The organism is Herbaspirillum robiniae (assembly GCF_002213415.1).
GTDB lineage: Bacteria > Pseudomonadota > Gammaproteobacteria > Burkholderiales > Burkholderiaceae_D > Herbaspirillum > Herbaspirillum robiniae.
This window is the reverse complement of sequence record NZ_NJGU01000009.1, coordinates 57520-282554: the sequence shown is the minus strand read 5'-3', so window position 1 is coordinate 282554 and position 225035 is coordinate 57520. Positions and strand designations below refer to the sequence as shown.

General features: G+C 64.2%; 211 protein-coding genes and 2 tRNA genes (1 of these 213 running past the window's edge). 115 read left to right on the top strand and 98 right to left on the bottom strand.

What is annotated here, in order from left to right; all coding sequences use genetic code 11:
• The 6 genes from CEJ42_RS17945 to CEJ42_RS17920 all read left to right on the top strand — a co-directional run.
• Nucleotides 1-264: the final stretch of a complex I NDUFA9 subunit family protein gene (locus CEJ42_RS17945; RefSeq protein WP_088752016.1), read on the top strand. The gene continues 705 nt to the left of window position 1, outside the view; 264 of the gene's 969 nt are visible here — the last part of the coding sequence; the start codon falls outside the window, past its left edge; its stop codon occupies nucleotides 262-264.
• Between the two features lie 45 nt (nucleotides 265-309).
• The gene (locus tag CEJ42_RS17940) at nucleotides 310-1011 is read left to right on the top strand and encodes a glutathione S-transferase family protein (protein WP_088752015.1); all 702 of its coding nucleotides are present in this window, start codon (nucleotides 310-312) and stop codon (nucleotides 1009-1011) included.
• 10 nt (nucleotides 1012-1021) lie between these two features.
• Nucleotides 1022-2257 carry a multifunctional CCA addition/repair protein gene (locus tag CEJ42_RS17935; RefSeq protein WP_079219301.1) on the top strand — a complete coding sequence of 412 codons (1236 nt, stop codon included), beginning with the start codon at nucleotides 1022-1024 and terminating at the stop codon, nucleotides 2255-2257.
• A 9-nt stretch (nucleotides 2258-2266) separates the two neighbouring features.
• Nucleotides 2267-3013 (top strand): GNAT family N-acetyltransferase, encoded by a 747-nt coding sequence (locus CEJ42_RS17930; protein WP_088752014.1) that lies wholly within the window; start codon nucleotides 2267-2269, stop codon nucleotides 3011-3013.
• A 77-nt stretch (nucleotides 3014-3090) separates the two neighbouring features.
• Nucleotides 3091-3975, top strand: coding sequence for a phenylalanine 4-monooxygenase (phhA, locus tag CEJ42_RS17925; RefSeq protein WP_088752013.1), 885 nt, complete (start codon nucleotides 3091-3093; stop codon nucleotides 3973-3975).
• Between the two features lie 638 nt (nucleotides 3976-4613).
• Nucleotides 4614-8231, top strand: a complete 3618-nt coding sequence (locus tag CEJ42_RS17920) for an indolepyruvate ferredoxin oxidoreductase family protein (RefSeq protein WP_088752012.1) — start codon at nucleotides 4614-4616, stop codon at nucleotides 8229-8231.
• A gap of 56 nt (nucleotides 8232-8287) precedes the next feature.
• Here CEJ42_RS17920 and prmC read toward each other — a convergent pair whose 3' ends face one another.
• From prmC to CEJ42_RS17835, 17 genes are all read right to left on the bottom strand, one after another.
• Nucleotides 8288-9124 carry a peptide chain release factor N(5)-glutamine methyltransferase gene (prmC, locus tag CEJ42_RS17915; protein ID WP_088752011.1) on the bottom strand — a complete coding sequence of 279 codons (837 nt, stop codon included), beginning with the start codon at nucleotides 9122-9124 and terminating at the stop codon, nucleotides 8288-8290.
• 12 nt (nucleotides 9125-9136) lie between these two features.
• Nucleotides 9137-9625: a disulfide bond formation protein B gene (locus CEJ42_RS17910; protein WP_088752010.1), complete on the bottom strand. Its 489-nt coding sequence runs from the start codon at nucleotides 9623-9625 to the stop codon at nucleotides 9137-9139.
• Between the two features lie 230 nt (nucleotides 9626-9855).
• Nucleotides 9856-10935: a peptide chain release factor 1 gene (gene prfA, locus CEJ42_RS17905; protein WP_088752009.1), complete on the bottom strand. Its 1080-nt coding sequence runs from the start codon at nucleotides 10933-10935 to the stop codon at nucleotides 9856-9858.
• 115 nt (nucleotides 10936-11050) lie between these two features.
• Nucleotides 11051-12343, bottom strand: a complete 1293-nt coding sequence (gene hemA, locus CEJ42_RS17900; protein WP_079217974.1) for a glutamyl-tRNA reductase — start codon at nucleotides 12341-12343, stop codon at nucleotides 11051-11053.
• A gap of 197 nt (nucleotides 12344-12540) precedes the next feature.
• Nucleotides 12541-13260, bottom strand: coding sequence for a winged helix-turn-helix transcriptional regulator (locus CEJ42_RS17895; RefSeq protein WP_088752008.1), 720 nt, complete (start codon nucleotides 13258-13260; stop codon nucleotides 12541-12543).
• Nucleotides 13261-13339: 79 nt separating this feature from the next.
• Nucleotides 13340-13609: a cell division topological specificity factor MinE gene (minE, locus tag CEJ42_RS17890; RefSeq protein ID WP_079217976.1), complete on the bottom strand. Its 270-nt coding sequence runs from the start codon at nucleotides 13607-13609 to the stop codon at nucleotides 13340-13342.
• A 1-nt stretch (nucleotide 13610) separates the two neighbouring features.
• Nucleotides 13611-14426 carry a septum site-determining protein MinD gene (gene minD, locus CEJ42_RS17885; RefSeq protein ID WP_079217977.1) on the bottom strand — a complete coding sequence of 272 codons (816 nt, stop codon included), beginning with the start codon at nucleotides 14424-14426 and terminating at the stop codon, nucleotides 13611-13613.
• 138 nt (nucleotides 14427-14564) lie between these two features.
• Nucleotides 14565-15371: a septum site-determining protein MinC gene (minC, locus tag CEJ42_RS17880; protein WP_088752007.1), complete on the bottom strand. Its 807-nt coding sequence runs from the start codon at nucleotides 15369-15371 to the stop codon at nucleotides 14565-14567.
• A 144-nt stretch (nucleotides 15372-15515) separates the two neighbouring features.
• Nucleotides 15516-15929: an SRPBCC family protein gene (locus CEJ42_RS17875; RefSeq protein ID WP_088752006.1), complete on the bottom strand. Its 414-nt coding sequence runs from the start codon at nucleotides 15927-15929 to the stop codon at nucleotides 15516-15518.
• Nucleotides 15930-16052: 123 nt separating this feature from the next.
• The gene (locus CEJ42_RS17870; RefSeq protein WP_088752005.1) at nucleotides 16053-17192 is read right to left on the bottom strand and encodes a BMP family ABC transporter substrate-binding protein; all 1140 of its coding nucleotides are present in this window, start codon (nucleotides 17190-17192) and stop codon (nucleotides 16053-16055) included.
• Nucleotides 17193-17281: 89 nt separating this feature from the next.
• Nucleotides 17282-18202: an ABC transporter permease gene (locus tag CEJ42_RS17865; RefSeq protein WP_088752004.1), complete on the bottom strand. Its 921-nt coding sequence runs from the start codon at nucleotides 18200-18202 to the stop codon at nucleotides 17282-17284.
• A 10-nt stretch (nucleotides 18203-18212) separates the two neighbouring features.
• The gene (locus tag CEJ42_RS17860; protein ID WP_088752003.1) at nucleotides 18213-19307 is read right to left on the bottom strand and encodes an ABC transporter permease; all 1095 of its coding nucleotides are present in this window, start codon (nucleotides 19305-19307) and stop codon (nucleotides 18213-18215) included.
• The gene (locus CEJ42_RS17855) at nucleotides 19300-20850 is read right to left on the bottom strand and encodes an ABC transporter ATP-binding protein (protein WP_088752002.1); all 1551 of its coding nucleotides are present in this window, start codon (nucleotides 20848-20850) and stop codon (nucleotides 19300-19302) included. Before CEJ42_RS17855 ends, CEJ42_RS17860 begins: the two co-directional genes overlap by 8 nt.
• A gap of 155 nt (nucleotides 20851-21005) precedes the next feature.
• The gene (locus tag CEJ42_RS17850; protein WP_079217984.1) at nucleotides 21006-21785 is read right to left on the bottom strand and encodes an ABC transporter permease; all 780 of its coding nucleotides are present in this window, start codon (nucleotides 21783-21785) and stop codon (nucleotides 21006-21008) included.
• 17 nt (nucleotides 21786-21802) lie between these two features.
• The gene (locus CEJ42_RS17845) at nucleotides 21803-22588 is read right to left on the bottom strand and encodes an ABC transporter ATP-binding protein (RefSeq protein ID WP_079217985.1); all 786 of its coding nucleotides are present in this window, start codon (nucleotides 22586-22588) and stop codon (nucleotides 21803-21805) included.
• Nucleotides 22589-22668: 80 nt separating this feature from the next.
• Nucleotides 22669-23703, bottom strand: coding sequence for an ABC transporter substrate-binding protein (locus CEJ42_RS17840; protein ID WP_088752001.1), 1035 nt, complete (start codon nucleotides 23701-23703; stop codon nucleotides 22669-22671).
• A 301-nt stretch (nucleotides 23704-24004) separates the two neighbouring features.
• On the bottom strand, nucleotides 24005-25093 hold the full coding sequence (locus CEJ42_RS17835; RefSeq protein ID WP_079217987.1) for a porin: 1089 nt from the start codon (nucleotides 25091-25093) through the stop codon (nucleotides 24005-24007).
• A 714-nt stretch (nucleotides 25094-25807) separates the two neighbouring features.
• On the opposite strand from CEJ42_RS17835, the gene CEJ42_RS17830 reads away from it, so the two are divergent.
• Nucleotides 25808-27109, top strand: coding sequence for a urate hydroxylase PuuD (locus CEJ42_RS17830; protein WP_088752000.1), 1302 nt, complete (start codon nucleotides 25808-25810; stop codon nucleotides 27107-27109).
• Between the two features lie 880 nt (nucleotides 27110-27989).
• Here CEJ42_RS17830 and puuE read toward each other — a convergent pair.
• The 5 genes from puuE to CEJ42_RS17805 all read right to left on the bottom strand — a co-directional run bounded on the left by puuE (nucleotide 27990) and on the right by CEJ42_RS17805 (nucleotide 33588).
• Nucleotides 27990-28922 carry an allantoinase PuuE gene (gene puuE, locus CEJ42_RS17825; RefSeq protein ID WP_088752030.1) on the bottom strand — a complete coding sequence of 311 codons (933 nt, stop codon included), beginning with the start codon at nucleotides 28920-28922 and terminating at the stop codon, nucleotides 27990-27992.
• 60 nt (nucleotides 28923-28982) lie between these two features.
• Complete coding sequence (locus tag CEJ42_RS17820; RefSeq protein WP_079217989.1) at nucleotides 28983-29717, bottom strand: aspartate/glutamate racemase family protein; 735 nt, start codon at nucleotides 29715-29717, stop codon at nucleotides 28983-28985.
• Between the two features lie 3 nt (nucleotides 29718-29720).
• Complete coding sequence (locus CEJ42_RS17815) at nucleotides 29721-31166, bottom strand: NCS1 family nucleobase:cation symporter-1 (RefSeq protein WP_079217990.1); 1446 nt, start codon at nucleotides 31164-31166, stop codon at nucleotides 29721-29723.
• Nucleotides 31167-31316: 150 nt separating this feature from the next.
• Nucleotides 31317-32063 carry a GntR family transcriptional regulator gene (locus CEJ42_RS17810; RefSeq protein ID WP_079219303.1) on the bottom strand — a complete coding sequence of 249 codons (747 nt, stop codon included), beginning with the start codon at nucleotides 32061-32063 and terminating at the stop codon, nucleotides 31317-31319.
• A 466-nt stretch (nucleotides 32064-32529) separates the two neighbouring features.
• Entirely contained in the window at nucleotides 32530-33588 is a 1059-nt protein-coding gene (locus tag CEJ42_RS17805) for an adenosine deaminase (RefSeq protein WP_079217991.1), read from the bottom strand.
• Nucleotides 33589-33877: 289 nt separating this feature from the next.
• On the opposite strand from CEJ42_RS17805, the gene CEJ42_RS17800 reads away from it, so the two are divergent.
• Nucleotides 33878-34423: a hypothetical protein gene (locus CEJ42_RS17800; RefSeq protein ID WP_079217992.1), complete on the top strand. Its 546-nt coding sequence runs from the start codon at nucleotides 33878-33880 to the stop codon at nucleotides 34421-34423.
• A gap of 95 nt (nucleotides 34424-34518) precedes the next feature.
• Here CEJ42_RS17800 and CEJ42_RS17795 read toward each other — a convergent pair whose 3' ends face one another.
• The 18 genes from CEJ42_RS17795 to CEJ42_RS17710 form a co-directional block, all read right to left on the bottom strand.
• Nucleotides 34519-35253, bottom strand: coding sequence for an amino acid ABC transporter ATP-binding protein (locus CEJ42_RS17795; protein WP_079217993.1), 735 nt, complete (start codon nucleotides 35251-35253; stop codon nucleotides 34519-34521).
• Nucleotides 35234-35890 (bottom strand): amino acid ABC transporter permease, encoded by a 657-nt coding sequence (locus CEJ42_RS17790; protein ID WP_088751999.1) that lies wholly within the window; start codon nucleotides 35888-35890, stop codon nucleotides 35234-35236. Before CEJ42_RS17790 ends, CEJ42_RS17795 begins: the two co-directional genes overlap by 20 nt.
• Nucleotides 35887-36558, bottom strand: a complete 672-nt coding sequence (locus tag CEJ42_RS17785) for an amino acid ABC transporter permease (RefSeq protein WP_079217995.1) — start codon at nucleotides 36556-36558, stop codon at nucleotides 35887-35889. The genes CEJ42_RS17790 and CEJ42_RS17785 overlap by 4 nt, the downstream gene beginning before the upstream one ends.
• A 156-nt stretch (nucleotides 36559-36714) precedes the next feature.
• Nucleotides 36715-37497: a transporter substrate-binding domain-containing protein gene (locus CEJ42_RS17780; RefSeq protein ID WP_079217996.1), complete on the bottom strand. Its 783-nt coding sequence runs from the start codon at nucleotides 37495-37497 to the stop codon at nucleotides 36715-36717.
• Nucleotides 37498-37534: 37 nt separating this feature from the next.
• Nucleotides 37535-38299, bottom strand: coding sequence for a GntR family transcriptional regulator (locus CEJ42_RS17775; protein ID WP_079217997.1), 765 nt, complete (start codon nucleotides 38297-38299; stop codon nucleotides 37535-37537).
• 354 nt (nucleotides 38300-38653) lie between these two features.
• Complete coding sequence (locus tag CEJ42_RS17770; protein WP_079217998.1) at nucleotides 38654-39622, bottom strand: NAD(P)H-dependent flavin oxidoreductase; 969 nt, start codon at nucleotides 39620-39622, stop codon at nucleotides 38654-38656.
• Between the two features lie 29 nt (nucleotides 39623-39651).
• Complete coding sequence (locus CEJ42_RS17765; protein WP_088751998.1) at nucleotides 39652-40392, bottom strand: enoyl-CoA hydratase/isomerase family protein; 741 nt, start codon at nucleotides 40390-40392, stop codon at nucleotides 39652-39654.
• Nucleotides 40389-40880, bottom strand: coding sequence for a MaoC/PaaZ C-terminal domain-containing protein (locus CEJ42_RS17760; protein WP_079218000.1), 492 nt, complete (start codon nucleotides 40878-40880; stop codon nucleotides 40389-40391). Before CEJ42_RS17760 ends, CEJ42_RS17765 begins: the two co-directional genes overlap by 4 nt.
• Before the next feature lie 16 nt (nucleotides 40881-40896).
• On the bottom strand, nucleotides 40897-42519 hold the full coding sequence (locus CEJ42_RS17755; protein WP_079218001.1) for an AMP-binding protein: 1623 nt from the start codon (nucleotides 42517-42519) through the stop codon (nucleotides 40897-40899).
• Nucleotide 42520: 1 nt separating this feature from the next.
• On the bottom strand, nucleotides 42521-43258 hold the full coding sequence (locus CEJ42_RS17750; RefSeq protein ID WP_079218002.1) for an ABC transporter ATP-binding protein: 738 nt from the start codon (nucleotides 43256-43258) through the stop codon (nucleotides 42521-42523).
• The gene (locus CEJ42_RS17745) at nucleotides 43255-44058 is read right to left on the bottom strand and encodes an ABC transporter ATP-binding protein (protein WP_088751997.1); all 804 of its coding nucleotides are present in this window, start codon (nucleotides 44056-44058) and stop codon (nucleotides 43255-43257) included. Before CEJ42_RS17745 ends, CEJ42_RS17750 begins: the two co-directional genes overlap by 4 nt.
• Nucleotides 44055-44951 carry a branched-chain amino acid ABC transporter permease gene (locus CEJ42_RS17740; protein WP_079218004.1) on the bottom strand — a complete coding sequence of 299 codons (897 nt, stop codon included), beginning with the start codon at nucleotides 44949-44951 and terminating at the stop codon, nucleotides 44055-44057. Before CEJ42_RS17740 ends, CEJ42_RS17745 begins: the two co-directional genes overlap by 4 nt.
• A 13-nt stretch (nucleotides 44952-44964) precedes the next feature.
• Nucleotides 44965-45837 (bottom strand): branched-chain amino acid ABC transporter permease, encoded by an 873-nt coding sequence (locus CEJ42_RS17735; protein WP_088751996.1) that lies wholly within the window; start codon nucleotides 45835-45837, stop codon nucleotides 44965-44967.
• A gap of 64 nt (nucleotides 45838-45901) precedes the next feature.
• Complete coding sequence (locus tag CEJ42_RS17730) at nucleotides 45902-47041, bottom strand: ABC transporter substrate-binding protein (protein WP_088752029.1); 1140 nt, start codon at nucleotides 47039-47041, stop codon at nucleotides 45902-45904.
• A gap of 104 nt (nucleotides 47042-47145) precedes the next feature.
• Complete coding sequence (locus tag CEJ42_RS17725; protein ID WP_079218006.1) at nucleotides 47146-47946, bottom strand: enoyl-CoA hydratase-related protein; 801 nt, start codon at nucleotides 47944-47946, stop codon at nucleotides 47146-47148.
• Between the two features lie 14 nt (nucleotides 47947-47960).
• Nucleotides 47961-48740, bottom strand: coding sequence for a citryl-CoA lyase (locus CEJ42_RS17720; protein ID WP_079219305.1), 780 nt, complete (start codon nucleotides 48738-48740; stop codon nucleotides 47961-47963).
• Between the two features lie 32 nt (nucleotides 48741-48772).
• Nucleotides 48773-49654, bottom strand: a complete 882-nt coding sequence (locus tag CEJ42_RS17715) for a MaoC/PaaZ C-terminal domain-containing protein (protein WP_088751995.1) — start codon at nucleotides 49652-49654, stop codon at nucleotides 48773-48775.
• 13 nt (nucleotides 49655-49667) lie between these two features.
• A complete protein-coding gene (locus tag CEJ42_RS17710) occupies nucleotides 49668-50573 on the bottom strand; it encodes an SDR family NAD(P)-dependent oxidoreductase (protein WP_079219306.1) in 906 nt (301 codons plus the stop codon).
• 757 nt (nucleotides 50574-51330) lie between these two features.
• On the opposite strand from CEJ42_RS17710, the gene CEJ42_RS17705 reads away from it, so the two are divergent.
• From CEJ42_RS17705 to pelG, 9 genes are all read left to right on the top strand, one after another.
• Entirely contained in the window at nucleotides 51331-52230 is a 900-nt protein-coding gene (locus tag CEJ42_RS17705; RefSeq protein WP_079218008.1) for an IclR family transcriptional regulator, read from the top strand.
• Nucleotides 52217-53086 carry an IclR family transcriptional regulator gene (locus tag CEJ42_RS17700; protein ID WP_243397895.1) on the top strand — a complete coding sequence of 290 codons (870 nt, stop codon included), beginning with the start codon at nucleotides 52217-52219 and terminating at the stop codon, nucleotides 53084-53086. The genes CEJ42_RS17705 and CEJ42_RS17700 overlap by 14 nt, the downstream gene beginning before the upstream one ends.
• 392 nt (nucleotides 53087-53478) lie before the next feature.
• On the top strand, nucleotides 53479-56424 hold the full coding sequence (locus tag CEJ42_RS17695) for a bifunctional glycoside hydrolase/polysaccharide deacetylase family protein (RefSeq protein WP_243397894.1): 2946 nt from the start codon (nucleotides 53479-53481) through the stop codon (nucleotides 56422-56424).
• On the top strand, nucleotides 56354-60505 hold the full coding sequence (locus CEJ42_RS17690; protein WP_243397893.1) for a tetratricopeptide repeat protein: 4152 nt from the start codon (nucleotides 56354-56356) through the stop codon (nucleotides 60503-60505). The genes CEJ42_RS17695 and CEJ42_RS17690 overlap by 71 nt, the downstream gene beginning before the upstream one ends.
• A gap of 127 nt (nucleotides 60506-60632) precedes the next feature.
• On the top strand, nucleotides 60633-61232 hold the full coding sequence (locus CEJ42_RS17685) for a penicillin-binding protein activator LpoB (protein ID WP_088751994.1): 600 nt from the start codon (nucleotides 60633-60635) through the stop codon (nucleotides 61230-61232).
• 24 nt (nucleotides 61233-61256) lie between these two features.
• Nucleotides 61257-62744, top strand: coding sequence for a PelD GGDEF domain-containing protein (locus tag CEJ42_RS17680; RefSeq protein WP_243397892.1), 1488 nt, complete (start codon nucleotides 61257-61259; stop codon nucleotides 62742-62744).
• Nucleotides 62734-63771, top strand: coding sequence for a tetratricopeptide repeat protein (locus CEJ42_RS17675; protein ID WP_088751993.1), 1038 nt, complete (start codon nucleotides 62734-62736; stop codon nucleotides 63769-63771). Before CEJ42_RS17680 ends, CEJ42_RS17675 begins: the two co-directional genes overlap by 11 nt.
• A complete protein-coding gene (pelF, locus tag CEJ42_RS17670) occupies nucleotides 63768-65381 on the top strand; it encodes a GT4 family glycosyltransferase PelF (protein WP_088751992.1) in 1614 nt (537 codons plus the stop codon). The genes CEJ42_RS17675 and pelF overlap by 4 nt, the downstream gene beginning before the upstream one ends.
• 22 nt (nucleotides 65382-65403) lie before the next feature.
• Entirely contained in the window at nucleotides 65404-66774 is a 1371-nt protein-coding gene (gene pelG, locus CEJ42_RS17665) for an exopolysaccharide Pel transporter PelG (RefSeq protein WP_079218013.1), read from the top strand.
• 1926 nt (nucleotides 66775-68700) lie between these two features.
• Here pelG and CEJ42_RS17660 read toward each other — a convergent pair.
• Together CEJ42_RS17660 and CEJ42_RS17655 are read right to left on the bottom strand one after the other, a co-directional pair.
• On the bottom strand, nucleotides 68701-70254 hold the full coding sequence (locus CEJ42_RS17660) for a CYTH and CHAD domain-containing protein (protein ID WP_088751991.1): 1554 nt from the start codon (nucleotides 70252-70254) through the stop codon (nucleotides 68701-68703).
• A gap of 51 nt (nucleotides 70255-70305) precedes the next feature.
• Complete coding sequence (locus CEJ42_RS17655; protein ID WP_088751990.1) at nucleotides 70306-71103, bottom strand: AraC family transcriptional regulator; 798 nt, start codon at nucleotides 71101-71103, stop codon at nucleotides 70306-70308.
• Between the two features lie 115 nt (nucleotides 71104-71218).
• On the opposite strand from CEJ42_RS17655, the gene CEJ42_RS17650 reads away from it, so the two are divergent.
• Nucleotides 71219-72418 (top strand): MFS transporter, encoded by a 1200-nt coding sequence (locus CEJ42_RS17650; RefSeq protein WP_088751989.1) that lies wholly within the window; start codon nucleotides 71219-71221, stop codon nucleotides 72416-72418.
• A 9-nt stretch (nucleotides 72419-72427) separates the two neighbouring features.
• Nucleotides 72428-73006, top strand: coding sequence for a pyridoxamine 5'-phosphate oxidase family protein (locus CEJ42_RS17645; RefSeq protein ID WP_088751988.1), 579 nt, complete (start codon nucleotides 72428-72430; stop codon nucleotides 73004-73006).
• A gap of 9 nt (nucleotides 73007-73015) precedes the next feature.
• On the opposite strand, the gene CEJ42_RS17640 is transcribed toward CEJ42_RS17645, so the two are convergent.
• Both CEJ42_RS17640 and CEJ42_RS17635 read right to left on the bottom strand, forming a co-directional pair.
• A complete protein-coding gene (locus tag CEJ42_RS17640) occupies nucleotides 73016-73399 on the bottom strand; it encodes an NUDIX hydrolase (RefSeq protein ID WP_088751987.1) in 384 nt (127 codons plus the stop codon).
• A gap of 8 nt (nucleotides 73400-73407) precedes the next feature.
• Entirely contained in the window at nucleotides 73408-74370 is a 963-nt protein-coding gene (locus CEJ42_RS17635) for a 5'-nucleotidase (RefSeq protein WP_088751986.1), read from the bottom strand.
• 328 nt (nucleotides 74371-74698) lie between these two features.
• Here CEJ42_RS17635 and CEJ42_RS17630 point away from each other — a divergent pair, with 328 nt between their 5' ends.
• The 6 genes from CEJ42_RS17630 (at nucleotide 74699) to otnI (ending at nucleotide 81044) form a co-directional block, all read left to right on the top strand.
• A complete protein-coding gene (locus tag CEJ42_RS17630) occupies nucleotides 74699-75400 on the top strand; it encodes a FadR/GntR family transcriptional regulator (RefSeq protein ID WP_079218021.1) in 702 nt (233 codons plus the stop codon).
• 127 nt (nucleotides 75401-75527) lie between these two features.
• Nucleotides 75528-76424: an L-threonate dehydrogenase gene (gene ltnD / locus CEJ42_RS17625; protein ID WP_079218022.1), complete on the top strand. Its 897-nt coding sequence runs from the start codon at nucleotides 75528-75530 to the stop codon at nucleotides 76422-76424.
• Between the two features lie 37 nt (nucleotides 76425-76461).
• Nucleotides 76462-77748 carry a 3-oxo-tetronate kinase gene (gene otnK, locus CEJ42_RS17620; protein WP_088751985.1) on the top strand — a complete coding sequence of 429 codons (1287 nt, stop codon included), beginning with the start codon at nucleotides 76462-76464 and terminating at the stop codon, nucleotides 77746-77748.
• Nucleotides 77745-78383, top strand: coding sequence for a 3-oxo-tetronate 4-phosphate decarboxylase (gene otnC, locus CEJ42_RS17615; RefSeq protein WP_079218024.1), 639 nt, complete (start codon nucleotides 77745-77747; stop codon nucleotides 78381-78383). The genes otnK and otnC overlap by 4 nt, the downstream gene beginning before the upstream one ends.
• Nucleotides 78384-78753: 370 nt before the next feature.
• Nucleotides 78754-80067: an MFS transporter gene (locus CEJ42_RS17610; RefSeq protein WP_079218025.1), complete on the top strand. Its 1314-nt coding sequence runs from the start codon at nucleotides 78754-78756 to the stop codon at nucleotides 80065-80067.
• 173 nt (nucleotides 80068-80240) lie between these two features.
• Nucleotides 80241-81044: a 2-oxo-tetronate isomerase gene (gene otnI, locus CEJ42_RS17605; protein ID WP_088751984.1), complete on the top strand. Its 804-nt coding sequence runs from the start codon at nucleotides 80241-80243 to the stop codon at nucleotides 81042-81044.
• A gap of 490 nt (nucleotides 81045-81534) precedes the next feature.
• On the opposite strand, the gene cheD is transcribed toward otnI, so the two are convergent.
• Nucleotides 81535-82146: a chemoreceptor glutamine deamidase CheD gene (gene cheD, locus CEJ42_RS17600; protein ID WP_079218027.1), complete on the bottom strand. Its 612-nt coding sequence runs from the start codon at nucleotides 82144-82146 to the stop codon at nucleotides 81535-81537.
• A 660-nt stretch (nucleotides 82147-82806) separates the two neighbouring features.
• Between cheD and mqo the strand changes: the two genes are divergently transcribed.
• The 3 genes from mqo to CEJ42_RS17585 all read left to right on the top strand — a co-directional run bounded on the left by mqo (nucleotide 82807) and on the right by CEJ42_RS17585 (nucleotide 86119).
• Complete coding sequence (gene mqo / locus CEJ42_RS17595; RefSeq protein WP_088751983.1) at nucleotides 82807-84456, top strand: malate dehydrogenase (quinone); 1650 nt, start codon at nucleotides 82807-82809, stop codon at nucleotides 84454-84456.
• Between the two features lie 245 nt (nucleotides 84457-84701).
• Nucleotides 84702-85394, top strand: a complete 693-nt coding sequence (locus CEJ42_RS17590) for a hypothetical protein (protein WP_079218029.1) — start codon at nucleotides 84702-84704, stop codon at nucleotides 85392-85394.
• Between the two features lie 8 nt (nucleotides 85395-85402).
• Nucleotides 85403-86119: an OmpA/MotB family protein gene (locus tag CEJ42_RS17585; protein ID WP_079218030.1), complete on the top strand. Its 717-nt coding sequence runs from the start codon at nucleotides 85403-85405 to the stop codon at nucleotides 86117-86119.
• A gap of 100 nt (nucleotides 86120-86219) precedes the next feature.
• Here the strand turns inward: CEJ42_RS17585 and CEJ42_RS17580 are convergent, their stop codons facing one another.
• Both CEJ42_RS17580 and CEJ42_RS17570 read right to left on the bottom strand, forming a co-directional pair.
• Entirely contained in the window at nucleotides 86220-87191 is a 972-nt protein-coding gene (locus CEJ42_RS17580; protein ID WP_079218031.1) for a chemotaxis protein, read from the bottom strand.
• Between the two features lie 440 nt (nucleotides 87192-87631).
• Nucleotides 87632-87707 (bottom strand) — tRNA-Phe (locus CEJ42_RS17570).
• 84 nt (nucleotides 87708-87791) lie between these two features.
• Between CEJ42_RS17570 and CEJ42_RS17565 the strand changes: the two genes are divergently transcribed.
• Nucleotides 87792-89030, top strand: coding sequence for a UbiH/UbiF family hydroxylase (locus tag CEJ42_RS17565; RefSeq protein WP_088751981.1), 1239 nt, complete (start codon nucleotides 87792-87794; stop codon nucleotides 89028-89030).
• Between the two features lie 170 nt (nucleotides 89031-89200).
• Nucleotides 89201-89971 carry a DsbC family protein gene (locus CEJ42_RS17560; RefSeq protein ID WP_079218033.1) on the top strand — a complete coding sequence of 257 codons (771 nt, stop codon included), beginning with the start codon at nucleotides 89201-89203 and terminating at the stop codon, nucleotides 89969-89971.
• A gap of 150 nt (nucleotides 89972-90121) precedes the next feature.
• On the opposite strand, the gene pth is transcribed toward CEJ42_RS17560, so the two are convergent.
• A complete protein-coding gene (gene pth / locus CEJ42_RS17555) occupies nucleotides 90122-90700 on the bottom strand; it encodes an aminoacyl-tRNA hydrolase (protein ID WP_079218034.1) in 579 nt (192 codons plus the stop codon).
• A 156-nt stretch (nucleotides 90701-90856) separates the two neighbouring features.
• Between pth and CEJ42_RS17550 the strand changes: the two genes are divergently transcribed.
• On the top strand, nucleotides 90857-93208 hold the full coding sequence (locus CEJ42_RS17550) for a Tex family protein (protein ID WP_079218035.1): 2352 nt from the start codon (nucleotides 90857-90859) through the stop codon (nucleotides 93206-93208).
• Nucleotides 93209-93892: 684 nt separating this feature from the next.
• Here the strand turns inward: CEJ42_RS17550 and CEJ42_RS17545 are convergent.
• From CEJ42_RS17545 to pilM, 8 genes are all read right to left on the bottom strand, one after another.
• Nucleotides 93893-94624: a DUF5610 domain-containing protein gene (locus tag CEJ42_RS17545; protein ID WP_088751980.1), complete on the bottom strand. Its 732-nt coding sequence runs from the start codon at nucleotides 94622-94624 to the stop codon at nucleotides 93893-93895.
• A 467-nt stretch (nucleotides 94625-95091) separates the two neighbouring features.
• Nucleotides 95092-96243 (bottom strand): deoxyguanosinetriphosphate triphosphohydrolase, encoded by a 1152-nt coding sequence (locus tag CEJ42_RS17540; protein WP_088751979.1) that lies wholly within the window; start codon nucleotides 96241-96243, stop codon nucleotides 95092-95094.
• Nucleotide 96244: 1 nt separating this feature from the next.
• Nucleotides 96245-98047, bottom strand: coding sequence for a bifunctional shikimate kinase/3-dehydroquinate synthase AroKB (aroKB, locus tag CEJ42_RS17535; protein WP_088751978.1), 1803 nt, complete (start codon nucleotides 98045-98047; stop codon nucleotides 96245-96247).
• 194 nt (nucleotides 98048-98241) lie between these two features.
• Nucleotides 98242-100323: a type IV pilus secretin PilQ gene (locus CEJ42_RS17530; protein WP_088751977.1), complete on the bottom strand. Its 2082-nt coding sequence runs from the start codon at nucleotides 100321-100323 to the stop codon at nucleotides 98242-98244.
• Entirely contained in the window at nucleotides 100320-100931 is a 612-nt protein-coding gene (locus CEJ42_RS17525; protein ID WP_088751976.1) for a pilus assembly protein PilP, read from the bottom strand. Before CEJ42_RS17525 ends, CEJ42_RS17530 begins: the two co-directional genes overlap by 4 nt.
• The gene (gene pilO, locus CEJ42_RS17520; protein ID WP_088751975.1) at nucleotides 100928-101524 is read right to left on the bottom strand and encodes a type 4a pilus biogenesis protein PilO; all 597 of its coding nucleotides are present in this window, start codon (nucleotides 101522-101524) and stop codon (nucleotides 100928-100930) included. The genes CEJ42_RS17525 and pilO overlap by 4 nt, the downstream gene beginning before the upstream one ends.
• A complete protein-coding gene (locus CEJ42_RS17515; protein WP_088751974.1) occupies nucleotides 101521-102123 on the bottom strand; it encodes a PilN domain-containing protein in 603 nt (200 codons plus the stop codon). Before CEJ42_RS17515 ends, pilO begins: the two co-directional genes overlap by 4 nt.
• Complete coding sequence (pilM, locus tag CEJ42_RS17510; protein WP_165774457.1) at nucleotides 102120-103034, bottom strand: pilus assembly protein PilM; 915 nt, start codon at nucleotides 103032-103034, stop codon at nucleotides 102120-102122. Before pilM ends, CEJ42_RS17515 begins: the two co-directional genes overlap by 4 nt.
• Nucleotides 103035-103483: 449 nt before the next feature.
• Here pilM and CEJ42_RS17505 point away from each other — a divergent pair, with 449 nt between their 5' ends.
• Nucleotides 103484-105889 carry a penicillin-binding protein 1A gene (locus tag CEJ42_RS17505; RefSeq protein WP_420840779.1) on the top strand — a complete coding sequence of 802 codons (2406 nt, stop codon included), beginning with the start codon at nucleotides 103484-103486 and terminating at the stop codon, nucleotides 105887-105889.
• A gap of 118 nt (nucleotides 105890-106007) precedes the next feature.
• Here the strand turns inward: CEJ42_RS17505 and CEJ42_RS17500 are convergent, their stop codons facing one another.
• From CEJ42_RS17500 to CEJ42_RS17485, 4 genes are all read right to left on the bottom strand, one after another.
• Nucleotides 106008-107195: a serine hydrolase domain-containing protein gene (locus CEJ42_RS17500; RefSeq protein WP_088751972.1), complete on the bottom strand. Its 1188-nt coding sequence runs from the start codon at nucleotides 107193-107195 to the stop codon at nucleotides 106008-106010.
• 61 nt (nucleotides 107196-107256) lie between these two features.
• Complete coding sequence (gene queC / locus CEJ42_RS17495) at nucleotides 107257-108003, bottom strand: 7-cyano-7-deazaguanine synthase QueC (RefSeq protein ID WP_088751971.1); 747 nt, start codon at nucleotides 108001-108003, stop codon at nucleotides 107257-107259.
• Nucleotides 108004-108095: 92 nt separating this feature from the next.
• The gene (locus tag CEJ42_RS17490) at nucleotides 108096-108866 is read right to left on the bottom strand and encodes a DUF3108 domain-containing protein (protein ID WP_088751970.1); all 771 of its coding nucleotides are present in this window, start codon (nucleotides 108864-108866) and stop codon (nucleotides 108096-108098) included.
• Between the two features lie 225 nt (nucleotides 108867-109091).
• Entirely contained in the window at nucleotides 109092-110237 is a 1146-nt protein-coding gene (locus tag CEJ42_RS17485) for a DUF3108 domain-containing protein (RefSeq protein WP_088751969.1), read from the bottom strand.
• Between the two features lie 131 nt (nucleotides 110238-110368).
• Between CEJ42_RS17485 and CEJ42_RS17480 the strand changes: the two genes are divergently transcribed.
• From CEJ42_RS17480 to rfaE2, 4 genes are all read left to right on the top strand, one after another.
• Nucleotides 110369-111682, top strand: coding sequence for a branched-chain amino acid ABC transporter substrate-binding protein (locus CEJ42_RS17480; RefSeq protein ID WP_088751968.1), 1314 nt, complete (start codon nucleotides 110369-110371; stop codon nucleotides 111680-111682).
• Nucleotides 111683-111741: 59 nt separating this feature from the next.
• Nucleotides 111742-112668, top strand: coding sequence for a PhaM family polyhydroxyalkanoate granule multifunctional regulatory protein (locus tag CEJ42_RS17475; RefSeq protein WP_088751967.1), 927 nt, complete (start codon nucleotides 111742-111744; stop codon nucleotides 112666-112668).
• Between the two features lie 140 nt (nucleotides 112669-112808).
• A complete protein-coding gene (locus CEJ42_RS17470) occupies nucleotides 112809-113663 on the top strand; it encodes a diiron oxygenase (protein ID WP_079218049.1) in 855 nt (284 codons plus the stop codon).
• Nucleotides 113664-113816: 153 nt separating this feature from the next.
• Nucleotides 113817-114299 carry a D-glycero-beta-D-manno-heptose 1-phosphate adenylyltransferase gene (gene rfaE2 / locus CEJ42_RS17465; protein WP_079218050.1) on the top strand — a complete coding sequence of 161 codons (483 nt, stop codon included), beginning with the start codon at nucleotides 113817-113819 and terminating at the stop codon, nucleotides 114297-114299.
• 128 nt (nucleotides 114300-114427) lie between these two features.
• Here the strand turns inward: rfaE2 and CEJ42_RS17460 are convergent, their stop codons facing one another.
• Both CEJ42_RS17460 and CEJ42_RS17455 read right to left on the bottom strand, forming a co-directional pair.
• Nucleotides 114428-114937 carry a copper chaperone PCu(A)C gene (locus tag CEJ42_RS17460; protein WP_079218051.1) on the bottom strand — a complete coding sequence of 170 codons (510 nt, stop codon included), beginning with the start codon at nucleotides 114935-114937 and terminating at the stop codon, nucleotides 114428-114430.
• A 98-nt stretch (nucleotides 114938-115035) separates the two neighbouring features.
• Entirely contained in the window at nucleotides 115036-115425 is a 390-nt protein-coding gene (locus CEJ42_RS17455; protein ID WP_088751966.1) for a DUF2946 family protein, read from the bottom strand.
• Nucleotides 115426-115789: 364 nt separating this feature from the next.
• On the opposite strand from CEJ42_RS17455, the gene CEJ42_RS17450 reads away from it, so the two are divergent.
• The 4 genes from CEJ42_RS17450 to CEJ42_RS17435 all read left to right on the top strand — a co-directional run bounded on the left by CEJ42_RS17450 (nucleotide 115790) and on the right by CEJ42_RS17435 (nucleotide 119708).
• Nucleotides 115790-116770 carry an ABC transporter substrate-binding protein gene (locus tag CEJ42_RS17450; RefSeq protein ID WP_079218053.1) on the top strand — a complete coding sequence of 327 codons (981 nt, stop codon included), beginning with the start codon at nucleotides 115790-115792 and terminating at the stop codon, nucleotides 116768-116770.
• A 160-nt stretch (nucleotides 116771-116930) separates the two neighbouring features.
• Nucleotides 116931-117902 (top strand): ABC transporter substrate-binding protein, encoded by a 972-nt coding sequence (locus CEJ42_RS17445; protein ID WP_243397891.1) that lies wholly within the window; start codon nucleotides 116931-116933, stop codon nucleotides 117900-117902.
• Between the two features lie 116 nt (nucleotides 117903-118018).
• Nucleotides 118019-118912, top strand: coding sequence for an ABC transporter permease (locus CEJ42_RS17440; RefSeq protein WP_079218055.1), 894 nt, complete (start codon nucleotides 118019-118021; stop codon nucleotides 118910-118912).
• A 1-nt stretch (nucleotide 118913) separates the two neighbouring features.
• Entirely contained in the window at nucleotides 118914-119708 is a 795-nt protein-coding gene (locus tag CEJ42_RS17435) for an ABC transporter ATP-binding protein (RefSeq protein ID WP_079218056.1), read from the top strand.
• A 117-nt stretch (nucleotides 119709-119825) separates the two neighbouring features.
• Here CEJ42_RS17435 and trmL read toward each other — a convergent pair whose 3' ends face one another.
• Both trmL and CEJ42_RS17425 read right to left on the bottom strand, forming a co-directional pair.
• Nucleotides 119826-120308 carry a tRNA (uridine(34)/cytosine(34)/5-carboxymethylaminomethyluridine(34)-2'-O)-methyltransferase TrmL gene (trmL, locus tag CEJ42_RS17430; protein WP_088751965.1) on the bottom strand — a complete coding sequence of 161 codons (483 nt, stop codon included), beginning with the start codon at nucleotides 120306-120308 and terminating at the stop codon, nucleotides 119826-119828.
• A 30-nt stretch (nucleotides 120309-120338) separates the two neighbouring features.
• The gene (locus CEJ42_RS17425; RefSeq protein WP_079218058.1) at nucleotides 120339-121172 is read right to left on the bottom strand and encodes a ComF family protein; all 834 of its coding nucleotides are present in this window, start codon (nucleotides 121170-121172) and stop codon (nucleotides 120339-120341) included.
• Between the two features lie 69 nt (nucleotides 121173-121241).
• Between CEJ42_RS17425 and CEJ42_RS17420 the strand changes: the two genes are divergently transcribed.
• From CEJ42_RS17420 to CEJ42_RS17390, 8 genes are all read left to right on the top strand, one after another.
• Complete coding sequence (locus tag CEJ42_RS17420; RefSeq protein ID WP_088751964.1) at nucleotides 121242-122189, top strand: methyltransferase domain-containing protein; 948 nt, start codon at nucleotides 121242-121244, stop codon at nucleotides 122187-122189.
• A gap of 386 nt (nucleotides 122190-122575) precedes the next feature.
• A complete protein-coding gene (locus CEJ42_RS17415) occupies nucleotides 122576-123037 on the top strand; it encodes a DUF2244 domain-containing protein (protein WP_079218060.1) in 462 nt (153 codons plus the stop codon).
• A 34-nt stretch (nucleotides 123038-123071) separates the two neighbouring features.
• On the top strand, nucleotides 123072-124232 hold the full coding sequence (gene coxB / locus CEJ42_RS17410) for a cytochrome c oxidase subunit II (protein WP_079218061.1): 1161 nt from the start codon (nucleotides 123072-123074) through the stop codon (nucleotides 124230-124232).
• A 19-nt stretch (nucleotides 124233-124251) separates the two neighbouring features.
• Nucleotides 124252-125859: a cytochrome c oxidase subunit I gene (ctaD, locus tag CEJ42_RS17405; protein ID WP_079218062.1), complete on the top strand. Its 1608-nt coding sequence runs from the start codon at nucleotides 124252-124254 to the stop codon at nucleotides 125857-125859.
• 72 nt (nucleotides 125860-125931) lie between these two features.
• The gene (locus tag CEJ42_RS25305) at nucleotides 125932-126042 is read left to right on the top strand and encodes a cytochrome oxidase small assembly protein (RefSeq protein WP_006461515.1); all 111 of its coding nucleotides are present in this window, start codon (nucleotides 125932-125934) and stop codon (nucleotides 126040-126042) included.
• Nucleotides 126039-126602 carry a cytochrome c oxidase assembly protein gene (locus CEJ42_RS17400; protein WP_079218063.1) on the top strand — a complete coding sequence of 188 codons (564 nt, stop codon included), beginning with the start codon at nucleotides 126039-126041 and terminating at the stop codon, nucleotides 126600-126602. The genes CEJ42_RS25305 and CEJ42_RS17400 overlap by 4 nt, the downstream gene beginning before the upstream one ends.
• A gap of 28 nt (nucleotides 126603-126630) precedes the next feature.
• The gene (locus CEJ42_RS17395; protein WP_079218064.1) at nucleotides 126631-126861 is read left to right on the top strand and encodes a DUF2970 domain-containing protein; all 231 of its coding nucleotides are present in this window, start codon (nucleotides 126631-126633) and stop codon (nucleotides 126859-126861) included.
• A 121-nt stretch (nucleotides 126862-126982) separates the two neighbouring features.
• Complete coding sequence (locus tag CEJ42_RS17390; RefSeq protein WP_079218065.1) at nucleotides 126983-127843, top strand: cytochrome c oxidase subunit 3; 861 nt, start codon at nucleotides 126983-126985, stop codon at nucleotides 127841-127843.
• 86 nt (nucleotides 127844-127929) lie between these two features.
• Here CEJ42_RS17390 and CEJ42_RS17385 read toward each other — a convergent pair whose 3' ends face one another.
• Complete coding sequence (locus CEJ42_RS17385) at nucleotides 127930-128130, bottom strand: twin transmembrane helix small protein (RefSeq protein WP_079218066.1); 201 nt, start codon at nucleotides 128128-128130, stop codon at nucleotides 127930-127932.
• Nucleotides 128131-128222: 92 nt separating this feature from the next.
• On the opposite strand from CEJ42_RS17385, the gene CEJ42_RS17380 reads away from it, so the two are divergent.
• Genes CEJ42_RS17380 through CEJ42_RS17360 form a run of 5 tightly spaced genes read left to right on the top strand, consistent with a single transcriptional unit; the run spans nucleotide 128223 to nucleotide 132251 of the window.
• Nucleotides 128223-128954, top strand: coding sequence for an SURF1 family protein (locus CEJ42_RS17380; protein WP_088751963.1), 732 nt, complete (start codon nucleotides 128223-128225; stop codon nucleotides 128952-128954).
• Entirely contained in the window at nucleotides 128941-129585 is a 645-nt protein-coding gene (locus CEJ42_RS17375; RefSeq protein WP_088751962.1) for an SCO family protein, read from the top strand. The genes CEJ42_RS17380 and CEJ42_RS17375 overlap by 14 nt, the downstream gene beginning before the upstream one ends.
• A 42-nt stretch (nucleotides 129586-129627) precedes the next feature.
• The gene (locus CEJ42_RS17370; protein WP_079218069.1) at nucleotides 129628-130758 is read left to right on the top strand and encodes a COX15/CtaA family protein; all 1131 of its coding nucleotides are present in this window, start codon (nucleotides 129628-129630) and stop codon (nucleotides 130756-130758) included.
• Nucleotide 130759: 1 nt separating this feature from the next.
• Nucleotides 130760-131653: a heme o synthase gene (gene cyoE / locus CEJ42_RS17365; RefSeq protein WP_079218070.1), complete on the top strand. Its 894-nt coding sequence runs from the start codon at nucleotides 130760-130762 to the stop codon at nucleotides 131651-131653.
• Between the two features lie 4 nt (nucleotides 131654-131657).
• Nucleotides 131658-132251 (top strand): SCO family protein, encoded by a 594-nt coding sequence (locus tag CEJ42_RS17360; RefSeq protein ID WP_079218071.1) that lies wholly within the window; start codon nucleotides 131658-131660, stop codon nucleotides 132249-132251.
• Between the two features lie 114 nt (nucleotides 132252-132365).
• Here CEJ42_RS17360 and rpoH read toward each other — a convergent pair whose 3' ends face one another.
• From rpoH to ftsY, 5 genes are all read right to left on the bottom strand, one after another.
• Nucleotides 132366-133265: an RNA polymerase sigma factor RpoH gene (gene rpoH / locus CEJ42_RS17355; protein WP_079218072.1), complete on the bottom strand. Its 900-nt coding sequence runs from the start codon at nucleotides 133263-133265 to the stop codon at nucleotides 132366-132368.
• A 373-nt stretch (nucleotides 133266-133638) separates the two neighbouring features.
• Nucleotides 133639-134562 carry a permease-like cell division protein FtsX gene (gene ftsX / locus CEJ42_RS17350; RefSeq protein WP_088751961.1) on the bottom strand — a complete coding sequence of 308 codons (924 nt, stop codon included), beginning with the start codon at nucleotides 134560-134562 and terminating at the stop codon, nucleotides 133639-133641.
• Nucleotides 134559-135251, bottom strand: a complete 693-nt coding sequence (locus tag CEJ42_RS17345) for a cell division ATP-binding protein FtsE (RefSeq protein WP_079218074.1) — start codon at nucleotides 135249-135251, stop codon at nucleotides 134559-134561. The genes ftsX and CEJ42_RS17345 overlap by 4 nt, the downstream gene beginning before the upstream one ends.
• A 33-nt stretch (nucleotides 135252-135284) precedes the next feature.
• Entirely contained in the window at nucleotides 135285-135554 is a 270-nt protein-coding gene (locus CEJ42_RS17340; RefSeq protein ID WP_088751960.1) for a Pathogenicity locus, read from the bottom strand.
• 2 nt (nucleotides 135555-135556) lie between these two features.
• On the bottom strand, nucleotides 135557-136726 hold the full coding sequence (gene ftsY / locus CEJ42_RS17335; protein WP_088751959.1) for a signal recognition particle-docking protein FtsY: 1170 nt from the start codon (nucleotides 136724-136726) through the stop codon (nucleotides 135557-135559).
• Between the two features lie 202 nt (nucleotides 136727-136928).
• Between ftsY and CEJ42_RS17330 the strand changes: the two genes are divergently transcribed.
• The 7 genes from CEJ42_RS17330 (at nucleotide 136929) to CEJ42_RS17300 (ending at nucleotide 143095) form a co-directional block, all read left to right on the top strand.
• Nucleotides 136929-138299, top strand: coding sequence for a M16 family metallopeptidase (locus CEJ42_RS17330; RefSeq protein WP_088751958.1), 1371 nt, complete (start codon nucleotides 136929-136931; stop codon nucleotides 138297-138299).
• A 70-nt stretch (nucleotides 138300-138369) separates the two neighbouring features.
• On the top strand, nucleotides 138370-139005 hold the full coding sequence (locus CEJ42_RS17325; RefSeq protein ID WP_079218078.1) for a ParA family protein: 636 nt from the start codon (nucleotides 138370-138372) through the stop codon (nucleotides 139003-139005).
• A 61-nt stretch (nucleotides 139006-139066) separates the two neighbouring features.
• A complete protein-coding gene (locus CEJ42_RS17320; protein WP_088751957.1) occupies nucleotides 139067-140431 on the top strand; it encodes a M16 family metallopeptidase in 1365 nt (454 codons plus the stop codon).
• Nucleotides 140432-140441: 10 nt separating this feature from the next.
• The gene (gene rsmD / locus CEJ42_RS17315; protein ID WP_088751956.1) at nucleotides 140442-141104 is read left to right on the top strand and encodes a 16S rRNA (guanine(966)-N(2))-methyltransferase RsmD; all 663 of its coding nucleotides are present in this window, start codon (nucleotides 140442-140444) and stop codon (nucleotides 141102-141104) included.
• A 36-nt stretch (nucleotides 141105-141140) separates the two neighbouring features.
• Entirely contained in the window at nucleotides 141141-141629 is a 489-nt protein-coding gene (gene coaD, locus CEJ42_RS17310; protein ID WP_079218081.1) for a pantetheine-phosphate adenylyltransferase, read from the top strand.
• A gap of 109 nt (nucleotides 141630-141738) precedes the next feature.
• Nucleotides 141739-141999 carry a YfhL family 4Fe-4S dicluster ferredoxin gene (locus tag CEJ42_RS17305; protein ID WP_079218082.1) on the top strand — a complete coding sequence of 87 codons (261 nt, stop codon included), beginning with the start codon at nucleotides 141739-141741 and terminating at the stop codon, nucleotides 141997-141999.
• Nucleotides 142000-142315: 316 nt separating this feature from the next.
• Nucleotides 142316-143095, top strand: a complete 780-nt coding sequence (locus tag CEJ42_RS17300) for a DMT family transporter (protein WP_338064262.1) — start codon at nucleotides 142316-142318, stop codon at nucleotides 143093-143095.
• A 4-nt stretch (nucleotides 143096-143099) separates the two neighbouring features.
• Here the strand turns inward: CEJ42_RS17300 and CEJ42_RS17295 are convergent, their stop codons facing one another.
• The 3 genes from CEJ42_RS17295 to ychF all read right to left on the bottom strand — a co-directional run bounded on the left by CEJ42_RS17295 (nucleotide 143100) and on the right by ychF (nucleotide 146570).
• Nucleotides 143100-144221 (bottom strand): GGDEF domain-containing protein, encoded by a 1122-nt coding sequence (locus tag CEJ42_RS17295; RefSeq protein ID WP_079218084.1) that lies wholly within the window; start codon nucleotides 144219-144221, stop codon nucleotides 143100-143102.
• A 255-nt stretch (nucleotides 144222-144476) separates the two neighbouring features.
• On the bottom strand, nucleotides 144477-145385 hold the full coding sequence (locus CEJ42_RS17290; RefSeq protein WP_079218085.1) for a class I SAM-dependent methyltransferase: 909 nt from the start codon (nucleotides 145383-145385) through the stop codon (nucleotides 144477-144479).
• A gap of 93 nt (nucleotides 145386-145478) precedes the next feature.
• Nucleotides 145479-146570, bottom strand: coding sequence for a redox-regulated ATPase YchF (gene ychF, locus CEJ42_RS17285; RefSeq protein ID WP_079218086.1), 1092 nt, complete (start codon nucleotides 146568-146570; stop codon nucleotides 145479-145481).
• Nucleotides 146571-146952: 382 nt separating this feature from the next.
• Here ychF and CEJ42_RS17280 point away from each other — a divergent pair, with 382 nt between their 5' ends.
• The 24 genes from CEJ42_RS17280 to tatC all read left to right on the top strand — a co-directional run bounded on the left by CEJ42_RS17280 (nucleotide 146953) and on the right by tatC (nucleotide 164440).
• Nucleotides 146953-147756, top strand: a complete 804-nt coding sequence (locus tag CEJ42_RS17280; protein ID WP_175354687.1) for an ABC transporter ATP-binding protein — start codon at nucleotides 146953-146955, stop codon at nucleotides 147754-147756.
• On the top strand, nucleotides 147753-148520 hold the full coding sequence (gene mlaE / locus CEJ42_RS17275; protein ID WP_079218088.1) for a lipid asymmetry maintenance ABC transporter permease subunit MlaE: 768 nt from the start codon (nucleotides 147753-147755) through the stop codon (nucleotides 148518-148520). Before CEJ42_RS17280 ends, mlaE begins: the two co-directional genes overlap by 4 nt.
• A 50-nt stretch (nucleotides 148521-148570) precedes the next feature.
• On the top strand, nucleotides 148571-149044 hold the full coding sequence (gene mlaD, locus CEJ42_RS17270) for an outer membrane lipid asymmetry maintenance protein MlaD (RefSeq protein WP_079218089.1): 474 nt from the start codon (nucleotides 148571-148573) through the stop codon (nucleotides 149042-149044).
• Nucleotides 149044-149757, top strand: coding sequence for an MlaA family lipoprotein (locus tag CEJ42_RS17265; protein ID WP_088751955.1), 714 nt, complete (start codon nucleotides 149044-149046; stop codon nucleotides 149755-149757). Before mlaD ends, CEJ42_RS17265 begins: the two co-directional genes overlap by 1 nt.
• A 186-nt stretch (nucleotides 149758-149943) precedes the next feature.
• Nucleotides 149944-150576, top strand: coding sequence for an MlaC/ttg2D family ABC transporter substrate-binding protein (locus tag CEJ42_RS17260; RefSeq protein WP_088751954.1), 633 nt, complete (start codon nucleotides 149944-149946; stop codon nucleotides 150574-150576).
• A gap of 25 nt (nucleotides 150577-150601) precedes the next feature.
• Nucleotides 150602-150895, top strand: a complete 294-nt coding sequence (locus tag CEJ42_RS17255; protein ID WP_088752023.1) for an STAS domain-containing protein — start codon at nucleotides 150602-150604, stop codon at nucleotides 150893-150895.
• A gap of 353 nt (nucleotides 150896-151248) precedes the next feature.
• A complete protein-coding gene (locus tag CEJ42_RS17250; RefSeq protein WP_079218092.1) occupies nucleotides 151249-152160 on the top strand; it encodes an ABC transporter ATP-binding protein in 912 nt (303 codons plus the stop codon).
• Nucleotides 152157-152921: an ABC transporter permease gene (locus CEJ42_RS17245; RefSeq protein WP_088751953.1), complete on the top strand. Its 765-nt coding sequence runs from the start codon at nucleotides 152157-152159 to the stop codon at nucleotides 152919-152921. Before CEJ42_RS17250 ends, CEJ42_RS17245 begins: the two co-directional genes overlap by 4 nt.
• Nucleotides 152922-152972: 51 nt before the next feature.
• Complete coding sequence (locus CEJ42_RS17240; RefSeq protein ID WP_079218094.1) at nucleotides 152973-153209, top strand: BolA family protein; 237 nt, start codon at nucleotides 152973-152975, stop codon at nucleotides 153207-153209.
• A gap of 9 nt (nucleotides 153210-153218) precedes the next feature.
• On the top strand, nucleotides 153219-154469 hold the full coding sequence (murA, locus tag CEJ42_RS17235) for a UDP-N-acetylglucosamine 1-carboxyvinyltransferase (protein ID WP_079218095.1): 1251 nt from the start codon (nucleotides 153219-153221) through the stop codon (nucleotides 154467-154469).
• 21 nt (nucleotides 154470-154490) lie between these two features.
• Nucleotides 154491-155141, top strand: coding sequence for an ATP phosphoribosyltransferase (hisG, locus tag CEJ42_RS17230; protein ID WP_079218096.1), 651 nt, complete (start codon nucleotides 154491-154493; stop codon nucleotides 155139-155141).
• 36 nt (nucleotides 155142-155177) lie between these two features.
• Nucleotides 155178-156500: a histidinol dehydrogenase gene (gene hisD, locus CEJ42_RS17225; RefSeq protein WP_088751952.1), complete on the top strand. Its 1323-nt coding sequence runs from the start codon at nucleotides 155178-155180 to the stop codon at nucleotides 156498-156500.
• A gap of 4 nt (nucleotides 156501-156504) precedes the next feature.
• Complete coding sequence (locus CEJ42_RS17220) at nucleotides 156505-157320, top strand: DNA-methyltransferase (RefSeq protein WP_088751951.1); 816 nt, start codon at nucleotides 156505-156507, stop codon at nucleotides 157318-157320.
• Nucleotides 157301-158413, top strand: coding sequence for a histidinol-phosphate transaminase (gene hisC, locus CEJ42_RS17215; protein ID WP_088751950.1), 1113 nt, complete (start codon nucleotides 157301-157303; stop codon nucleotides 158411-158413). Before CEJ42_RS17220 ends, hisC begins: the two co-directional genes overlap by 20 nt.
• A gap of 61 nt (nucleotides 158414-158474) precedes the next feature.
• Entirely contained in the window at nucleotides 158475-159071 is a 597-nt protein-coding gene (hisB, locus tag CEJ42_RS17210) for an imidazoleglycerol-phosphate dehydratase HisB (protein ID WP_079218100.1), read from the top strand.
• 63 nt (nucleotides 159072-159134) lie between these two features.
• A complete protein-coding gene (gene hisH, locus CEJ42_RS17205; protein WP_088751949.1) occupies nucleotides 159135-159773 on the top strand; it encodes an imidazole glycerol phosphate synthase subunit HisH in 639 nt (212 codons plus the stop codon).
• A 76-nt stretch (nucleotides 159774-159849) separates the two neighbouring features.
• Nucleotides 159850-160647, top strand: coding sequence for a 1-(5-phosphoribosyl)-5-[(5-phosphoribosylamino)methylideneamino]imidazole-4-carboxamide isomerase (gene hisA / locus CEJ42_RS17200; RefSeq protein WP_079218102.1), 798 nt, complete (start codon nucleotides 159850-159852; stop codon nucleotides 160645-160647).
• Between the two features lie 8 nt (nucleotides 160648-160655).
• Nucleotides 160656-161420, top strand: a complete 765-nt coding sequence (gene hisF, locus CEJ42_RS17195; protein WP_079218103.1) for an imidazole glycerol phosphate synthase subunit HisF — start codon at nucleotides 160656-160658, stop codon at nucleotides 161418-161420.
• Complete coding sequence (gene hisI, locus CEJ42_RS17190; RefSeq protein ID WP_088751948.1) at nucleotides 161417-161929, top strand: phosphoribosyl-AMP cyclohydrolase; 513 nt, start codon at nucleotides 161417-161419, stop codon at nucleotides 161927-161929. The genes hisF and hisI overlap by 4 nt, the downstream gene beginning before the upstream one ends.
• Nucleotides 161926-162264, top strand: a complete 339-nt coding sequence (locus tag CEJ42_RS17185; protein WP_079218105.1) for a phosphoribosyl-ATP diphosphatase — start codon at nucleotides 161926-161928, stop codon at nucleotides 162262-162264. The genes hisI and CEJ42_RS17185 overlap by 4 nt, the downstream gene beginning before the upstream one ends.
• 33 nt (nucleotides 162265-162297) lie before the next feature.
• The gene (locus CEJ42_RS17180; protein ID WP_079218106.1) at nucleotides 162298-162678 is read left to right on the top strand and encodes a histidine triad nucleotide-binding protein; all 381 of its coding nucleotides are present in this window, start codon (nucleotides 162298-162300) and stop codon (nucleotides 162676-162678) included.
• A 78-nt stretch (nucleotides 162679-162756) separates the two neighbouring features.
• The gene (gene tatA, locus CEJ42_RS17175; RefSeq protein WP_079218107.1) at nucleotides 162757-162960 is read left to right on the top strand and encodes a Sec-independent protein translocase subunit TatA; all 204 of its coding nucleotides are present in this window, start codon (nucleotides 162757-162759) and stop codon (nucleotides 162958-162960) included.
• Between the two features lie 144 nt (nucleotides 162961-163104).
• Nucleotides 163105-163623 carry a Sec-independent protein translocase protein TatB gene (tatB, locus tag CEJ42_RS17170; RefSeq protein ID WP_079218108.1) on the top strand — a complete coding sequence of 173 codons (519 nt, stop codon included), beginning with the start codon at nucleotides 163105-163107 and terminating at the stop codon, nucleotides 163621-163623.
• 43 nt (nucleotides 163624-163666) lie between these two features.
• Nucleotides 163667-164440 (top strand): twin-arginine translocase subunit TatC, encoded by a 774-nt coding sequence (tatC, locus tag CEJ42_RS17165; RefSeq protein ID WP_079218109.1) that lies wholly within the window; start codon nucleotides 163667-163669, stop codon nucleotides 164438-164440.
• A gap of 211 nt (nucleotides 164441-164651) precedes the next feature.
• On the opposite strand, the gene CEJ42_RS17160 is transcribed toward tatC, so the two are convergent.
• Complete coding sequence (locus CEJ42_RS17160; protein WP_088751947.1) at nucleotides 164652-165341, bottom strand: DUF2461 domain-containing protein; 690 nt, start codon at nucleotides 165339-165341, stop codon at nucleotides 164652-164654.
• Nucleotides 165342-165420: 79 nt separating this feature from the next.
• Nucleotides 165421-166599, bottom strand: coding sequence for a Do family serine endopeptidase (locus CEJ42_RS17155; RefSeq protein WP_079218111.1), 1179 nt, complete (start codon nucleotides 166597-166599; stop codon nucleotides 165421-165423).
• A gap of 28 nt (nucleotides 166600-166627) precedes the next feature.
• Here CEJ42_RS17155 and CEJ42_RS17150 point away from each other — a divergent pair, with 28 nt between their 5' ends.
• Nucleotides 166628-167392, top strand: a complete 765-nt coding sequence (locus CEJ42_RS17150; RefSeq protein ID WP_088751946.1) for a Nif3-like dinuclear metal center hexameric protein — start codon at nucleotides 166628-166630, stop codon at nucleotides 167390-167392.
• 72 nt (nucleotides 167393-167464) lie between these two features.
• On the opposite strand, the gene mscL is transcribed toward CEJ42_RS17150, so the two are convergent.
• Nucleotides 167465-167896, bottom strand: coding sequence for a large conductance mechanosensitive channel protein MscL (gene mscL, locus CEJ42_RS17145; RefSeq protein WP_079218113.1), 432 nt, complete (start codon nucleotides 167894-167896; stop codon nucleotides 167465-167467).
• 292 nt (nucleotides 167897-168188) lie between these two features.
• Here mscL and petA point away from each other — a divergent pair, with 292 nt between their 5' ends.
• From petA to CEJ42_RS17115, 6 genes are all read left to right on the top strand, one after another.
• Entirely contained in the window at nucleotides 168189-168797 is a 609-nt protein-coding gene (gene petA, locus CEJ42_RS17140) for a ubiquinol-cytochrome c reductase iron-sulfur subunit (RefSeq protein WP_079218114.1), read from the top strand.
• Between the two features lie 2 nt (nucleotides 168798-168799).
• The gene (locus CEJ42_RS17135; RefSeq protein ID WP_079218115.1) at nucleotides 168800-170206 is read left to right on the top strand and encodes a cytochrome b; all 1407 of its coding nucleotides are present in this window, start codon (nucleotides 168800-168802) and stop codon (nucleotides 170204-170206) included.
• A 23-nt stretch (nucleotides 170207-170229) separates the two neighbouring features.
• Nucleotides 170230-170994: a cytochrome c1 gene (locus tag CEJ42_RS17130; RefSeq protein WP_079218116.1), complete on the top strand. Its 765-nt coding sequence runs from the start codon at nucleotides 170230-170232 to the stop codon at nucleotides 170992-170994.
• A gap of 98 nt (nucleotides 170995-171092) precedes the next feature.
• Entirely contained in the window at nucleotides 171093-171704 is a 612-nt protein-coding gene (locus tag CEJ42_RS17125) for a glutathione S-transferase N-terminal domain-containing protein (RefSeq protein ID WP_006461591.1), read from the top strand.
• 124 nt (nucleotides 171705-171828) lie between these two features.
• Nucleotides 171829-172320 (top strand): ClpXP protease specificity-enhancing factor, encoded by a 492-nt coding sequence (locus CEJ42_RS17120; RefSeq protein ID WP_088751945.1) that lies wholly within the window; start codon nucleotides 171829-171831, stop codon nucleotides 172318-172320.
• Nucleotides 172321-172344: 24 nt separating this feature from the next.
• Nucleotides 172345-172420 (top strand) — tRNA-Thr (locus tag CEJ42_RS17115).
• Between the two features lie 76 nt (nucleotides 172421-172496).
• Here CEJ42_RS17115 and CEJ42_RS17110 read toward each other — a convergent pair.
• A complete protein-coding gene (locus tag CEJ42_RS17110) occupies nucleotides 172497-174350 on the bottom strand; it encodes a PAS domain S-box protein (protein WP_088751944.1) in 1854 nt (617 codons plus the stop codon).
• Between the two features lie 233 nt (nucleotides 174351-174583).
• Nucleotides 174584-175012: a hypothetical protein gene (locus tag CEJ42_RS17105; protein ID WP_079218182.1), complete on the bottom strand. Its 429-nt coding sequence runs from the start codon at nucleotides 175010-175012 to the stop codon at nucleotides 174584-174586.
• A 229-nt stretch (nucleotides 175013-175241) separates the two neighbouring features.
• Between CEJ42_RS17105 and CEJ42_RS17100 the strand changes: the two genes are divergently transcribed.
• Complete coding sequence (locus CEJ42_RS17100; protein WP_088751943.1) at nucleotides 175242-175775, top strand: response regulator; 534 nt, start codon at nucleotides 175242-175244, stop codon at nucleotides 175773-175775.
• 71 nt (nucleotides 175776-175846) lie between these two features.
• On the opposite strand, the gene CEJ42_RS17095 is transcribed toward CEJ42_RS17100, so the two are convergent.
• Complete coding sequence (locus CEJ42_RS17095; RefSeq protein ID WP_013235910.1) at nucleotides 175847-176326, bottom strand: Lrp/AsnC family transcriptional regulator; 480 nt, start codon at nucleotides 176324-176326, stop codon at nucleotides 175847-175849.
• A 299-nt stretch (nucleotides 176327-176625) separates the two neighbouring features.
• Here CEJ42_RS17095 and mdeB point away from each other — a divergent pair, with 299 nt between their 5' ends.
• Together mdeB and CEJ42_RS17085 are read left to right on the top strand one after the other, a co-directional pair.
• On the top strand, nucleotides 176626-179301 hold the full coding sequence (mdeB, locus tag CEJ42_RS17090) for an alpha-ketoglutarate dehydrogenase (protein WP_088751942.1): 2676 nt from the start codon (nucleotides 176626-176628) through the stop codon (nucleotides 179299-179301).
• 164 nt (nucleotides 179302-179465) lie between these two features.
• The gene (locus CEJ42_RS17085) at nucleotides 179466-180224 is read left to right on the top strand and encodes an SDR family oxidoreductase (protein WP_079218185.1); all 759 of its coding nucleotides are present in this window, start codon (nucleotides 179466-179468) and stop codon (nucleotides 180222-180224) included.
• Between the two features lie 87 nt (nucleotides 180225-180311).
• On the opposite strand, the gene CEJ42_RS17080 is transcribed toward CEJ42_RS17085, so the two are convergent.
• The 9 genes from CEJ42_RS17080 to CEJ42_RS17040 form a co-directional block, all read right to left on the bottom strand.
• Nucleotides 180312-180896, bottom strand: a complete 585-nt coding sequence (locus CEJ42_RS17080) for a UbiX family flavin prenyltransferase (RefSeq protein ID WP_088751941.1) — start codon at nucleotides 180894-180896, stop codon at nucleotides 180312-180314.
• 42 nt (nucleotides 180897-180938) lie between these two features.
• Nucleotides 180939-181250 carry a Grx4 family monothiol glutaredoxin gene (grxD, locus tag CEJ42_RS17075; protein ID WP_079218187.1) on the bottom strand — a complete coding sequence of 104 codons (312 nt, stop codon included), beginning with the start codon at nucleotides 181248-181250 and terminating at the stop codon, nucleotides 180939-180941.
• A 389-nt stretch (nucleotides 181251-181639) separates the two neighbouring features.
• Nucleotides 181640-181993, bottom strand: a complete 354-nt coding sequence (gene hpf / locus CEJ42_RS17070) for a ribosome hibernation-promoting factor, HPF/YfiA family (RefSeq protein WP_088751940.1) — start codon at nucleotides 181991-181993, stop codon at nucleotides 181640-181642.
• A 143-nt stretch (nucleotides 181994-182136) separates the two neighbouring features.
• Entirely contained in the window at nucleotides 182137-183633 is a 1497-nt protein-coding gene (locus tag CEJ42_RS17065; protein WP_088751939.1) for an RNA polymerase factor sigma-54, read from the bottom strand.
• 83 nt (nucleotides 183634-183716) lie between these two features.
• Nucleotides 183717-184457 carry an LPS export ABC transporter ATP-binding protein gene (lptB, locus tag CEJ42_RS17060; protein ID WP_079218190.1) on the bottom strand — a complete coding sequence of 247 codons (741 nt, stop codon included), beginning with the start codon at nucleotides 184455-184457 and terminating at the stop codon, nucleotides 183717-183719.
• A gap of 1 nt (nucleotide 184458) precedes the next feature.
• Nucleotides 184459-185046: a lipopolysaccharide transport periplasmic protein LptA gene (lptA, locus tag CEJ42_RS17055; RefSeq protein ID WP_079218191.1), complete on the bottom strand. Its 588-nt coding sequence runs from the start codon at nucleotides 185044-185046 to the stop codon at nucleotides 184459-184461.
• Nucleotides 185047-185089: 43 nt separating this feature from the next.
• A complete protein-coding gene (gene lptC, locus CEJ42_RS17050) occupies nucleotides 185090-185698 on the bottom strand; it encodes an LPS export ABC transporter periplasmic protein LptC (protein ID WP_079218192.1) in 609 nt (202 codons plus the stop codon).
• Nucleotides 185695-186258, bottom strand: a complete 564-nt coding sequence (locus CEJ42_RS17045; RefSeq protein WP_088751938.1) for a KdsC family phosphatase — start codon at nucleotides 186256-186258, stop codon at nucleotides 185695-185697. Before CEJ42_RS17045 ends, lptC begins: the two co-directional genes overlap by 4 nt.
• Entirely contained in the window at nucleotides 186258-187286 is a 1029-nt protein-coding gene (locus CEJ42_RS17040) for a KpsF/GutQ family sugar-phosphate isomerase (protein ID WP_088751937.1), read from the bottom strand. The genes CEJ42_RS17045 and CEJ42_RS17040 overlap by 1 nt, the downstream gene beginning before the upstream one ends.
• A 362-nt stretch (nucleotides 187287-187648) precedes the next feature.
• Here CEJ42_RS17040 and CEJ42_RS17035 point away from each other — a divergent pair, with 362 nt between their 5' ends.
• The 3 genes from CEJ42_RS17035 to CEJ42_RS17025 all read left to right on the top strand — a co-directional run bounded on the left by CEJ42_RS17035 (nucleotide 187649) and on the right by CEJ42_RS17025 (nucleotide 192493).
• On the top strand, nucleotides 187649-189640 hold the full coding sequence (locus tag CEJ42_RS17035) for a monovalent cation:proton antiporter family protein (protein ID WP_079218195.1): 1992 nt from the start codon (nucleotides 187649-187651) through the stop codon (nucleotides 189638-189640).
• A gap of 27 nt (nucleotides 189641-189667) precedes the next feature.
• Complete coding sequence (locus CEJ42_RS17030; RefSeq protein WP_088751936.1) at nucleotides 189668-190582, top strand: AEC family transporter; 915 nt, start codon at nucleotides 189668-189670, stop codon at nucleotides 190580-190582.
• 174 nt (nucleotides 190583-190756) lie between these two features.
• Entirely contained in the window at nucleotides 190757-192493 is a 1737-nt protein-coding gene (locus CEJ42_RS17025) for a methyl-accepting chemotaxis protein (RefSeq protein WP_088751935.1), read from the top strand.
• An 81-nt stretch (nucleotides 192494-192574) separates the two neighbouring features.
• Here the strand turns inward: CEJ42_RS17025 and CEJ42_RS17020 are convergent, their stop codons facing one another.
• The 4 genes from CEJ42_RS17020 to CEJ42_RS24720 form a co-directional block, all read right to left on the bottom strand.
• Nucleotides 192575-193342: a phytanoyl-CoA dioxygenase family protein gene (locus tag CEJ42_RS17020; RefSeq protein WP_088751934.1), complete on the bottom strand. Its 768-nt coding sequence runs from the start codon at nucleotides 193340-193342 to the stop codon at nucleotides 192575-192577.
• 203 nt (nucleotides 193343-193545) lie between these two features.
• Nucleotides 193546-196401, bottom strand: coding sequence for an excinuclease ABC subunit UvrA (gene uvrA, locus CEJ42_RS17015; protein ID WP_088751933.1), 2856 nt, complete (start codon nucleotides 196399-196401; stop codon nucleotides 193546-193548).
• Between the two features lie 218 nt (nucleotides 196402-196619).
• Nucleotides 196620-198389, bottom strand: a complete 1770-nt coding sequence (locus CEJ42_RS17010; protein WP_088751932.1) for an ArnT family glycosyltransferase — start codon at nucleotides 198387-198389, stop codon at nucleotides 196620-196622.
• A 143-nt stretch (nucleotides 198390-198532) separates the two neighbouring features.
• The gene (locus CEJ42_RS24720; RefSeq protein ID WP_165774456.1) at nucleotides 198533-198922 is read right to left on the bottom strand and encodes a hypothetical protein; all 390 of its coding nucleotides are present in this window, start codon (nucleotides 198920-198922) and stop codon (nucleotides 198533-198535) included.
• On the opposite strand from CEJ42_RS24720, the gene CEJ42_RS17005 reads away from it, so the two are divergent.
• From CEJ42_RS17005 to CEJ42_RS16980, 6 genes are all read left to right on the top strand, one after another.
• Nucleotides 198879-200087, top strand: coding sequence for an MFS transporter (locus CEJ42_RS17005; RefSeq protein WP_175354751.1), 1209 nt, complete (start codon nucleotides 198879-198881; stop codon nucleotides 200085-200087). The two genes, CEJ42_RS24720 and CEJ42_RS17005, sit on opposite strands and share 44 nt — an antisense overlap.
• Nucleotides 200088-200105: 18 nt before the next feature.
• Nucleotides 200106-200636 (top strand): single-stranded DNA-binding protein, encoded by a 531-nt coding sequence (ssb, locus tag CEJ42_RS17000; protein ID WP_088751930.1) that lies wholly within the window; start codon nucleotides 200106-200108, stop codon nucleotides 200634-200636.
• A gap of 127 nt (nucleotides 200637-200763) precedes the next feature.
• Nucleotides 200764-202038 carry a tyrosine-type recombinase/integrase gene (locus CEJ42_RS16995; RefSeq protein ID WP_088751929.1) on the top strand — a complete coding sequence of 425 codons (1275 nt, stop codon included), beginning with the start codon at nucleotides 200764-200766 and terminating at the stop codon, nucleotides 202036-202038.
• A gap of 73 nt (nucleotides 202039-202111) precedes the next feature.
• Nucleotides 202112-203581, top strand: coding sequence for a site-specific integrase (locus CEJ42_RS16990; RefSeq protein WP_243397890.1), 1470 nt, complete (start codon nucleotides 202112-202114; stop codon nucleotides 203579-203581).
• On the top strand, nucleotides 203574-205646 hold the full coding sequence (locus tag CEJ42_RS16985; RefSeq protein ID WP_243397889.1) for an integrase: 2073 nt from the start codon (nucleotides 203574-203576) through the stop codon (nucleotides 205644-205646). Before CEJ42_RS16990 ends, CEJ42_RS16985 begins: the two co-directional genes overlap by 8 nt.
• On the top strand, nucleotides 205643-206122 hold the full coding sequence (locus tag CEJ42_RS16980) for a hypothetical protein (RefSeq protein ID WP_088751928.1): 480 nt from the start codon (nucleotides 205643-205645) through the stop codon (nucleotides 206120-206122). Before CEJ42_RS16985 ends, CEJ42_RS16980 begins: the two co-directional genes overlap by 4 nt.
• Nucleotides 206123-206314: 192 nt before the next feature.
• Here the strand turns inward: CEJ42_RS16980 and CEJ42_RS16975 are convergent, their stop codons facing one another.
• Nucleotides 206315-207184: an ImmA/IrrE family metallo-endopeptidase gene (locus CEJ42_RS16975; RefSeq protein ID WP_088751927.1), complete on the bottom strand. Its 870-nt coding sequence runs from the start codon at nucleotides 207182-207184 to the stop codon at nucleotides 206315-206317.
• Nucleotides 207185-207186: 2 nt separating this feature from the next.
• Nucleotides 207187-207579, bottom strand: a complete 393-nt coding sequence (locus CEJ42_RS16970) for a helix-turn-helix domain-containing protein (RefSeq protein ID WP_088752020.1) — start codon at nucleotides 207577-207579, stop codon at nucleotides 207187-207189.
• A gap of 275 nt (nucleotides 207580-207854) precedes the next feature.
• Here CEJ42_RS16970 and CEJ42_RS16965 point away from each other — a divergent pair, with 275 nt between their 5' ends.
• The 7 genes from CEJ42_RS16965 (at nucleotide 207855) to CEJ42_RS24710 (ending at nucleotide 214642) form a co-directional block, all read left to right on the top strand.
• Complete coding sequence (locus CEJ42_RS16965; RefSeq protein WP_088751926.1) at nucleotides 207855-208079, top strand: DUF2188 domain-containing protein; 225 nt, start codon at nucleotides 207855-207857, stop codon at nucleotides 208077-208079.
• A 5-nt stretch (nucleotides 208080-208084) separates the two neighbouring features.
• Nucleotides 208085-209086 (top strand): CBASS cGAMP-activated phospholipase, encoded by a 1002-nt coding sequence (locus CEJ42_RS16960; RefSeq protein ID WP_088751925.1) that lies wholly within the window; start codon nucleotides 208085-208087, stop codon nucleotides 209084-209086.
• Nucleotides 209080-210222, top strand: a complete 1143-nt coding sequence (locus CEJ42_RS16955; protein WP_088751924.1) for a CBASS cGAMP synthase — start codon at nucleotides 209080-209082, stop codon at nucleotides 210220-210222. The genes CEJ42_RS16960 and CEJ42_RS16955 overlap by 7 nt, the downstream gene beginning before the upstream one ends.
• Nucleotides 210219-211850, top strand: coding sequence for a ThiF family adenylyltransferase (locus CEJ42_RS16950; protein WP_088751923.1), 1632 nt, complete (start codon nucleotides 210219-210221; stop codon nucleotides 211848-211850). The genes CEJ42_RS16955 and CEJ42_RS16950 overlap by 4 nt, the downstream gene beginning before the upstream one ends.
• Entirely contained in the window at nucleotides 211838-212314 is a 477-nt protein-coding gene (locus tag CEJ42_RS16945) for a Mov34/MPN/PAD-1 family protein (RefSeq protein WP_088751922.1), read from the top strand. Before CEJ42_RS16950 ends, CEJ42_RS16945 begins: the two co-directional genes overlap by 13 nt.
• Before the next feature lie 776 nt (nucleotides 212315-213090).
• Entirely contained in the window at nucleotides 213091-213681 is a 591-nt protein-coding gene (locus CEJ42_RS24715; RefSeq protein ID WP_129587769.1) for a hypothetical protein, read from the top strand.
• A 346-nt stretch (nucleotides 213682-214027) separates the two neighbouring features.
• Entirely contained in the window at nucleotides 214028-214642 is a 615-nt protein-coding gene (locus tag CEJ42_RS24710) for a hypothetical protein (RefSeq protein ID WP_129587768.1), read from the top strand.
• A 354-nt stretch (nucleotides 214643-214996) separates the two neighbouring features.
• On the opposite strand, the gene CEJ42_RS16925 is transcribed toward CEJ42_RS24710, so the two are convergent.
• From CEJ42_RS16925 to CEJ42_RS16915, 3 genes are all read right to left on the bottom strand, one after another.
• Complete coding sequence (locus CEJ42_RS16925) at nucleotides 214997-216571, bottom strand: hypothetical protein (protein ID WP_088751918.1); 1575 nt, start codon at nucleotides 216569-216571, stop codon at nucleotides 214997-214999.
• Between the two features lie 20 nt (nucleotides 216572-216591).
• Nucleotides 216592-216912 carry a hypothetical protein gene (locus CEJ42_RS16920; RefSeq protein ID WP_129587767.1) on the bottom strand — a complete coding sequence of 107 codons (321 nt, stop codon included), beginning with the start codon at nucleotides 216910-216912 and terminating at the stop codon, nucleotides 216592-216594.
• Nucleotides 216913-217263: 351 nt separating this feature from the next.
• Nucleotides 217264-218733: a caspase family protein gene (locus CEJ42_RS16915; protein ID WP_088751916.1), complete on the bottom strand. Its 1470-nt coding sequence runs from the start codon at nucleotides 218731-218733 to the stop codon at nucleotides 217264-217266.
• A gap of 702 nt (nucleotides 218734-219435) precedes the next feature.
• Here CEJ42_RS16915 and CEJ42_RS16910 point away from each other — a divergent pair.
• From CEJ42_RS16910 to CEJ42_RS16900, 3 genes are all read left to right on the top strand, one after another.
• Nucleotides 219436-220272 carry an abortive infection family protein gene (locus CEJ42_RS16910; protein WP_088751915.1) on the top strand — a complete coding sequence of 279 codons (837 nt, stop codon included), beginning with the start codon at nucleotides 219436-219438 and terminating at the stop codon, nucleotides 220270-220272.
• 79 nt (nucleotides 220273-220351) lie between these two features.
• Nucleotides 220352-221179 carry a hypothetical protein gene (locus tag CEJ42_RS16905; RefSeq protein WP_207760454.1) on the top strand — a complete coding sequence of 276 codons (828 nt, stop codon included), beginning with the start codon at nucleotides 220352-220354 and terminating at the stop codon, nucleotides 221177-221179.
• Between the two features lie 191 nt (nucleotides 221180-221370).
• Nucleotides 221371-222411 carry a hypothetical protein gene (locus tag CEJ42_RS16900; protein WP_129587765.1) on the top strand — a complete coding sequence of 347 codons (1041 nt, stop codon included), beginning with the start codon at nucleotides 221371-221373 and terminating at the stop codon, nucleotides 222409-222411.
• Between the two features lie 204 nt (nucleotides 222412-222615).
• Here CEJ42_RS16900 and CEJ42_RS24700 read toward each other — a convergent pair whose 3' ends face one another.
• A complete protein-coding gene (locus tag CEJ42_RS24700; protein WP_129587764.1) occupies nucleotides 222616-223671 on the bottom strand; it encodes a hypothetical protein in 1056 nt (351 codons plus the stop codon).
• A gap of 163 nt (nucleotides 223672-223834) precedes the next feature.
• On the opposite strand from CEJ42_RS24700, the gene CEJ42_RS16895 reads away from it, so the two are divergent.
• Together CEJ42_RS16895 and CEJ42_RS24695 are read left to right on the top strand one after the other, a co-directional pair.
• Nucleotides 223835-224089 carry a type II toxin-antitoxin system Phd/YefM family antitoxin gene (locus CEJ42_RS16895; protein ID WP_088752019.1) on the top strand — a complete coding sequence of 85 codons (255 nt, stop codon included), beginning with the start codon at nucleotides 223835-223837 and terminating at the stop codon, nucleotides 224087-224089.
• A 201-nt stretch (nucleotides 224090-224290) separates the two neighbouring features.
• A complete protein-coding gene (locus CEJ42_RS24695; RefSeq protein WP_129587763.1) occupies nucleotides 224291-224653 on the top strand; it encodes a hypothetical protein in 363 nt (120 codons plus the stop codon).
• The last annotated feature ends 382 nt before the right edge of the window (nucleotides 224654-225035 follow it).

Sequence of the window (225035 nt, the reverse complement as noted above, 5' to 3'; positions counted from 1 at the left end):
TGGTATGCCGGCCACGATCGCCCGATCGTCGCGCTGCCCGCGCCGCTGGGCATGCTGCAGGCCTGGGCGCTGGAACACTTGCCGGGACGGCTGATGAGCCGCGACAATGTGGCCTCGATGCAGGTCGACAACGTCATGTCCGGCCCGCTCGCAGCCGAACTGGAGCTGACGCCGGCGGCGCTCGAGGAGGTCGCGCCGGCCTATCTCTCGCCCTATAATCCGCAACGCAAGTTCGACCTGTTCCGCAGCAACGCGCGGCGTTGACGATCTGCCGCCGCGTCCATTCCGACTTACAAGAAAAGAGCCAACATGCAAGACACAGAACTTGATCCGGTGCTGTCCGAAACGCTGAAGAAGGCCGGCCGCCACATGCCCACGCTGGTCATTGCCAACAAGAACTATTCTTCGTGGTCGATGCGGCCGTGGGTGGTGATGACCGCCTTCGACATCCCGTTCAAGGAAGTGCGCGTGCTGCTCGACCAGCCCGACACCGCCGGCGAGATCGCCCGCTATACCGGCTCCGGCCGCGTGCCGGTGCTGCTGGACGCCGACATCGCCATCTGGGATTCGCTGGCCATCTGCGAATACCTCGCCGAGCAATTCCCCGACCGCGCCCTGTGGCCGGCGCGCACCGACGCCCGCGCCATCGCGCGCAGCATTTGCGCCGAGATGCACTCCGGCTTCACCGGCTTGCGCAGCGCCATGAGCATGGACATCCGCGGCCGTTATCCGGGCCAGGGCCGCACGCCCGCGGCGCAGGCCGACATCGCCCGCGTGTGCGAAATCTGGGAAGAATGCCTGTCCCAGTTCGGCCACCACGATTTCCTGTTCGGTGACTTCTCGATCGCCGACGCCTTCTACGCGCCGGTGGTGATGCGCTTCATCAGCTACCAGGTGCCGCTGGCGCCCGCTTTGCAGGCCTATGCCGACCGCGTGAAGGAACATCCCGCCGTGGCGCGCTGGATCGCCGAGGCGCTGGCCGAGAAGGAAATCCTTCCGGATCACAAGTGACGCAATGCCGATGAAGACGTACACCGTCGGCGGCGCAGTGCGCGACGGCCTGCTCGGCCTGCCGGTGAAAGACCGCGACCACGTGGTGGTCGGCGCGACCCCGCAGGAGATGCTGGAGCAGGGGTTCCGCCCGGTGGGCAAGGACTTCCCGGTGTTCCTGCATCCCGACACCCACGAGGAATACGCGCTGGCGCGCACCGAGCGCAAGACCGCGCCCGGCTACAAGGGTTTCGCCTTCCACGCCGCGCCCGACGTCACGCTGGAAGACGATCTGGCGCGCCGCGACCTCACCATCAACGCCATCGCCCAGGGCGAGGACGGCGTCCTGGTCGACCCGTATGACGGCCGCGGCGATATCGCGCGACGCGTGTTTCGCCATGTCTCCGACGCTTTCATCGAAGACCCGGTGCGCATCCTGCGGCTGGCGCGCTTCGCCGCGCGCTTTGCCGATTTCACGGTGGCGCCCGAAACCAACGCGCTGATGCGGCGCATGGTCGCCGACGGCGAGGTCGATGCGCTGGTGCCCGAACGCGTCTGGCAGGAAATCGCGCGCGGCCTGATGGAACAGCGGCCTTCGCGCATGTTCGAGGTGCTGCGCGGCTGCGGCGCGCTGGCGCGCATCATGCCGGAGCTGGATGCGCTGTGGGGCGTGCCGCAACCGGAGAAATGGCATCCCGAAATCGACACCGGCGTGCATGTGATGCTGGTGATCGATTGGGCCGCGGCGCAAGGCTACGCGTTGCCGATCCGTTTCGCGGCGCTGATGCACGACCTCGGCAAGGGCGCCACGCCGCCCGAGATGTGGCCGCGCCATCACGGCCACGAGGCGCGCAGCGCGCAGCTGGCCGAGCAGGTGTGCGCGCGCCTGAAGGTGCCGGGCGACTGCCGCGACCTGGCCCTGATGACGGCGCGCGAACACGGCAACGTCGGCCGCGCCTTCGAGATGCGGGCTGCCACGCTGGTGACGCTGTTCTCGCGCTGCGACGCCTTCCGCAAACCGCAGCGCTTCATCGACATGCTGCGCGCGTCCGAGTGCGATCATCGCGGCCGTACCGGTTTCGAAGACCGGCCTTTCCCGCAGGCGGCTTATCTCGAAGGCGCGCTGAAGGCCGCCGCCGGCATCGATGCCGGCGCCATCGCCGGGCAGCACCAGGGCCAGCCGCAGAAGATTCCCGAAGCGATCCACGCCGCGCGCAGCGAGAAGGTGCAAGCCTTCGTCGACGCCAACCGGCCGGCGGCGGAGTAAGACGGGACCATGGCGGACTCCCTCCTTTCACGTCTGGCGCAATGGACCGGGCTGGGCCGCAAGGAGCCGCAGCCCGGCGGCGCCGAGCCGGCCAAGCCGGACCGGCCGACCGTGTTCGTCAAGGAATTGTCGCCGCGCTCGCGGCGCCACCTGATGCGCCACTTCCTGGCGCTGGAAGACAAGGACCGCCTGCTGCGCTTCGGCTCCAAGCTGTCCGACGAGATGGTGGCGCGCTACGTGCAGAACATCGACTTCGCCCGCGATACCGTGTTCGGCGTCTATGACCGGCGGCTGCGCCTGCTCGGCGTCGGTCACCTGGCTTTTGCGCCGCGCGAGACCTCGCGCGTCTCGGGCGCCACCATCAAGCCGGTGGTGGCGGAGTTCGGCGTCTCGGTGTCGGCCGCCGCGCGCGGGCTGGGCGTAGGCACCAAACTTTTCATGCGCGCCTCCATGCGTTGCCGCAACGCCGACGTCGACACGCTCTACATGCATTGCCTGTCGTCCAACAAGGTCATGATGCACATCGCCAGGAAGGCCGGCATGGAGATCCACCGCGACTACGGCGAGGCCGATGCCTACCTCAAGATCCAGCCGGCCAATTCCGCCACCATTTTCCAGGAGGCGATGCAAGAGCAGGTCGCCATGCTGGACTACATCGTCAAGGCCAATTTCAAGGCGCTGCTGAAATGGGGCGCGCGCGTCACCGGCCTGGGCGGCAAGCCCGGGGGCGGGGCCGACCAGCCGCCCAAATCCTGATCCGTTTGCGCGGGCGCACATGACCCGCTCCGCAATGGAGCGCATAATATGCGCCTCACTTTGAAAACGGATTTGCCATGAGCACCAATCCCAACACCGACGACTTTTTCGCCACCGTCGCGACAAAATCCGACAGCGGCGCATTGCGCGGCGACTACAGCCAGGCCGACGCCAACTATGTCGTGGCGCAGAACTGGGACACCTTCTACACCCCCGAGCAGCACGCGCTGTGGCGCCGCCTCTACGCGCGCCAGGCCAAGCTGATTCCCGGCCGCGCCTGCGACGTGTTCATCGACAGCCTGAAGGCGCTGGACGTGTCGCAAGGCATCCCGCGTTTCGACCGCACCACCGAAGCCCTCTACAAGGCCACCGGCTGGCAGCTGGTGGCGGTGCCCGGACTGGTGCCCGACCATACCTTCTTCGAGCACCTGGCCAATCGCCGCTTCCCGGTCACCGTGTGGCTGCGCGAGGAGCATGAGTTCGACTACATCGTCGAGCCGGATGTGTTCCACGATTTCTTCGGCCACGTGCCGCTGCTGTTCAACCCGATCTTCGCCGACCACCTGCAGGAATACGGCAAGGGCGGCCTGAAGGCACTCAAGCTCGACGGCCTGGCCTATCTGGCGCGCCTGTACTGGTACACCATCGAGTTCGGCCTGATCAGGAGCGAGCAGGGCCTGCGCATCTACGGCGCCGGCATCCTGTCGTCGGGCGGCGAGGTGGAATACTGCCTCTCCAGCGACCAGCCGCGCCGCGTGCCTTTCCAGGTCGAGCGCATCATGCGCACGCTGTACAAGATCGACTCGTATCAGGAGACGTATTTCGTGATCGACGATTTCGAGCAGCTGTTCAACGACACCGCGCCCGACTTCACGCCCCTGTACGAGCGGCTCAAGCAGCAGGACGCGCTGCCGGCCAATACGCTGCTGGCGGGCGAGACCAACCTGCCGCCCAACCGCTGAGACCTGTCGCGCTGCACGCTCTTCACGCATGCGCCTTGAACCGTCCTGCCGGCGTTTGTCGGGAGGACGCAGGTGCGCGTGCGCGATGGCGGCGCGCAAGAGAAGTAAAAAGCGGGCGGGAATAAAAAAGCGGATCTGACAGGGGAGGCCAGATCCGCGAGCTAGTGGTGCTTTCAACACTAGAGGGGAGGAACCTTGCACAGAGAATGGATACCAATCGATCCGCTGTTCAAGAGGCTTCATTAAACGCCACCCGCGCCGCCCCTCCAATGCCTTTTACGGGTTGTTACACTCGCGTCTTGCTTGTAACACTTGCCCGGACGAGCGTCTTTTTTTTCAGCCGGAAATGTTGTTGTTTTCGCCTTTCCGGCATTTTCTCCTTTGCAAATCCCTCCTTGCGGCAGGACCTGCCAAAACTGTTTCCCGCTTGCCAAATAAGGCCGAAAACCCTGCTGCGACGCGCGTAGCGGGCGGTCCGGCCTTGTGCTAACTTGATTCACATAACAGAAAGAAAACCCGGCCCACAAGGCTTGGCGTTTTGACAGCCCGCGTCGCCAGGCATCAGCCGGGCAAGCCAGCCAGCTCAGCGGCACGGGCACATGTGCAACCAAGAACAAGATTTTTGGCACGGAGACCGCATGAACGCACCCCTACCATCCGGACAGCGACTGCTGCTGGACGATGTTTCGCTGGACGACAAATACGCGCTGGAGCGCGGCCGCGTCTTCATGACCGGCATACAGGCGCTGATCCGCCTGCCCATCCTGCAGCGCCAGTACGACATGCGCGCCGGGCTCAACACCGCCGGCTTCATCACCGGCTACCGCGGCTCACCCCTGGGCACGGTCGACCAGACCGCCGAGAAGGCGAAGAAGTACCTCGACGCCCACCAGGTCAAATTCCACCCCGGCATGAACGAGGACCTGGCCGCCACCAGCGTATGGGGCACGCAGCAGGTGAATCTCTTCCCGGGCGCGCAGCACGACGGCGTGTTCTCGCTGTGGTACGGCAAGGGTCCGGGCGTGGACCGCTGCGGCGACGTCTTCAAGCACGCCAACATGGCCGGCACCTCCAGGCACGGCGGCGTGCTGGTGATCGCCGGCGACGATCACGCCGCCAAGTCCTCCACCGCCGCCCACCAGAGCGAGCACATCCTGAAGGCCTGCGGTATTCCGGTGCTGTATCCGTCCACCGTCCAGGAATACCTCGACTATGGCCTGCACGGCTGGGCCATGAGCCGCTACACCGGTCTCTGGGTGGCGATGAAGTGCGTGACCGACCTGGTCGAATCGGGCATGTCGGTGATGATCGATCCGGACCGCGTGAAGATCCAGATTCCCGATTTCGAGCTGCCGCCCGACGGCTTGAACATCCGCCTGCCCGACGCCGTGCTGGCGCAGGAAGCGCGGATGAACAACTACAAGTGGTACGCCGCGCTGGCCTATGCGCGCGTCAACAAGCTCAACCAGATCGTCTGGGACAGCCCGCGCGCGCGTATCGGCATCATCACTGCCGGCAAGTCCTACCTCGACACGCGCCAGGCGCTGGAGGACCTCGGCATCGACGAGCAGGTCGCGCGCGACATCGGTATCCGCCTCTACAAGGTCGGCATGACCTGGCCGCTGGAGGCCGAAGGCGTGCGCGAGTTCGCGCAGGGCCTGGACGAGATCCTGGTGGTGGAGGAAAAGCGCCAGATCCTCGAATACCAGCTCAAGGAAGAGCTCTACAACTGGCGCGACGACGTGCGCCCGCGCGTGGTCGGCAAGTTCGACGACACCGGCGAATGGAGCGGTTCGCAGCGCGAAGGCCACGGCAACTGGCTGCTGCCGGCCACCTATGAACTGAACCCGGCGCAGATCGCGCGCGCCATTGCCGCGCGCATCTCGCGCTACTTCGCCGGCCATCCGGTCGAGCAGCGCGTGCGCGCCCGCATCGCCTTCCTCGAGGCCAAGGAAGCAACGCTCAACGTCAGCACCAAGCCCGATCCGCAGAAGGACCGCATTCCCCATTTCTGCTCCGGCTGCCCGCACAATACCTCCACCAAGCTGCCCGACGGCAGCCGCGGCCTGGCCGGCATCGGCTGCCATTACATGGTGACCTGGATGGACCGCGAGACCAACGTGTTCTCGCACATGGGCGGCGAGGGCGTGACCTGGGTCGGCCAGGCGCCCTTCACCAGCGAGAAGCACGTGTTCGCCAACCTCGGCGACGGCACCTACTTCCACTCGGGCCTGCTGGCGGTGCGCGCCTCGGTCGCGGCCAAGGTCAACATCACCTACAAGATCCTCTACAACGACGCCGTGGCCATGACCGGCGGCCAGGAGTTCGACGGCCCGCTGGACCCGGCCATGATCTCGCGCCAGCTGGCGGCCGAGAACGTGAATCCCATCATCGTCGTCACCGACGAGCCGGACAAATATCCGCCCGGCACCAAATGGGCCGAAGGCGTCACCATCCGCCACCGCAGCGAGCTCGATGCCGTGCAGCGCGAACTGCGCGAAGTGGCCGGCGTGTCGGCCATGATCTACGACCAGACCTGCGCCTCGGAGAAGCGCCGCCGCCGCAAACGCAACGCCTATCCCGACCCGGCCAAGCGCGCCGTGATCAACGAGGCCGTGTGCGAAGGTTGCGGCGACTGCAGCGTGCAATCCAACTGCCTCTCGGTGGAGCCGCTGGAGACCGAGTTCGGTCGCAAGCGCCAGATCAACCAGTCGTCCTGCAACAAGGATTACTCCTGCGTCAACGGCTTCTGCCCCAGCTTCGTCACTGTCGAAGGCGGCAAGCTGAAAAAGCCGGCCAAGGTGAAAGCCGGCGACGCCGGCGCGCCGGACCTGCCCAAGCTGCCCGAACCGCTGCTGCCGTCCCTGGCCCAGCCCTACGGCATCCTGGTGACCGGCGTGGGCGGTACCGGCGTCATCACCATCGGCCAGATCATCGCCATGGCCGCGCACGTCGAAGGCCGCGCCTGCTCGGTGCTGGACATGACCGGCCTGGCGCAGAAGGGCGGCGCGGTGATGTCGCACGTGCGCGTGGCCGAGCAGGCCGATCACATCTACTCGACCCGCGTGGGCACCGGCGCGGCCGACCTGGTGATCGGCTGCGACGTGATCGTCACCGCTAGCCGCGACGCGCTCTCGCGCATGGGCGAGGGCCGCACGCACGCGGCGGTGAACTCGACCCAGTCGCCGACCGCCGCCTTCGTGCGCAATCCGGACTGGCAATTCCCCGCCGCCACCAGCGAAGGCGAGATCGCGCGCGCCTGCGGGCGCGACAACCTGTCGCTGGTCGACGCCGGCCGCGTGGCCAGCGCGTTGATGGGCGACGCCATCGCCACCAACATGTTCATGCTGGGCTATGCCTGGCAAAAGGGCTGGGTGCCGCTGTCGGAAGCCGCGCTGTTGCGCGCCATCGAGCTCAACGCGCTGCAGGTGGAGTTCAACAAGCAGGCCTTCGCCTGGGGCCGCGTGGCCGCGCACGACATCGACACGGTGCTCAACGCCGCCAAGCGCACCGGCATGACGGCGCAGGTGATCGAGTTCAAGAAGGCGCCGACGCTCGACGAACTGCTGGAGCGCCGCACCGGCTTCCTGACGCAATACCAGAACGCCGCCTATGCGCGCCGCTATGCCGACTTCGTGCAGCAGGTGAGGGCGGCCGAAACGGCGCTGGGCGAGGCCGGTCGCGGCTTGAAGCTGAGCCAGGCCGTGGCGCAGTACCTGTTCAAGCTGATGGCCTACAAGGACGAGTACGAGGTGGCGCGGCTCTATACCGACGGCGCTTTCCGCGACAAGATCGCCGCCATGTTCGAGGGCGACTACCAGGTCAAATTCCACCTGGCGCCGCCGCTGCTGGCCAAGCACGACGACCAGGGCCACCTGGTCAAGAAGCAGTACGGCGCATGGATGATGCCGGCCTTCGGCGCGCTGGCCAAGCTGCGCTTCCTGCGTGGCACGGCCTTCGATCCCTTTGGCTACACCGCCGAGCGCAAGCAGGAGCGTGCCTTGATCGACGCGTATCGCGAGACCGTGGCGCGCCTGCTGGGCAAGATGACGACGGAGAATCTGGCGCAAGTGATCGCGGTAGCGCGCATCCCGGAGGATATCCGCGGTTACGGCCACGTCAAGGAGCGTCACCTGAAGGCGGCCAAGCAGAAAGAGGCGTCGCTGCTGCGGATGATTGAGCATCCGGAACTGCAGGGGATGAGTGGGGTGGATGTGCCGTTCGGACCGGACGGCGGAGGGAAGCGGGCGGCGTAGTCTTCACACGTCGCCGGAGATCGCCGGGATCCGGGTTGCACCGGGCCCGGCGATTTTTATTGGGCGAGACGACCGCCGCTGACGCGCTCGATATCGGCCAGGTCCCGCCAGCTCTGCACCTCGGTGAAGCCTGCGGCGGACAATAATCCCCGCACCGCCGCCGCCTGGTCGTAGCCATGTTCCATCAACAGCCAGCCGCCGGGTTTGAGATGCGCACGCGCACCAGCAACGATGATGCGCAGGTCAGACAGGCCGTCGGCATGATCGGTCAGCGCGTCGACCGGCTCGAAGCGCAGGTCGCCCTGCGACAGGTGGACGTCGCCTTCGACGATGTAGGGCGGATTGGAGGCGATCACATCGAAAGGCGTCGCGCCATCCAGCGCCTGGTACCAGTCGCTCAGCATGAAATCCACCGGCGCCCGATTGGCCAGCGCATTGCCGCGCGCGACTTCCAAAGCAGCCGCACTTGCGTCCAGCGCCGCCACCGCGGCGTCAGGCCGCGAATGAGCGATTGCCACCGCGATGGCGCCCGAGCCCGTGCCCATGTCCAGCAGGCGGCCGCCTTGCGGCAGCCGCTCGATGGACAGCTCCACCAGCAATTCGGTATCGGGACGGGGAATCAGCACGTCGGGCGTGACGCGGAAATCCAGCCCGAAGAATTCGCGCGCGCCGACGATGTAGGCGATCGGCTCGCCGCGCAGGCGGCGTTCGAACAGCGCCTGCAGCGCATCGGCCTCGGCCAGCTCGAGCCGACGCTCGGACTGGGTGATCAGCTGCACGCGCGTGATGCGCAGCGCATGGCACAGCAGGATGCGGTTTTCCAGCGCATCCAGCGGCGCCGTCTTCAATACCGTCGCCAGCGTGCAGCCGGCGAAGCTGGATGCGTGTTGCATGCGTCCTTTGCCTCAGAACGGCGAACGTGCCTGCCTGGCGAACACCTGGCGCAGCAGCACCAGTCCCAGCAGCACGAACCAGATCAGCGCCCAGGTCGGGATTTGCAGGCCGAACACCGGCGGCCACGGCGCCGAGCAGAAACCGTCGGCGGTGAACATCTGCGGGAAGGCCTTGGCGGTGGGCAACTGGTTCAGCGCCGTCTCCAGCGGGTCGGTGGTGCAGGACACGCCCGGGTGCGCCTTCACGTACAGGTGCCAGATCGCGGTGCCGGCGCCGCCCAGCGCGGCCAGCAGGCCCAGGCCGGCGCTGCCGCGGCGGGCCGGGGCGGGCATGAAATAGGCGATCAGCGAGAACGCCGCCACCAGCACGAACATGTAGCGCTGGATCACGCACAGCGGACAAGGCTGCATTTCTTCGACGATCTGCAGGTACATGGCGAAACCGAGCAGCGCGATGCACACCAGCGCCACCAGCAGGAAGACCGATTTGGATGATTTCATAGTTATTTGCTTTGGTTGGATTGTGATCCGGTGATCTGTCGCGGCACGCGTGCCATGACGGATTGTAGTGGAGAGCCCCGGTTGCGTGCACGCCGCCCCCTCAGGCGGATTTTGTCATGCAAGCCTCTCAGAACCGCGCCGCCGGGTTTGGTTCCGGCCGCATCGCCGTCGCCGCTACGGTAGCGGCACCGTAGTGCGTCAGCCCGCCGTCAGCCTGGCATCGGCCGCGCTCAATCGTCCCCGAGTTCGGCCAGCAGCTCGGCCTGGTGCTCGGTGATCAGCGCATTGGTCAGTTCGTCCAGGTCGCCGTCCATGATGAAGTCCAGCTTGTACAGCGTCAGGTTGATGCGGTGGTCGGTCATGCGCCCCTGCGGGAAGTTGTAGGTGCGGATGCGCTCGCTGCGGTCGCCCGAGCCGATCAGCGACTTGCGGGTGGCGGCTTCCTTGGACTGCTGTTCGCGCAGCTGCACGTCCTTGATGCGCGCGGCCAGCACCTTCATGGCCTGCGCCTTGTTCTTGTGCTGGCTGCGGTCGTCCTGGCATTCCACCACGATGCCGGTGGGCAGGTGGGTGATGCGCACCGCCGAATCGGTCTTGTTGATGTGCTGGCCGCCGGCGCCCGAGGCGCGATAGGTGTCGATGCGGATCTCGGAGGGGTTGATCTCCACATCCTCGACCTCGTCGGCCTCCGGCATCACCGCCACGGTGCAGGCCGAGGTGTGGATGCGGCCCTGCGTTTCGGTGGCCGGCACGCGCTGCACGCGGTGGCCGCCGGACTCGAACTTCAGGCGCGAATAGGCGCCGAAGCCGGCGATGCGCGCGATCACTTCCTTGTAGCCGCCCAGCTCCGACTCCGAGGCCGAGACGATCTCCACCTGCCAGCGCTGGCGTTCGGCGTAACGCGTGTACATGCGCAGCAGGTCGCCGGCGAACAGCGCCGACTCGTCGCCGCCGGTGCCCGCGCGGATTTCCAGGAAGATGTTGCGCTCGTCGTTGGGATCCTTGGGCAGCAGCATCTTCTGCAGGTCGCCCTCCAGCGCTTCCATGCGCGCGCGGGCGCCGTTGATTTCCTCTTGCGCGAACTCCTTCATGTCGGGATCGGCCAGCAGTTCCTGCGCGGTGCCGATGTCCTTGCCGGCTTGCGCATAATCCAGGTACAGCGCCACCAGCGGGCCCAGTTCGGCGTGCTCGCGCGTCATCTTGCGGAACTGGTCCATGTCGGCCGTGGCGTCTTCCTGGGCCAGCAGGCTGTTGAGCTCTTCCAGCCGTTCGGCGAGCTGGTCGAGTTTGGCGAGCATCGATGGTTTCATGGGCTTGTGCGGGTAAGGGATATCGTGAAGCGGGATGTCGTGAAGCCGGCCGGCGCTGCATGCGCAGGCGGCAAGAGCAGGGCCCGCGCCGTCGGCGCAGGCGCGAAGGGGGGAGCTAACGCTTGGTGCGGAACAGCTGCGGCAGCAGTTCGACCAGCTGGGTGCGCTGTTCGCCCTGTGCGTGGTGCAGGGCCTGTTGCGGGCCGTGCAGGAACTTGGCGGTGAGGCCCTTGGAGAGCGCGTCGAGCACGGCTTCGATGTCGTCGCCCTTGGCCAGCATCTTGCGCGCGCGCTCCAGCTCGGCCAGGCGCAGCGTTTCGCCGGTCTCGTGCAGGTCCTGGATCAGCGGCACCATGGCGCGGCTGTCGATCCAGTGCATGAAGGACTGCACGCGGGTCTCGATGATGGCCTCGGCTTGCGCCACCGCGGCCTGGCGGTTCTCGACGCCGCTTTGCACGACCGTGGCCAGGTCGTCCACGGTGTAGAGGAAGACGTCGTCCAGGCGGCCGACTTCGGACTCGATGTCGCGCGGCACGGCCAGGTCGACCATGAAGATGGGCTTGTGGCGGCGCGCCTTGACCGCGCGCTCGACCAGCCCCAGGCCGATGATGGGCAGCGAGGAGGCGGTGCACGAGACCACGATGTCGAACTTGGCCAGTTGCGCCGGCAGGTCCGCCAGGCGGATCGCGCTGCCGTTGAAGCGGTGCGCCAGCGTCTCGCCGCGCTCCATGGTGCGGTTGGCCACCGTCAGCGTCTTGGGATTTTGCGCGGCGAAGTGCGTGGCGCACAGCTCGATCATCTCGCCGGCGCCGATGAACAGCACGTTCTGGCCCGAGATCGAATCGAAGATGCGCTGCGACAGGCGCACCGCAGCCGCCGCCATCGACACGCTGTGCGCGCCGATCTCGGTGGTGGTGCGCACTTCCTTGGCCACCGCGAAGGTGCGCTGGAACAATTGATGCAGGTAAGTGCCCAGGCCGCCGGCGGCATCCGCCTGGCGCACCGCGTCCTTCATCTGGCCCAGGATCTGCGGCTCGCCCAGCACCATCGAGTCCAGCCCGGAGGCGACGCGGAAGGCGTGGCGCACGGCATTGTCCTGCGGCAGCGCATAGAGGAAGGGACGCAGGTCGGCGTAGGGGATCTTGTGGTACTCGGCCAGGAACTGCGCGGTGCGGTCGATGGCGAAGTCCACCCCGTCGCGGCCTGCGGCGGCAGCGGCATACAGCTCGGTGCGGTTGCAGGTGGAGAGGATGGCGGCTTCGCCGGAAGAGACGATCTTGTCGTTGCCGCCGAACCACGAGCGCGCCGCCGCGACCGCCTGACCGATCTGGTCAGCGGGGAACGCCACTTTCTCGCGCAGCGAAACCGGCGCGGTAGTGTGGTTGAGTCCGACGGCGAGCAAATGCATGGAAGTACGCGGCAGCCAGGGCCGATGAGCTGAAACGGGGCAAAACAAGGCCAAAGTAGACCTTTTTCGAGTGCCTATTATACCCGCTGCGCAATAAGGGGTTTGGGCGCGCCCTGATAATCGGTATTTGTCCCTGATATGGATCAGTTTTCAAGGCGCCTCCCGGATGGGAAAACAACAAATTTCCCCGGGGAAATCTATTGCGCCGCCGGCCCCAGCCGTTCCAGCTGGTAACCGTAGCCATACACGGTGGCCAGCCGGTAGCCGTGCTCGGGCTTCAGGCCGAGCTTGGTGCGCACGCGCGAGACGTGGGTGTCGATGGTGCGGGTCGGCAGCTCGGGCTCGGCGCCCCAGATGCGCTCCTGGATGAAGGCGCGCGACAGTGGCCGGCCGGCATGGGCCAGCAGCAGCCGGGCCAGCTCGGCCTCCTTTTGCGTGAGCGCGACATCCAGCGCCGGGCGCTCGGTGCTGGTGACGCGCATGCGGTCGAGGTCGAACACGAAAGTGCCGGCCTGCACCAGCCGCGCCGCGCCGGCCTGCGGATCGGCCGCGCGCAGCAGCAGCGCCAGCCGCAGCGCCAGCTCGTTGCGGCGGATCGGCTTCACCAGGTAGTCGTCGGCGCCTGCCGCGCGCAGCTCCTGCAGCAGCTCCTTTTGCGCCGGTGCGGCCAGCAGCAGCACGGCGGGCGCGGCGGGCTCGTCACCATCCCGGCGCGTTCGGAAGGCGCGCAGCGCTGCGCCGGCTTCGGCGGCGTGCGGCGCCAGCGCGTCGAGATCGACCACCAGCAGGCCGACGCCGTCCTCGCGCGCCATCGCCAGGCCCTCGGCGCCGGCGTAGACCGCGCAGTCGCGCCCGGCCAGCAGCTGGCGCAGCAGGGCCACGCAGTCGGCGGAGGAGGAGAGGATCCCGGTCTTCATCGCGTCAGGGTATCAGGCGGGGCCGCAAATGGAAAAAAGGGCAGCCAGGCTGCCCTTTGGTCACCATGCGCCGGCGTGTTCAGGTCGGCGCCGAGTCGGCGTCCGGCAGCACCACGTTCACGTCCAGCACTTCCAGGTTGCCCTGGCGGTCCAGCGAGATCTTGATGTCGTCGGCGTTGACCTTGGTGTACTTGGAGATCACCTCGATCAGCTCCTTGTGCAGCGCCGGCAGGAAGTCCGGGCCCTGGCGGCCGTTGGAGCGTTCGCGCGCGATGATGATCTGCAGCCGTTCCTTTGCTGCAACCGCGCTCTTGGGCTTGGTCGGGAACAGGAATGAAAGCAGGGACATATCACTTACCTCCGAAGATACGCTGCAGGAAGCCCGGCTTTTCGTAGTTGGTGAAACGCAGCTCGACGTTCTCGCCAAGGAAGCGCGACACCACGTCCTGGTAGGCCTGGGCGACGTCGCTGTCCTTCATGTGGATGGCCGGGCTGCCCTGGTTGGAGGCGGCCAGCACCGATTCCGACTCGGGGATGATGCCGATCAGGGGGATGCGCAGGATTTCCTGCACGTCGGTGTAGGACAGCATCTCGCCGCCTTCCACGCGCTTGGGCGCGTAGCGGGTGATCAGCAGGTGCTCCTTGACCGGTTCGCCGCCGGCCGAGGCGCGGCGCGACTTGGCCTGGATGATGCCGAGGATGCGGTCGGAGTCGCGCACCGAGGAGACTTCCGGGTTGGTCACCACGATCGCCTCGTCGGCGAAGGTCAGCGCCATCACCGCGCCGTGTTCGATGCCGGCCGGCGAATCGCAGATGATGTATTCGAAGTCCATCTTGGCCAGGTCGTCCAGCACGCGCTCCACGCCTTCCTCGGACAGGGCGTCCTTGTCGCGGGTTTGCGAGGCCGGCAGGATGAACAGGTTCTCGCAGTGCTTGTCCTTGATCAGCGCCTGGTTCAGCGTGGCTTCCTTGTTGATGACATTGATCAGGTCGTACACCACGCGGCGTTCGCAGCCCATGATCAGGTCCAGGTTGCGCAGGCCGACGTCGAAGTCGATCACGGCCGTCTTGTGGCCGCGCATGGCCAGGCCCGATGCGAAACTGGCGCTCGACGTGGTTTTGCCGACGCCGCCCTTACCGGATGTCACGACGATGATTTTTGCCACAAAAAACTCCTTAAGAAGAACAGATCCGCTGATGCGATTCAGCCGTATTTGCTTTGTTTGTCAGATTGCTGCCGGCGGTGGTCCGCCCGGTACTGCGTGTTGCCATTGGTATTGCGTCATTGCGCGCGGACCGTCGGTTCAGGCCGGCGGCATCACCAGCACGTCGATGCGTTCGCCAGTCAGGCGCACCTGCACCTGCTTGCCCTTGATCTCCGCCGGATGGCCGTTCTCGAAGGTTCGGTAGACCCCGGCGATGGAGACCAGTTCCGCCTCCAGCGAGGCCGCGAAGATGCGCGCGCCGGTGTTGCCCGAGGCGCCGGCCAGCGCCCGTCCGCGCAGCGGCGCATAGACGTGGATGCTGCCGTCGGCGATGATCTCGGCGCCGTTGTTGACCGCCGCCATGATCACCAGGTCCGCGCCGCGCGCGTAGATGCGCTGGCCGGCGCGCACCGGGGTATCGATGATCATGGTGCTGGCGGCGGGCGCTGCCGGCGCCGGTGCTGCCTGCGGTGCGGGAGCGGGGGCGGGGGCGGGAGCAGGCTCCGGCTGGGGCTCCGGCGCGGCGGCGGCGACCGAGGCCATCATCGCGTTTTCCTGCGCGCGGGCGTTGGAGGCGCCGCCGGTGGCCGCGCCGCTGTCGATGGCCAGGCCATGGGCGACGATGCCGGCATGCAAGTCTTCGGGCGCGTTGCGCACGGCGACCGTATTGAGGCGGAAGCGCTTGAACAGCGCCACCAGGGCCGTCCAGTCGATGCCGGCGGCGGCGTCGCCTTCCAGCGCGCCGATGTCCAGCACCGCAAACTCGTCTTCGAAGAAATCGGATACGCCGCCGGTCATGTCTTTCAGCGCTTTTTCCAGCGAAGCCGGGTCGGTTTCATGCAGGATTGCCGAGATGGCAACAACTGTGGATATCTTGATGTCGATCGGTTTGCGGGCTTTTTGCATAAATCCTTGGCTCTGGTGCGGCGAAAAGCCAGCACAAACGCCGCTTCCCGCGATTATTGGCTGTGCATTATACAGGCAGGATGGCGCTGCGATAGCGGTGGATCGCGGGTTTTCGCCGGGTTCGGGCGTCGTCCGGCGCGATGCTCAGGCCGGATCCGGAGGCGTCAGCAGTTGCTGCAGCTGTTGCAGGTCGCGCATTACCCATTTGGCGTCCTCCGCGAACTTGGCATCGTCCACGCCGGGCTGGCGAAACAGCGTAAAGGTCAGCTCGCTGGCCGCCTCGCCGTTGGGCACCACGCGCATGGGCATGGCCACCCGGGCGCCGTCGGGCAGCGTGACCTCGTGGTCGAGCACGCCGTAGGGATTGGTCTGGGCGAAGCGCACCGTCACGCGGCCGGCTTGGCCCTCGGCGACCCAGGCGTCGCCCTCGGGGCGCAGGCCCTGGCCCAGCCCGGAGGCCCATTGCGCCATGTTGCGCGGATCGGCGAGGAAGGCATAGGACTGCGCCGCGGGCACGGGCAGGGTGACATGCAAGATCAGGACGGGCTGGGCGGACATGGCGTGCTCCGGTAGCGAGAGGGAGCGGCCATTATCCACCGCCCATGAAAAAAGCCGGGAGCACCTCGCGATGCCCCCGGCTTTCGGGTGTTGCGGAGGCGGCGCAGGCGCGCCGCGCCCTCATCAGCCCGGCACCTTGCCGTCCACGCCTTCGACGTAGAACTTGATGCCGTGCAGGAAGCCGTCATCGGCCACGGCGTCCTTGCCCAGCACTTCCTTGCCGGCGTTGTCCTTGATCGGACCCTTCCAGATCGGCGCGCTGCCGTCGACGATGCCCTTCTTGCGCTCTTCCACCAGCGACTTCACGTCGGCCGGCAGTTCAGGATTGAAGGCGGCCAGGTCGATGCCGTTGTCCTTCAGGCCGATCCAGCTGGTGCTGGTCTTCCAGGAGCCGTCCAGCACCGCCTGCACGCGCGCGGTGTAGTACACGCCCCAGTTGATCATCGACGCGGCCAGGTGGGCCTTGGGGCCGAAGCTGGTCATGTCGCTGTCCCAGCCGAAGGCGTACACGCCCTTTTCCTGCGCGGTCTGCACCACGGCGGCGGAGTCGGTGTTCTGCATCAGCACGTCCACGCCCTGGCCGATCAGGGTGGTGGCGGCTTCACGTTCCTTGCCCGGGTCGAACCACTTGTTGACCCAGACCACGGCGGTGGTCGCCTTCGGGTTCACCGAACGCGCGCCCAGCGTGAAGGAGTCGATGTTGCGGACCACTTCGGGGATCGGCACCGAGGCCACCACGCCCAGCTTGCCGGACTTGGACATCTTGCCCGCGACGACGCCGGCCAGGTAGGCGCCTTCATAGGTGCGCACGTCGTACTGCGCCAGGTTGTCGGCGGTCTTGAAGCCGGTGGCGTGCTCGAACTTCACGTCCGGGAATTCCTTGGAGACCTTGAGCATCGCTTCCATGTAGCCGAAGGTGGTGCCGAAGATCAGCTTGTTGCCGTCGGTGGCCAGCTGGCGGAACACGCGCTCGGCGTCGGCCGCGGACTCGGGGATGTTTTCAACGAAGGTGGTCTTGACCTTGTCGCCGAACTTCTCTTCGACCGCCTTGCGGCCCTTGTCGTGGGCGAAGGTCCAGCCGGCGTCGCCAACCGGGCCGATGTAGACGAAGGCCACCTTCAGCGGATCGGCGGCCGGCGCAGCGGCGGCGGGAGCGGCAGCGGGCGCGGCCGGCGCGGCTTCTTCCTTCTTGCCGCAACCGATCAGGGTTGCCGCGGCCAGGGTGGCGAGCATCGTGAGCGACGCCCTGCGCGAAATCTTCATTGTGGTTCTCCCTCTAGGTCAGTGGTTAAGTACAAACTGCTGTCAAAAAATGCATCGGGCCGGCGACGCCGGCACGGCGTTGCGCATGCTCACGAGGCGCCGGGACGGAACGGCTTGCCCAGCGAGGCCGGCATGTTCAGGCGGATCCAGTCCGGATTGCGCGAGATCAGCGCCAGCACCACGATGGTGGCGATATAGGGCGCCATCGACAGGATCTGCGACGGGATCGTCACGCCCATGCCCTGCAGGTAGAACTGGGCAATGGTGACGCCGCCGAACAGCAGCGAGCCGAGCAATACCCGTGCCGGGCGCCAGGTGGCGAAGGCGGTCAGCGCCAGCGCGATCCAGCCGCGACCGGCCACCAGGCCCTCGACCCACATCGGCGTGTAGACCAGCGACATGTAGGCGCCGGCCAGGCCGCAGCAGCCGCCGCCGAACAGCAGCGCGGCGAAGCGGATGCCGCGCACCGAATAGCCCAGCGCGTGCGCCGACTCGGGCGACTCGCCCACCGCGCGCAGCACCAGGCCGGCGCGCGTGCGGTACAGGAACCAGATGCTGGCCAGGCACAACGCGAAGGCGACGTAGGCCATCCAGTGCTGGTGGAACAGCGCCGGGCCGATGAAGGGTATGTCGCCCAAGAGCGGCACCGCATTGGCCTGGGCCGGCAGCGCCAGGCCGACGAAGCGTTGGCCGACGAAGGCCGACAGGCCGGCGCCGAAGATCGACAGCGCCAGGCCGGTGGCGACCTGGTTGGTCGCCAGCAGCAGCGCCAGCCAGGCGAACAGCGTGGCCATCAGCATGCCGCACACGGCGCCGGCGACGAAGCCCAGCAGCGGGCTTTTGGTGGCGTAGCCGACTGCGAAGCCGGCGATGGCCGAGACCAGCATCATGCCTTCGGCGCCCAGGTTGAGCACGCCCGAGCGTTCATTGATCAGCAGGCCGATGGCCGCCAGCAGCAGCGGGGTGCCGGCATTGATCGAGGCTGCGATGAGGGGAGCGAGTTGTTCCATATCCGTTCCTTTAAGCCTTCTTCTTCCACACCAGGCGGTAATCGATCAGCGTGTCGCACGCCAGCAGCAGGAACAGCAGCATGCCCTGGAACACGCCGGTGATCGCCGACGGCAGGCCCAGGCGCGACTGCGCCAGTTCGCCGCCCAGGTACAGCAGCGACATGATCAGGCCGCCGAGGATGGCGCCGATGGGATGCAGGCGGCCGATGAAGGCCACGATGATGGCGGCGAAGCCGTAACCCGGCGACACCGACGGCAGCAGCTGGCCGATCGGCCCGGCGATCTCGAAGGCGCCGGCCAGGCCGGCGAAGGCGCCCGAGATCAGCAGCGACACCCACAGCGCCGAACGCGCCGAGAAGCCCGCATAGCGCGCCGCGTGCGGCGCCACGCCGCCCACCATCAGCGAGAAGCCGCGCAGGCTGCGCATCATGAACACCGCCATCAGCACCGCCGCCACGATCGTCACCACAAAGCCCACGTGCAGCCGCGTGCCGGAGAGCAGCATCGGCAGCATGAACTCGGAGGAGAACACCTTGGACTGCGGGAAGTTCATGCCGTTGGGGTCCTTCAGCGGGCCGTTGACCGCCCACATCAGCAGCAGCTGCGCCACATAGGTCAGCATCAGCGACACCAGGATTTCATTGGCGTTGAACTTGTCGCGCAGGAAGGCGGTGATCGCCGCCCAGAAGGCGCCGCCGATGACGCCGGCGGCGATCATCAGCAACAGGCCGGCGCCGCCGGAGACGCCGTGGCCCGGCACGTCCAGCCACACCAGCATGGCGCCCGCGCACAGCGCGCCGACGGTGAACTGGCCTTCGGCGCCGATGTTCCAGATGCTGGCGCGGAAGCACACCGCCAGGCCCAGCGCGCACAGGATCAGCGGGATGGATTTGAGCAGCAGCTCGCTGACGGCGCGCTTGCCGTTGAAGGGATCAACCAGGAACACCTTCAGTCCGGCCACCGGGTCCTTGCCCAGCGCCATGAACAGCAGGGCGCCGAGGAACAATGTGGCGACGATGGCGATCACCGGCGACAGGTAGGTCATGGCGCGCGATGGCGCGCCGCGCAGCTCGAGGCGCATGGGCAGCGACATCAGCTTAGACATGGCCGGCCTCCGTCGCCTGGCCGGCATTCGTATCCCACAGCCCGCTCATCCATACGCCGACCTGCTCGCGCGTGGCCTGTTCGATGGGGATGGAGGGCGACAGCCGGCCCTTGGCGATCACGTGCAGGCGATCGCACAGGGCGAACAGTTCGTCGAGTTCTTCCGAGATCACCAGCACCGCGCAGCCTTCCTGTTTCAGTTTCAGTATTTCGCCGTGGATCTGGGCGGCGGCGCCCACGTCCACGCCCCAGGTCGGTTGGGCCACCACGAACACCGAGGGTTTGCGTTCCATTTCGCGGCCGACGATGAACTTCTGCAGGTTGCCGCCCGACAGGCTCTTGGCCGGCGCGTCCGGGCCGGCCGCCTTGACCTTGAAGCGTTCGATGATGGAGGCGGCCGCGCGGCGGGTGAAGCCGAAGTCGATCATGCCGCGCTTCACATAAGGCGTCTTCTGGTGCGACAGCAGCATGTTGGCCGTCAGCGAGAGCGTGGGCACGGCGCCGCGGCCGAGCCGTTCTTCCGGCACCAGGCCCAGGCCCAGCGCGCGGCGCGGGTTGGGCGAGAGATGGCCGCTCGGGCTGCCGCCGAGGATGATCATGTTGGGCGCGGCGCGCTGGTCCTCGCCCGACAGCGCCGCCAGCAGCTCCTGCTGGCCGTTGCCGGAGACGCCGGCGATGCCGACGATCTCGCCGGCGCGCACCTCGCACTCGATGTCTTTCAGCTCGGTGGCGAACAGGTGGGCCTTGGGCAGCGACAGGCGGTTGACGTGCAGCTTGCGTTCGTTGCGCTGGGAGTCCGGATTGCGCTCGCGCTGCAGGCGCACCAGTTCGTCGCCGATCATCATGCGCGAGAGGCTGGCACTGCTTTCATTGCGCGGGTCGCAGTTGCCGGTCACGCGGCCGCCGCGCATGACGGTGGCGCTGTGGCACAGCGCGCGGATCTCGTCGAGCTTGTGGCTGATGTAGAGGATGCTGCAGCCCTCGTCGGCCAGGCGGCGCAGGGTGACGAAGAGTTTTTCCACCGCCTGCGGCGTCAACACCGAGGTCGGCTCGTCCAGGATCAGCAGCTGCGGGTTGGTCAGCAGCGCGCGCACGATCTCCACGCGCTGGCGCTCGCCCACCGACAGCGTGTGCACGTGGCGGTGCGGCTCGAGTTCCAGACCGTACTTCTCGCCGGTCTGGGTGATGCGCTGGGCCAGTTCGTTGAGGTCGGTCCTGGCGTCCAGGCCCAGGGCGATGTTTTCGGTGACGGTCAGCGTGTCGAACAGCGAGAAGTGCTGGAACACCATGGCGATGCCCAGCTTGCGCGCCACCTGCGGGTTGGCGATCTGCACCGCCTCGCCGTTCCAGCGCAGTTCGCCGGCGTCCGGCTTGACCGCGCCGAAGATGATTTTCATCAGCGTCGACTTGCCCGCGCCGTTCTCGCCGAGCACGGCGTGGATCTCGCCGGGGGCGACCGACAGGCTGACGTCGTCGTTGGCCAGCACGCCCGGGTAGGCCTTGCGCACATGGCGGATTTCTAGGCGGAGTGGAGCTGCGCTCACGTGTTTTCCCTGTAGTTCGCGATTCGTTGTAGACCGGCGGCCCCTGCCGCCTTGCGCCCGCTTTTGCCCGGGCGCCTCATACGCGCGTCATGATAGACAAATTGCGCCCCGCCGCATACCGCTTTTGCGCCACAGGCCGGGCTTTCCCGGCCCGCTCACTTGCCCCGGTGCGCCCAGGCCGTGGTGCGTTTCTCGATGATGGCGAACAGTTCATACATGGCCATGGCCATGGCGCCGATCACCACCAGGCCGGCGAAGGCCAGCGGCATCTTCATCGAGGAGCCGGCCGACACCAGCAGGTAGCCGATGCCTTCGTTGGAAGCGTTCATCTCGGACACGGTGGAGCCGACGAAGGCCAGCGTGATGGCGACCTTCAGCGACGCGAAGAAGTAAGGCATGGAGCGCGGCAGGCCGACCTTGAGCAGGATGTCCATGCGCTTGGCGCCCAGCACGCGCAGCACGTCTTCCAGTTCCGGCTCCAGCGTGGCCAGCCCGGTGGCGATGTTGACCATGATCGGGAAGAACGAAATCAGGAAGGCGGTCAGGATCGCCGGGCCGGCGCCGATGCCGAACCAGACCACCAGCACCGGCACGAAGGCCGCCTTGGGCAGGGCGTTGAAGGCCGTCATCAGCGGATAGGCGGCGGCATACAGCATCGGCGAGGAGCCGATGACGAAGCCCAGCGTCACGCCCACCGCGACCGCGATGGCGAATCCCACCATGGTGACCCAGAAGGTCGACAGCGCGTGCTGGGTGATCGGTCCGGAGAACTCCACCATGGCCTGGATGATCGACATCGGGCTGGGGAAGATGAAGTCGGAGACCTGCCAGACGCTGCAGATGAACTGCCAGATGCCGAGGATGACCAGCAGCAGGATCCAGGGCGCCAGCGTGGTGGCGGCTTTGTTGAGTTTGCCGCTGAACGGTTTTTTCATGTCGTGTTCTCCCTGCTTCAGGTGTTGCGCACGTGGCCGATATGCTCGCGCAGCTCGTGCACCAGGGCGTTGAAGGCGTCGGTATAGGTGGTTTCCAGCTCGCAGGGGCGCGGCAGCGGGTTCTCGCGGCGCACCACGATGCGGCCCGGGCGCTTGCTCATCACATAGATGGTGTCGGCCAGGAAGGCCGCCTCGCGCAGGTCGTGCGTGACCAGGATGACGTTGAACTTGCGCTCGGCCCACAGGTCGCGCAGCACGCACCACAGCTCCTCGCGGGTGAAGGCGTCGAGCGCGCCGAAGGGCTCGTCCAGCAGCAGCATCTTGGGTTCGTGGATCAGCGCGCGGCAGATCGAGGCACGCTGCTGCATGCCGCCCGAGAGCTGCCAGGGGAACTTGTCGGCGTAGCCGTCCAGGCCCACGGTCTTCAACAGCTTCAGGGCGCGTTCGGTGTATTCGGCTTTCTTCTGCTTGAAATCCTTGCGGTACGGCTCGACGATCTCCAGCGGCAGCAGCACGTTTTCCAGCGTGGTGCGCCAGGGCAGCAGCGTGGGCGCCTGGAAGGCCATGCCGACGAACTTCAGCGGGCCGGTGACCGGCTGGCCGTCGATGACGACGCTGCCGCGGTTGGGTTGTTTCAGGCCCGTGGCCAGTTTCATGAAGGTGGACTTGCCGCAGCCGGAGGGGCCGACGATGGCGATGAACTCGCCGGCCCTGGTCTGCAGGTCGATGTCTTCGACCGCGAACTCGGCGGCGCCGTCATAGGCCAGGTAGACGTGGCGGAAATCGACGAAGGTCTCGCTCATGGATGTGTTTCTTTTCTGCGGGTGTCGCGGTTGAATCGATGGGCGGCGGCAGTGGCCTGCCGCCGCCTTGCTGCATCGGCTTACTTGGGCAGGACGTCCAGCTCCGCCTTGGAAGGCAGGAAGCTGCCGTTCCAGACGCGGTCGGCGTTGACGCGGGTCTTGGTGCCGTAGGCGTCCGAGACCTGCGAGGCCATCAGCGTCAGGCGCGGGCCGAACACCTGGCCGTAGCCTTCCGACTTGGCGTGCGGCGTGGCGATGGCGCTGGCGATGGCCAGCTTCAGGCGGCGCAGCTCCAGCTTCTCGTCGATCAGGCCGTCGCGTTCCTTGACTACCTTGATGGCGGCTTCGGGGTTGGCGATCACATCCTTGGTGGCCTTGGCGAAGGCGCGCAGGAAGGCCTTGATGGCTTCCGGCTTCTGCTTGACCATGGCGTCGGAGGCGATGATGGCGTTGCCGTAGAGCTTCACGCCGTAGTCGGGGAACATCATCACGTTGACGTCTTCATCCTTCACGCCGCGTGCGTTCAGGTTCAGCAGCGAGGTGAAGTAGAAGCCGGTGATGGCGTCCACGTCGCCGCGCGCCAGCATGGTTTCGCGCAGCGGCGGGTCCATGCTGGTCCACTGCGCCTTGGAGGCGTCCAGGCCGTTGGCCTTGGCGAAGATCGGATAGCCGCGGCGGCCGGCGTCGAACACCGGGGCGCCCAGCTTCTTGCCGACCAGGTCGGCTGGCTTCTTGATGCCGGATTTCTTCAGCGAGAAGATCGCCGCCGGGGTGTCGTTGTAGACCATCATCACGGCCACCGGCTTGGAGGGCGCGTCGGGATTGTTGGCGGCGAACTCCATGAGCGCGGCCATGTCGGCGAAGCCCATGTCATAGGTGCCCGAGGCCACGCGGTTGACGGCGTTGCCCGAGCCGTTGCCGGCGTCGATGGTGACGTCCAGTTTTTCCTGGGCGAAGTAGCCTTTCGACTTGGCCACCAGGAACAGCGCGGACGGGCCTTCAAAGCGCCAGTCCAGCTGGAATTTGATCTTGGTCTCTTGCGCGAAAGAGGACGATGCCGATACCAGGCCGAGCAGCAGAGCCGCGGAGCAGCCAAGGAAGCGGAATGAACGCATGGGGAAGTCTCCCGAAAGGCGATTGAAAAAGGGGTGGAAACCGCAATGCCCGCGATATCCAGAAGGAGCTCGGCATGCAAAACAGAACAGAACGACTCGCGGCGCATTCCGGTAATGCGGTTCCCACCGAAGCACAGGCTCAAGACTCGGTTCGCCGGCCAGAAGGAGTCGCCGGTTCGCCGTACTGCGGCACTACGTTGCTGCGGTTGCCGGAAGCGGCGCGGCGCAAAGGACTTGCGCCGCGCCGTCCCGATTGGCCGCGTCCCTCAGCAGGTGGACGCGGCCAAGCCGTTGACGCGCATCAGAAACGATGGCGCATGCCCAGGCCGAAGGACACGCCCGAGCTCTGGTTCGAGATCTTGTCGTTCATGACGATCGCGTACAGGTCGGTGCGCTTGGACATGAAGTAGTCGTAGCCGACCGAAGTGGTGTTGCGCGAGACGTCGCCGGTGGTGCTGGCCAGCAGGTCGCCGGTGCGCTTGGTGCGCGCGAAGCCGGCCAGGATCGAGCCGTTGCCCACGGGCGCCGACAGGCCCACGCTGAACACCTTGTCCTTGGCCTGCGGGTTGCCGGCGGTGGTGTCCTTGCTTGCCTGGTAGGTGCCGTAGAGCTTGACCACCTGGAAGTCGTAGGTGCCGCCGACCATCCAGGTCTTCTGGCGGGTGATGCTCGAGAACGGCGCGGTGGCGTCGATGATGGCGCTGCCGGAGTTCGGGTTGCTGACCTGGGCGTCGAAGTACATGCCGGTCAGGGCCAGGGGGCCGTTGAAGTACAGGGCGTTCACGCCGATGTTCTTCTTGCCGGTCTGGCCGGCGACTTCACCGAACTGGTAGTGCAGGTTGGCCTGCAGGCCGCCGAACTTGGGCGTGGTGTAGATGATTTCATTGCTCCAGCCCGAGTCGGCCGCGTTGGCCTGGGTCCAGGTGCGCGAACCGAAGTTGCCCGACGGGGTGTAGACGTGCAGCACCAGCGGCGAGAAGGTGAAGGAGTCGCCGAACGGGTTGAACAGCACGGTCGGCAGGAAGCTCGGCGCCAGGCCGCGGCCCAGCATCACGCGGCCGTAGCCGCCGGACAGGGCGATGTTGGCGTCGCGCGAGAACAGGTTGTCGCCCGAGAAGCGGCCGGTGGCGCCGGTGTCGGTCTGGAAGAAGGACGTCAGGTTGAATTCGGCCTTCAGGCCGCCGCCCAGGTCTTCGGTGCCCTTGAAGCCGATCCACGACGTGGTCATGCCGCCCGAGCCTACCGATGCCTTGCTGCCGCTGTCGCCGCTGTTCTTCATGCTGCCTGCGAAGGCGTCGACCAGGCCGCTGACGGTGACGGACGATTGCGCCATCGCGCTGCCCGCCATCAGGCAGGATGCCAAAGCCAATGCCAAACGAGTTTTCTTCATTACGCTCCCCTGTTGATAAAAAGACGCCGGACGGGATTGCCCGACAAGTTCACATCTCTCCACCGCGGCGAGGACGGCTGACGTCTCTCCCGTGCCGGCCGTCGCTACGGATTCAGAACGGAGGTTTAGCAGATATCGTGCCAATCCCTTCTTCACGATTGGCGGGGTTTGTGGCGGCTTTTTCGGCTGGAAATGTAAAGAGCCGTGGCTGGCGCGGCATGCGGCGCTGCCGGCGGTTTCATGTCATGTGGCGGGAAAGCTGCGGGCGGGGCTTGCGAACGGGCGTTTTGTTTCTTATCGACAAATCAACGGCGCCGCGGTCGCCAACGGCAGGGCATTTTGTCGACAATAAAATTATCCATTCACGACAAAACAGCGCCAAGTTGGTGCTTGGCGCGCACCGAATTTGACGCGCTGCACTAAAAACGGAGAGGCCGGCCGGCGCGGGCGGCGGCCCGGGCGCGGCGCAAAGCTGCGCCGTTGATGGGGCGGCGTGATATGCGCCGAAGGCTCTGTTGCTTATCAGCGTTGGAAGATATTGTCGACAGCGCTTTCGGATATTGTGGCCAATCACTAGCAAAATTTCCCGGAATCGCGTATTGCAGCCTGCCGCCGCGCCCGGGAAGGCGTCTCGTCACCCGGCACCATTTATGCTAGAACCGTCGGCACGGGCGTCGACGCGCCATACAACAACACAGAGGAAACGACTCGAACATGGAAGCCTATATTCTCGACTGGCTCAATCTGCTGCTGCGCTGGCTGCACGTCATCACGGCAATCGCCTGGATCGGCTCTTCCTTCTACTTCGTCTGGCTGGACAACAGCCTGGTGCAGCCCACCGATCCCGAGCTCAAGGAGAAGGGCGTGGGCGGCGAGCTGTGGGCGGTGCACGGCGGCGGCTTCTACAATCCGCAGAAGTACCTGCTGGCGCCCAGGCAGCTGCCGGAGCACCTGCACTGGTTCTACTGGGAGTCGTACAGCACCTGGCTGTCGGGCTTCGCGCTGTTCTCGCTGCTGTACCTGTTCAACGCCAACGTGTTCCTGGTCGACCGCAACGTGTTCGACATGTCGGGCTCGATGGCCGGCGGCACGGCCGTCGCCTTCCTGGTCTTCAACTGGCTGATCTACGACGCCATCTGCAGCAGCATCGGCGACCGTCCGAACGCCGATCGCCTGGTCAACATCCTGGTCGGGCTGCAGGTCGTGGTGTCGGTGTGGGCGGCCTGCCACCTGTTCTCGGGGCGCGCGGCCTTCCTGATCAGCGGCGCTTCGCTGGCCACCATCATGAGCGCCAACGTGCTGGTGTGGATCATTCCGGGCCAGCGCAAGATGGTGGCGTCGATGCGCGCCGGCCAGGCGCCCGATCCCATCCACGGAAAGCGCGGCAAGCAGCGCAGCGTGCACAACACCTACTTCACGCTGCCGGTGCTGTTCGCCATGCTGTCCAACCACTACAGCATGACCTACAGCGCGCCGCACAACTGGCTGGTGCTGCTGATGATCATGGCCGCGGGCGCGCTGATCCGCCAGTTCTTCGTGCTGCGCCACAAGGGCGTCTACAACTGGTGGTATCCGGGTGTGGCGGTGGCCTTGCTGCTGGGCGTCGCCGTGGGCCTGAGTCCGATGATGCGGGACAAGCCGGTGCCGGCGGCGCTGCATCACAAGGAGGCCGCGGCGCCTGCCGCGCCCACTGCCACGGCAGCCGCTGAGGGTGCCGCCAAGACCGATGCGGCGCCGGCGCCCGCTGCCGCTGCCGCCGCTGGCGGGTTTGCCCAGGTGCAGCAGGTGATCGAGGCGCGCTGCATCCAGTGCCACTCGGCCAAGCCTACCCTGATGCCGGTGCCGGGCAAGGGCGTGCTGCTGGACAGCAAGGAGCATATTTCCCAGCATGCCCAGCAGATCTATCAGCAGGCTGTGGTGCAGAAGTCCATGCCGTTGGGGAATATGACCAATATCACTGATGATGAGCGGGCGATGATTGGGAAGTGGTTTGAGGCGGGGGCGGCGGTCAATTGAGGTTGTTGTTGGTTGCCTTGACTGGCCTTGCCTTGCCGTTGCCGTCATCCCGGCGGAAGCCGGGATCCAGTGTCGTTCGTTGTGCCTCTGTGAACTCCGTTCGGACTGAGTAGCCGCGTATGCGGCGTATCGAAGTCAGCGTGTATGCGGTTGTGTTTGTTTGGGTAGTCTGGTCTTGCTGCCTGCAGATGTACTGGCTTTGGTCCTATCTTTCTCCGGTCGCAGGGGAGCGCCGGGGGCGGCCCGGCAGCCGCTCACTTTCTTTGCTCCGCCAAAGAAAGTAAGCAAAGAAAGGCGGCCGCTACCGCCCAGCCCCTTCGGGGTACCCGCTGAACCGCACGAAAAAATGGGAAAGGAGGCAAGTCGCTACGCTCCGGCCTCCTTTCTGATCCATTTTTCCGCGCGGTTCAGCGGCTGGGCAGAAGCGGACTGCGTTGACGGCTCGCCTGCGGCTTTGCCTTGTGTCCGGCTCGCCGTCGGCCTCGCGGGGCTTGCTGCTCGCCTGCGGCATCGATTCCGTGGCTCGCTATCTCTTTCAATCCGCCTCGCCTTCGGCTTTGTCGGCGCTTGCACCTCTGCGTCGGCTTCGATGTGCAGACTCACGATCTCCTGTAATCCGTCATCCCGGCGAAGGCCGGGATCCAGTGTCGTTCGTTGTGCCTCTGAGAACCCCGTTCGGACTGAGTAGCCGCCTTGCGGCGTATCGAAGTCTGCGTGTATGCGGTTCCTCTCAGGGGCCTCGCTGCCGACCGACGTAGCAGCTTCGATCCCATCCTTCTCCGTTCGGTACGAAGCGCCGAGGCAGCTCAGCCGCCGCATTCCCACCGTACCCCATCAAGCAAAAACGCCGGCAACCGCCGGCGTCTCCGTCCGTTCGACTTCAAGCAGCCTGGTACGGATGCACCTTCTTCCAATGCTCGGCAATGTCGATCCGGCGGCAGATCCACACCTTCTCATGCGACTGCACGTAGTCCAGGAAGCGCTGCAGCGCGCGGAAGCGGCCCGGGCGGCCGAGCAGGCGGCAGTGCATGCCGATCGACAGCATCTTGGGCGACTCTTCGCCTTCTTCGTAGAGCACGTCGAAGCTGTCCTTCAGGTACTGGTAGAAGTGCTCGCTGGTGTTGAAGCCCTGCGGCGTGGCGAAGCGCATGTCGTTGCTGTCCAGCGTGTAGGGCACCACCAGGTGCGGCTCGGTCTTGCCGGCCGAGGTTTCCACCGAAGTCCAGAACGGCAGGTCGTCGCCGTAGTAGTCGGAGTCGTAGGCGAAGCCGCCGTGTTCCACCACCAGTTGGCGCGTGTTGGGGGAGTCGCGGCCGGTGTACCAGCCCAGCGGGGCGCTGCCGGTGAGTTCGCGGAAGATCTGCACCGCCTGGCGCATGTGCTCGCGCTCGCCGTCGATGTCCATGCTCTGGTAATGGATCCAGCGCAGGCCGTGGCAGGCGATTTCGTGGCCCAGCTCGATGAAGGCCCGGGTCACGTCCGGCGAGCGCTGCAGGGCCATGGCCACGCCGAAGACGGTCAGCGGCAGGCCGCGCTTTTCGAACTCGCGCAGGATGCGCCACACGCCCACCCGCGAGCCGTATTCGTAGATCGATTCCATCGACATGTGGCGCGCCGGGTAGGCAGCCGCGCCGACGATCTCGGAGAGGAACTGCTCGGACGCCGGGTCGCCGTGCAGCACGCAGTTCTCGCCGCCTTCTTCATAGTTGAGGACGAACTGCAGCGCCACGCGGGCCTGTCCCGGCCATTGGGCGTGCGGAGGATTGCGGCCGTAGCCGGCGAGGTCACGCGGATAGGTTTGTTGCGAAGACATGTTGCTCATTGAGGTTGCGGAAAAAAACGCGGTGCGGGCGAACCCGCGCCGCAGGTTGCGTCACGGCCTGGAGAATTCCTTCAGCAAGCCATGGTAAGCCTTGGGCAGCGGCGGCGCCAGCTCCCCGCGTTTGGCGGTGGCCAGTCCCAGCGCCACCAGCGATTCGGCCAGCTTGACGGCGGCGGTCACGCCGTCGATCACCGGCGCGCCGATGTCGCGCGAGATCGCCGCGCACAGGTCAGCCATGCCGGCGCAGCCCAGCACGATGGCCTCGGCGCCGTCCTCGGCCAGCGCGCGCCGGCATTCGTCGGTGATGCGCGCGCGGGCGTCGGAGGCCGGGTTCTCCAGCTCCAGCACCGCAATCTCGCAGGCTCGCACGTTGCGGCAGAAGCGCTGCATGCCGTAGCGCTCGGCCAGGTGCCAGGCCATGCCCGAGGTGCGCGCCAGCGTGGTCACCACCGAAAACGAGGGCGCCACCAGGCTGGCCATGTGCATGGCCGCCTCGGCGATGCCGATCACCGGCCCCGTGGCCAGCTCGCGCGCGGCCGACAGGCCGGGGTCGCCGAAGCAGGCGATGACGTAGGCGTCGCAGCCTTCGCGCTCGCCGCGGGCGATCTCCTGCAGCAGGCCGGGCACCGCCAGCGCCTCGTCGTAGTGGCTCTCGATCGACGCCGGCCCCATGCCGGGACTGACGCCGCTTACCTCGGTGCCCGCCGCGGCCACGGCGCGCGCGCAGGCGGTCATGGCCTCGGTCATCGAGACGGTGGTGTTGGGATTGATCAGCCGGATGCGCATGCCTTATCCCTTCTTCGCGAAGAACAGGTAGAACACCGCGCCCAGCGCCGCGCCGATGAACCACGAGAAGTCAGCCGCGGCGCGCAGCTGCGGCAGCATCACGCAGGCCACGCAGACGGCGGCGGCCAGCACCAGCGCCTTGACCGCGTCGCGGTTGACGCCGTTGCTGTACCAGTAGCGCCCCCTGGGGTTCATCGAATACAGGTCGTCGACCGTCACCTGGCGCTTCTTGATCAGGTAGTAGTCGGCCAGCAGGATGCCGTACAACGGGCCGATGAAGCCGCCCAGCACGTCCAGCGTGTAGTGGATCACCTCGGGATTGCCGAACAGGTTCCACGGCGTGATGAAGATCGAGGCGGTGGCCGCGATCATGCCGCCGGCGCGCCAGCTGATGCGGCTGGGCGAAAGGTTGGAAAAGTCGAACGCGGCCGAGACGAAGTTGGCCACGATGTTGATGCCGATGGTGGCCATCAGGAAGGTCAGCGCGCCGATCACGGCGGCGGTGGTGTTGTCGATGCGGGCCACGGTCTCCACCGGGTCGGTGATCAGCTCGCCGAACACCGCGATGGTGGCCGAGGTGGTCACCACCGTCACCAGCGAGAAGGCCAGGAAGTTGACCGGCAGGCCCCAGAAGTTGCCGCGCTTCACGTCGGAGAAGGTGTGGCAGTAGCGCGAGAAGTCGCCGAAGTTGAGCATCGGTCCGGAGAAGTAGGACACCACCAGCGAGATCGCCGTGATCATCACCGACACCGCCGCCCAGCCGCTGTACTTGATCTCGCCCAGGTTCAGGCCGATGTTCTGCCAGCCGGCCTTCCAGATCATCCAGCCCGCCAGCACGAACATCACCACGTAGACCGCGGGGCCGGCGAAGTCGATGAACTTCTTGATGGTCTCCATGCCGTTCCAGAACACCAGCGCCTGCGCCACCCACAGCAGCAGGAAGCCGCCCCAGCCCAGCGCCGAGAGACCGGCGAAGGAGTGCACGTGGACGTCGGCCCAGGGTTTGAGCTCGGGATAGAACTTCAGCACCACCACCACGAAGGCGGCCGAGGCCAGGTAGGTCTGGATGCCGTACCAGGCCACCGCGATCAGGCCGCGGATCATGGCCGGCACGTTGGCGCCGAGCACGCCGAACGACAGGCGGCTCATCACCGGATAAGGCACGCCGTGCGCTTGGCTCGGGCGCGCCACCAGGTTGCACAGCAGGTAGACGATGGTGATGCCGACCAGCAGCGAGATCAGCACCTGCCAGCTGGTCAGGCCCAGCGCGAACAGGCTGCCGGCGAACACGTAGCCGCCCACGCTGTGTACGTCGGACATCCAGAAGGCGAAGATATTGTAGGAGCCCCAGGTCTGCTGCTTGAGCGGGGCGAGGTCTTCATTGGTGAGGCGCGCGTCGTCGGCGCCGGAGAGATAAGCGCTTGTTGCAGAGGATGAGTCGATGGTCATTGCCGGTCTCCGTCCAGAGGGGATGATGGATGAAACGAGCCCATCCGGCGCCAGCGCCGGATAGCTCAGCGGATCCTTCCTGCATGCTCTGCGGCATTCGATCAGTCGCGTGGCCTGCGCCGCGCGGGTGGTCTGGTGTCTGGTGACGCTCTATATTCCCTTGCCAAGCACGGCGCGCAGGTCGAACTGATCGTCCGCATCCGGCCGTACCCGGTCCTCGCACAAATGCAAGTGGTGTGCCATATGCTCCTGGGCGGCTTCGACGTCGCCGCTTTCCAGGGCTTCCAGCACGGTTTCGTGTTCGTCGAAGGAGCAGGCGTTGTGGCCCGGCGCTTCGGTCTTGGCGATCATCAGCGTGGTGCGCGAGACCAGCTTGCGCAGCGTCTCCACCAGCAGCGCGTTGCCGGTCAGCTCGGCCAGCGCCAGGTGGAACTGGGCGGACAGGCGGATCCAGCGCGGCCGGTCGCCGGTGAGATAGGACTCGCGCTCTTCCTCCACCATGCGGCGCAGGCCGGCGATCTGGCGCGTGCCGGCTTCGCGGCCGACCTTCTCCAGCACCGCGTGTTCGAGGATGTTGCGCAGCTCGAACATGTCGCGCACTTCGGCGTGGGAGGGGCTGGCGATGAAGGCGCCGCGGTTGGCCTCGAGGTCGACCATGCCTTCCGAGGCCAGGCGCGAGAGCACCTTGCGCACGGTGTGGCGGGCGGTGTCGTAGATCTGGCAGAGCGTCTGCTCGGTCAGCTTGGTGCGCGGCGGCAGGCGGTGTTCCATGATGGCGTCATAGATGTCCTGGTACATGCGTTCTTCCACGGCGACCGAGGATTCGCGCTCGCGCGCTGCCGCGGCGCGGCCCTGGGGAGCGGCCGGTGCGCGGCCGGTTTTGCTGGCTTTGTTCATGATGCTCATGCTCTCGATGAAAATCCCGTCTGCGGATGCCATTGCCGATCGACAACGATAAGCGATAAATCGTCGACAATCAGGAAAAGGATTTGCAACAAAACGGGGCTATTCTGCACCAAAAAGAACGGCGTGTGCCTTTCTTCGGGGCGGGTCCTGCGGCCCTTTCGATGCTGCATTGCGAAGCGCCGGCCTTGCATTGGCGCGCCCGGCCTCGTCATTTTCCTCGGCCGTCCCGGTTGCCAGGGACGGTTTGCGCAGCGCATGATGCCGCCGCCGATTGTCGTCAATCCAGTTGTCGATTCATGGCAATGCTGATGACGGATGTGACAGCTTTGCCCCGCGGATTGCCGTGGCATACGGTTGCCAATCACGTCCGGCTTCCATGATGCAAGAAGCGTGCTTGACCTGCCGCGGCAACAAAAAAGCCCGGCGCGCGGCCGGGCTTTTGCGGGACGGGGGCGGCTCAGTGCGCCGCGGCGTACTGCTCCAGCTCCTGCATCAGGATGGACTTGTCCTCCTCCGACAGGAAACAGGCCTCGATGCCGTTGCGCGCCAGCTGCAGCACCTGCGCGCGCGACAGGTCGAGCGAGCGGGCGATGGCGTGGTAGTTGGCCGTCATGTAGCCGCCGAAGTAGGCCGGGTCGTCCGAGTTGACGGTGACGGCCAGGCCGGCGTCGAGCAGGCGCGCGATGTTGTGCTCGGCCATGTCCTTGACCACGCATAGCTTCAGGTTCGACAGCGGGCACACGGTAAGCGGGGTGCGCTGTTGCGCCAGGCGCTGCATCAGGGCCGGGTCTTCCTCGCTGCGCACGCCGTGGTCGATGCGCTCGACGTGCAGCACGTCCAGCGCGCCGATCACGTAGGCCGCTGGCCCTTCCTCGCCGGCGTGGGCCACCAAGCGGAAGCCCAGTTCGCGGCAGCGGGCGTAGACGCGCTCGAATTTCTCCGGCGGGTTGCCGCGCTCGGAGGAGTCCAGGCCGATGCCGAGCCACAGGTCTTCATACTGGTCGCGCAGCGGCAGGGCGGCTTCCAGCGTGGCGAAGGCGTCTTCTTCCGACAGATGGCGCAGGAAGGACATGATCATGGCGCTGCCGAAACCGTCGCGGCGGCGCGCGTCGCGCAGCGCGCCGGCGATGCCGGCGAACACGGTGGCGATCGGGATGCCGCGCTCGGTGTGGGTCTGCGGGTCGAAGAAGATCTCGGCATGGCGCACGTTGTCGGCCTGGGCGCGCGCGATGTAGGCCGCGGTCATGTCGTAGAAGTCCTGCTCGGTGCGCAGCACGTTGGCGCCGGCGTAGTAAAGGTCGAGGAAGGACTGCAGGTCGCTGAAGTTATAGGCCGCGCGCAGGTCTTCGACCGAGGCGTAGGGCAGCGCGACCTGGTTGCGCTGGGCCAGCGCGAACATCAGTTCGGGCTCCAGCGTGCCTTCGATATGCAGGTGCAGTTCGGTTTTGGGCATGCCGGCGATGAAACCGTCGAGCGCCTGGCCCGATGCGGAGGGAGAAATGACTGCTGAGTTCATGGCTGACTACCTTCAAAAAAATGGCGAGAACAGGGGAGGGACAGGCCGCAGGTGCCGCGCGGCGGGGCGCGCAGCCCAAGCATAGCCGCCTCCCGGCCCCCGCATTATCACGCAAATCGCATACCCGGCCCAAGTCCCCGGGGGCGGCGGCTGAACCTTATGCGCCGGCGGCACTCTGAGCAGCAGCCGCGGACGGGGCGTTCCGCGCAATCGGGGGTGTAAAGATTGGATGAAATCCCGCCCCCGAATGTAAAGGCATGTTTAAATGCAAACTTCACAGGGGAGATGCATGCGCAAGACGATCAGGGATTCGATGCAGCTGGTGTTGTGCGGAACGGTGCTGGCGGGGGTGGCCGGCTGTTCCTGGATGCCGTGGACAGACAAGGAAGACCCGACGGTGGTGCCGTACAAGACCATCATGAGCGGCTCCTACCAGGGTTTCCTGAAGAACTGGGACGACCGCAAGCAGCCGGTGTTCTGCACGCTGATCCGCAGCCGCGCGGAATGGGATGCATGGATGCAGCCGGCCCCGGTGATGGGCGACCAGCGCCCGACCGGCCCCAGCCAGGCGCATTTCGACATGAAGCAATACCTGCTCGTGGCCCGCACCATGCAGGCCCCCGACGCCGCCGAGCGGCCGCATGTGTTCACGCCGCTGGCGGTCACCTACCGCAACGGCACGCTCAAGATCAACTACCTCTACCGCGAGCCGGCCTCCGGCGCCTCCTACCGCGTCAAGGACTACCTGATGCTGGCCATTCCCAAGGAGCGCTATACCACCGGGCCGGTGGTGTTCTACGAGAACGACCGCAAGGTGTGCCAGCTGGATCGCTGAGACCCGCACGGTCCCGCCCAAAAAGAAAAGCCGGAGGCGCTGCGCCTCCGGCTTTTTTCATGCCCGCACCCGCAGGCATGCAGGCACGCTGGCGCTCAGGCGCCCTGGGTCATGCCGATGAACTGCTGCAGCTCCGGCGTCTTCGGGTTGGTGAAGACTTCTTCCGGCGGGCCGATCTCGTGCACCTTGCCCTGGTGCATGAACACCAGGCGGTTGCAGACCTCGCGCGCGAAGCGCATCTCGTGGGTCACCATCACCAGCGTCATGCCTTCCTTGGCCAGGCCGCGCACCACGGCCAGCACTTCGTTGACCAGTTCCGGGTCCAGTGCCGAAGTGATCTCGTCGCACAGCAGCGCCTGCGGCTGCATCGACAGCGCGCGTGCAATCGCCACGCGCTGCTGCTGGCCGCCGGAGAGCTGGTCGGGATAGGCGTCGAACTTGTGGCCCAGGCCGACCTTCTCCAGGTTAGCCTTGGCGATGGCTTCGGCCTCGGCTTCCGAGGTGCCCTTGACGATCATCGGCGCGATCATCACGTTGCGGCCCACGGAAAGGTGCGGGAACAGGTTGAACTGCTGGAAGATCATGCCGACCTTCAGGCGCAGGTTGCGCAGCTCCAGTTCGGTCTGGCCCAGCTTGGCGCCGGCCACGCTGATGTTGCCTTCGTCGATGGTCTCCAGGCCGTTGATGCAGCGCAGGAGGGTCGACTTGCCCGAGCCGCTCTTGCCGATGATGGCAATGACTTCGCCGGGCTCGATGTCCAGGCTGATGCCCTTGAGGACTTCGTTGTCGCCGAAGCGTTTCTTGACGTTATCAATGGCGATGAGCGGCATTGTATTTCCTTTCTAAAGACTGGCTGTACTTGGACAGCGGCCAGCAAAGCACGAAGTAAAAGACGCCCACGATGGCGAACACCGTGAAGGGGCGGAAGGTGGCGTTGGTGATCACGGTACCGGCCTTGGAGAGCTCGATGAAACCGATGATCGACGTCACCGCGGTGGACTTGATGATCTGCACGCCGAAGCCCACGGTGGGCGCGATGGCGATGCGCAGGGCCTGCGGCAGCACGATGTGGCGCATCTGCTGGAAGTAGCTCATGGCCAGCACCGACGACGCTTCCCATTGGCCCTTGGGGATCGCTTCCACGCAGCCGCGCCAGATTTCGGCGAGGTAGGAGGCGCTCCAGCACATCAGCGCCAGGCCCGCGGCCAGCCACGCCGGCACCTCGATGCCGAACAGCGCGATGCCGAAGAACACCAGGAACAGCTGCATCAGCAGCGGCGTGCCCTGGAACAGTTCGATGTACAGGCGGGCGATCTGGCGCAGCCAGGTCTGGCGCGAGGTGCGCATGAACAGGATGATCAGGCCCAGCGTGCCGCCGAGCACGAAGGTGACCAGCGTCAGGACGATGGTCCAGCGCCAGGCCAGCATCAGGTTGCGGACGATGTCCCAGGTGGTGAATGAAATCATGCGTTCCTCCGCGCGGTGATGAAGTATTGGCCGATCAGGCGCAGCACCTGGCGCAGCAGGATCGACAGCACCAGGTAGATCAGCGTGGCCACGATGTAGGCCTCGAAGGCGCGGAAGTTGCGGCCCTGGATGAAGTTGGCGGCGAACGAGAGTTCTTCCACCGCGATCTGCGAGCACACCGCCGAACCCAGCATCACGATGACCACCTGCGAAGACAGCGCCGGCCAGATCTTCTGCAGCGCCGGGCGCAGGATGATGTGGCGGAAGATCTGCATGCGCGACATCGACAGCGACGCCGCCGCCTCGATCTGCCCGCGCGGCACGGCCTGCACGCCGGCGCGGATGATCTCGGTGCTGTAGGCGCCCAGGTTGATCACCATCGCCAGGATGGCGGCCTGGATTTCGCTGATGTGGATATCCAGCGAAGGCAGGCCGAAGAAGATGAAGAACAGCTGCACCAGGAAGGGCGTATTGCGGATGACCTCGATATAGCCGCTGACGATGGGCTTGAGCCACTTCGGCCCCTGCGTGCGCGCCCAGGCGCCGAAGATGCCGACCGCCACGCCGAGCACGCCGCCGATGGCGATCAGCTCGATCGTCGTCTGGATGCCCTTGACGATGACGTCGCCGTACTCGAAGGTTGATAGGAAATCGAATTGATAGGCCATGTCGTGTTTGCCCGCCTCGTATTGCTTGGTGCACCCGATGAAACCGGGGCCCCGGTTGTCCGCCTGCCTGCTGTTGCTGCTACTGCCCGCATCGCCGGCGCCAGGCGGAATCGCGCCGGCGATGCGTTACTTCCCTGCTTGAATCAGTCCTGCAAATTACAGGCCAGCCGGCAGCGGCAGGCCCAGCCACTTCTGCGAGATGGCGTTCAGGCTGCCATCCTTCTTGGCGTCGGCCAGGATGGCGTCGACCTTGTCCTGCAGCTTCTTCTCACCCTTGTTCAGGCCGATGAAGCACGGCGAATCCTTGATCAGGAACTTGGTTTCCGGCTTCTTGGGCGGGTTCTTGGCGATGATGGCCGCGGCCACCACGTTGCCGGTGGCCACCAGCTGCACCTGGCCCGAGAGGAAGGAGCTGATGGTGCTGTTGTTGTCTTCGTAGCGCTTCACGGTGGCGTTGGCCGGGAGGATCTTGGTCAGCTCCAGGTCTTCCACCGAGCCGCGGGTGACCGCGATGGTCTTGCCGGCCAGGTCGGCGGCGCTCTTGACGGACAGGTCGGCCGGGCCGAACACGCCGTTGAAGAAGGGCGCGTAGGCGCTGGAGAAGTCGATCACCTTTTCACGTTCCGGATTCTTGCCCATGCTGGAGATCACCAGGTCCACCTTCTTGGTGGTCAGGTAGGGAATGCGGTTGGCGCTGGTGACCGGGATCAGGTCGACCTTCACGCCCAGCTTCTTGGCGATCAGGTTGGCCACGTCGATATCGAAGCCCAGCGGCTTCAAGTCGGCGTCGACCGAGCCGAACGGCGGGAAGTCGGCCGGCACGGCCACGCGCAGCGTGCCGTTCTTCTGGATATCGTCCAGCGTGTCGGCGCGCGCGGCCGTGGCGGAGAACATCAGGGCGCCAGCCATCAGGCCGAGCAGGAGTTTGGACAGTTTCATAGCATTTTCCCTTGTGACGACGATTGATGAGCGGCTCTTAAGGCCTTTTGGTTTGGTTACTGCGGTGAGACATGAGGTCGGTGACGGCCGCCGTCTTCACGGTGGCGTCGCGCGACACCGGTGCAAGCGCCTGCCGCAGCGGTTCCAGCGGATCGCTGCTGCGCACCTGGTTCAGGCCGGATTCAACATGCTGCAGATGGTGCTGCATCAGTTGCTCCGCTTGTTCCAGATCGCCGCGTTCCAGCGCCTCGACGATCTGCACATGTTCCGAACACGAATCCTCCGCCTGCTCCGACGACTGGTGCAGCATCGCCGTCAGCGTCGTGCGCGCCGTCAGGTCGCGCAGCGTCTCCGAGAGCAGCGAATTGCCCAGGCATTCGCACAGGCAGACATGGAAGTCGCCCAGCAGGTAGCTGCGCGCACCGATGTCGGCGCCGGCGATGGCGGCTTCTTCGCGCACGATGTGCTCGCGCAGCTGGCGCACGGCCTCATCGGGGATGGGGCGCATGCGGGCCTGGCGCAGCAGGCCGAGCTCGATCACGCGGCGCGCCTCGAAGGCCTCGCGCGCTTCCTCGGGCGTCGGTTCGATCACGAACCAGCCGCGCCGGGCGCTGACCGTCACGATGCCGCGCGCCATCAGCCGCGTCAGCGCCTCGCGCACCAGGGTGCGCGAGACGCCGAACAGGTCGGCCAATTGCTGCTCGCCGAGTCGGGTTCCCGGCGCCAATTGCTTGGCCAGGATCGCCTCGGTGATGCGGATCGCGATTTGCGAAGAAGATTTGACGGAAGGATTTGTGCCCATGACCACTCATCAGCAAGTTGCGTGCCACACTGATATACAAGATTGGCATACAAAACTGCGAAACGAATATTGGCGGCGACAGCCTTGTGTGGCAAGGGTTTTCAGGGGATTGCATCATGTGCGGACGCACAAAGATTGTTACCGGGAAAGTTGCAATGCAACAAATTTCAGGCGGGAAGAGGGCGCAGATCCGGCACGTTCTGGTGCGCGCCTGAAAGCGATGGTGCGCACCGTCTTTGTGCAGTGCTTCTATAGCCGCAAGGTATTGTGGGTACCGCGCGACTTGTGCCGATCCGGCATTTCCCGCGGCGTGAAAAGTGCTAGCCGCGCCGGCTGCGGGCGGCGATGGCCGGCTCAGCCGGGGATGCCCAGCCGCTGCGACGCCAGCCGGTATTCGCCGGCCAGCTGCTCGACGATCTGCGCCGCCGGCAGGACCTGCGTGATGGTGCCGATGCCCTGGCCGCTGCCCCAGATGTCTTTCCAGCGTTTGGGTTTGCCGAAGTCGACGCCCGGCTTGTCTTCCTGCTGCAGCTTGTCCGGATCGAGGCCGGCGTTGCGGATGCTGGGTTTGAGGTAGTTGCCCGGCACGCCCGAGAAGTGAGGCGTATACAAGATGTCCTCGGCGCTGCCCTCGACGATCATCTGCTTGTGCAGCGGGGCCGCCGAGGATTCTTCCGAGGCGATGAAGCGCGTTCCCATATAGACCAGGTCGCAACCCAGCGCCTGCGCCGCCAGGATGCCCTGGCCGTGGCTGATGGCGCCGGCCAGCACCAGCAGGCCGTCGAAGATGGCGCGCACCTCGGAGGCCAGGGCGAACGGGCTCAGGGCGCCCGCGTGGCCGCCGGCGCCGGCGCACACCAGCACCAGCCCGTCCACGCCGGCGCCGATGGCCTTCTTCGCGTGGCGCAGCGTGGTCACGTCGTGCAGCACGATGCCGCCATAGGCGTGCACCTTTTCCACCACCTGGTCGGGCGCATGCAGCGAGGTGATGACGATGGGCACGCGGTGGCGCACGCAGGTGGCGAGGTCGTCCTGCAGCCGGTGATTGGACTGGTGCACGATCAGGTTGACGGCGTAGGGCGCCACCGGCGCGCCCGGGTTCAGGCGCTTGTGTTCGGCCAGCGCGCTGCCGATCTGGTCCAGCCAGCTCTCCAGCTCTTCCTGCGGGCGCGCATTGAGCGCCGGGAACGAGCCGACCACGCCGGCGCGGCACTGGGCGATCACCAGCGCCGGGTTGGACACCAGGAACATCGGCGAGCCGATCACCGGCAGGCGCAGGCGGCCGGGCAGGGCGGAGGGCGAAGGCAGCAGCAGGTCGTTCATGATGTGAGCGTGTGGCGTGGCGGGTCTGTTCATTTCTTGCCGAAGGCGGCGATGCGCTCCTGCATGTCCGGCCCCTTGCCGGCATTGCGGAACACCTCATGCGCCAGGCCGGCGTCCAGCGGCAGGCCGTCGGTCTCCAGCAGCAGGCGCTTGTTGGCGCGATGCGAGAACCAGGAGCCGGCCAGCAGTTCGCGCGCCAATGCTTGCACCTGGGCGTCGAACTCCGTATCGGGATAGCAGAAGTTGGCCAGGCCCATCCCGGCCGCCTGCACGCCGGAATAGGTGCGGCCCAGCAGCATGATTTCCCTGGCGCGGGCCTGTCCCACGCGGCGCGGCAGCCGCTGGCTCATGCCCCACAGCGGGGTCAGCGCCCATTTGGCATGGGTATCGGCGAACTTGGCCGAGGCGGAGGCCACGATGATGTCGCCGGCCAGCGCCAGCTCCAGCGCGCCGGTGTAGCAATGCGCATGCACCGCGGTGATGACCGGCTGCGGCAAGCGCGCCAGGCGGTCGATGGTGCGGGCCTGCAGGTGCGGCATTGGCAGCGGCCGGCCGGCGGCGATGTCGTGCAGATCGTTGCCGGCCGAGAAGCAGCGTCCGGCGCCGCGCAGCAGCACCGCGCCGATGCTCTCGGTCTGTTGCTCCAGCGCGGCCACGTGGTCGTGCAGCTCCAGGAACATCTGCACCGTCAGCGCGTTCATCTTGTCGGGCCGGTTCAGCGTCAGCGTGCACAGGCCGTCGCGGTCCTCCCGCAACACCAGCGCGCTCATGCGGCGCCGCCCTTTGCCTGTTCGGCCTCCTGCTGGCGCGCGCCTTCGTGCGTCAGCACCAGCACGTCGCTGTCGCCTTCCTGGGTGACTTCCCCGTGCTGGTTGAACAGGCGGAAGCGTCGCCCCAGCTTGCCGCTGCGGCCGCTCTTGCCGGGCTCGACCGAGAGGATCTCCAGCTGCAGGTGCACGGTGTCGCCGACCAGGATGGGTTTCTTGAAATTCCATTCGCGCAGGCCCAGCATGGCGATCACCGATTTCTCGAAGATGCCGATCTGGTGCAGCATGCCGGTGCAGATCGCGATGCCCAGCGTGCCGTGCACCAGGCGCTGGCCGTAGCGGGTGCCGCGCGCGAACTCGGCGTCGGCGTGGATCGGGTTCCAGTCGCCGGAGATCATCGAGAACATCGTCAGATCGGCCTCGGTGATGGTGCGCCCGCTGCTGGTGAACAGCTGGCCGGGCTTGAAGTCTTCCAGGTAGTACGAACTCATTCTTCGCTCCAAAAAGTCATGCCGCCTGCGCCAGGCGTTGCAGCGCCATGTCGCGCAGCTTCACGCGCTGGATCTTGGTGCCGTTGGAACTCTGGGTGGTCGGGAACTCCTCCACCAGCCAGATATGCGCCGGCACCTTGAACGCGGCCAGCGCGGCCGAGGCGGCGCGCACCATGTCCTGTTCGGCCGGCCGGCTGCCCGCTTCAGCGATGACGAAGGCCACCGGCCGCGCCTGGTTGGCGATGTCGACCGACACCACCTGCACGTCGGCCACGCCAGGCACGGTCTTGATCACGTCCTCGATCTCCACCGGGCTGACCAGGTAGCCGCCCAGGCGCATGGCGTCGCCCTGGCGCGTGACGTAGACGAAGCTGCCGTCCTCGCGCAGGTAGCCGACGTCGCCGGTGCGGAAGAAGCCCTCGGCATCGATCGCGCGGGCGGTCGCCTCGGGGTTGTTCAGGTAGCCGATGAAATTGGTGTCGGCGCGGATTTCCACCGCGCCGCTCTGGCCCACGCTCACCAGCTCGCCGCTGTCGACGTCGCGGATGCGCACCTCGGCGCCGATGCCGTGGCTGGCCGGCATGCCGCCGCCCTTGATGCGTTCTTCCAGCGGCAGCGCGCGTTGTTGCAGCGAGAACAGCGCCTGCACCTCCGATGAACCATACAGGCCGATCATCGGAATGCCACGCGCCCAGGCCGCCTGCGTGTACTCGACGATGCCGGGATGGAAGCAGGCAAAACCGAACACGCGCGCGCTCGGGAAGGGCAGGTCGCCGCGGCCGTTCTCGATGATGCGGCGAAACATCTCGTCACTGCCGAACACGTGCGTGACGCGATGCTTGTTGATCAGCTGCGCCGCGCCGGGGCCGTCGAAGGTGTCCATCACCACGATGGGCTTGCCCACCGCAAACGCCGCCATCGCCGCGTTGAAGCCGAACACGCCGGCGAACGGCAGCGCCGCCAGCAGGCGCGTGCCTTCTTCTGTAAAGCCGTAGGCCGGCGCCACGCGCTGGCTGTGGGTAGTGACGGTGCGTTGCGGGTGCAGCACCAGCTTGGGACCGGAGGTGGTGCCGGAGGTCGTGAAGAGGATGCTGTGGGCCTCGGGCGCCGAGACGTCCTCCACCGCCGCATCCGGCAGCCCGGCCAGGTCGAAAGCCACGGTCGGCTTGCCCAGCACCTCCGGCGGCATGGCCGCGCCGGCGGCGTCGACCACCACCACCTTCTTCAGCGCGCGCGCGGCCTCGGCCGGCACGTCGCGCAGCACGGCGGGGAAGTCGATCTTGCGGAAGTTCAGCTGCAGCACCAGCATCGAGGCTTCCGAACGCTCCAGGATGTAGGCCAGCTCGTGCGAGCGGTAGCGCGTGTTGACCGTCATCATGGCCGCGCCCAGCTTGGCCAGGCCGAAGTACATCGCCAGCCATTCCATGCGGTTGACCAGCCAGACCGCCACGCGGTCGCCGGGACGCACGCCTTCCTTGTGCAGCCAGGCGGCGGTGCGGGTGGCCATGCGTTCGAATTCGCGATAGCTGATCTCGCGCTCGCCGTCGATGAAGGCGACGGCGTCGCCGCGCTCGGCGACGTTGCGCGCCAGCAGCGCCGGCATGGTCTGGAGAAGTTCGGTATTGGCAGTGGCTGGCATATCAGTACAGCTCCATCAGTTTGGCGTTGTCGTTCAATTCCTCGGGCAGGGCCTCGCGGATGATGGCGCCGGACTTCATCACCACCACGCGGTCCGAGATCTTCAGGGCTTCCTTCACGTTCTGTTCCACCAGCAGGATGGCCATGCCCGTGTCCTTCTGCAACTGGCGGATCGGCTGCAGCAAATCCTGGAACAGTTTCGGCGCGAGTCCGATCGAGGGCTCGTCCATCAGCAGGCAGCGCGGGCGCGACAGCAGCGCGCGGCCGATCGACACCATCTGCTGCTGGCCGCCGGAGAGGTTGCCGGCGCGGCGCTCGTAGAACTGCTTGAGCGCCGGCAGCACCGACATCACCCAATCCAGCCGGTCGGCGCGCTCGGCGGCGGGCACGCCGGCCGACCACAGGCCCATCTTCATGGTCTCGGCCACGGTCAGGCCGGGAAAGATGCCGCGCCCCTCCGGCACCAGCGAGACGCCGGCGGCGGTCAGGCGGCGCGGTTCGACCGTCTCCAGCGCGCGGCCGTCCAGCATGATCTGGCCGTCCTGGCGCTGCACCAGGCCGAACAGCGTCTTCAGCAGCGTCGACTTGCCGGCGCCGTTGTGGCCGATCAGGCACAGCACCTCGGCCGGGCGCAGCTTGAAGTCGAAGTCGCGCAGCACCGGCCGGCCGCCGTAGCCGACCACCAGGCCGCGCGTTTCCAGCACCAGCGGCTGGGGTTCGTGGTTGGGTTGGGCTGTCATGCGTTCTGGTCTCCGAAATAGATGGCCGCGAGATGCGGGTCCTTCAACACCACGTCGGGCAGCCCGTCGGCCAGCAGCTTGCCCTGGTCCAGGAAGGCGATGCGGTCGGAGATGCCGACCACGATGTCCAGGTTGTGCTCGATGATGCACACCGTCACGCCCTTCTTGACCTCGGTGCGCAGCAGGTCGAGGAACAGCTCGTAGGAGCTGCGGTCCAGGCCCGAGGCCGGCTCGTCCAGCAGCCAGATCCTGGCGTCGGCGGCCATGATGCGCGCCATGCTCAGGAACTTGCGCTCGGCGTAGGCCAGGTCGATGGCGCGCGTCTGCGCCTTGGCCGCCAGGCCGGTGCGTTGCAGGATGGCCTGCACCTTCTCGCGCCGCTCGTTGCGCGCCGCGCGTCCGCCCGGCTGCCAGATCCAGGAGGCCGGTTCCATCACGGTCAGCACGTTCTCTTCCACCGTCATGTGGTTGAACAGGCGCAGGTCCTGGAAGGTGCGGGCGATGCCCAGGCGGCTGATCTGGAAGTGCTTCTTGCCCAGGATCGACTTGCCGCGCCACAGGATCTCGCCGCTGTTGGGCACCAGGTGACCGGTGATCTGGTTGAACAGGGTGGTCTTGCCGGCGCCGTTGGGGCCGACCAGGGTGGTGACGATGCCGGCGCGCAGGTCCAGCGAGACGTCGTTGGTCACCTTCAGGCCGCCGAAGCTCATGTTCAGGTGGCGGATCGACAGCAGCACTTCGCCGCCGGCGTCCGGTTGCGCCTGCTGCAGGGCGCTGTCGCGTTCGATGATGGCGTTCATGCGGCTTTCTCCTTGGCGGCGCGGGGTTTGCCGGAGCCGACGATGCCGCCCGGACGGAAGATCATCAGCAGCACCATCGCCAGCCCGTAGGCGATCTGCTGGATCGAGCCGATCTCGGTCTGCGGCAGGAAGCTCATGTAGCTGAACACGCCCGGCAGCAGCATCAGCAGCACGGTGCCGACGATGGGGCCGAGCAGTGTGCCGGTGCCGCCGATGATGACCATGGCCATCAGCAGAACCGAGGTGTCGAGCATGAAGCTTTCGACGTTGATGAAGCCCATGTAGAAGGCGTACAGCGCGCCGGCCACCGCCGCCAGCATGGCCGAGATCACCACCGACATGGTCTTGATCAGCGCCACGTTCTTGCCGAAGGCGTAGGCCGCCGTCTCGCTGTCGCGGATGGCCTTGAGGTTGCGGCCGAAGGACGAGCGCAGCAGCACGCTGGTCAGCAGCAGCACCGGGATCAGGCAGCACAGCGCCAGCAGCAGGAACTGCACCGGGTCGGCCACCGTGTAGCCGAACAGGTCGGCCGGCGGGATGCCGATCATGCCGCCCAGGCCGCCGGTGACCGACTTCCATTCGGAAAACACCGTCACGCCCAGCACCTGCAGGCCCAGCGAGGCTGCCACGAAGTATTCGCCGCGCACGCGCAGCGCCGGCAGCGCCAGCACCAGCGACAGCGCACCGGCCACCACCATCGCCACCGGGATCACCAGGAAGATGTTGGCGCTGGCATGCATGGCGAACCAGGCGGCGCTGTAGGCGCCGACGCCGAAGAAGATGGCATGCGCGATCGAGAAGATCCCGGCATAGCCCATGATGAAGTTCAGCGTGATCGCCAGCACGGCGTTGATGCACATCAGCGTGGCGAGGTTGAGTAGATAGGCGAGCATGGTCGGGCAACCCTCAGTGGGCGACCGCGCGGCCGAAGAAGCCGGACGGGCGGAACAGGATGAACAGGAACAGCACGATGAAGGTGATCGCTTCGCTCCATTGCGGCTCGAAATAGGCCAGCGCCAGGTTCTCGGCCAGGCCCAGCAGCAGGCCGGCACAGGCCGCGCCGCGCAGGCTGCCGACGCCGCCCACAATGGTGGCGGCCAGGCTGATCAGCATCACATGATGGCCGATGGCCGGGTTCAGGCCGGAGCCGGCGGCCGACAGCAGCGCCGCCGGCACCACCAGGAAGGAGCCCAGCGCGAACACCGTCATCGACAGGCGGCGCGGCGACAGGCCGTAGGCGCGCACCAGCTCGGGGTTTTCGGACAGGGCGCGCATGGCCATGCCGGTGTGGGTGCGCATCAGGAACATCTGCAGCGCGAAGAAGAACAGCACCGCGATGACGATGGCGATGCCCGCCAGCGGCGAGACATACAGGCCGGGCATGAGCTCGATGCTGCGCGAGAGCGGCGTGTTGACCGCCACGAAGCTGCGGCCGAACAGCATGCCGCACAGGTTCTGCACCACGATGCCCACGCCGAAAGAGGCCACGAAGACGGTGAAGAAGGAGCCCTCGTGCTTCTGGATGGGGATGTAGACGAAGCGGTTCAGCGCCAGGCCGAACAGCACCGCCGCCGCCGTCGCGCCCAGCACCGAGATGCTCCAGTGCAGCTGGGCGATGGCCAGCAGGTCGTAGAACACGTAGGCGGCGATGGTGAAGGCCGAGCCGTGCGCGAAGTGGAAGATGCGGGTGGAACCGAAGATCAGCGAAAAGCCGACCGCGATCAGCGCATACAGCGCGCCCACCTGCACTCCGTTGATCAGTAGCTGTAGCAGCAACATGGTGTCTGTCCTTGCCTGGCGCCGCCGGCCGGGCGCTGCCGGCGACGGTTCCAATCAGATTTTCTTACTTGGCCGAGGTGCTGAGCACCTTGCCGCCCTTGCCGTCGATCTCGTTGATCTGCATCGGCATGGTCACGGTGCCGTTTTCGGCGAAGGTCACCTTGCCGCCGACCAGGTCGAAGGTCTTGGTTTCCACGCGCTGCTTCAGCAGGTTCTCGCCGGTGACAGGCTGGCCCTTCTTGATCAGCTGCTGCGCCAGCAGGCCGAACATGCGCACCGCGTTGTAGTAGTTGGCGATGTAGGCGGTGGGCATCTTGTTGTACTTCTTCTTGTAGTCGTCGACGAAGCGCTTGGTCACCGCATCTTGCGAGTTCCAGTCGATGTTCTGCGAGGTGTACATCGAGCCGGCCGCTTCAGGCTGGGCGTTGATCTCGGGAATCGAGAACGCGGTGTAGCTGGCGAAGGGCTGCTTGATGCCGTTGTCGCGGAACTGCTTGACGATCTGCGACTGCTGCGAGCCGTAGGAGGCGACGTAGATCACGTCCGGGTTGGCCGCGCGCACGCGCGCGGCGATGCCGCCGAACTGCTGGGCCGTGGCCGGCACCGACAAGGCTTCGACCAGCTTGCCGCCGGCCGGCGGCAGGGCGCCTTCGAGTTCCTTCTTGATGGCCTGGCCGAGCGGATCGTCGACGTAGACCAGCACGAAGTTCTTCATCTTGCGCTCGTTGACCAGGTAGGGAATGATGGCGCGCACTTCATAGTTGGCCAGCGGGATGATGTTCCAGAAATACTGGCCCAGCTCCGCCAGGTCGGGACCGACGCCGCCGCCGTTGACCGCCACCGTCTTGGTGCGGGTGGCGATGGTGGAGATCGCCTTGGACACGCCGGTGAAGGCCGACAGCACATACGGCACCTTCTGCACGTTGACCAGCTTGTTCATGCCGATCACGCCGGCCTGCGGCAGGGCCTGGCTGTCTTCGTACTGGATCGAGAGCTTGCCGCCCAGCAGGTTGTCGGCGTTGATGTGTTCGGCCGCCAGGTTGGCGCCGGAGCCGAAGATGTCGCCGTAGGAGGCGTTCGGTCCGCTCATCGGGAACAGCGCGCCGATGGTGACGTCGGCCGCATAGGCCACGCCCGACGCGGCCAGGGCGCAGGCCACTATGCCCATCCTGCCCAGCTTCAAAGCCTTGCTCAACTTGATCATGATCATCTCCTTTTGTGGTCGGCCACCGTTGCGGCGGCGGCCATTTTTTCTTCATGGCCGGCATGGGCCGGCGATCCCTTCCTGCTTTGCTTGCTTCCCTTGCTTCAGCGTCCCTTGAAATCGGCGCTGCGTTTCTCGCGGAAGGCGGCGGCGCCTTCCTGGTAATCGTCGGTGTAGCCCAGCGCGCGTTGCGAGGCCGTCTCCAGGTCCAGCTGCTGGCCCAGGGTGTTGCCGGCCGCGGCGTAGATGGCCTGCTTGGTCATCGCCAGCGCGCGCGTGGCCGAGCCTGCCAGTTGCGCGACCAGCGCGCTGCTGGCGGCCTCGAACTCGTCATCCGGCACGCAGCGCCAGATCAGGCCCCAGTCGGCGGCCTGCCGCGCCGGCAGCTTGTCGTTGAGCATGCACAGCGCCAGCGCGCGCGCCGTGCCGATGCGCTGCGGCAGGAACTGCGAGGCGCCGCCGTCGGGCATCAGCCCGAGTTTGGTGAAGCCCTGCACGAAGTAGGCCGACTCCCTGGCGATCACGATGTCGCAGGCCAGCACCAGCGTCGCGCCCACGCCCACGGCCAGGCCGTTCATGGCGCACACCACCGGCGCTGGCAAGGCCCGCAGGCGCAGCACCAGCGGCTTGTAGTAACGCTCCAGCGCCGCGCCCATGTCGCGCTTCTGGCCCTCGGGCAGCGGCTGACGGTCGCCCTGGTCCTGGCCGGCGCAGAAGGCGCGGCCGGCGCCGGTAAACACCAGCACGCGCAGCGCCGGGTCATGCTCGATGCGGTCAAGGAAGGCCGCGATGGCGTCGTGCATGGCGTCGTTGAAGCTGTTGAGCCGGTCCGGCCGGTTCAGCGTGACGGTGGCGACGCCGCCGGCGAACTCGCACAACACCGGGGGCTGGATGGTCTCGTTCATTGCGGGTCAGTCCCTCAGCCGCGCAGGTGGGCGCTGGCGCGGTCTTCGATCTCGTGCCACAGCTTGTGGGCGATGGGCGACTCCGACTCCTCCAGGATATGGCCGACCAGGCCGATGGCGCGCGCCATCACGCCGAAGCCGCGCACGATCTTCCAGGGGAAACCGAACTCGCAGCAGATCGCCCCCAGCGCGCCGGTGGCGTTGATCGGCAGCACCTTGCCGGAGGCCCGCTCGGCTTCCTTCTGGATCAGCTGGATCAGCTGCACGTGCTTGCCGGCCATGCCGTTTTCCTCGGCGATGGCAAACAGGCGCGGGGTGCGCGGGTCGATCGGCTTGTGCACCGGATGGCCCAGGCCGGGGATGATCTGCTTGCGCTCGCGGAAGGCGGCCACGGTCTTCACCGCCAGCGCCTGCAGGTCAGGGTTTTCACCCGCGCCCTCGAAGGCTTCGTACAACATCTTGGCCGCACCCTCGGTGGTGCCGACGAACACCGTGCCCAGGCCGCACAGGCCGGCGGCCACCGCCGCCTGCAACGACTCCGGCGCGCCGGCGTAGGTCATGCGCGCGGCGATGGCGCTGGGGGTGATGCCGTGCTCGACCAGCGTGATCAGCACCGCGTTGAACATGTGCGATTGCTGCGGCGTGGCGGTCTTGCCGGTCAGTTGCAGGTAGGCGAAGTCGCCCAGGTTCATCTTGCCCAGGATCTCGTCGGGCAGGCTCTTGCCGCGCACCACGATGCGGTCGGGGGTGCTGAAGGCGATGTCGGATCTGATGTCGGCGGTCTTGCTGTTCATGGTGTTCTCCGTGTTGGCGTTCGATGTGCGGCTCATGCCGGCGATATTTCCGCCGTGCCGTTGGACAGCACGACCTGGTTGCGTTCGACTGCGCGCGCCTGGAACTGAAGCCGGGTTCCGTCGCGCCAGATTTCGGTCCTGATGGTCTCGCCCGGATACACCGGCGCCGAGAAGCGGGTGGCGAGCGCGCGCAGGCGGGCGGCGTCGTAGCCGCAGCAGCTGCGCACCAGCGCATGGCAGGCCACGCCGTAGGTGGCCAGGCCGTGCAGGATGGGTGAGGGGAAGCCGGCGCGGCGCGCCGTCTCGGGATCGGCGTGCAGCGGGTTGCGGTCGGCCGAGAGGCGATACACCAGCGCGCTTTCGGCGCGCGTGGGCAGTTCGCAGACCAGGTCGGGCGCGCGCTGCGGCACCGCGGGCATGGCCGGCGGCGTCTCGTCGCCGGGCTGGCCGGCTTCGGTGAAGCCGCCGTCGCCGCGACAGAAGCTGGTCTGCTCCACGGTGGCCAGCAGCTCGCCGGCGGCGTCGCGCAGTTCGCGCTCCACGATCAGCAGCGCGCCCTTGTCGCGGCCCTTGTCGATCACCGCCTTCACGCGCGACACGCCGGTCACGGTGCCGGCCGCCGGCAACGGCCGGTGCAGGCGCAGGCGCTGTTCGCCGTGCACCACCTTCAGCAGGTCGATGCCGGCTTCCGGCGCTCCCATCCACAAGCCCGGATGGGACAGGATCACCGCCATGCTGGGCATGGCCTGCAGGTCCCGTTCATAGACGAAGCGCAGCGCGCCTTCGCCGTCGGGCGCGGCGGCGCTGGCGCCCACGCCGATGCCCAGCGCGTACAGCATGCTGTCCTTCTCGCTGTAGCTGTGCTGCAGCGGCGGGAAGTGCCAGTTCTTGAGCTTGTGGTAATCGATGGCCATGGGTGCGCTCCGCTTACACCGGATCCCACTGGAACACGTCGGCCGAGCGGTCCAGCGGCACGAAGCTGGCCTTCAGCGCCGGCATCGCGTGTTCGGCCACGGTCTGCGGCGTCCAGCCCTGGTCGCGGTGGATGGAGCGCAGCGGACGCGGCTGGCTCATCAGGAAGATCTCGTTGTTACGCACCGTGAAGACCTGGGCGTTGACGTCGGCCGCGGCATCGCTGGCGAGGTAGACCGCCAGCGGGGCGATCTTGTCGGGCGTCATCTGCTTGATCTTTTCCACGCGCGCGGCCTGCTCCTCGTTCTTCACCGGGATGGAGGAGATCATGCGGCTCCAGGCGAATGGCGCAATGCAGTTGGAGCGCACGTTGAATTTCTGCATGTCCAGCGCGATCGACTTCGACAGCGCCGTCATGCCCAGCTTGGCGGCCGAGTAGTTGGCCTGACCCAGGTTGCCGATCAGGCCGGAGGTGGAAGTCATGTGCACCAGCGCGCCCGAATTCTGTTCGCGGAAATGCACCGCGGCGGCGCGGCTCATGTTGTAGGCGCCGTACAGGTGCACCTTCAGCACGGCGTCCCATTCGTCGGCGCTCATCTTGTGGAACAGGGCGTCGCGCAGGATGCCGGCGTTGTTGACCACGGCGTCGATGCGGCCGAAGGTCTGCACCGCGGTCTCGATGATGCGTTCGGCGCCGGCCGCGTCCGAGACGCTGTCGGTATTGGGCGCCGCCTTGCCGCCCAGGGCGCGGATCTCGTCGGCCACCTGCTGCGCCGGGCCGGCGCTGCCGCCTTCGCCGGAGAGCGAGGCGCCGATGTCGTTGACGACCACCGCCGCGCCCTGGCGCGCCATCGCCAAGGCGATCTCGCGCCCGATGCCGCCGCCCGATCCGGTGACGACGACTACCTTGCCTTCCAGCATGCGTTCATTGCTCATGGCTTTCTTCTTCCCTGTTTCGGAAACGACGGGCAAAGCTCCGCCCTGCGGGGTGTCTTCGCGTGGTCGTTTCGGTTGGCTGTTGATGCGGCTGCCGGCTTGCTGCCGTTTTTGGGTTGCCGCCTGCGTTGCTCGTGTCGCTGGTGCCGCTCATGCGCCGCCGGGGCAATCGCCGGCGTGTCTCTCTTGCTTGGTTCTGCTGTGTTCTGCCGGAGGCGACGGTGTGATGAAGGACGCTTCCGGTGCTGCGATGTGCGTATAGTCTGGAAGCGCGAAAGGGGTGTCAAGCAGGCCTTTCACGCTGTTCCGTACAACGGAATGTCATTTTCCCTTTCAAACCGCGTCGTGACGCCTGGCGCTGTTGCGCGCCGGCATCGTGCGCTGCGCAAGAAAATATCCTGCGCCCCGCCGACCCTGCGAAAACAAGCCTGCTTCAGGCGTATCGCCTCGCGACCGGTGGATGGGGCGGGGCTGCGGCGGCGCAGCATGGAATGTTCGCAGTTCAAAACACGATTGAAAATTTCAAAGTACGGAACATAAAATATTCATCGATTGACCCTGCGCCGCAGGCTGTCGCAAGGTGTCGTCAACACAGGAAAAATCATGTCCGTCGTGCGCCTGTGCATGGCAGGACCGACCGGACCGATGCGCATCCGCATGAAGGTGCGCCGCCAGGAGACTCAGTGAAATTCGCCATTGCCATCGTGTATGCAGTGCGCGCGCAGCCGCAGGACGGGCGCGCGTGAAGGCCGCCGTGCGCAAGCCGGCGCGGCGCCAGCGGGAGGCGCGCAAGGACGTGCGCATCGTGCTGCGCGCGCCCAATCCTCCCGAGTACCGCAACGGCGGCGCCGCCGCGCGCAGCGATGCCGCCACCCAGGTCACGATCAAGCCCATCGAGCGCGGCTTCGCCGTGCTGGACGCCTTCCTGGGCGAAGCCGAATGGCTGGCCAACCAGGACATCGCCCTGCGCACCGGCCTGCCCAAGGCGACCGTCTCGCGCCTGGCGCAGACGCTGACCGCGCTGGGCTACCTCACCTACAGCGAGCAGCGTCGCAAGTACCGGCTGGCGGTGGCGGTGCTGTCGCTGGGATTTGCCGCCATGGTCGACACCGACGTGGTGCTGCAGGCGCGTCCGCTGATGCAGAAGCTGGCCGACGACAACGGCGTGTTCGTGGCGCTGGCCGGTCGCGACGGGCTGGACATGATCTTCTTCGAGAACTGCCACAGCGCCTCCAACAGCGCCACCGTCGGGCTGGGCGTGGGCGAGCACATGCCGATGGCGTCCTCGCCGGTGGGCTGGGCGCTGCTGGCCTGCCTGCACGAGAATGAGCGCAACTATCTGCTGGATCACATGCGGCCCTATCACAAGCGCGATGACTGGATGAGCGTGCGGCAGAAACTGACCGACGCCGAGACGCAGATCGCCGAGAAGGCCTATTGCGTCTCCAGCGGCGACTGGGGGCCGGACATCACGGTGGTGGCCACGCCGCTGCAGTTGGCCGACCGCCTGCCGATGGTGCTGCTGTGCGCCGGCCAGTCGCGCACGCTGACCAAGGCGCGCGTGGAGCAGCGCGCCGGGCCGCAGTTGCTGGCCATGGGACGCCAGTTGCAGAAGATGGAGGCGCAGCGTGCGGCGCTCTGAACCGGCCCGGGCTCGCGACGCGCGCGCGGCCGACGCGGCGCTGCCCGACATCGTGCGCGACGACGCCGCCGGCGTCGCCGAGGCTTCGTCCGGCACCCACACGCTGGAGCGCGCGCTGCAGCTGCTGAAGGTTTTCCACGGCAGCGCCAAGCCACTGACCCATGCCGAGCTGGTGCGTCGCACCGGTTATTCCAAGGCCTCGGTGTCGCGCCTGACGGCGACGCTGGTGGCGCTCGGCTATCTCGACCGCGCGCCCGACGGCGTGCGCGTGCAGATCGGCGTGCGCGGGCTGCGGCTGGGGCACAAGTACCTCGCCAATAGCCCGATCCCGGGCATCGTGCGCGGCATCATGCAGGACTTCGCCGACCGCTTCGACATGTCGGTCGGGCTGGCCATGCCGGACCAGCTGGACATGATCTACATCCAGTACTGCAACGGCCGCAAGATCGCCACGCTGCGCCTGGGCGTGGGCCGCACCGTGCCGATGGCGCTGAGCTCCATCGGCCGCGCCTATGTCTGGTCGCAGCCGCCGGAAGAGCGGCAGCGGCTGCTGTTCGGCATCTGGAAGAAGAGCGGCGAGCACGGCCCGCAAGTGGTGGCGCGCATGGAGCGCGCCTTCGGCGACCTCGACACCCACGGCTATTGCCTGGCCGCCGGCGAATACCAGCGCGACACCTTCGCCATCAGCGTGCCGCTGGCGCTGGGCAATCCGCCGCGTCCTATGGGCCTGAACTGCAGCGCGGTCGGCCCGCTGCCCGACCGCGTGATGATCCGCGACGAACTCGCCCCCGCCTTGATGAAGACCGCCTGGCTCCTGACGCTGGAGCTTGAAGGCGTCGACAGCAGCCTGTTCTGACGCCTGTTCCGATTTCTCCGATAGGTCGCCTCCTCGCCCGCCACGGCAGAGCTTGCGCGGAATGCGCTTTCGCGCGTTAATTGCAAATGATGCAACCGGGCAAGTTTCCGCACGATTTGATTTAAAATAGTGTTGTTTTGTCAATGATCTGGGTTGTGCTCATCCCATTAATTAATAAAATTGTCAAAAAAACAATATAATCCCAAGTCGAAAAATCGATAAAATTCGGAAGCCCTCTCGTGATTTTCTTGGGGAAACTCGCCGTAGTTTTGCCGATGTCAGGAATTTCCGGATTTCCGCGCCGACTCATCAGTGGTCTCATGCGGAGGTCGTTGCCAATCAATCAATAAGGAGAGGGCGTGTCGTCGGATAGCGCACAACAGCAATCAACGGTGGTCAGATCGGCAAAGACGCTCGCGCGTGGCCTGCGCACCCTGCTATGGGCGGCTGCGGCAGGCGCCGCCGCATTGCTGGCGGGTTCGGCGCCGGCGCAGACGTCGCCGCCACCGGCTGCCGCAGCGCCATCCTCGGTCGCCTTCTATTACGGTCCCAATCCGCCGCTGGCCGACCTGCAGGCTTTCGACGTCGCCGTCGTCGAGCCCGAGTTCGTCAGCAATCCCGCCGTTCGCGCCCGCGCGCCGGCCGACGGCGCGCACCAGCTGTTCGCCTATGTCTCGCTGGGCGAGGTGCAGCCCTCGCGTCCCTACTACAAGCAATTGCCGCCGGGCCTCCTGCGCGGCGACAACGCCGCCTGGGGCAGCCGGGTGATCGACCAGGCCGCACCGGGCTGGCGCGACTTCTTCCTCGACAAGATCGTGGCGCCGCTGTGGGCCCAGGGCTGGCGCGGCTTCTTCCTCGACACGCTGGACTCCTACCAGCTGTTCGCCAAGACCGACGCCGAACGCGCGCGCCAGACCGCGGCCATGGTGGAGACCCTGCGCGAGTTCAAGCGTCGCTATCCGGAGGCCAAGCTGTTCCTCAACCGCGGCTTCGAGCTGCTGCCGGAGATCGCGCCGCTGACCTATGCGGTGGCCGCCGAGTCGCTGTATCGCGGCTACGACGCCGGGCGCCGCAGCTACGGCCCGGTGCCCGACAACGACCGCGCCTGGCTGCTGGGACAGATGCAGACCGTGCGCGACACCTACCATCTGCCGGTGGTCTCGATCGACTACGTCGATCCGCAAAAGCCGGGCGCGCGCGAGCTGGCGCGCGAGACCGCGAAGAAGATTTCCTCCCACGGCTTCATTCCCTGGGTGGCCGACGGTTCGCTGATGTCGGTCGGCGTCTCCAGCATCGAAGTGGTGCCGCGCAATGTGCTGGTGCTGCTGGACCTGGGCGAAGGCGACGACCTGCACACCAGCGAGGCGCAGCGCTTCCTCGGCATCCACCTGAACCATCTCGGCCTGCGTTACGAGTTTCGCGAGGTGGCGCGCCAGGGCTTGCCGACCGAACCGCTGGCGGGCCGCTACGCGGGCGTCGTGACCTGGTTTCGCAGCGGCATCGACCACCAGCGCCTGGGGCCGTGGATCAATGCGCGCATCAAGGAAGGCGTGCCGGTGGCGATCTTCAACGCCTTTGGCTTCCAGATGACCAAGGTCACCGGCGACATGCTGGGCCTGACCAGCTTCTCGGCGCCGCAGCCGGACAAGCTCAGCGTGGTCGAGGCCGATCCCGAGCTGATGGGGTTCGAGACCAAGCCGCGGGTGGACCGCACCCAGCTGGAGTTCGTGCGGCTGGCCGATCCCAACGCCAAGTCGCTGCTGCGCATGCGGGACAACCGCAACAACAACTATGACGCCGCCGCGATCACGCCCTGGGGCGGCTTCGCGCTGGCGCCGTTCGCCACCACCACGCTGCCGGTGCTGGATCCGCCGCGCTGGGTGTTGCAGCCGCTGGCCTTCCTCAAGCGCGCGCTGCGCCTGCCCGACATCCCGGTGCCGGATGTGACGACCGAGGGCGGCCGCCGCATCATGATGAGCCACCTCGACGGCGACGGTTTTCCCTCCAAGGCCGAATATCCCGGCTCGCCGTTCGCGGTCGAAGTCCTGCAGCGCGAGATCTGGGACAAGTACCGCTTCCCCGTCACCGTCTCGGTGGTGGAGGGCGAGCTGAGCCCGCAGGGCGTGTATCCGAAGCTGTCGGCGCAGACCACCGCGCTGGCGCGCAAGATGTACACGCTGCCCTACATCGAGCCGGCCAGCCATTCCTTCTCGCACCCGTTCTCCTGGGCTGATGCGATGCACGGCACCAGCCGCGCCGACATCACGCAGATGGACGGCGACGCCTCGCACACGCTGGAGATCCCGAACTACAAGTTCAACCTGCAGCGCGAGATCAAGGGGTCGATGGACTACATCAACAACACCCTGCTGCCGCCGGGCAAGAAGGCCGAGATCTTCCTGTGGACCGGCAACTGCGTGCCGCCGGCCGAGGCCATCGCCCAGACTTACCTGGACGGCTACCTGAACATGAACGGCGGCGACACCATGATCACCAACAGCCGCAAGAGCTGGACCGACATCGCCGCGCAGGGCGTGCGCAAGGAGGGCTGGTACCAGGTGTTCGCGCCCAACCAGGACGAGAACGTCTACACCGGCAACTGGACCGGCCCGTTCTACGGCTTCGAGCGCGCCATCGAAAGCTACGAGCTGACCGGCGAGCCGATCCGCTTCAAGGCCGTCGACATCTACTATCACTTCTATGCCGGCACCAAGCCGGCCTCGGTGGCGGCGCTGCACAAGATCCACCGCTGGGCGCAGGCGCAGCCGTTCACCCGGCTGTACGTGTCGCAATACATCCGCAAGGTGATCGACTTCGAAAACACCAGCATCGCCCGCACCGCCGACGGCACGCTGGTCTACCGCACCGGGGCCAACCTGCGCACGCTGCGCGTTCCCGACGGCGCGCCCGACTACGATCTGTCGGCGCCCGGCGTGGCCGGCGTGGCGCCGGGGCCGGAGGGCCGCTACCTGATCACGTCCGCCGGCGAGGTGCGCCTCAAGGAGCGTGGCGCTGCCGCGGCGGCCCCGCAACCGATGCTGCTGGAAGCCGGCGGCAAGGTGGGCGACTTCAAGCGCACCGTCAACGGCAACAAGGCCGAACTGAGTTTCACGCTCGAGGCCAACGGCGCGTCGACCTTCAGCGTGGCGGGCGCCCGCCAATGCAGCGCCAGCGCCGACGGCGCGCCGCTGGCGCGCGGCGCGTCGGCCAGCATCGCGACCCAGCCATGGGCCAGGAATTTCATCGGAAAGACCGCAGTACACCAATATGACATCGGCACCTCAAACGCCAAACTCGCGACAACAAGGCACCTGGTACTCGTTCAATGCACCTTATGAACGACTGAGGCTGTTCTCGCCCTGGACGATCGCCGGCTTCGCGCTGGCGGTCGGGACGGTGTTCGCCCTGGTCTACCCCAAGGTATCGCTGCAGCAGCGCCTTGAGGTGGCCAATGCGAGCGGCCGCGCCGACCAGCTGACGGTCGAGTACCTCAAGGTGTTCCTGCGGGCGCAGCCGGGCAACGCCGCGCTGCGCGCCGAACTGGTCAAGCAGATGATCGGCCTGGGCCAGTTCGCCGAGGCGCGCCAGCACCTGGCGCTGCTGCAGCAGGGCGACGACCCGGCTTCGCGGCTGGACGCCGCCTGGCTGGAATACCGCATCCGCCAGCAGGAGACCTATGCGCTGCCCGAGAAATCGCCGGAGCGCGCCGCGCAGATCGCGCAATTGCGCGGCCAGTTGCAGCAGCTGATGACCTATCCGCTCACGGCCCAGCAATGGCTGGCGCTGTCGCAGGACGCGCTGGCGCTGGGCGACACCGAGGCCGCGCATGTCGCCTTCTCGCGCCTGCTGGCGGACCGCTCGACCGCCTCCATGCCCTATGCCGACGTGGTGCGCCTGGGCAAGGAAAGCCTCGGGCTGGGTGACTATCGCAGCAGCGCTTCTTTCTACCTGCTGGCGATGAAGAGCGCCGGTTCGCTGGAAACCCGCCGCGACCATTTCATGACCGCACTGCGCACGCTGCAGGCCGGCGGTCTCTATCAGGAGGCGCTGGCCGCGGCCGACGCCAACATCGGCGAGCTGGCCAACGACAAGCCGACCCTGCTGTTCCTGACCAAGCTGGCGCAGGCCGCCAATCGTCCCGATGCGGCGCAGCGCTACGTCAAGCAGCTGCTGCAGCTGTCCATGAACCTGCGCGGCACGCCGCTGGCGGCGGGGCAGGGCGAGTATGCGCAGGTGCACTTCCAGAGCATGCGCGACTTCACGCGTTCGCTGCGCCTGACGCAGGCGCTGCTGCATTCGCCGCACGAGCTGCGCCTGCGCATGCGCGACGCCATGCGGGACGGCCGCGTCCTGCGCACGGCCAACGCCGTCGCCGCGGATGCGCGTCCGGCCGCCGTGATGGCGCGCCCGGCCGGCGACCCCAGCCAGCCTTCGGCCGCCGAGATGGCAGCCAGCCGCGAGATCGCCAGGCTGCCCTTCGACGAAGAGATCTACACGCTGGCCTTCAACGTCTTCCTCGCCAACCGCAACCTCGACGACGCCCGCCTGCTGGCGCAGTCGGCGGTGCGCCAGAAGCCCGACAGCGCGGCCTGGCGCAAGCGCCTGGCCGAGGTGAGCGAATGGAGCGGCGTGCCCGAGCAGGCCACGCCGCAGTGGCTGGCCTACGCCCGCTTGTCCAACGATGAGGCCGCCTGGGACAACGTGCTGCGCATCGCCCAGGGCACCTTCGAGCAGGAGATCGTGGTCGAGGCGCTGCAGCACAAGCTGCAGGTCGAGCCGGGCAGCGCCAAATGGCTCAACCAGCTGGTGGCCCAGTATGAAAACATCGGCCAGGCGGACCGCGCCGCCGCGCTGCTGGAAGCCAGCCTGAAAAAGAGCGCCGGCCGCGGCCAGGCCGTGGCCACCGAGCGCAACGCCGAGATGGATGCGCTGGCGCGGCTGTACCTGCGCATGGGGCGCGACGCCGACGCGCTGGCGCTGTTGCGCCAGCAGCGCCGCGAGTTCGGCGCCACCGCCGGCAACGCGCTGCTGGCGGCCAACCAGCTCTACCTGAACGGACACATCGAGGATGCGATGAGCATCCTCAACGACGCCGCCGCCGCCGCGCCGGTCGGCAACACCGATTTCTGGCGCGCCTATGCCGAGGTCGCGCGCTTCCTCGAGCACGAGAAGGAAGCGCGCGTCGGCTACGACAAGCTGCTGGCTTCCGACAAGGCCGACGAGGGCGACATCAGCAACATGATGGGCGTGATCCAGGACGCGCAGCCGCGCGCCGCCGCCGAGCTGGCCGAGTTCGGCTTCCGCCGCACCGGCGTGGCCAACTTCGCGGTGCAGGCCCTGACCTACCGCCAGCGTCTCAACGACCTGGACGGCGCCCAGGCCTTCATCGACAGCATCACGCCGCAGCAGAACGCCATCCTCGAAAAGAACGTGCCCTACCTGACCGTGCGCGCCACCATCAAGCAGCTGCGCCGCGATCTCGCCGGCGCGCGCGCCGACATGGCCATGGCGCTGGCGCTGCGGCCGCGTTCGGCGGAAGTGCGGGCGGAGCTGATCTGGATCCTCATCGCCGGACGCGACACCGAGCTGCTCAAGCGCGCCCTCGACCTGTGGGCCGGCGAAGCCGAGACGCTGTCGCAGCTGTGGGGACCGTTCGCCGCCGCCAACATGTCGCTGAACCGGCAGAACGTGGCCTTGCACTGGTTCCGCAAATCCGGCTTCCCGCAAAACGACTACCTGTGGCTGATGAGTTACGCCGAGGCGCTGGACGCCACCGGCCAGCCCGACCTGGCCTGGCGCATCCGGCGCCGCGCCTGGGTGGAGCTGCGCGACCCCAAGGTGCTGCGCAACATCCCGCCCACCCAGTTGAAGGAATGGCGCGACCGCCTGGCCGCGCTGGCGCCGCTGTTCATGCAGTCCGACGCCGGCCTGCGCGTGATGCAGGCGCTGCTCAAGAGCGACGCCACCCGGCTGGCGCAGCCGGCCGACAAGAACCTGCCGCCGGCCGACGGCCCGGCGCTGCTCAAAGAGATGGAAGCGGCCGCGCGCCGCGACGCCGGCGAGCGCAATGAGCGCGAAGGCATCGCCGCGAAACTCGACAAGGGACCTGACGCGCTGTTCGCCCCCACCGCAGACTCGGGCCAGCGCCCGCGCGACGACGCGCGCCTGTCCTCCAGCGTGCGCGAACTGGCGCTGGCTTACGCGATGAACACCGGCGAGTCCGATCTGGCGCGCGCCTGGCTGGCCACCCGTTTCGCCCGCGAACTGGACAAGCCGCTGTGGGGCGAGCTGGCCCTGGCGCTGGCCGCCGACGATCGTCAGGGGCTCAACAACATGCTGGACAACCTGGCCGACTGGCTGCCGATGTACGACCGCATCGAGGCCGCGCGCGTGGCCGGCCGCATGGGCCTGGCGCAGACCCTGGCCTTCGACCAGCTGGAGCGCCTGCCGGCCGACGACGAGCTGCACGGGCGCCTCACCAACCTGGTCACCGACGAACCGGCCAAGTTCATCGCCGGCTATACGTCCAGCCGGGAATTCCCGCTGGCGACCAAGCGCTTCGACCTGTCCACCGGATTTGCGCTCACGCCCGGCACCCGCCTCACCTTCAATTACACCGAGCGCCACCAGACCGTGGACGACACCACGCTGCTGGGCGATGTGCCCTCGGTGGATCGCCTGTTCGAGTTCTCGCTGCGCCGTCGCATCGAGGATGGCTTCGTCAGCGTCGGCCTGCAGCATCGCGATGCGATGCAGTCCTTCAACGGCCTGCGGCTGGAGTTTTCCCAGCAGATCACGCCCAAGATGGCACTGTCGGGCAATGGCGGCTTCAACCTTGCTTCGACCGACTCGGCGTTGATGCGCGTGGGCTCCAAGCGCAGCGGCGGCGAGCTGAACCTGAACGTGCAGGTCAGCCGCACCGAGTACCTGCGCCTGGGCGGCGGCTACCAGCGCTACACCACCCAGGCCGGCACCTCGCTGGGCAGCGGCAGGACGCTCAATATCGAAGCCGGCACGCATTTCCGCGTGGAGTATCCGAACCTGACGCTGCGCACCTACGTGAGCGACGCCAAGTTCAGCGACAACGGCGCATCCGACGACCAGATCGCACGCCTGGTCCCGGCCGGAAACGACCCGACCAACTTCCGCTACATGCCGCTGGATTCGCGCATCTTCGGCATCAGCCTGGGCGCCGGGACGGTGGTGGAAAGCAATTACACGCGCGCCTGGCGTCCCTATGCCGAGATCGGCATGACGCGCACCTCCGACATCGGCTGGGGCCGCAATGCGCGCGCCGGCGTCGCCGGCAGCGTGATCGGCCAGGACGTGCTCTCGGTCGGCGTGCAGAGCACCAGCGCCACGCCCAATACGCCGCAGCGCGGCTTCGAGCTGAACGTGCTGTACAAGTGGCTGTACTGAGGCCGACCATGAAAGGGCACACCATGCAGACATCAACACCCACACAGATTCTTGCCGGCCCGCCGATCGGCGGCAGGCCGGCCGTCGACGATTTGTATCAACCCATCGCTAACCCACGGTGACCAACATGAAAAAACAACTCTTCTCCCGCTTGCTGCGCCTGGCAGCCGCCGCCGTCATCGCCGCCGGCCTGGCGGCCTGCTCGACCACCGACATCGGCCGCGCCCCGGCGCTGCCGGCGGACGCGCAATGGGGCCTGCTGCCCTTTGCCAACCATACCGAGACGCCGCAGGCCGGCCTGCGCGCCGAGGCCATCGCCGAGACCATCCTGCGCGCCCGCGGCGTATCCAACCTGCGCCGCTATCCGGCCTCGCTGAACAATGAAACCCTGTTCGAGCCGATGGACCGCAAGCAGCTGGACGCCGCGCTGGAATGGGCGCGCTCCGAAAACCTCGGCTACGCGCTGACCGGCACCGTCGACGAATGGCGCTACAAGGTCGGCATCGACGGCGAGCCGGCCGTGGGCCTGACGCTGCAGCTGATCGAAGTCTCCACCGGCAAGGTGGTGTGGGCTGCTGCAGGCGGCAAGAGCGGCTGGAGCCGCGAGGCCTTGTCGGCCGTGGCGCAGAAGCTCTCGCGCTCGCTGCTCTCGCCGCTGACCTCGTCGCGCAGCGCGCCTGAGGCGGCAGCGCAGTCGCCGTCGTCGGCATCGGGCAATGCGCCCTAACGTAGGCCAGGCAAGGACCGCATTGTGAGTGATATCGAACGCAAGCCGCCGCCGCAGGCGCCGGCCGCCGCGGGACGAAAGCAGCTGGCCGGCAACGCCAGGCCGCTGGTCGGCAAGGCCAAGCGCCGCCTGAATTTCTGGTCGCGCGTGTTCGTCCATTTCGACACCGACAGCGGCTCGCCGCGCAAGGCCGCCCTGCGCATCGTGGAGACCGTGGTCTTCGTGCTGGCGGCGGTGCTGCTGTCGCGCTGGATCGCGCCGGACGACCCGTTCGGCATCAGCGCGCAGTTCCCGTGGATCTGGCTGGTGCCGGCCATCCTGGCCATGCGCTACGGCAGCGCCATCGGCGTGACCGCGGTGGCCACCATGCTGGCCGGCTGGTATGGACTGTCCTACCAGTCCGGCGAGAACGCCTCGCAGGCCGTGGTGTCGGCGGCGCAGGCGTTTCCGCAGCCGTACTTCCTGGGCGGCCTGATCCTGACGCTGCTGTGCGGCCAGTTCGCCGAGGTGTGGAACGCGCGCAGCCGTCGCCTGCGCGCCATCAACGCCTACCTGGACGAGCGCCTGACCATGCTCACCAAGAACCACTTCCTGCTGCGCCTGTCGCACGAGCGCCTGGAGCAGGATCTGCTGTCCAAGCCGCTGACGCTGCGCGAATCGCTGGACCGCCTGCGTTCGCTGACGCTGACCCAGACCATGCTGGACCCCGCCAGGATGCCGGCGGGCGACGCCTTCCTGCAGATCATGGTGCAGAGCTGCCAGGTCGAGGCCGCCTCCCTGTACGCCTGCGATGCCACGGGCCGAGTGCTGCCCGATCCGCTGGCCAGCGTCGGCAAGGTGAGCGAATTCGCCGGCGACGATCCGCTGGTGAAATACGCGCTGGAGCAGCGCAAGCTGGCCCACGTCCAGACCGAGAGCGTGAACCAGTCGCTGCGCAACCAGAGCCGCTACCTGGTGTGCGCGCCGCTGGAGAACTTCGACGGCAAGCTGTTCGGCATGCTGCTGGTGGAGAAGATCCCCTTCGTCGCCCTCAACGAGGACACGCTGCAGCTGATGTCGGTGCTGATCGACTACTACGCCGACGGCGTCGAGGTAGGCACCACCTCGCGCTCGATATTGCAGCAGCTGCCGACCTGCCCGCCGGAGCTGGCGGTCGACCTGGTGCGCCTGCACCACCTCAAGCGCAACACCGGCATCGACTCGTCGCTGGTGGCGCTGGTGTTCGGCGACGACGACCTGTCGCGCGACATGTTCGACCAGATCCGCCGGCTCAAGCGTGCCGCCGACGTCGTCTGGACCTACAAGTCGGGCGGGCGCAACGTGCTGATGACGCTGCTGCCGCTGGCCGGCGCGGCCGCCGTCGACGGCTACCTGATGCGGGTGGAGACGGTGTCGCACGCGCAGTTCGGCAACAAGTTCCTGTCCAACTACGCGGAGGCGCACACCGCCGCCATCGGCGTCGAGGATCCCTCCCGCCTGCTGCCCAACCTGGTGGAACGCTGTGCTGTATAAATTCTCCATCGCCGGGATCTCGTTCGAGATCGCGTCCATCGCGCTGTTGCTGCATGGCGGCGTCGGCCTCGCGGTCATCAGCGGCTACCTGGCGCTGCACGTGGTGTCCAGCGCGCTGTTCGCGCTGGCCATCGCGCTGGTGGTGCCGGAGCGCTACCGCCATCCGCGCGTGTGGCTGCTGGCCTACCTGTTCTTCTTCAATTTCTTCATCCCCGTGGCCGGCCTGTTGTGCGCGGTGGTCGCGCTGGCCGTCGGCGTGCTGTGGCCCAAGGACGAGGCCGAGGATCATTTCGACACCACCGAGTCGCCCGAATTCGTCACCGTGCGCCGCCGCGAGGGCAGCGGCTTCTCCGGCAACCGCGTGCGCGCCCAGCTGGGCAACCTGGCCACGCCGGTGGACAAGCGCCTCAACGCCCTGGTGGCGATCCAGAGTACGCCCACCCACGCCAGCGGCGAGTCGCTGCGCAACCTGCTGGCCGATCCGGCCGACGACGTGCGCCTGCTGGCCTACGGCATCCTGGACGGCAAGGAAAAGAAGATCACCCAGCGCATCGTCGAGCTGCGCTCCCGGCTCGAGACCACCGCCGAGAGCGAGACACGCGCCATCATGCACCAGCAGGTGGCCGAGCTTTACCAGGAACTGATCTACCAGAACCTGGTGCAGGGCGACCTGCTCAATTATTCCTGCGCGCAGATGCGCGAGCACGCCAAAGCGGCGCTGGCCATCAACGAGGAGCAGCCCGGCCTGTGGTTCATGCTGGTGCGCCTGGAGCTGATGACCGGCGACGCCGGCGGCGCGGCCCAGGCCCTGCAGAGCGCCTACGAGCACGGCTTCTCGCGCACCCGCCTGCTGCCTTACCTGGCCGAACTGAGCTACCTGGAGCGCGACTACGAGCAGGTGCGCAAGCTGTTCATCGAGATGGCCTACAACCCCAGCGTCTCCTCCAATCCCCAGCTGCATCGCTTCTGGCGCCACGGCCGGCGCACCATCGCCGACCGTCCCGACGCCAACCGAGGACCCGCATGAGCCAAGTCACCACCACCACCCCGGCCGCGGCCGACCCCTACGAGCGCCGCGCCGCCGACTGCGACGTCATGCTGCTGCTGGAAGGCACCTTCCCGTATGTCAGCGGCGGCGTTTCCAGCTGGGTCAACCAGATCATCCGCGGCTTTCCCGAGATCCGGTTCGGCCTGTGCTTCATCGGCAGCCGCCCGCAGGACTACGGCACGCCCAAATACCAGCTGCCCGACAACGTGGTGCACCTGGAGCGCCACTACATCCACGAACACCTGGCCGCGCCCAACGTGGTGCGCTCGCGCGGCGATGCGCGCGCCTTCGAGCGGATGGACGAGCTGCACACCCAGTTCCGCAACTACAGCCGCGGCGGCGCCTCGCATGAGGCGCTCACCGCGCTGCTGGCCGAGCTGACGCCGATGATGGACGACGGCGGCAAGCTGGACCAGGACTCCTTCCTGTTCAGCAAGAAGGCCTGGGACTACCTGGCCGAGCAATACCGCACCTTCTGCACCGACCCGTCCTTCGTCGACTATTTCTGGACCGTGCGCATCATGCACCTGCCGATCTGGACTCTGGCGCGCGTGGCCCGCAACATGATCCCGGCCAGGGCGTATCACACCATCTCGACGGGTTACGCGGGTTTCCTCGGCAGCCTGATGAAGATGCAGACCGGGCGCCCGCTGATCCTCTCCGAGCACGGCATCTATACCAAGGAACGCAAGATCGACCTGTTCCAGAGCGAGTGGATCCGCGACAACCGCAACGTGTTCGAGAAGGACGCCTCGCAGATCCCGTACTTCCGCGACTTGTGGATCCGCTTCTTCGAGGCGCTGGGTCGCCTGTGCTACCAGGCGTCCAACAACATCGTGGCGCTCTACGAGACCAACCGCCTGCGCCAGGTCAGCGACGGCGCGCCGGCCGAGCGCACCATGAACATCCCCAACGGCATCGACCTGCCGCGCCTGTCCAAGCTGCGCGCGCAGCGGCCGGAGAAGATCCCGCCGGTGCTGTGCCTGCTGGGGCGGGTGGTGCCGATCAAGGACGTCAAGACCTTTATCCGCGCCATGCGCACCGTGGTCAACCAGTACCCCGAAGCGGAAGCCTGGATCGCCGGTCCGGAGGACGAGGACCGCGCCTACGCCGAGGAGTGCCACGCCATCGCCGACGGCCTGGGCCTGACCGACAAGGTCAAGTTCCTGGGGTTCCAGAAGATCGACGAGCTGATGCCCAAGATCGGCCTGGTGGTGCTCTCCAGCATCAGCGAGGCCTTGCCGCTGGTGCTGCTGGAAGGTTTCGCCGCCGGCGTGCCGGCCGTGGCGACCGACGTCGGTTCGTGCCGCCAGCTGATCTTCGGGCTGTCGGAAGAAGACAAGGCGCTGGGCGCCGCCGGCGAAGTGGTCGGCATCGCCGAGCCGCAGGCGCTGGCCAATGCCGCGGTCAAGCTGCTGGCCGACCCCGGGCGCTGGCACGCGGCGCAGGCGGCCGGCATCGCGCGCGTGGAGCGCTACTACACGCAGGACATGATGTTCGGCTCCTACCGCAAGCTCTACGAGGACGCGCTGGCGCAGGGCGCGGCGCCGGCGGCGGGCGGGGCGATGCGTTGCCCGGTGCACAAGTGAAGGCATTGAAAGGAACAGGCTGATGGCCGGCATAGGATTCGAACTCCGCAAGATATTGAAGCGCGACAGCCTGCTGTCGCTGATGCAGGCGTATTCGTACGCGGCGCTGATCAGCTCGGGCCCGTGGATCATGTCCATCGTGGGCATCCTGGTGATCGGCCTGCTGAGCTATGCGGTGGTGACGCCCAAGGCGGTGATTGTGCAGTTCCAGGTGAGCATCACGTATGTGATTTCGCTGTCGCTGATCTTCACCGGCGTGTTCCAGCTGGCGCTGACGCGTTTCTCCGCCGACCGCCTGTTCGAGAAGGACAACAACGCCATCCTGCCGAACTTCCACGCGGTGTCGCTGACGGTCACCGTGGCCGGCGGCGCGCTGGCGCTGCTGGCGGTGGTGTTCCTGTTTCCGCAGCAGAGCGCGCTGTACCGGCTGCTGCTGCTGGCCGCCTTCGTCATCATGTGCAACATCTGGATCGCCACCATCTTCCTGTCGGGGATGAAGCAGTACCGCGCGATCTTCTGGATCTACGCGATCGGCTACACCATCACCGTGCTGGCCGCGCTGCTGCTGCGCGACATGGGGCTGGAAGGCCTGATGGGCGGTTTCGTCATCGGCCAGGCGGCGCTGCTGATGGCGATGATGGCGCTGATCCTGCGCAATTTCGGCTCGAACCGCTTCATCTCCTTCGAGTTCTACGACAAGAAGCTGCTGTATCCCTCGCTGATGGCCATCGGCCTGCTCTACAACACCGCGATCTGGATCGACAAGGCGATGTTCTGGTACACCGCCGACACCAGCCAGTCCATCATCGGCCCGCTGCGCGCGTCGGTGATCTACGACTTGCCGGTGTTCCTGGCTTACCTGTCGATCATTCCCGGCATGGCGATCTTCCTGTTGCGCATGGAGACCGACTTCGTCGAGGACTACGACGCCTTCTATGACGCCGTGCGCGGCGGCGCGTCGCTGGAGACGATCGAGAAGCATCGCAACGGCATGGTGGAGACGGTGCGCCTGGGCCTGTTCGAGATCATCAAGATCCAGGCGATCGCGACGCTGCTGCTGATCGTGGCGGGGGAGGCGATCCTGAAGTGGCTGGGCATTTCCACGCTGTACCTGCCGCTGCTCTACATCGACGTGATCGCGGCCAGCCTGCAGGTGGTGCTGCTGGGGATCCTGAACGTGTTCTTCTATCTGGACAAGCGCAAGATCGTGCTGTTCCTGTGCGGATCGTTCGTGGTGCTCAACGTCGTGTTCACGTGGATTTCGATACAGCTGGGGCCGACGTTTTATGGGTTCGGGTTTGCGTTGGCGGTGTTTTTGGTGGTGTTGGCGGGGTGTGTTTTGTTGTCGCGCAAGCTGGAGTTGCTGGAGTACGAGACGTTTATGTTGCAGTGAGGTGGCTGGGAGTTGGGGGCGGGGGCGCGTGCGGTATTGTTTTTGGGCTTGCTTGTCTTTGCCGCACGTCTTCAGTGTCGATGTACAGGCTCGCTATCCCATGTAATCCGTCATCCCGACGAAGGCCGGGATCCGGTGTCGTTCGTTGTGCTTCCCTGAACCCCGTTCGGACTGAGTAGTCGCTTTGCGGCGTATCGAAGTCAGCGTGTATGCGGTTGTTCTTATTTGGGTAGTCTGGTCTTGCTGCCCGCAGATGTACTGGCTCTATGCCTATCTTTCTCCGGTCGCAGGGGAGCGCCGGGGGCGGCCCGGCAGCCGCTCACTTTCTTTGCTCCGCCAAAGAAAGTGAGCAAAGAAAGGCGGCCGCTACCGCCCAGCCCCTTCGGGGTACCCGCTGAACCGCACGAAAAAATGGGAAAGGAGGCAAGTCCCTACGCTCCGGCCTCCTTTCTGATCCATTTTTCCGCGCGTTTCAGCGGCTGGGCAGAAGCGGACTTCGGATCCGGCTCGCCTGCGGCCTCGCGGTGCTTGCTGCTCGCCTGCGGCATCGGGGCTGTGGTTCGCTATCTCTTTCAATCTGCTTCGGCTTTGTCGGCGCGTGCACCTCTACGTCGGCCTCGATGTGCAGGCTTGGTATCTTATTTAATCCGTCATCCCGGCGAAGGCCGGGATCCAGCGTCGTTCGTCGCGCCTCCGAGAACTCCGTTCGGACTGAGTAGCCGCGTATGCGGCGTATCGAAGTCAGCGTGCATACGGTTGTTTGACGCTCGGGTAGTCAGGTCTTGCTGCCTGCAGATGTACTGGCTCTATGCCTACTTTCTCCGGTCGAAACGGAGCGCCGGGGGCGGCCCGGCAGCCGCTCACTTTTCTTGCTCCGCCAAGAAAAGTAAGCAAAAGAAGGCGGCCGCTACCGCCCAGCCCCTTCGGGGTACCCGCTGAACCGCACGAAAAAATGGGAAAGGAGGCAAGTCGCTACGCTCCGGCCTCCTTTCTGATCCATTTTTCCGCGCGGTTCAGCGGCTGGGCAGAAGCGGACTGCGTTGACGGCTCGCCTGCGGCTTTGCCTTGTGTCCGGCTCGCCTTCGGCTTCGCGGTGCTTGCTGCTCGCCTGCGGCATCGGGGCTGTGGTTCGCTATCTTTTTCAATCTGCTTTGGCTTTGTCGGCGCTTGCACCTCTACGTCGGCCTCGATGTGCAGGCTTGGTATCTTATTTAATCCGTCATCCCGGCGAAGGCCGGGATCCAGCGTCGTTCGTCGCGCCTCCGAGAACTCCGTTCGGACTGAGTAGCCGCTTATGCGGCGTATCGAAGTCAGCGTGTATGCGGTTGTTTTTATTTGGGTAGTCTGGTCTTGCTGCATGCCTATGTGCTGGCTCTATGCCTATCTTTCTCCGGTCGCAGGGGAGCGCCGGGAGCGGCCCGGCAGCCGCTCACTTTCTTTGCTCCGCCAAAGAAAGTAAGCAAAGAAAGGCGGCCGCTACCGCCCAGCCCCTTCGGGGTACCCGCTGAACCGCACAGAAAAATGGGAAAGGAGGCAAGTCGCTACGCTCCGGCCTCCTTTCTGATCCATTTTTCCGCGCGATTCAGCGGCTGAGCAGAAGCGGACTTCCGATCCGGCTCGCCTGCGGCTTTGCCTTGTGTCCGGTTCGCCTTCGGCCTCGCGGTGCTTGCTGCTCGCCTGCGGCATCGAGGCTGTGGTTCGCTATCTCTTTCAATCTGCTTCGGCTTTGTCGGCGCTTGCACCTCTGCGTCGGCTTCGATGTGCAGGCTCACTATCTTATTTAATCCGTCATCCCGGCGCAGGCCGGGATCCAGCGTCGTTCGTCGCACCGCGCCGACTTCGCCCGCAGCGACCGACGCCAACACGTCAACACGCCATCCGCCAAGGTCAACGCCGCCGCGCCAACGCTACACTGCAATCCACACGCTACCTCGGCAATTCCTGCGCTTTCCATTTCTTCCAGAGCCGTCGCGTCTTTTCTTCGCCGTCGTCAGCCTGCGCGGCAAGGAAGCCGCGTGCATAGGCGATGCTGGCGGCCAGCGCCGGATGCTTTTTCTGTAGCTCTTCCAGCAGGCCATCCGCGACGGAAATGTCGTTCTGCGCGCCCAACTGGTCCTGCAGGCGCGACAAGGCCTTGAGGTAGGGGCGGCTGCTCTTTTCCCCGTACAGCGCCTGGAAGAACTCGGTGTCGTAGCGCATCTTCTTGGCGGCGATGCGGGTGCGGTGGCGCGCGCGAGGGTCTTCTTCCATCTTGCGGCCGCGTTTTTTCATGCGCTTTTCATCGTGGCGCAGCATCTCGCGCGCGAAGCGCGACAGCGGCTGCGACAGTTGCTCCAGCTGGGCGGCGTCCATCGTCGCGCGCCATTGCGCGCCCAGCATCCAGCGGCCGAACTGCAGCACCAGCGCGGTGTAGCGCGTCGACGCCACTGCTTGCACCGCGCCCTTGTGCATGGCTTCGGCCTGCCGGCGGGCGGCTTCGCGTACCGACTTCAGGTTGATCGCGCCGGTCTTGTCCTGCGGCAGGGCGTCCAGCGTGGAGCCGGCCAGCACGTCCCAGTCGCGCGCGGCGCCGATGCGTTCGGACAGCCACTCGAACTCGCCCGCCAGTTCCTGCGGCAGCGCGATCACGTCGCGAAACAGCGTGAACGCCGAGCGCAGGCGGCGTACGCCTACGCGCATCTGGTGCAGGCGTTCGATGTCCTGCGCGTCGCCGCCGTCGGCGATGTCGTTGGCCTGGATCTGTCCGATGCAGTTACCGACGATGGCGCCGAAGGCCTGCTCCAGGCCCATCTTCTTCGACAGGTGCAGCGGCTTGGCCTTTTCCGCCGTGGAAACGACGGGACCTTCGCCGCGCGCGGCCTGGTGGTAGAGCGTGTAGCCGCGCTGCGCCTTGCTCTGGATGCCGATGCGCAGCGGGATGTCGCGCATCAGCGCCAGCGCGAAGTCGAACAGCGCCAGCGGGCTGCCGCTCTTGAGCTCCAGCTCGATCTCGCACACCGCGACATTGCGCTGGCCGTGTTCGACCGTGCCCTGGTCAAGCACGAACTCGACCTCCGAGCCGTCGTCCAGCTTCAGGTCCCACAGCATGCGTTTGATGTGGGTGGCGAAGATGGGGCGGATGCGTTCCGCCGCCTGCGGCGAGAGGATCTCGTCGCGCCACGGCGTGCCCGGCGGCACCATCTCGTGCAGCACCGCCAGGTCCGGCGCTTCGCCCGGCACTTGCGACTCCCACTCGTTGCGCTGGTGCAGGCCGCCGCTGACGCCGCCGCCGGCCTTCAGGGTCTGGATGAATTCGTCGCCGGTGCGGCGCACGCGCAGGCCGGCGTCGTTGTTGCGGAAATCATGTTCGGCGGTGTCGAAATAGACGCCGGTCTGGTCCTTGGTGCGCGGCTTGGCCAGCGCGTGGCGCGCCAGCAGCGGATGCTTGATCAGGTCCCGGGTGTGGGCCGGGTCGAGCAGCAGTTTGAGTTCGGTTTCCATGATAAGGAGAGAAGGAAGGGGGGAAAGGGAAACAGTAAGACCGGAGCGCCCTCAGGCCGCCTGCCGTTCCGCGATGTAGCGCGCCGGCGGCTTGCCCAGGGTTTTCTTGAACATGGTGATGAAGGCGCTGACCGAGTCGTAGCCGAGCTCCTGCGACACGCGCTGCACCGAAGCGCCCGAGGCCAGCTGCTGCAGCGCGACCATGATGTGGATCTGCTGGCGCCAGCGGCCGAAGGTCATGCCGGTCTCGGCCAGCACGAAGCGCGCGAAGCTGCGCTCGCTCATCGCGCAACGCGCGCCCCAGTCGGCCACCGTGCTGCGGTCGGCGGGATGCTCGGCCAGCCGCCGCGCGATGTCGCGCAGGCGCGAGTTGGCCGGGATCGGCAGGTGCAGCTGCAGGCTTTGCGCCTGCATGTGCGCCAGCTCCTCGGCCAGCACCGCGGCCAGGCGCGCGGTGCGGCTGCCGGCCGCGTAATCCTGCGGCTGGTCGGCCAGATGCCGGATCATCTGGATCAACAGCGGGTTCAGCGACAGCGTGCAGCAGGCCTGCGGCATCGCCGCGGCCTCCGGGTCGACGAACAGGAAGCACACCTGCCCGTCGGCGGTGACTCGGTTGCTGTGCGGTACGCCGGGCGGGATCCACACGCCCGACTGCGGCGGCACGATCCACATGCCCTGCGAGGTCTCGCAGGTCACCGCGCCGTGCAGCGCCACCACCAGCTGGCCTTTCTTGTGCGTGTGGAAGGGCTTTTCGCGTTCGCTCTCGCGGGTGTGCACGTGCAGCGCCGTGACCGCGGCGGCGAGGCGGTCGGGGTCATGTTCGACGAGGCAGGCGTGCAGGGCGGGCATGGCGATCCAGATTGGCTGTTTTTAGCAATATCCTGGCATTGTAGCCAAATACGCGCAGGCGCCGGATTGGGTAAGCTTGGGCATTCCTGATCCGGCTCACGCTTACGCGCTTTCCATGGACAATACTTCCACCGTCTCATCCCGCCGCGCCGTCACCGGCACCGGCTGGCTCATCCTCGGCATCCTGCTGATCGCCGCCAACCTGCGCGCACCCGTCACCGGCGTCGGGCCGCTGATCGAAACGCTGCAGCAGGCCTTCGGCTTCAGCGCCGGCATCGCCGGCCTGCTGCTGACCTTGCCGCTGGCCTGCTTCGCGCTGCTTTCGCCGGTGTCGGCCTGGGTGGCGCGCGGCTTCGGGCTGGAGCGCACGCTGTTTCTGGCCATGCTGCTGGTGGCGGCCGGCATCGTGCTGCGCTCCACCGGATCGGCGACCGCGCTGCTGGTGGGCACCTGCGTGATCGGCTGCGGCATCGCCGGCGGCAACGTGCTGCTGCCCAGCCTGCTCAAACGCGACTTTCCCAATGACCTGACGCGCCTGACCGCGATCTACGCGCTGACGATGAACACGGCTTCCGCGCTGGGTTCGGTCTGCGCCGTGCCGCTGGCCGATGCGCTGGGCTGGTCCTGGGCGCTGGCCGCTTTCATCGTACTGCCGCTGGTGGCCATGCTGGCGTGGCTGCCGCAGCTGGCGCGGCACACGCCGCCGGCGGCAGGCCCGGCGAAGTCGGGCTCGGTCTGGGGTTCGGCGGTGGCGTGGCAGGTGACGCTGTTCCTGGGCACCAACTCCTTCGTCTACTACGTGGTGACGGCCTGGCTGCCCTCCATCCTCGTGGTCAACGGCCAGAGCGCGGTGGTGGCCGGCAACCTGCACGGCCTGCTGCAATTCTCGTCGGCGGTGCCGGGCCTCCTGCTGGTGCCGCTGGTCAAGCGCATGCAGGACCAGCGCCTGATCGCCGTCGGCACCTCGGCCTGCGCCGTGCTGGGCGTGATCGGCCTGATCGCCATGCCGGCCTGGGCCATCGTCTGGGTGCCGATGTTCGGTTTCGGCACCGGCGCGGTCTTCATCCTCGGCCTGGCCTTCGTCGGCATGCGCGTGTCCACGCCGCAGCAGGCGGCTTCGCTGTCGGCGATGGCGCAGTGCGTGGGCTACCTGATGGCCGCCGCCGGACCGATGCTGATGGGGCGCGTGCACGACGTGGTGGGCGACTGGAACATCGTGCTGGTCATCTGCGGCGCGATGGCGGTGGTGATGGGCATCTTCGGCATGCTCGCGGGCCGCGCCGGCAAGGTCATCGGCGCATCGCACGTCGACTGAAAGGACACCATGCCGCAAGCCACGCTGAAAGAGCTCGAAGAGCTCGTCTGGAAAAGCCTCGCCGAAGGCGCCTGCCCGGGCCTGTCGTCCTTCACGATGTGGCAGCTGGCCACCGCCGGCCTGGACGGCGCGCCGCAGGTGCGCACCGTGGTGCTGCGCGGAGCCGAGCGCGCGACCGGGCGGCTGGTGCTGCACACCGACCTGCGCTCGGCCAAGGTCGCCGAGCTGCGCCGCGAGCCGCGCTTGGCCATGGTGGTGAGCGACCTGCCGAACTACCGCCAGATCCGCATCGAGGGCAGGGCGACCATCCACGCCGGCGATGAAGTCGCGCAGGCCGCCTGGGCTGCCAACCGTCCCCACACATTGATTCTCTACCAGACGCCGTATGCGCCGGGTACGCCGGTTGCCGCACCTGAGTCGGCGCAGGCACCGGCGCAGGTCGACGCGGCCAAGGCTTATGCGAACTTCGCGGTGATCGCAGTGACCGTGTCGCGCATCGAATATCTGGATATCTCGCCGGGGGCGCACCGACGTGCGTCGTTCATCCTGTCGGGCGAAGGTGTCGAGGCGACATGGCTGGCGCCTTGAATACCGCGGCTATCGTCCGCTGCCTGAGCAGGCCCTGATGGCGAGCCTGTAGCCCTCGGGCAGATTCTCGGGCAATGTCTCCGGCGCAAACAATCCCACCCGCTTGTGCTCATGGCTCACCTGCGGCGTGAACACGCCGGCCAGCGTGCAGCGGTACGCGACGATGAACACCCGCTTGCCGGGGATCACTTCAAACATCCAGGCGTCGACGAGGGCGCCGACTTCCACTTGCAGGTTCAGCTCTTCGTCGATCTCGCGCGCCAGGCATTGCTGCGGCGTTTCGCCGTCTTCTATCCGGCCGCCGGGCAGTTCCCATTCGTTGCGTTCGTTTTCCAGCAGGACGATCCTGCCGTCCGGCGCCTGCACTACACCCTTGATCGAGACCGGATACATCGCCGGAGTCAGCGCTTGGCGGCGCGCGCGGCCGGCTTGGAGGCGCCTGCGGTCTTGCGTGCGCCGCCGGCCAGCTGGCCGCCCTTGTAGGGAACGCGGCCCGAGGGCACCACCACCGATGCGGTTTCGACATGGCCTTCCTGGTCGTCGAAGAACATGTGCGCGCCGAAGGCTTGCAGCACCTCAGCTTTCTTTAGGCCGCCGAGGAAGAAGGCTTCGTCGACGTTGACGTTCCAGGTGCGCAGCGTGTGGATCACGCGCTGGTGCGCGGGGCTGTTGCGGGCGGTGACGATGGCGATGCGCACCGGGCATTCTTTGGGCGGAAACTGTTTCTGGATTTCGGACAGGGCCAGCAGCAACTTGGCGAAGGGGCCTTCCTTCATGGCCTTCTTGCGATGGCGCTGCTCATGTTTGGCGAATGCCTCCAGCCCTTTCTCAGCGAAGATGCGCTCGGACTCTGCCGAAAACAGCACGGCGTCGCCATCGAAGGCGATGCGGATCTGTTTCTCTGGTGCGTTGTAGTCCACTGGCGCTGTATAGAGTTGTGCCGCCGCTACGCCGGCGTCGATGGCTTCTTGCACGTCGCGCGGGTCACGCGAGAGGAACAGATCAATCTTGAACGGCGTGAGATAGGGCACCGTGGCGTTGCCGCCGGTGAAGGCCGCGCGGCTGATGTCGAGCTTGTGGGCGGCGATGGCGTTGAAGGCGCGCAGGCCGGTGTCGGGCGTGTTGCGCGAGATGATCACTACTTCCACCAAGCGGCGGCCCGGAATCAGATCATTCAGGCTCAACAGCGCCTTCACCAGCGGAAATGCGGTGCCGGGTTCCAGTGCGTCGTTCTCGTGGGCGCGTTGATATTCCGAATAGGCATTCACGCCTTTTTCATCGTAGATGGCATTTTCGGCTTCAAGATCGAACAGGGCGCGCGAAGAGATTCCGATGACGAGCTTGTCTGAAAGGTCGTAGGGCATGGAGCGGTTCCGGAGCAGGACAAACCGTGATTGTAGAGCGGTAAGCGCTTGGCGGTGACTTTCCTGCAAGGCGTCGGTGCGCCGCATCCTTCTGCAAGGGCGGCAAAGAATGGCGAGAAAACGGCAAAAAAAGGAAAAGACGCCAGTCATTCGAATTTTTAATGTCTGGAGCGAACCGGCGCATATATCTCTTTAACGGCGTTTAATTTCTGTCATTTTCATCCGTATGGCGCTGTTTCTCGGGGTAAAGACAAAAAATCGCGTTGCCGACGCCGGGATAAATTTGTATGATGACCGGATAACCTTACGAAAAACGACGCGAGACACCATGTTTCAGAAGATCCCCGCACAGGCGCTTAGCGACACTGTTGCCAGGCAATTGCTGGACAACATCGATGCCGGCGCTTTCCCCCGCGGCAGCAAGTTGCCCACAGAAGCGGTGCTGGCGCAGGAGTTCGGCGTCAGCCGCACGGTGGTGCGCGAAGCGATTTCCCGCCTGAAGCATGAGGGCGTGGTCGAGCCGCGCCAGGGCAGCGGCGTTTTCGTGACGGAGCAGGCGGGCATCAAGCCGCTGCGCATTGACTATGCTGAAGTAAGTTCGCCCGACGCGGTGCTGCAGATCGTCGAGCTGCGCCGCGCCATCGAGGCGGAGGTCGCGGCCCAGGCGGCCAAGCGGCGCACCGATGAGGATATCGAGGCGATCGAGACGGCGCTGGCGCGCATCGGCCATGACGTGGCTGAAGGCGGCGACGGCGTGGAGGCCGACGTGGCCTTCCACCGCGCGCTGGCGCAGGCCACGCGCAATCCTTACTTCATCAAGACGCTGGAGTTCCTCTCGCAGTACCTGGAGGCGGCCACGGCGGTCACGCGCGGCAACGAAGCCCGCTATGAGGATTTCTCGCGCCAGGTGCGCGAAGAGCACGAAGCCATCGTCGAGGCGATCCGCGCCGGCGACGAAATGGCGGCGCGCAACGCGGCGCAGACGCACATGTTCAATGCGGCGCGCCGGCTGAGCCAGGGCCAGAGCTAGGCCCGGCAGGCAAGGATTTTCGAACAGGCGACGCCGGCCACGAGCCGGCGTCACATCATCAACCGGCGTAGCGGTCTGCATCACGACAATTGCAGCGGCGCCATTACTTCTGTCAGTGGAGACAACAATGTCCAAGAATGTGGGTGTGATCGGTTTGGGCGCGATGGGCTTCGGCGTCGCGAGTTCGCTGCTGCGTGCCGGCTTCAATGTGCACGCCTGTGACGTGCGCCAGGAAGTGCTGGACAAGTTCGCCGCCGCCGGCGGCGTGCCCTGCGCCAATCCGGCCGAGCTGGCCAAGGCCGTGGACGTGGTGATCACCCTGGTGGTCAACGCCGCCCAGACCGAAGCCGTGCTGTTCGGCGAGAACGGCGTGGTGTCGACCCTGAAGCCGGGCAGCGTGGTCATCTCCAGCGCCACCGTGGCGCCGGATTTCGCCATTGAACTGGGCAAGCGCCTGGGCGAGAAGGGCCTGCTGCTGCTGGACGCGCCGGTCTCCGGCGGCGCCGCGCGCGCGGCCTCGGGCGAGATGACCATGATGACCTCCGGTCCCGACGAGGTCTACGCCAAGATCGAAGACGTGCTGGCCGGCATGGCCGGCAAGGTCTACCGCCTGGGCAACGCGCACGGCATCGGCTCCAAGGTCAAGATCATCAACCAGCTGCTGGCCGGCGTGCACATCGCCGCCTCCGCCGAAGCGATGGCACTGGGCCTGCGCGAAGGCGTGAACCCGGACGCGCTGTACGACGTCATCACCCACAGCGCCGGCAACTCCTGGATGTTCGAGAACCGCGTGCCGCACATCCTCAACGGCGACTACACCCCGCTGTCGGCCGTCGACATCTTCGTCAAGGACCTGGGCCTGGTGCTCGATACCGCCCGCCGCAGCAAATTCCCGCTGCCGCTGTCGGCCGCCGCCCACCAGATGTTCATGATGGCCTCCACCGCCGGCCACGGCGGCGAGGACGACTCGGCCGTGATCAAGATCTTCCCGGGCATCGAGCTGCCCGCCGCCAAGGCCAAGTAAGCAGCGTCCCGCACCGAACAGATTTCCGGAGTACACCATGTCCCAAGCCAAACCTCTCCTGGGTTGCATCGCCGACGACTTCACCGGCGCCACCGACCTGGCCAACATGCTGGTGCGCGGCGGTATGCGCACCGTCCAGACCATCGGCGTGCCGGCCGAAATGCCGGCCGTGGCCGCCGACGCGCTGGTGATCGCGCTCAAGTCGCGCACCATTCCCGCCGCGGAAGCCATCGAGCAATCGCTGGCCGCGCTGCGCTGGCTGCAACAACAGGGCTGCACGCAGTTCTTCTTCAAGTACTGCTCCACCTTCGACTCCACCGACGCCGGCAACATCGGCCAGGTGACCGACGCGCTGCTGAACGAACTGGGCGCGGACTTCACCATCGCCTGCCCGGCCTTCCCGGAAAACGGCCGCACCATTTACCGCGGCTACCTGTTCGTGGCCGACGCACTGTTGAACGAATCGGGCATGGAAAACCATCCGCTGACCCCGATGACCGACGCCAACCTGGTGCGCGTGCTGCAGCGCCAGACCGAGTCCAAGGTCGGCCTGGTGCGCTACGACGCCGTGGCCAAGGGCGCGTCTGCCGTGCAGGAGCGCTTCACCGCGCTGCGCGCCGACGGCGTGAAGATGGCGATCGCCGACGCGGTCTCCGACAAGGACCTGTTCACGCTGGGCGAAGCCTGCGCTGAACTCAAGCTCATCACCGGCGGCTCCGGCGTGGCCCTGGGCCTGCCCGAGAACTTCCGCCGCGCGGGCCTGCTGCACGCGGTCGGCGAAGCGGCGCAGCTGCCCAAGGTCGACGGCCTGTCGGTCGTGCTGGCCGGCAGCGCCTCCAAGGCCACCAACGCGCAGGTCGCCGAATGGAAAGCGACCCGCCCGTCCTTCCGCATCGACCCGCTGGCGCTGGCGCGCGGCGAGGACGTGGTCGGCCAGGCGCTGGCCTTCGCCGACGAGCGCATCAAGAATGAACCCGTGCTGATCTACGCCACCGCCACCCCCGACGAAGTCAAGGCGGTGCAGAAGGAATTGGGCGTGGCCAAGGCCGGCCACATCGTCGAACAGGCGCTGGCATCCATCGCCTCCGGCCTGAAGCAGCGCGGCGTGCGCCAGTTCGTGGTGGCCGGCGGCGAGACCTCGGGCGCGGTGGTGCAGGCGCTGGACGTGCGCGCGCTGCGCATCGGCCCGCAGATCGATCCGGGCGTGCCGGCCACCGCCACGCTGGACGAGCAGCCGATCGCCCTGGCCCTGAAGTCGGGCAACTTCGGCACTGTCGATTTCTTCGAAAAGGCGCTGCGCGCGCTGGCGGGGAAGGCGGCATGAGCGTCGAAGCCAAACTGCGCGAAGAGATCTGCCGCATCGGCGCCTCGCTGTACCAGCGCGGCTACACCGTCGGCTCGGCCGGCAACATCAGCGCGCGTCTCGACGACGGCTGGCTGATCACGCCGACCGACGCCTGCCTGGGCTTCCTGGATCCGGCTGCGATCTCCAAGGTCGACGCCGGCGGCAACTGGGTGTCGGGCGACAAGCCCTCCAAGACCCTGGTGCTGCACCGCGCCGTCTACGACAACAACCCCGAGATGCACGCCGTGGTGCACACCCATTCCACCCACCTGGTCAGCCTGACCATCAACGGCGTGTGGAAGGAAGAGGACGTGCTGCCGCCGATTACGCCGTACTACGTGATGAAGGTCGGCCACATTCCGCTGATCAAGTACGCCCGCCCCGGCGCACCGGAAGTCGCCGAACAGGTGGCGAAGATCGCCACCAAGGTGCGCGGCGTGTTGCTGGAGCGGCTGGGCCCGGTGGTGTGGGAAAGCTCGGTGTCCAAGGCCGCCTTCGCGCTGGAAGAGCTGGAAGAGACCGCCAAGCTGTGGCATCTCGCCGGCGCCCGCGCCACCGGCCTGGAAGAACCCGCGCTGCAGGACCTGCGCGATACGTTCAAGGCGCGCTGGTAGCGCGCATGTAACAGCAGCGCACAGGCAGCACACACAGGCAGCACGCCGCCGGGGCGCATCCGGAGCAGTTTCGCAACAAGCAACAACGCCCGCATGGCAGCCACGCGCTTTTTGCCATGCGCCCGACGTCCGCCTTACAGGGCTTGCCCTGCGACGGCGGCGCAGGGAGCCAGAGCCGGCCCAAGACCGGACGATCAATTTTGACCAGCAGTCGTTTGCCCGCCCCATGCACCCGGATCCGTCCGCGGCGCGCGCCAGCCGATAACCGCCTGTCCATATTGAATCCATAAATTGCCCGCTTACCCGCGGGCGCCAAGCAACCAGCGGCCGCCTGCCGGCGGCCGATACTTCTTAGGGAGATGAAAGCAGCATGACCACCGCAACCAACGCCGGCGTCGCATCCGGCTCCAACGATCAGGCCAAGGACGGCCTGTACAAAAAAGTGTTCTGGCGCATCATGCCGTTCCTGATGCTGTGCTACGTGATCGCCTACCTCGATCGCGTCAACGTCGGCTTCGCCAAGCTGCAGATGTCGGTCGACCTCGGCTTCTCGGAAACCGTGTTCGGCCTGGGCGCCGGCCTGTTCTTCATCGGTTACTTCCTGTTCGAGGTGCCGTCCAACATCCTGATGCACAAGGTCGGCGCGCGCGTCTGGATCGCCCGCATCATGATCACCTGGGGCCTCCTGTCGGCCGTCTTCATGTTCGTCGAGACGCCGACCCAGTTCTACGTCCTGCGCTTCCTGCTGGGCCTGGCTGAAGCCGGCTTCTATCCCGGCATCATCATGTACCTGACCTACTGGTTCCCCTCGCATCGCCGCGCCAAGGTGATCGCGGTGTTCATGTCGGGCATTCCGGTGGCCGGCATCCTGGGCAACCCGCTGTCGGGCTGGATCATGGACGCCTTCCACGGCAGCAGCGGCATGGAAGGCTGGCAGTGGATGTTCCTGATCGAAGCGATCCCGGCCGTGCTGATCGGCCTGGCCACGCTGTTCTACCTGGACAACGACGTCAAGAGCGCCAAGTGGCTGTCGGACGACGAAAAGAAGGTCCTGCAGGCTGACATCGACGGCGACCAGAAGGGCAAGGAAAGCGCCCACGGCTTCGGCGCCATCGTCAAGGATGGCCGCGTGTGGCTGATGTGCCTGATCTACTTCGCCTTCGTCATGGGCCAGTACGGCCTGACGCTGTGGATGCCGACCCTGGTCAAGGCGACCGGCGTGGTGGGTAACCTGCAGATCGGCCTGCTGTCGGCGATTCCGTTTGGCTGCGCCATCGTCGCCATGAACCTGATCGGCCGCAGCGCCGACCGCATGCGCGAGCGCCGCTGGCACCTGGTGGTGCCGGCCCTGATGGGTTGCGTGGGCTTCATCGGCGCCGCCGTGTTCGCCGACAACACCGCGATCTCGATCGCCTCGCTGTCGCTGGCCGCCGCCGGCGTGCTGACCTGCGCGCCGCTGTTCTGGTCGCTGCCGACTTCGTTCCTGTCGGGCGCCGCAGCCGCCGTGGGTATTGCCGCCATCAACTCGGTGGGCAACCTGGCCGGCTTCGTCAGCCCCTACCTGATCGGTTACTTCAAGGACCTGACCAAGAGCAACGCCACCGGCATGTACATGCTGGCCGTGATGCTCGTCGTCGGCGCCATCGCAACGCTGGTGACCAAGCCTAGCGTCGTGAACAAGTAAGATGTCGTACCCTGGGCCGGCCGGCGTCATGCCGGTCGGCCCGGAAGCTGTTTGCGGTTTCATCGTGGCGTTCGCCCGATCTTCATGGCGAGACCGCAAACAGGTTCCTGATATTCAACATGCCGGCGGCTGCAAGGCAGCGCCGGCCACCATCAACATTCGAGGAGAACACGATGCTGCGTTTTGCCGCCAACCTGAGCATGATGTATGTGGAGCATGATTTCCTGGACCGTTTCGCCGCTGCGGCGAAGGACGGTTTCCCGGGCGTCGAATTCCTGTTCCCGTACGACTACAAGCCCGAGGAAATCAAGTCCCGCCTGGACGCCAACGGCCTGACCCAGGCGCTGTTCAACGCGCCTCCGGGCGACTGGGCCGCCGGCGAGCGCGGCATCGCCTCGCTGCCCGGCCGCGAGGACGAGTTCAAGCGCAGCATCGACACCGCGCTGCAGTACGCCTCCGTGATCGGCAACAAGACGCTGCACGTGATGGCCGGCCTGATCAAGCCCGAGCAGGATCGCGCCAAACACCGCGCCGTGTATCTGGACAACCTGTCCTACGCCGCGCACCAGGCCGAGTCGGCCGGCATCACCGTGGTCATCGAGCCGATCAACACCCGCAACATCCCCGGCTTCTTCCTGAACCGCCAGGATGATGCCCAGGCCATCTGCGCCGAGATCGGCGCCGAGAACCTGAAGGTGCAGTTCGACATCTACCACTGCCAGATCGTCGAGGGCGACGTCGCCGTCAAGCTCAAGCGCGACATGGCCGGCATCGGCCACATCCAGGTCGCCGGCGTGCCCGAGCGCCACGAGCCGGACATGGGCGAGCTGAACTATCCCTACCTGTTGAAGCTGATCGACACGCTGGGCTACCAGGGCTGGATCGGCTGCGAATACAACCCGGCCGGCGCCACCTCGGCCGGCCTGGGCTGGCTGAAGGCGCTGGCGGCGCAAGGGCTGACCCAGCTCAAGGCCTGATCTGCCTTGCCACCAATGAAAAACGGAACGCCATGGCGTTCCGTTTTTTTTGTGCGCGTCGTCGGGTTTGCGTTCGTTGCGGGCAGCCGTCGTCCGCGGCGTATCAAAGAGCCGCTTGAGGATGCCTCGGGCGCCGTTTCGTTGCGATCCCGGTCTGGACAGGTCGAACGAAAGACAGGTGTCTGGAAATTGCCGGACCGGCCTGATTCACGCGGAAGGGGGCTTGACCTGCTCCGTCACCGCATTCTTGTAGCGGCAGCGCACGCAGGTGGCGTAGTGCCAGATCGCTGACTCGGAAGGGCGCAAGCCGGACTTCTGGCCGCAACTGCGGCACATGAGATTGCCTTGCTCTGGGATATTCATCGGATGTCCGCCTGTGAGGCGGATGAGTGCGCCAAGAGCTGGATTCTACTTCCTGTGGAGAAAGCGTGCTGGCCTTCCTGCGGGAGGCCGCCGGATAATTTGCACTCGTAAAGACCGCCGGGCCGCCTCAAAACAGGTCAATCTCGCCGCCCACCGGTTTGGTGGACAGCTTGGAGGCGTAGTCGCGCTCGCTATTGATGAGGTCGGAACTGGAGCTCTTGAGCTTCTTCACCAGCACCTTGCCGGTGCGCGGGAAGAAATGCACCTTGCGCGGCCAGATGTCGTTGAGGTCTTCGGCCACCACGCGGATGCCTTCGGCCGAGAGGAAAGTCTTGACGAACTTGGCATTGCGCTCGCCCACGTTCATCGCGTTCATGCCGCGCAGCACGGCGCCGCCGCCGAACACCTTGCATTCCAGATTCTCGCGCTTCGCGCCGGCCTTGAGCACGTCGTTGATCAGCACTTCCATCGCATAGGTGCCGTAGCGCATCGAGGCCGAGACCGGGCTGTCGGCCTCGCCGCCGCCGTCGGGCAGCATGAAATGGTTCATCCCGCCGATGCCGTTGACGCGGTCGCGCAGGCAGGCCGAGACGCAGGAGCCGAGCACGGTCACGATCATCATGTCGTCATGGGTGTAGTAATACTCTCCGGGCAGGATCTTGGCCGTGTCGCAATTGAAGTTGCGGTCGTGGTAGACGTAGGAGGCGAAGTTTTCCGGCTTGAGGGTAATGGTTTGCATGTTCGTTCCTTGAGGCCTGGTGTGTGGTCGGTGCCTGGCGCCAAATCGAGGTCGGCGAGGCTGTCCGGCTGTTGCTGCCTGCGAAGCTGTGATGCGGAGGGATCGTTGTTCCCGATCGCCATGCCGCGATTGTCCGGGAGCGGGCGCCGGGCGACTATCGGGGAATTCCCTACATGGCCCACGGCGTCGCTGGCGGCCCGGAACGGCTTGCCGGGCCGGGCGAAATGAGGGATATCCGCAATCGCCGCCCTTACCGCCGCGTGATAATCTCGCGCCCTCGACTTGACCCCATCCCAGTCCGCTCTGACGGAGACGATTTGTACAGGCATCCCCCAAATGCCGGAGACAGGAATCGGACAGGCAGTTGAATCCGGCAGGCACATCCGCCCGGCTTGATCCCGGCGGCCGTGCGCCGTGGCCTCCAGGGCCACGCCCGGCAGATGTCGCGCCTATGACGATCGCGCGACGCGTGCTTCGCAGGTTCGCCTTGTCTCTCCACGGACGGGCGAGCAGCGGCGCTCGTCAATCCGGCTGTCTGAAATCCCACGTCCACGCAGCCCTATGCAACGGCGACGAAAGCACGCTTTCGCCGCCGCGCAGCCATTTTTCGGCGCGTGCACGGCGGGAGGCTGTTCCCTCTCATCACACATGGATTAGACAATGTTGAAGAAATCCTTCCTGGCCTTGCTGGGGTTTGTATTTGCGCTGGCGCTCACGCCGGCGCCGCAGGCGGCCGAAGTCAAAAAGGTCGACGTGCTGCTCATCGGCGGCGGCATCATGAGCGCCACGCTGGCGGTCTGGCTCAACGAGCTGGAGCCGGGCTGGTCGATGGAAATGGTGGAGCGCCTGGACGGCGTCGCCCAGGAAAGCTCCAACGGCTGGAACAACGCCGGTACCGGCCACTCGGCGCTGGCCGAACTGAACTACACGCCGGAGAACAAGGAAGGCAAGATCGAGATCGCCAAGGCCATCGAGATCAACGAGGCCTTCCAGATCTCGCGCCAGTTCTGGGCCTGGCAGGTGAAGAACGGCGTGCTGAAGAATCCGCGCTCCTTCATCAACTCCACCCCGCACATGAGCTTCATCTGGGGCGACGACAACGTGGCCTACCTGAAGAAGCGCTATGAGGCGCTGCAAGCCAGCCCGCTGTTCGCCGGCATGCAGTATTCGGAAGACCACGAGCAGATCAGAAAGTGGGTGCCGCTGATGATGGAAGGGCGCGACCCCAAGCAGAAGCTGGCCGCCACCTGGACCCCGCTGGGCACCGACGTCAACTTCGGCGAGATCACCCGCCAGTTCGCCGCCTACCTGCAGACTCGCCCAAACTTCGCGCTGAAGCTTTCCAGCGAAGTGCGCGACATTAGCCGTAACGCCGACGGCACCTGGCGCATCGGCTACAAGAACCTGAAGGACGGCAGCAGCACCGAGACCGATGCCAAGTTCGTCTTCATCGGCGCCGGCGGCGGCGCGCTGAAGCTGCTGCAAAAGTCCGGCATTCCGGAAGCGCGCGAGTACGCCGGCTTCCCGGTGGGCGGCTCCTTCCTGGTGACCGACAATCCGGCCGTGGCCGAGCGCCACCTGGCCAAGGCTTATGGCAAGGCCTCGGTGGGCGCACCGCCGATGTCGGTGCCGCACCTGGACACCCGCGTGCTGGACGGCAAGCGCGTGATCCTGTTCGGGCCCTTCGCCACCTTCTCCACCAAGTTCCTGAAGGAAGGTTCGCTGTGGGACCTGTTCTCCACCACCACCACGCATAACGCCTGGCCGATGGTAAAGGTCGGCGTGGCCGAATACCCGCTGGTGGAATACCTGGCCGGCCAGCTGATGCAGTCCGACGACCAGCGTTTCGCGGCGCTGAAGGAATACTTCCCTGAGGCGAAGAGGGAAGACTGGCGCCTGTGGCAGGCCGGCCAGCGCGTGCAGATCATCAAGCGCGACGAGCAGAAGGGCGGCGTGCTGAAGCTGGGCACCGAGATCGTGGCTTCGGCCGACGGCAGCATGGCCGGCCTGCTGGGCGCCTCCCCGGGCGCCTCCACCGCCGCGCCCATCATGCTGACGGTGCTGGAGAAGGTCTTCAAGGCCAAAGTCGCCACGCCCGAGTGGCAGCAGAAGATCCGCCAGATCGTGCCCAGCTACGGCAGCAAGCTCAACGATCATCCGGATCAGGTCGCCAGGGAATGGGCCTATACCAGCGACGTGCTGCAGCTGGCCCCGCCGCCGGCCATCGTGCCCAAGGCCGTTCCGGCCGACGGCGGCAAGGCCAGCATGAGCAAGCCCAAGGCAAACGCCGCGGCGGACATGGCGCTGTGATCGCCGGTTGCCGACGCGCAGAATGTGGATGAAAAAGACGGCCGCCCGGCCGTCTTTTTTTTCGCCCCGCCCAGGGGCGGGGCTGATCCGCGCAGGCCTTTCTGTTAGTCTTCCCACTTCAGGCCGGGAGGGCGCGCCATCCAAGAAAGAGCGCAGCCGGCACGGCATAACAACACATACACGGGGGTGTCAAAAGATGAGGGTATTCGGTGCTAGCGGCGGTGGATCGGGCAAGGGAGCGCGCCATGGGTAATTCGGTCTGGTCGTTCTTCCTGCCGCATCTGGATGGATCGTCATTTGCCGGATTGCAAGTCGTCTTCGGCCTGGTTTTCCTGGTGGCCATCATCGCCATTCCCGTGTCGCTGCGCCGCTCGGCCCATGCCGCCGGCTGGGAGCGCAGGCTGGCCGCGATGGAAAGCGACGGCCGCGGTGATGCCCTCGCCACCCCCGAAGAGATCAGCCAGGCGGTGGCCTCCGCCCCGGAGCGCTGGGCCGATGCCTTGCCCGGCCTGCTGCTGGTGTTCGGCCTCCTGGGCACCTTCATCGGCCTGGGCATCGCGCTTTCGGACGCCGCCGGTCTCCTGAACGGTCGCGCCGAGGCGGTCAGCAGCCTCAATCCCATCATGGATGCGCTGGGTGCCAAGTTCCGGATCGCAAGCTGGGGCATCTTCGCCTTCCTGTTCCTGAAGATCTGGTCCATGGCGTTCGCGTACGAGCAGGCGCGCCTGGCGTGGAGCGCCAAGGCGATCAACGCGCGCGCGGCGCAGGCGGCGCAGCGTGACGCCGCCGAGCGGCTGCAGCTGATCGAGGCGGTGGCCCAGTCCGGCAATGCGCTGCTGGCGCTGCAGCAGGCCGAGGCGCAGCGCAATCATGTGCGCCACGCCGAGCTGCTGGAGGCGCTGAACGGCCTCGCCGGCGGCCGTCGCGTCCAGGGCTGAGGCGCGCCATGAAGCACAAGTCCAGCGAGTGGATCGTCGTCGCCAATCTGATGTCGGGCGTGGTCGCGGTCGTCATCGCGATGTGTGCGGTGGGCCTGGCGCAGACGCGCGTGGCCGGCGCTGCGCTCCCCGGCGAGGCGGCCAAACCGCCAAAAACCGAAGCGCCGGCGCCGGCCGCGGCAAGCGAGACGGTGCAATCCGTCCGGCTGGTCGAGGCGCCACGCGAAGAGGTGGCCTCGATACTGGGTGAAGTGAAGTCCGCGCTGACGCAGTCGGGGGCGGCGCGCTTCGTCAGCGTCGATGCCGACTCCGGCAAGATCACGCTCAAGGAAGGCGCTTTCCGTCGCGGCAGCGCCTGCATCGAGCCCGAGGCGAAGGAGGCCTTCGCCAAGGTCGAGGGCAGGATTGCCGACTACCTGACGCAGTTCCAGAGCGGGCGCATCTATGTCGAAGGCCACACCGACAACAAGCCGGTGAAGGCGCCGGTCACCGACTACCGGGCTTTCTGCACCGTGTACGACGACAACTTCACGCTCTCGGCGGCCCGCGCTCGCGAAGCCCGTTCGCTGCTGATCGGCCGCGCCGGCGGCGAGGCGTCCAGGCGCGTGATCGTGGCCGGCTACGGCGATTCGCAGCCGCTGCCGGGCGTGGATCCCGGGGACGAGCGCAATCGCCGGGTGGAGCTGCGCTTCGTGAACGGGGCCGAGCGCGCCGAGGCGCGCTGAAACACGCTGCAGTGAGGAGTGTTTCTCCGCCCCTCCAATGAAAAACGCCAACCCCCGGGTTGGCGTTTTTTCGTTGCGCGTCGTGCGCGCCTCCGGCGAGTCACTGGCTGGCGCACAGCACCTTCTGCACCACCGCCGCGAAATCGGGCGGCGAGAACTTGGCGATGTAGCCGTCCGCGCCGACGGTCTTGACGTGGTCTTCGTTGGCGCTGCCGGTCAGCGAAGAGTGGATCACCACCGGAATGTGCTTGAGCTTGTCGTGCATCTTGACGCGCCGGGTCAGGGTGAAGCCGTCCATCTCCGGCATCTCCAGGTCGGTCAGTATCAGGGCGACCTTGGAGGAGATGCTGCGTCCTTCCCGTTCGGCTTCCAGCGCCAGCGCCTGCAGCCTGTCCCAGGCTTCGCGCCCGTTCTTCTCCATCACGAAGGGAAGCTTGAGTTCGTTCAGACTGCCTTCGATCAGCGCGCGCGCCACGCGCGAGTCGTCGGCGGCCAGCACCACGGCGCCCGGCTGCAGCTGGATCTGGCCGCCGGCCTTGGCCAGTTCGGCCGGGTTTTCCTTGCTGGGCGAAACCAGTTCCAGGATGTGCTCGACGTCCAGGACCTGGACCAGCGTCTCCTTGCCGTCGCTGGTGTTGAGGCGGGCGATGCTGGTCACCACGTCGCTGGCGGCGCTGGCGTCGGCCGGCAGCACCTGCGTCCAGTCCAGGCGCGCGATGTCTTCCACCGAGCGCACCGCAAAGGCTTGCGTATGGCGCGCGAATTCGGTGATCAGCAGGATGCCCGGCTCGACTGACGGCGTGCAGCCGGCGATCGAAGGCAGGTCGATCACCGGCATGATCTGCCCGCGCACGTTGACCATGCCCATCAGCGGCGGTCGCATGCCCGCCGGCTTGGTGATCTGCAGCGCCGGCACGATCTCGCGCACCTTGAAGACGTTGATGCCGAACAGCTCTCCATCGCCACCCGACGCATCGCCGGCCGGGCTACCCAGGCGGAACAGCAGCAGCTCGAACTTGTTGTTGGCGGTCAGGTTGGTGCGTTCGTCGATCTCTTGCTGGAACGAATCCATGATCTTCCTTGGTTGTAGGCGGTGAGGGCGGGCGGCACGGGCCGGCTGTCGCGGGACGCGTCCTTGCCGGACGGCGGCGATTTTTTTGCGGATGCAGGTAAGGATTCTTGGCCAGGACGGCGGGGGCGGCAATGAGGGTTTTCCTGATGGCGGCCCGGCAACAGGCGCTGAAGTATCCGACCGGCGGGCGCGTGTTGTCGCAAGCGGGGCGGGTGGCCGTCGCGCAATCGTGCGCGCGCAGGTGGAGCTGCTTCTTGACGACGAGCAATGCGCCGGCGGCGCGTGAGTTGATCGATCTTGGGCGATTGATCGACAGGAGCATGGCTGGCGCCATTGCCGGGAATTGGCGGTCCTGAGCCGGTTCTTGCATGGTCCGACGTGTTTTTCGGACCCGGAAATGCAAAACGCCAACCCGAAGGTTGGCGTTTTGTTTTATAACTTGGTGGCCCGGGGCGGAATCGAACCACCGACACAAGGATTTTCAATCCTCTGCTCTACCAACTGAGCTACCAGGCCAAGACGGAGAAGTATAGCAGCGTTTTTAAATTGTGCAAGGGCTTTCTGAAAAATAGTTTCCGGCGCCCGTTTATAATTCGAGTCATGACATCGACATCCAACGCACAACATCATTCCTCTTCGCCGGCAGCGGCCGGCACCGATATCTGCATCGTCGGCAACGGCGCGGTCGGCAAGACCGCGGCGCTGGGGCTGGCGCAGGCCGGCTTCAAGGTGACGCTGCTGGCGCCGCCGGCGCGGCCGGGCGGCGCGGATGAGGCGAGCTGGGACGTGCGCGTCTACGCGCTGAACCATACCGCCCATCGCCTGCTGTCGTCGGTGCGGGTGTGGGAGGCGATGGACGCCGCGCGTATCGCGCCCGTGGACAACATGACGGTGCATGGCGACGGCGCGGCCGACAAGGCCGGCACCGGTTTCCTCAGCTTCGATTCTTATGCGGCGCGCACCAATGCCCTGGCCTGGATCGTCGAAGACCGCAACCTGGACAATGCCCTGAACGCCGCGCTGCGCTTCGCGCCCAACGTGCGCGTGGTACAGGGGCGGGCAAGCGCGCTGTCGGCCTCGCTGGACGCCGCCACGCTGACGCTGGAGTCGGGCGAGAGCATCTCCGCACCGCTGGTGGTGGGCGCCGACGGCGGCCAGTCCTGGGTGCGCGGCCAGTGCGATATCGGACTGGATTACCGCGCCTACGGCCAGAAGGCCATCGTCACCAATTTCAGCTGCGAGAAGCCGCACCTGGGTGTGGCCTATCAATGGTTCAGCCCGACCGAAGGCGTGATCGCGCTGCTGCCGCTGCCGGGCGAGCGCGTCTCGCTGGTGTGGTCGGCGCCGCAGGCGCTGGCCGAGCAATTGCTGCGCCTGCCGCTGTCCGAGCTGGCGGCACGCCTGGCGCAATGGGCCGGGCCGGTGCTGGGCGCGCTGGCGCCGTTGCAGCCGGAGGTGGCCAAGGCCTTCCCGCTGCAACTGATCAAGCCGCACGCGATGATCGCGCAGCGCGTGGCGCTGATCGGCGACGCCGCCCACGTGGTGCACCCGATGGCCGGGCACGGCATGAATTTGGGCTTCGGCGACGTGGCCGCGCTGATCGATACGCTGGTCAATCGGGAGGCGCAATACGATTGCGGCGACAGCCGCGTGCTGCGCCGCTATGCGCGCGCGCGCAAGGAAGAAGTGCTGCTGATGCAGCTGGCCACCGACGGCCTGAACCGCATCTTCTCGACCGAGGCCGAGCCGCTGCGCCTGGTGCGCAATATCGGAATGAACCTGGTCGACCGCCTGCCTGTCTTAAAGCGCCGGCTGATCGCGCATGCACTGGGCAAGTGAGTACGGCCGATTTGAGGTAAGGTAACGCGTTTGGCATTTTTCCGGCGCGTGCGCGCGTTGCGCCATCCCACAACCAATTCCCATGAGGTGACCGTCGAGGCAGTCACGGCGCGGCTTTCAGGCCGGCGCTGCGAACATTGCCCCGGCGTTTGATTTGAATCAGGACAAGCATGAATAAAACTCTGACCGCTGCCGCCGCCCGCAAGCTGCGCCGTTTCAGCATGGCCGCCTTGCTGCTGGCATCGACCGTCATCGGCGTTTCCGCCCACGCGCAGGCCGAGGCTGCCGACAGCACCGAAGCCACCATCAAGAAGCTGATCGAACCGCGCCTGGGCAAGGATGCCAAGGTCGACGCCGTGACCAAGACGCCCTACGCCGGCCTGTACGAAATCCAGATCGACGGCGACGTGATCTACACCGACGCCAAGGCGCAGTACCTCTTCATCGGCCGCGTGGTCGATTCGCAGACCTACCGCGACTTCACCAAGGAAAAGATCGAGGCCCTCAACCAGGTGCCGTTCTCCGGCCTGCCGCTGGACAAGGCGATCAAGACCGTCAAAGGCAACGGCAAGCGCGTGATCGCGATCTTCGAGGATCCCAACTGCATCTACTGCAAGCGCCTGCACAAGACGCTGCAGGAAGTGGACAACATCACCGTCTACACCTTCCAGTACAACATCCTGTCGCCGGACTCCATCGTCAAGTCGCGCAATATCTGGTGCGCGCCCAACCCGAGCCGCGCCTGGAACGACTGGATGCTCAACGGCAAGGAAGCCCCGGCCGCGCAGACCGCCTGCAGCGCGCCGCATGAAGACGTGCTGGCACTGGGCCAGAAGCTGAAGGTGACCGGCACGCCGACCATCTTCTTCACCGACGGCTCGCGCATCCCCGGCGCGGTCGACGCCAAGGGCCTGGAACAGAAGCTGTCCTCGCTGAAGTAAGCCGCATCAACGACAAAGGGGCGCTCCGCATGGCGGGCGCCCCTTGTTCATTGCTTCATTGCCTCATTGCTTGATTCGTACTCTTGTCCTCTTGTCCTGTCTGATGTGACCGACGTGACGCGCAAGAACTCCCCCGCATCGCACGCGGCATCATTTCCCGGTATGCAGCTCCATCATCGCCGCTTCGAACTTGCCCTGGCACAGCAGCGGGATCACGTTCAGGCTCTTGTCCAGCGCCTCGTTGATCAGCGCCTGCTCTTCCTTGCGCGGGCGATGCAGCACGAAGTCCGCCACCGGCTGCTGCAGGCCCAGCGTGCGCGGATGGCCGATGCCCAGGCGCAGGCGCCAGTAATCCTGCGTGCCCAGCGCGGCGGTGATGTCTTTCAGGCCATTGTGGCCGCCGGAGGAGCCGCCTTTCTTGATGCGCGCCACGCCCGGCGCCAGGTCCAGCTCGTCGTGCACCACCAGCACCTCTTCCGGCGCGATCTTGTAGAAGCGCGCCAGCGCGCCCACCGATTGCCCGGAGCGGTTCATGTAGGTCTGCGGCTCCAGCAGCCAGACTTCGCTGCCGGACACCTGGGTCTTCAATGCCAGCGCGTTGAAGCGCGCCTCGCGCGTCAGGCGCACCGGGCCGGCCAGGTTGTCGACCAGCCAGAAGCCGGCGTTGTGCCGGGTTTGTTCATATTCAGGGCCGGGGTTGCCGAGGCCGACGATCAGACGGATGGACATGTTGCAAAAATGGACAGAAGTGCGTCGATAAAACGGCGATTATCCCGAGTTTGTCCCTATCCGTCCAATCGCAGGCGCCTTGTCAAGATTGGCGCATGCGGTTGAATTGCGTATCATCCAACGCTTGTTTTTCTTTACTGTTGACTGGGTTTCACAATGCTGCCTTCTATCGAACAACGACTCGCCCTTGAACTCGTCGCCAAGCCGGTTCAGGTCGCTGCCGCCATCGCCTTGCTGGACGAAGGTGCGACCGTCCCCTTCATCGCCCGCTACCGCAAGGAAGTGACCGGCGGCCTGGACGACATCCAGCTGCGCCTGCTGGAAGAGCGCCTGCGCTACCTGCGCGAGCTGGAGAGCCGCCGCGCCGCGATCATCGCCTCGATCGAAGAACAGGGCAAGATGACGCCCGCGCTGCTGGACGCCATCACCCACGCGGAAGACAAGACCCGCCTGGAAGACCTTTACCTGCCCTACAAGCCCAAGCGCCGCACCAAGGCGCAGATCGCCGCCGAAGCCGGCCTGACCGAGCTGGCCGATGCGCTGCTGGGCGACCCGACGCTGAACCCCGAAGAAGAAGCCGCCAAGTACATCAAGCCGGCCTTCACCACCGACAACGGCGACAATCCGGGCGTGCCCGATACCAAGGCCGCGCTGGACGGCGCGCGCCAGATCCTGATGGAGCGTTTCTCGGAAGACGCCGAGCTGCTGCAGAACCTGCGTGAATACCTGACCGAGCACGGCGTGGTCGAGTCCAAGGTGGTGGACGGCAAGCAGGACGCCGGCGAAAAATTCGCCGACTACTTCGATTACTCCGAAACCATCGGCACCATTCCCTCGCACCGCGCGCTGGCGCTGTTCCGCGGCCGCCGCGAAGAGATGCTCAACGTCGCCCTGCGCCTGGACAGCGAAGAAGAAAAGCCGAAGTGGGACGCGCCGCACAATCCCTGCGAAGGCCGCATCGCCTCGCGTTTCGGCGTGTCCAACAAGAGCCGCGCGGCTGACAAGTGGCTGTCCGACACCGTGCGCTGGGCATGGCGCGTGAAGGTGTTCATGCACCTGGAAACCGAACTGATGACCAAGCTGCGCGAAGAAGCCGAAGCCGAGGCCATCAACGTCTTCGCTCGCAACCTGAAGGACCTGCTGCTGGCCGCGCCCGCCGGCCCGCGCGCCACCATGGGCCTGGACCCGGGGCTGCGCACCGGCGTCAAGGTCGCCATCGTCGACGCCACCGGCAAGGTCGTGGCCACCGACACCATCTACCCGCACCAGCCGCGCAACGACTGGAATGGTTCGCTGCACTCGCTCTCGCAGCTGGCCGAGAAGCACAATGTGTCGCTGATCTCGATCGGCAACGGCACCGCCTCGCGCGAGACCGACAAGCTGGCGCAAGACCTGATCAAGCTGCGCCCCGAACTGAAGCTGACCAAGATCGTGGTGTCGGAAGCCGGCGCCTCGGTGTACTCGGCGTCGGAGTTCGCCTCCAAAGAATTGCCGGAACTGGACGTGTCGCTGCGCGGCGCGGTCTCGATCGCCCGCCGCCTGCAGGATCCGCTGGCCGAGCTGGTGAAGATCGACCCGAAGTCGATCGGCGTCGGCCAGTACCAGCACGACGTGAGCCAGACCCAGCTGGCGCGTTCGCTGGACGCCGTGGTGGAGGACTGCGTGAACGCCGTGGGCGTGGACGTGAACACCGCTTCGGCGCCGCTGCTGGCGCGCGTGTCGGGCCTCAACGCCAGCGTGGCGCAGAGCATCGTGTCGTACCGCGACATGAAGGGCATGTTCGCTTCGCGCGCATCGCTGCGCGAAGTGCCGCGCCTGGGCGAGAAGACCTTTGAACAGGCGGCCGGCTTCCTGCGCGTGATGAACGGCGAGAACCCGCTGGACGCTTCCGCAGTGCACCCGGAATCCTACCCTCTGGTGGAGAAGATCCTGGCCGACATCCAGAAGGACGTGAAGAGCGTGGTCGGCCAGACCTCGCTGTTGAAGGGCCTGTCGCCGGCCAAGTACGCCGACGAGAAGTTCGGCGTGCCCACCGTCACCGACATCCTGAAGGAACTGGACAAGCCGGGCCGCGACCCGCGTCCGGAGTTCACCACCGCGACCTTCAAGGAAGGCGTGGAAGAGATCAAGGACCTGCGCCCGGACATGATCCTCGAAGGCGTGGTGACCAACGTCGCCGCCTTCGGCGCCTTCGTCGACATCGGCGTGCACCAGGACGGCCTGGTACACATCTCGGCACTGTCGAACACCTTCGTCAAGGATCCGCACACCGTGGTCAAGGCCGGCCAGGTGGTCAAGGTCAAGGTGCTGGAAGTGGACGAGAAGCGCAAGCGCATCGCCCTGACCATGCGCCTGAACGACACCGCCCCGGCGCCGGGCGCGCGCAACGAGCAACGCGGCGACCGCAACGATGCCCGTCGCCTGTCGCAGCACCAGAACCAGCGCGGCCGCGAGCAGGCGCCGGCCAACAATGCGATGGCGGCTGCGTTTGCCAAGCTGAAGGGCTGAGGCGGGTTGCCTGGGTGAGAGGGCTGGGACGCACTGCGGTGTCGGCTACCTCCTCGGCGTCATCCTGACGAAAGTCAAGATCCAGTGTCGTTGAGCGTCTGTCGCGGCATGACGAACGCCGCTGGGTTCCCGCTTTCGCAGGAACGACAGGTAGTGAGATGGATAGAACGTACTGCGGTGTCGGCTACCTCTTCGCCGTCATCCTGACGAATGTCGGGATCCAGTGTCGTTGAGCGTCTGTCGAGGCATGACGAACGCCACAGGGTTCCGGCCTTCGCCGGAACGACGGGTGGTGAGACGGCCGGAACGTACTGCGGTGTTGGCTATCTCCCCGGCGTCATCCTGACGAACGTCAGGATCCAGTGTCGTTGAACGTCTGTCGAGGCATGACGAACGCCGCTGGGTTCCCGCTTTCGCAGGAACGACAGGTAGTGAGATGGATAGAACGTACCGCGGTATTGCTCACCTCCTCGCCGTCATCCTGACGAAAGTCAGGATCCAGCGTCGTTGAGCGGCGGTCGCGTCATGGCAAGCGCTGCTGGGTTCCGGCTGACGTCCGGAGCACCGGCAACAATCGCCGCAGCATCAACCTGATCAGGCAATTTCTCTTCCGCACGCCAAAGAAAAACAGGCTGTACCCGCAAGGGCACAGCCTGTTTTTTTATTGCCCGTCGATCAGATGACTCAGGCGCTGGTGCTGATGCGCGTCTGGCTGACCGAGATCGAGACGCTGACGGTCGTTTCGCTGGCCGTCAGCGTGCCGCCGTTGCCATTGCCGGTGTCGGTGCCGCTGTCGCTGCCGTCGCCTTCCTGGTCTTGGCCCTTGAGCTTGGCGAGGAAATCGGCCAGGCCCTTCTGCACCAGGTCGTAGGTCTTGTCGATGTTGCCGGCGATGTCACCGCTGAGCACGCCCAGGCTGTCGAGGATACCGCGCGCTTCCTTGAAGCCCTGGTCGACGCCCTTCATGATCTTCGCCATGTAGTCGTCGGCGTTGGTGGCGTCGTCCTTGTCCGGGTTGTTCTGCTTGTAGAGCTGGAACAGGTTGGTGACGAAGGAGACGATGCGGCCGGCGGTGCCTTCCGGCGAATTGTCCTGCGACATCGCGGTCTGGATGGCGTTGTCGCCCAGTTCGGGACGCAGCACGTCGTTGATGTTCTCGATTGCGCTCTTGTAGACCAGCGACAGCGGGTCGTTCTGCGAATTGAGCGACACCGACAGCGAGGCCTGCAGGATCGACACGTTGAGCTGGGCCTTGGAGCCCGACTCGGTCAGCAGGTTGGCCTTCTGCGCCTCGGCGATCTTGTCGTTGTTGGCGCCTGTCGTCGCCGGCAGGTTCGACGAGTCGGTGGTGGAGGTAGTAGTGGTGCTGGGCAGCAGCGACTTGGTGTCGACGCCGCTGGTGGTGCTGATGGCCATGACGGTCTCCTGAGAAAAGAGGGGATCCGTGAATCAAGAAAGGGGGAGGGGCGGATCCGCTGGAGCGGCAAACACAAGTTGCAGGCAATAAGCCCGACAGCAAGGCGCCGATCCATTCCTTCATAACGGCGGGTGGCGCGCTATCTGAATATTGACAGAAATTTACATCTGCCGGTTTCAGCGGAAATCATGGCGCGCAGCAACCCGTTTCACCGTCGCAACCCGGCGCAATCCCAATGTGGAAAAGGGTTTTCGCGAAGGCGAGACGCACAGTGCAGAGCTGGTGCGAAGCCAAAATATTTTGCGAAAAAAGTGTAACGAAATGTGCGGCGATTGCCCGCGCGCAAATGAATTTGCACAGTTGCAATAAAAAACCACCAGCGATGAGCTGAGGGAAAACGCAGCGTATCGGAACGCTGCGTTCAACCAGGCGCGACGGCGTTGCGGTGCGTCTCGCCCCGGCTTGCCTATTCCATCACGAACAGCCGGCGATGCTCGCGGATGGCATAGCGGTCGGTCATGCCGGCGATGTAGTCGGCGACCTTGCGCGCCTGCTTGTGGAGACGTTGCGACTCGTCGGCGATGTCCCTGACCTGGTAGTCCGGCGGCAGCAGGTTGGGCTGGCCGGCGAAGATGCCGAACATCTCGCCGATGATGCGGCGCGCCTTGGCGGTCATGCGGTTGACCTGGTAATGGCGGTAGAGCTTCTCGCGCAGGAATTTCTTGAGCACTGCCGCCTCGGCCGCCATGGCGTCGGAGAAGGCGATCAGCTGCGGCGCGTTGCGCACATCGTCGATGTCGCGCGGGGCGAGCTCGGTGATACGCGATTGCGAGGTGTGGATGAGGTCGACGATGAGCGCGTTGATCATGCGGCGCACGGTCTCGTGGATCACGCGGCGGCCGGTGATGCCGGGATAGGTCGCTTCCACCTCGCGCAGGTGGCGCGCGAAGAAGTCGACCTCGCTCATCAGCGCCATCGTCAGCAGGCCCGAGCGCAGGCCGTCGTCGATGTCGTGGTTGTTGTAGGCGATCTCGTCGGCCAGGTTGGCCAGCTGCGCCTCCAGCGAGGGTTGCTTCTTCTCGATGAAGCGCACGCCGACGTCGCCCAGCTGGCGCGCGTTGTTCAGCGAGCAGTGCTTGAGGATGCCCTCGCGCGTCTCGAAGGTCAGGTTCAGGCCGTCGAAGGCGCCGTAGTGCTGCTCCAGCTCGTCGACCACGCGCAGGCTTTGCAGGTTGTGCTCGAAGCCGCCGTAGTCCTTCATGCAGTTGTTGAGCTCGTCCTGGCCTGCGTGGCCGAATGGCGTATGGCCGAGGTCGTGGGCCAGCGAGATGGCTTCCACCAGGTCTTCGTTCAACTGCAGGTTGCGCGCGCAGGAGCGGGCGATCTGCGCGACTTCGATGCTGTGGGTGAGGCGGGTGCGGAACAGGTCGCCCTCGTGGTTGACGAAGACCTGGGTCTTGTACTCGAGGCGGCGAAAGGCGGTGGAGTGGACGATGCGGTCGCGGTCGCGCTGGAATTCGCTGCGCGACCCCGGGGGCGTTTCACTGAAGCGCCGGCCCCTGGAGTTTGCCGAGTTGGCGGCGTAGAGGGCGAGATGCGGCGGCGCTTCATGTGTCATGTCACTCTCCGGTATCGGTGCAGGCCGCCAGGGTCTGCATGAGCAACTCCTGCGGCGCGTTGGTAATGAGCGGGGTTCCCAGCGGCCGGATCAGGATGAACTTGATCTGTCCGCCTTCGTTTTTCTTGTCCACTTCCATCAGTTCCAGCCAGCGCTGCTCGCCCAGGTCGGGCGCGGAGACCGGCAGGCCGGCGGCGGCGGTCACCGCGCGGATGCGCTCGCGCGCGGCGGCGTCGATGTAGCCCAGGCGGTGCGACAGGTCGGCCGCCATCACCATGCCGCAGCCGACCGCCTCGCCGTGCAGCCATTGGCCGTAACCCAGGCCATTCTCGATGGCGTGGCCGAAGGTGTGGCCGAAGTTGAGGATGGCGCGCAGGCCGCCCTCGCGCTCGTCCTGGCGCACCACGTCGGCCTTGATTTCGCAGGAGCGCTGGATGGCGTAGGCCAGCGCGGCGTCGTCCTTGGCCACCAGTTGGCCGACGTTGGCTTCGATCCAGTCGAAGAAGGGGGCGTCGATGATGGCGCCGTGCTTGATCACCTCGGCGATGCCGGCGGCCAGCTCGCGCGGGGGCAACGTATGCAGCGTGCCGGTGTCGGCGATCACCGCCTGCGGCTGGTAGAACGCGCCGATCATGTTCTTGCCCAGCGGATGGTTGATGCCGGTCTTGCCGCCCACCGAGGAGTCGACCTGCGACAGCAGCGTGGTCGGCACCTGCACGAAGGGCACGCCGCGCATGTAGGACGCGGCGGCGAAGCCGGTCAGGTCGCCGATCACGCCGCCGCCCAGGGCGACCAGCGTGGTCTTGCGATCGCATTTCTCGGCCAGCAGCACGTCGAAGATCTTCATCAGGCTGGACCAGTTCTTGTGCTCCTCGCCGTCCGGCAGCACGATCTCGGTGACCTGCTTGCCGGCCGCGCGCAGCGCCGAACTGAGCTTTTCCAGATAGAGCGGGCCGACCTTGTCGTTGGTGACGATGGCGGCGCGCTTGCCCTTGACGAACTGCGGCAGCAGCGCCGGGTCGTCCAGCAGGCCGCGGCCGATGATGATGGGATAGCTGCGCTCGCCCAGGTCGACTTCCAGGGTGATCGGGGCGGCGGTGGCGATGGCGGATGGGTTCATGCTGCGGGTGTCTTGGCTGGCGCCGTCGATAGCGGCGGCGTTGTGAATGATGACGGTCGACGATGCGGCGGCAAAGACGGTGTGGCCGTCTTCGCCTGTGACCATCGCCGCGCTGGCGCGTTCGATGATGACCGCGTTTTCTTCGGCGAGGGGGCGTTCGTCGGCTTGCTTGGGCGAGAGCTCCAGGTGGCTGATGATGGTCTGCACCAGGAACTGCACGTTCGGGCGGTTGGTCTCGACCACGAAGTCGGCCACGTCGCGGTACAGCGGTTCGCGCTGGCGCGAGAGTTCTTCCAGCTTGCGGCGCGGGTCGGCCGTCTGCAGCAGCGGGCGGTTCTTGTCGCGCCCGGTGCGCTGGAGGATCTGGTTGATGCTGGCGCGCAGGTAGATGACGGTGCCGCCCTTTTTCAGGTTCTCGCGGTTTTCCGCGCGCAGCACGGCGCCGCCGCCGGTGGCCAGCACGATGTCGGGTTGCGCACTGAGTTCGCGGATGACTTCGGCCTCGCGGCGGCGGAAGCTTTCCTCGCCCTCGATTTCAAAGATCACCGGGATCGATGCGCCGGTGCGCGCTTCGATCTCGTGGTCCGAATCGATGAAGCGCTTGCCAAGCTTTTTGGCCAGCGCGCGGCCTATGGTGGTCTTGCCGGCTCCCATCAGGCCGACAAGGAAGATGCTTCCAGTCATATCAAAGAATTCTGCACTGCAGGCAAATGTTCGTTGGCGCGGCCGGGAGCTTGTCGTTGTTCGCGAGTCCCGGGGCGTCAAGCCGGAAAGCCGCTGCGGTATTGCCCTGCGGCAGCTTTCTGAGCCTAAACGGCGATTTTACCGTCCTTGCCGCTTCGCCGGGGGAAAATTGGATCCGATGCCGCCCGGGCGGCTCAATGGGAGGGCGGCGCGGCGACCACGCGCGGCGTGAGGAAGATCAGCAGCTCGGTCTTGTCCTGCACCCGCGCGCTGTGCCTGAAGAGGTGACCCAGTAGCGGGATGTCGCCCAGCAGCGGCACCCTGGCCTCGTGCCGGTTCTCGGTCTGCGTGTAGATGCCGCCGATGACGACGGTGCCGCCATCCTCCACCTGCACGCGGGTCCTGACGTGCTTGGTGTTGATCGCCAGCCCGCCCGGCGTGGCCGTGCCGCGGCTGTCCTTGTTGACGTCGACGTCGAGGATCACGTTGCCGTCGGGCGTGATCTGCGGCGTCACTTCCAGCTTCAGGTTGGCCTTCTTGAACGCGGTGGCGGTGGCGCCGCTGCTGGTGGATTGCTGGTAGGGAATCTCCTCGCCCTGCTCGATCAGGGCCGCCTGCTGGTCGGCGGTGACCACGCGCGGGCTGGAGACGATCTTGCCGCGCCCTTCGGATTCCAGCGCCGACAATTCCACGTTGAGGAAGCGCCGGGCGGCGGCGTTGAACAGCGTGAAGGCGAAGCTGCCCGGCGCCGAGCCGCCCAGCGCCTGGGCCGGCAAGTTCACCGCCGGCTCCTTCAGGAAGGTGCCGGGAACCGGCGGCGTCTGCCCGGTCAGTTCGCCCACGCCGGCGTAGGAGTTGCCGAGGGCCAGGCCGTTGGTCTTGGCCGAGAGGCCCAGTTTCACGCCCAGGTTGCGGCCGAAGCTGTCGTCGGCCTCGACGATGCGCGCCTCGATCAGCACCTGGCGCGCGGCGATGTCGATGCGCTCGAGCAGCTTGCGCACGTTGCCCAGCACGGCCACGGTATCGGTCACGAACAGCTGGTTGGTGCGGGCGTCGACCACCGCGCTGCCGCGCCGCGAGAGCAGGGCGTTGCGCCGCTCGGCCAGCGTCGCGCCGTCCTCGCCGATGCCGAACACGCGGCGAAAGGCGTCGGCGCGCTGGTAGTTCAGCTGGAACACCTCGGCGTGCAGCGGCTCCAGGTCGGCGATCATGGCCTTTTGCTCCAGCTCCTGCCGCTCGCGCGCCAGCATCTCCTCGCGCGGGGCGATCCAGATGATGTCGCCGTTACGCCGCATGTCCAGCCCGCGCGCCTGCATGATGATGTCCAGCGCCTGGTCCCACGGGACCTCCTTCAGGCGCAGGCTCAACTGTCCGGTCACGGCGTCGCTGGCGATGATGTTCAGGCCGGTGAAGTCAGCCAGCACCTGCAGCGCCGAGCGCACCTCGATGTTCTGGAAGTTGAGCGAGAGCTTCTCGCCGCGATAGTCGCGTCCGGTAGCGATCCGGTTGGGCTGCTGCGCGATCGGGATGATGTCGATCAACAGGCGCGATCCGCTCTGGTAGGCGTTGTAGCGCCACAGGCCCTGCGGTTCGATCACCAGTCGCGTGCCGCCCTCGTGGCGCATGGCGACGTAGCGCGTGACCGGCGTGGCGAACTCGCCGACGTCCAGGCGTCGCTGCAGCTCGGCCGGCAGTTCGACGCCCGGGATGTCGGCCACGATCTTCTGGCCTTGCTGGCGCACGTTGACTGCCGCCTGGGCGGAAGGCAGTTCCACCGACAGCCGCCCTTCGCCCAGCGGGCCGCGGCGAAAGTCGATGGCGGCGATCTGTGCGGGAGGCGCGGGAGTTGCGTCGGGCTGGACGGACGGCTCGGCCTGTTCTCGCAGTTCGATGCGCAGGAACCTGCCTTCGAAGCGCAGCCGGTGCGTGGTCTTGCGCCGCAGCTCCAGCAGCAGGCGCAGGCGCTCGCTGTCGCCGGCCACCAGCGCCCGGCGCAGGATGCCGGTGGACGCCGTGGACCTGGGAAGGTCGCGGCCCGGTGCGGCCTGGGCGATGTCGACGATCAGGCGCGGCGGATTGAGCGTGGCGAATTCGCTGAGCAGGTCCGGATCCGGCGGATGGCTGAAACCCAGTTCGACGACGGTGTGGTCTTCGCCCTTGCTGAGCTGCAAGCTTTCAAGCCGGTTGTCTTGCGCCCATGCCGGTGGCAAGGACAGCGCCAACGCCGGGACGAGGGCTTTCAGCAGATATTGTGCAGACCTGATCCATCGCTTCATGCCTCGTCTCCCGGGCGGATCAGTCGGCGTTTTGTCGGGCGGGCGGCTTTGCCGGGCCTCGACGCCGGTTTCGCCTGGTGCAGCGCCGGAGCGCTGTCCATCGCCACCAGGTGCGGCAGGCCCGGGCCTGACAGCGTCACCGCGTCCTCGCGTATCTGCAGCACGCGGCCGAGTTCGCCGGGGAGGGTATCGCCGACGCGCACGCGATGCGTCGAGCCGTCTATCTTCAGCACCGCATAGGCGGCGCTCTCCTGCACCAGCGTGCCGACCAGGCGGATCGCCGGTTCATGCGGGGCGGCCGGCCGCTCATCATCTTCTTCTTGCGCGTTCGCATGGCGCTTGGGCGGGGAGCCGGTGTGGTCGGCGGCGGCTTCCTCATCCAGGCCGAACGGATCGCGCAGCAGCTCCTCGGGCGCCTCCTGCTCGTCGACGGGCGCCTGCCGTACCGGCGCGGCGAGCGCAAGATCGGGCCTTGCCTGGCGTCGCGCCTCGGCCAGCCAGGCGGTGGCCGCGGAGGCCTCGTCGGGACGTGCGCCGCCGGCCGCCACGGCGGCAAATGCGCCGGCCAGCGGCGCCAGAACCGCTGCGGCGGCGATCGAGATTTTCATGGCTTGCCCTCCTTGTTATCGGCGATCCGGACGATGCTGACGGTGGCGTTCATCAGCAGCGCCTGTTTGCCTTCGCGTTCGGTGCGGGTGATTTCCATGGCGTCGATCAGCACCGCACGCGGCGGCGTGCTGACCAGCTCCACGAAGCGCAGCAGCTGCGCGTAGCTGCCGCTGACGCTGATGTCGGCGTCGCCGGCAAGCGGACGGACCGCGCCGGCGGCGGCCAGCGGCTTGAACGACTCCATCGACAGGCCGCATTCCTCCGCGCGCCGGGACAGCTTGGCCTGCAGCAGGCCGTCGGCCTCGCCGCCTTCCTGCCACAGCTGCTCCTCGGCCGCCGCCATGCGCATGGCCAGCTCACCCTCCTGTTGCCGCAGCGGGGCCAATGCGGCGATCTTTGTCAGCGCGGCCTTGAGTTCCCCCTGCAATTGCGCGCGTCGGTTCGCCGCCATCGTGCGTATGGCGTTGCGTTCTTCCACGTACAGCAGCGCGCCCAGCGCCGCGCATGCCAATGTCGCCGACAGCAGCAGGCATGCCCGCCCTGCGCGGGGCCAATGGGCCGGATGCGAGAGTCGGAACGGGACGGTTTTCATGGTTTGACCGTTGCCGATACGGGCGTTGGGGCCGAAGTCGTGGACGCAGAGGGGATCGGGGACGGCAATGGCGCCGACAAGGTGAATTCATAGCGCCCGTCGGCAGCGTTCTTGCCGGCCATGCGCATGTCTTGCAGGCTGACGTTGTCGAGCCCGGCGTGCAGCAGCGCTTCGGTGAAGGCTTGCACTTCCGCGGGCAGGTTCGCGTGGCCGCGCAACTCGGCGCGTTGCGTCTGCAGGGCGATGCGCTGCAGCCTCGCATGGGGCGAGGATGCGCGCGCGGTCGCCCGCAACAGGCGCGCCGCCTGCCGGCGCCGGGCCGCCAGCTGCTCCAGCGCCTGCAGGCGCGTCTGCGCGGCGGCAATGCGCAGGCGGGCTTGGGCCGTGCTGGCCAGTTGCGGCTGCAGCGCCTGCAATTCGGACGCCAGCAGGCGGTTGGCGCGCTCGATGCCGGCGGTGTGGCTGTCGATGCGCCAGGCCAGCGCCAGCACCGGCATGACCCCGAGCAGCGCCGCGCAGGCCAGCCACCGGTAGAACGAGAGTTCGCGCGCGCGGCGGCGCTGTTCCGGCGGTCGGCAAAAATCGAAACCGGTCCTCACGCCAAGCCTTCGGCGGCCAGCGCCAGCGCGCAATGGAAAGGCGGCAGCTCCAGCGGCAAGACATTGCGGGCAAGCGTTCCGGCCAGCCGGATGCGCGCGGGCAGGGCGGCGATGGCGGTGGTGATGCCGGCGTATTTGCTGATCGCCGCGGCGACGGCGTCAAGATCATCGCTGTCGCCGGTCAGCAGCAGGCGGCGCGGCGGCCGGCGCAGCAACGGCGCCAGTTCATGCAGCAGGTCGATGGGGGACGCGGACGGCATCCGGCGCAGCGGCCGGTATTCGCAGGGCTGCAGCGACAGCCATGCGCCTGAGGCGTCCACGCGCAGCACCGCGTCTTCCCGGCTGCCGCGCAGGAAGCCGGCGGTGCACCAGTTCTCCGGCGGCATGGCGCGCAGGGGCGTCTGCAGCGCCTCGGCCAGCGCCAGCCGGTCTTCCACCATCAGCGCGGGGATTGCCAGGGCCAGCACCTGCACGTCGGCGGGGGAGGCGGGGGCCGCGCCGGCGACGATGTAATCGAATGCATATTCATCGGCGGAAAAGCCGTAGGCGGCCAGCGCCGAGCGCACCTGCGCCAGCCGCTGGACGTCGTCGGAGGCGGCCGGCAGCACCAGGGGGATCGGCGCGGTTTCGGTAGAGACGGCGATGGCGAGGCCGCCGGCATCGACCTGGCGACTGCGGAGCAATTCGCGGCAGCCCTGCGCCAGCAATTCGAAGTCGCCGATCTGCCCGCCCTCGCAGACGGCCGAGTCGAAGACGTGTTCGGCCAGCAGTTCCAGCTCCAGATGATGGCGCCGGCGGCGCAGCAGCGCCAGGCGGACGCGATCGGCGCGGATGTCGAGGCCGGCGCAGCTCGCGCGCGCCTCGCTGCCGCGCCAATGACGAAAGGGATTCGATGCCGGAAACAATGCCACGCCGGAAAGCCTCGCTGGAATGGGGTCCCGACGTCGTGGACGGTCCGGGATGCGTTGTGAATGAGCCGACGATTGTTCGGCAGGGGCGTCCGTGCGGGCAATAGATGAAACTTGAGGATTGGCGGTCAAATGAAAACGGGCGTCGGAGGGAACCGCGGCGCCCCGGGCGGTCAAACGCTGTTTGGTCTATTTGCAACACTTGGCCGGACAGCCTTCAGCGATGCAATTGGGCGGCGATTCTTGCCGATGGCCGCAAGATCGTGGCAGTTCGAGGCGGATCGGGGCCGGCGCAGGCCGCGGCCGGCATTTCGCCGGCATGCCCCGTTCCGGCGCGGCGACGCCCGGGGTGCCTGCCGCCCGGGGCGCGCGGGCGAGCCGCTATAATGCGTCCTTGTTTCCAAAACCCGGCTACGGCCCGCTTTACTTAAAGCTTTACTCGCTTATCTCGCATGTCTTCTTCTTCCAACGCTGGCGACAAACCGACCCAGGAACCGTCCGGCAAGCCGGATCCGGCGCCGGGCAAAGCGCCGCGCAAGCGCCTGCACTGGTCCCTGCGCATCATCCTGGGCCTGTTCGGCACCGTCTTCGGCCTGGTCGTCATGGCCCTGCTGGGCGTGACCTTCATCGTCGCGCTGACCTATCCCAAGCTGCCCGACCTCGACACCCTGACCGACTATCGTCCCAAGATCCCGCTGCGCATCTTCTCGGCCGACGGCGTGCTGATCGGCGAGTTCGGCGAGGAGCGCCGCAACCTGGTGCACTTCAAGGACATCCCGGACATCATGAAGAAGGCCGTGCTGGCCATCGAGGATGACCGTTTCTATGAGCACGGCGGCGTCGACTACCAGGGCATCGCGCGCGCGACCTTCTCCAACCTCTCCGGCGGCGGCGGCGGCGCGTCCACCATCACGCAGCAGGTGGCGCGCAACTTCTTCCTGACCAGCAACGAGCCGACCTTCCTGCAGAAGGCCACGCGCAAGTTCTTCTACGAGATCCCGCTGGCCTGGAAGATCGAGAACAACCTCACCAAGGACCAGATCCTCGAGGTCTACATGAACCAGATCTATCTGGGCCAGCGCGCCTACGGCTTCGCCTCGGCCGCCCAGATCTATTTCGGCAAGCAGTTGAAGGACATCACCATCGCCGAGGCGGCGATGCTGGCCGGCCTGCCCAAGGCGCCGTCGGCCTACAACCCGGTGGTCAACCCCAAGCGCGCGCACGCGCGCCAGCAGTACATCCTGCTGCGCATGCGCCAGCTGGGCTACATCAGCGAGCCGCAATACCTGGTGGCCAGGGATGAGGAGCTGCGCGTCAAGGGCGACAGCTCGGCCTTCGGCATGCACGCCGAGTACGTCGCCGAAATGGCGCGCCAGCTGGTCTACACGCAGTACAAGGACGAGACTTACACGCGCGGCCTGAACGTGTTCACCACCATCACCAAGACCGACCAGGACGCCGCCTACATCGCCCTGCGCCGCGGCATCATCGATTACGAGCGCCGCCATGGCTACCGCGGTCCGGAAGGCTACATGGAGCTGCCGGACAACGCCTCCAAGGAAGCCGTGGAAGACGCCGTCGAAGTCGAGCTGGCCGACCATCCCGACAGCGACGACATGGTCTCGGCCGTGGTGCTGGAGGCCAAGCCCAAGGAAATCACCGCCATGCTGGCCACCGGCGAGGAGATCAGCATTTCCGGCTCCGGCCTGGGCTTCGGCGCCAACCTGCTGTCGGACAAGGCGCCGCCGCAGAAGAAGATCCGCCGCGGCGCCATCATCCGCGTGTTCCAGGATGGCAAGAGCTGGATCATCACGCAGATGCCGGAAGTCGAATCGGCCTTCGTCTCGGTCAACACCAACGACGGCGCGATCCGCTCGCTGGTGGGCGGCTTCGACTTCAACCGCAACAAGTTCAACCACGTGACCCAGGCATGGCGCCAGCCGGGTTCGTCGTTCAAGCCTTTCATCTACTCCTCGTCGCTGGAGAAGGGGTTGTCGCCGGCCACCATCATCAACGATGCGCCGCTGACCTTCACCCAGACCGGCGGCCAGGTGTGGCAGCCGAAGAACTACGGCGGCAAGTTCGAGGGCCCGATCTCGATGCGCCGCGCGTTGCAGAAATCGATCAACCTGGTCTCGATCCGCATCCTGGAGCGCGTGGGCGTGAAGTACGCGCAGGAGTACATCACCCGCTTCGGCTTCGACGCCGACAAGAACCCGCCCTACCTGACGCTGGCGCTGGGCGCGGGCAACGTCACGCCGCTGCAGATGGTGGGCGCGTATTCGGTGTTCGCCAACGGCGGCTACAAGATCAGCCCCTACCTGATCACCAAGGTCACCGACAGCAACGGCAACGTGCTCTCGCAGGCCAAGCCGGCCACCGCCGAGGACGAGGCCAACCGCGTGATCGACGCGCGCAACGCCTTCATCATGGACAGCATGCTGCGCGACGTGGTGCGTCACGGCACCGCGGTCAAGGCGCTGTCGTTGAAGCGTACCGACCTGGCCGGCAAGACCGGCACCACCAACGACTCGATGGACGCCTGGTTCGCCGGCTACCAGCCGGGACTGACGGCGATCGCCTGGATCGGCTACGACCAGCCCAAGAGCCTGGGCGACCGCGAAACCGGCGGCGGCCTGGCCCTGCCGGTGTGGATCAGCTACATGTCCAAGGCCCTGAAGGATGTGCCCAACGTCGACCGCAAGGTGCCTGACGGCGTGATCGAAAACGGCGGCGAGTACTACTACGCCGAGTATCCGCCCAGCGCCATGGTGCGCGACCTGGGCATGGGCGACCATGGCGCGCTGTCGCCGGAAGAGGAAAAGGCCAAGACGCAGATGAAGAACGAACTGTTCTGACGCCGCGATCCGCCGCAAACAAAAAAGCCGCCTGTTGCGAGACAGGCGGCTTTTTCATTGTGGGGACTGTTGGTCTGTGGGCTTGCCGGTGTGTTGGCCGACCCGCAGGCGAGCGGCGTCAGTTCTTGCCGGACACGTAATGGCTGATCCTGCGCATGGCCAAGAGCGTCAGCACTTCGTCCTGCTCCACGCCATGGTCGGAGAGCTTGACGATCACCGTGCGCGTGGCCGGGTTGACGTAGATGTACTGGCCGAACACGCCGATGGCCGAGAAGTCGCGGTCGGCGGCGTTACCCGGCGGGATCCACCAGCCGTCGCGATAGTCGAGGATGTCGCCGTTGTTGACCGGCAGGCGCGGCTCGGCGGTCCAGTCCGGGGCGACCACTTGCTTGCCGCCGGCGCGGCCTTCGTTCAGGTACAGCAGGCCCAGCTTGGCGAAGTCGCGCGCGGTAGTGTTGATGCAGCAGAAGGCTTTCTCCACGCCGTGGCGCGTGCTGTCGGTGCTCCAGCTGGCGTCCTGCTCCATGCCCAGCGGTTCCCACAGCGTCTGCTGCGCATAGGCCGACAGGCTGGTGCCGGCCGCGCGCGCCAGCACGCGCGAGAGCACCAGCGTGTCGACGCTGCGGTATTCGAAGCGCGAACCGGGTTCGAAGCGCAGACCGTGGCGCCGGGCAATGAAGCTGTTCAGGTCGGTGGTGACGAACATGCGCACCACGGGCGAAGTCAGCGAGCCGCCGTAGCGCTCGTCGACATCGATGCCGCCGCGCATGTCCAGCAGCTGGCCGATGGTGATGCCGGCGTAGGCCGGCGCGATCTCGCCCGCCTTGAGATAGTGGCCGATGGGTTCCTGCAGCGACTTGATCTTGCCCTGGGCCAGCGCCGCGCCGGTCAGCGTGGCGACGAAGGACTTGGCCACCGAGAACGAGGTGAAGCGGGAGTTGGCGTCGTAGCCGTCGATGTAGCGCTCGTAGACCACGCGGCCGTCCTGCACCACGACGAAGGCGTGCGCGTGGGTGGTCTTGAGGAAATCGAGCACGCCCAGCGTGCCGCCGTCCTTCCATGGCAGCGCGATGTCCAGCGGCTTGAGTTCGGTCGCCAGCGGCGCCGGATGGGCCGAGCGCGCGATCGGGTTGGCGTCGAATACCTTGTAGCTCTGGCTGCGCGGCGTCAGGTCGAATTGCAGGTCGACCAGCGTGGGCAGGCTGGGCAGGTCGGTCAGGCGGCGACCCGCCTCGGCGGCGGCCAGCAGCACCAGCAGCGCGGCGGCGCCATAGGCGAACAGTCGGGATGTTTTTGTCGTCGGCATAAGGCAGGGGCTGGATCGAAGGACGCGCGGCGCTTGCCGCGCGCAGCCCAATTGTGCCGGATCAGGCGGTCTTTTTGCGAGCGGCGTACTGCTGGTAGCCGCGTGCGCGCAACGCGCAGGCCGGGCATTTGCCGCAGCCGTGGCCCCAGTCGTGCAGCGCGCCGCGCTCGCCCAGGTAGCAGGTGTGGGTATCGGCCCGGACCAGGTCCACCAGCGGCGCGCCGCCCAGCGATTCGGCCAGCTCCCAGGTCTCGGCCTTGTCGATCCACATCAGCGGGGTCTCTACCTTCAGCTGGGTCGCCATGCCCAGGTTCAGCGCCACCTGCAGCGCCTTCATGGTGTCATCGCGGCAGTCGGGGTAGCCGGAGAAATCGGTCTCGCACATGCCGCCCACCAGTACGTTCAGGCCGCGGCGATAGGCCAGGGTGGCGGCCACCGTCATGAACAGCAGGTTGCGGCCGGGCACGAAGGTGTTCGGCAGGCCGTTGTCGTTCATGGCGATCTCGACGTCGCGCGTCAGGGCCGTGTCGGAGATGGCGCCGATCAGGCCGAGGTCGATCATGTGGTCCTCGCCCAGGCGCGCCTGCCATTCGGGCGAGAAGGTCTTGAGCTTTTCCAGCAGCGCCGGACGCACTTCCAGTTCGATGGCGTGGCGCTGGCCGTAGTCGAAGCCGATGGTCTCCACGCGCTGGTAGCGCGACAGCGCCCAGGCCAGGCAGGTGGTGGAATCCTGGCCGCCGGAAAACAGCACCAGCGCGCTTTGGGTCTTGACGGTCGGCGCGACCGCGTCGGGGGAAATGTCGGACATGTTGCCTGCCTGCGAAGATGAAGGTGTAACGGCGCGGGGCCTGGCCGGCATCGATGCCGGCGCAGGCCCCGCGCGATGGGATGGATGGAAGCTTAGTTGGTTTTCTTGACCGAATCCAGCGTCTGCTCGATATAGTCGCCATCCGGGTCGGTGAACTTCAGGCGCACCGGGTACCACTCCATCTTGGGCGCCAGCCAGATGTCCAGCTTCTGGCCCTGGTCGTCAGGCGGCGGCGCGCGGAAGATGTGCACCGCCTCGGTCTGGCCCTGCGGGGTGCTGATCTTTTCGCGGCCGACCACCTTGAAGCTCCATTGTTCGGCGTCGCGCGGTCCCGCCACGAAGAACTTCCATTCCGAGCCCGGCGTCATCTTCGCCGCGTTGGCGCGCGCCACGGCCACCAGCTGCCAGGTGATGTTGGTGCGGTCCTGCTCGCCGCCCTGCAGCGGGAAGCTGTCGGCCGACTGGGTGAAGGTGATCTTGTTCTGCTCGCGGTTGAAGGTGGTGGTGGACGGATCGCGGCGCAGGCGCTTCTCGACGAAGCGGTCGGGCGCCAGGCCGTAGGCGTCGACCGCGCCTTCGCTGCTGGTTTCCAGGATCTTGCCCAGCAGCATCGCGCGCGTTTCGGTGCTGACGCTGTAGGAGGTCTTGCCGTTGGTCCACTTGACCAGGCCCTGGCCCTTGACGTCCAGGCCGCTCTGCTTGGCCTGGATGGAGTAGTTCAGCTCGGCCGAGGGCGGCAGGTTGAAGGCGCGTTTTTCGACCGGGTGCGGGCCGTCGGCGGCGAACGCCGGGGCGGCGAGCAGGCCGGCCAGCGCGGCGGCGGCCAGGGTGGTGCGGAGTCGTGCAGGGTGGAAAGTTGTCATGGCGAGCTCTTCGTGTTGGTCTCTGTTGGTGTGTCTGTCGGTGTATGGAGGATGACAGGGAGGTCGGGACGGATGCCCGGCTTTCAAGTCGTCGCCGTGCATCATCGCCGTGCGTCCTCTCGTTACGACCCGAGGCGATGGTCGTGGTTCTGCCGCATATCCTCTCGAATTGTTCTCAATTGTTTCCGATTTTGACAGGGCTTGCCAGCTGCGGCATGGCCGGCGTCATTCTCCGGCGCGCTGGCGCTTCACTTCCGAGAGCGCCATGTCGAGGAAATCGCCGTCCTTGCGCGGGTCGGTATAGCGCAGGCGCACCGGATACCACTCGTGCTGCGGCGCCAGCCAGATGTCGATGCGCTGGTCATACGAGCCCGGCTTGGGCATGCGCACCACGTGCCAGGTGCGCAGGTTGCCGATGGGCAGCCGGATGTCTTCCTCGCCCAGCACCTGGATGCGCCATAGCTCGCCATCGCGCACGCCGGCGACAAAGAAGTCCAGCACGGCGCCGGGCCTGAATTTGCCGGCGTCGCCGCGGCCGATCGCCGACAGCTGCCAGATCAGGCTGGCCCGGTCCTGCTCGCCGCCGTTGCGCGGGTAGCTCTCGGTGGACGAGGAAAAGCTCACGGTGTTGCGCTCGCGGTTGAAATGCGTGTTGGTGGCGGCCTTGCGCATGCGTTTTTCGGTGTAGAGCTCAGGCGAGACGCCGAAGCCGTCGATGTCGCCGCTGCTGGAGAAATTGAGGAAGGTGAACAGGAAATCTTCCGCCTTGCCCTCCACGCGGTAGGTCTTGCCGTCGGTCTTCCAGTCCAGCGTGCCGTAGCCGTGCACCGGCATCTGGTTGTAGGTGGCCTGGACGTCGTACTCGAGGCGGGCGGTGGGCGGCGGGTCGGTCTCGTAGTGGGTGCCGGCGTTGCCGGTCGGCTCTTGCGTCGGCGCTGACGCCTGGGCGCTGCTGCCGTTGCCGTCGCCGTTGGCGGCGTCGCCCGTGCCGGAAGCCGCGCCGGCGGTCTCGGTGACGGCGGGCGTGTTCGCCGGTGGGGCGGCGATGGTTTCCACGGTTTCGCGGATGGGCTCGTCGGGTGGTTCGATGGATTGCTGTCGCGCCGGCGCGGCAGCGCGCTTGCGGGGAGCGTCGGCGGTCTTTTTCGGGGCGGGCGGCCTGGCCGCCGGCAGCGATACCGGCTCCTGCGGTGGCGGCACCGGGTGCAGTTCGACGGTAAACACCTGGTCATGCTGCGCGCTTTGCGCCACCAGATGGCGCTTGCCCCAGTCCACCAGCAGCAGGTGCAGCGCCAGCGAGAGCGCGGCCAGCACGAGCACGCGCGGCCAGCGTCGGGGTGTGCGGGATGGATCGCGGGAGGCTTCGGACATGCCGCCAGTTTATCGGATCGTTTCGGCAGCGTCGCCTGCGCCGCGCATTGCGGAGGCCAAATTCAAACAACGTACAATGCGGCTTTCGCGCGGCGCCGCCATGGCGGCGCACCTTGCCTGACCGGATATCGATGAAGAAACTGCTGCAACCGAAACTGCTCGCCTCGCTTTGCGCCGCCCTCGCGGCCTGTTCCCTGCATGTCGCCCATGCCGCCGCGCCAGCGCCGGCGCCAGCGCCAGCGTTGGCGCCGATCCGCATCGGCATGATCGACGGCCTCTCCGGCCCCTTCGCCAATGCCGGCGAGGCGGTGGTGCGCAACATCGGCTACGCCATCGACCGCATCAATGCGCGCGGCGGCGTGGCGCTGCCGGACGGCAGGCACCCGCTGCAGCTCTCCACTTTCGACAACAAGCTGGGCGTGGAGGATTCGCTGGTGCAGTTCCGCCAGCTGACCGACCAGCGCATTCCCTTCCTGATCGAGGGCAACAGCTCGGCGGTGGCGGCCGCCCTGATCGACGCCGTCAACAAGCACAACCAGCGCGAGCCCGGCAACCGCGTGGTGTTCCTGAACTACTCGGCGGTGGATCCGGCGCTGACCAACGAGAAGTGCAGCTTCTGGCACTTCCGCTTCGACGCCAGCGCCGACATGCGCATGCAGGCGCTGACCGAGGCCATCAAGGCCGATGACAAGACCCGGCGCGTCTACATCATCGGCCAGGACTACAGCTTCGGCCGCCAGGTGGCCAAGGCCGCGCGCGAGCAGTTGACGGCCAAGCGGCCCGACATCGCCATCGTCGGCGACGAGCTGCACCCGATCGGCAAGATCAAGGACTTCGCGCCCTACATCGCCAAGATGAAGAGCGCAGGCGCCGACGCGGTCATCACCGGCAACTGGGGCAACGACCTGACGCTGCTGGTGAAGGCCGCCAAGGACGCCGGCTTCAAGGCCAAGTTCTACACCTTCTACGCCAACAGCCTGGGCGCGCCGGCGGCGATCGCCGACGCCGGCGTGGGCACGGTGCGGGCGGTGGCCGAGTGGCATCCGAACGCCGGCGGCAATCCCGGCTCGCCCAGCGACGCGTTCTACCAGGAGTATCGCAAGCGCTATCCGCAGCCCAAGGACGATTACATGTACCTGCGCATGCAGGTGATGATCGAGATGCTGGCCAAAGCCATCGAAAAAGCGAAAAGCGCCGATCCCAGGGCGGTTGCATATGCCCTGGAAGGCGCGCATTATCAGAGCGCGTTTCACAATGCCACGATGCGCGCGGACGACCACCAGCTGATCCAGCCGCTGTACCTGATGCAGATGCAGCGCGCCGACAGCGGCGGCATCCGTTTCGACAACGAGGGCAGTGGTTACGGTTTCCGTACCGAACGTTTCATCCCGGCCGAGCAGACGGTGCTGCCGACCTCGTGCAGGATGCAGCGGCCGCCGCGCTGATCGACGTTTCTTGCGCGTGCGGCGCATGCCGGCAGTTCCCCCCATGACAGGAGTGTTGAATGCTGAACCAGGAAAAGATGCCGGGCGCGGGCTCGGTGGCCGATACGATCGATTTCATGAAGCAGATGTGGGGCAGCATGGGCGCGCCGTCCATGATGACGCCGTCGCTGTCGGTGGACGACATCAACAAGAAGATCTCGGACCTGAAGACCGTGGCTTCCTGGCTGGAACTGAACCTCAACATGCTCAAGGCCACCATCCAGACGCTGGAGGTGCAAAGCGCCACGCTCTCCACGCTGCAGGCCATGAGCGCCATCCTGGCCTCGCGCGAGGGCGCTGAGCCGGAGGGGCGTGCCGGCGCGAGCGCGGAAGACGCCGCGCCAACCTTCCCGTTTGGTTTCCCCTTGTGGCCGGGGGCGGCCGCGCCCGCCGGCGGCGACGGCGCGTCCGATCCCGAACCGCAGGCGCAGGCCGCCGAGGAAGAGGATGAAGTGGAAGAGGAGCCGCAGCCGCCGGTTGAAGATGAGCCGCCGGTCGAGGCCCCCGGCGCCGCGCAAGCGGTACCGCCGCCGGATTTCCAGTCCGCGATGGCCAATCCCAACGCCTGGTGGAACGTGCTGCAGGAGCAGTTCAAGCACGCCGTCGGCAACGCCATTGCCGGCGCCAGGACTGAGGAAGAACCGCTGCTCAAGCCCAGCAAGCCCGCGGCCAAGGCCGCCAAGCCGCAGAAGACGACCAAACGTAGCGGAAATAAGACAGTGGCCCCGGCCGCCAAGCCGGCTCGCCCCGCCGCGCCCAAAGCCAAGCCGGCACGCGCTTCCGGCACTGTTGCCCGCGGCAAACCTGCAGCCAAGCCCGCCTCGGCGAAGCCGGCGCCCGGGAAAGTGCCCAAAAATGCGGCAAATACGAGCGCGTCGGCCCGGGCGGCTGTTGTACAATCGCGGCAAAACAAGAAGCCAGCCCCCCGCAAGCCAACATCCCCCTGAATCCACGCCATGGCAGAGCCCAGGTCGAAAAGCCTGGATCGGCAACGCTTGTCATATTCCTGAAACCTGAGGGTTTTAGTATGGATAAGGGAAAAATCTTGTTAAAATCAAACACTTAACGCACATAGGCAAACACTGAGATGCTGTACCCTGAATTGTTCAAATCGCTCGAGCAGGTCCGATGGAATATGGATAAGGATATTCCCTGGGACAAGTTCGACGCTTCGCTGCTCACCGACGAACAGGCCCAGACCATTCGCATGAATGCGATCACGGAATGGTCCGCGCTGCCGGCGACCGAAATGTTCCTGCGCGATAACCGCGGCGACAGCGATTTTTCGGCATTCATGTCGGTATGGTTCTTCGAAGAACAGAAGCACTCGCTGGTGCTGATGGAATACCTGCGTCGTTTCCGCCCCGAGCTGGCGCCGACCGAAGAGGAGCTGCACAACGTGCGCTTCGAGTTCGATCCCGCACCGCCGCTGGAAACCCTGATGATGCACTTCTGCGGCGAGATCCGCCTGAACCACTGGTACCGCTGCGCCGCCGACTGGCACACCGAGCCGGTCATCAAGCAGATCTACAAGATCATCAGCCAGGACGAAGCCCGCCACGGCGGCGCCTACCTGCGCTACATGAAGAAGGCCCTGAACGAAGTGGGCGACAAGGCGCGCGCCGCCTTCGCCAAGATCGGCGTGCTGATGGCCTCCGCCCGCCGCACCGAGAAGCCGCTGCACCCGACCAACCTGCACGTGAACCAGGCGCTGTTCCCCAACGACACCGTCCAGAGCCGCCTGCCGGATCCGGAGTGGCTGGAGCGCTGGCTGGACAACCAGATCAAGTTCGACGGCGAGTGGGAAAAGAAGGTCGTCGACCGCATCCTGCACAACATGTCGCTGCTGTTCGAGCGTACCTTCGGCAACGTGCAGGAACTGAACCGCTACCGCAAGGAAGTGGTGCAGCGCCTGATGCCGGGCGAGATCGCCACGGCGTAAGCAATGCATTCCGGCCGCCTGTAAAGACGGCCGGGAAGCCCCGCGGGGCAGTACAATCGAAAGCCGCACGCAGTTGCGGCTTTTTTCATTGGCGGTCCGCGACCGCCGGACCACAGATTCAACCGACTCGACAGATTCAATACCAGGACCAAGATGGCCGATTTCGAAGACAAGATTTGCACCCGCGCCCAGCTGAAGGAGCGCGTCGCCCAGTTGCCCAAGCCGGTGGTGCTGACCAACGGCGTGTTCGACATCCTGCACCGCGGTCACGTGACCTACCTGGCGCAGGCCCGCGCCCAGGGCGCTTCGCTGGTGGTTGCGGCCAACACCGACGCCTCGGTCAAGCGCCTGGGCAAGGGCGACGACCGCCCGATCAACACCTGCGACGACCGCATGGCCGTGCTGGCGGCGCTGGAGTCGGTGGCGCTGGTGGTGCCCTTCGACGAAGACACCGCGCTGGAAGTGGTGCAGGAAGCCCGGCCCGAGATCTATGTGAAGGGCGGCGACTACGACATGCACGCCATCCCCGAAGGACGTGCCGTGGCGGCCTACGGCGGCCAGGTGCTGGCGATCGCCTTCGAGCACGACCGCTCGACCACCAAGCTCCTGGCCAAGGTGCGCAAGCTGTCGGGCTGATCCCGGCGGCGCATTCGTTACTAAATCCGGCGCCGGCAATGACGCCGGAGCACCGCTGGAAACGACAAGGCCGGCAGGAGCATTGCGCTCGCTGCCGGCCTTGTCGTTGACATGCCGCTGATTGCGGATCAGTGGTGCATGTGGCCCTTCATGTCATCCTTGCCGGCGGCGCCCGCCGCGGCGTCTTCCACGTTCACCGTCACGTCGACCTTGCCGGCCTTCTCGAAGGTCAGGGTCATCGGCACCTTCTCGCCGGCCTTGAGCGGCTTGGACAGGCCCATCAGCATGATGTGGTAGCCGTTGCCCGGTTGCATGGCGATCTTCTGGCCGGGTTTGACTTCCAGGCCGCCGTCCACTTCACGCATTTTCATCAGGTTGCCTTCCATGGCCATGGTATGGATCTCGGTCGACTTGGCCACCGGCGAGGACAGCGCCACCAGGCGGTCCGGCGCCGAACCCTTGTTTTCGATGCTGAAATAGGCGCCGCCCGCCGGCTGGCCGGGGACGGTGGCGCGTGCGTAGGGATGGCCGATTTCCAGCTGGCCCAGCTTGTATTCATGGGCCTGCGACAGCGGGGCGGCGGCGAGCAGGGCGGCAGCGGCGGCGATGCCGGCGGCGCGTTGGAGGAAATGCTTCATATTGTTTGTCCTGTTGGATGGTTCCGGGGGGGGGGCGGGCGCGGCGGGTGTTGACCGGCGCCGCGCGCCGTCGATGATGCGTGTTGCGGCAAGGCGTATCAGGCGTATCGGGTGGACGGCGGGCCGCGCGCCTGCGGACTGCCCGGGGCCGGCGTGGACGAGCGGCCGGCTGCGGCCTGCGGCGGCAGGGGATAGCTGATGCCGCCGGCGGCGCCGGCAAGTTCGGCCGGCGGCAGCGCCGGCGATGCCGGGTTGCCGCAGCAGAGCTGGCAATGTCCCGACGCCGCATGCAGCGGTGTGCCGCCGGCGCCGGTGGCGCTGCCGACGCTGCAGATGGCCATCGGCGAGGTATCCGCCGCACCGCGCGCGAACGCCTGTTGCCACCAGGGGGCGGCCACCATGGCCAATGTCAGCGCCAGGCACAGCAGCACGCGCGGCGCGAGGCGGCGTGCGGCGAGGCGATATGAGGCTGGCTGGCGGGTAGGCATGACGGGAGATTATAGCAACCGGTGTTGCGTCGCCGCGCCGGGCCTGCATATAGACGCTATCGGCCCGGAATGCGAGCAGAGGAGGGTTGCGATACGAATCGTTTCGACTAAGGGGCGGCGGAGCGAGGTTCCGCCATGGCTTCGGGGCCGCGATCTCCCGCCTGTTTTCCCGCCTGTTGCCGTTCGCGTTCCGTGAGCATCGATCCGGCCGCCCGGCACAGCCCGCGCGCCCAACGCGAGGCCATCCGCGGGCCTGCGGGGCCGGGGTGCACTGATGGCGCTGTGCAAATTGATTGTTGAGGTGCGCTAGGCTAGACTTACCGTCTTTTCGGGTATTCCAAATAATTTTTCCAAGGGAGACTTCATGTCCTACAACAGCAAGCTGACGTTGCGCGCCCTGGTCGGCGCCCTGTCCCTGGCCGCGATTTGCGCGGCCCCCGCAATGGCGGCGGACAAGGCGGTGTCGGTCACCGCCATCGTCGAACACCCGGCGCTGGATGCGATCCGCGACGGCGTGAAGGACGAGTTGAAGGACGAAGGCTTCGAAGCCGGCAAGAACCTGAAGTGGGACTACCAGAGCGCCCAGGGCAATACCGGCACCGCCGCCCAGATCGCCCGCAAGTTCGTCGGCGACAAGCCTGACGCGGTCGTGGCCATCGCCACCCCGTCGGCCCAGGCGCTGGTGGCCGCCACCAAGTCCATCCCGGTGGTCTACTCCGGCGTGACCGATCCGGTCGCGGCCCAGCTGGTCAAGGACTGGAAGGCCTCCGGGACCAACGTGACCGGCGTGTCTGACGTGCTGGAACTGGACAAGCAGGTCGACCTGATCAAGCGCGTGGTGCCCAACGCCAAGCGCGTGGGCATGGTCTACAACCCGGGCGAAGCCAACTCGGCCGTGGTCGTGAAGGCCCTGAAGGAACTGCTGACCAAGTCCGGCATGACCCTGGTGGAAGCCGCCGCGCCGCGTTCGGTTGACGTCGGCACCGCCGCCAAGAGCCTGATCGGCAAGGTCGACGTGATCTACACCAACACCGACAACAACGTGGTCTCGGCCTACGAGTCGCTGGTGAAGGTCGGCAACGACGCCAAGATCCCGCTGGTCGCATCTGACACCGACAGCGTCAAGCGCGGCGCCATCGCCGCCCTGGGCGTGAACTACTACGACCTGGGCCGCCAGACCGGCAAGGTGGTGGCGCGCATCCTGAAGGGCGAGAAGCCGGGCGACATCGCGTCGGCCACCAGCAGCAAGCTGGAGCTGTTCGTCAACACCGCCGCCGCGCAAAAGCAGGGCGTGACCCTGTCGCAGGACCTGGTGAGCTCGGCCAAGACCGTCATCAAGCAATAAGTTAAAGTAACGCCTGCCGATCCCGCTTGTGCTGTCGACGAGCGGGATCGTCTTATCCGGCCCCGGCCGCCCAGCTGTATCGTTTGTCGTCATAAATGCATAACGGCCCATGCAGCAGGAGCTGCCCAGGCGCCGACCGCCATCAATGAGGAGTGGACCCGTGTTTGCAATTTCCAAATCGTTGCGCGCCATCGCCGGCGCGCTGGCACTGAGCGCCGTTTGCGCATCCGCGCTGGCTGCCGACAAGGTGGTGGCCGTGACGTCCTTCGTCGAGCACCCGGCCCTGGATGCCGTGCGCGACGGCACCAAGGACGAGCTGATCGCCGAGGGCTTCGAGCCCGGCAAGAACCTGAAGTGGGATTTCCAGAGCGCGCAGGGCAATGCCGGCACCGCCGGCCAGATCGCCAAGAAGTTCGTGGGCGACAATCCTGACGCCATCGTCGTGATCGGCACGCCGTCGGCGCAGCCGATGGTGGCCGCCACCAAGACCATCCCCATCGTGTATTCGGCCATCGCCGACCCGATGGCGGCGCAGCTGGTCAAGGACTGGAAGCCGTCCGGCACCAACGTGACCGGCATGTCGCACATGCTCGACCCGGTCAAGCAGGTCGAGATCATCAAGCGCGTGGTGCCCAACGCCAAGCGCGTCGGCGTGGTCTACAATCCGGGCGAAGCCAATTCCGTCTCGGCCCTGAACAACATCAAGGGCGAGCTGCAAAAGGCCGGCATCACGCTGGTGGAAGCCGCCGCGCCCCGTTCGGTTGACGTCGCGCCCGCTGCCAAGAGCCTGATCGGCAAGATCGACGTGATGTACACCACCACCGACAACAACGTGGTGTCGGTGTTCGAGTCGCTGGCCAAGGTCTGCAACGACGCCCACATCCCGCTGATCGCTTCCGATACCGGCAGCGTCAAGCGCGGCGCGGTGGCGGCGCTGGGCGTGAATTTCTATGACCTGGGCCGCCAGACCGGCAAGATGGTCGCGCGCATCCTGAAGGGCGAGAAGGCCGGCGATATCGCCTCTTCGCCGAGCAAGAACCTCGAGCTGTACGTCAACACCTCCGCCGCGCAGAAGCAGGGCGTGACCCTGTCGCCCGACTTCCTGAAGTCGGCGACCAAGGTCCTGAACTGATCTGCCGTGCATCGCCGGAAGCCGCGCCACCCCTGCGGCTTCCGGTGAACGCAGAAGACATTCGGCACCGGCGTATCGCGCTCGTGCCGAATGTGTTTTTTTAAGAAAGTCCTTTTATGTCGCTGTATACCCTGCTGGGCGCACTGGAGATCGGCCTGATTTTCAGCCTCGTGGCGCTCGGAGTGCTGATTTCCTTCCGCATTCTCACCTTCCCCGACCTCACCGTCGACGGCAGCTTCCCGCTGGGCGGCGCGGTCGCCGCGACCATGATCGCCGCCGGTTACAACCCCTTCCTGTCCACCTTCGTCGCCATCCTGGCGGGTGCGGCCGCCGGTTTCACCACCGCGTGGCTGAACGTGCGCCTGAAGATCATGGACCTGCTGGCCAGTATCCTGATGATGATCGCGCTGTACTCGATCAACCTGCGCGTGATGGGCAAGCCCAACGTGCCGCTGATCTCGGAGTCGACCATCTTCACCATCCTGCAGCCGGACTGGATTCCCGACTACGTCGGCCGTCCGATGATCCTGCTGGTGGTGGTGATTGCCGCCAAGCTGCTGCTGGACTGGTTCTTCTCTTCCGAAATCGGCCTGGCCATGCGCGCCACCGGCGCCAACGCCCGCATGGCGCGGGCCCAGGGCATCGCCACCGGCACCGCCACGCTGGCCGGCATGGCGCTGGCCAATGCGCTGGTGGCGCTGGCCGGCGCGCTGTTTGCGCAGACCCAGGGCGGCTCCGACATTTCCATGGGCATCGGCACCATCGTCATCGGCCTGGCCGCCGTGATCATCGGCGAGAACATCCTGCCGGCGCGCCGCCTGGTGTGGACCACGCTGGCCGTGATCCTGGGGGCGATCCTGTATCGCTTCTTCATCGCGCTGGCCTTGAACAGCGACTTCATCGGCCTGCAGGCGCAGGACCTGAACCTGGTCACCGCGGTGCTGGTGATGCTGGCGCTGGTGCTGCCGATGGGCAAGCGCAAGTTGAAACTGCTGAAGAAGGGAGCCTGAGATGTTGAAAGCAAGCGATCTCAAGATCACCTTCAATCCCGGCACGCCGATCGAGAACCCGGCGCTGCGCGGCCTCTCGCTGGAAATCCCGACCGGCCAGTTCGTGGCCGTGATCGGCTCCAACGGCGCCGGCAAGTCGACCTTCCTGAACGCCATCTCGGGCGACCTGCTGATGGATTCGGGCAAGATCGAAATCGACGGCACCGACGTCACCAGGAAGCAGGCATGGGACCGCGCCGGCATGGTGGCGCGCGTGTTCCAGGACCCGATGGCCGGCACCTGCGAGGCGCTGACCATCGAAGAGAACATGGCGCTGGCGATGGCGCGCGGCCGTCGCCGCGGCTTCAGCTTCGCCATCCGCGGCAAGATGCGCGAGCTGTTCCGCGAGAAGCTCGCCATCCTCAATCTGGGCCTGGAAAATCGCCTGGCCGACCGCATCGGCCTGCTGTCCGGCGGCCAGCGCCAGGCGGTGAGCCTGCTGATGGCCTCGCTGCAGCCTTCGCGCATCCTGCTGCTGGATGAGCACACCGCCGCGCTTGACCCCAAGACCGCCGCCTTCGTGCTGGAGCTGACCGCCAAGATCGTGGCCGAGAGCAAGCTGACCACCATGATGGTGACGCACAGCATGCGCCAGGCGCTGGACTACGGCGACCGCACCGTGATGCTGCACCAGGGCCGCGTCGTGCTGGACGTGTCGGGCCAGGAGCGCGCCGGGCTGGATGTGCCGGACCTGCTCAAGATGTTCGAGCAGACGCGCGGCGAGAAGCTGTCGGACGATGCCTTGCTGCTCGGATGAGCGTCATCGCGCTTGAATGGAAAACGGCTCCGCAAGGAGCCGTTTTTGTTTTTGGAGAGCCGCTGCGGGCCGGTTGGCGGCAGCGCCGCGCATCGAAGCCGGCGCGCGCAGAAAAAGTCAGCTGCCGCCCGCGTAACCGTTCTGTCGCCACGCCTCATAGACCACCACCGCCACGGTGTTGGAGAGATTGAGGCTGCGGTTGTCCGGCCGCATCGGCAGCCGGATGCGTTGCGTGGTCGGGAAGGCATTGCGCAGATCCGGCGCCAGGCCGCGCGTCTCGGAACCGAACACGAAGGTGTCGCCAGGGCGGAAGGCCAGGCCGGCGAAAGGCGTCGAGCCATGCGTGGTCATGGCGAACATGCGGGTCTCGTCGAATTGCGGATCCTCGCGGCGGCGCGCCAGGAAGGCGTCCCAGCTGGCGTGCACCAGCATGGTGGCGTAATCGTGATAGTCGAGGCCGGCGCGGCGCATCTTGGCATCGTCCAGCGGGAAGCCGAGCGGCTCCACCAGGTGCAACTGCGCGCCGGTATTGGCGCACAGGCGGATGACGTTGCCCGTGTTGGGCGGGATCTCGGGTTCGACCAGTACTACGTGGAACAAAAAACTCTCCTGCAAAAATGACAGCCGGGATCAGACCGGCAGGGTGCGCGCGAAGACCAGGTTGGTCACGCGCTTGGCGCCGTGGCGCTTGAGCACGATGGCGACTTCGTTGAGCGTGGCGCCGGTGGTCATGACGTCGTCGATCACGCCCACATGGCGCCCGCGCACCTGGTCCATCGCATCGTAGGGAATGACGAAGGCCTGGCGCACGTTGCGCACGCGGGCGGGCATCGGCAGCGCCGATTGCGCCTGGGTTTCCTTTTTGCGCTCGAGCAGGCGCGGGTGCAGCGGGATGTCCAGCAGCGCCGACAGCGGGCGGGCGATCTCGAGCGCCTGGTTGAAGCCGCGTTCCTGCAGGCGCTGCAGGCCCAGCGGCACCGGCGCCAGCATGGTGGGCAAGGCTAGCTGCACATCGCTGCCCGGCACCGGCGTGCGCAGGGCCGCATCGCGGATCAGCGACGCCAGCAGCGGCGACAAGCGCAGGTCGCCGCCGAACTTCAGGGCCAGCGCGAGCTGGTCGGACGGGGCGTAATAATCGGTGGCGACGATGGTGGCGTCAAAGGCCGGGCGGTCCTTGAGGCAGGCGCCGCAGCGCAGCTCCTTGCCGGTCACGGGCATGGGCAGCGCGCACTGGATGCAGCGGCGGTGCTGGCGGGTGAAGAAGCGCTTGTGGCAGGGCGAGCAGAGGATGTCGCGCCCGGCGTGGCCGCACAGGGCGCACGAGGTCGGCAGCAGCGGCGGCACGCGCGCCAGCATGCGGCGCACCCAGCCGTCCTTTTTCGGCTTGGCCGGGGCAACGCGCCTGTAGCCGGCGGGCTTGGGGGCGGCCTGCGCGGCCGCAGGTTTCTGCGGTTTGACGTCCATCGGTAGTGCGCCCGGGAAATATGGATTTCGACTAAACTACGCGCATTATCTCACCTGTTCGTGGTTTCGATGTCCGCCAGTCCGCCATCCGCCAGCGCCAAGCTCAGCGCTCCCATCGATCTGCCCCTGGTGCGCCGCCGCTTCGGCCGGCCGCAGCTGGTGGCCGAATCCGACTTCCTGCGTCGCGAGGTGTCCGCGCGCATGCAGGAGCGGCTGGCGCTGGTGAAGATCGCGCCCAGGGAAGTGCTCGACGCCGGCTGCGGCGAAGGCGCCGACCTGCCGGTGTTGCAGAAGCGCTATCCCGAGGCGCAGGTGCTGGGCCTGGACGGCGCCTACGGCATGCTGGCCGTCGCCGCCGAGCACCAGCGCGGGGCGCAGTCGGCGGTCAACCGCCTGTTCGGTTCGATCAACAAGTGGCTGGGCACCAACGGCGCCGGCGCCAACGGCCCCGAGCTGGCCTGCGCCGACTTCGCGCAGCTGCCGCTGGGCCCCAATTCGCTGGACCTGGTCTGGTCCAATCTCGCCTTGCACTGGCATCCCCAGCCCGACCGCGTGTTCGCCGAATGGCGCCGCGTGCTGCGGGTGGAGGGCCTGCTGATGTTCTCCTGTTTCGGTCCCGACACCCTGCGCGAGGTGCGCAACGCCTTCGAGAGCATCGATATTGCACCGCACACGCTGCCGTTCGTCGACATGCACGACTTCGGCGACATGCTGGTCAACGCCGGTTTCTCGACCCCGGTGATGGACATGGAAACCATCACCGTGACCTACGAGACGCCGCAGCGCCTGCTGGAGGATGTGCGCGCCTGGGGCGGCAATCCGCTGGAGTCGCGCCGCCGCGGCCTGCTGTCGCGCGCGCAGCATGCGCAGCTGCTGGCGGCCTTCGAGGCGATGCGCAACCACGAGGGCAAGATCCCCTTGACCTTCGAAGTGGTGTACGGCCACGCCTTCCGGCCGGTGCCCAAGACCACCTCGTCGGGCGAGAGCATTATTCGTTTCGATTTGCCGCGCAAATAAGCGGCTTAGTGAAAATTGCATATATGGGTTAGTTGCCGATGCCCATCTGTTCAAAGTAATAGTTGCTGTATCGTTACGCCCTGCTGAACCGCACCGAAGTCCGCAAAGCCAGTCCCGTGGCGGCTTGGCGAGCCAGGGTGCAAGACAGGAAACAGGACGAAAGCGAGGATGGAGAAGGGCCGGCGGCGCGCGCTTGATCAGCGGCGACGTTACCCCTTATACTCAAATGGTTAAGAATAAATAAAGAGCCGCAATGCGGACGGCGCCTGCGCCAGGCGCGTCGACGGAGGGCAATCCCGGCCCCGCGACGCCGGCGCAACGAGACAAGCGCCGCCTCCAGTGGCTGGAGAGACACACTCGACCGACAATCATGCTGGCGAGGTGCTATGGAGACGCGGGAATGGATATTGAAGCGCAATTGTTCGATTGCGCCGCGCCAGCTGGCGTGGGTATTTGCAATCCTCTGTGCAGTATCGCTGGCGATCGCGTTGGCGTTCACCGTCCATGGCGCATGGACAATCCTGATATTTTCTGTCATTGAACTGTCGGCGGTCGGCATCGCTTTCCTGATGTACGCCCGCCATGCAACTGATCGCGAACACGTCGTACTGGAAGACGACTGCCTGATCGTCGAGGTGACGCAGGCAGGCGAGGCAAACCTGGTCAGGCTGGACCTGCGCCGCGCGCGCATCGATTTTCCCGGAGCCCGACAGGCGCTGGTGGGGCTGGAGAGCTCCGGCATGCGCGTGGAAGTGGGCCGTTTTATGAGCGAATGGAAACGACGCGAGTTCGCGCGCGAGCTTGAACGCGAACTGTCCGTGAGGATAGGTGTGTTGCCGAAATTCTAATTCTTATAATCTTCTTGGGCTTTTGAGGAAATCCATGAAACTTGCGAAGCGCCTTCAATCGTTGACCCTCGGTGCATCGCTGCTGGCGGCCGGAATCCCGGCCTGGGCAGTGGTGGACAGTCCAGGGGGACCCGCAGTAAGGCAGATGAACTTCCAGCCGCCCGTCACCAAGATCGCCGAACAAATCTACGACCTGCACATCCTGATGCTGATCATCTGCCTGGTGATCTTCGTGGCGGTGTTCGGCGTGATGTTCTATTCCATCCTCAAGCACCGCAAATCGCTGGGCCACAAGGCCGCGACCTTCCACGAAAGCACGACCGTGGAAATCGCCTGGACCATCGTGCCTTTCCTGATCGTCATCGGCATGGCGCTGCCCGCGACCAAGACCGTGGTGGCGATGAAGGACACCTCCAACGCCGACCTCACCATCAAGGTCACCGGCATGCAGTGGAAGTGGGGCTATGACTACCTCAAGGGCGAGGGTGAAGGCATCTCCTTCCTCTCCAACCTGGCCACGCCGCGCGAGCAGGTCACCAACCCCGCGCTGACCAAGAACGACAACTACCTGCTGGAAGTCGACAACCCCGTGGTCGTGCCGGTCAACAAGAAGGTGCGCATCGTCACCACCGCCAACGACGTGATCCACTCCTGGACCATTCCGGCCTTCGGCGTGAAGCAGGATGCGATCCCCGGCTTCGTGCGCGACACCTGGTTCCGCGCCGAGAAGATCGGCACCTACCGCGGCCAGTGCGTGGAGCTGTGCGGCAAGGACCACGCCTTCATGCCCATCGTGGTGAACGTGGTCAGCGAGGCCGACTACAAGAAGTGGGTCGACGAGAAGAAGAAGGAAATGGCCGCCAAGGCCGACGATCCGAACAAGACCTGGACCATCGATGAGCTGAAGCAGCGCGGCGAAAAGGTCTATACCGCCAATTGCGCGGTGTGCCACCAGGCCAACGGCAAGGGCGTGCCTGGCGCGTTCCCGGCGCTGGACGGCGACCCGGTGGTCAACGGCCCCAAGGCGGCACAGATCCATACGGTCCTCAACGGCAAGAACGCCATGCCGGCCTGGAAGAGCGTCCTCAACGACACCGAGATCGCCGCCGTGATCACCTACACGCGCAACAGCTGGTCCAACAAGGCGCAGGAAAACATCGTACAGCCCGCAGAAGTGCTGGCCGGCCGCAAGTAATCGATTGGAGAACAGGAATATGACCACCACCGTTGATCACGCACCTGATCACCACGCGCACGGCCACGACCACGATCATTCCCACGACCATCCGCACGGCTGGCGCCGCTGGGTGTTCGCCACCAACCACAAGGACATCGGCACGCTCTACCTGTGGTTCTCGTTCACGATGCTGCTCTCGGGCGGCGTGCTGGCGCTGTTGATCCGCGCCGAGCTGTTCCATCCCGGCCTGCAGTTCTTCAAGCCCGAGTTCTTCAACCAGCTCACCACCATGCACGGCCTGGTGATGGTGTTCGGCGCGATCATGCCGGCCTTCGTCGGCTTCGCCAACTGGATGATCCCGCTGCAGATCGGCGCCTCCGACATGGCGTTCGCGCGGATGAACAACTTCTCGTTCTGGCTGCTGCCGCCGGCCGCGCTCCTGCTGGCCGGCTCCTTCCTGGTGCCGGGCGGCGCGACCGCCGCGGGCTGGACGCTGTACGCGCCGCTGTCCACGCAGATGGGCCCGGGCATGGACATGGGCATCTTCGCCATGCACATCATGGGCGCCTCGTCGATCATGGGCTCGATCAACATCATCGTCACCATCCTCAACATGCGCGCGCCCGGCATGACGCTGATGAAGATGCCGATGTTCTGCTGGACCTGGCTGATCACCGCCTACCTGCTGATCGCCGTGATGCCGGTGCTGGCCGGCGCCATTACCATGACGCTGACCGACCGCCACTTCGGCACCTCGTTCTTCAACGCCGCCGGCGGCGGCGACCCGGTGATGTACCAGCACATCTTCTGGTTCTTCGGCCACCCCGAGGTCTACATCATGATCCTGCCGGCCTTCGGCATCGTCTCGCAGATCATCCCGGCCTTCGCCCGCAAGCCGCTGTTCGGCTACGCGTCGATGGTGTACGCGACCGCCTCGATCGCGATCCTGTCCTTCATCGTCTGGGCGCACCACATGTTCACTACCGGCATGCCGGTGACGGCGCAGCTGTTCTTCATGTACGCCACGATGCTGATCGCGGTGCCGACCGGCGTGAAGATCTTCAACTGGATCGCCACCATGTGGCGCGGCTCGATGACCTTCGAGACCCCGATGCTGTTCTCGGTGGGCTTCATCTTCGTGTTCACCATGGGCGGCTTCACCGGCCTGATCCTGGCGGTGACCCCGATCGACATCCAGATGCAGGACACCTACTACGTGGTGGCGCACTTCCACTACGTGCTGGTGGCGGGCTCCCTGTTCGCGCTGTTCGCCGGCTACTACTACTGGGGCCCGAAGTGGACCGGTTACATGTACAACGAATGGCGCGGCAAGTTCCACTTCTGGGCCTCGCTGATCACCTTCAACGTGACCTTCTTCCCGATGCACTTCCTGGGCCTGGCCGGCATGCCGCGCCGCTATGCGGACTACCCGGCGCAGTTCACCGACTTCAACATGATCGCCTCCATCGGCGCCTTCGGTTTCGGCCTGTCGCAGGTGTACTTCCTGTTCTGCGTGGTGATCCCGTCGATCAAGGGCGGCAAGCAGGCGGAAGCCAAACCGTGGGACGGCGCCGAAGGCCTGGAATGGACCGTGCCCAGCCCGGCGCCCTTCCACACCTTCGAAGAGCCGCCCGTCTTCAAGTGACAGCTCAGGCAATCGCTCAATGATCCCGTGGACGGCGGCCCGGCCGTCGTCCACCACAGAAACGGATTCCCCATGTCGGAACGCAAGAAACCGAACAATCTCAGGACCGGCCTGCTGCTGGGACTGGTGGCGCTGGCCTTCTTCGTCGGCATCTTCATCAACCGCATCTGGTTCGCCAAATGAGCGCCGAAGAGACCCCCGACGAAGGCCGCGGCCTGAACCGCGTGATGCTGCGCAAGCTGGTGGTGGTGGCGGTGCTGATGTTCGGCTTCGGCTACGCGTTGATTCCGGTGTACCGCAAGATCTGCGAGGTCACCGGCGTCAATTTCCTCACGCCCAAGGACGCGACCGTGGAGGCGCCGGCCAATACCCAGGTCGACAAGTCGCGCACGGTGACTGTCGAGTTCGACGGCAACGCGCAGGGCCCCTGGCGCTTCCGGCCGACGGTGGCCAGCATGAAGGTGCATCCGGGCGAGATGACGCAGGTGACTTACGAGGTGGTGAACACCCAGGCGCGCAATGTCGACGCCCAGGCCATCCCGAGCTATGCGCCGCAGCAGTCGGCGGCCTTCTTCAAGAAGGTCGAGTGCTTCTGCTTCACGCAGCAGACGCTGGGCCCGAACCAGGCCAAGCAGATGCCGGTGGTGTTCTACATCGACCCCAAGCTGCCCAAGGAGGTGACGACCATCACGCTGTCGTACACCTTCTTCGAGATCGGCGGCAAGGACAAGAAGGAAGGCTGAAACCGGCGTATGCCGTGAAAGGGACGCTTTGACCGAAGACCTGAAGCAGGCGTCGCAGCGCAAGGCCTCGTTCGGCGCGACGATGAAGGCGGTGTTCTGGTCCTTCTTCGGCGTGCGCAAGCGACGCGACTACGAGTCGGACGCGGCGCGGCTGAACCCGGTGCATGTGATCATCGCCGGCGTCATCGGCGCGGCGATCTTCGTGGCGGTGCTGGTGAGCATCGTCAGGCTGGTGGTGGCCAACGCCGCCGGCGGTTAGCAGGGGAAATTGCAGTCAGGAAGAGTGCACAAAGGCGCGCAAGAGGCGCACAAAAAAGCTCACGAAAAAAGCAGCAACAACAAACACTGGCCAACACTGAATTTTGTATCGGGAGATGGAAATGAGTTCTCAACACGCCAAGGCGCCGCACTACTTCGTACCGGGACCGTCGCGCTGGCCGATGCTGGCGGGCATTTCGATGCTGGTCACCATGATCGGCGCATCGGCATGGGTCAACGGCGCTTCGTGGGCGCCCTATGTCAACATCTTCGGCATCCTGATGGTGCTGGTGGTGCTGTACTACTGGTTCGGCGACGCCATCAAGGAGTCCGAGTCCGGCCTCTACGGCGAGAACATCGACCTGTCCTACCGCTGGAGCATGAGCTGGTTCATCTTCTCCGAGGTGATGTTCTTCGCCGCCTTCTTCGGCGCGCTGTTCTATGCCCGCAGCATCACCATGCCCTGGCTGGCCGATCTCGACCACAAGGTGATCTGGCCCAACTTCGCCGCCCACTGGGGCAACGTCGGACCGGCCGGCACGGTGGAAAGCTTCAACACCATGGGTCCGTTCCCGATCCCGACCATCAACACGCTGCTGCTGCTGACCTCGGGCGTGACGCTGACCATCTCGCACCACGCGCTGCGCGCCGGCCACCGCACGCAGACCGCGGTGTGGCTGTTCCTGACCATCCTGCTGGGCGCGATCTTCATGGGCTTCCAGGCTTATGAATACATCCACGCCTACACCGAGCTGAACCTGAAGCTGACCTCGGGCATCTACGGCTCCACCTTCTTCATGCTGACCGGCTTCCACGGTTTCCACGTGACCATGGGCGCGATCATGCTGTCGGTGGTGCTGTACCGCCTGCTGCGCGGCCACTTCACGCCGACCCATCACTTCGCCTTCGAAGGCGCGGCATGGTACTGGCACTTCGTGGACGTGGTGTGGCTGGGCCTGTACGTGGTGGTGTACTGGCTGTAAGGCCGCAGTGAATCGTCAACAAAAAAGCCGCACCAATGTGCGGCTTTTTCATGCAGGCGGCGCGGGTTTGGCGGGCTTGGCGGATTTCAGCGGATGCCGGTGGGCTGTATCCAGCCCAGCTTGTAGCACAGCAGGATCAGCAGGAACAGCGCCACCGAGAAGCCCACGCGCAAGGTCAGCGCCTGCACGGTACGGTTGCTCTTGCCCTTGTCGCGCATCAGGAAGACCAGTGCGGAAGCCAGGCTTGCGAGGATGAGGATGAACGCGATCGCGACGACGATTTTCATGCGGGTAGAATTCCTGTGTCTCCTGCCGCGGTCGATGCGCATCAATGTCTTTGCGCAGCGCGGCTGTTGAAAAATTGTTTTCTTCCATTGTAATGCCAATCAGATTCAGAATTCGCTGGGTTCCCCTGTGCGCCACGCTGGTGGTGGCGGCCGCAGGCATCGCGCTGGGCCAGTGGCAGACGCGCCGCGCCGAAGAGAAGCTGGCGATCCAGCACCGCATCGAGGCGCGCGCCAAGGAGGCGCCGTTGCAGGCCTTGCCGCCCGAGGGCGAGGCCGACGTCGCGGAGTTTCGTCATGTGCTGCTGGAAGGGGAGTTCATCCCGCAGTGGACCATCTACCTGGAAAACCGTCCCCACGAAGGCGCGGTCGGCTTCCATGTGCTGACGGCGTTTAAAATAGCGGGTTCGCAGCGCGCCGTGATGGTGGCGCGCGGCTGGGCCCCGCGCGACGCGACCGATCGCGCCAGGGTGCCGCAGCCGCCGTTGGCGCAGGGGGCGATGCGCATCGACGGCGTCTTGCGGCGCGACGCCGGCCATGTGCTGCAGCTGGGCCAGGCCGATGCGCCCAGGCCCGGCGCGATCCTGCAAAACCTCGACGTCGCCGCGCTGGCGGCGGCCAGCGGCTTGCCGCTGTCGGCTTATGTGGTCGAGCAGCGCATGCCGTCGCCCGGCGTCGACGACGGCCTGGCGCGCGACTGGCCGGCGCCCTCGCTGGGCATAGACCGTCACCGCGCCTATGCGCTGCAGTGGTATGCGCTGGCGGCGATGGCGATTGTATTTTTCCTTGTCACGGGATTCAGACGTGGATGCAATGACAAATCTTGATGCAGGCAAGACCGCCGAACCCAGTGCCGCAGCCAATGCTGCCGCCGACGCCAGGCGTCGCCGCAACGGCCGCTGGAAGATGTTGGCGGTGGTCGCGGTATGCGCGGCGCCGATGATCGCATCGTATTTCACCTACTACGTGATCAAGCCGGAGAGCCGCAACAACTACGGCGCGCTGATCGATCCGCGCCAGTATCCGATTCCGGATCTGGGCAGCAGCGCGCTGGACGGCTCGAAGGCCGCGCTGGAGGATTACAAGGGCAAGTGGATCATGCTGCAGGTGGACGGCGCGGACTGCGCCGCACCTTGCCGCGAAAAACTGTTTACCATGCGCCAGCTGCGGCTGATGCAAGGCAAGGAGATGGAGCGCGTCGAGCGCGTCTGGCTGGTGACCGACAAGGCGCCGGTGGAGACCATGCTCATGCGCGAATACGACGGCACCGACATGCTGCGCGTGGATGCGGCCAAGCTCAAGGCCTGGCTGCCGGTGGAGCCGGGCACGTCGGTGCAGGACCATATCTACCTGATCGACCCGCTGGGCAACCTGATGATGCGCTTCCCCAAGTCGCCCGATCCCGGCAAGATGAAGAAGGATATTTCCAAGCTGCTGCGCGCCTCGGCCATCGGCTGAGCGCATGGCGGCGCATGTTTGATACAAGACGAATGCAATAACGTGAATGCAATAACGCTGATTGAACTGGGCCTGACCGGCCTGCTGGTGGCGCTGGTCCCGCTCTATTTCGTATGGCGGGCCAAGGGCTTCGACAACAAATACCGCAAGCTGGTGGGGGTGACGATGTTCTTCACCTTCGACCTGATCATGTTCGGAGCCTTTACCCGGCTGACCGACTCCGGCCTCGGCTGCCCCGACTGGCCGGGCTGCTACAACCGCTCCAACCCGCTGCTGGCGCACGAGCACATCAATGCCGCGCAGCAGGCCATGCCGACCGGCCCGGTGACCTGGAGCAAAGCCTGGATCGAGATGACGCACCGCTATTTCGCCATGGCCGTGGGCGTGCTGATCATCGCGCTGATGGTGCTGGCCTGGCGGCGCTGGGTCCGCTCCGGCAAGACCGAGCCGCAGTACCGCCCCTGGTTTGCCACCGCCTTGCTGGGCTTCGTCTGCCTGCAAGGCGCATTCGGAGCCTGGACCGTGACCATGAAGCTGCAGCCGGTCATCGTCACCATTCACCTGTTGCTGGGCCTGACCTTGCTGGCCATGCTGGCGTGGCTGTACGCACGCCACAATCCGCACCTGGCGGTGTCGCCGGGACGCGGCATGGCGACGCCGGCCGCTATCGGCCTGGCGTTGCTGACGCTGCAGATCGCGCTGGGCGGCTGGGTCAGCACCAACTACGCGGCGCTGGCCTGTACCGATTTTCCGCTGTGCGACGGCAAGCTGGTGCCGGACATGGATTTCGCGCACGGTTTCACGCTCTGGCGCCATCTGGGGATGACGGCCGCCGGCGATTTCCTGCCGTTCCAGGCCCTGACCGCGATCCACTGGGTGCACCGCAGCTTCGCCTTTGTCGTGATCTTGTATGTTGTATGGCTGGCACACAAGGCGCTGCGCGACCCCGGCCTGCGCAAGACCGGCCGCTGGCTGCTGATCATCGTGGCTTTGCAGCTCTGTACCGGGCTGGCGACCATCTACCTGAACTGGCCGCTGGCCATTGCTGTGGTGCACAATGGCGGCGCCGCGCTGCTGGTCCTGCTGCTGGTCATGTTAAACTACAAGGCTCGCTACGCTCCCGCAGGCATTGCCGCCGCTTCTCCTCAGGCGGCCGTATCGCCAGTGACCTGACATGACCACATTGACCGCCCAACCCAACCGCATCGCCCAGTACTGGGCACTGACCAAGCCGCGCGTGACGCAGCTGGCCGTGTTCTGCGCCGTGATCGGCATGTTCCTGTCGACCCCGGACCTGCCGGACTGGCACAAGGTGGTCTACGGTACGCTGGGCATCTGGCTGCTGGCCGGCGCCGCGTTCGCGATCAACTGCCTGGTCGAGCGCGAGGTCGATTCGCGCATGGCGCGCACCGCCCGCCGTCCGCTGGCGCGCGGCGAGATCACCGTGAAGCAGACGCTGGTGTTCTCCGGCGTCATCGGCGGCATGGGCATGTGGATCCTCTACAACCTGGTCAATCCGCTGACCATGTGGCTGACCTTCGCCACCTTCGTCGGCTACGCCATCATCTACACCATCATCCTGAAGCCCGCCACGCCGCAGAACATCGTCATCGGCGGCCTGGCCGGCGCGATGCCGCCGGCGCTGGGCTGGGCCGCCATCGCCAACGACGTGCCGATGCAGGCCTGGGTGCTGGTGATGATCATCTTCATCTGGACCCCGCCGCACTTCTGGGCGCTGGCCATGTACCGCCGCGACGACTACGCCAAGTCCGGCCTGCCGATGCTGCCCATCACGCACGGCATGGAAGTGACCAAGTTCCACATCCTGATGTACACGATCGCGCTGCTGGCCACCAGCATGCTGCCTTTCGCCATCGGCATGAGCGGCCTGATCTACCTGGGCACCGCCATCGTGCTGGGTGCGATCTTCTTCTGGTATTCGTGGCAGATCTACCGCCACTACACCGACCTGATCGCGCGCCGCGCCTTCGCCTTCTCGATCGTCTACCTGTCGATCCTGTTCGCGGTGCTGCTGGTGGACCACTACTTCCTGTTCCGGACCTTCTGACCCGATGAAGCGACGACTTTTCTCCGCCCTGCTGCTGGCGGGCTGCGCGGGGCTGCTGGCAGCCTGCGGCCCGTCCAAGCCCGAGCTGAAGTTCAACAACACCGACGTGACCGGGCTGGACTACGCCCGTGATTTCGCGCTGACCGACCACACCGGCAAGCCGCGCACCCTGGCCGACTTCAAGGGCAAGGCGGTGGTGATCTTCTTCGGTTATACCCAGTGCCCGGACGTGTGCCCGACCACGATGGTGGAGATGGCCAACGTGATGAAGGAGCTGGGCCCGGACGCGGACCGCGTGCAGGTGCTGTTCGTCACCGTCGATCCCGACCGCGACACGCAGGAAATCCTGTCGCAATACGTGCCGGCCTTCGACAAGCGCTTCCTGGGCCTGCGCGGCGACGCGGCGCAGACTGAGAAGGTCGCCAAGGAATTCAAGGTGTTCTACCAGAAGGTGCCGGGCAAGCAGCCGGGCAGCTACACCATGGACCATACCGCCGGCAGCTATGTGTTCGACCCGGCCGGCCATATCCGCCTGTTCGTCAAGCACGGCCAGGGACCGCAGACGCTGGCGCACGACATCAAGCTGCTGCTGTCCTGATATCGTCGCCGCCAGGCCGCGTTCGCGGCCGGTCGCGCAGGCAAGAAAAAAGGCACCCGAGGGTGCCTTTTTCATTTGCTGCCTGATTCGCGAAGATTGCGCGGATTACGCCAATTACGAATACGCCTGCAGCGCAGTCTTCATCTTCTTCAGCGCCACCGCTTCGATCTGGCGGATACGCTCGGCGGACACGCCGAACTCGTCAGCCAGCTCATGCAGGGTCGCGCCCGAGCCGTCGTCGTTGGCCAGCCAGCGGGCTTCCACGATGCGGCGCGAACGGTCGTCCAGCTTGGACAGTGCGGCTTCCAGGCCTTCGGACTGCATGCGGTCGTACTGCTTGGCCTCGATCACGCGGGTCGGCTCCGAGTTCTCGGACGACAGGTAGGCGATCGGCGCGAACTTGTCGTCTTCGTCGTCGGTGGGCGACTCCAGCGCGATGTCGCGGCCGGACAGACGGGTTTCCATCTCGATCACTTCTTCGCGCTTGACGTCCAGCGTCTTGGCCAACGCCTCGACTTGCGCCGGGGTCATCGCGTCCAGACCTTCCTTGTGGCTGCGCAGGTTGAAGAACAGCTTGCGCTGGGCCTTGGTGGTCGCGACCTTCACGAGACGCCAGTTCTTCAGGATGTACTCGTGGATTTCGGCCTTGATCCAGTGCATGGCATAGGACACCAGGCGCACGTTCTGACCCGGGTCGAAGCGCTTGACCGCCTTCATCAGGCCGATGTTGCCCTCCTGGATCAGGTCGGCGTGCGGCAGGCCGTAGCCCAGGTAGCCGCGGGCGATCGATACCACCAGGCGCAGGTGCGACAGCACCATCTTCTGGGCGGCGCCCAGGTCGTTCTTTTCGCGCAGGTCGCGGGCCAGCTTGACTTCCTCTTCGGCCGTCAGCATGGGCAGGCGGTTCACTGCCGAAATATATGCGTCGATGTTGCCCAGGCTGCCGGAAAAACCGAGCGCGAGCGCATTGGACTCGACCGGCATGAGTGCAGATTGTGCAGACGCTGCTTTCATTGATTCTCCTTGTTTCCTTGCGGAAGAGACGTTTGAATTAAAGCAATGCTTTAAAACCTAAAACTGGAGCATTTCGATAAGGTATTCTAGCACTCGTCATTTGAGAGTGCTAATTGCATGTTTGGAAGACCCCGATAGAACTGCTCTATTGCAATTCTGATAATCATTGCTTTCGTCCCTACTATCTTAGAAGGAATTCGAGACGTAAAGTTGCGACGCGGGTCAAAAGGCGGTCAAAAATCTGTAACAATTTTTGCAGTGGGGGAGCTCCCAAAATAGAGGCAGCCGGCGCGATTTCAAGGGGATACAGTCAAAAAAACGGCCGCCGGGTTGCTCCGGCGGCCGTTTTGTTGTTGCGCTGAAACTTCCTGCGTCAACCCATGCGCGCCAGATGCCTGCGCACCGACAGCATCGCGCCGAACAGGCCCAGCAGGGCGCTGATGGCCAGCAGCAGGCCGATCGCCATGGCGCTGGGCAGCGCCAGCTGGAATTCGGAGGCGTAAAGGTGGGCGAAGTCGAGGATGGCTTCGTTGAGCGGCTGCTGGGCGGCGATCACCAGGCCCAGCGCCACCACGCCGGCGCACAGTCCCAGCAGGGCGCCGGTGTAGTAGAACGGGCGGTGGATGAAGGCGTTGGTGGCGCCGAACAGGCGCGAGACCTCGATCTCGTCGCGCTGGGTCATCACCTGCAGGCGGATGGTGTTAAATACCACCGCGATCACCACCGCGCCCAGCGTGATACCCAGGAACAGCAGCACCAGCCGCAGGATGCGCAGCAGCGCGGCCAGGCGTTTGACCCATTCGGAGTCGATCTGCACGGTGTCCACGCCGGGCTGGTTCTTCAGCTTTTGCGCGATGTCGTCGACGCGGCTCGCGTCCATGGCATTCTGGAAGCCCGGCAGGCGCAGCACGAAGCTGTCCGGCAGCGGGTTGCTGCCCAGCGTGGCCAGCACGTCGGCCAGGCCGGTCTTGCTCTTCAGGGCGTCGAAGGCCTTCTCGCGCGGGATGAACTCGACCCGGCCGACGGTATCGCTGTCCTTGAGCACCTGGGCGATGGTCTTGCCCATGGCCTGCGAGGCGTCGCGGCCGGCGTCCATCTTCATGAAGATGCTGATTTCGGGCTCGACCGACATCTGCTCCGAGATCGGCCGCACGTTTTCCAGCGCGGACAGCCCGGCGAAGGGCAGCGCCAGGGCGATCGACACCACCAGCACGTTGAGCAGGAAATTGCCGGGCGAGCGCAGCAGGTGGCGCAGCGCATCCGCGGCGGCGGCGAAGTGTTGGCGCAACCAGTTCATGGCGACACCTCCACCGGGTTGGCCACGCCGTTATGCCAGCCGTCGACGATGCGGCCGCGGTCCAGGTAGACGATGCGGTCGGCGCCGGTCAGGTATTGCTCGTCGTGGGTCGAGATCAGGCAGGTCACGCCCACGCCGTGGAAGGATTTGAGCGCCGCCAGCACCTTGTTGGCATTGGCGCGGTCGAGGTTGGCGGTGGGCTCGTCGGCCAGGATGATCTGCGGGCGGTTGACGATGGCGCGCGCGATGGCCACGCGCTGCTGCTCGCCGCCGGAGAGCTCCTGCGGCTCGGACTGGGCCTTGTCCAGCAGGTCCACCTTGTCCAGCGCGGCACGGGCGCGCTTCTCGGCGTCGGCGCGCGAGGAGCCGGTGACGATCAGCGGCAGCATCACGTTGGCCAGCAGGTTGCGGTCCTGCAGCAGGCGCTGCTGCTGGAAGATCAGGCCCAGGTTGCGGCGCAGGTAGGGCAGGCCGGAACCCTTGATGGCGCCGATGTCCTGGCCGCTGACGGTGAGCTTGCCGGCGGTCGGGCGCTCGATGGCGGCGATCATCTTCAGCAGCGTGGACTTGCCGGCGCCCGAGGGACCGGCCAGGAACAGCAGCTCGCCCTTGCCGACCGACAGCGAAATGTCGCGCAAGGCGTAGACCTCGCGCGCATATTGTTTGGATACCCGGGAAAATTCAATCATCGAATCTGCAATCGCCTGTCCGAACGTCTCTTGTTATGGGGCGGAGTCGGCGGATGTGGCCGCCGCGTGGCGTCGCGCCAGCGCTGTCACTTCTTCTGCCAGCCGGCGCGCCTTGGGGCTGGTTTCCGAGCAGTGCGAGCAGTTTGCCAGAGCCAGCCGGGCAGTCAAGGCGACCGCGTCGGATCCGGCCAGTTCCGCCAGCGTCGCGATGCCCAGGCGCTCAAGCCGCCGCACCAGTCCTTCGCCGACGCCGGGAATGCCGCGCAGGAGCGCGCGTTCGGCCTCGGAAAAGTGCGCCTGCATCGTCAGGACAGCAGCGCGTCGACGAATTCGGTGGCGTTGAAGGGCTGCAGGTCTTCGATCTTCTCGCCCACGCCGATGAAATACAGCGGCACCGGGCGGGTCTTGGCGATGGCGGCCAGGATGCCGCCCTTGGCGGTGCCGTCCAGCTTGGTCACCACCAGGCCGGTCAGGCCCAGCGCGTCGTCGAAGGCCTTGACCTGGGCCAGCGCGTTCTGGCCGGTGTTGCCGTCGATGACCAGCAGCACCTCGTGCGGCGCCGTGGCCATGCCTTTGGCGATGACGCGCTTGATCTTCTTGAGCTCGTCCATCAGGTGCAGTTGCGTGGGCAGGCGGCCGGCCGTGTCCACCATGACCACGTTGGTGCCGCGGGCGGTGGCCGAATGCACGGCGTCGAAGGCGACCGCGGCCGGGTCGCCGGACTCCTGCGCGATCACCGACACGTTGTTGCGTTCGCCCCAGACCGCCAGCTGCTCGCGCGCGGCGGCGCGGAAGGTGTCGCCGGCGGCCAGCAGCACCGACTGGCCGTGGGCCTGCAGGTGCAACGCCAGCTTGCCGATGGTGGTGGTCTTGCCGGCGCCGTTGACGCCGGCGATCATCATCACCAGCGGCTGCTCGCGGCCCAGCACCAGCGGACGCTGCAGCGGCGTGAGCAGGTCGATCAGCAGGCTACGCAGGGCGGTGCGCACCTGGGCGGCCTCGGTCAGGCGTTCGGCCTTGACCTTCTTTTTCAGCTCGTCCAGCAGCCACTGGGTCGCCTCGACGCCGGCGTCGGACACCAGCAGGGCCGACTCCAGCTCCTCATAGAGGTCGTCGTCGATGCGCGCGCCGATGAACAGCGTGGTCAGGTTGCTGGACGTCTTGGACAGCCCGGACTTCAGGCGCGACAGCCAAGAGCGCTTGGCTTCCGGCGTCGGCGCGGGGGCTTCGACGATCTCGGGCTCCGGCTCGGGCGCAACGGCCTCGTCGGCGGCATGAGTGGCATGAGCGACATGAGCGGCCTCGGGCTGAGGCGGCGGCACGACCGCCGCGGAAGGCGGCGCGATCTCGACAGGGGGCGTGGCAGGGGCTGGCGCTGCAGGTTCGCTGGCGGCCGGTTGCGCTTCTGGCGGCAGGCTCGGCGGCAGTTCTGGCTGCACTTCCGGCTTGGGTTTTCTTTTGAAGAAACTAAACATCGGTGGCGCTTTGGAATGGTTCTGGCGGCGGCCAGGGCGCGGCGGCAGGCACGCTGTGCGCGGATCCGGCGCTAATCGGGTTGCGGCGGGAAGCCGGAACATGCCCTGAAAAGCGTATGGGACAGGTTACAATTGCCCATCCACAAGACCCGCGCTCGACCGCCTGGGTCAAAGAATCCCGCATTTTATCAGAGCACAGCCAATGAAATTGAAGATAAGGGCAATCCTCTCCATCGGTCTTTTCGGCATCTGCGCGGCGCTGGCGCATGCCCAGACGGCCCAGGAATTCGTGCTGAAGAACGGGATGAAGGTGGTCGTCAAGGAAGACCGCCGGGCGCCGACCGCGGTGCAGATGGTCTGGTACAAGGTCGGCTCCATCGATGAGCTCAACGGCACCACCGGCATCTCGCACGCGCTGGAACACATGATGTTCAAGGGCACCCGGAAGCACAAGGTCGGCGAATTCAGTCGCCTGGTGGCCGAGATGGGCGGCCAGGAAAACGCCTTCACCGCCAACGATTACACCGCCTATTTCCAGCAGATCGAAAAGTCCCATCTTGAAACCGTGATGGCGCTGGAAGCTGACCGCATGGCCAACCTGCAGTTCGACGCCGGAGAGTTCTCCAAGGAAATCCGCGTGGTCATGGAAGAGCGCCGCTGGCGCACCGACGACCAGCCCATGGGCCTGCTGAGCGAGGCGCTCAACGCCGCCGCCTGGACCGCGCATCCCTACCATCACCCGGTGGTGGGCTGGATGGACGACCTGCAGCACATGACCGTGCAGGACATCGCCGGTTGGTATCGCCAGTGGTACGCGCCCAACAACGCCACGCTGGTGGTGGCCGGCGACGTCGATGCACAGCGCGTGCTGGCCCTGGCCAACAAGTATTTCGGCAAGATCCCTTCCCACGCGCTGCCGCGCGAGAAGCCGCAGAACGAGCCGCAGCAGCTCGGGCTGCGCCGCGTGACGGTCAAGGCGCCGGCCGAGAACCCTTATGTGGTGCTGGGCTTCAAGGTGCCGGCGCTGCGCGACGTCGAGAAGGACCAGGAGGCCTACGCGCTGGATGTGCTGTCGGCCGTGCTGGACGGCTATGAGAACGCGCGCCTGACCGCCAACCTGGTGCGCACCGGCAACAAGGCCACCACGGTCGGCGCCAGCTACAGCGGCGTGGCGCGCGGTCCGGTGCTGTTCACGCTGGAAGGTAGCCCCGCCGAAGGCGTCACCACCGAGCAGCTGGAAGGCCTGCTGCGCGCCGAGGTCGAGCGCATCGCCAGGGAAGGCGTGTCGCCGCAGGAGCTGCAGCGCGTGAAGACGCAGCTGATCGCGGCCCAGGTCTACAAGCGCGACTCGGTGTTCGGCCAGGCCATGGAAATGGGCATGATGGAGACCACCGGCATCGGCCAGAAGAACATCGACCGCATCATCGACAAGCTCAAGGGCGTCACCCCCGAGCAGGTGCAGGCGGTGGCGCAGAAATACTTCAAGGACGACAACCTGACCGTGGCCACGCTGGTGCCGCTGCCGCTGGACGGCAAGAAGCCTGCCGCGCCGCCGCCGGGCATGCTGCATTGATTCGGGGTTTGCGTCGGTTGTCGGTGGTGTTGTAGTCGATCGGGTTCGCTGTTCTTCTCGGAGGAAAAACATGCCTGTCATCGTCGTCGCCAATCCCAAGGGCGGAGTCGGCAAGAGCACGCTGTCCACCAACCTCGCCGGTTATTTCGCCAGCCAGGGGCATGGCGTGCTGCTGGGCGATATCGACCGCCAGCAGTCGGCCCGCGCCTGGCTCAACATCCGCCCGCCGGAGGCGCGGCCGATCGCGACCTGGGAGGTCAGCGAAGACTACGTCGCCAAGCCGCCCAAGGGCACCAGCCATGTGGTGCTGGATACCCCGGCCGGCCTGCACGGCTGGCGCCTGAACGACGCCCTGAAGATGGCCGACAAGGTGCTGGTGCCGCTGCAGCCCTCGATCTTCGACATCCTCGCCACGCAGGATTTCCTGCGCCGGCTGGCCGACGAGAAGGCGGTGCGCAACGGCGAGATCGATGTCGGCATCGTCGGCATGCGGGTCGATGCGCGCACCCGCTCGGCCGAGCAGCTGCATCGTTTTATCGAGGGTTTGAAACTGCCGGTGCTGGGCTATCTGCGCGACACGCAGAATTACGTGCAACTGGCCGCGCATGGCCTCACGCTGTGGGATATCGCCCCTTCGCGCGTGCAACGCGACCTGGAGCAGTGGCAGCCGGTGCTGGAGTGGGTCGGCAAGAACAACGGCGGATGATCCGCCAGGGCGCCGCGCCGGCCTGGGCGGCGTCCATCGCTTTCAATTGGCATCTGGTTTTATGAAAAAATATTTCGGCATCCTGTTTGTTTCCCTGGGCTTTCTCGCCTCGGCGCCGGCCTCCGCCGCGCTGCAGATCCAGTCCTGGAACCAGTCCGACGGCGCGCGCGTGCTGTTCGTGGCGAACCACTCCATTCCCATGCTCGACGTCAGCGTGCAGTTCGACGCGGGCCAGCGGCGCGATCCGGCCGGCCGCGCCGGTCTGGCCGAACTGACCGCCGCCAGCCTGACGCGCGGCGTGGCCGGCGGCCAGGGCGGCGAGCTGAGCGAAGCGCAGGTACTGGACGGCTTTGCCGACGTCGCCGCCGAGCAGCACGCGGGCGCGGGGCAGGATCGCGCGGGCGTGAAGCTGCGCACGTTGTCGTCCCCGGCCGAGCGCGATGTCGCGCTGGGCTTGCTGGCGCGCATGCTGGCCCACCCCAGCTTCCCGCAGGCCGGCCTGGAGCGCGACAAGGCGCTGGCCATCTCCGGCATCCGCGAGGAGCTGACCAAGCCGGAAGCCATCGCCGAAAAAGCCTTCATGGCCGCCATCTACGGCAGCCACCCCTATGCGCAGGACGCCGGCGAAGCCAGCGTGCAGGCCATCACCCGCGACGATGTCGTGGCCTTCCACCGCGCCCACTACGTGGCCAACCGCGCCGTGATCGTGCTGATCGGCGACATCACGCCCGACCAGGCGCGACAGATCGCCGCCGGCCTGACGCGCGACCTGCCGCAAGGCGCGGCCCTGCCGGCGCTGCCCGAGGTCGCCGCGCCCCGGGGCGGCGAAACCCGCATCGCCCATCCTGCCTCGCAGTCGCACATCCTGATCGGCGCGCCGGCGATCAGGCGCGGCGACAACGATTTCTTCGCGCTGACCGTGGGCAACTACATCCTGGGCGGCGGCGGTTTCGTCTCGCGCCTGACCGACGAGGTGCGAGAGAAGCGCGGCCTGACCTACAGCGTCTACAGCGGCTTCTCGCCGCTGGCGCAGCCCGGCCCGTTCCAGATCGGCCTGCAGACCAAGAAGGAGCAGACCGGCGAAGCGCTGCAGGTGGTGCGCGCCACGCTGGACAAGTTCCTGAAGGACGGCCCGACCGCCGCCGAGATGAAGGCCGCCAAGGACAATCTCACCGGCGGTTTCGCCCTGCGTATCGACAGCAACGCCAAGCTGCTGGAGAACATCGCCGTGATCGGCTTCTACGGCCTGCCGCTGGATTATCTCGACCGCTGGATCGACCAGGTCCGCAACGTCAGCGTGTCGGACGTGCGCGCGGCCTTCCGCAGGCATGTGCATCCCGAGCAGCTGGCGACCGTGATCGTCGGCGAGGACGCGCAAGCCGCGCCTGCCGCACCGCCAGCACCGGCAGCGCCGACATCGAAGTAAGGGCGGCAGCATGAACAAGAGCAGCAAGAGCCGCCAGCCGGCCCGCCCAAGCCAGGGCAAGTCCGCCGCGCGCGGCCCGCACCAGGTGCGCATCATCGGCGGGCAGTGGAAGCGCACGCCGCTGCCGGTGCTGGAGGCCGAAGGGCTGCGCCCGACCCCGGACCGCGTGCGTGAGACCGTCTTCAACTGGCTCACCCACCTGCTGGACGGCGCCTGGGAGCAGCTTGCCTGCCTCGACCTGTTCGCCGGTTCCGGCGCGCTGGGCTTCGAGGCCGCCAGCCGCGGCGCGCGCCGTGTGGTCATGGTGGAGCAGGGCGGCCCGGCGGCGCGCCAGCTCGAGGCCAACCGCGACAAGCTCAAGGCCGATACGGTGGCCATCGTGCGCGGCGACGCGCTGGCCGCCGTGCGCAACGCCGCCCAGCGCGAGCCGGGCGCGTTCGGCCTGGTCTTCATCGATCCGCCCTACCACCAGGGCTGGCTGGAAAAGGTGCTGCCGTCCTGCGAGACGCTGCTGGCGCCGTCCGGGCTGGTCTATGCCGAGGCCGAGTTCGCGCTCGACGGCGAGCAGGCGCCGGCGTGGATGGCGGCCTGGGAGGTCGTGCGCTCGGATAAGGCGGGCATGGTGTTCTATCATTTATTGCAACGCAAAAGCGCCGCGCAAATTCAGGCATAATGCGCGTTCTGATTGAATTGCCGGTGAGGAGACACCATGGTCACTGCTGTATATCCAGGGACATTCGATCCGTTGACGCGCGGTCATGAGGACCTGGTCCGCCGCGCTTCCGGATTGTTCGACAAGCTGGTGGTCGGCGTAGCGGACAGCAAAAACAAGAAGCCGTTTTTTTCGCTCGAAGAGCGCCTGTCGATCGCCAATGAAGTGCTGGGACATTATCCGAATGTCCAGGTGGAAAGTTTTTCCGGGTTGCTGAAGGACTTCGTGCGCCAGAACAATGCGCGCGTCATCGTGCGCGGTTTGCGTGCCGTGTCCGACTTCGAGTATGAATTCCAGATGGCGGGCATGAACCGCTACCTGCTGCCGGACGTCGAGACCTTGTTCCTGACGCCGTCGGACCAATATCAGTTCATCTCGGGCACCATCGTGCGCGAGATCGCCCAGCTGGGCGGCGATGTCTCGAAGTTCGTATTTCCTTCGGTCGAAAAGTGGCTGAAGGCCAAGATAGCGAAGCAGAACGGCTGAGGCCTTTTGCGGTAGCCAATGTCAGGCAGGGTAGGGCAATGAAGCTGGTCGCAGGGAAGTTTGCAGGCAGTAAGGCGCAGCGCTTTGGCGCGTGCGCGAAGGAGCAGCCATGGCGCTGATGATTACCGATGATTGCATCAATTGCGACGTCTGCGAGCCCGAGTGCCCGAACGAGGCCATCTACATGGGCCCGCAGATCTATGAGATCAATCCGGACAAGTGCACCGAGTGCGTCGGCCATTTCGACGAGCCGCAGTGCCAGCAGGTGTGCCCGGTGGCCTGCATCCCGTTCGATCCGGCCTGGCGCGAAAGCCGCGAGCAGCTGATGGACAAATACGAACGCCTGCAGGCGCAGGCAAAGCAGGGCTGAGGCGGGGAAGCTCGCCCGAATCCTGAGGCTGTTTGCGGGAAGCCGGCATTGCCGGCTTTTCTTTTGCCCGGGCTCGGCGCTGGGGCGATATGCGCGACGCGGCATAAGCCTTATCAACGGCGCCAGCCCGCGCAGCGCACGGCCGCAATAGATTGAAGCGCTTGCCTTGCCGTTTTCCTTGCCGCTTCCCATCACAAGACACCACGATGCAACACATCCCCAAGCACGCCGTCGCGGCGCTGCTCCTCAATACCACCATCTGGGGCCTGTCCTGGACCGGCATGCGCGCGCTCGAAGGCATGGGCCTGCACCCGCTGTGGCCACGGCGGCCATCTTCGTCGGCTGCGCGGCCATGCTGCTGGCGCTCAAGCGGCGCGACATCCCGCAGCTGCTGCGCCATCCCGAGCTGCTGGGCGTGGCGCTGGCCACCGGCCTCACTAACGCCGCCTTCAATGTCGCCATCGCCTATGGCGACGTGGTGCGGGTGATCCTGTTGTTCTACCTGATGCCGATCTGGACCGTGGTGCTGGCGCGCGTGGTGCTGCACGAGGCCATCACGCCGCGCTCGCTGGGTCGGGTGGCGCTGGGCCTGGGCGGCGCGGTGATCGTGCTGTACCAGCCGCGTCTGGGCCTGCCGCTGCCGCAGACCTTGCCGGACTGGATGGCGGTGCTGGGCGGGCTGTCCTTCGCCATCAACAATGTGCTGCTGCGGCGCCAGCATGGCGTGTCCGACGGCGCGCGCGCCATCGCCATGCTGTCCGGCGGCGCCACGCTGGCCTGCCTGCTGGGGGTGGTCTTCTCGTTGTCGGGGCTGGTGGCCTGGCCGGTCGCGGTGCCGGGCGCGGCGTGGCCGCTGGTGGGCGTGTGGGCGGTGCTGTTCCTGGTGTCCAACCTGTGCCTGCAATACGGCGTGGCGCGCTTGCCGGCCAACATCACGGCGGTGGTGATGCTGGCGGAGATCCTGGTCGCCAGCCTGTCGGCCTGGTTGCTGGGAGCGGCCGAGCTGCGCCCGCAAGACCTGATCGGCGGCGCGCTGATCATCGCCGCGCCGTGGCTGATTCGCGACCGTCGCGCGGCGGCGCCGTCGGCAGCCTGAGCGATCAGTAAGCGGCCGAGAGCACCACGCGGTTGCGGCCGCTTTCCTTGGCCTGGTAAAGCGCCTGGTCGGCCGCCTTGAGCATGGCCTGCTTGACCTCTTCGGCCGTGCGGCTGCGATCCGGCGGCATCAGCGAGGCGGTGCCGATGGATGCGGTGATCTTCAGCGGATCACGCGACCCCTCGATCATGATGCCGCGGCTGGAGATGCCGGCGCGGATGCGTTCGGCGATGCGCGCCGCGTCCTCGCGCGTGGCGTGCGTCAGCAGCACCACGAACTCTTCGCCGCCGAAGCGGCCCAGCGCGTCCGACAGGCGCAGCTCCTTCTTGATGCGCGCGGCCACTTCGCGCAGCACGTCGTCGCCGCTCTGGTGGCCGTACTGGTCGTTGACCCGCTTGAAATGGTCGATGTCGATGAACAGGCAAGACAGGGCCGAGCGCTCGCGCTGGCCGCGCGCCACTTCCTCATGCATGCGCTGTTCGATGTAGCGGCGGTTGTTCACGCCGGTCAGCGGATCGGTCAGGCCGATGTGCTTCAGGCGTTCGTTGTTGATGACGTTTTCCAGGCAGATCGCGGCCACGGTGGCCAGGCGCTGGATGAAGTCGGTCGCCAGCGTGCGCGTGAAGCGTTCGCGGTAGGCGCTGCCCAGCGCCAGGTAGCCCAGCAGCCGGTGCTGGCGCACCAGCGGCAGCACCGCCACGCTGACCGGCTGGTAGCCGGGGAACAGCGGCTGGTGCAGCGCCGTGGCGTATTCGCCCAGGCGCGGCTTTTCCTGCGCCAGCGCGCGGCCGCCTTCGTCGGGGAAGTGGATCGGGCGCTTCAGGAACAGCAGGTTGGGGAATTCGTTCAGGCCGATCTGCAGGTCGCGCAGGATGCGCTGGATGGCGTAGTCATCGTCGATCAGCGACAGCGTCACCGTCTCCAGGTTGAACACGCCCGGCATGGTCGACAGCATGGCGTCGATCAGCTCGCGGAATTCGCTGGCGCCGATGAGCTTCAGGTCGAAGGCCTGGTGGCGTTCGATGATGGACTGGTTGATGTGCGCCTGCTGCAGCAGGTCCTGCAGCTCGGCCCGCAGCTGCTGGTTGTCGGCGATCAGCGTTTCCGTATCGACGGCGGATGTCATATGCGTTCTCCGGCGTTCGCCGGCCCCCCCATTGCTGCGCAAGCCGGTTGCCCGGCATCCCCATTTCCCATTTACCGTTTACCGCCGGCGCTGGTGGCGCCCGGCCTGGTCCTGCTGGCGGCTATATCGGCAGCGGCAACCCCGGTCTGAAGTCCCGCCGCGCAAAGCGCCGCCATCTTACCCGAATCTTCAGCAAGAAACGTTCCCGCAAGCGGGCGTCCCCGGCGGCTTCCCGGCCGCCTTGAGGCTGCCGTTTCAGGCCGCCTGCTGCGTGAAGAAACGTTGCCCCATCTCTTCCAGTCCCAGCGTGCGCAGCACCTCCTGCAGGCGCTCGGTCGGGCGCCGGCGCGGCAGGTCGCGGTACTGGGCGATGATCAGCTCGTTCTTCATCGAATGCTCCCAGCCCACCAGTTCGGTGACGCTGACCTTGTAGCCGTGCGCTTCCAGCTGCAGGCAGCGCAGCACGTTGGTGACCTGGCTGCCGAATTCGCGCGTATGCAGCGGATGGCGCCAGATCTCGGTGAGCGAATTGCCCAGCGACTTGCCCTTGTTACGGTTCAGCACCGAGGCCACCTCGGCCTGGCAGCACGGCACCAGCACGATGAAGCGCGCCTGCTTGGCCAGCGCGAAATGGATGGCGTCGTCGGTGGCGGTGTCGCAGGCGTGCAGCGCGGTCACCACGTCGATCTGCGACGGCAGGCGATCCGAGGTGATGGAGTCGGCCACCGACAGGTTGACGAAGGACATGCCGCCGAAACCCAGGCGCGCGGCCAGTTCCTCGGACTTCTTGACCAGCTCTTCGCGGGTCTCGATGCCGTAGATGTGCGGCGCGCCCTGCAGCGCCTTGAAGAACAGGTCGTACAGGATGAAGCCGAGGTAGGACTTGCCCGCGCCGTGGTCGACCAGCGTCACGTCCGGGTGCTGCTGCAGCACTTCGGCCAGCAGCGGCTCGATGAACTGGTAGAGGTGATAGACCTGCTTGAGCTTGCGGCGGCTGTCCTGGTTCAGCTTGCCGTCGCGCGTGAGGATGTGCAGCTCCTTGAGCAGTTCGATGGACTGGCCGGGGCGGATGTCATTGGCCAGGGGCGCAGCGTCGGCGACTTGCGGCGCGCGCTTCCCCTTGGCGTTGCTGCGGCCGGGTTCCGGGATGGCTTGCTTGCTCATGGTGCTGCTGTAAAAAGTGAAGCCGGCATGATAAACGCCGGCGATGACTGCTTGACGACAGGATGCCGCGCCGGGCGCGGCATCGGGCGGCTCTTAGACGTTGAACAGGAAGTTCATCACATCGCCGTCCTTGACGATGTATTCCTTGCCTTCGGCGCGCATCTTGCCCGCTTCCTTGGCGCCGGCTTCGCCCTTGCAGGCGATGTAGTCGTCAAAGGCGATGGTCTGGGCGCGGATGAAGCCGCGTTCGAAGTCGGTGTGGATCACGCCGGCGGCCTGCGGGCCGGTGGCGCCCACCGGCACGGTCCAGGCGCGCACTTCCTTGACGCCCGCGGTGAAGTAGGTCTGCAGGCCCAGCAGCTTGAAGCCGGCGCGGATCAGGCGATCCAGGCCCGGCTCTTGCATGCCCATGTCGGCCAGGAAGTCGGCCTTGTCAGCGTCGTCCAGGTCGGCGATCTCGGCTTCGATGGCGGCGCAGATGGCCACGATCGGGGCGTTCTGTTCCTTGGCGTAGTTGGTCAGCTGGTCCAGCAGCGGGTTGTCGGTGAAGCCGCTGTCGGAGACGTTGGCGACATACATGGCCGGCTTGGCGGTGATCAGGCACAGCGGCTTGATCAGCAGCATTTCTTCGGCGTCCAGGCCCAGCGCGCGCACCGGCTTGGCTTCGTCCAGCGCCGGCATGATGCGTTCGAGCAGCGCCACCAGCTTGGCGGCGTCCTTGTCGCCCGAGCGCGCCTTCTTCTGCTCGCGGTGGATGGCCTTCTCGACGGTGCCCATGTCGGCCAGCGCCAGTTCGGTCTGGATCACGGCGATGTCGTCCAGCGGGCTCACGCGGCCGGCCACGTGGATCACGTTGGGGTCTTCGAAGCAGCGCACCACGTTGACGATGGCGTCGGTTTCGCGGATGTGGGACAGGAACTGGTTGCCCAGGCCTTCGCCCTTGGAAGCGCCCGCCACCAGGCCGGCGATGTCGACGAACTCGACCGTGGCCGGCAGGATGCGCTCGGGCTTGACGATCTCGGCCAGCGCGTTGAGGCGCGGATCCGGCACTTCGACGATGCCGACGTTGGGTTCGATGGTGCAGAACGGATAGTTCTCGGCGGCGATGCCGGCCTTGGTCAGCGCGTTGAAGAGGGTGGATTTACCGACGTTGGGCAGGCCCACGATGCCGCATTTGAGGCTCATGACAAATTCTTCCGAAAGCAAAACCGCCATTGTATCAAGCCGCAGGGCGATGCCCTAGGGCTGGCTGCAGCGCATCAACGGCTTGTCGCGGCCCGGGGCGATGTTGAGACGATGCGTGTCGCCGCAAGGCTGTGCACGGCCCTTTTTCGTTGCGCGAATGCCACGGAATGGGAAATTGGTTGGATTTGTGAGGATTAACTGACTATCTCGTCAATAAGGCCGTTGCAATCAACGGTTTGCATCTTCGTCGAACTTGTAGGCAAGCTGTAAAGAACCGGCTTTTTCCTTGTGGGCGATTTACACGCAGTATTGCCTTCTTGAAAGCGATTTGTAAATTTTGCTCTACAATGTCGTCTTCCAAAAGAAAACGAAGAAATTCCCTTTGCCTAATATCGTAGAAATCCGCGATCTGCACTTCCGCTATGGCGACCGGCCTATCCTGACCGGACTCCATATGGACTTCCCGCGCGGGAAGGTGGTGGCGGTGATGGGCGGCTCCGGCTCCGGCAAGACCACCATCCTGCGCCTGATCGGCGGCCAGCTGCAGCCGCAGCAGGGCACGCTGGCGGTGGATGGCGAGAACGTCCCGGGACTGAACACGAAGCAGCTCTACGTGCTGCGCCGCAAAATGGGCATGCTGTTCCAGAACGGCGCGCTGTTCACCGACATGACGGTGTTCGACAACGTGGCCTTCCCCCTGCGCGAGCATACCGACCTGGACGAAGAACTGATTCGCGACCTGGTGCTGATGAAGCTCAACGCCGTCGGCCTGCGCAACGCCGCGGCCCTGAAGCCGGCCGAGATCTCCGGCGGCATGGCGCGCCGCGTGGCGCTGGCGCGCACCATCGCGCTCGACCCCTTGCTGATCATGTATGACGAGCCCTTCGCCGGCCTCGATCCGATTTCCATGGGCGTGACCGCCAACCTGATCCGCCGCCTGAACGACGCGCTGGGCTCGACCTCGATCCTGGTGTCGCACGACGTCAATGAATCCTTCTCGATCGCCGACTACGTGTATTTCCTGTCGGCCGGCAAGATCGTGGCGCAAGGCACGCCCGACGAGATGCGCACCTCCACCGATCCTTATGTGAAGCAGTTCGTGCACGCCGAGGCGGACGGCCCGGTGCCGTTCCACTATCCCGGCAAGTCGCTGGCCGACGATCTCGGACTGGGAGGTCGCCCATGATCGCCGGTCTTGGCCGCGCCGTGCGCGAGTTCGTGGTCGGCGTCGGTTTTGCGGCGCGCATGTTCGTCAACATGCTGGGCGCATCGGTCGGCCTGCTGCGCCGCCCGCGCCTGATCACCGACCAGATCCACTTCATCGGCAATTACTCGCTGGTGATCATCGCCGTCTCGGGCCTGTTCGTCGGCTTCGTGCTGGGCCTGCAGGGCTATTACACCCTCAACAAGTACGGTTCCGAGCAGGCGCTCGGCCTGCTGGTGGCGCTGTCGCTGACGCGCGAGCTGGGGCCGGTGGTGACCGCGCTGCTGTTCGCCGGCCGCGCCGGCACATCGCTGACCGCCGAAATCGGCCTGATGAAGGCCGGCGAGCAGTTGTCGGCGATGGAAATGATGGCCGTCAACCCGCTGCAGCGCGTGGTCGCGCCGCGCTTCTGGGCCGGCGTGATCGCCATGCCGGTGCTGGCGGCGATCTTTTCCGCGGTGGGCGTGATCGGCGGCTATGTGGTCGGCGTGCTGCTGATCGGCGTCGACGAAGGCGCCTTCTGGTCGCAGATGCAGGGCGGCGTGGACGTCTGGAACGACATCGCCAACGGCGTGCTCAAGAGCGTCGTGTTCGGCATCGCGGTGACCTTCGTGGCGCTGTTCCAGGGCTACGAGGCCCAGCCGACGCCCGAAGGCGTGGCGCGCGCCACCACCCGCACCGTGGTGATCGCGTCCCTGATGGTGCTGGGCCTGGACTTCCTCCTGACCGCGCTGATGTTCAGCTGAGAATGATGTGCGTCCCGCCGGGGGGCGACGATGAATAAAAAGGTATGACTATGCAACGTAAATCACTGGACGCCTGGGTTGGAATCTTCGTGCTGCTGGGCGTGGCCGCGCTGGCATTCCTGGCGCTCAAGGCCGGCAACATGAGCTCGCTGTCGTTCGGCCAGAAGACCTATGCGGTGAAGGCCAACTTCGACAACATCGGCGGCCTGAAGTCGCGCGCCGCGGTCAAGAGCGCCGGCGTGGTGGTCGGCCGCGTGGATTCGATCCGCTTCGACGACCAGACCTTCCGTGCCGTGGTCACCATCAACATGGACGACGGCTACAAGTTTCCCAAGGACAGCTCCGCCAAGATCCTGACCTCGGGACTGTTGGGAGAACAATACATCGGCATCGAGCCGGGTGGCGATACTGCCAACCTGGCAGCCGGAGATACCATTAAGATGACACAATCCGCGATTGTGCTGGAGAACCTGATCGGTCAGTTCCTCTACAGCAAGGCGGCAGAGGGAAAGGACGATAAATAATGAAAAACACCGCACGCATCGGCGCTCTGGCGCTGGCAGCAGCAGCCCTGACCGGCTGCGCCACCACCAACAATCCCAATGATCCGCTGGAAGGCTTCAACCGGACCATGTTCAGCTTCAACGACACGGTTGACACCTATGCGCTCAAGCCGGTCGCCCAGGCCTACGACACCGTAGTGCCGGATCCGGTCCAGACCGGCGTGGGCAACTTCTTCGGCAACATCGGCGACCTGTGGTCGTCGATCAACCAGCTGCTGCAGGGCCGCGTCGAACAGGGCGTGTCGACCTTCATGCGCGTGGCGATCAACACCACCTTCGGCCTGGGCGGCGTGCTGGACGTGGCGACCGAAGCCCGCCTGCCGCGCGAGAAGTCCGATTTCGGCCAGACCCTGGGCAAGTGGGGCGTAGGCTCCGGTCCTTACGTGGTGCTGCCGTTCTTCGGCCCGTCCACCGTGCGCGACACCGCCGGCCTGCCGGTCGACATGTATGGCGACCTGTGGACCTACAAGCGCCCGACCCGCTGGCGCAACGTGGGCACCGTGATCCGCATCGTGGATCGCCGCGCCCAGCTGCTGGACGCATCGACCCTGCTGGAAGACGCCGCGCTGGACAAGTACGACTTCGTGCGCGATGCCTACCTGCAGCGCCGCCAGTCGCAGATCTCCGGCGGCAGCTCCGGCAAGGAGCGCAAGGAAGACGCCATCAAGCCCTGATGCTGATGGCCTGAAAAGATTGGCCGTCGCGCAGGCTGCGCGCGGCGATCTTGAAATCCGCGCAAATCGCACAATCTGTAACTCCTGTGCCCATCTGTGACGGCGCAGGAACCCGGCCCTTCCATGGGCTTCGAAGGAATGTCGGCCGCTGGCGGGCGACCCCTTCAATCAAATGGACCAAGACCTATGAAGATGCTCAGCAAAATTTTCGCAATCGCCGCCTTCTCCGCGCTGGCGTTCTCCGGCACCGCCTCCGCCCAGGAAGCGCCCGACGCGCTGGTCAAGCGCATCAGTTCCGAAGTGCTGGACACCGCCAAGAGCGACAAGGACATCCAGTCCGGCAACAACAACCGCATCATGCAGCTGGTCGAGCAAAAGATCCTGCCGTATGTGGACTTCGAACGCATGACCCAGTTGGCGGCCGGCCGTTTCTGGCGCCAGGCCACGCCTGAGCAGCAAAAGCAGCTGATCACCGAATTCCGCAGCCTGCTGGTCTACACCTACTCGGGCGCGCTGTCGCAAGTGCGCGACCAGAAGATCGAATTCAAGCCGCTGCGCGCCGCGCCGACCGACACCGAAGTCGAAGTCAATTCGCAGGTGATCTCCTCGCGCGGCGGCGAGCCGATCCAGCTCAGCTATCGCCTGGAAAAGAAGGCCGACGGCTGGAAGCTGTATGACGTCAACGTGCTGGGCGCGTGGCTGGTGGAAGCCTACAAGGGCACCTTCGCCAGCGAGATCAACAAGGGCGGCATCGACGGCCTGATCAAGGCCCTGTCGGACAAGAACAAGCAGCTGGCGGCCCGCGCCGCCAAGAAGTAAGCCGACCTGCGACCGAAAGTTGATCATGTTCAAGCCGGGCTCACAGCTGACCGTCAACAACGCCACCGCCGTCCTGCGCGACGGCCTGGCGGCGATCGCCGCCGGCCAGTCCGGCATCGACGTCAGCGCGGTGGCGGTGGTCGATTCCTCGGCCGTGGCCACGCTGCTGGCCTGGCGCCGGGCTGCGCAACAGCGCGGCGCGGCGCTGGACTTCGGCGTCCTGCCGGCCAACCTGCAGAGCCTGGCCGACCTCTACGGCGTATCGGCGCTGCTGCACGGCGCTCCCGCCGCACCCACCTCCGCCACCGACCGACACTGATCCGGTCTTCCCGATCTTCCCGGTATTGCGTTCCCGGCCGCCGCCTTTCGCCGGCGCCGCCGCCCGGAAAATCGAATTCCCCTATAATCATCGGTTTTTGCAGGCGCTTCGCGGCGTTCGTCCACCGGACTTCCTTCCCCTGAACGCGGCCCCCGGGCCGGGCAAAGCGATTTAAGCGATTGATCGCGGCACAGGCCGCCAATCCGGTTAATCCAACGACAACAAAGCGGCATCGCGCCCAGCCTTTCCCGCCCCGGCGGCGCAAGAGGCCGCGATGCCGGGGCGAGGCAGACAGCGAGTTTTCCTGTTTCCTTATTTTTCTGGCAAGCAACGAATTGAACGGGCGATAGGCAATGGCCGCTCTGCAAATCAATGACATCAAGAAACGCTACCAGTCGCTGCAAGCGCTGGGCGGCGTTTCGCTGGCGATCGAAGAAGGCGAGTTCTTCGGTCTGCTGGGCCCCAACGGGGCCGGCAAGACCACGCTGATCTCCATCATCGCCGGCCTGAACCGGGCCGATTCCGGCAACGTCACCATCCATGGCCACGACGTGGTCAGCGACTATCGCGCAGCGCGCATGAAGCTGGGCGTGGTGCCGCAGGAACTGGTGTTCGATCCCTTCTTCACCGTACGCGAGACCTTGCGCATGCAATCGGGCTATTTCGGCCTGAAGAACAACGACAAGTGGATCGACGAGGTGATGGAGAACCTCGACCTCACCAACAAGGCCGACACCAACATGCGCGCGCTGTCGGGCGGCATGAAGCGCCGCGTGCTGGTGGCGCAGGCGCTGGTGCACAAGCCGCCGGTGATCGTGCTGGACGAACCCACCGCCGGCGTGGACGTCGAGCTGCGCCAGACGCTGTGGCATTTCATCGGCCGCCTGAACCGCGAAGGTCACACCATCGTGCTGACCACCCACTACCTGGAAGAGGCGCAGGCGCTGTGCAACCGCATCGCCATGCTGAAATTCGGCAAGGTGGTGGCGCTGGACTCGACCGAAGGCCTGATCCGCCGCATTTCCGGCTCGCAGATGGTGCTGCGCCTGAAGAGCGGCAGCCTGCCGGACGGCCTGAAGGCGCTGGTGACCCACCCCGAGGAACTGCTCTCGGGCAACAAGTTCACGCTGCGCGTGACCGATTACAAGGAAGTCGAACCCATCCTGGCCACGTTGCGCGCCGCCGGCGCCGAGATCGACGATCTGCAGCTGCAGCAGGCCGACCTGGAAGACGTCTTCATCCAGATCATGGGAGATGAAAAATGACCGGATTCCAGACCCTGTTCTACAAGGAAATCCTGCGCTTCTGGAAGGTCGCCACGCAAACCGTGACGGCCCCCATCGTGACCGCGCTGCTGTACCTGCTGATCTTCGGCCATGTGCTGCAGGATCGCGTGCAGGTCTATCCGGGCGTGCAATACACCGGCTTCCTGGTGCCGGGCCTGGTGATGATGAGCGTGCTGCAGAACGCCTTCGCCAACAGCTCGTCCTCGCTGATCCAGTCCAAGATCACCGGCAACCTGGTGTTCGTGCTGCTCACGCCCTTGTCGCACTGGGAGCTGTTCGGCGGCTACGTGCTGGCGGCGGTGGTGCGCGGCCTGATCGTGGGCGCCGGCGTGTTCGTGGTGACCGCCTGGTTCGGCCACCTGGACTTCGTCGCGCCGCTGTGGATTGCGGTCTTTGCGATCCTGGGCGCGGGCATCCTGGGCACCATGGGGCTGATCGCCGGCATCTGGGCCGAGAAGTTCGACCAGCTGGCGGCGTTCCAGAATTTCCTGATCGTGCCGCTGACTTTCCTGGCCGGCGTGTTCTATTCGATACACTCGCTGCCGCCGTTCTGGCAGGCGGTGTCGCATTTCAACCCGTTTTTTTATATGATCGATGGCTTTCGCTACGGGTTCTTCGGCCAGTCCGACATCAATCCCATGATCAGCCTGGGCATCGTCGCCGTCTTCCTGCTGGCGCTGTCCACCCTGGCGGTGCGAATGCTGAAGAGCGGCTACAAGCTGCGCGCCGGCTCCCACTGACATCGAGCCGCTGATCCTGCGCCGCCATCCACCCTTGTGAAGAGCCGAACCATGCTACCCACACCCGAACTCGTCAAAAGCTACATCGTCGCCGGCCTCGAATGCCGCCATATCGAAGTCGAAGGCGACGGCCAGCACTTCACCGCCGTCATCGTCTCCGACGCCTTCGCCGGCAAGCGCCTGATCCAGCGCCACCAGCTGGTCTACGCCGCGCTGGGCGACCGCATGCGCGAAGAGATCCACGCGCTGTCGATGAAGACCCTGACTCCCGAAGAATTCCAGAAATAAGGCAATAACATGGACAAGCTCCTGATCCGCGGCGGCAAGCGCCTCTCCGGCGACGTCACCATCTCCGGCGCCAAGAACGCCGCGCTGCCCATCCTGTGCGCCGGCCTGCTGACGGCCGACGACCTGCGCCTGAGCAACGTCCCGCACCTGCAGGACGTGCTCACCATCACCAAGCTGATGAAGCAGATGGGCCTGCGCGTGCAGGAAGAGGGCGATGCGATGATCCTCAACGGCAACGACATCACCAGACTGGAAGCGCCCTATGAGCTGGTCAAGACCATGCGCGCCTCGATCCTGGTGCTGGGCCCGCTGCTGGCGCGCTTCGGCGAAGCCAAGGTGTCGCTGCCGGGCGGCTGCGCCATCGGCTCGCGTCCGGTGGACCAGCACATCAAGGGCATGCAGGCCATGGGCGCCGAGATCCACATCGACGGCGGCTACATTTACGCCAAGGCCAAGCGCCTGAAGGGCGCGCGCATCGTCACCGACATGATCACCGTGACCGGCACCGAGAACCTGCTGATGGCGGCGGTGCTGGCCGAGGGCGAGACCATCCTGGAAAACGCCGCGCGCGAGCCGGAAGTGGGCGACCTGGCCAATCTGCTGGTGAAGATGGGCGCCAAGATCGAAGGCATCGGCACCGACCGCCTGGTGATCCAGGGCGTCGACAAGCTGCACGGCGCCACCCATGAAGTGATCGCCGACCGCATCGAGACCGGCACCTTCCTGTGCGCGGTGGCGGCCGCCGGCGGCGACGTCACGCTGCGCCGCACCCGTTCGGGCCTGCTGGACGCGGCGCTGGACAAGCTGCGCGAAGCCGGCGCCATCCTCACCTCGGGCGAGGACTGGATCCGCATCCAGATGGCGCGCCGCCCCAAGGCGATCAGCTTCCGCACCACCGAATATCCGGGCTTCCCGACCGACATGCAGGCGCAGTTCATGGCGCTGAACTGCATCGCCGAAGGCACCAGCCACGTCACCGAAACCATCTTCGAAAACCGTTTCATGCACGTGCAGGAGTTGAACCGCCTGGGCGCGGCCATCGACATCGAGGGCAACACCGCCATCGTCAAGGGCGTGGACAAGTTCCACGGCGCCCCGGTGATGGCCACCGACCTGCGCGCGTCGGCCTCGCTGGTGATCGCCGGCCTGGCCGCCGAAGGCGAGACCGTGGTCGAGCGCATCTACCACCTCGACCGCGGTTACGACCGCATGGAAGCGAAACTGTCGGCCATCGGCGCCGACATCCAGCGCGTCAAATAAGCACCTGAAGAAGCAAACGACATGACCCAACAACTGACGCTGGCGCTCTCCAAGGGCCGCATTTTCGAAGAAACCCTGCCGCTGCTCAAAGCCGCCGGCATCACCGTGTCCGAGGATCCGGAGTCCTCGCGCAAGCTGATCCTGCCGACCAACGACCCCAACGTGCGCGTGATCATCGTGCGCGCCTCCGACGTGCCGACCTACGTGCAATACGGCGCCGCCGATTTCGGCGTGGCCGGCAAGGACGTGCTGCTGGAGCACGGCGGCGAAGGCCTGTACCAGCCGATCGACCTGAACATCGCCAAGTGCCGCCTGTCGGTGGCGGTGCAAGAGGGCTTCGACTACGCCAACGCGGTGCGCCAGGGCGCGCGCCTGCGCGTGGTGACCAAGTACGTCAAGACCGCGCGCGAGCACTTCGCCGCCAAGGGCGTGCACGTCGACCTGATCAAGCTGTACGGCTCGATGGAGCTGGGCCCGCTGGTGGGCCTGTCGGACGCCATCGTCGACCTGGTCAGCACCGGCGGCACGCTGCGCGCCAACAAGCTGGTGGAAGTCGAGCACATCATCGACATCTCCTCGCGCCTGGTGGTGAACCAGGCCGCGCTGAAGTTGAAGCGCGAGCGCCTGCAGCCCATCCTCGACGCGTTCGAGAAGGCCTCGCAGGCCAAGTAAGACCATTCAGATTTCGCTGTATTTGCAGGTGACCCCATGAGCATTGCCATCCGAAAACTCGATTCCGCCGACGCCGGCTTCCGTGACAAGCTGTCGGCCGTGCTGGCCTTCGAGGCCAGCGAGGACGAAGCCATCGACCGCGCCGCGGCGACCATCCTGGCGGATGTGAAGGCGCGCGGCGACGCCGCGGTGCTGGAGTACACATGGCGCTTCGACCGCCTGCCGGGCCAGCCGGCCGCATCGCTGGCGGCGCTGGAAATCGGCCAGCAGGCCTTGCAGGCCGCACTGGCCAGCCTGCCCGAAGCGCGCCGCGCGGCGCTGCAGACCGCGGCCGACCGCGTGCGCGCCTATCACGAGCGGCAGAAGAAGGAATGCGGCTCGGACGGTTTCCTGTACACCGAAGCGGACGGCACCGAGCTGGGCCAGAAGGTCACGCCGCTGGACCGCGTGGGCATCTACGTGCCGGGCGGCAAGGCCGCCTATCCGTCGTCGGTGCTGATGAACGCGATCCCGGCCAAGGTGGCCGGCGTGCAGGAAGTCATCATGGTGGTGCCCACGCCTGACGGCGTGCACAACGAGCTGGTGCTGGCCGCGGCCGCCATTGCCGGCGTCGACCGGGTGTTTACCATCGGCGGCGCGCAAGCCGTGGGCGCGCTGGCCTATGGCACCGCTACCATCCCGCAGGTGGACAAGATCGTCGGTCCGGGCAATGCCTACGTGGCCGCCGCCAAGCGCCGCGTGTTCGGCATCGTCGGCATCGACATGATCGCCGGCCCCTCCGAGATCCTGGTGATCTGCGACGGCACTACCGATCCCGACTGGATCGCCATGGACCTGTTCTCCCAGGCTGAGCACGACGAGCTGGCGCAATCCATCCTGCTGTGCCCGGACGCCGCGTACATCGCCAAAGTCGAGGCCTCGATCAACAAATTGCTCGACGCCATGCCGCGCAAGGAAGTGATCCGTACCTCGCTGACCGACCGCGGCGCGCTGGTGAAGGTGCGCGACATGGATGAGGCCTGCGAGATCGCCAACGCCATCGCCGCCGAGCACCTGGAAATCTCCGCGGAAGAACCGCAGCAGTGGGCCGACAAGATCCGCCACGCCGGCGCCATGTTCCTCGGCCGCTACTCCTCCGAATCGCTGGGCGACTACTGCGCCGGTCCCAACCACGTGCTGCCGACCTCGCGCACCGCGCGTTTCTCGTCGCCGCTGGGCGTGTACGACTTCCAGAAGCGCTCCAGCGTGATCCGCGTGTCCGAAGCGGGCGCCCAGACCCTGGGCCGGGTCGCCGCCGAGCTGGCCTATGGCGAGGGCTTGCAGGCTCACGCCCGCTCCGCCGAACTGCGGCTGAAGTGATGCGATGACGGCAGCCTCCGACCCCCTGGCAGGCGAAGGCTGGCTGGATCGCGTGCATTGCGAGGATGCGCTGCAGGGCTTGCAGCGCATTCCCGACGGCAGCATCGACCTGCTGATCGCCGACCCGCCCTACGGGCTGGGCAAGGACTACGGCAACGACTCCGACAAGCTCGACACCGTCGAGTACCTGCGCTGGACCGAGCAGTGGATCGACGCCGCGCTGCCCAAGCTCAAGGCCAACGGCAGCCTCTATATCTTCCTCACCTGGCGGTATTCGCCGGAAATCTTCGTCATGCTCAAGCAGCGCATGACCATGATCAACGAGATCGTCTGGGATCGCCGCGTGCCCTCCATGGGCGGCAGCACCCGGCGCTATTCGTCGGTGCACGACACCATCGGTTTCTTCGCCGCCGCGCGCGACTACTTCTTCGACCTCGACGCCATCCGCATTCCCTACGACGAACAGACCAAGAAGGCCCGCTCGCGCGCCATCTTCGTCGGCGCCAAGTGGCTGGAGATGGGCTACAACCCCAAGGATGTGTGGAGCGTGTCGCGCCTGCACCGCGAACACAAGGAACGCGCCGACCACCCCACGCAAAAGCCGCTGGAAGTGGTGGAGCGCATGGTGAAGGCCTCCTGCCCGCCGGGCGGCGTGGTGCTGGACCCCTTCATGGGCAGCGGCACCACCGCGGTGGCGGCGCGCCGCTGCGGCCGGCGCTTCGCCGGCTTCGAACTCAATCCCGACTACTGCGAACTGATCCGCCAGCGCCTGGCCGCGCTGGCCCCATCGAACCAACAAGATGAACAAGTCACCGGCTGATCCTGCTTCCTGCGAACAACTGATTGCCGGCGTGATCCGTCCGATGGTGCGCGGCTGGCAGGCCTACCATGTGCCGCCGGCCGAGGGCCTGCTCAAGCTGGACGCGATGGAGAACCCCTACACCCTGCCGCCCGAGCTGCACGCCGCACTGGCGCAGCGCCTGGCGGCCACCGGGCTGAACCGCTACCCGGTGCCCGGCTATACGCGCCTGAAGCAGGAGATCTGCCGCCGGCTGGGCGTGCCCGAGGGCTACGACGTGCTGCTGGGCAACGGCTCCGACGAACTGATCTCGATGCTCTCGGTCGCCTGCGCGGTGCCGGGCGCCAAGGTGCTGGCGCCGGAGCCGAGCTTCGTGATGTACCAGGTCTCGGCGCTGGCGGCCGGGCTGGAATACGTCGGCGTGCCGCTGCGCGCGGATTTCACGCTGGACCTGCCGGCCATGCTGGCGGCGATGGACGCGCATCGCCCGGTCATCACCTACCTGTCGTATCCGAACAATCCCACCGGCACCCTGTTCTCCGAAGAGCAGGTGCTGAAGATCGTCGAGGCCGCCGCGCCCTATGGGCTGGTGGTGGTGGACGAGGCCTACCAGCCGTTCGCCGAGACCAGCCTGATGCGCGAGTTGCCGCGCTTCAACAACCTGGTGGTGATGCGCACCGTCTCCAAGCTGGGCCTGGCCGGCATCCGCCTGGGCTACATGTCGGCCGCACCGGCCTTGTTGCGCGAATTCGACAAGGTGCGCCCGCCGTACAACATCAATGTGCTGACCGAGGCGGCCGCCCTGTTCGTGCTGGAGCATCTCGAGGTGCTGGAGGCGCAGGCCGCGGCGCTGCGCCAGGCGCGCACCCGCCTGATGGCGCAGCTGGCGGCGCTGGACGGGGTGACGGTGTTCCCGTCGGCTGCCAATTTCGTGTTGATCCGGGTCCCGGATGCCGATAAAGTCTTCGCCGCGATGTTCGCGCGTAAGGTGCTGGTCAAAAATGCCGGTAAAATGCATGTATTGCTGCGAAACTGTTTGCGCGTAACCGTCAGCACAGAAGAAGAAAACACCGCCTTCCTGGCGGCCCTGCGAGCGGCGCTGCAAGAGTTGTAAAGCCGCGTCCGAGCACCACCTAGGTAAAACCCAACCGTTTGAACCCCGCCTCACCCTGACCATGTCTACACCGAGAACCGCGGAAGTCGTCCGCAATACCAACGAGACGCAGATCCGCGTTGCGATCAACCTGGACGGAACCGGCAAGCAGTCGCTCGACACCGGCGTGCCTTTCCTCGACCACATGCTGGACCAGATCGCGCGCCACGGCCTGATCGACCTGGACATCCAGGCCAAGGGCGACCTGCATATCGACGCGCACCACACGGTGGAAGACGTGGGCATCACCCTGGGCATGGCCTTCGCCAAGGCCATCGGCGACAAGAAGGGCATCCGCCGCTACGGCCATGCCTACGTCCCGCTGGACGAGGCGTTGTCGCGCGTGGTGATCGACTTCTCCGGCCGTCCCGGCCTGGAATACCACATCCCGTTCACGCGTTCGATGATCGGCGCCTTCGACGTCGACCTGACCAGCGAATTCTTCCACGGCTTCGTCAATCACGCGCAGGTGACCCTGCACGTGGACAACCTGCGCGGCGTCAACGCGCACCACCAGTGCGAAACCGTGTTCAAGGCCTTCGGCCGCGCGCTGCGCATGGCCATCGAGCTCGATGCGCGCGCCGCGGGTACGATTCCGTCCACCAAGGGCAGCTTGTAATCTCCGGCATTCATCCGGCAATCACCTGGCATTTCGGCGCAAGAACGCGCCGCCATCTTCGATATGAATAAAATTGTTGTAGTGGATTACGGCATGGGCAACCTGCGCTCGGTGGCGCAAGCCCTGCACCATGTCGCGCCCGAGGCCGATGTTCGCATCTCCGGCGAAGTCGCCGACATCCGTTCGGCCGACCGCGTGGTGCTGCCCGGCCAGGGCGCCATGCCGGACTGCATGCGCTGCCTGCGCGAATCCGGCCTGCAGGAAGCGGTGGTCGAGGCCTCGCGCAGCAAGCCGCTGTTCGGCGTGTGCGTGGGCGAGCAGATGCTGTTCGACTGGAGCGAAGAGGGCGACACGCCCGGCCTGGGCCTGCTGCCCGGCAAGGTGGTGCGCTTCGAGCTGGACGGCGTCACCCAGGACGACGGCTCGCGCTTCAAGGTGCCGCAGATGGGCTGGAACCACGTGCGCCAGACCTCGCAGCATCCCCTGTGGGACGGGATTGCCGACAATGCCTACTTCTATTTCGTGCACAGTTTCTACGCAGTGCCGGCCGAGCGCGCCCATGTCGTGGGCGAAACGCCCTATGGCCGCGACTTCGCCTGCGCGGTCGCCCGCGATAACATCTTTGCAACCCAGTTCCACCCGGAAAAAAGTGCCTCCGCGGGTTTGCAGCTGTATCGGAATTTCGTACACTGGAAGCCTTGATTTTTGCCTTTCCGGCAAGATCCGGCCGCAAAGCCGGCTTCATTCATTCAACTAACTGACTAGTCATACCGTAGCCATGCTGCTTATACCCGCCATCGACCTGAAAGACGGTCATTGCGTCCGCCTCAAACAAGGCGATATGGAACAAGCCACCGTCTTCTCCGAAGATCCGGCAGAAATGGCCTTGCACTGGTTGAAGCAGGGCGCACGCCGGCTGCACCTGGTCGACCTGAACGGCGCGTTCGCCGGCAAGCCCAAGAATGAAGCTGCCGTGAAGTCCATCCTGAAGGTGGTCGCCGATTTCGCCGAGGAAAACGACGTCGACGAGATCCCCGTGCAGCTGGGCGGCGGCATTCGCGACCTCGACACCATCGAGCGCTACCTGGACGACGGCTTGTCCTACATCATCATCGGCACCGCCGCGGTGAAGAACCCCGGCTTCCTGCACGACGCCTGCAGCGCCTTCCCGGGCCAGATCATCGTCGGCCTGGACGCCAAGGACGGCAAGGTCGCCACCGACGGCTGGAGCAAGCTCTCCGGCCACGAGGTGGTCGACCTGGCGCAGAAGTTCGAAGGTTATGGCTGCGAAGCCATCATCTACACCGACATCGGCCGCGACGGCATGATGGGCGGCGTCAACATCGAAGCCACCGTGCGCCTGGCGCAGGCGGTGTCGATTCCCATCATCGCGTCGGGCGGCGTGCACAACATCCACGACGTGGAAGCGCTGTGCCGCGTGGAAGACGAGGGCATCGAGGCGGTCATCTGCGGCCGTTCCATCTATGAAGGCACGCTCGACCTGCGCAGCGGCCAGGATCGCGCCGACGAACTGACGCAGGCCCTGGAAGCCAACCGCGTTGCCGGCGGCAAATAAGGTAAACAATGGCCCTCGCTAAACGCATCATCCCTTGCCTGGACGTGACCGCCGGTCGCGTCGTCAAGGGCGTCAATTTCCTCGAGCTGCGCGATGCCGGCGACCCGGTCGAAATCGCGCGCCGCTATGACGAGCAGGGCGCCGACGAGCTGACCTTCCTCGACATCACGGCCTCTTCCGACGGCCGTGACCTGATCCTCGACATCATCGAGGCGGTCGCCTCCCAGGTCTTCATTCCGCTGACGGTAGGCGGCGGCGTGCGCGCGGTCGACGATGTGCGTCGCCTGCTCAACGCCGGCGCCGACAAGGTCGGCATCAACACCTCCGCCGTGACCAATCCGCAGCTGGTGGCCGACGCCGCCGGCAAGTACGGCTCCCAATGCATCGTGGTGGCGATCGACGCCAAGCGCGCCGGCGACGGCAAGTGGGAGGTCTACACCCACGGCGGTCGCAAGGCCACCGGCCTGGACGCGGTGGAATGGGCGCGCAACATGGCGCGCCTGGGCGCCGGCGAAATCCTGCTCACCAGCATGGACCGCGACGGCACCAAGAGCGGCTTCGACCTCGACCTGACCCGCGCGGTATCGGAAGCGGTCAGCATTCCGGTGATCGCCTCGGGCGGCGTCGGCGGCCTGCAGGACCTGGCCGACGGCGTGACCAAGGGCAAGGCCGACGCCGTCCTGGCCGCCAGCATCTTCCACTATGGCCAGCACACCGTGCAGGAAGCCAAGCGCTTCATGGCCGACCAGAACATTTCCATGAGGCTGGCATGAGCATCAGCGCCAAATGGTTGAACAAGGTCAAATGGGACGAGGTCGGCCTGGTGCCGGTGATCACCCAGGAGGTCGGCAGCAACGATGTGCTGATGTTCGCCTGGATGAACCGCGAGGCGCTGGCCCGGACCGTCGAGATTGGCCAGGCCGTCTACTGGAGCCGTTCGCGCAAGAAGCTGTGGCACAAGGGCGAGGAGTCCGGCCACTTCCAGAAGGTGCATGAGATCCGCCTCGACTGCGACGAAGACGTGGTGCTGCTCAAGGTCGAGCAGGTGGCCGGCATCGCCTGCCATACCGGTCGCCACTCCTGCTTCTTCCAGAAGTTCGAGGGCAGCGCCGATAGCGGCGAATGGCAGACCGTGGAGCCTGTGCTGAAGGACCTGCAGCCGGGCGCCGGCGGCGTGGCCGCAGCCTCGACCCCGGCAGCCGCCGAGAAGGCCGACAAGCCCAAGCGCACCCGCAAGAGCACAGCCTCCAAACCGGCCGATACCGACAAGACCCCATCATGAGTGAAACACTGAAGCGACTGGCGGAAGTCATCGAGTCGCGCAAGCTGGCCAACGGCGGCAATCCCGAGAAATCCTACGTCGCCAAGCTGTTTTCCAAGGGCGACGACGCCATCCTGAAGAAGATCGGCGAGGAAGCCACCGAGACCGTGATGGCCGCCAAGGACGCCCGCGTCTCGGGCGACAAGTCCAAGGTGCTCTACGAGTGCGCCGACCTCTGGTTCCATTCCATGGTGCTGCTGGCCCAGTTCGACCTGAAGCCGCAGGACGTGCTCAACGAACTGGCGCGCCGCGAAGGCCTGTCCGGCCTGGAAGAAAAAGCCGCGCGCAAGGACTGAGCCGGCGTCACCATCCCACGCAGGAGAACGATTTTGGATAATTGCATTTTCTGTAAGATCGCCGCCGGCGAGATCCCGTCGAAGAAGGTCTACGAAGACGAAGACGTGATCGCCTTCCACGACATCAACCCGGCCGCGCCGGTGCATTTCCTGATCGTGCCGCGCAAGCATATCCCGACGCTGACCGAATGCGGCCCGGAAGACACCGCGCTGCTGGGCAAGATGGCGGCGCTGGCGCCCAAGCTGGCGGCCGAGCAGGGCTGCGGTTACCGGCTCGACGCCGAGGGCAATCGCAGCGGCGGTTTCAAGACGCTGTTCAACACCGGACCTGACGGCGGGCAGGAGGTGTACCATCTGCATATGCACGTCATCGGCGGCCCGCATCCGTGGCGGGTACGGTTCGTGCAACAATAAGGACTCGGCGTCGTGAGCGCCGGGCGGGGCAAGGAAGATTTTGTACACAGGGCAGGGATGTCCGCTTAGGAGAATAGAATGGGTTCGTTCAGTATTTGGCATTGGCTGATTGTTCTGGTGATCGTGATGGTAGTCTTCGGCACCAAGAAGCTCGGCAACATGGGTTCCGACCTGGGCAAGGCGGTCAAGGGCTTCAAGGATGGCGTCAAGGGCGCCGACGAAGAGAAGAAGGACCAGGCCATCGACGTCCAGGCCAAGGAAAAAGACAAGTCCGGCAGCTGATCAAGCGGCGCCCGCCGGCTGTTGCCGGGCATGGCGGGCCGCGTCAGATTCAGGCGTTCGTTGCCGCAGTGCATGTGCAGCTTGCAGGCGACGGACGTTCTCAACGCAGGGCTTTGAGCCTGCCTTTAATGTCCACACAGACTCATGATTGATATAGGCCTTTCCAAGCTGGCCCTGATCGGCGTGGTCGCGCTGGTCGTGATCGGTCCCGAGCGCCTGCCCAAGGTGGCGCGCATGGCCGGCACCCTGTTCGGCCGCGCGCAGCGCTACATCAACGACGTCAAGTCGGAAGTCAGCCGCGAGATCGAGCTGGACGAGCTGCGCAAGATGCAAAAAGACGTGGAGCAGGCCGCCAGCGACGTGACCAGCGGCATCCACAAGAGCGTCTCCGAGGCCGAGGCGTCCATCAACGACGCCTGGAACGGCGGCGACGACTCCTCTTCCTCCGACAGCGCCAGCGCGGGCAATTGGAGCCGCACGCCCAGCGCCGACATGCTGTCGATCAAGTCCAAGGCCTTCCGCCGCAAGAAGCTGGCGCGCACCACTGCGGTTCCAGCCTGGTACAAGCACCAGAGCGGCCGCAAGACGCGCGTCATCTCGGCCTCGGCGCGGGTGGCGAAGTATCGTCCCATCGGCGCCGGCAAGTCGGCCGGTTTCTTTTAATTTCGGCGCATCGCGTCTCACCTAATCTCAACGCCGCAAATCCATGGCTGAAGAAAACAACCAGGCCGGCACCGAAGACACCTTCATCTCGCACCTGATCGAACTGCGCAGTCGCATCGTCAAGGCGTCGGCGGTGGTGCTGGTGGTGTTCTTGTGCATGATGCCCTTCGCGGCCCATATCTTCGACGTGCTGGCTGCGCCGATGATCCACGCGCTGCCCTCGGGCAGCAAGATGATCGCCACCGGCGTCATCACGCCGTTCCTGATCCCGATCAAGGTCACCATGATGGTGGCCGTGCTGGTGTCGCTGCCGTGGGTGCTGTACCAGCTGTGGGCCTTCGTCGCCCCCGGCCTGTACGCCCATGAGAAGCGCCTGATCGCGCCGCTGGTGGTCTCGTCCTCGATGCTGTTCGTCATCGGCGTGGCGTTCTGCTATTTCTTCGTGTTCGGCGTGGTCTTCCCGTTCATCAACAACTTCGCGCCCAAGTCGGTGTCGGTGGCGCCGGATATCGACGCCTACGTCGATTTCGTGCTGACCATGTTCGTCGCCTTCGGCGTGACCTTCGAAGTGCCGGTGATCGTGATCGTGCTGGTGCGCATGGGCCTGGTGCCGCTGCAGAAGCTCAAGCAGATCCGCCCCTACGTCATCGTCGGCGCCTTCGTCATCGCCGCCGTCGTGACGCCGCCGGACATCATGAGCCAGCTGATGCTGGCCGTGCCGCTGGTGCTGCTGTACGAAGTCGGCCTGCTGGTCGCGCCGATCTTCGAGCGCGCCACGCGCGCGCCGGAAGAGGCGAGCTCATCCGCGGCGGACTGAGCGCCTGCCTCGAAAAAGAAAATGCCACCTGGCTCGCGCCCGGTGGCATTTTTCTTTTGCGCGTCCTCTATGCCTCGTACGCGCCGTTAGGGGCCGGCAGCGCCACCAGCCGCGTGCATCGCATCCCAGGCGCCGCGCAGTGCCTTTATGCAAGCATGCGGCACGGTTCAGGGCGACGGCGAGGAAGGCAAAGCCCGCTGCAAGGTGGCCGTCATTCCTCCACCGGCAGCAGCGGGATGTCGCGCAGCCACTTCACCAGCGGATACGCATCCTTGAATCCTTCCAGCACATCACGGCCCAGGTCCGCCGGGATCTTCTTCTTGATGCCGGTCTCGGTCCAGACGATGAAGCTCTTCAGCTTCACGTATTCGATGTTGGGGCTGTCCGGGTCGAAGCCCTTGGGCGGGCGCACCAGCTTGCCCTCGGCCTGCAGGTCGCCGTAGGTTCCGGCCAGCTTCTTGTTCTTGCGCATCTTGCTGAAGCCGGCCGCGTCCTCGACCACGCGGGTGCGGATGGCGCGCAGGCGCTCGGCCGGCGGCATGTACTCGCCGCCCGCGATCAGGAGCCGGCCTTCGGCATCGATATGGAAATAGTAGGCCGGGCCGCCGCCCTGGCTGGGCTTCTTCAGGCCGCTGGCGGTGATGGCCGCGGAGAAGTGGGTCTTGTAGGGGCTCTTGTCGTGCGAGAAGCGCATGTCGCGGTTGATGCGAAACAGCGCCTTCTTCGGATTGCAGCCGGCGATGGCCGGGTCGAACTTGCTGATCTCGGCGATCAGCTTGATGGTCAGCGCCAGAAACTCTTCGCGCAGGATGTCGTAGCGCGGTTTGTTCATCACGAACCAGGCGCGGTTGTTGTTTTCGGAAAGTTCGCCCAGGAACTGGATCAGGTCGCGCACGTGCATTTGCTTCGTCTCCTCGACAGTGGCTTGGAAATGACAGCGGCCCCTGAGCGGGGCCGCTTTCTCGGCATTCTAGCGCTTGTTACTCTTCGTCGCTTTCTTCGCTGCGGGGCGGCGGCGGGCGCTTGCCGACGGTGATGCCCAGCTTGGTCTCCTGGGACTTGCGCAGCACCGTCATGCTGATGTTCTGGCCTGGCGTCAACTGCGCGATCACATTGAGCATCTCCGTGGTGTCGGCCACCGGCTTGCCCTCGATGCTGACCAGGATGTCGCCCGGCTTCATGCCGGCGCGGTCGGCCGGGCCGCCCTTCAACACGCCGGCGATGATGGCGCCGGTCTTCTTGCCCAGGCCGAAACTCTCGGCCAGCTCGGGCGTGATGTCCTGCGGCTCGACGCCGATCCAGCCGCGCACCACCTGGCCGTGGCTGATGATGGCTTCCATCACGGTCTTGGCGGTCGACATCGGGATGGCGAAGCCGATGCCCAGGTTGCCGCCGGTACGCGAATAGATCGCGGTATTGATGCCCAGCAGGTTGCCGTTGGTGTCGACCAGCGCGCCGCCGGAGTTGCCCGGGTTGATTGCGGCGTCGGTCTGGATGAAGTTCTCGAAGGTGTTGATGCCCAGGTGATTGCGGCCCAGCGCCGAGACGATGCCCATGGTCACCGTCTGGCCCACGCCGAAGGGGTTGCCGATGGCCAGCACGACGTCGCCCACCGAGCTGTTCTCGGGATGGCCCAGCGTGATGGCCGGCAGGTTGGGCAGGTCGATCTTGATCACCGCCAAGTCGGTCTCGGGGTCGATGCCGACCACCTTGGCGCTGGCCTTGCGGCCGTCGGCCAGCGCGACCTCGATCTGGTCGGCGGCTTCCACCACGTGGTTGTTGGTCAGGATGTAACCCTGCGGGCTGACGATCACGCCCGAGCCCAGGCTGGACTGCTTGTCATCCTGCTGCTCGTCGAACTGGTCGCCGAAGAACTTGCGGAAGAAGGGATCGTTCTGGAACGGGCTCTTCTGCGGTCGCGCTTCCGTGGTGGTGAAGATGTTCACCACCGACGGCATGGCCTGGCGCGCGGCGTGGCGATAGGAGTTGAGCGCCGGCGCATCCGCTGTTGCCTCCTGCATCTGCACGGTGGATTGGGCGGGCCTTGCGCGCGAGCTGAAGGAACCGGACATCCAGTCGGGCTTCAAGGTCGCTACAATGAACCACAACGCCAAACCAACCGTCACGGTTTGGGCGAACAACAGCCATAAACGTCGCATATAGAATTTGAAATCGGATGAGGAAGAAATGACCAGGCAGATTACCAGAGACGAGTTCGCGAACTATCTGGGGAAAACCCTTAACGCCGCGCAATACCGCGATTATTGCCCAAACGGGCTGCAGGTGGAAGGGCGCGGCCAGATCGGGCGCGTCGTCAGCGGTGTGACGGCGAGCCTGGCGCTGATCGAGGCCGCGCTCGACCTGAAGGCCGACGCCATCCTGGTTCACCACGGCTACTTCTGGCGTGGCGAGGATATGCGAGTCATCGGCACCAAACAGCGCCGCCTCAAGCTGCTGCTGTCCCATGACGTCAACCTGTTCGCCTACCACCTGCCGCTGGACGCGCATCCGCAACTGGGCAACAACGCGCAGCTGGCGCGCCAGCTCGATCTCACCGCGGGCGGGCGCTTCGGCGAAAACGACCTCGGCTGGCTGGGCCGCAGCAATTCGCCCGCGGTCAAGACCGCCGCCGACCTCGCCGCGCTGATCGAGAAGCGCCTGGGCCGCATGCCGCTGCTGATCGGCGATCCGCAGCAGGCCATCGGCGAGATCGCCTGGTGCACCGGCGCCGCGCAGGGCATGCTGGGCGACGCCATCGACGCCGGCGCCACGGCCTACATCAGCGGCGAGATTTCCGAGCCGACCGTGCACCTGGCGCGCGAGACCGGCACCGTCTACATCGCCGCCGGCCACCACGCCACCGAGCGCTACGGCGTGCAGGCGCTGGGCGCGCACGTGGCGGAACACTTCGGCATCGAGCACCAGTTCATCGACATCGACAACCCGGTCTGAGCGGCCAGCGCGACAGTGGGCGACCTGAGCAAAAAGCCCGCTTGCGCGGGCTTTGTCGTGTCGGCTGCAGGCTTACTTCTTGAGCGCGTCGCGGATCTCGCGCAGCAGCAGCACGTCTTCCGGCGGCGCGGCGGGAGCGGCCGGGGCGGCTTCCTCGTGCTTGCTGGCCAGGTCGCGCGCCTTGTTGATCGCGCGCACCATCTGGAAGATGATGAAGGCCAGGATCAGGAAGTTGATCAGGATGGTGAGGAAATTCCCGTAGGCGAACACGGCGCCGGCCTTCTTGGCTTCGGCCAGCGGCAGGCCATAGGCCTGGCCGTTGAGCGGCAGGTAGTAGTTGGCGAAATCGAGGCCGCCGAAGATCTTGCCGACGATGGGCATGATGATGTCCTCGACCAGCGAGCCGACGATCTTGCCGAACGCGCCGCCGATGATCACACCGACGGCCAGGTCGACCACATTGCCCTTGATTGCGAATGCGCGGAAGTCTTTGAGCATGCTCATCCTTGGTTTCTCCTTTGAAAGTTGCTGTTTGTTCATGAGGCGGGCTTACAACGGGTTATAGCCTGCCCGGCGATAAAAGTAAATTGGACATCCTCCGACGCCGCAGTGCAGGAAAACCGCCGACAAGGTCAGATTGACAATAGGTTGCGCTGCGTCAAATCGATTTTTCACACAGCCGCTACCATGGCGCCCGTTAGCTACAAAACCCTATTCAGCTTATATATAATCGAAAAGTTGCATGAGGGTCACTTAGAAGGTCCACGCTAACTTACATTTGGAGATTGGGGTCTTTATGACTGACGAGAATCAGGTCGACGCGAGTCGACGAGGTTTGCTTGTTGCTACTTGTGCAGCCGGTGGTGTGGCTGGTCTGGCCACAGCAGGAGCGTTCGTATCCACCCTGCAGCCATCGGAGCGCGCCAAGGCAGCGGGCGCACCGGTTGAAGTTGATATTTCGTCGTTGACCCCGGGCGAGATGCGCACCGTGGAATGGCGCGGCAAGCCGGTCTGGATTCTCAAGCGCACGCCCGAGATGATCGAGTCGCTGAAGAAGACCGACAGCCAGGTCGCCGACCCGACCTCCAAGCGCACCGACTTTTCCGAGACGCCCGAGTACGCCCTCAACGAATGGCGCTCCATCCGCAAGGACCTGCTGGTGGTGGTGGGCATCTGCCCGCACCTCGGCTGCTCCCCCAGCACACGCTTCCAGACCGGCGCCCAGCCCTCGCTGCCCGACGACTGGAACGGCGGCTTCCTGTGCCCCTGCCACGGCTCCACCTTCGATCTTGCGGGCCGCGTCTACAAGAACAAGCCGGCCCCAGACAACCTCCAGGTGCCCCGTTACATGTTCGAAGGCGACAACAAGCTCGTCATCGGCAAGGATGAGAAAGGGGAGGCGTGATCATGGGAGCATTCCACGAAAAGAAACTGCCTGACGACGCGCCGATCTCCGCCAAGGCGCTCAACTGGGTCGACTCCCGGTTCCCGCTGACCTCCACCTGGAAAGCCCATCTTTCCGAGTACTACGCCCCCAAGAATTTCAACTTCTGGTACGCCTTCGGTTCGCTGGCGCTGCTGGTGCTGGTGATCCAGATCGTCACCGGCATCTTCCTGGTGATGCACTACAAGCCGGACGCCAACCTGGCCTTCGCCTCGGTCGAGTACATCATGCGCGACGTGCCCTGGGGCTGGCTGGTGCGCTACATGCACTCCACCGGCGCCTCGGCCTTCTTCATCGTGGTCTACCTGCACATGGTGCGCGGCCTGCTCTACGGCTCCTACCGCAAGCCGCGCGAGCTGGTGTGGCTGTTCGGCGTGGGCATCTTCCTGTGCCTGATGGGCGAGGCCTTCTTCGGTTACCTGCTGCCGTGGGGCCAGATGTCGTACTGGGGCGCGCAGGTGATCGTCAACCTGTTCGGCGCGATCCCTTTCATCGGCCCCGACCTGTCGCTGTGGATCCGCGGCGACTACGTCGTTTCCGACGCCACGCTGAACCGCTTCTTCTCGTTCCACGTGATCGCCATTCCGCTGGTGCTGATCGGCCTGGTGGCGGCGCACATTATCGCGCTGCACGAAGTGGGCTCGAACAACCCGGACGGCGTGGAGATCAAGGAAAAGCTCGATGCCAACGGCGTACCGCTGGACGGCGTGCCGTTCCACCCGTACTACTCGGTGCACGACATCTTCGCCGTCTCGGTCTTCCTGATCGTGTTCTCGGCGGTGGTGTTCTTCGCGCCGGAAATGGGCGGTTACTTCCTCGAGTACAACAACTTCATCCCGGCCGATTCGCTGAAGACGCCGCCGCACATCGCGCCGGTGTGGTACTTCACGCCGTTCTACTCGATCCTGCGCGCGACCACGGCCGACTTCATGGGCTGGCTGATCGCCGGCGTGGCGGCCTACGTCGCGCTGCTGGTGTTCAAGTCGCGCCTGTCGGGCATGCTGAAGATCGCCGCCATCGTCATCGGGCTGGCGGTGATCGCCGGCATGCTGGTGTTCGACGCCAAGTTCTGGGGCGTGGTGCTGATGGGCCTGTCGGTGGTGATCCTGGGCGGCCTGCCGTGGCTGGACCAGTCGCAGGTCAAGTCGATCCGCTACCGCCCGAGCTGGCACAAGTATGTGTATGTTGTCTTTGGCATTGCCTTCGTTGCGCTGGGCTATCTGGGCGTACAGCCGCCGACTGCCATCGGTACTGTCGTCTCGCAGGTCTGCTCGTTCATCTACCTGGGCTTCTTCCTGCTGATGCCCTGGTGGAGTGCCGCCGGCACGTTCAAGCCGGTGCCTGACCGCGTCGTATTCCATCCGCACTAAGCCAGCCGCCAAAGGACAAGAACATGACATTGCTGAAAAAAGTGATCGCGACGCTGGCGCTGCTGCCTGCCTTGGCCTGCGCCAATGAAGGCGGTTTCCCGCTGGACCACGCTCCGGATCGCACCAAGGATGTTTCCGCGTTGCAAAACGGCGCCAAGCTGTTCGTCAACTATTGCCTGAATTGCCACGCGGCATCATCGATGCGCTACAACCGCCTGCGCGACATCGGCCTGTCGGAAGACCAGATCAAGAACAACCTCTTGTTTACAGGGGAAAAAGTGGGCGATCTGATGAAAATTTCGATGTCGCCGGCCGACGCCAAAGCCTGGTTCGGGGCCGCCCCGCCTGACCTTTCGGTGATCGCCCGGGCCAAGGCATCCGAACTTGGATCCGGTCCGGACTGGATTTATACCTACCTGCGCAGTTATTATAAGGACGACAGCCGCCCCACCGGCTGGAACAACATGCTTTTCCCCAACGTCGGCATGCCGCATGTGTTGTGGGAATTGCAAGGAATCAGGGCCGCCAAGTACGTCGAGGAGAAAGATCCCCACGACGAGGGCAAAACTATCCACAAATTCGCGGGATTTGAACAGATCAAGCCCGGCAAGATGAGCGCGATCGAATATGATAACGCCGTCGCCGACCTGGTCGGCTACCTCGAATGGATGGCCGAACCCGCGCAGAATACGCGCAAGCGGCTTGGCGTCTGGGTCCTGTTGTTCCTGGGCTTCTTCCTGCTCCTGACGTGGCGTTTGAACGCGTCCTATTGGAAGAACGTCAAGTAAAAAAGTAAAATCTCGTATCCGTGCAGTTTTCGGCGGAATTGCGTACCGGGGTGAGCGTTATGCGTCTCGCCCCCCTTTTGTTTTAGGGCTCTGAAAAAATGATGGTTCTCTACTCGGGCACGACCTGCCCATTCTCGCAACGTTGCCGCCTCGTTCTGTTCGAAAAGGGCATGGATTTCGAGATCCGCGACGTCGACCTGTTCAACAAGCCGGAAGACATTTCCGTCATGAACCCGTACGGCCAGGTCCCCATCCTGGTCGAGCGCGACCTGGTGCTGTACGAATCGAACATCATCAACGAATACATCGACGAACGCTTCCCGCACCCGCAACTGATGCCGGCCGACCCGCTCATGCGCGCCCGTGCCCGCCTGATGCTGTTCAACTTCGAGAAGGAACTGTTCGTCCACGTACACACGCTGGAAAACGAAAAGTCCAAGGCAGCTGAAAAGAACCAGGAAAAGGCCCGCAATGAAATCCGCGACCGCCTGACCCAGCTGGCCCCGCTGTTCCTGAAGAACAAGTACATGCTGGGCGACGAGTTCTCCATGCTGGACGTGGCCCTGGCTCCGCTGCTGTGGCGCCTGGACCACTACGGCATCGAGCTGTCCAAGACCGCCGCTCCGCTGATGAAGTACGCCGAACGCATCTTCTCGCGTCCGGCCTACATCGAAGCGCTGACCCCGTCCGAAAAGGTCATGCGCCGCTAAGCCGTACCAGCCGCGCATCCCGGCCCGCCGGGTGCGCGGCGGCAGTACCGATTCTCCAGACGTTCCACCCCGGCCCAGGCCGGAAGATGCGCGGCGCGGCCGGGCATCGCACACCACACAAGTCATGCCTGAAGTTTCCACCAAGCCTTACCTGCTGCGCGCCATCTACGAGTGGTGCACCGACAATGGCTACACCCCCCACATTGCCGTGGTGGTCGACAGCCGCACCCGGGTGCCGATGCAATTCGTCAAGAACGGCGAAATCGTCCTCAACATCAGCTTCGAGGCCACCAGCGGCCTGAAGATGGAAAACCAGGACATCAGCTTCTCCGCCCGTTTCGGCGGCGTTTCCAGGGACATCCTGATCCCGGTCGAGAACGTCATCGCCATCTACGCACGTGAAAACGGCCAGGGCATGGCCTTCGAAGCCCCCACGCCGGCCACCGCCCCGACCGCGGCCGAGCAACAGGAAGAACGGGAAGAAAGCGCCCCCGTGCTGTCGTCGGTGCCGGTCTCGGAGCCTGAAAAGAAAAGCGCCGCCAGCGACGCCGACGGCAACGACGATCCGGAACCGCCGAAAAAAGGCGGACGGCCTGTACTGACCCGTATCAAGTAGGCTATAATCGCCGGCTTAAGTTTTGCTGGCTTAGCTCATCTGGTAGAGCACCTGACTTGTAATCAGGGGGTGGCGGGTTCAAGTCCTGCAGCCAGCACCAAGTATCAAAAAAATGGCCCACAGTGATGTGGGCCATTTTTTTCGACTGCGCTGCGGCCAGGCGTCGCGCCGGGCCGTCAATAACAGATGGTGCCCTTGCCCAGGCTCTTGGCGCGATACATCTGGGCGTCGGCTTCCTTGAGTATCTCGGCGGGAGGCTTGTTGACGCCGACGTCCTGGAAGGCGATGCCGATGCTTGCGCCCACGGTTGCGTCGACAGAGGACGGCAGCGGTACCGGGGCGGAGATGGCGGCGATCAGCTTTTCGCCGCGCGCCCTGGCGTTTTCCAGCGTGCCGTTGGGGCCTTCCAGGATCACCACGAACTCGTCGCCGGCCAGGCGGAAGGCGCTGTCGGTCTGGCGGATGCTGTCGCGGATGCGCTCGGCCACCGTTTGCAGCAGCAGGTCGCCGGCTTCGTGGCCGTACACGTCGTTGACCTTCTTGAAGCCGTCGAGATCGATGAAGAGTACCGAGAGCGGATTGCCGTTGCGGCGGGCGCGTTCCTGCGCCAGCGGCAGCATGTCGGCGAGCGCCCGGCGGTTGAGCAGGCCGGTCAGGAGGTCGTGCTGGATTTCGTAATCGCGCCGGGCTTCGTTGTGTTTGCGCTCGGAGATGTCGTGCAGGAACATGATGGAGATGCGCTGGTCGTTCACCAGCAGGGAGCGCATGCGCACTTCCACGGCCAGCTCGCTGCAGTCCTTGCGCCGCGCCACCAGGTCGGAGCGGCGCACCACCACCGACCTCATGCCGTCGGCCAGATAAGTTATCCACTGCCGCGCATGCGGGCTGTCGCCGGACGGCATCAGCAACTGGTCCAGCGGTTTGCCCAGCGCCTCGGTGGCCAGCCAGCCGAACACCACTTCCGATTCGCGGTTCCATGCCGTCACGCAGCCTGAGCCGTCCAGGCTGACGTAGGCGTCGCTGGCGTTTTCCAGCACCGCGCTCAGTTCGCTTTCGCGCTTGCGCAGTTCGTTGGTGCGTTCGACCACCTTGTGTTCGAGCTGCTGGTGCAGCGCCTCCAGTTCAAGCTGGGCTTTCTTCTCGGCATGGATGTCCTTGACCACCGAGATGAAGTACTCGAGCCGGTCTTCATGGTCGACCTTCTTGCTCACCGAGAGGTTGATCCAGACTTCTTGCCCGCCCTTGCGGATGTAGCGCTTGTCCAGCTGGTACTGCGTGAGCTCGCCGTCGATCAGCTGCCGCAGCAGCGCGAGGTCGCTGTTGAGGTCGTTCGGATGGGTGATGTCCTGGAAGGACAGCGCCAGCAGTTCCTGTTCGCTGTAGCCCACGATCTGGCACAGCGATTCGTTCACGCGCAGCCAGCGGCCCTCCGGATTGACCAGCGCGATGCCCACCTTGGCCAGTTCGAAGACCGAGCGAAAGCGCTGCTCGTTGTCTTCCAGCTTGGCGCCGGTGCGCGCCAGCTTGTCGTGGGTGTCGAGCAGGCCCTCGAGCAGCTGGATTTCCTTGGTGACGATGGAGGCCAGATCGTGCAGCACGTCCAGCTCTTCAGGCTTGAGCGTCTTGGGTTTGGAGTCGATCACGCAGAGCGTGCCGATGGCCAGCCCCTGGGTGCCGCGGATGGGCACGCCGGCGTAGAAGCGGATGTTGGGGTCCGACAGCACCAGCGGATTGCGGCTGAAGCGCGCGTCATTGGTGGCGTCCGGCACCACCAGGCTGTCGTCTTCCATGATGGTGTAGGCGCAGAAGGCGTCTTCACGCGGCGTCTGGCCCGCTTCGAGCCCGACCTTGGACTTGAACCACTGGCGGTTTTCATCCACCAGCGAGACCAGCGAGATCGGCACGTCGAGCAGCTTGCTGGCCAGGCGCGTGACGCGGTCGAACGCCGGATCTGGCGCGGTGTCGAGCAGGCCCAGGGAGTGCAGGAAGGCCAGGCGTTTCTTTTCTTCAACAGGATAGGGAATGGACATTTTTTCCTCTGACGGGTGCCATTTGTCTAGCTGCGAATCTTGCCGTAATGCTATTTTTTCCTGAGTTGTCCGCCTTCGGCATGCGGGTACGGAACCGGGACCCGATACAAAAAGGCAAACAATGTTAAGAGGGTAACGCGCTTTTTGGCTTACTGCAAAAGCCCCGGGCCCGGGCATAAAAAAAGCCCGTCCGAAGACGGGCCCGCTTGGCGCGGAATTGTACGGTCAGGCTTTCATGCGATCAGGCGCGAGAAATGCGCCATCTGGTTCGCCGGCACCAGCAGCGGCACGAAGGAGGCATCGTTCTTGGCTAGCCAGTAGGGCAGGTGCGGACCGGCATCGAAGCCGTAGTCCGAGCCTTCCAGCTGCCAGAAGCGGGGCACGGCGATGGGCGGGCGCACTTCGTTTTTCAGCTGGTCCAGGCCGGCCAGGCGACGCGCGCAGGGCTCGAACTGGCCGATGGCCTCGCGCTGGCCCGACGGTGCGAAGCTGGCGGTGGCGAACCACTCCAGCACCTTGTGCGGCGAGGCGCGCAGCGTGGCCCAGTCGCTGCCGGCGCCGTCGCGGCGGGAGAACTTGGCGCTGCCTTTGTTGACGTACAGCTCGACCATGCCGCAGGCGGCGCTGGGAACCGGAACTCGAACTTTGGTAAAGGGCATCATTTTGTGTTCCTCTGTCGGGTGATTGCTGCTTCAACAACTCATGCAGCGAAGTCTACGCGCGCCGAACGCGCTTGCCGATCGGGGAATTCCTGACGTTGCGTCAGGCGCTTCTCCCTTTCCCGTCGTTAAGGAAAACTCTGATGTTGCGGCCCGCGGGAGTCCTGTAAAACGTCACTGTCGGCTTGATAGTGCCGGCGATTCTTGAAATGTCAGACAGGAAGCGCAGCAGATGAATCTCCCCACCATAGTGATGATCGATTCCAGCCCCGAGGCCACCGAGATGGTGCGTTTCGCGCTGTGGCGGAGCAACTTGCGCTGCACCTTCAACGTCTACCCGGACGCCGCCAGCGCCCGCCGCTGCCTGCTGCAGCAACGCCGCCGCAGCAGCGACGGTCCGGCGCCGGCGCTGATCCTGCTGGAGTCCGACCTGGACTACACCGACGGCCTGGATGTGCTGCGCGAGCTGCGCGCCGATTCCCGCATGGCCGATGTGCCGGTGGTGGTGTTTCCTTCCTATGACATGGAAGGCGAGGTCGAGGCCCTGGAGGCAGGCGCCAACGAATACATGCCCAAGCCGGTGGATGCCGAACTCTTCACCCACTGCATCGCCGAGTTCTACCGCCGCTGGTGCTGCGCGCCGACCGGTTCGGGCGGCGGTGGCGGCAATGGCGGCCAGCAGCCTTCCGGCATGCGCCAGGCGCGCCGCCGCAGCGACTGGGTGCGTCCCGTGACGCAATGGATGGGGCCGGCCGCCTTCTGCTGAAACGGCGCCGCCGGAACGGAAAAAAGGGCCCGCGGGGCCCTTTTTCATTGCCGCACGGATGATCCGTCAGCTCAGCGCCGCGTCTTGATCTTGGGCGTGGGCAATGCGGTCTTGTACTTGATCTGCTTGAGCGCGAAGCTGGAGCGGATGTTCTTGATGCCGGGAATCTTGGTCAGGTGGTCGACGATGAAGTGCTCCAGCGTCAGCAGGTCGGGCACCACGATGCGCAGCAGGTAATCCTCGTCGCCGGTCATCAGGTACACTTCCATCACCTCATCGAAGGCGCTCACCGCCGTCTCGAACTGGGCCAGCGCCTCGGCGCCCTGGCGCTCCAGGATCACCTTGACGAAGACGTTGACCTTCAGCCCCAGCAGGTGCGGATCGGCCAGCGCCACATAGCGCGAAATGATGCCTTCCGATTCCAGCCGCTTCACGCGCGCCAGCGTCGGCGACGGCGAAAGATTGATGCGGCTGGCGAGTTCCAGATTGCTGATCGAGCTGTTCTCCTGGAGGATGTTCAGGATCCGCAAATCGGTGGTATCTAGTTCCATTATTGAAATTTAATTCTGTAAGTTTCAATTTTTCAGCATCTGATGCTGAATATTGTAAAGCAACTTCCCATTTTAAGTGACTCATGCCGGGTCTTCAGGCGTATCGTAGACTGATTACCAATAAGAACGACCGCAAAGGCGTCCGGCGCGAGGAGAGATGGGGCGCGGCCTGTGTTTTACCGGCTTTTTGTCTCCTTGCATAGAACCAGTTGCGTGCGGCGGCATCTTTTTATCGTGCCGCCACCGCCGCGGTCACGGCCCTTCGCCTCGTTGCAACAACAGGAGATCAGGAAGTGGATATGTCGTCAGCCAATGGTATTGCCCGCGATATCGATATCGACGCCCAGGAAACCCAGGAGTGGCTGGAAGCGCTGCAAAGCGTACTGGCCGAAGCCGGCCCCGAGCGTACCCGTTTCCTGCTGTCGCGCCTGTCGGCCGCGGCCCAGCAGTGGGGCATCAACTGGCGCGACGCGCGCAACACGCCTTACGTCAACACCATCCGTCCCGAACAGGAACCGCCGTTTCCCGGCGGCTCCGACGCCCAGGCCATCGAGGAGCGCATCGCCAGCATCATGCGCTGGAACGCGCTGGCCATGGTGGTGCGCGCCAACCGCGCCTATGGCGAGCTGGGCGGGCACATCGCCAGCTTCGCCTCGGCGGCGGATCTGTTCGAGGTCGGCTTCAATCATTTCTTCCGCGCGCGCGACGACAAGTTCGCCGGCGACATCGTCTACTTCCAGCCGCACTCGGCGCCCGGCATCTACGCCCGCGCTTTCCTCGAAGGCGCCCTGAGCGAGGAGGACCTCGGCTACTACCGCCGCGAGATCGAAGCCAAGCGCGCCGGCCAGCAGGGCCTGTCATCTTATCCACACCCCTGGCTGATGCCGAACTTCTGGCAGTTCCCGACCGGTTCCATGGGCATCGGCCCGATCAACGCCATCTACCAGGCGCGCTTCCTGCGCTACATGGAACACCGCGGCCTGCTGCAGGACCAGGGACGCAAGGTGTGGGGCGTGTTCGGCGACGGCGAGATGGACGAGCCGGAGTCGCTGGCCGCGCTCTCGCTGGCCTCGCGCGAGAAGCTCGACAACCTGATCTTCGTGGTCAACTGCAACCTGCAGCGCCTGGATGGCCCGGTGCGCGGCAACGGCCACATCGTCGACGAGCTTGAAACCCTGTTCGCCGGCGCCGGCTGGAATGTCGTCAAGCTGCTGTGGGGCTCGGACTGGGACGCGCTGTTCGCGCGCGACAAGGACGGCGAGCTCACCGATGCCCTGAACCGCACCGTGGACGGCCAGCTGCAGACCTTCGCAGCCAACGACGGCGCCTTCAACCGCGAGCACTTCTTCGGCCAGACGCCGGGCACGCGCGCCATCGGCGCCACGCTGACCGATGAGGAGATCAATCGCCTGCGCCGCGGCGGCCACGACATGAAGAAGATCTTCTCGGCCTACCAGGCCGCCGCCAATCACAAGGGCCAGCCCACCGTGATCCTGGCGCAGACCAAGAAGGGCTACGGCATGGGCGCGGCGGGCGAGGGCAAGATGACCACCCACCAGCAGAAGAAGCTGGACGAGGAAAGCCTGCTGCAATTCCGCGACCGCTTCAAGCTGCCGCTGACCGATGAGCAATGCCGCTCGCTGGCCTTCTACAAGCCGGCCGGCGACAGCGCCGAGATGAAGCACCTGCACGCACGCCGCGCCGCGCTGGGCGGCTACATGCCGCGCCGCCAGGCCGGCGACGCGACGCGCGCGCTACCGCCGATGGAGTCGCACAGCAAGTTCGCGCTGGAGGCCGACGGCAAGGAAATGTCGTCGACCATGGCGCTGGTGCGCCAGCTCGGCAACCTGTTGAAGGACAAGGACTTCGGCCAGTACGTCGTGCCCATCGTGGCCGACGAGGCGCGCACGTTCGGCATGGCCAACCTGTTCCGCCAGGTGGGCATCTATTCCTCGCAAGGCCAGCTCTACGAGCCGGAAGACATCGGCTCCATCCTCTACTACCGCGAGGCCAAGGACGGCCAGATCCTGGAAGAGGGCATCACCGAAGCCGGTGCAATTTCTTCTTGGACCGCAGCCGCCACCGCTTACTCGGTGCACGGCACGCCGATGCTGCCGTTCTACATCTACTACTCGATGTTCGGCTTCCAGCGCATCGGCGACCTGATCTGGGCCGCCGCCGACCAGCGCGCGCGCGGCTTCCTGATCGGCGCGACATCCGGGCGCACCACGCTGGGCGGCGAGGGGTTGCAGCACCAGGACGGCAACAGCCATGTCACGGCGGCCTCGATCCCGAACTGCGTGTCGTACGACCCGGCCTATGCCTACGAGCTGGCGGTGATCGTCGACGACGGCATGCGCCGCATGATGGAGCGCGGCGACGATGTCTTCTACTACGTCACCGTCACCAACGAGAACGAGGCGCAGCCGAGCATGCCGGCCGGTGTCGAAGAAGGCATCCTGCGCGGCATGTATTGCCTCGGCAGGAAAGACAAGGCGCAGGCGCGCCTGCTGGCCTCCGGCCCGATCCTGAAGGAGGCCGTGGCGGCGGCGCATCTGCTGCAGCAGCATTGGCAGATCGATGCCGAGGTCTGGAGCGTGACCAGCTTCACCGAGCTGGCGCGCGACGGCGTGGCGGCGCAGCGCGAGCGCCGTTTGTCCGGCGGCGATGCGCAGCCGTATGTGACGCAGCAACTGCAGGGCGGCGATACGCCGGTCATTGCGGTGAGCGACTACATCCGCACGCTGCCGGAAAGCATCCGCGCCTTCGTGCCGGCGACTTACGTCACGCTGGGCACCGACGGCTTCGGCCGCAGCGACACGCGGGTGAACCTGCGCGACTTCTTCGAGATCGACGCGCGCTGGATCGCCTATACCGCGTTGACCGAGATCTTCGCCGGCGATCGCGCCAGGCTGGAGGCTGCGGCCAAGACACTGGGCATCGATACCGGCAAGCCCTTGTCGTCGACCGTGTGATCCTTGTGCGCGCCGCCATGCATGAATGGCGGCGCGCGGATTGAAAATCTCTCATCGAAGCGCCCTGGCGCGTTTGCTATAGTGAAAGCCGTCTGTGTGCAGCAGGCGGCTTTTCTTTTATGCACACACATTCCCCCGACAAGATCAGACAGGAGCAGACAAACATGGCAGCACCGAAAAGAATCGCGCTGGTGACCGGCGCAGGCTCCGGCATCGGCCGGCAGATCACCCTGGCGCTGCTGCGCGACGGTTACGGCGTGGCCCTGGCCGGGCGCCGCCAGGACGCGCTGGAAGAGACCGTGAAGCTGGCCGGCGAACACGGCGCCAATGCGCTGGTGGTGGCGACCGACGTCACCGACCCGGCCTCGGTGAAGAACCTCTTCGGCAAGACCAAGGAGCGTTTCGGCCGCCTGGACATGGTGTTCAACAACGCCGGCATCTTCGCGCCGCCGGTGTCGCTGGAAGAGCTGAGCGTGGAGCAGTGGAAGTCGGCGGTGGACATCAACCTGACCGGCGTCTTCCTGTGCACCCAGGAGGCGTTCCGCATCATGAAGGAACAGACCCCGCGCGGCGGCCGCATCATCAACAACGGTTCGATCTCGGCGCATGCGCCGCGTCCGTATTCGGCGTCCTATACCGCCACCAAGCACGCCATCACCGGCCTGACCAAGGCTACCTCGCTGGACGGTCGCGCCTACGACATCGCCTGCGGCCAGATCGACATCGGCAACGCCGCCACCGACATGACCACGCTGATGAAGAAGGGCACGCTGCAGGCCGACATGTCGACCAAGGTCGAGCCGACCATGGACGCCGAGCACGTGGCCAAGGCCATCCTCTACATGGATAGCCTGCCGCTGGACGCCAACGTGCAGTTCATGACCGTGATGGCGACCAAGATGCCGTTCATCGGCCGCGGCTGAGCCGGGTCTCATCCGCAGCAAAACAAAACGCGCCGCAGGATGTCCTGCGGCGCGTTTTTTTGTACTGGCGGGATGGCTGGCTCAGTTTCAGTTCGATCCGGCTTTCATTCCCTGCCACTCCGGCGTCAACTGATGCGCGATGCCGAACAGGTCGAGCACGCGGCCCAGCGTCTGGTCCACCATCTGCTCCATCGACGCCGGCCGGTGATAGAAGCCCGGCAACGGTGGAAAGATCACGCCGCCCATTTCGGTGACGGCCGTCATGTTGCGCAGGTGAGCCAGGTTGAACGGCGTCTCGCGCACCATCAGCACCAGCCGGCGGCGCTCCTTGAGCACCACGTCGGCCGCGCGCGTGATGAGGTTGTCCGAGAGACCATGCGCCACCGAGGCCAGCGTCTTCATCGAGCAGGGCGCGACGATCATGCCGGCTGAGGCGAAGGAGCCGCTGGCAATCGATGCGCCGACATCGCGCACGTTGTGGACCACGCCGGCCAGCGCTTCCACTTCCTTGCGGTTCAGGTCGAGTTCCTGGTGGAGGTTGAGCACGCCCGCGTCGGAGATCAGCAGGTGCGTCTCGACCTGGGCATGGCCGCGCAGGTGTTCAAGCAGGCGCACGCCGTAGACCGCGCCCGTCGCGCCGGTGATGGCGATGATCAGGCGCTGGCGGGACATGCGATGCGCGAAGCGAAGAGGAGGGGCGCAGGCAAGCGGCGATCAGCCCTTGATCAGGGTTTGCAGTTCGCCGGAGGAGTACATCTCGTTCATGATGTCCGAGCCGCCGATGAATTCGCCCTTCACGTACAGCTGGGGAATGGTCGGCCAGTTCGAGTATTCCTTGATGCCCTGGCGCACGTCCGGGCTTTCCAGCACGTTGACCGTCACGATGTTCTCGGCGCCGCTGGCCTTGAGCAGCTGGATCGCCTTGCCGGAGAAGCCGCATTGCGGGAACTGCGCGGTGCCCTTCATGAACAGCACGACGGGGTTTTGGGTGACGGTTTCTTTGATCCAGGATTGGACGTCGCTCATGGCTATGCCTTAAAAAATGGGTGATTGCCGACATTATAGGGAAAAGCCGGCATTTGCGTTTGAAACAGAGCGCCCGGGCGGGCTGCCGGAATGGCTGAAAATGCTTGCCCTGCGGACATCGTCTATCGGATGCCAGGCCTGTTCCGCGCCGCTTAAATGGGGCGGATCTGCGAGGCTTCAAGAGCTGCCGCCGGCGTCGCGGTGCGCGCGGCGGCAGGACATATTGCGCTCGATTCGCTCTAAATTCTTTATATTCTTTGAAATGTTTCCAGGGTGACATGCCGTGCCCGCCGCCGGGTGCCGCCGTATGGCCGCGGGAATGAAAAAGGGCGCTTGCGCGCCCCTTCCTCATGATGGCGGATCAGCGATCCGCCGTGGTGTTGCGCCGCTCAGGCGCTTGCTGCTTCAGGCGTGCCGTCCGGCAGGCGCTTGGCAGTGGAATGATGTTCCTGCAGCCGATCCTTGTGCTTGATGACCTGGCGGTCCAGCTTGTCGATCAGCGTGTCGATCGCCGCGTAGAGATCGTGGGCGATGCTTTCCGCATGTAAATCCTTCCCTTTGATGTGGACGTTGATTTCGGCCTTTTGCCGTTTTTCTTTTTCTGTCAGTTTGTCTACGCTCAGGATGACGCTGACGTCGATCACGTTGTCGAAATGGCGCTTGATCCGTGCCAGCTTGCTTTGCACGTATTCCCGGATGGCGGGGGTCAGTTCGAGGTGGTGTCCACTAATGGTCAGATTCATACAACACTCCTATCGTGAAGTCACTGGAGGTTCGTGCATCTCATCCAATACACCTGGAGAGCACAGCGTTCGTGTCAGAGGGCATGGATGCTTGCCTGAACACAGCGACGGCTGTCAGTACTACAGAAAAACTGAGGAAAAACTCAGAGGGATTTGCGGAGATTGACTGGTGGAATCTTCAGCACTTCGCGGTATTTAGCGACTGTGCGTCGCGCGACCACCATGCCTTGTTCTGCCAGCATATCCGCAATCTTGCTATCGGATAATGGGGTCTGCGGGTTTTCAGCTCCTATCAACTGTTTGATCAGCGCCCGGATCGCGGTGGAGGAAGCTTCACCTCCGGTTTCCGTTGCGACGTGGCTGCCGAAGAAGTATTTCAACTCAAACATGCCGTGCGGCGTAAGCATGTATTTCTGAGTCGTCACGCGAGAGATTGTGCTCTCGTGTAGACCCAGTGTATCAGCAATTTCACGCAGCACAAGGGGGCGCATGGCGACGGCGCCGTGCGAAAAGAAATTTCTTTGACGTTCGACAATAGCCTGGGCGACGCGCAAAATTGTATCGAAACGTTGCCGCATATTCTTGATCAGCCACTTCGCTTCCTGCAGCTGTGACGTGAGGGAAACTTCGCCTTTGGACTGCTTCAGCGCGCTCGCATACATGGCGTTCACGCGCAGCTTGGGCATCACGTCATGGTTGAGCAGGACCTGCCAGCCGCTCTTTGTCTGTTTGACAATCACGTCCGGCACCACATAGTCGGACGCGTCGCGCGCGAATTCCGCACCGGGGTGCGGACGGCACTGGCGGATCACCGCCTGCGCCTCGCGCAGGTCCTCGTCGTCGCAGTCGAGCGCCTTCTTGATCTTGTTGAAGTCGCGCTGCGCGAACAGCGGCAGGTAGTCTTCCACGATCTTCAGCGCCAGCTTGCGTGTCACGAACGGCACCTTGGGCAGGCGGCGGATCTGCAGCGCCAGGCATTCGCTGGGGCTGCGCGCGCCGACGCCGGCCGGGTCCAGGCTCTGCAGCAGCTTGAGCGATATCGCCAGTTCTTCGAGATCGATGCCCAGCTCTTCGGGCAGGCGCGCGAGGATGTCTTCCAGCGGCTCTTCAAGATAGCCGCTGTCGTCCAGCGCGTCGGTGAGCAGTTCCAGCAGCGCGCGGTCGCGGTGGGTGCGCGCGGTCACGCGGATCTGCTCCAGCAGGTGTTCGCGCAGCGTGATTTCGTGCGCTTCCAGCTGCGGGCGCGCGTCTTCGTCGTCCGACGATTTGCCGCTGCGGGCGACGTCGTCGAAGCTCCATTCCGCTTCGCCGCTGACGGCGTTCTCGGGGGCGTTGTCCTGGTATTCGAAACTGGATTCGCCGTCGCCGCTGGCAGCGGGAGCCGCGGCATCGGCGTTGCCGTCGCCGCCGGTTTCGGCCACGCCGCTGGAGGGCGAGGAGGATACCGCGCCGTCGGCCAGCAGGCGCACGGAATTGTCCAGCGCGTCGTCCAGGCGTTCGAGCAAGGGATTGTCCGACAGGATCTGCTCCAGCTCCTGATGCAGCTCCAGGGTCGACAATTGCAGCAGCCTGATCGACTGCTGCAATTGCGGCGTCAATGCGAGGTGCTGCGAGGTACGTAACTGGAGCGACTGTTTCATCTGTATTCAGGACGCCGCGTGGTCGGCCGGTAAATGCCTTTGTTTGTCTCGATTGCTGCAGTGTCGCGCTCTGCCGCTACTGTTCACATGCGGAAGTGTTCGCCCAGGTAGACGCGTCGCACGGATTCATTGGCGATGATGTCGTCCGGGCTGCCGCTGGCCAGCACCGTGCCCTGGTTGATGATGTAGGCGCGGTCGCAGATGCCCAGCGTCTCGCGCACGTTGTGGTCGGTGATCAGCACGCCGATGCCGCGCTCTTTCAGGAAGCGCACGATGCGCTGGATCTCGATCACCGCGATCGGGTCGATGCCGGCGAACGGTTCGTCCAGCAGCACGAAGCGCGGATCGGTGGCCAGCGCCCGCGCGATCTCGACGCGGCGGCGCTCGCCGCCCGACAGCGAGAGCGCCTGGCTGTCGCGCAGCTTCTCGATCTGCAGTTCGTGCAGCAGGTTGTTCAGGCGGCCTTCGATTTCGTCGCGCGAGAGCGGCTTGCCGTTTTCGCGGCGCAGTTCGAGCACGGCGCGGATATTGTCTTCCACCGACAGCTTGCGAAACACCGACGCTTCCTGCGGCAGGTAGGACAAGCCCAGCGTGGCGCGCTTGTGGATGGGCATGCTCGAGATGGCGGCGCCGTCGAGGTCAATCTCGCCGCCGTCGGACGGCACCAGGCCCACGATCATGTAGAACGAGGTCGTCTTGCCGGCGCCGTTGGGACCCAGCAGGCCCACCACTTCACCGCTCTGGACTTCCATCGAGACATCGCGCACCACCTGGCGCGCGCCATAGCTTTTCTTCAGTCCGCGGACTACCAGCGAGCTCGCCATCTTACTGACCCTTCCCGGGCTGGGCCGGAGCAGCTTGCTGCGGCGGTTGCGCCGGCGGGGTCTTGGGCTGGATCACCGCGGTGATGCGGCCGGCGCCCGGCTTGCTTTCGCCGCTGGAGGTGTTGTTGACCGAATAGAACTCGGCGCGGCTGTCGTACGAGATGAACTCGCCGTTGACTTCATCGGTCACGCGCTTGCCGTCCATGCGCTGGATGTGGGCGCGCTGGAACAGCTTGGAAATCTCGGTCTGCTCGGAATACTCGATGCGTTCGGCCTGGCCTTCGATCCACAGGTCAGGGCCGCCGTCGCGCTTCTGGCGGAAGCTCGCCAGCGAGCCTTGCGCGGCGTACAGCACGGCGTACTCATAACCGTACTGGTCGGTGGTCAGCACCACGCGGCCGGCCTTGATCAGCAGCGTGCCGCGGGTGAGCACCACATTGCCGGTGAAGGTCTTCACCTGGCGCACATCGTCATAGACCATCTGGTCGGCTTCGATGTTGGTCGGCTTGGTGGAATCGGCCTTTTCGGCGCGGGCCACGCCGCACACGGCAGCCAGCAGCAGCAACGGCAGTAAGAATGAGCGTTTCATATATCCCTGTCTGGTCGGTTCTTGGCGATCTTGTTGTAATGGTTCAGCGTTTCTTCGTTGTCGGTTCGTAGTGTCCGCGCACGTTGCCGAACAGCTGCACGACCTGCGTGGCGTTGTTGGCGAGCATGCCCACTCCGTTCAATCTGGTGGTGCCCATCGTCATGGCAACCGGCTTGTCGGTCTTCACGATTTCATCGTCCGGCAGCAGCAGCAGGTATTCCGATACCAGGTGCATGGGATCGCGGCCGTCGGCCGCGCCGCGGATGGCGTTGGCGTTGCCGTACATGTGGATCTGCGTCTGGTCGTCGGTGACGCGGGCCGTGTTCGAATACAGCTCCATCGGCGGCTTGGCCTTGTCCAGGCTGTGCACCACCGGCTTGGTGATCTCGAAGGAATCGTCGGCCGGAAAGTGGACCATCTTCACGCCCGAGACGTCATAGCGCGGCAGGCCGGTCGGGCCCAGCTTCACGTAGCTGAAGTTCTCGAGGTAGTAATCGGGCTTGGTGCGCGGGCGATCGGCCAGCTTCTGGTCGCCGCTGTTGCGGATGCTTTGCAGCACCCAGAACGTTCCCAGGGAGAGCGCGATCAGCACCACCAGGATCACGCCCAGGCGGATGCGGTCGGCCGCGCGTTCGCCGCTGCGATTGCTCATGCCAGGTACGGCGCCAGCGCCGCCTCGTAGTTGCCCTGCGCGGCCAGCAGCAGGTCGCAGACTTCGCGCACCGCGCCGTTGCCGCCGGTGGCGGTGGTCACGTAGTCGCAGCGCGATTTGACTTCGCGGTGCCCGTTGGCCACGCAGGCCTTGAAGCCCACGCGCGTGAGCACCGGCAGGTCGATGACATCGTCGCCCAGGTAGCCGCAGCTGCCGGCCTGCAGGCCGGTCTGCTGCAGCAGCTGTTCGAAGGCCTGGCGCTTGTCATGCACGCCCTGGAACACATGGGCGATGCCCAGGTCCTTGGCGCGGCGCAGGACGAAGGGGGACTGGCGCGCGGTGACGATGGCCGCGGCCGTGCCGAACTGCTGCATCATCTTGATGCCGTGGCCGTCCAGCGCGTTGAAGCGTTTCACCGATTCGCCGTCTTCGCCGTAGAACAGCCCGCCGTCGGTCAGCACGCCGTCGACGTCGAAGATCATCAGCCGCGTCGCCGCGGCCTTTGCCAGGACGGCCGGATCGAAGGTGCTGGCAAAAGAACTGGCGGGCGCGGACGTCATCAGATCACCTTGGCGCGGGTCAGGTCGTGGATGTGCAGCGCGCCCACCAGCACGCCCTGCGCATCGGTCACCAGCAACTGGTTGATGCGGAATTCTTCCATCAGCTGCACGGCGTCCACCGCCAGCTGGTCCTGGTTCACGGTACGCGGGCCGGCATGCATCACTTCGGCGATCGACGACTTGGTGAAATCGTGGCCGCGCTCCAGCAGGCGGCGCAGGTCGCCGTCGGTGAACACGCCGACCGGGCGGAATTGGTCGTCCACCACCGCCGTCATGGCCATGCCCTTGCGGGTGATTTCCATCAGCGCCTGCGACAGCGAGACATCCGGGCGCACCGCCGGGATCGCCTCGCCGCTGCGCATGACGTCGCGCACATGGGTCAGCAGGCGGCGGCCCAGCGCGCCGCCCGGGTGGGAGCGTGCGAAATCCTCTTCCATGAAGCCGCGCGCGTCCAGCAGCGATACCGCCAGGGCGTCGCCCATGGCCAGCGTGGCCGTGGTGCTGGCCGTCGGCGCCAGGTTCAGGGTACAGGCTTCCTTGTCCACGCCCACGTTCAGGTGGACGGCGGACATTTTGGCCAGGCTGGAGTCGTCGTTGCCGGTCATGCCGATGATCACCGCGCCCATGCGCTTGACGATGGGGACGATGGCCAGCAGCTCGGCGGTCTCGCCGGAGTTGGAGATGGCGATGAAGACGTCTTTCGGCGTGACCATGCCGAGGTCGCCGTGGGCGGCTTCGGCCGGGTGCATGAACAGTGATGGGGTGCCGGTCGAGGCCAGGGTGGCCGCGATCTTGCGGCCGATATGGCCGGATTTGCCGATGCCCGAGACGACGGCGCGGCCCTTGCATTCCAGCAAGATGCGCACGGCTTGGGCAAGCGGTTCGGCGCTGTCGTCGGACAGGCGGTTCTTCAGCGCCAGGATGGCATCGGCTTCGATCTGCAGGGTCTGGCGCGCCAGTTCAAGCGCGCGGCGGGCATCCCCGGCCGAAAAAGATGCGGGCGTGGTTTGGTCATCGGTTACACTCATAACCGAAGTATAAACGAATTAGCAAAGCAAAAAACTTGCCAGATGTAAGGGAGTGCCTGATTGACGGCGAGGGCGTGCATGCGACGGTTGCGATGCAGCATGCTTGCAACAGCCTTTGCGGCAGGGCGGAGACGGGCCGGTGGTTGCGCTGCAAACAGCGCGTGCGCTAACGGCTTGTCATTATCACATGAAACCGGCCTTCCCCACGCCGGCCCGCCTGCACCAACATGGCATGCGCGCACGGTGCCGCCACTGCGGTGCGGGCTGCATCCGCGGCGCAAACCGGGGCACTGCGGGCACGTTTCTCGCTAGGCTGGTTCGCATAGTTCAGCCCATATAAATAACAAGCGAATCATCCACACATGTTTTCTGGACTGGAACTGACCTTATTCCTGCTGGCCGCGGCGGTGCTGGGCGTGGTCGCCTTCCGCATGATGCACCTGCCGCCCATGCTGGGCTACCTGGTGGTCGGCATCGTGATCGGGCCGCACGGCCTGGGTTTTGCCGAAGACAACGAAACCACGCATGCGCTGGCCGAGTTCGGCGTGGTGTTCCTGATGTTCTCGATCGGGCTGGAGTTCTCGCTCAACAAGCTGTCGGCCATGCGCCACATCGTCTTCGGCCTGGGCGTGGCGCAGGTGGTAGCGACCATCGCCGTGACCATGGTGTTCGGCTGGCTGGTGGCCTACTTCCTGCCCCAGGTCGCGGCCATCAGCTGGCAGGCTGCCTTCGCGCTGGGCGGCGCGCTCACCATGTCTTCCACCGCGATCGTCTCCAAGCTGCTCACCGAAAGGCTGGAGCTCGAGACCGAGCACGGCCGCCGCATCCTGGGCGTACTGCTGTTCCAGGATCTGGCGCTGGTGCCGCTGTTGATCGTCGTCCCGGCGCTGGCCAACAACTCCGGCAACCTGCTGGTGACGCTGGGCTGGGCGGTGTCCAAGGCCATGATCGTGCTGGCGCTGCTGCTGTTCTTCGGCCACAAGCTCATGCGCGGCTGGTTCAAGATCGTGGTCAAGCGCCGCTCGCAGGAGCTGTTCATGCTGAACCTGCTGCTGATTACGCTGGGCGCGGCCTGGATCACCGAGAAGGCGGGCCTGTCGCTGGCGCTGGGCGCGTTCATCGCCGGCATGCTGATCTCCGAGACCGAGTTCAAGCACCAGGTGGAGGAAGACATCAAGTCCTTCCGCGACGTGCTGCTGGGGCTGTTCTTCATCACCATCGGCATGCTGCTCGATGTGCGTATGCTGATCGAGCACTGGTTCATGGTGCTGTTGCTGCTGAGCGGACCGGTGCTGCTCAAGTTCGGCCTGATCGCCGCGCTGTCGCGCCTGTTCGGTTCTTCCACCGGCGTGGCGCTGCGTACCGGCCTGGCGCTGGCGCAGGCCGGCGAATTCGGTTTCGTGCTGCTGAACCAGGCCGGCGCCCTGAAGCTGATCGACCCGCTGCTGATCCAGGCGATCCTGGCGGCGATGGTGCTGTCCATGCTGGCCACGCCTTTCATCCTCGCCAGGTCGGACGCCATCGTCATGAAGCTGTCGGCCAATGAATGGATGCTGCAGTCGCTGGCGCTGACCCAACTGGCCACCCGCACCATGAACGCGCAGAAGCACGTGATCATCGCCGGCTTCGGCCGCAGCGGGCAAAGCCTGGCGCGCCTGCTGGAAGAGGAGGGCATCGCCTACCATGCGCTGGAAATGGATCCCGAGCTGGTGCAGGACGCGCGCAGCGGCGGCGCCAACGTGTCCTACGGCGACGCCGCGCGCCGCGAGAGCCTGGTGGCGGCCGGCATCCACCGCGCCGCGGCCCTGGTGGTGACCTATGCCAGCACGCCGTCGGCGTTGAAGGTGCTGCACCACGCCGCCGAGCTCGAGCCCGAGCTGCCCGTGATCGTGCGCAGCTATGACGACGCCGATCTGGAAACGCTGCTCGCCGCCGGCGCCACCGAGGTCGTGCCGGAAGCGCTGGAAGGCAGCCTGATGCTGGCCTCGCACGCGCTGGTGATGCTGGGCGTGCCGCTGCGGCGCGTGGTGCACCGCGTGCAGGACGCGCGCGACGAGCGCTATGCCTCCCTGCGCGGCTATTTCCATGGCGCCTCGGACGTCGACGACGACAGCGACGGCATGAACGTGCGCCTGCAGTCGGTGACCCTGATCGACGGCGCCAGCGCCATCGGCCGGACCCTGGCCGAGCTCGACCTGGCGCAGCAATGCGGCGCCGAGGTCACCATGCTCAGGCGCGGCAAGCAGCGCGTCGAGGCCGCCGAAGACACCATCCTGATGGGCGGCGACATCGTCGTGCTGCGCGGCACTTCCGAAAACATCCTGCGGGCGGAAAAGCGCCTGCTCAGCAAATAACCGGCGCTTCTTGCGCCTGCCGTCCCCATGGAACTCATCCAGCGCATCGCCTCCATCATCCTGCCGGTCTTCGCCATCATCGGCATGGGTTACGGCTATGCCCGCTGGCGCGGGGAGGTGGTGCGCATGGACATGGCGTCGGTCAACCGCGTGTCGATGGAAGCCCTGGCGCCGCTGATGATTTTCAGCGCGCTCTCGTCCAAGTCCTTCGACCTGTACCACAACGCCTGGCTGATCCTGGCCAGCGTGCTGATCTCGCTGGGCTCGGGCCTGCTGGCCTGGCCGGTGGCGCGGGCGCTGGGCTACGACCGCCGCACCTTCCTGCCGCCGATGATGTACAACAACGGCGGCAACATGGGCCTGCCGCTGCTGCTGCTGGCCTTCGGGCAGGATGCGCTGCCGGCGGCGGTGGCCTTGTTCACGGCGTCCACCTTCGTCTACTTTTCGCTGTGCGTGAAGATGATCCAGTCGGGCCGCGAGCAGCGCCCCGGCTCCCTGCTGCGCCTGCTGTCGAGCCCCATCATGCTGGCGATGATCCTGGGCGTGCTGTTCGCGGTGTTTCGCATCAGCGTGCCGGGGCCGCTGTTCTCGGCCATGAAGCTGCTGGGCGAGGCCAGCATTCCCATCATGCTGTTTTCGCTGGGCGTGCGCATGATGGACATCAGCTTCAGGAGCTGGCACATCGGCCTGGTCGGCGCGGCGGTATGCCCGCTTGCCGGGCTGCTCTGCGCGCTGCTGCTGGACCAGCTGCTGCCCCTGACCGCCGTGCAACGCGGCGAGATGTACCTGTTCGCGGCGCTGCCGCCGGCGGTGCTGTGCTTCATGGTGGCCGAGCAGTACCGGCAGGAGCCTGACAAGGTCGCCGCCATCGTGCTCATGGGCAATCTGGCCGCGATCGTCTTCGTTCCCTTCGGGCTGTGGCTGGGTTTGCCCGAGCACTGAATTCCCCACCGGAAACAGAAGCTGCCGCCGGGCAACGCCTGGTACGGGAAATGCTTGGCCTTAGCTACGGTATTCCCCGATATCGCCGGCTGGGCGCCGGAGTATAAATTGGGGAGCGGCTGCAGCGACATCGTGTTGCTGCGGCGCCTATAGCTATGATGCAAGGGGATGCATATGTTCAGCAAATTGACGATCAAGGCGCGCCTGATCTTCGTAATCGGTTTTCTCGCAGTCCTGCTGGTCGCCTCGGGCGTGCTCGGGCTGGTCAGCCTCAACTCGACCAATGCGCAGATGCGCTCCCTCTATGAAGACCGGTTGGTCGCGCTGTCGCAACTGGAAGAGGTCGCGGCAGGCCTGGACACCGGGCGTTACGGTATTTCCACCGCCATCGTCGGCGACTCCGGCGAAATCGACAAGGGCATGGACAAGCTGGAAAAGACCGTCAAGGACAGCGACAAGGTGCTCAAGGAATACCTCGACACCTACCTCACCCCCGAAGAAAAGACGCTGGTCGACAAGTTCGTCCCGCAGCGCCAGAAGTTCATCGCCGAAGGCGTCAAGCCGGCCGCCGAGGCCTTGCGCAACCGCGACTTCCAGGGCGCCAGCGACCTGTACAACGGCGCCATGCTGCAGCTCTTCAACCAGGCGCACGCCACCATGACCCAGCTGATGGACCTGCAGCGCCGCGTCGGCCGTGAACTGTACGAAGACGCGCAACGCCGCTACCAGACCCTGGTCGGCGTGATGATCGCCGCCATCGCGATCGGCCTGGCGGTGGCAATATTCATGGGCTTCATCCTGGTGCGCGCCATCTCGCGTCCGCTGGAACAGGCCGTCAAGGTGGCGCAGGGCGTGGCCGCCGGCGACCTGACGCAAGACATCGAAGTGCGCAGCCGCGACGAGACCGGCCAGCTGATGCAGGCGCTCAAGGAGATGAACGGCAATCTGCTGCGCATCGTCGGCGAAGTGCGCACCAGCACCGACACCATCAACACGGCCGCCGCCGAGATCGCTACCGGCAACCTCGACCTGTCCTCGCGCACCGAGCAGCAGGCCGGTTCGCTGGAAGAAACCGCCTCGGCCATGGAGGAGCTGACCTCCACCGTCAAGCAGAACGCCGACAACGCGCGCCAGGCCAACCAGCTGGCCGCCTCGGCCTCGGACGTGGCCTCGCGCGGCGGCGACGTGGTGCGCCAGGTGGTCGACACCATGAGCTCGATCAACGACTCCTCGCGCAAGATCGTCGACATCATCAGCGTGATCGACGGCATTGCCTTCCAGACCAACATCCTCGCATTGAATGCAGCGGTTGAAGCCGCCCGCGCCGGCGAGCAGGGCCGCGGCTTCGCGGTGGTGGCTTCCGAAGTGCGTTCGCTGGCCCAGCGCTCGGCGTCGGCGGCCAAGGAGATCAAGGCCCTGATCGACGATTCGGTCAGCAAGGTCGGCAACGGCAGCACGCTGGTGGCGCAGGCCGGCGAAACCATGGATGAAGTGGTGGCCAGCGTGCGGCGCGTGACCGACGTGATGGGCGAGATCACCGCGGCCAGCCAGGAGCAGAGCTCGGGCATCGAAGAGATCAACCGCGCCGTCACGCAGATGGACGAGACCACGCAGCAGAACGCCGCACTGGTCGAAGAGGCCGCCGCCGCCGCGCAGTCGCTGCAGGAGCAGGCCTCGCGCCTGTCCACGGCGGTCAGCGTGTTCCGCCTGCACGGCATGCACGCCGCGGCCGCGGCGTCGGTGGCGTCCCCGGTATCCGCCGCGCCGGCGGCCAAACCGGTCGCAGCGCCCAAGGCAAGCGCACCCAGGGCCGCCGCTGCGGCCAGGAGCGCATCCCCCAAACTGGCGGCGCCGGCTTCGGCCTCGCCCAAGCTGGCTGCCGGGTCGGATGAGGATTGGGAGCAGTTCTGACGCCGCCGGCGTCAATGAAAAAGCGCAGCCTCGGCTGCGCTTTTTTGTTTCTGACGTTGCCGACGCTTGCTGGCACCGGGATCAGGCATCCAGCTGGATATCTTCCGACGCCGCCGAGCGCGTGCCGGGCACCGGCGCATTGCTCTTGCCGTGATAGGCGAACACCGCCGAGCACTTGACCTGGTCGCTGTCGTTGCGTCCGGCCGCATGGAACAGCCCGCTGTGGAACAGCACCACGTCGCCCGGCTCCAGCGAAGGCGACACGCCCTGGGCGAACAGCGGCTGGTTGGCCGGCACTTCGGGGCGCAGGAAATCGAGTTCGTCCATCTGCTCGGGCTGCAGCTGCAGCAGGTGCGAGCCGGGGATGAACTTGAGCGCGCCGTTTTCCGGGGTTTCGGTGCCCAGCGCCAGCCACACCGAGATCAGCTCGTTGCGGGGAAACGACCAGTAGCGGATGTCGCGGTGCCAGCCGGTGGCGGTGCCGAAGGTGGGGTGCTTGGTCATCACGCAGTTGTGGTGCGACAGCGTGATGCAGGCCGGTTCGCCGAACAGCTGGTGCAGCATCGCCACCAGGCGCGGATCGGCGGCCCATTCGCGGTAGGCTTCGTGGCGCTGCCAGGCTGCGCGCAGGCGCCGGGCGGTGCGGCCGCCTTCGGCTTCCAGCGAAGCAGGGGCGCCCTCGTAGCCGACCTCGGCTTCGTATTCCAGCGGTTCGACGGCGCGGCGCAGGTGATCCTGGGTGACGGCCATCAGGCGTTCGCGCTGCGCGGGCGCGACCATGCCTTTGAGCAAGAGATAGCCTTCCTTCTTGAAGGTCTCGACCTGGGACGGGGACAACGGGTTCGACATGATGGACTTCCTGGGTTGCACGGCGGAGCGCTTGCGCGGCCCGCCTATCTCGTGCTTATCGTGTGCCTATTGTGCGCCAGGCGGCCACAGAGCAGCACACAGACCGAAACGCATGACTGTATGCCCTTGCCGCCGGCGCGCAAGATACAGATGGCGGATTTATCTGTATCGTTTGCGCGCGCTCAAGCCGGCCTGACTATTTCCTACTTTTTCTTCTTCAGCAACGGTCCCAGGTACTTGCCGGTGACGCTGGCCGGGTTCTTGGCCACATCCTCGGGCGTGCCGGCCGCGACGATCTTGCCGCCGCCCGCGCCGCCTTCGGGACCGAGGTCGATGATCCAGTCGGCGGTCTTGATGACGTCCAGGTTGTGCTCGATGATGGTCACCGTGTTGCCCTGGTCGCGCAGGCGATGGATCACCTTCAGCAGCAGGTCGATGTCATGGAAGTGCAGGCCGGTGGTCGGCTCGTCCAGGATGTAGAGCGTGCGGCCGGTGTCGCGCTTGGACAGTTCCAGAGACAGCTTCACGCGCTGCGCCTCGCCGCCCGAGAGGGTGGTCGCGCTCTGGCCCAGCTTGATGTAGCCCAGGCCGACGTCCAAGAGCGTCTGCAGCTTGCGCGCGATCAGCGGCACCGGTTTGAAGAACTCGTGGGCGTCCTCCACCGTCATGTCGAGGATCTCGGTGATGTTCTTGCCCTTGTACTGCACTTCCAGCGTTTCGCGGTTGTAGCGCTTGCCGTGGCAGACGTCGCAGGGCACGTACACGTCCGGCAGGAAGTGCATCTCGACCTTGATCACGCCGTCGCCCTGGCAGGCTTCGCAGCGGCCGCCCTTGACGTTGAACGAGAAGCGTCCGGCGCTGTAGCCGCGCTCCTTGGCCATCGGCACCGTGGCGAACAGGTCGCGGATCGGCGTGAACAGGCCGGTGTAGGTGGCCGGGTTGGAGCGCGGGGTACGGCCGATGGGCGCCTGGTCGACCGCGATCACCTTGTCGAAATGCTCCAGGCCGCCGATCGCCTCGTGCGCCGCCGGTTCGGTCTGCGAGCCGTACAGGTGGCGCGCGGCCGACAGGTACAGCGTGTCGTTGACCAGCGTCGACTTGCCCGAGCCGGACACGCCGGTCACGCAGGTCAACAGGCCCACCGGCAGTTCCAGGTCGACGTTCTTCAGGTTGTTGCCGGTGGCGCCGGTGATGGTCAGCATGCGCTCTTCGTCGCAGGGCGTGCGCTTCTTGGGCACGGCGATTTCCAGCGTGCCGTTGAGGTACTTGGCGGTCAGCGACTTCTTGTTCTTCAGGATGTCGGGCAGCGTGCCCTGGGCGATTACGTCGCCGCCGTGTGCGCCGGCGCCGATGCCCATGTCGACCACGAAGTCGGCGGTGCGGATGGCGTCCTCGTCGTGCTCCACCACCAGCACCGTGTTGCCGATGTCGCGCAGGTGCTTCAGGGTATCGATGAGGCGATCGTTGTCGCGCTGGTGCAGGCCGATGGACGGCTCATCGAGCACGTACATCACGCCGGTCAGGCCGGAGCCGATCTGCGAAGCCAGGCGGATGCGCTGGGCCTCGCCGCCGGAGAGCGTATCGGCGCTGCGTTCCAGCGACAGGTAATCGAGGCCGACGTTGTTGAGGAATTTCAGGCGCGAGACGATTTCCTTGATGATGCGGTCGGCGATCTCTTTCTTGGCGCCGGTCAGCTTCAGGGTCTCGAAAAAGTGCAGGGTCTCGCGCAGCGGCGTGGCGGCCACCTCATAGATGGCGCGCTGCTGGCGGCCGGCGCCGACCTTCACGTAGCGCGCTTCCACCCGCAGGCGGGCGCCGTGGCAGGACGGGCACTGCTTTTCATTGATGAACTTGGCCAGCTCTTCCTTGACCGCCATCGAATCGGTCTCGCGGTAGCGGCGCTGCAGGTTGTTGACCACGCCTTCGAAGGTGTGCTCCTTGACCACGGTGCGGCCGCGCTCGTTCACATAGGCGAACGGGATCGTCTGGCGCCCGGAGCCGAACAGCACGGCCTGCTGGGCCTTGTCGTCGAGCTGCTCGAAGGGCACGTCGAGGTCGAAGCCGTAGTAGGCGGCGATGCTGGTGAGCATCTGGAAATAGAACTGGTTGCGGCGGTCCCAGCCCTTGATCGCGCCGGAGGCCAGCGACAGGTTGGGGAAGGCGACGATGCGCTTGGGGTCGAAGAACTCGATATGGCCCAGGCCGTCGCATTCGGGACAGGCGCCCATCGGGTTGTTGAACGAGAACAGGCGCGGTTCCAGCTCCTGCAGCGAGTAGCCGCAGATCGGGCAGGCGAACTTGTTGGAGTAGAGGTGCTCGCGGCCGCCGTCCATCTCGAGCGCGATGGCGCGGCCTTCGGCCAGGCGCAGCGCGGTCTCGAAGCTCTCGGCCAGGCGCTGCTTGATGTCGGCTTTGACTTTCACCCGATCGATCACGACGTCGATGGTGTGCTTTTCGGTCTTCTTCAGCTTGGGCAGTTCGTCGACCTCATACACCTTGGCCGCGCCGGTGCCGCTCTGGATGCGGAAGCGGATGAAGCCCTGCGCCTGCATCTCTTCGAACAGGTCGGCATGCTCGCCCTTGCGGTTGGCCACCACCGGCGCCATGATCATCAGCTTGGTGTCTTCGGGCAGCGCCAGCACGGCATCCACCATCTGCGACACCGATTGCGCCTCCAGCGGATGTTCCGGATGGTCGGGGCAATAGGGCGTGCCCACGCGGGCGTACAGCAGGCGCAGGTAATCGTGGATTTCGGTGACGGTGCCGACGGTGGAGCGCGGATTGTGCGAGGTCGCCTTCTGCTCGATCGAGATCGCCGGCGACAGGCCTTCGATCATGTCGACGTCGGGCTTTTCCATCAGCTGCAGGAACTGGCGCGCGTAGGCCGACAGCGATTCGACGTAGCGGCGCTGGCCTTCGGCGTACAAGGTATCGAACGCCAGCGAAGACTTGCCCGAGCCGGACAGGCCGGTAATCACGATCAGCTTGTTGCGGGGGAGGTCTAGGTTGATATTCTTCAGGTTATGCGTGCGCGCGCCGCGAATGCGAATTTCTTCCATGGATGCCTTCAGCTAGGTTTTCCTGCCGCCGCAAAGCGCGTGGACGTATGCGGGGGAACGGTGGGACAACATGTAACTATAACAGGACTGCAAACAGCCGGCAGGGTGCGCCGGCGCGGCAGGGAACCCATATGGGAACGCCGCGCCGAAATGAAAGCGGCGCAAGAAAAAAAGCCGGCGGGAGGCCGGCTTTTTGCGTTGCGATGATGGCAACAGGGTCAGGATTTGGGCGCCGGTTCGCTGCGGCGGTAGACCTTCAGCACCTGCGCGTCGTCGCCGTCGCGGCTGCCTTCCCAGAACGGCGTCCAGTCGCCTTCGGGCAACGGCGCCAGGCCGGGCGTCTGCAGGATCACCCAGTTGCAGGCGGTCTGGTTGATGCCGTCGATGGGCTGGTGCAGGATGCCGGTGTAGTAATACAGCATGGGCGCCTCGGACTCGCCCAGGTTTTCGCTGGCCATGCAGTCGCCGGCCTTCCAGGCGTGGGAGATCTTGTCGTCGAGGCGGCCGTACACGTATTCGTAGCTCTTGCCGAAGTCGCCCCAGGGCAGCAGCAGGGTATAGGCCAGGCCCCACATCAGGGTGATGCCGGCGAACCAGCTGAAGGCGCCGCGCCACTTGCCGCCGAGCTTGAACTTGTTCAGCGCCCACAGCCAGCAGGCCGTCATGGCGGCGGCCCCGGCCACGGCCAGCGGCTGGAACGGCGTGACGAAGCCCAGCGGCAGCCATTTGCCGAAGTAGGCGATCCAGTGGTGGTACTGCGGCGACATGGTCGACACCACATAGGTTGCCCAGATCACCGCCGAGATCAGGCCGAAGCCGATGCGCGCGAACCAGTCCCAGACGATGTGCAGCCAGTCCGGCAGGCGCGGCACCGCATGGGCGCCGACCATGATCAGCGGCAGCAGGATCGGCAGCAGGTAGAGCTGGCGGGCGGTGGCCGAACTCTGCAGCACGGCCAGGCTGATGGCGGCGAAGGCCAGCGGCAGCGCGATGTGCGGCTGTCCGATGCGGCGCCAGTCGCCGGTGGCCAGCGCCAGCAGCGCCAGCACCGAGCCCGGCAGGGCGAACCCGCTCAGCGCGCGCAGGATGACGGCCTGGTCGTTGTCCGAGCCGAGCTTGGCGACCGAGAAACCGAAGAAGCGGCCGACGTTGTTGTCCCAGAACCATTCCATGAACAGCGGCACCGAGTGCTGCGCCAGCAGCGCCGGCCACACCACGAAGAAGGGCAGCGACACCAGCACCGCGATACCCACCATCTTCCAGTAGGACCAGGTGCGGCACTCGCGCACCAGCGCGCCGACGCACATCGCGGTGGCGGCGAAGGTCAGCGGCACGAACAGGCCCTTGGTCATCTCGGTGATGCCCACCCCCAGGCCGAACCAGAGCGCGGCCGCCAGGGCGGGAGTGCCGCGCTTCTCGTTCCGGGCGATGGCCAGCAGGCCGTAGGTGGCCATGGCGCCGCCGCAGACCAGCGCGACGTCGGTGAACATGTCGTGGGCGTGCTTGATCATGCCCGGCGAGCCGGCGAACAGCGCCAGCGTGCCCAGCACCGGCACGCTCAGGATGCTGCGTTCGTTCCAGATCATTTGCGCGATCCGCGCCACGAAGAACAGCGTGATGAGGTTGTAGAACACGCTGGCCAGCCGGGCGCCGTCGTGGTAGCCCAGCAGCGGATGGAAGGCCTTGGCGAACAGGACCGCCGTCCAGTAGTACAGCGGCGGCTTTTCCATGAACGGCTGGCCGGCGTTGGTGGGCACCAGGTAGTCGCCCGAGACCAGCATGTGATGGATGATGCCGAAGGTATAGGTTTCGTCCTGCTTCCACGGACCGTGGTCGAAGATGCCGGGCAGCAGCCAGGCACAGGCGATGAAGGCCAGCAGCAGCAAGGCGGCGCGCGTGGGCGCATCGCTGCGGCCGTACCTGGCCGATGAGGTTGCAGAAATCGTTTGCCCCTGCTTGGTTTCAGGAGCGGAAATGAAGAAAAACATTGATGTACGCGCGCCAGCCGGCCGATGCCGACAAGAAAAACAAAACTCAAAGCATGGGAATACGCAGAAATGGCAACATCGCCGCGAAACGACCCAGGCTTCCCCCTCAATACCGAGCGGTTGCTTCTTTCCCCTGGCGGTGATTATTGCTTTTTGGAAACGCGAGCGAACGTCGCGTACCGGCGGCTTTTATGGATAGTGAAGAAAAATGAGCAACCAGGCATTTTTGCATAAATTCTTACAAACAAATGACAGTTTGCTCTGTCGCCACTGAATTTTTCCTGAAGGGGAAATGAAGTGTTGGATTGATGCCGCACATGGAAGTACTTCGCCTGCATAAGGTCTATCGCCTGCCGCCCTCCGGAGCGGCGGCCGATGCTGTTACCATAGCGTTTTTGTCCCACAGCCAGCGCGCACCCAGATTGCGCGGCCGCCACGTTTGTCATGACCCAGTCCCTCAGCTCATCCGCACAGCCCGAAAAAGCCGGCATGTCGCGCGCCGAAGTGCGCGCCTCGGCGTCGCTGGCGTCCATCTTCGCCTTGCGCATGCTGGGCCTGTTCCTGATCCTGCCGGTGTTCGCGGTCTATGCCAAGGGCCTGCCCGGCGGCGACAATGCCGCGCTGGTCGGCCTGGCGATGGGCATCTACGGCCTGGCGCAGTCGTTCGGCCAGATCCCGTTCGGCATGGCTTCCGACAAGTACGGCCGCAAGCGCATCATCGTGATCGGCCTGGTGCTGTTCGCCCTGGGCTCCTTCATCGCCGCGGCGGCCGACAGCGTGGCCTGGGTGATTGCCGGGCGCGCCATCCAGGGCGCCGGCGCGATCTCGGCGGCCATCACCGCCTTCATCGCCGACTCCACCCGCGAAGAGCACCGCACCAAGGCCATGGCCATGGTCGGCGCCTCCATCGGCCTGACCTTTGCGATTTCGCTGGTGGCGTCGCCGGTGCTGTACCGGCTGGTCGGCATGGGCGGCATCTTCGGGTTGACCGGCGTGCTGTCGGTGCTCGCCATCGCCGTGGTGCTGTGGGTGGTGCCGGACGCGCCGATGGTCAAGGCGCGCCGCGTGCCGCTGGGGGAGGTGTTGCGCCATCCCGAGCTGATGCGCCTGAACTTCGGCGTCTTCACGCTGCACATGACGCAGCTGGCCATGTTCGTGGTGCTGCCGGGCGCGCTGGTGCAGTACTCCGGCATCGCCGTGGACGAGCACTGGAAGATCTACCTGCCGGTGGTGCTGGCGTCCTTCGTGCTGATGCTGCCGCCGGTGTTCGTGGCCGAGAAGCACGGCCGGATGAAGCAGGTGTTCGTCGCCTCCATCGCCTTGCTGCTGCTGGTGCAGCTGGGTTTCTGGGCCGTCCTGAGCCAGTCGCTCATGCAGCCGTCGGCCCACTGGTGGGTGCTGGTGGCGCTGCTGTTCCTGTTCTTTGTCGCCTTCAATATCCTGGAGGCGTCGCAGCCGTCGCTGGTGTCGCGCATTGCGCCGCCGGCGGCCAAGGGCTCGGCGCTGGGCGTCTACAACACGATGCAGGCGCTGGGCCTGTTCTGCGGCGGCGCCCTGGGCGGCTGGCTCAAACAAAATGTAAGTGTGTCCGCGGTCTTCGCCTTGAGTGCTGTGGCCAGCCTGTCCTGGCTTATAATCGCGGCTAACATGAAAAACCTGCCCCGGCGCGGCGCGCACGCGGCAAGTGCAACTGCCTAACGTATTTCAGGAGAAACAATGGCATCGGTCAACAAAGTCATCATCGTCGGCAACCTCGGACGCGATCCGGAAACGCGCTACATGCCGAACGGCGAAGCCGTCACCAACATCGCCGTCGCCACGACCGAAAGCTGGAAGGACAAGAACAGCGGCGAGAAGAAAGAGCTCACCGAGTGGCACCGCATCACCTTCTACCGCAAGCTGGCTGAAATCGCCGGCCAGTACCTGAAGAAGGGCTCGCAGATCTACGTCGAAGGCCGCCTGCAGACCCGCAAGTGGCAAGACAAGGAAGGCGTCGAGCGCTACACCACCGAAATCATCGCCGACACCATGCAGATGCTGGGCAGCCGTCAGGGCGGCGGTGGCGGCGGCTCGATGGACGAAGGCAGCTACGGCGGTGGCGGCGGCGGTGGTTACGGCGGCGCGCCGCGCCAGAATGCCGGCGGCGGTGGTGGTGGCGGCATGGGCGGTGGCGGCGGCGGTGCTCCGCGCCAGCAGCCGGCCCAGCGCCCGGCCTCCAATTTCGAGGACGACGATATTCCGTTCTGACGAGCACTTTTAAAGAAATGTAATTAGTGGCCCGTAACCCTTGTGGTTACGGGCTTTTTTCTTATTTGCATTTTTTACACTTAGGAGTATGGTGCTATGAATTCGGCACTTTTTGAGGTGTAAATAAATGGTCGAGCGCTACACTGTCAGAACTTCTGTTTTTGAGTCGGGTGAGCGCTTTCCTATACTGGTCGAGGTCGGTACTGGCATGCCATTGTTCGATCCGACAGTCTTTACGCTAACTGAGTATCGTGCCCGCAACCGGGCGAGCGCCACCATCGAGCAGGTGCTACGTGCCGTGAAGGTGTTTCTACTGTTTTGTGATAGACATGGAATTGACCTCGATAAGCGCATGCTGGAAGGGCGATTGCTCGAATTAGGGGAGCTCGATGCTCTGGCGCAGTTCTGTCGCTTTCCCATGTCGGACATTGAGACTCAGGTCGAAGCGGCAGCGACCGTGTCGAAGCGCGCAGTTACTTCCCTCGAAAGCTTCCGCGTCAAGGCAAAGAAAAGTTTCCAGGAGGTCGCAGGCGATTCTGCTGCCGTGCGCCTAAGATATATCCGGCAGTTCATACGCTGGCTGGCGGATAGGCGTCTGCTAGGTCTGAGTGCATACCATCCATCGAGAGAGACGCTCTTTAATGCCTGTGAGACGACGGTATCCGGCCTGGCAGCTCGGATACCTGCCGGCAAAAGCCGCAATAGCGCCCGCGGCCGCCGGGCGATCGGAGAGGCGGCGCAAGCGCGTCTCTGGGAAATTGTTGACCCTCGTTCAGCGGAGAATCCGTGGGAAGGGCAGCACGCTAGAATTCGCAACGAACTCATCGTCCGCTGGTTTATGGGGCTCGGCATCCGTCGTGGTGAGCTTCTCGGCGTACGGATCACCGACGTGGATTTTAGGGCGAACGAGGCATTCATCGCTCGCCGCGCGGATGACCCGAGCGATCCGCGTGTCCAACAGCCCAATGCCAAGACGGCCGCCCGCCTTCTTGCGATAAGCGATGACCTGGCGCGGCTCACACGGCAGTACATCCTTGAGGCGCGGCACCGGTTCCCCAAGGCGCGGAAGCACGGCTTCCTCTTCGTCGCAAATGGCGGGGCTCCCCTCTCGCTTCGTGGGTTGAACAAGATATTTGATGTGCTGTGCAGGCGGCACCCTGAGTTTCCCGACGTCTACCCCCACTTGTTCCGCCATACGTACAACTACAACTTCTCTAGTATTGCCGATGAACAGGGCCTCGACCAAGAAATGGAAAAGAAGATCCGGTCTCAGGTAATGGGTTGGTCGGAGACATCGAATACCGCCGCAAGCTATACACGGCGGGAAATCGAGCGGAAGGCACGAGAGGCCTCGCTTCAGCTACAAAACAACATGGTGAAACCAAAAAATGGCGGCGATTAACGCCTCGGATTCACAGATCAATGCGCGGTCTGCCGGCGCTCTTCCAAGCAATGTCCGGACCCGTGGAGGAGCGATGTTTGACCCTCGCGAGGATGTATGGGAGCTGCGTGAGGCCACTTTCGAAGCAAAGCTCCGATTTGCATCGCTACCAGAGCGCGGGGGGCAATTTGACTTGGCATTCCGTTGGACGCTCATTTGGTATGCCCAAAACCAGTCGTTGCCTCATTTGAGAAACATGTTTTATCGGGCCGGCCATTTGTTTGATTTTATCGCCAAAACTACGAATTCCCCGCTGGCTGATATTTCTAGCGTACACCTTCTGAGCTACAAGTCCCATCTGGGAGCTGACAATGAATGGTGTCTGGGTAGCGTATCCGGCTTTTTGATGCGTTGGAGATCACTCGGATATCTCGGCATCACGAGGGATGCCGAAGCGCTATTGTCGCACCTGAAACTCAAAGGTAATCCGAAGGGGGTGAGTGTTGCTACGATGGACCCTTTGAAAGGGCCACTGACCACAGTGGAACTTGAGGCATTGCAAAAAGCGCTTAACGCTGCCTATGCACAACATGAGGTGAGCATGGCGGAGTACGTGCTCTGTTGGCTGTTGATGATGTTGGGACAGCGGCCAACCCAATATGCGGCGTTGAAGGTTCGCGATGTCGCCGTCGTTCATGAAAAGGATGGCGCAGTCACTTATTCGTTGCGTATGCCGAGGGCGAAGCAGCGTGACAGTAATGCGCGTGGTGAGTTCAAGGATCGGGTGCTGACTCCCGAAATCGGAAAGCTGGTAAACGAATACGCCCGAAACGTTCAGATTCAGTTCACGGGCCAGCTTTTTGACCCAATGGATGCCCCGCTGTTTCCGGGTGGCTCTGCAAACGGAGCAATTGCCGGATACGAATATCACCAGACGTCGCATCAGCTTGGGAATGTGGTCAATGCTGTACTCAGACGGCTTAAGGTCATTTCGGAGCGTACCGGAGATCACATTCATATTGGGGCGAAGAGGTTTCGCCAGACAGTCGGAACTCGAGCAGCAGAGGAGGGCCACGGCGAGCTGGTGATTGCTGAGCTCCTTGATCATACCGATACGCAAAACGTTGGTGTGTATGTGCGTTCAACGCCAGCCATTGTTGAACGTATTGATCGCGCGGTAGCGATGCAAATGGCTCCGCTTGCCCAGGCATTTTCTGGCAAGCTTATCAATGGGCCAACTGGTGCTTCTCGGCGCGTAGATCCCGCGAGCCACATACGAGCTCCCGAGATCACCGGAAAATTCGAGGCGATATCGAGTTGTGGTAAGCACGGGTTCTGCGGATTCCTCAAGCCTGTTGCCTGCTATACCTGCAACAACTTTGAGCCCTGGATGGATGGTCCGCATGAACAGATTTTGGAATATCTTATTGCGGAGCGAGAGCGCCTGATGGCGGCTGGCGATTCGCGGGTCGCTTCTATCAACGACCGATCCATCCTGGCAGTCGCGGAGGTTATCCAGCTCTGCGAGGCTGCTCGTGCTGATAGGAACGCCGCTCATGGCTAACCACCTCACATCGTCGCGGCAAGCGGACATCGTTGCATTTATACCGCAGGCAGACCTTGACGCACGCGCCAACATGTCGGCGTTCATTGAGCTGTGCCGGACGAAGTTGACCATATTCGGTGATTCTCTGGACTTCGAGGCTGATTCATGGGAAGTGTCCAACACCATCAAGCTGACGGCAAAGAAAAGCAAGCTGCGGATCATATTTAGCAACCGCGATACCTGCAGAGAGCGAGCGTGTGGGCGCGTCATGATGCTTGAACCGTTTAAGTCCTTCGCGAAGTCTTACATGCGTTACCAGCATGGAATGCAACGCAGTAACGATGTCGGTAAGCGAATAGCGGCCCTGAGAGCCCTGGAAGTAGCCCTGCTGGAGACTGGGCCGGCGGATCCCGTGCGCATCGACAGCCAAGTCCTGAACCGTGCTGCCCAGCTTCTCGGTGAGAAGGGGGCGGCCGCTGTCGTTTACAGAAACGGTGGCCAACTCGAGATTATTGCCCGATTCCTGAACAACAACCGGTTGACCATCGTGCCTACCCAATGGCGCAATCCACTCAAGCGGCCGGCCGAAGCTATCCGGGTTGGTAAGGATGCTGACGAGCGTCGTGCGGCCAAGATGCCCAGCCAAGCGGCGCTGGACGCGCTGCCTAAGGTGTTCCTGTTTGCCACGGAACCGGCAGACGTTCTCGTTTCGGCGACGACCGCGATTCTCTGCTCGGCCCCGGACCGTATTAGCGAAGTATTGGGTCTGCCCGTGAATTGCGAGGTTAGGCAGAAAAAAGATAGTTCGGAAGAAGATGCCTACGGTTTGAGATGGTGGCCGGCAAAGGGAGCGGCGCCAATGGTGAAGTGGATTATTCCATCGATGATCGGTGTTGTCGAAGAAGCCGTCAGGAAAATTCGCAGGCTTACCGATGAAGCGAGAAAGATTGCGCTTTGGTATGAGGAAAATCCAACTCACCTTTATCTGACAGAAGAGCTCGAGCACTTCCGATCAGAGAAGTTGTTAAGCATGGCAGATGTTGGAGAAATCATCTTTGCTAACAAAGTCGACAAAAGCGTTCCAGGTGTGTGGTGCGATACTCATCGAATCCCCAAATATAAGGATGGGAACCAAGGCTATGTCCGCTTTGCTGATGTCGAGGTCGCTGTGCTCAACCAATTGCCTCGAGGGTTTCCTGTCGCGAATGAGAAAACAGGCCTCAAATACAGTGAGTCGCTTTTCATAGTCCAGCGTAATGCGTTAAGTGCTTCTAAAACGCGTATTAGTTGTGTCATCGAGCCGGTGACGCATCCGCAGATTCATAACAGGCTTGGTGCACGATCTACTACTGGTATTCGATCTATCTTCGACCGTCATGGCTTCTATGAATTAGATGGGAGCCCGATCCGAGTTCACACACATCAGTTCCGTCACTATTTGAACACGCTCGCTCAGGCAGGCGGTTTAAGTCAGCTTGATATAGCCAAATGGTCTGGACGAAAGAATGTGAAGCAGAACAAATACTATGATCATGAGACGCCTGCTGCGATCGTAGATCGCATCCGAACTGCAGTTGGCGACGATACACGCATGTTTGGACCGCTAGCCAAAGGTCCTCAAGTGGCTCTCATCAAGAGAGATGAGTTCGCGAGATTAAAAGTGCCGACGGCGCATACGACGGACTTTGGATATTGCATTCATGACTACGTTATGTCGCCGTGCCAGATGCATCGCGATTGCCTCAATTGCGGAGAACAGGTTTGCGTGAAAGGCGAGAGCGAGAAAGAAAACCGTATCCGTCACGCCTATGCCGAAGCAGCGCGTCTACTCGCAATGGCTGAACAGGCGGAAAGGGATGGTGATTTAGGTGCCGGCGCGTGGGCAAAACACCACCGCACGCAACTAGAGCGGATAACGGGCCTAATCCAGATTCTGGATAATCCTACGGTTCCTGATGGCGCAGTCATTCAATTGATGCCTATAGACATCCCATCACGATTGGAGCATGCGGAACAAGCTTGTGCTTTGTCGATATCACCCGTGGGAGAAAGCATGCCACCGGCATTTAAGGAAGAAACATGACTCGGATGAGAGGACGCAATCTTGATGATGGAGTCGTTGCTGTTATCGTTCAGATACTCGATGGTTGGAAGGATAAGTTGACCTGGGACGCGCTCATAGAGGTGCTCAGGAGGCGCGAGGGTTTACGATACACCCGGCAGGCGCTCCACCGTCACGAGCGGATTCGATTGGCCTTTACGGTGCGAAAGAAGGCTTTGGCGGAACAAGATGAACAACCCAGGACAGCATCGTCGCCGGAGTTGCAGATTGCCCTGGAGCGGATCGCACGGCTAGAGGCTGAGAACCAGCGGCTTGCTTTCGAAAACAACGCCCTGTTAGAGCAGTTCGCTCGATGGGCCTACAACGCACAGACACGAAACTTGACTGCGGACTTCTTGAACAATCCACTTCCCACGGTGAATCGCGATCAAAGTGAACTGCAGCTTACGGCACGTAGGAAAACGTTGACTGGTAAGAAAAAGTTCGCTGGAACTTAGGTGCTGGTAGGAGATGAAGTGACGACAGGCAATCAAGCACCTAACCATTTCGAAGCATAACTCGCGCGGCAAGCGGCTTAGCGGCTTAGCTTCTCGATCAATCTTGGTTCAGCCCGAGGGGGGACTCCACAAGTTTGGTGACATGAATTCCTATAGCCATCGGTTGACATAGCGGACCGTCGAAAGGTCTTGCTAGCGACGCTTACTTCGTCCTGGCCAAGGTAATTGCCCAGTGAGCTCCGCCAAACCGCCATCGTCCTCAACGCGCGCACCGAAACGGTTTACTTCGACCTCGGGTAGATCTTCGCTGTCGAACCAGATCAGCGAGGTCGTGGTGTCAGTGTGTGCGTAGTGCCTAGAGAGCTCCCAGAGGTCGAGGCCCTTTTCCCAATTGTCGAACCAGATATCTTGTGCGACTTCATCCGTGTCCGAGGCACTGTTGCCTGAAGAGCGCAGGCGATGAGCCACGGAGCCGACAGGGATGGCAGATCTGGGAGATATCCAAGCCCGAGCCTGTCGCAAGCTGGTGGAGCGCGCAGCATAGCGTACTGCACCGCGCTCCATCGTAACGAAGGCGCACGGGATATCGCTGAGAGACGCGAATCGCGACGCTGCTGCGGGGAACGATGTATTGAACAAGTCTGCCATGCGTTGAATCAGTTCCAACGAAGGCTCTTCCTTGGGTACAAGCGACAACCATTGTTGATATGGCATCAGTAATTCGGCGGCGAAGGTGTCGCAGGCGATTTCGTTCGGATGCCGCTTCGCATAGGACCAAGACGGCACTTCGTCATGGCTCGACTCCAGCGCTAGGACGATGTGTGCGATCTCATGGCAGATGGTGAAACGCTGACGTTCTTCTGTTTCCAGCGAATTCACAGTGATGACATGCTTGCCATTCGGTTTGGTGATCGTATAGCCGGATTCGCCTTCGCCAAGCTCATCTTTCTTGACCTTGGCATTGGCTGCGGCCACATAAGGACTCAGATCTTCTTGGATGCCGGACACGTCAACCTTTGCAACGAAAGCACGCGCTTTCTGCTTCACATCTGCTTCATCCATGTTCAATCGTCCTCGTCGTCATCCTCGAACGCCTTCCGTATCCGATTAATCAGCGTCGCGGGATCGGGCCTGGTATTGCCGCGATGCCTCACCCCCGCTGCGGCGGAAAAGATGTCGATGCTGACGGAGGGATCGTTTAGCACGAATTCGACAAGGTGGAGATCGGCCTCTGCATGGTCGACAAGCCACATTACCAGTGCGGTATCTCTCTCAGTTGGCTTCAAAACCCTCAATAGCTTCTCGATCAAATCCGGCGACGGATTCGTCTTCTCGCCTGATTCTAAGCGGTGAACATAAGCATGATCCACCGAAGAAAGTTGACCGATTTCGCGCAGCGAAAGAGTCCTTCGTTCGCGTAGCGTCTTAAGGGCGACGCCCAGGCCTGTTTGTGACATCCGTTCTAATCCTTGCATTGTGGGAGAAGCAAACAAACCTCTGTTGCCACTCCGCATTATTGATGTTCAGGGCTGCTCGCAACATGCCAGTTGCACCGGCGTGCGTACTCTGATACATTGTTGTCCAACCAGACAACGGATGCAGATTTTAAAACTGCTTGCGATTGGTTTGGCTTGGCCTTCCCGTTGTCTGTATGAGCAACACATTGTGCTACATGGAACGGTCAAAGACAACCTCTACCGGGGTTCCGATGGTCCAACTTAGGAGATTCACCATGGCAGGCAAGAATCAACATGTAGTTCCTCACCAGGACGGTTGGGCTGTCAAGGGTGCCGGCAATCAGCGGGCAACCTCCGTGCACGGCACACAGCAACAGGCAATCGACGCGGGGCGGAACATCGCACGCAACCAGCAATCCGAACTCGTCATTCACCGTCCGGATGGACGCATCCGTGACAAGGACAGCCACGGCCACGACCCTTTCCCGCCGAAGGGCTGAGTGCCATGACGGGCGTTCCCATCTACCATGTGCTCGCCCTGTCTGGGGGCGGCTATCGCGGCCTGTACACAGCGACGGTTCTTGCCGAGCTTGAAGCCGTGATGGGCCGTCCTATTGCTTCGCATTTCGACCTGATCTGCGGCACTTCCGCGGGCGGAATGCTGGCCTTGGGGCTCGCGGCAGAGATCCCGGCCATTGAACTCAAGGGCCTCTTCGAAAAGCAGGGTTCCCGCATCTTTGGTTGCCGTAGTCTTGCGCGGCGGCTTCTGGGTTTCTGGTTGACCGCCAAACATGATGCCGCGGGGTTGCAAGGCGTGCTGGAAGAGCGCTTCAAGGATGCCACGATTGGTAGCCTGAAGCATCGTGTTCTTGTTCCGGCCGTCAACTACTCGACTGGGCGTGGTCAGTTTTTCAAGACACCTCATCATCCGTCCTTTGAGATGGATCACCGCATGAAGATCGTCGATGTGGCGTTGGCTACCGCCGCTGCACCCGTCTACTTTCCGCTGGCGCGCAACGACCGTGGCGTCTTCGCCGATGGCGGACTGGTCGGCAACGCGCCGGGGCTATTCGGGTTGCACGAAGTCAATACGTTTCTCGCACCGAACCAAAACGCGCTGGTTCGTGTGCTGTCGATCGGCACAATGACGATCGGTGCAACCGTCCGCGGAGGAGCCAGTCTCGACCGCGGATTCGGCAAGTGGCGTGGGGGACTGTTCGACCTAGTTATCTCCGCTCAAGAATCATCGGTGGACTACATGCTGCGCCAGTCACTTGGGAGCAACTACTTCCAGATCGACGACAAAGCCACGCCAGATCAAAGTAAGGACGTAAAGGCGCTAGACAGAGTTTCCATTGGCGCCACGAATACGCTCAAGGATCGTGGTAACCATGCAGCGCAGCGCGCGCTGGGTGATCCTCTTTTCCAACCATTTCGAGCGCATCAGGCCGGCGCACCCATCTTCTATCACGGCCCCAACAAGAATGTTCCGGAGGCTGCATGCTGAACCTGAGTCCGCTTTTCTTTACCACCGTTGATAACGAGTCCTGTATGCACGAAGAGCTGGATCTGTCACTTGATCAGCGTGCATGGATTGCGGGTGCCCGCAACGATGTCAGGAATTGTCTGCGTACCGGAATTCCGCGCGTGCTACGCGGGCACGGGTACACGGATGACGTGCCGCAGCCGCGTTTCTTCACGCAAGGCTCCTGGGCTTATAAGACATTGAACGCTCCGGCACAACGCCCCCAACAGGCGGATGTTGACGATGGTTGCTATCTGCCGCTGAGTTTTGTTTCGCAGACGAAGCGCCCGAGCAGGGCAACAACGGTGTTCTTTGCGGCGGCAGAAGAAGCTCTGAGGCCGTTGGTCGAGGAAAAGCGCTGGACGCTAGTCACTGATAAGCCGACGTGCATCCGGATCGTCATTGCTGCCTTTGCTCACATCGACATCCCGCTGTACGCCATTCCTGATACGGAATTTGTCACGCTCACGAAGGCATCGATGGAGAGTTACGGGTATGACTCTATCACCGAGGCGGTCAATAAGGCAGAGCGGGATGCCTGGACGGCATTGCCTGCTGATAAAGTGCTCTTGGCCCACCGTGAGTGTAACTGGATGGCATCCGATCCCAGGCCCGTGAAGGAGTGGTTCTTGGGCGAAGTGGAGGCCAAGGGCGAACAGTTCCGCCGCGTGGTTCGCTACTTGAAGGCGTACCGCGACTGGAGGTGGTCTAGCGGTGGCCCCGCTTCCATTCTCTTGATGGCCGCTGCGGCTCCGTTGTTCGAGAAGCGAGATCGGCGCGACGACCTCGCATTGCTGGATGTCGTTGCGGCATTGCCAGCTCGCCTGCGTGCGGGAGTTAACAACCCCGTGGACGAGTCGGAGTCACTCACGGTTCGACTCGGCAAAGAGGGTGTTGAAGAAGCAGCGAAAGCGTTCGAAGAATTGGAAAAGGCACTGCGTGGTGCAACCGATGCCGGCAGCCCTTCACAGGCCTGCATCTGGATGCAAGGCGAATTCGGCCCGCGGTTTCCGAATGAGCCGGATCGAGTCAAGGTGGTATCCATCGCGGCGACCATCGCCGCGGCGCCTGCCATGGCAGGTCCGAGTGAGCTGGTCGGACGAACGAAGGCAGGATGAGTCGCCTTACCGCAGTAGCGGATGTGATTGAGGCCTTCAAGCAGAAAGGCTTCGATTTTGTCGGCAAGACGGGTAACGGCTGGTTCAAGTTGCGGGGAGTGTTGACGCCGCCAGGAGCGGAAAAAGGCTGTCCTTGTGAAGTTCAGCTCGACCCCACCTTCTTCGAGCTACCTCGCATTCGACTGCTTGATATTCCCGCTGAACTGCCAAAGGCTGTTCCTCATCTTGGTGCCGAAGGTGATCTTTGCTATCTCGCCAAGGCGACCGTCGTTCTGGATATCTACGACCCTGTAGGGCAGTCCTTGGCATGTCTTCAACGCGCGGCCTTGGTACTAGGTCAGATATTGAGTGGCGCGATGATTGAAGATCTCGCGGAAGAATTCTTTGCCTACTGGGACGGCTGGTTTTGCTTCGTGGACATGCAAGGCGAGGACTTGGGGCGGCAGAACTGTTTTGTTGCGGAAGCCAATGGGAACTCGCTTTGGTTCATCAGTGACAACGAAGTTCGAACAAAAGAGAAACTGAATTCGCTCGGCTACAAGGTGACCAATAAAACGGTGCTGACTTACCGGGTCAAGAGCACCGCGCAACCTCGGCCGCTGACTAGCCATTGGCCACCTGAAACAGTGGCGGATATCTTGGCTTGGCAAAGTACCCTTGACCCTCGATGTCGGCGCAAGATTCACGATCGAATCAAGGAGGGGGAAAGAAAAAAGGCAAATGGCGTCCTTATCGTCATCGAATCGCCTTTGATGACCTATGGCTTCGTTGTTCTCTTTGACCGTCAAGCCTTGGCTCAAAAAACTAAGGTCAATGATCGCAAAGATATGAGCTATGGGCTGAAGGTGATGCCCATCTCGATGGTCCGGATTGATGATCGATATTTGGCCCAACGCAACATCCCCAAATCGAAAACGCTGGCGGGCAGAAGAATCGCACTTGTAGGTTGTGGAACGATTGGTGGATACCTAGCGGACATGTTGGTCAAGGCTGGGGCTGGAACATGCGGCGGGAAGATCACGTTAGTGGATTTTGATTGTCTCCTTCCGCAGAATATCGGGCGGCATCGCCTCGGATTTCCGGACTTGTTGTCGAACAAGGCCGAGGCCATGGCAAAGGAGCTCAAACGATTGTCACCAGGCGCCGAGGTGCAGGCGCTCCCAGTGGATGTCAGGCAGGCTCAGTTGGGGCAGCTAGATCTACTCATCGATGCCACCGGTGAAGAATCCCTCGGGCACTGGCTGTGCGGCCGCTATCGGGCCCCCACGCCCATGCTTTCTGTATGGATCGAAGGGCCGGGAACTGCTGTACGTGCACTCCTGAGAGCGAACGCCTCCGGAGCGTGCTACCGATGTCTATGGCACCGCCATCGTAGAGGCGAACTTCGCTCGACTCGAGATCCTCTTCCTGCGATCTTGGCGGGTCATGGATGTGAGGGCTTATACGTACCTTTCCCGGCATCAGTTTCGGTACAGGCAGCGAGCTTAGGTGCCGAGATGGCCCTTGATTGGATCAACGATGTTCACTCTGCGGCGTTGCAGACCCGGCTGATCGACCAGACCCATCAGCTTGCCACGCCGGATTGCGATCCTTTACAGGATCGGGACTGCCCCATATGCCATTCCTGAGTTCTTGGGCAAGCAGCGATAAGAGCAGGCTGCTGCATTTTTCGACAAACACGCTGGAGACATTCAGTCAGCATGTTCAGGGTAGTGATACCGACAGCGAAGCAGGCGGTCTCTTGCTCGGTTCTGTACATGGAACCCATCTACTCATTGAACAAGCGACCGTTCCCACTGAATGGGATAAGCGTTTTCGCTACCTGTTCGAGCGGATGCCATTTGGTCACGAAGCGATCGCGTTGTCGCGATGGACGGCGACTCAAGGAACAGTCCGCTATCTTGGCGAATGGCACACCCACCCTGAAGACTATCCCCATCCTTCTGGTCTCGATAGATCAGAATGGAATCAGTTGTCAGCGCGGCGTCGGGATAAGCGGCCAATGCTCGCCGTCATCGTCGGACGAAAGTCTCTGTATGTTGAATTGGTACCAAGTTCAGGTTGCGGCACGGTATTGATCTCTGTGGAATAGCTGGAAATAGATACGCTGTCTTCTCTGTGTTCCACCGTGGGGGGCTCTGGGAACACTTTGCCCCTCGGCAAATCGTTAGTTGGCGCCGGTCGCATGTATGTTTTTGCAACAGACGCGTTAGGGGCGTGGTGAAATATTGAAAGGTGAGCTTTTACAGGGACGGTAGCCACGCTGCCGCAATCACGCTATTAGCAACGCGGCCAAGTCGAAAGAGGAATTGATGTCGGCAGAACTCGTTCAGTACGCTTCACGACGCCAAGGTCGAGAAGTTTGTATCAGCTAGGTTTAGACATTTTGCACTTTCTGGTGGTGAAAAATGAATAAACGCCAAAAATCGATGTTTTGAACGCCTTTTTTGCAAAACAAAATGGTTGAAAATTGAAGTTCAACTTTTTTGGAGTCCACGATGTACCTGCTTGAAACCGTTTTACGAGCGTCCATATCCATGTGGCGTCTAATCATCCTGTTTGCCTTTTTGCTTATTCTCTCCTTGCATTTTTTCACTATGAAGGCCGAGCAATCTTGCGTGGCTGCGACACTTGATACGCTAAACGACCCAACGATCTCTGACACGAAAGCTGCGAGGGCTGACCGAGTGTGTGACGGAGCCTCGAGGTTCGGTGCCGCGCTTCTTTCCCCGATTGAGAAACTGACGAGGTAGTCAGCGGAGAGTGCAAGGGGGCAGCAATGCGTTTCTGCAGTTAGGTTTGAGCAGATCCGTCTTGTGCTACGTTTCGGGAAAACTCGGGGGATGTATGAGCAAGTGGAGGTCTCAATTGGCCATGATTCTGGTCGCGCCGGTTATGGCTTTTCTTATAGGATATGTAGTGCATGGACTTGTCGAAAATCCTCCTGTATCTAGTTCCGATCTTTCTGGGTGGGCACAAGCGTTTGGTGCGATAGCCGCAATTGCAGGTGCTTGGCTCGGAACACAGTATCAAATTCGAAGCGCAGAAAGGAGCAGACTGAAAGATCGGGCTGAATTGCTTTTGGAGCATGCGGATATTTGCCTCGCCGTGGCGAATGACGCAGTTCGATCTCTAACGCACATAGCAAATCAATTCCAAGATGACGTCAGGAGCTATGGCTTCACGGTTGTAGGTGCCGAGCGGGTCGAAGCACTACTGCAGATGATCGAAACAGTCTCCCAGAAGAGCATCCCTCCGACCATGTTTATGCAATTGATTCCCTTGCAGCGAGAAGTTGCCTTCACTCTTACGGCCGTGCGGCAGCACAATCGCGCAGGGGACACTCCGTCCGGTGAGAGGGAAAAGAAAGCGCGAAAGCGAGCCGATGCAGTCGTCAAATGTCGGGATGCTCTGCAGCAGATTCGAGACGATCTGGCAAAGGCTTACCGAGCCCATTGATTTCATGCTGCCTTTGAAAATGACCGGTCATGGAGGTTGTAGCGTGGAGCAGTCCAGCCCCGCTTATCTATTTCCAGTTTTGCCGGTGCGTCCAAGCTCTGTGGGACCATACTTTGGGACAGCTGCTTGGCAATGCTGCCGCCGCAAGACACTCAGGAGTGAGTTCCGTCTATCAGTTCGATCCGTCATTCGCCTGCCAAAGATTGACACGCTCTCCTTACCAGTCGCAATGCAGCTACTTTCTTTTCCCACCGCGACCATGGAAACGCATATACCTGGTGGAAGAACACGGGGAGAACGGTAAGAGCCACTGCCATGCTACGATTCCTTCCAAAAATGTGGGGGAATGATGCAACTTCGCTGGAAAATTCTATGCGCCTTTGTTGGCGCAGCAATGGCTGCAGCTTTTGCGCTGCATCCGCCGTTGAATAGTCAGGACTATGCAGCTTGGATTCAGGCAATAGGTTCGCTTGCCGCGTTGGGAGGCGTGATTTGGACTGTAAAGACGCAGGAACGGTACCGACGGGAGGAGGCAAGCACTACGGCCACGGTAGTTGCAGCCGCGATGACTTTGCACCTCAGTACTGCCGCCACCGTTGTTCGCACATTTCAAGAGAGACTTGATATAGCAGCGCAGATTGACTGTGCGCCTCAGCTTTTTGAGGAGATTCTTGCCAAGCTGCAAGAAGTTCCGACTTGGAATGCAGACGATCTTGCTCGGCTTGTTCCGCTTCCAAATCATATTGCACTTAAGGCTGCCGGCGCGATTGATCGTCTTAACGTTGCAATTCTGGTTCTCGAAAAGACTGTTCAAAGCGCTCAGCTTCGTGCTGACGCTGGATATCGAAAAGATCGAGCGAAATATTTCTCTTTCATCTTGAATGAATGCTGGCAGCTGTTCGATATGGCTAGTTCGCGTATGCAGTTGGTGACGCATGCGCAGACCAGTCCCCACCACTGACCTGAAGGCATCTCGCGCTAGATCTGCACCTCGCGCACTGTTTGTCTCTGAAGGAGGGGCTCGAGCTCGCTTGAGGGGCGGGAGACTTGGCAACCGGAGCATGGTTCGAACCCCGTAAAAGAGGAAAGAAGAATGCGGATAGTCACGCTGCCACAATCACGCTGTTAGCAACGCAGCCAAGTCGGAAGCCACTGGACCGTCCCCGGTTTGTAGAGACTGCATTGTGAAAATACTTTATTTGGAAAAGATATTTCTTCAGCCTGCCAGTACCCTCTGCCGACGTGACTCACGTGATCTCGCGCATCGAAGTGTAGTTGCTGGCGGGACACAACGGTCGTGTCGCCATTTGCCACGTCATCGAATCAGATCATCGATTCCGGCGAACATGTATTCGAGGCGGGTGGCTGGCCGTGGCATGCCGGGCGGATACCTGTCGAACTTGGCCTGCTGTTGGTCGGCCATGTCATTAAGCTTTTGCCAGAGGGTTAGCAGTCTCAATGGCGGCAGACGTTTGAACACGTCAAACACCAACTCCTGCGCACATGAGCGTTTCAAGGCCATATTTGTCATATACGATTGCAGCTTGTCGGCGCGGATTTCCCACCCTTCGTTGGCAAAATAAATTTGGCCATACAGGCTTTTGATCATTTCTCGCGCATGGGCACCCAAGGGCGCTAGCCGCTTCTGTAAGCCTTTGCTTTGAGATGGAAACGGCGCATAGGTGGGATTCGTGTCGGCCATGAACTCCTTGTCCACTATGACGTCTTCGCCGCCGTACATGCAGGCCACGAGCGCCAAAGCAAAGATGAATTTGTGCTGCGTACTGGCATGGACGCGTGTAATGCCGCCGGCCCGGGTGTGTAAGTAGTGGAGCTGCACTTGTCCGGCTTGGTGTATCACAACTTCCATCGCGGTACCCTGCAGCGGCGTGCCGAAACCAGATTCGGCGCTCATCAGGCCGCCAAGGCCGAACCACATTGACAAGATTTCCCGGATGTCGTCGTCGTTCTCGACCTGTGGAGCGGCTACGATGCCTTGCCCGTTCAGCACGCTGAGCAATTTGACTGCGCCGGCAGCTGCCCGGGATGCGAGCTCGGCAATCTTGGCCGATTCCAGCAGAGCACGGTTAGCTACGATATTGCACAACAATTCCAAGGTGAGTTGGCCATCGGTCCCGCGGTGCTGGATCTCCTCGTTACCACCACCCTGGAAAGCCTCTTCCTGATTTGTTGGGGCGGAATTGGAGCTCAGGAAGGGAGACGGAAGGACGTCCCATATAACCAGTTGCGCCTTGGAATAGCGGAGCGCCTGTTCTCCCAACCATGACATCCAGTCGAAAGGGGTTGCCATGGTCTCAGGTATACTTTTCCTGCTCCGCCATTCTGCTTCGACTTTTCGGTATTCCTTATAGAAAAGATACTCAATGGAGTTGGTAGCGAGCGACAATGTGAGGTCTGTTAACAGGGGATGGGCGTTATCGTATGTATCCACCTTGATCCACTCGAGCATAGGTAGGTACTGTTCCAGTACCTGGGCGGGAAGCACGTTCTTCAGTGCGTCGCACAGGACTTCACGGTTTTCCAGCTGATTTAGGGCGCGCCCGTCGTTTTCGTCCAAGTCCACGGCGTTCAGGTATTTTAGGGACGTTTCCCCAAACGGCAGCACTGAGAAAAAACCATCTTCTTCTTTCCATTGGCTCAATGGCAAACGCGACAAAGTGTGTGCACGCCACTTACGTGCGTGCACACCGTTCATCTGCACGTCCGAAGAGAACGCCTTGTGCAACGCGTCAATCTCGCGGACAGGGGCGGCGCTGATGCGCGCCTGGGCCTCTTGCTCGGGCTGAGTCAGCATGTCGGCCACCGTCGTGAGGATGGCGTCAGCAATCTTCGGGTCGCGGCCGCGTTGCGATGTCTTTAGCGTTCTCATGGTGGGTTCCAACAAGTAACTCAGGCGCAGCGTGCGTTCGGGAAGACGGCGGGGCTGGCCTGCTCGTGTTGTTGTTTCGCTTCTTTCTGCAGGCGCGCGTGCGCCAGCTTGTGGTACTGATCGCCGTTCGCCAGAGCTTTCGCTTGCTTGACAGAGCAGTGAGCCATTTGCAGCGCTTCCCATTCATCCGTGGCCGCTTTTTGCTCGACTAGAACTTTCGCCAGGGAACTCGCATGCTTGATCGGGCCGAATTCGTTGATCGAGGCAACCGCATGGTATTGGTCATTGCCCGCAGTGAAGACGGACGCATAGGGTGAACCTAGGTTTTCTTTGTTAGACATAGTGTGCTCCTTAGCAAATGAGTGGAAGTGCAGTATGTCCGGGCGGCGCCCCACCATCTACCCCTGAATCTTATGGATTGCTCTGCCGGGGTTACTAACGGCAGGGTCTCCTTGGTAGGCCCCTAGCGTGGGCAGCATCTTAGTCAAGTTGAGGTGGCGATGTCGGCAGTGGTGCTGCCAGGCTATGTCGCCGATCTTGCACCTGTGCGGTCGTGACCGTTCGCGTTTTTTCCCTTCGGCAACCTGCTATGCTGAGCCAAACGGTCGAGTTCGGCTAGGTGTGTACGTTAGGAAGGTCTGCTTTCGGGATGGCTAAGGGCTCGCACGATGAAGTTGAGCCAAGTCTTGATGCTAGCCTTGATTTAGCAAGCGAATGCCTGCATCAGTGAGAATTTCGGTGGCCTTCTTGTAGTTGTTTAAAAGAAGGCCGATATCGTGAGCTCGCGGAACCGTAACCTCGACGGCGGAAGCCGTCATCCGAAGCCTTATTCGATGGTCTGTTAGTTCGAGTGTTAGCGAGCTCAGGTCAGCGTCATACGAGAGATGCTCGGCAAGCATCTCGTCTTCCTCGATCTGGTCGATTCGCTCAGCGATAGAGATTTTACGGTCGAACTCCACAAGCAGGGTGTCGCAGTGTGCCGAGAAGATGTTCTGGAATCGTTGATCGAAGACGATTCCTGCATCTCTGAACGAGGAGACACTTACAGTCTGAACATAGTCCCCATGATCGTCTGGGTCCTGTGCGATATCGATTGTGACGTTGAACTGCGGCGTGGTGATAGCAGCAGAGCCGACATCAAGGTCAAGCACCAGATCCTTTCTCTTGTACTTGAACGCCTCCTTCAATTCGTCGTGAATCGAGTTCGCAAGATCCGCCACTTCAGTCTCTCCGATGCTTCGAATGAATCCATCCGCTGCATCAGAGTGTCGGTCCGGGACCCTGTGGTTGCGCTTCTTGAACCCGCTCAATCGAGCGATTGAACCGCTAGCGATACCGCGGAAAGATGCGCGCAGGAATCCGGCACTTAGTTCTTGGTTGAGAGATCTCGCCTTTGTAAGTAAGGCCTCGAGGTCCGCAATAATGAAGGTCTTGCTCGCATTGCCGAACTCGCAAGGTGTTTGGACTTCATTCCCGGTGCGGATCCTTCGAAGCTCTCGCGGCACCTCCAGTGCCAGATAGTCCCGAAGGGAAGCTCCCGTCACAAAGCGGCCTTTTTCTAGTGCCTCCGGCGCTTTGCCAGAAATAGCCTGAATGACATGATAGGTCCATATGCCATGCTGCAAGGCAATGCTTGGCCAGGAGTATTCGTCGACTGCGCACGAGGCAAAGCCGACGTGAAACTTGGAGTCCTTACAAAATTCTTTGAGTTCCTCAGCAGTGAACTCGGACGTAATCGACCTCATTCCGTCGCTGGTTGGCATTCCACTGTGGCAAGAGTCGAGAAAGAGTAGGATCTTCCTACTTTTGCAATTGCGCAACATATCCAAAATTTGTTCGAGCGCAATACTGGTAGCAACTATATCTCCCAGCTGGAGGTCGTGTGCAGTGATGTAGTTGGTGTCGCCGACGCGGTGACCGTGACCAGCGTAGAAGAAGACCACCGTGTCGTCTATCTCAACATTCGCCAGGAAGCTCTTGAATGTGGACAGGATGGTTGTTTTTGTCGCCTTCGCGCTTAGAAGCGTCTTGCTCTCAGTTGCAGGGGCGATTTCTGTCCATGCCTTGACGAACATAGTTGCGTCGTTCTCGGCGTACACAACCTTTGAGACCTTTGAGATCTGATACGTTTCTACAGCTACAGCAAAGATCTTGACCGTCACGTACGCTCCTCCTTCAATCTCTGCATAATTTTAGATCGGCAGCATCGCTCCGTGGAAAATCAAGCCCCGGATTCTGGGAGACTAATCGTTACCGATTGTGAATGTCGCCATTACGGCGAGTTGCTCAGACTACACGACTGGTAGCACTGAGTCGAGTGCTACCTTATGGCTATTGATATAAGGTAGCAACGGTAATCCCCCCTTAAAACCAGCGCGGCCAAAAGTAGAATATTCTCCGATGGGTGAGCTTTTACAGGGACTGTATACGTGCGAAAGGAAAACTTATGTAACCTGCTTTAGCAGAATATTCAGGAGTAAAGCGGATCCAAGTGTTTCAGATACGCATTAATGGATGGGGCTCTTATGAAGAGGCACTATCTGTTGATTTGCTCGCAGATTTGCCCTCTCAAGTTGCCCCACCTTCCACTGACGTCCAAAGGCTGCCACACGGTCATAGGATCCTTCATATCCCAGATCTCTCAGATCCAGGAGCATCTGCTTAAGCGTTCTTCGCTGCTTTCTGGATTTGACCGCTTCGGTGGCTAGCCAGGTGTTCATCCATTCGGTTCTTTTTTTGGAAGCGTGTCTGCGAGAATCTGACTAACTCGCTTGCTTTGCCTATTCCTGGTTTCAGTCTCAGGGCAGAAGATAGCTGGACGGCATCATATATACTGAATTTCTCTCCCCATCTCCGCCAACGCTATGTCGAATATTCACGTGAATGACACGGTTGTACACGCATTTTCCCAGTTGGTAGATGACTCAGGTAATAACGGGAGCTATCGAGAGCCATCGCACTCGGATATTGAGTTTCAAGTCAATGCGTCTGGGCTGGCGAAGTTCGATCCCAAGCAACAGGGGCAGACGATCGGGAAGGCCAAACGAGTCCGAGCGGTGCTGCACGAGGCGATGACTGCCAATCCAGTGGACGCTTCAAAGTTCGTAACTGGTCTCCTCGGAAAGATTCGCGCATGCGGAGGCTTTCGCGCTGGGGCGCCAAACTTCGTGGGTAACGATGCAATAGCGAACGCTAAATCGGCTTGCGACAGTGTTGGCTTTATCCTCGCGGACGATGGAACCCTATTGCCGAAGGTGCTGACATCACTACGTGGTCCAGAATTGACCGAGGCTCTTCTCGGCTATGCGAGGCGCGCACAGCAAGGCGCCGAAGACGCCGCCCTTGTGGCGGGGACCGGAAAAGACCTGCTTGAGGCCACTGCTGCCCACGTGCTGATGACGATTCAAAGCAACTATCCTACGGGTGCTAATTTTCAAAGCCTATTGGGCATGGCCTTCATTGCGCTAGGTCTTGCCGTGCCTGAAATACCTGAGGCCCCGGGAGAATCGCCTGTACGTGCAATGGAGCGGGGTTTATTTGCCACGGCATTGGGAGTAAATCGCGTTCGCAATAAACAGGGGACGGGCCATGGTCGCCCATGGATATCGACGCTAACGGAAGTCGAAGCCAAGGCTGCGATTGAATCTATTGGTACGGTCGCCAGTTACTTGCTAGGGAAGTTGGCGGCACGGAGGAAGTAGTCTGAAACGTCGAATCAAAGATGGAAAATCCCGAGAAATAAAATACTGGTATAAATTTCTGCATGGATGAAGGGGGGATATGGCAATTATCAAGACAAACAGACAGGTTCCACGTCTGCCGATGACGGAAGAAGTTACTGTTGCATGCGAAGATTATCGACAGTACGTAAAAAATATACTAGTGCCGGCTAGTGAAGATCTCCACACTGCGGTTGAGTCCATGGCAGTTCTTCTCCATCAAGTCTACGGAATCAATCTGGTCACAGCCCACAGCATCGATTACTTGTTGGCTATTAGAGTCGCTGCAACGGGCGAAAACGGCCGATCAAAACTCGTCAAAAGATTCGATGAGTTGTATTCAGTACCTGGTGCCAATCTCAGAAATCGCAAAATGGAACTCATTGATGCGATTAACAATGGGCTCAAACATATACGTTTGGATCCCGCACGATATAAAGAAGTAAGCCAAAAATATGGCGGGATTTCCTTTCGAAGCTTGATGCAGCATGAAGGGCGAATTCTCTGCTTGTTGGAAAGATACCGTTTTGATTATTGCCGGGTCGTACTCTTGCCAGCGCTGAATACATTGGTCAGTGCTCCAATGGCAACCAATGAAGATGCTTTGGCATTTGCCACGGAACATATTCAAGTGCTTGAAGAGGATCTATCTTACTCGTCGTATGTCGGCGGCGATTATGACGACGACGATCCTTCAACAGCTATCGATCGCGCGATTGAAATGTTCAATCCGCCTTGTGCAAATTGCGAGGAGTATGAAGAAGCCTGTATATGTTCGGAATACAAATTCGATGATAAGCCCGGTGAATTTACGCCCATGTTCATTCCCACGACAGGCGAGATGGATTATGTCTTGAGTCAGATTTCTCCATCATGGCGCCGCTCATAGCGCCTGATGGTTGTTCAATGTGACTGCCTATTCGTTGGGTAGGTAGGTCCGCAATCAGCCAGCAGTCGAAATTGCGACCAGAACTCGACGGACAAAGGAAAGCCTAGCAACCTATTTTTGCTCCGCAAGTAATTTATGAGTTAGGCCCAATAGACGTTGTCCCAGGTAATGGTATCTAGGAAATTAATGACATGAAAAAAGAGAAATTTTCATCTTCAATACGATCCTCCTGGATTTGCCAACGAGCCCGAAAAATATTTTCAAAGATTATCGAAGGTTTATGGTGGCCACCAGCGGCGCTGCTTATTGTTGCTATTTATTGGTTTTCAGTTGCGAGTGGTATACCGACGCCAGATACAAATACTGTTGAAAAGTATGGTGTATACGGCGACAGCTTCGGACGGATTACATCTCTCTTTACGGCACTTGGCTTTGGCGGACTAATAATCACGCTGTTACTTCAGCAGCGCCAAATTCGCATGCAAGAAGAGGCTGCCAAGCACAATAGTCAGAAGGAGGAAAAGGCTCGCTACGAAGAGATTTTTTTCAGGCTAATGGACATGTATCGACAAACGCTCTGTGATGTACGCGTGGGAGAGGTAACAGGTCGCGAGGTACTTCTAAAAGCCATGGGTAGGGTGGATGCGTCACTTATTGAAGAGCGTGTGAACGCTCTCCCTCGAGATATGCAGGGTAGGTGGGATAGTAAAACCCTCACAACAATTGACCTTCAGCGAATTGATTACTTGCACTATCGAAACTTTAAGATAGTAGGGGCAGAGATTAATCCTCAAGCTCGCTTAGTGGACACCTTCGAAGTTCTGTTGGGGCATGTAGCTCGAGGAGTGCCTGATCATTCCCTTACTGACACCTACAAGGAATTGTTATTCTCCCAAATCACCTTCATCGAATGTCGTTATTTCTTTCTCGTAGCACTTTCGCACCCTGCTAGAGCACGTCTCCGGGATCTCTTGGCCGAAACCGGCTTTTTCGAGCGAATTTCGCGTTCACAGATTTATAAGCTGCATCGAGATATGTACAAAGAGTATTGGGGGCAAGAGATTGGATTGCGGGAATTACCGTCCAGCATTCCCATGGCGCCGGCACGCGTCAAGCGGGCCGTGAAAGCGCACAAAGCTGCGGGGGGACTAGCGAAGACTACTTACATGTTACGGAATGTGCGTCAGCTGCCAAGAAAGAACGAACGTGGTGAAAGTGACGTGCTGCAGTGAATTCGCGCAATATATGCGTAACCAGTGATCCGCGTCGGAGTGACTTGACCTGAAAAAACTGGTCCGACTTGAAATTTCATATGCTATTGAAAAGAAGAGTCAGACCATGCCCAAGAAGCGATTCACATCCGAAGCCATCATCCACAAGTTGCGCGAGGCAGAATTTGCAGTGCTGTCGCAACGAATTGGTTCGATTAACCTCTACTAACTTCGGCGTGACTCCCATTCCGTTATTAAATGCTTGATCAGTGGCCAGTCAAGACATAAGTCCCCCGTGGTGAAGCTGGAAATAGGCGGAAGACTATTTTTTAGATCTGGATGAAGATGGTCTGGACCGACTTCAACAATATGGTGATTAGCTGAATCGATGCGGGCGAGCTCCTCACCTTTAGCAGGTCCGTTGATCATGTAGCCGTAATTTAGCTCTCCTTCGTATCGATAGATCAGTATCGTCCCAGCATTGCTCCTTGCCTTGATATTTTTTTGCGTGTTCTCATAGATATTCATTCCTAGTTTAGAGCAGATGATTGCTGCGCTATCAGCTAAAACTTCTGCGGGAGGGCGCCTCAACGCATTCATAGAAAACGGAAGATTAAAGCTCTTTGCAAGGTAATTCATTAGAGAGGTGGCGTTGCGAGATTCTTCAGCGTGGGTCGAGCACAGCCGAACTGCCGTAAGTTGCGCAGGCTCTCCTGGAAGCGCTGTTGTAGTTGATGCGATAACGTCCGCTGAGGCGCCACAGATTAGACAGCCTGCCGAGTGTAATAAGAACGTTGAGTCCGTCGTGGTATTTTTAACTCGCCCCTTCCGGATTTTTTCATAGTCCTTATATCGATCTTTTCGGCGATCTAGGTATTGATTCAGACGATCTTTCCATCCATTCTCACTGACAATAATAGAAAGCTGCTCTGCCGGAGGTATCTGGACATTAAACCCACGTGCAGTCAAAAAAGCTACCGTTTTGGCTGCAGCGAAGATACCTCCAGAAATTTGCAAGTGATAAAAACGAGCGACAGGATAGTTAGACATATCCGTATATAGCGCTCCGACAAATGTCTCAGATCCATGTGGCAGACATAGAACATAATCTGCTTGGCCGCACATATGGACAATTTCTTCCAGTAAACCTAGTTTCACTAACAAGAGTGGACTTTCTGGATGATCTTCGAATACGGTCGCTCGCATTAGCTTGTCGATGTCTTCCGCGGCCGTCTTTTGTTCAAAGAGAAAGGTGAGGAACTCCCTGATGGTTCCGTGCATTAATTTCCTTGTGTAGATGACGAAGTAAGTTGCTTATGAGGAAATGGTACTGTTATTTTTGACAGCGGAAAGTGGCGTATTGCAAAATCGGCGCTATTTATTCGAAATTTTCCGGCAGATTGTTATTATCTCCGGCCCGGTATCGCTCCACTGGAGTTCTCTCATGGCAATTACCACTTTGTCCGACCAAGAATTTGCCCAAGGCGTGCTCATGGCACTTTGCGCAACCGAAGACGGTCCAGTAATTATTACTGACGGTGCCGTGCCTACGCATGTTCTCTTGAGTTTTCAGGCCTATCAAGAATTGCTCACACAACGTCGTAATATTGCAGCCTCACTTGCAATGCCAGGCGTTGCAGATGTCGAATTTGATGCCCCTCGCTGTAATATTTACTTGCGAAAGGCAAACTTCACTTGAGACCTGACCTCGACAATAGGTGAGCTTTTACAGGGACCCCGTATGCGTGTGAGTGGAACACTTATGTATCCTGCTTTAGCAGAATATTCAGGAGTAGCGCGGATCCAGGGGGCTTTAGATACGCATCAATGGATGGGGCTCCCATGACGAGGCACCATCGGTAAATTGGGCCTGTAACTAGCTAAGAAAGAAAGGGATTTAATGGTGAGCAATGACGCTCTTCGACGTCGCGCCATGTCTTTTGGCCAAGTACGAGAAGCAAATATCGATGTCTCAGGGTACAACTGGGACGCAGTGCCTGAGGGCGAGTGGGAGGCTTTTCTTGATTTTAAGGTGTGGGGGAAATCAAGTAGCCTTGGCTGTTTCTTTACCTCGATAGCCGACGGGAAAAAATATAAGCTTAATGCTTTTCCTGATAGCGAACAGAAGTCCAATACATATTCTGCCAAAGATGGCGGTATGGACATGTCTGCGCCTGGCCTCGATGGAAAGAAATTTTTGGTAGAAGTTCGCAAGAACACTAAAGGAAATTTAGTGTGGCAATCTGCCAAATTGCTTGCCTAGAAGTAGCGCATAAGCAGTCGATAGGCAGCGTATTCTGAATGCTCATAAAAATGAAAGTGAATTCAAATTGAATGAATTTTTCAGGGCGTTACATTATTTTTTCGCATACGCGGCATTGAATTGAAATTTTGATAGGAGTCTGCGGATGACTCCTTTCCCACTAGTGTTTTCCTAAAAACGTAAACAAATAGCCTTAAAAGCGGCGTTTTGTTTACGTTTTTTTCGTCTTGAATTGATTTTGGTGTCTAAATTAAAAGGTTGTAGAGCTTATTTACGTATTTAAGTGCACATAACCATTTTGAGCGTCGACCAATTGTCGGTTCAATAAAAAACTCCGGGCCTGGCCCGGAGTTTTTTTTCGTCAAGACCCGGTGACCCGGGC

What these genes read in the sequence shown, in the direction of transcription:
- CEJ42_RS17815 (WP_079217990.1), bottom strand. Translation starts at nt 31,166, where the DNA reads ATGACCATCGACTCATCCTCTGCAACAAGCGCTTATCTCTCCGGCGCC.
- rpoH (WP_079218072.1), bottom strand. Translation starts at nt 133,265, where the DNA reads ATGAAAGCAGCGTCTGCACAATCTGCACTCATGCCGGTCGAGTCCAAT.
- hisB (WP_079218100.1), top strand. Translation starts at nt 158,475, where the DNA reads ATGTCTACACCGAGAACCGCGGAAGTCGTCCGCAATACCAACGAGACG.
- CEJ42_RS17525 (WP_088751976.1), bottom strand. Translation starts at nt 100,931, where the DNA reads ATGAAAATCTCGATCGCCGCCGCAGCGGTTCTGGCGCCGCTGGCCGGC.
- CEJ42_RS17545 (WP_088751980.1), bottom strand. Translation starts at nt 94,624, where the DNA reads ATGGCCATCAGCACCACCAGCGGCGTCGACACCAAGTCGCTGCTGCCC.
- CEJ42_RS17425 (WP_079218058.1), bottom strand. Translation starts at nt 121,172, where the DNA reads ATGGACGTCAAACCGCAGAAACCTGCGGCCGCGCAGGCCGCCCCCAAG.
- CEJ42_RS17865 (WP_088752004.1), bottom strand. Translation starts at nt 18,202, where the DNA reads ATGGAACAACTCGCTCCCCTCATCGCAGCCTCGATCAATGCCGGCACC.
- CEJ42_RS16945 (WP_088751922.1), top strand. Translation starts at nt 211,838, where the DNA reads ATGCCATTCCTGAGTTCTTGGGCAAGCAGCGATAAGAGCAGGCTGCTG.
- prfA (WP_088752009.1), bottom strand. Translation starts at nt 10,935, where the DNA reads ATGAAACCATCGATGCTCGCCAAACTCGACCAGCTCGCCGAACGGCTG.
- CEJ42_RS17255 (WP_088752023.1), top strand. Translation starts at nt 150,602, where the DNA reads ATGTTCAAGCCGGGCTCACAGCTGACCGTCAACAACGCCACCGCCGTC.
- CEJ42_RS17500 (WP_088751972.1), bottom strand. Translation starts at nt 107,195, where the DNA reads ATGCCGACGACAAAAACATCCCGACTGTTCGCCTATGGCGCCGCCGCG.
- CEJ42_RS16895 (WP_088752019.1), top strand. Translation starts at nt 223,835, where the DNA reads ATGGCAATTACCACTTTGTCCGACCAAGAATTTGCCCAAGGCGTGCTC.
- lptC (WP_079218192.1), bottom strand. Translation starts at nt 185,698, where the DNA reads ATGAGCAATCGCAGCGGCGAACGCGCGGCCGACCGCATCCGCCTGGGC.
- CEJ42_RS17080 (WP_088751941.1), bottom strand. Translation starts at nt 180,896, where the DNA reads ATGTCCCGCCAGCGCCTGATCATCGCCATCACCGGCGCGACGGGCGCG.
- CEJ42_RS17420 (WP_088751964.1), top strand. Translation starts at nt 121,242, where the DNA reads ATGTCCGCCAGTCCGCCATCCGCCAGCGCCAAGCTCAGCGCTCCCATC.
- hisD (WP_088751952.1), top strand. Translation starts at nt 155,178, where the DNA reads ATGAGCATTGCCATCCGAAAACTCGATTCCGCCGACGCCGGCTTCCGT.
- prmC (WP_088752011.1), bottom strand. Translation starts at nt 9,124, where the DNA reads ATGCAACACGCATCCAGCTTCGCCGGCTGCACGCTGGCGACGGTATTG.
- CEJ42_RS17775 (WP_079217997.1), bottom strand. Translation starts at nt 38,299, where the DNA reads ATGGGCACAAATCCTTCCGTCAAATCTTCTTCGCAAATCGCGATCCGC.
- CEJ42_RS17760 (WP_079218000.1), bottom strand. Translation starts at nt 40,880, where the DNA reads ATGAGTTCGTACTACCTGGAAGACTTCAAGCCCGGCCAGCTGTTCACC.
- CEJ42_RS16990 (WP_243397890.1), top strand. Translation starts at nt 202,112, where the DNA reads ATGTTTGACCCTCGCGAGGATGTATGGGAGCTGCGTGAGGCCACTTTC.
- CEJ42_RS17720 (WP_079219305.1), bottom strand. Translation starts at nt 48,740, where the DNA reads ATGAACAGCAAGACCGCCGACATCAGATCCGACATCGCCTTCAGCACC.
- petA (WP_079218114.1), top strand. Translation starts at nt 168,189, where the DNA reads ATGACTGACGAGAATCAGGTCGACGCGAGTCGACGAGGTTTGCTTGTT.
- CEJ42_RS17725 (WP_079218006.1), bottom strand. Translation starts at nt 47,946, where the DNA reads ATGAACGAGACCATCCAGCCCCCGGTGTTGTGCGAGTTCGCCGGCGGC.
- CEJ42_RS17485 (WP_088751969.1), bottom strand. Translation starts at nt 110,237, where the DNA reads ATGTCCGAAGCCTCCCGCGATCCATCCCGCACACCCCGACGCTGGCCG.
- CEJ42_RS17400 (WP_079218063.1), top strand. Translation starts at nt 126,039, where the DNA reads ATGAGCGCCGAAGAGACCCCCGACGAAGGCCGCGGCCTGAACCGCGTG.
- ltnD (WP_079218022.1), top strand. Translation starts at nt 75,528, where the DNA reads ATGTCCAAGAATGTGGGTGTGATCGGTTTGGGCGCGATGGGCTTCGGC.
- tatB (WP_079218108.1), top strand. Translation starts at nt 163,105, where the DNA reads ATGATTGATATAGGCCTTTCCAAGCTGGCCCTGATCGGCGTGGTCGCG.
- minC (WP_088752007.1), bottom strand. Translation starts at nt 15,371, where the DNA reads ATGCAAAAAGCCCGCAAACCGATCGACATCAAGATATCCACAGTTGTT.
- CEJ42_RS17785 (WP_079217995.1), bottom strand. Translation starts at nt 36,558, where the DNA reads ATGGCCTATCAATTCGATTTCCTATCAACCTTCGAGTACGGCGACGTC.
- otnC (WP_079218024.1), top strand. Translation starts at nt 77,745, where the DNA reads ATGAGCGTCGAAGCCAAACTGCGCGAAGAGATCTGCCGCATCGGCGCC.
- CEJ42_RS17085 (WP_079218185.1), top strand. Translation starts at nt 179,466, where the DNA reads ATGGCAGCACCGAAAAGAATCGCGCTGGTGACCGGCGCAGGCTCCGGC.
- CEJ42_RS17930 (WP_088752014.1), top strand. Translation starts at nt 2,267, where the DNA reads ATGGCGGACTCCCTCCTTTCACGTCTGGCGCAATGGACCGGGCTGGGC.
- CEJ42_RS16900 (WP_129587765.1), top strand. Translation starts at nt 221,371, where the DNA reads ATGAAAAAAGAGAAATTTTCATCTTCAATACGATCCTCCTGGATTTGC.
- CEJ42_RS17375 (WP_088751962.1), top strand. Translation starts at nt 128,941, where the DNA reads ATGACAAATCTTGATGCAGGCAAGACCGCCGAACCCAGTGCCGCAGCC.
- CEJ42_RS16975 (WP_088751927.1), bottom strand. Translation starts at nt 207,184, where the DNA reads ATGGATGAAGCAGATGTGAAGCAGAAAGCGCGTGCTTTCGTTGCAAAG.
- CEJ42_RS17025 (WP_088751935.1), top strand. Translation starts at nt 190,757, where the DNA reads ATGTTCAGCAAATTGACGATCAAGGCGCGCCTGATCTTCGTAATCGGT.
- pilO (WP_088751975.1), bottom strand. Translation starts at nt 101,524, where the DNA reads ATGAAAACCGTCCCGTTCCGACTCTCGCATCCGGCCCATTGGCCCCGC.
- CEJ42_RS17470 (WP_079218049.1), top strand. Translation starts at nt 112,809, where the DNA reads ATGCTGTACCCTGAATTGTTCAAATCGCTCGAGCAGGTCCGATGGAAT.
- CEJ42_RS17540 (WP_088751979.1), bottom strand. Translation starts at nt 96,243, where the DNA reads ATGACACATGAAGCGCCGCCGCATCTCGCCCTCTACGCCGCCAACTCG.
- CEJ42_RS17910 (WP_088752010.1), bottom strand. Translation starts at nt 9,625, where the DNA reads ATGAAATCATCCAAATCGGTCTTCCTGCTGGTGGCGCTGGTGTGCATC.
- ctaD (WP_079218062.1), top strand. Translation starts at nt 124,252, where the DNA reads ATGACCACCACCGTTGATCACGCACCTGATCACCACGCGCACGGCCAC.
- CEJ42_RS17290 (WP_079218085.1), bottom strand. Translation starts at nt 145,385, where the DNA reads ATGAGCAAGCAAGCCATCCCGGAACCCGGCCGCAGCAACGCCAAGGGG.
- ychF (WP_079218086.1), bottom strand. Translation starts at nt 146,570, where the DNA reads ATGAGCCTCAAATGCGGCATCGTGGGCCTGCCCAACGTCGGTAAATCC.
- CEJ42_RS17685 (WP_088751994.1), top strand. Translation starts at nt 60,633, where the DNA reads ATGAAAAAACAACTCTTCTCCCGCTTGCTGCGCCTGGCAGCCGCCGCC.
- CEJ42_RS17480 (WP_088751968.1), top strand. Translation starts at nt 110,369, where the DNA reads ATGAAGAAACTGCTGCAACCGAAACTGCTCGCCTCGCTTTGCGCCGCC.
- CEJ42_RS17505 (WP_420840779.1), top strand. Translation starts at nt 103,484, where the DNA reads ATGTCTTCTTCTTCCAACGCTGGCGACAAACCGACCCAGGAACCGTCC.
- CEJ42_RS17455 (WP_088751966.1), bottom strand. Translation starts at nt 115,425, where the DNA reads ATGCCTACCCGCCAGCCAGCCTCATATCGCCTCGCCGCACGCCGCCTC.
- pelG (WP_079218013.1), top strand. Translation starts at nt 65,404, where the DNA reads ATGGCCGGCATAGGATTCGAACTCCGCAAGATATTGAAGCGCGACAGC.
- lptA (WP_079218191.1), bottom strand. Translation starts at nt 185,046, where the DNA reads ATGAAACGCTCATTCTTACTGCCGTTGCTGCTGCTGGCTGCCGTGTGC.
- CEJ42_RS17710 (WP_079219306.1), bottom strand. Translation starts at nt 50,573, where the DNA reads ATGCTGGAAGGCAAGGTAGTCGTCGTCACCGGATCGGGCGGCGGCATC.
- CEJ42_RS17690 (WP_243397893.1), top strand. Translation starts at nt 56,354, where the DNA reads ATGACATCGGCACCTCAAACGCCAAACTCGCGACAACAAGGCACCTGG.
- CEJ42_RS16960 (WP_088751925.1), top strand. Translation starts at nt 208,085, where the DNA reads ATGACGGGCGTTCCCATCTACCATGTGCTCGCCCTGTCTGGGGGCGGC.
- CEJ42_RS16970 (WP_088752020.1), bottom strand. Translation starts at nt 207,579, where the DNA reads ATGTCACAAACAGGCCTGGGCGTCGCCCTTAAGACGCTACGCGAACGA.
- CEJ42_RS17450 (WP_079218053.1), top strand. Translation starts at nt 115,790, where the DNA reads ATGTCCTACAACAGCAAGCTGACGTTGCGCGCCCTGGTCGGCGCCCTG.
- CEJ42_RS17120 (WP_088751945.1), top strand. Translation starts at nt 171,829, where the DNA reads ATGCCTGAAGTTTCCACCAAGCCTTACCTGCTGCGCGCCATCTACGAG.
- CEJ42_RS17390 (WP_079218065.1), top strand. Translation starts at nt 126,983, where the DNA reads ATGAGTTCTCAACACGCCAAGGCGCCGCACTACTTCGTACCGGGACCG.
- CEJ42_RS17635 (WP_088751986.1), bottom strand. Translation starts at nt 74,370, where the DNA reads ATGCCCTACGACCTTTCAGACAAGCTCGTCATCGGAATCTCTTCGCGC.
- hisI (WP_088751948.1), top strand. Translation starts at nt 161,417, where the DNA reads ATGAGCATCAGCGCCAAATGGTTGAACAAGGTCAAATGGGACGAGGTC.
- CEJ42_RS17660 (WP_088751991.1), bottom strand. Translation starts at nt 70,254, where the DNA reads ATGGAAACCGAACTCAAACTGCTGCTCGACCCGGCCCACACCCGGGAC.
- CEJ42_RS17360 (WP_079218071.1), top strand. Translation starts at nt 131,658, where the DNA reads ATGAAGCGACGACTTTTCTCCGCCCTGCTGCTGGCGGGCTGCGCGGGG.
- mscL (WP_079218113.1), bottom strand. Translation starts at nt 167,896, where the DNA reads ATGAGCATGCTCAAAGACTTCCGCGCATTCGCAATCAAGGGCAATGTG.
- CEJ42_RS17295 (WP_079218084.1), bottom strand. Translation starts at nt 144,221, where the DNA reads ATGACATCCGCCGTCGATACGGAAACGCTGATCGCCGACAACCAGCAG.
- CEJ42_RS17740 (WP_079218004.1), bottom strand. Translation starts at nt 44,951, where the DNA reads ATGCTCGCCTATCTACTCAACCTCGCCACGCTGATGTGCATCAACGCC.
- CEJ42_RS17155 (WP_079218111.1), bottom strand. Translation starts at nt 166,599, where the DNA reads ATGCGACGTTTATGGCTGTTGTTCGCCCAAACCGTGACGGTTGGTTTG.
- CEJ42_RS17875 (WP_088752006.1), bottom strand. Translation starts at nt 15,929, where the DNA reads ATGTCCGCCCAGCCCGTCCTGATCTTGCATGTCACCCTGCCCGTGCCC.
- CEJ42_RS17020 (WP_088751934.1), bottom strand. Translation starts at nt 193,342, where the DNA reads ATGTCGAACCCGTTGTCCCCGTCCCAGGTCGAGACCTTCAAGAAGGAA.
- CEJ42_RS17490 (WP_088751970.1), bottom strand. Translation starts at nt 108,866, where the DNA reads ATGACAACTTTCCACCCTGCACGACTCCGCACCACCCTGGCCGCCGCC.
- CEJ42_RS17265 (WP_088751955.1), top strand. Translation starts at nt 149,044, where the DNA reads ATGAAAAACACCGCACGCATCGGCGCTCTGGCGCTGGCAGCAGCAGCC.
- ssb (WP_088751930.1), top strand. Translation starts at nt 200,106, where the DNA reads ATGGCATCGGTCAACAAAGTCATCATCGTCGGCAACCTCGGACGCGAT.
- otnI (WP_088751984.1), top strand. Translation starts at nt 80,241, where the DNA reads ATGCTGCGTTTTGCCGCCAACCTGAGCATGATGTATGTGGAGCATGAT.
- CEJ42_RS16920 (WP_129587767.1), bottom strand. Translation starts at nt 216,912, where the DNA reads ATGTCTAACAAAGAAAACCTAGGTTCACCCTATGCGTCCGTCTTCACT.
- CEJ42_RS17935 (WP_079219301.1), top strand. Translation starts at nt 1,022, where the DNA reads ATGAAGACGTACACCGTCGGCGGCGCAGTGCGCGACGGCCTGCTCGGC.
- ftsX (WP_088751961.1), bottom strand. Translation starts at nt 134,562, where the DNA reads ATGAACTGGTTGCGCCAACACTTCGCCGCCGCCGCGGATGCGCTGCGC.
- CEJ42_RS17095 (WP_013235910.1), bottom strand. Translation starts at nt 176,326, where the DNA reads ATGGAACTAGATACCACCGATTTGCGGATCCTGAACATCCTCCAGGAG.
- CEJ42_RS17750 (WP_079218002.1), bottom strand. Translation starts at nt 43,258, where the DNA reads ATGACAGCCCAACCCAACCACGAACCCCAGCCGCTGGTGCTGGAAACG.
- CEJ42_RS17330 (WP_088751958.1), top strand. Translation starts at nt 136,929, where the DNA reads ATGAAATTGAAGATAAGGGCAATCCTCTCCATCGGTCTTTTCGGCATC.
- CEJ42_RS17110 (WP_088751944.1), bottom strand. Translation starts at nt 174,350, where the DNA reads ATGTCCATTCCCTATCCTGTTGAAGAAAAGAAACGCCTGGCCTTCCTG.
- CEJ42_RS17920 (WP_088752012.1), top strand. Translation starts at nt 4,614, where the DNA reads ATGAACGCACCCCTACCATCCGGACAGCGACTGCTGCTGGACGATGTT.
- rsmD (WP_088751956.1), top strand. Translation starts at nt 140,442, where the DNA reads ATGAACAAGAGCAGCAAGAGCCGCCAGCCGGCCCGCCCAAGCCAGGGC.
- CEJ42_RS17780 (WP_079217996.1), bottom strand. Translation starts at nt 37,497, where the DNA reads ATGAAACTGTCCAAACTCCTGCTCGGCCTGATGGCTGGCGCCCTGATG.
- coxB (WP_079218061.1), top strand. Translation starts at nt 123,072, where the DNA reads ATGAAACTTGCGAAGCGCCTTCAATCGTTGACCCTCGGTGCATCGCTG.
- CEJ42_RS17065 (WP_088751939.1), bottom strand. Translation starts at nt 183,633, where the DNA reads ATGAAACAGTCGCTCCAGTTACGTACCTCGCAGCACCTCGCATTGACG.
- CEJ42_RS16995 (WP_088751929.1), top strand. Translation starts at nt 200,764, where the DNA reads ATGGTCGAGCGCTACACTGTCAGAACTTCTGTTTTTGAGTCGGGTGAG.
- pelF (WP_088751992.1), top strand. Translation starts at nt 63,768, where the DNA reads ATGAGCCAAGTCACCACCACCACCCCGGCCGCGGCCGACCCCTACGAG.
- mlaE (WP_079218088.1), top strand. Translation starts at nt 147,753, where the DNA reads ATGATCGCCGGTCTTGGCCGCGCCGTGCGCGAGTTCGTGGTCGGCGTC.
- CEJ42_RS24695 (WP_129587763.1), top strand. Translation starts at nt 224,291, where the DNA reads ATGGTGAGCAATGACGCTCTTCGACGTCGCGCCATGTCTTTTGGCCAA.
- lptB (WP_079218190.1), bottom strand. Translation starts at nt 184,457, where the DNA reads ATGGCGAGCTCGCTGGTAGTCCGCGGACTGAAGAAAAGCTATGGCGCG.
- CEJ42_RS17345 (WP_079218074.1), bottom strand. Translation starts at nt 135,251, where the DNA reads ATGATTGAATTTTCCCGGGTATCCAAACAATATGCGCGCGAGGTCTAC.
- CEJ42_RS17530 (WP_088751977.1), bottom strand. Translation starts at nt 100,323, where the DNA reads ATGAAGCGATGGATCAGGTCTGCACAATATCTGCTGAAAGCCCTCGTC.
- CEJ42_RS17035 (WP_079218195.1), top strand. Translation starts at nt 187,649, where the DNA reads ATGTTTTCTGGACTGGAACTGACCTTATTCCTGCTGGCCGCGGCGGTG.
- CEJ42_RS16925 (WP_088751918.1), bottom strand. Translation starts at nt 216,571, where the DNA reads ATGAGAACGCTAAAGACATCGCAACGCGGCCGCGACCCGAAGATTGCT.
- CEJ42_RS17160 (WP_088751947.1), bottom strand. Translation starts at nt 165,341, where the DNA reads ATGCACGTGCGCGACCTGATCCAGTTCCTGGGCGAACTTTCCGAAAAC.
- CEJ42_RS16910 (WP_088751915.1), top strand. Translation starts at nt 219,436, where the DNA reads ATGTCGAATATTCACGTGAATGACACGGTTGTACACGCATTTTCCCAG.
- uvrA (WP_088751933.1), bottom strand. Translation starts at nt 196,401, where the DNA reads ATGGAAGAAATTCGCATTCGCGGCGCGCGCACGCATAACCTGAAGAAT.
- hisH (WP_088751949.1), top strand. Translation starts at nt 159,135, where the DNA reads ATGAATAAAATTGTTGTAGTGGATTACGGCATGGGCAACCTGCGCTCG.
- CEJ42_RS17380 (WP_088751963.1), top strand. Translation starts at nt 128,223, where the DNA reads ATGCCAATCAGATTCAGAATTCGCTGGGTTCCCCTGTGCGCCACGCTG.
- hemA (WP_079217974.1), bottom strand. Translation starts at nt 12,343, where the DNA reads ATGCATTTGCTCGCCGTCGGACTCAACCACACTACCGCGCCGGTTTCG.
- rfaE2 (WP_079218050.1), top strand. Translation starts at nt 113,817, where the DNA reads ATGGCCGATTTCGAAGACAAGATTTGCACCCGCGCCCAGCTGAAGGAG.
- CEJ42_RS17810 (WP_079219303.1), bottom strand. Translation starts at nt 32,063, where the DNA reads ATGAACAAAGCCAGCAAAACCGGCCGCGCACCGGCCGCTCCCCAGGGC.
- CEJ42_RS17640 (WP_088751987.1), bottom strand. Translation starts at nt 73,399, where the DNA reads ATGTATCCGGTCTCGATCAAGGGTGTAGTGCAGGCGCCGGACGGCAGG.
- aroKB (WP_088751978.1), bottom strand. Translation starts at nt 98,047, where the DNA reads ATGACTGGAAGCATCTTCCTTGTCGGCCTGATGGGAGCCGGCAAGACC.
- CEJ42_RS17240 (WP_079218094.1), top strand. Translation starts at nt 152,973, where the DNA reads ATGCTACCCACACCCGAACTCGTCAAAAGCTACATCGTCGCCGGCCTC.
- CEJ42_RS17135 (WP_079218115.1), top strand. Translation starts at nt 168,800, where the DNA reads ATGGGAGCATTCCACGAAAAGAAACTGCCTGACGACGCGCCGATCTCC.
- phhA (WP_088752013.1), top strand. Translation starts at nt 3,091, where the DNA reads ATGAGCACCAATCCCAACACCGACGACTTTTTCGCCACCGTCGCGACA.
- cyoE (WP_079218070.1), top strand. Translation starts at nt 130,760, where the DNA reads ATGACCACATTGACCGCCCAACCCAACCGCATCGCCCAGTACTGGGCA.
- CEJ42_RS17610 (WP_079218025.1), top strand. Translation starts at nt 78,754, where the DNA reads ATGACCACCGCAACCAACGCCGGCGTCGCATCCGGCTCCAACGATCAG.
- otnK (WP_088751985.1), top strand. Translation starts at nt 76,462, where the DNA reads ATGTCCCAAGCCAAACCTCTCCTGGGTTGCATCGCCGACGACTTCACC.
- CEJ42_RS17005 (WP_175354751.1), top strand. Translation starts at nt 198,879, where the DNA reads ATGTCGCGCGCCGAAGTGCGCGCCTCGGCGTCGCTGGCGTCCATCTTC.
- tatC (WP_079218109.1), top strand. Translation starts at nt 163,667, where the DNA reads ATGGCTGAAGAAAACAACCAGGCCGGCACCGAAGACACCTTCATCTCG.
- CEJ42_RS16955 (WP_088751924.1), top strand. Translation starts at nt 209,080, where the DNA reads ATGCTGAACCTGAGTCCGCTTTTCTTTACCACCGTTGATAACGAGTCC.
- mqo (WP_088751983.1), top strand. Translation starts at nt 82,807, where the DNA reads ATGTTGAAGAAATCCTTCCTGGCCTTGCTGGGGTTTGTATTTGCGCTG.
- puuE (WP_088752030.1), bottom strand. Translation starts at nt 28,922, where the DNA reads ATGTCTTCGCAACAAACCTATCCGCGTGACCTCGCCGGCTACGGCCGC.
- CEJ42_RS17730 (WP_088752029.1), bottom strand. Translation starts at nt 47,041, where the DNA reads ATGATCAAGTTGAGCAAGGCTTTGAAGCTGGGCAGGATGGGCATAGTG.
- CEJ42_RS17305 (WP_079218082.1), top strand. Translation starts at nt 141,739, where the DNA reads ATGGCGCTGATGATTACCGATGATTGCATCAATTGCGACGTCTGCGAG.
- CEJ42_RS17820 (WP_079217989.1), bottom strand. Translation starts at nt 29,717, where the DNA reads ATGCGCATCCGGCTGATCAATCCCAACACCACCGTCTCGATGACCGAG.
- CEJ42_RS17435 (WP_079218056.1), top strand. Translation starts at nt 118,914, where the DNA reads ATGTTGAAAGCAAGCGATCTCAAGATCACCTTCAATCCCGGCACGCCG.
- CEJ42_RS17805 (WP_079217991.1), bottom strand. Translation starts at nt 33,588, where the DNA reads ATGAACTCAGCAGTCATTTCTCCCTCCGCATCGGGCCAGGCGCTCGAC.
- CEJ42_RS16905 (WP_207760454.1), top strand. Translation starts at nt 220,352, where the DNA reads ATGGCAATTATCAAGACAAACAGACAGGTTCCACGTCTGCCGATGACG.
- ftsY (WP_088751959.1), bottom strand. Translation starts at nt 136,726, where the DNA reads ATGTTTAGTTTCTTCAAAAGAAAACCCAAGCCGGAAGTGCAGCCAGAA.
- grxD (WP_079218187.1), bottom strand. Translation starts at nt 181,250, where the DNA reads ATGAGCGACGTCCAATCCTGGATCAAAGAAACCGTCACCCAAAACCCC.
- CEJ42_RS17440 (WP_079218055.1), top strand. Translation starts at nt 118,019, where the DNA reads ATGTCGCTGTATACCCTGCTGGGCGCACTGGAGATCGGCCTGATTTTC.
- minE (WP_079217976.1), bottom strand. Translation starts at nt 13,609, where the DNA reads ATGTCCCTGCTTTCATTCCTGTTCCCGACCAAGCCCAAGAGCGCGGTT.
- CEJ42_RS17590 (WP_079218029.1), top strand. Translation starts at nt 84,702, where the DNA reads ATGGGTAATTCGGTCTGGTCGTTCTTCCTGCCGCATCTGGATGGATCG.
- CEJ42_RS17800 (WP_079217992.1), top strand. Translation starts at nt 33,878, where the DNA reads ATGCGCAAGACGATCAGGGATTCGATGCAGCTGGTGTTGTGCGGAACG.
- CEJ42_RS16985 (WP_243397889.1), top strand. Translation starts at nt 203,574, where the DNA reads ATGGCTAACCACCTCACATCGTCGCGGCAAGCGGACATCGTTGCATTT.
- CEJ42_RS17850 (WP_079217984.1), bottom strand. Translation starts at nt 21,785, where the DNA reads ATGAAAAAACCGTTCAGCGGCAAACTCAACAAAGCCGCCACCACGCTG.
- CEJ42_RS17560 (WP_079218033.1), top strand. Translation starts at nt 89,201, where the DNA reads ATGAATAAAACTCTGACCGCTGCCGCCGCCCGCAAGCTGCGCCGTTTC.
- CEJ42_RS17385 (WP_079218066.1), bottom strand. Translation starts at nt 128,130, where the DNA reads ATGAAAATCGTCGTCGCGATCGCGTTCATCCTCATCCTCGCAAGCCTG.
- hisG (WP_079218096.1), top strand. Translation starts at nt 154,491, where the DNA reads ATGACCCAACAACTGACGCTGGCGCTCTCCAAGGGCCGCATTTTCGAA.
- CEJ42_RS17845 (WP_079217985.1), bottom strand. Translation starts at nt 22,588, where the DNA reads ATGAGCGAGACCTTCGTCGATTTCCGCCACGTCTACCTGGCCTATGAC.
- CEJ42_RS17795 (WP_079217993.1), bottom strand. Translation starts at nt 35,253, where the DNA reads ATGCCGCTCATCGCCATTGATAACGTCAAGAAACGCTTCGGCGACAAC.
- CEJ42_RS24720 (WP_165774456.1), bottom strand. Translation starts at nt 198,922, where the DNA reads ATGGACGCCAGCGACGCCGAGGCGCGCACTTCGGCGCGCGACATGCCG.
- CEJ42_RS17100 (WP_088751943.1), top strand. Translation starts at nt 175,242, where the DNA reads ATGAATCTCCCCACCATAGTGATGATCGATTCCAGCCCCGAGGCCACC.
- CEJ42_RS17630 (WP_079218021.1), top strand. Translation starts at nt 74,699, where the DNA reads ATGTTTCAGAAGATCCCCGCACAGGCGCTTAGCGACACTGTTGCCAGG.
- CEJ42_RS17715 (WP_088751995.1), bottom strand. Translation starts at nt 49,654, where the DNA reads ATGGCCATCGATTACCACAAGCTCAAGAACTGGCACTTCCCGCCGCTG.
- cheD (WP_079218027.1), bottom strand. Translation starts at nt 82,146, where the DNA reads ATGCAAACCATTACCCTCAAGCCGGAAAACTTCGCCTCCTACGTCTAC.
- CEJ42_RS17325 (WP_079218078.1), top strand. Translation starts at nt 138,370, where the DNA reads ATGCCTGTCATCGTCGTCGCCAATCCCAAGGGCGGAGTCGGCAAGAGC.
- CEJ42_RS17655 (WP_088751990.1), bottom strand. Translation starts at nt 71,103, where the DNA reads ATGCCCGCCCTGCACGCCTGCCTCGTCGAACATGACCCCGACCGCCTC.
- CEJ42_RS16965 (WP_088751926.1), top strand. Translation starts at nt 207,855, where the DNA reads ATGGCAGGCAAGAATCAACATGTAGTTCCTCACCAGGACGGTTGGGCT.
- CEJ42_RS17475 (WP_088751967.1), top strand. Translation starts at nt 111,742, where the DNA reads ATGCTGAACCAGGAAAAGATGCCGGGCGCGGGCTCGGTGGCCGATACG.
- CEJ42_RS17650 (WP_088751989.1), top strand. Translation starts at nt 71,219, where the DNA reads ATGGACAATACTTCCACCGTCTCATCCCGCCGCGCCGTCACCGGCACC.
- CEJ42_RS17870 (WP_088752005.1), bottom strand. Translation starts at nt 17,192, where the DNA reads ATGAAGATTTCGCGCAGGGCGTCGCTCACGATGCTCGCCACCCTGGCC.
- CEJ42_RS17245 (WP_088751953.1), top strand. Translation starts at nt 152,157, where the DNA reads ATGACCGGATTCCAGACCCTGTTCTACAAGGAAATCCTGCGCTTCTGG.
- CEJ42_RS17840 (WP_088752001.1), bottom strand. Translation starts at nt 23,703, where the DNA reads ATGCGTTCATTCCGCTTCCTTGGCTGCTCCGCGGCTCTGCTGCTCGGC.
- CEJ42_RS17735 (WP_088751996.1), bottom strand. Translation starts at nt 45,837, where the DNA reads ATGTTGCTGCTACAGCTACTGATCAACGGAGTGCAGGTGGGCGCGCTG.
- CEJ42_RS17580 (WP_079218031.1), bottom strand. Translation starts at nt 87,191, where the DNA reads ATGGATTCGTTCCAGCAAGAGATCGACGAACGCACCAACCTGACCGCC.
- pth (WP_079218034.1), bottom strand. Translation starts at nt 90,700, where the DNA reads ATGTCCATCCGTCTGATCGTCGGCCTCGGCAACCCCGGCCCTGAATAT.
- hpf (WP_088751940.1), bottom strand. Translation starts at nt 181,993, where the DNA reads ATGAATCTGACCATTAGTGGACACCACCTCGAACTGACCCCCGCCATC.
- CEJ42_RS17185 (WP_079218105.1), top strand. Translation starts at nt 161,926, where the DNA reads ATGAGTGAAACACTGAAGCGACTGGCGGAAGTCATCGAGTCGCGCAAG.
- CEJ42_RS17105 (WP_079218182.1), bottom strand. Translation starts at nt 175,012, where the DNA reads ATGATGCCCTTTACCAAAGTTCGAGTTCCGGTTCCCAGCGCCGCCTGC.
- CEJ42_RS17045 (WP_088751938.1), bottom strand. Translation starts at nt 186,258, where the DNA reads ATGACGTCCGCGCCCGCCAGTTCTTTTGCCAGCACCTTCGATCCGGCC.
- CEJ42_RS17645 (WP_088751988.1), top strand. Translation starts at nt 72,428, where the DNA reads ATGCCGCAAGCCACGCTGAAAGAGCTCGAAGAGCTCGTCTGGAAAAGC.
- CEJ42_RS17125 (WP_006461591.1), top strand. Translation starts at nt 171,093, where the DNA reads ATGATGGTTCTCTACTCGGGCACGACCTGCCCATTCTCGCAACGTTGC.
- hisC (WP_088751950.1), top strand. Translation starts at nt 157,301, where the DNA reads ATGAACAAGTCACCGGCTGATCCTGCTTCCTGCGAACAACTGATTGCC.
- CEJ42_RS17895 (WP_088752008.1), bottom strand. Translation starts at nt 13,260, where the DNA reads ATGAAGACCGGGATCCTCTCCTCCTCCGCCGACTGCGTGGCCCTGCTG.
- mlaD (WP_079218089.1), top strand. Translation starts at nt 148,571, where the DNA reads ATGCAACGTAAATCACTGGACGCCTGGGTTGGAATCTTCGTGCTGCTG.
- CEJ42_RS17130 (WP_079218116.1), top strand. Translation starts at nt 170,230, where the DNA reads ATGACATTGCTGAAAAAAGTGATCGCGACGCTGGCGCTGCTGCCTGCC.
- CEJ42_RS17830 (WP_088752000.1), top strand. Translation starts at nt 25,808, where the DNA reads ATGGAAGCCTATATTCTCGACTGGCTCAATCTGCTGCTGCGCTGGCTG.
- CEJ42_RS17940 (WP_088752015.1), top strand. Translation starts at nt 310, where the DNA reads ATGCAAGACACAGAACTTGATCCGGTGCTGTCCGAAACGCTGAAGAAG.
- hisA (WP_079218102.1), top strand. Translation starts at nt 159,850, where the DNA reads ATGCTGCTTATACCCGCCATCGACCTGAAAGACGGTCATTGCGTCCGC.
- tatA (WP_079218107.1), top strand. Translation starts at nt 162,757, where the DNA reads ATGGGTTCGTTCAGTATTTGGCATTGGCTGATTGTTCTGGTGATCGTG.
- CEJ42_RS17010 (WP_088751932.1), bottom strand. Translation starts at nt 198,389, where the DNA reads ATGTTTTTCTTCATTTCCGCTCCTGAAACCAAGCAGGGGCAAACGATT.
- CEJ42_RS17220 (WP_088751951.1), top strand. Translation starts at nt 156,505, where the DNA reads ATGACGGCAGCCTCCGACCCCCTGGCAGGCGAAGGCTGGCTGGATCGC.
- CEJ42_RS24710 (WP_129587768.1), top strand. Translation starts at nt 214,028, where the DNA reads ATGATGCAACTTCGCTGGAAAATTCTATGCGCCTTTGTTGGCGCAGCA.
- queC (WP_088751971.1), bottom strand. Translation starts at nt 108,003, where the DNA reads ATGTCCGACATTTCCCCCGACGCGGTCGCGCCGACCGTCAAGACCCAA.
- CEJ42_RS17790 (WP_088751999.1), bottom strand. Translation starts at nt 35,890, where the DNA reads ATGATTTCATTCACCACCTGGGACATCGTCCGCAACCTGATGCTGGCC.
- hisF (WP_079218103.1), top strand. Translation starts at nt 160,656, where the DNA reads ATGGCCCTCGCTAAACGCATCATCCCTTGCCTGGACGTGACCGCCGGT.
- CEJ42_RS17585 (WP_079218030.1), top strand. Translation starts at nt 85,403, where the DNA reads ATGAAGCACAAGTCCAGCGAGTGGATCGTCGTCGCCAATCTGATGTCG.
- CEJ42_RS25305 (WP_006461515.1), top strand. Translation starts at nt 125,932, where the DNA reads ATGTCGGAACGCAAGAAACCGAACAATCTCAGGACCGGCCTGCTGCTG.
- CEJ42_RS17415 (WP_079218060.1), top strand. Translation starts at nt 122,576, where the DNA reads ATGGAGACGCGGGAATGGATATTGAAGCGCAATTGTTCGATTGCGCCG.
- CEJ42_RS17745 (WP_088751997.1), bottom strand. Translation starts at nt 44,058, where the DNA reads ATGAACGCCATCATCGAACGCGACAGCGCCCTGCAGCAGGCGCAACCG.
- CEJ42_RS17030 (WP_088751936.1), top strand. Translation starts at nt 189,668, where the DNA reads ATGGAACTCATCCAGCGCATCGCCTCCATCATCCTGCCGGTCTTCGCC.
- CEJ42_RS16950 (WP_088751923.1), top strand. Translation starts at nt 210,219, where the DNA reads ATGAGTCGCCTTACCGCAGTAGCGGATGTGATTGAGGCCTTCAAGCAG.
- mdeB (WP_088751942.1), top strand. Translation starts at nt 176,626, where the DNA reads ATGTCGTCAGCCAATGGTATTGCCCGCGATATCGATATCGACGCCCAG.
- CEJ42_RS17860 (WP_088752003.1), bottom strand. Translation starts at nt 19,307, where the DNA reads ATGTCTAAGCTGATGTCGCTGCCCATGCGCCTCGAGCTGCGCGGCGCG.
- CEJ42_RS17260 (WP_088751954.1), top strand. Translation starts at nt 149,944, where the DNA reads ATGAAGATGCTCAGCAAAATTTTCGCAATCGCCGCCTTCTCCGCGCTG.
- CEJ42_RS17765 (WP_088751998.1), bottom strand. Translation starts at nt 40,392, where the DNA reads ATGAGCGCGCTGGTGTTGCGGGAGGACCGCGACGGCCTGTGCACGCTG.
- coaD (WP_079218081.1), top strand. Translation starts at nt 141,141, where the DNA reads ATGGTCACTGCTGTATATCCAGGGACATTCGATCCGTTGACGCGCGGT.
- CEJ42_RS17565 (WP_088751981.1), top strand. Translation starts at nt 87,792, where the DNA reads ATGACATCGACATCCAACGCACAACATCATTCCTCTTCGCCGGCAGCG.
- CEJ42_RS17150 (WP_088751946.1), top strand. Translation starts at nt 166,628, where the DNA reads ATGACCAGGCAGATTACCAGAGACGAGTTCGCGAACTATCTGGGGAAA.
- CEJ42_RS17320 (WP_088751957.1), top strand. Translation starts at nt 139,067, where the DNA reads ATGAAAAAATATTTCGGCATCCTGTTTGTTTCCCTGGGCTTTCTCGCC.
- CEJ42_RS17770 (WP_079217998.1), bottom strand. Translation starts at nt 39,622, where the DNA reads ATGAACGACCTGCTGCTGCCTTCGCCCTCCGCCCTGCCCGGCCGCCTG.
- CEJ42_RS24700 (WP_129587764.1), bottom strand. Translation starts at nt 223,671, where the DNA reads ATGCACGGAACCATCAGGGAGTTCCTCACCTTTCTCTTTGAACAAAAG.
- CEJ42_RS16980 (WP_088751928.1), top strand. Translation starts at nt 205,643, where the DNA reads ATGACTCGGATGAGAGGACGCAATCTTGATGATGGAGTCGTTGCTGTT.
- CEJ42_RS17250 (WP_079218092.1), top strand. Translation starts at nt 151,249, where the DNA reads ATGGCCGCTCTGCAAATCAATGACATCAAGAAACGCTACCAGTCGCTG.
- CEJ42_RS17550 (WP_079218035.1), top strand. Translation starts at nt 90,857, where the DNA reads ATGCTGCCTTCTATCGAACAACGACTCGCCCTTGAACTCGTCGCCAAG.
- CEJ42_RS17835 (WP_079217987.1), bottom strand. Translation starts at nt 25,093, where the DNA reads ATGAAGAAAACTCGTTTGGCATTGGCTTTGGCATCCTGCCTGATGGCG.
- murA (WP_079218095.1), top strand. Translation starts at nt 153,219, where the DNA reads ATGGACAAGCTCCTGATCCGCGGCGGCAAGCGCCTCTCCGGCGACGTC.
- CEJ42_RS17340 (WP_088751960.1), bottom strand. Translation starts at nt 135,554, where the DNA reads ATGCAGGCGCACTTTTCCGAGGCCGAACGCGCGCTCCTGCGCGGCATT.
- CEJ42_RS17040 (WP_088751937.1), bottom strand. Translation starts at nt 187,286, where the DNA reads ATGAGTGTAACCGATGACCAAACCACGCCCGCATCTTTTTCGGCCGGG.
- CEJ42_RS17460 (WP_079218051.1), bottom strand. Translation starts at nt 114,937, where the DNA reads ATGAAGCATTTCCTCCAACGCGCCGCCGGCATCGCCGCCGCTGCCGCC.
- CEJ42_RS17755 (WP_079218001.1), bottom strand. Translation starts at nt 42,519, where the DNA reads ATGCCAGCCACTGCCAATACCGAACTTCTCCAGACCATGCCGGCGCTG.